The 221,515-nt window shown below is 72.8% G+C and carries 218 protein-coding genes, 4 tRNA genes and 6 pseudogenes (2 of these 228 only partly in view); 158 read left to right on the top strand and 70 right to left on the bottom strand.

What is annotated here, in order from left to right:
- Positions 1-556 carry the 3' portion of an FABP family protein gene (locus tag ACFYPD_RS03860; RefSeq protein WP_091267494.1) on the top strand. Its footprint begins 35 nt before the window's first position, so 556 of the gene's 591 nt are visible here — the last part of the coding sequence; its start codon lies beyond the left edge, outside the window; it ends in the stop codon at positions 554-556.
- 127 nt (positions 557-683) lie between these two features.
- Here ACFYPD_RS03860 and ACFYPD_RS03855 read toward each other — a convergent pair whose 3' ends face one another.
- The gene (locus tag ACFYPD_RS03855) at positions 684-1,532 is read right to left on the bottom strand and encodes an aminotransferase class IV (protein WP_387108462.1); all 849 of its coding nucleotides are present in this window, start codon (positions 1,530-1,532) and stop codon (positions 684-686) included.
- Between the two features lie 67 nt (positions 1,533-1,599).
- On the opposite strand from ACFYPD_RS03855, the gene ACFYPD_RS03850 reads away from it, so the two are divergent.
- From ACFYPD_RS03850 to ACFYPD_RS03835, 4 genes are all read left to right on the top strand, one after another.
- Positions 1,600-2,028, top strand: a complete 429-nt coding sequence (locus ACFYPD_RS03850; protein ID WP_262282865.1) for a Fur family transcriptional regulator — start codon at positions 1,600-1,602, stop codon at positions 2,026-2,028.
- Positions 2,025-3,137 carry a YgfZ/GcvT domain-containing protein gene (locus ACFYPD_RS03845; RefSeq protein WP_387108460.1) on the top strand — a complete coding sequence of 371 codons (1,113 nt, stop codon included), beginning with the start codon at positions 2,025-2,027 and terminating at the stop codon, positions 3,135-3,137. The genes ACFYPD_RS03850 and ACFYPD_RS03845 overlap by 4 nt, the downstream gene beginning before the upstream one ends.
- A gap of 118 nt (positions 3,138-3,255) precedes the next feature.
- Complete coding sequence (locus tag ACFYPD_RS03840) at positions 3,256-4,083, top strand: 3-keto-5-aminohexanoate cleavage protein (protein WP_387108457.1); 828 nt, start codon at positions 3,256-3,258, stop codon at positions 4,081-4,083.
- 94 nt (positions 4,084-4,177) lie between these two features.
- Entirely contained in the window at positions 4,178-5,137 is a 960-nt protein-coding gene (locus tag ACFYPD_RS03835) for an asparaginase (RefSeq protein WP_387108455.1), read from the top strand.
- An 11-nt stretch (positions 5,138-5,148) separates the two neighbouring features.
- Here the strand turns inward: ACFYPD_RS03835 and ACFYPD_RS03830 are convergent, their stop codons facing one another.
- Positions 5,149-5,946: an alpha/beta fold hydrolase gene (locus ACFYPD_RS03830; protein ID WP_387108452.1), complete on the bottom strand. Its 798-nt coding sequence runs from the start codon at positions 5,944-5,946 to the stop codon at positions 5,149-5,151.
- A gap of 111 nt (positions 5,947-6,057) precedes the next feature.
- Between ACFYPD_RS03830 and ACFYPD_RS03825 the strand changes: the two genes are divergently transcribed.
- The 6 genes from ACFYPD_RS03825 to ACFYPD_RS03800 all read left to right on the top strand — a co-directional run bounded on the left by ACFYPD_RS03825 (position 6,058) and on the right by ACFYPD_RS03800 (position 10,378).
- The gene (locus ACFYPD_RS03825) at positions 6,058-6,660 is read left to right on the top strand and encodes a helix-turn-helix domain-containing protein (RefSeq protein ID WP_387108449.1); all 603 of its coding nucleotides are present in this window, start codon (positions 6,058-6,060) and stop codon (positions 6,658-6,660) included.
- Positions 6,657-7,361 (top strand): hypothetical protein, encoded by a 705-nt coding sequence (locus tag ACFYPD_RS03820; protein ID WP_387108447.1) that lies wholly within the window; start codon positions 6,657-6,659, stop codon positions 7,359-7,361. Before ACFYPD_RS03825 ends, ACFYPD_RS03820 begins: the two co-directional genes overlap by 4 nt.
- A 72-nt stretch (positions 7,362-7,433) precedes the next feature.
- Positions 7,434-7,754 (top strand): DUF2516 family protein, encoded by a 321-nt coding sequence (locus ACFYPD_RS03815; RefSeq protein WP_387108444.1) that lies wholly within the window; start codon positions 7,434-7,436, stop codon positions 7,752-7,754.
- A complete protein-coding gene (locus ACFYPD_RS03810; RefSeq protein ID WP_387108442.1) occupies positions 7,751-8,638 on the top strand; it encodes an alpha/beta fold hydrolase in 888 nt (295 codons plus the stop codon). The genes ACFYPD_RS03815 and ACFYPD_RS03810 overlap by 4 nt, the downstream gene beginning before the upstream one ends.
- Before the next feature lie 11 nt (positions 8,639-8,649).
- Positions 8,650-9,387, top strand: a complete 738-nt coding sequence (locus ACFYPD_RS03805) for an alanyl-tRNA editing protein (RefSeq protein WP_387108439.1) — start codon at positions 8,650-8,652, stop codon at positions 9,385-9,387.
- A gap of 76 nt (positions 9,388-9,463) precedes the next feature.
- Positions 9,464-10,378, top strand: a complete 915-nt coding sequence (locus tag ACFYPD_RS03800; RefSeq protein ID WP_387108437.1) for an SDR family oxidoreductase — start codon at positions 9,464-9,466, stop codon at positions 10,376-10,378.
- On the opposite strand, the gene ACFYPD_RS03795 is transcribed toward ACFYPD_RS03800, so the two are convergent.
- Positions 10,369-11,361, bottom strand: a complete 993-nt coding sequence (locus tag ACFYPD_RS03795; protein WP_387108434.1) for a helix-turn-helix transcriptional regulator — start codon at positions 11,359-11,361, stop codon at positions 10,369-10,371. The two genes, ACFYPD_RS03800 and ACFYPD_RS03795, sit on opposite strands and share 10 nt — an antisense overlap.
- A 101-nt stretch (positions 11,362-11,462) precedes the next feature.
- Between ACFYPD_RS03795 and ACFYPD_RS03790 the strand changes: the two genes are divergently transcribed.
- Positions 11,463-12,257, top strand: a complete 795-nt coding sequence (locus ACFYPD_RS03790) for an EI24 domain-containing protein (protein WP_387108432.1) — start codon at positions 11,463-11,465, stop codon at positions 12,255-12,257.
- Position 12,258: 1 nt separating this feature from the next.
- Complete coding sequence (locus ACFYPD_RS03785) at positions 12,259-12,774, top strand: O-acetyl-ADP-ribose deacetylase (protein ID WP_387108429.1); 516 nt, start codon at positions 12,259-12,261, stop codon at positions 12,772-12,774.
- Here ACFYPD_RS03785 and ACFYPD_RS03780 read toward each other — a convergent pair.
- The 7 genes and pseudogenes from ACFYPD_RS03780 to ACFYPD_RS03750 form a co-directional block, all read right to left on the bottom strand.
- Positions 12,771-13,676, bottom strand: a complete 906-nt coding sequence (locus ACFYPD_RS03780; RefSeq protein WP_387108426.1) for a GNAT family N-acetyltransferase — start codon at positions 13,674-13,676, stop codon at positions 12,771-12,773. The genes ACFYPD_RS03785 and ACFYPD_RS03780 overlap by 4 nt on opposite strands.
- Positions 13,677-13,810: 134 nt before the next feature.
- Entirely contained in the window at positions 13,811-14,818 is a 1,008-nt protein-coding gene (locus ACFYPD_RS03775) for a LacI family DNA-binding transcriptional regulator (protein ID WP_387108423.1), read from the bottom strand.
- A 19-nt stretch (positions 14,819-14,837) separates the two neighbouring features.
- Positions 14,838-16,206: pseudogene (locus ACFYPD_RS03770) on the bottom strand (GH1 family beta-glucosidase).
- Positions 16,203-17,036 (bottom strand): carbohydrate ABC transporter permease, encoded by an 834-nt coding sequence (locus ACFYPD_RS03765; RefSeq protein ID WP_387108420.1) that lies wholly within the window; start codon positions 17,034-17,036, stop codon positions 16,203-16,205. The pseudogene ACFYPD_RS03770 and the gene ACFYPD_RS03765 overlap by 4 nt, the downstream one beginning before the upstream one ends.
- Complete coding sequence (locus ACFYPD_RS03760; protein ID WP_387108418.1) at positions 17,033-18,022, bottom strand: carbohydrate ABC transporter permease; 990 nt, start codon at positions 18,020-18,022, stop codon at positions 17,033-17,035. Before ACFYPD_RS03760 ends, ACFYPD_RS03765 begins: the two co-directional genes overlap by 4 nt.
- Positions 18,023-18,092: 70 nt before the next feature.
- On the bottom strand, positions 18,093-19,403 hold the full coding sequence (locus ACFYPD_RS03755; protein ID WP_387108415.1) for an ABC transporter substrate-binding protein: 1,311 nt from the start codon (positions 19,401-19,403) through the stop codon (positions 18,093-18,095).
- Positions 19,404-19,600: 197 nt separating this feature from the next.
- Positions 19,601-20,356, bottom strand: a complete 756-nt coding sequence (locus ACFYPD_RS03750; RefSeq protein ID WP_387108412.1) for a maleylpyruvate isomerase family mycothiol-dependent enzyme — start codon at positions 20,354-20,356, stop codon at positions 19,601-19,603.
- A gap of 70 nt (positions 20,357-20,426) precedes the next feature.
- Between ACFYPD_RS03750 and ACFYPD_RS03745 the strand changes: the two genes are divergently transcribed.
- Positions 20,427-21,518, top strand: coding sequence for a UDP-N-acetylmuramate dehydrogenase (locus ACFYPD_RS03745; protein ID WP_387108410.1), 1,092 nt, complete (start codon positions 20,427-20,429; stop codon positions 21,516-21,518).
- Positions 21,519-21,608: 90 nt separating this feature from the next.
- Here the strand turns inward: ACFYPD_RS03745 and ACFYPD_RS03740 are convergent, their stop codons facing one another.
- Together ACFYPD_RS03740 and ACFYPD_RS03735 are read right to left on the bottom strand one after the other, a co-directional pair.
- Positions 21,609-22,400 (bottom strand): class I SAM-dependent methyltransferase, encoded by a 792-nt coding sequence (locus ACFYPD_RS03740; RefSeq protein WP_387108407.1) that lies wholly within the window; start codon positions 22,398-22,400, stop codon positions 21,609-21,611.
- Entirely contained in the window at positions 22,400-23,164 is a 765-nt protein-coding gene (locus tag ACFYPD_RS03735) for an SDR family oxidoreductase (RefSeq protein ID WP_387108405.1), read from the bottom strand. The genes ACFYPD_RS03740 and ACFYPD_RS03735 overlap by 1 nt, the downstream gene beginning before the upstream one ends.
- Positions 23,165-23,335: 171 nt before the next feature.
- Between ACFYPD_RS03735 and mshA the strand changes: the two genes are divergently transcribed.
- From mshA to ACFYPD_RS03720, 3 genes are all read left to right on the top strand, one after another.
- Entirely contained in the window at positions 23,336-24,697 is a 1,362-nt protein-coding gene (gene mshA, locus ACFYPD_RS03730; RefSeq protein WP_387108403.1) for a D-inositol-3-phosphate glycosyltransferase, read from the top strand.
- 48 nt (positions 24,698-24,745) lie between these two features.
- Positions 24,746-25,279 carry a YbjN domain-containing protein gene (locus ACFYPD_RS03725; protein ID WP_387108400.1) on the top strand — a complete coding sequence of 178 codons (534 nt, stop codon included), beginning with the start codon at positions 24,746-24,748 and terminating at the stop codon, positions 25,277-25,279.
- Between the two features lie 601 nt (positions 25,280-25,880).
- Positions 25,881-26,471 (top strand): hypothetical protein, encoded by a 591-nt coding sequence (locus ACFYPD_RS03720; protein ID WP_387109171.1) that lies wholly within the window; start codon positions 25,881-25,883, stop codon positions 26,469-26,471.
- Positions 26,472-26,850: 379 nt separating this feature from the next.
- On the opposite strand, the gene ACFYPD_RS03715 is transcribed toward ACFYPD_RS03720, so the two are convergent.
- On the bottom strand, positions 26,851-28,107 hold the full coding sequence (locus ACFYPD_RS03715) for an MFS transporter (protein WP_387108398.1): 1,257 nt from the start codon (positions 28,105-28,107) through the stop codon (positions 26,851-26,853).
- Positions 28,108-28,211: 104 nt separating this feature from the next.
- A complete protein-coding gene (locus ACFYPD_RS03710; protein ID WP_387108395.1) occupies positions 28,212-29,537 on the bottom strand; it encodes an MDR family MFS transporter in 1,326 nt (441 codons plus the stop codon).
- Positions 29,538-29,690: 153 nt separating this feature from the next.
- Between ACFYPD_RS03710 and ACFYPD_RS03705 the strand changes: the two genes are divergently transcribed.
- A complete protein-coding gene (locus ACFYPD_RS03705; protein WP_387108393.1) occupies positions 29,691-30,458 on the top strand; it encodes a phosphoglyceromutase in 768 nt (255 codons plus the stop codon).
- Positions 30,459-30,516: 58 nt separating this feature from the next.
- On the opposite strand, the gene phoU is transcribed toward ACFYPD_RS03705, so the two are convergent.
- The gene (phoU, locus tag ACFYPD_RS03700; protein WP_387108390.1) at positions 30,517-31,170 is read right to left on the bottom strand and encodes a phosphate signaling complex protein PhoU; all 654 of its coding nucleotides are present in this window, start codon (positions 31,168-31,170) and stop codon (positions 30,517-30,519) included.
- Between the two features lie 212 nt (positions 31,171-31,382).
- Here phoU and ACFYPD_RS03695 point away from each other — a divergent pair, with 212 nt between their 5' ends.
- From ACFYPD_RS03695 to ACFYPD_RS03685, 3 genes are all read left to right on the top strand, one after another.
- On the top strand, positions 31,383-32,675 hold the full coding sequence (locus ACFYPD_RS03695; RefSeq protein WP_387108388.1) for a sensor histidine kinase: 1,293 nt from the start codon (positions 31,383-31,385) through the stop codon (positions 32,673-32,675).
- Positions 32,676-32,697: 22 nt separating this feature from the next.
- Positions 32,698-33,381, top strand: a complete 684-nt coding sequence (locus ACFYPD_RS03690) for a response regulator (protein WP_387108386.1) — start codon at positions 32,698-32,700, stop codon at positions 33,379-33,381.
- A 641-nt stretch (positions 33,382-34,022) separates the two neighbouring features.
- Positions 34,023-34,562, top strand: a complete 540-nt coding sequence (locus tag ACFYPD_RS03685; RefSeq protein WP_387108384.1) for a hypothetical protein — start codon at positions 34,023-34,025, stop codon at positions 34,560-34,562.
- A gap of 70 nt (positions 34,563-34,632) precedes the next feature.
- Here the strand turns inward: ACFYPD_RS03685 and ACFYPD_RS03680 are convergent, their stop codons facing one another.
- Both ACFYPD_RS03680 and ACFYPD_RS03675 read right to left on the bottom strand, forming a co-directional pair.
- Positions 34,633-35,307, bottom strand: a complete 675-nt coding sequence (locus tag ACFYPD_RS03680) for a response regulator (protein ID WP_387108381.1) — start codon at positions 35,305-35,307, stop codon at positions 34,633-34,635.
- The gene (locus tag ACFYPD_RS03675; RefSeq protein WP_387108379.1) at positions 35,304-36,941 is read right to left on the bottom strand and encodes an ATP-binding protein; all 1,638 of its coding nucleotides are present in this window, start codon (positions 36,939-36,941) and stop codon (positions 35,304-35,306) included. The genes ACFYPD_RS03680 and ACFYPD_RS03675 overlap by 4 nt, the downstream gene beginning before the upstream one ends.
- Before the next feature lie 99 nt (positions 36,942-37,040).
- On the opposite strand from ACFYPD_RS03675, the gene ACFYPD_RS03670 reads away from it, so the two are divergent.
- Genes ACFYPD_RS03670 through rraA form a run of 5 tightly spaced genes read left to right on the top strand, consistent with a single transcriptional unit; the run spans position 37,041 to position 41,886 of the window.
- Positions 37,041-38,048: a Bug family tripartite tricarboxylate transporter substrate binding protein gene (locus ACFYPD_RS03670; protein ID WP_387108376.1), complete on the top strand. Its 1,008-nt coding sequence runs from the start codon at positions 37,041-37,043 to the stop codon at positions 38,046-38,048.
- 5 nt (positions 38,049-38,053) lie between these two features.
- On the top strand, positions 38,054-38,677 hold the full coding sequence (locus tag ACFYPD_RS03665; protein ID WP_387108374.1) for a tripartite tricarboxylate transporter TctB family protein: 624 nt from the start codon (positions 38,054-38,056) through the stop codon (positions 38,675-38,677).
- Positions 38,678-40,183: a tripartite tricarboxylate transporter permease gene (locus tag ACFYPD_RS03660; RefSeq protein ID WP_387108372.1), complete on the top strand. Its 1,506-nt coding sequence runs from the start codon at positions 38,678-38,680 to the stop codon at positions 40,181-40,183. It abuts the gene before it with no gap.
- Positions 40,184-41,383 (top strand): MFS transporter, encoded by a 1,200-nt coding sequence (locus ACFYPD_RS03655; RefSeq protein WP_387108369.1) that lies wholly within the window; start codon positions 40,184-40,186, stop codon positions 41,381-41,383. It begins immediately after the preceding gene.
- A gap of 17 nt (positions 41,384-41,400) precedes the next feature.
- Positions 41,401-41,886, top strand: a complete 486-nt coding sequence (rraA, locus tag ACFYPD_RS03650) for a ribonuclease E activity regulator RraA (protein ID WP_387108367.1) — start codon at positions 41,401-41,403, stop codon at positions 41,884-41,886.
- Here the strand turns inward: rraA and ACFYPD_RS03645 are convergent.
- Complete coding sequence (locus ACFYPD_RS03645) at positions 41,883-42,692, bottom strand: hypothetical protein (RefSeq protein ID WP_387108364.1); 810 nt, start codon at positions 42,690-42,692, stop codon at positions 41,883-41,885. The two genes, rraA and ACFYPD_RS03645, sit on opposite strands and share 4 nt — an antisense overlap.
- Positions 42,693-42,766: 74 nt before the next feature.
- Between ACFYPD_RS03645 and ACFYPD_RS03640 the strand changes: the two genes are divergently transcribed.
- Together ACFYPD_RS03640 and ACFYPD_RS03635 are read left to right on the top strand one after the other, a co-directional pair.
- Positions 42,767-43,711 (top strand): Ppx/GppA phosphatase family protein, encoded by a 945-nt coding sequence (locus tag ACFYPD_RS03640; RefSeq protein ID WP_387108361.1) that lies wholly within the window; start codon positions 42,767-42,769, stop codon positions 43,709-43,711.
- A gap of 76 nt (positions 43,712-43,787) precedes the next feature.
- Positions 43,788-44,594, top strand: a complete 807-nt coding sequence (locus ACFYPD_RS03635) for a sugar phosphate isomerase/epimerase family protein (RefSeq protein WP_387108359.1) — start codon at positions 43,788-43,790, stop codon at positions 44,592-44,594.
- Positions 44,595-44,609: 15 nt separating this feature from the next.
- On the opposite strand, the gene ACFYPD_RS03630 is transcribed toward ACFYPD_RS03635, so the two are convergent.
- From ACFYPD_RS03630 to ACFYPD_RS03620, 3 genes are read right to left on the bottom strand one after another with little or no spacing between them, the layout of a single operon-like run.
- Positions 44,610-45,188 (bottom strand): CGNR zinc finger domain-containing protein, encoded by a 579-nt coding sequence (locus ACFYPD_RS03630; protein ID WP_387108356.1) that lies wholly within the window; start codon positions 45,186-45,188, stop codon positions 44,610-44,612.
- Between the two features lie 19 nt (positions 45,189-45,207).
- Entirely contained in the window at positions 45,208-46,374 is a 1,167-nt protein-coding gene (locus tag ACFYPD_RS03625) for a glutathionylspermidine synthase family protein (RefSeq protein WP_387108354.1), read from the bottom strand.
- 1 nt (position 46,375) lies between these two features.
- On the bottom strand, positions 46,376-46,651 hold the full coding sequence (locus ACFYPD_RS03620; RefSeq protein ID WP_387108352.1) for a hypothetical protein: 276 nt from the start codon (positions 46,649-46,651) through the stop codon (positions 46,376-46,378).
- 118 nt (positions 46,652-46,769) lie between these two features.
- Here ACFYPD_RS03620 and ACFYPD_RS03615 point away from each other — a divergent pair, with 118 nt between their 5' ends.
- On the top strand, positions 46,770-47,690 hold the full coding sequence (locus ACFYPD_RS03615) for a proline dehydrogenase family protein (protein ID WP_387108350.1): 921 nt from the start codon (positions 46,770-46,772) through the stop codon (positions 47,688-47,690).
- Between the two features lies 1 nt (position 47,691).
- On the opposite strand, the gene ACFYPD_RS03610 is transcribed toward ACFYPD_RS03615, so the two are convergent.
- Complete coding sequence (locus ACFYPD_RS03610; protein ID WP_387108348.1) at positions 47,692-48,096, bottom strand: VOC family protein; 405 nt, start codon at positions 48,094-48,096, stop codon at positions 47,692-47,694.
- Between the two features lie 77 nt (positions 48,097-48,173).
- Between ACFYPD_RS03610 and ACFYPD_RS03605 the strand changes: the two genes are divergently transcribed.
- From ACFYPD_RS03605 to ACFYPD_RS03555, 11 genes are all read left to right on the top strand, one after another.
- Positions 48,174-48,968 carry an alpha/beta fold hydrolase gene (locus ACFYPD_RS03605; RefSeq protein WP_387108346.1) on the top strand — a complete coding sequence of 265 codons (795 nt, stop codon included), beginning with the start codon at positions 48,174-48,176 and terminating at the stop codon, positions 48,966-48,968.
- Complete coding sequence (locus ACFYPD_RS03600; protein ID WP_387108344.1) at positions 48,961-49,530, top strand: TetR-like C-terminal domain-containing protein; 570 nt, start codon at positions 48,961-48,963, stop codon at positions 49,528-49,530. Before ACFYPD_RS03605 ends, ACFYPD_RS03600 begins: the two co-directional genes overlap by 8 nt.
- Positions 49,527-49,862 carry a YrdB family protein gene (locus ACFYPD_RS03595; protein ID WP_387108342.1) on the top strand — a complete coding sequence of 112 codons (336 nt, stop codon included), beginning with the start codon at positions 49,527-49,529 and terminating at the stop codon, positions 49,860-49,862. The genes ACFYPD_RS03600 and ACFYPD_RS03595 overlap by 4 nt, the downstream gene beginning before the upstream one ends.
- Positions 49,863-50,564: 702 nt before the next feature.
- Positions 50,565-52,058 (top strand): hypothetical protein, encoded by a 1,494-nt coding sequence (locus tag ACFYPD_RS03590; protein ID WP_387108339.1) that lies wholly within the window; start codon positions 50,565-50,567, stop codon positions 52,056-52,058.
- Between the two features lie 29 nt (positions 52,059-52,087).
- Positions 52,088-53,482 carry an efflux RND transporter periplasmic adaptor subunit gene (locus tag ACFYPD_RS03585; RefSeq protein ID WP_387108336.1) on the top strand — a complete coding sequence of 465 codons (1,395 nt, stop codon included), beginning with the start codon at positions 52,088-52,090 and terminating at the stop codon, positions 53,480-53,482.
- Positions 53,479-54,357 carry an ABC transporter ATP-binding protein gene (locus ACFYPD_RS03580; protein WP_387108333.1) on the top strand — a complete coding sequence of 293 codons (879 nt, stop codon included), beginning with the start codon at positions 53,479-53,481 and terminating at the stop codon, positions 54,355-54,357. Before ACFYPD_RS03585 ends, ACFYPD_RS03580 begins: the two co-directional genes overlap by 4 nt.
- Positions 54,354-55,538: an ABC transporter permease gene (locus ACFYPD_RS03575; RefSeq protein WP_262282927.1), complete on the top strand. Its 1,185-nt coding sequence runs from the start codon at positions 54,354-54,356 to the stop codon at positions 55,536-55,538. Before ACFYPD_RS03580 ends, ACFYPD_RS03575 begins: the two co-directional genes overlap by 4 nt.
- 228 nt (positions 55,539-55,766) lie before the next feature.
- Positions 55,767-55,976: a helix-turn-helix domain-containing protein gene (locus ACFYPD_RS03570; protein WP_046564428.1), complete on the top strand. Its 210-nt coding sequence runs from the start codon at positions 55,767-55,769 to the stop codon at positions 55,974-55,976.
- A 222-nt stretch (positions 55,977-56,198) separates the two neighbouring features.
- Positions 56,199-56,300 (top strand): 30S ribosomal protein bS22, encoded by a 102-nt coding sequence (locus ACFYPD_RS03565; protein WP_007465623.1) that lies wholly within the window; start codon positions 56,199-56,201, stop codon positions 56,298-56,300.
- 120 nt (positions 56,301-56,420) lie between these two features.
- A complete protein-coding gene (locus ACFYPD_RS03560) occupies positions 56,421-57,494 on the top strand; it encodes an NAD-dependent epimerase/dehydratase family protein (protein ID WP_387108330.1) in 1,074 nt (357 codons plus the stop codon).
- 329 nt (positions 57,495-57,823) lie between these two features.
- Positions 57,824-58,681, top strand: coding sequence for a lysophospholipid acyltransferase family protein (locus ACFYPD_RS03555; RefSeq protein ID WP_387109169.1), 858 nt, complete (start codon positions 57,824-57,826; stop codon positions 58,679-58,681).
- A 20-nt stretch (positions 58,682-58,701) separates the two neighbouring features.
- Here ACFYPD_RS03555 and ACFYPD_RS03550 read toward each other — a convergent pair whose 3' ends face one another.
- The 3 genes from ACFYPD_RS03550 to ACFYPD_RS03540 all read right to left on the bottom strand — a co-directional run bounded on the left by ACFYPD_RS03550 (position 58,702) and on the right by ACFYPD_RS03540 (position 61,822).
- A complete protein-coding gene (locus ACFYPD_RS03550) occupies positions 58,702-59,613 on the bottom strand; it encodes an HAD family hydrolase (RefSeq protein ID WP_387108327.1) in 912 nt (303 codons plus the stop codon).
- 77 nt (positions 59,614-59,690) lie between these two features.
- Positions 59,691-60,551: a DUF5667 domain-containing protein gene (locus tag ACFYPD_RS03545; RefSeq protein WP_387108324.1), complete on the bottom strand. Its 861-nt coding sequence runs from the start codon at positions 60,549-60,551 to the stop codon at positions 59,691-59,693.
- A 290-nt stretch (positions 60,552-60,841) separates the two neighbouring features.
- Entirely contained in the window at positions 60,842-61,822 is a 981-nt protein-coding gene (locus tag ACFYPD_RS03540) for an ECF subfamily RNA polymerase sigma factor, BldN family (RefSeq protein ID WP_387108322.1), read from the bottom strand.
- Positions 61,823-62,442: 620 nt separating this feature from the next.
- Between ACFYPD_RS03540 and ACFYPD_RS03535 the strand changes: the two genes are divergently transcribed.
- From ACFYPD_RS03535 to ACFYPD_RS03525, 3 genes are read left to right on the top strand one after another with little or no spacing between them, the layout of a single operon-like run.
- Positions 62,443-64,074: an AMP-binding protein gene (locus ACFYPD_RS03535; RefSeq protein ID WP_387108320.1), complete on the top strand. Its 1,632-nt coding sequence runs from the start codon at positions 62,443-62,445 to the stop codon at positions 64,072-64,074.
- Entirely contained in the window at positions 64,064-64,318 is a 255-nt protein-coding gene (locus ACFYPD_RS03530; protein ID WP_387108318.1) for a glutaredoxin family protein, read from the top strand. Before ACFYPD_RS03535 ends, ACFYPD_RS03530 begins: the two co-directional genes overlap by 11 nt.
- 21 nt (positions 64,319-64,339) lie before the next feature.
- The gene (locus tag ACFYPD_RS03525) at positions 64,340-64,987 is read left to right on the top strand and encodes an HAD family hydrolase (RefSeq protein WP_387108316.1); all 648 of its coding nucleotides are present in this window, start codon (positions 64,340-64,342) and stop codon (positions 64,985-64,987) included.
- Between the two features lie 15 nt (positions 64,988-65,002).
- Here the strand turns inward: ACFYPD_RS03525 and ACFYPD_RS03520 are convergent, their stop codons facing one another.
- Both ACFYPD_RS03520 and ACFYPD_RS03515 read right to left on the bottom strand, forming a co-directional pair.
- Positions 65,003-65,665: a LuxR C-terminal-related transcriptional regulator gene (locus tag ACFYPD_RS03520; protein ID WP_387108313.1), complete on the bottom strand. Its 663-nt coding sequence runs from the start codon at positions 65,663-65,665 to the stop codon at positions 65,003-65,005.
- A 41-nt stretch (positions 65,666-65,706) separates the two neighbouring features.
- Positions 65,707-67,011, bottom strand: coding sequence for a sensor histidine kinase (locus ACFYPD_RS03515; protein ID WP_387108311.1), 1,305 nt, complete (start codon positions 67,009-67,011; stop codon positions 65,707-65,709).
- Positions 67,012-67,402: 391 nt separating this feature from the next.
- On the opposite strand from ACFYPD_RS03515, the gene ACFYPD_RS03510 reads away from it, so the two are divergent.
- Genes ACFYPD_RS03510 through hemB form a run of 5 tightly spaced genes read left to right on the top strand, consistent with a single transcriptional unit; the run spans position 67,403 to position 73,037 of the window.
- Complete coding sequence (locus ACFYPD_RS03510; RefSeq protein ID WP_387108308.1) at positions 67,403-68,140, top strand: redox-sensing transcriptional repressor Rex; 738 nt, start codon at positions 67,403-67,405, stop codon at positions 68,138-68,140.
- Positions 68,137-69,498: a glutamyl-tRNA reductase gene (locus tag ACFYPD_RS03505; protein ID WP_387108305.1), complete on the top strand. Its 1,362-nt coding sequence runs from the start codon at positions 68,137-68,139 to the stop codon at positions 69,496-69,498. The genes ACFYPD_RS03510 and ACFYPD_RS03505 overlap by 4 nt, the downstream gene beginning before the upstream one ends.
- Positions 69,495-70,463 carry a hydroxymethylbilane synthase gene (gene hemC / locus ACFYPD_RS03500; RefSeq protein WP_387108302.1) on the top strand — a complete coding sequence of 323 codons (969 nt, stop codon included), beginning with the start codon at positions 69,495-69,497 and terminating at the stop codon, positions 70,461-70,463. Before ACFYPD_RS03505 ends, hemC begins: the two co-directional genes overlap by 4 nt.
- Positions 70,460-72,040, top strand: a complete 1,581-nt coding sequence (locus ACFYPD_RS03495; protein WP_387108299.1) for a uroporphyrinogen-III synthase — start codon at positions 70,460-70,462, stop codon at positions 72,038-72,040. The genes hemC and ACFYPD_RS03495 overlap by 4 nt, the downstream gene beginning before the upstream one ends.
- 13 nt (positions 72,041-72,053) lie before the next feature.
- Positions 72,054-73,037 carry a porphobilinogen synthase gene (gene hemB, locus ACFYPD_RS03490; RefSeq protein ID WP_387108296.1) on the top strand — a complete coding sequence of 328 codons (984 nt, stop codon included), beginning with the start codon at positions 72,054-72,056 and terminating at the stop codon, positions 73,035-73,037.
- On the opposite strand, the gene ACFYPD_RS03485 is transcribed toward hemB, so the two are convergent.
- Positions 73,031-74,200 (bottom strand): hypothetical protein, encoded by a 1,170-nt coding sequence (locus ACFYPD_RS03485; protein ID WP_387108294.1) that lies wholly within the window; start codon positions 74,198-74,200, stop codon positions 73,031-73,033. The genes hemB and ACFYPD_RS03485 overlap by 7 nt on opposite strands.
- Before the next feature lie 2 nt (positions 74,201-74,202).
- Positions 74,203-74,736, bottom strand: a complete 534-nt coding sequence (locus ACFYPD_RS03480) for an RNA polymerase sigma factor (protein ID WP_387108292.1) — start codon at positions 74,734-74,736, stop codon at positions 74,203-74,205.
- Positions 74,737-75,242: 506 nt separating this feature from the next.
- On the opposite strand from ACFYPD_RS03480, the gene ACFYPD_RS03475 reads away from it, so the two are divergent.
- Complete coding sequence (locus ACFYPD_RS03475; RefSeq protein ID WP_387108289.1) at positions 75,243-75,815, top strand: helix-turn-helix transcriptional regulator; 573 nt, start codon at positions 75,243-75,245, stop codon at positions 75,813-75,815.
- A 32-nt stretch (positions 75,816-75,847) separates the two neighbouring features.
- On the opposite strand, the gene ACFYPD_RS03470 is transcribed toward ACFYPD_RS03475, so the two are convergent.
- The 3 genes from ACFYPD_RS03470 to ACFYPD_RS03460 form a co-directional block, all read right to left on the bottom strand.
- Positions 75,848-79,120: a lamin tail domain-containing protein gene (locus ACFYPD_RS03470; protein WP_387108286.1), complete on the bottom strand. Its 3,273-nt coding sequence runs from the start codon at positions 79,118-79,120 to the stop codon at positions 75,848-75,850.
- Positions 79,121-79,214: 94 nt separating this feature from the next.
- The gene (locus ACFYPD_RS03465) at positions 79,215-80,231 is read right to left on the bottom strand and encodes a GNAT family N-acetyltransferase (RefSeq protein WP_387109167.1); all 1,017 of its coding nucleotides are present in this window, start codon (positions 80,229-80,231) and stop codon (positions 79,215-79,217) included.
- Between the two features lie 72 nt (positions 80,232-80,303).
- Positions 80,304-81,605 carry a lytic murein transglycosylase gene (locus tag ACFYPD_RS03460; RefSeq protein WP_387108284.1) on the bottom strand — a complete coding sequence of 434 codons (1,302 nt, stop codon included), beginning with the start codon at positions 81,603-81,605 and terminating at the stop codon, positions 80,304-80,306.
- 56 nt (positions 81,606-81,661) lie between these two features.
- On the opposite strand from ACFYPD_RS03460, the gene ACFYPD_RS03455 reads away from it, so the two are divergent.
- Positions 81,662-81,883 (top strand): zinc ribbon domain-containing protein, encoded by a 222-nt coding sequence (locus tag ACFYPD_RS03455; RefSeq protein ID WP_387108282.1) that lies wholly within the window; start codon positions 81,662-81,664, stop codon positions 81,881-81,883.
- 155 nt (positions 81,884-82,038) lie between these two features.
- Complete coding sequence (locus ACFYPD_RS03450) at positions 82,039-84,837, top strand: ATP-binding protein (RefSeq protein WP_387108279.1); 2,799 nt, start codon at positions 82,039-82,041, stop codon at positions 84,835-84,837.
- A 68-nt stretch (positions 84,838-84,905) separates the two neighbouring features.
- On the opposite strand, the gene ACFYPD_RS03445 is transcribed toward ACFYPD_RS03450, so the two are convergent.
- Positions 84,906-85,445, bottom strand: a complete 540-nt coding sequence (locus tag ACFYPD_RS03445; RefSeq protein WP_387108276.1) for a phospholipase — start codon at positions 85,443-85,445, stop codon at positions 84,906-84,908.
- Between the two features lie 176 nt (positions 85,446-85,621).
- On the opposite strand from ACFYPD_RS03445, the gene ACFYPD_RS03440 reads away from it, so the two are divergent.
- Both ACFYPD_RS03440 and ACFYPD_RS03435 read left to right on the top strand, forming a co-directional pair.
- Entirely contained in the window at positions 85,622-86,269 is a 648-nt protein-coding gene (locus tag ACFYPD_RS03440) for a PadR family transcriptional regulator (RefSeq protein ID WP_387108273.1), read from the top strand.
- 162 nt (positions 86,270-86,431) lie between these two features.
- Positions 86,432-87,118, top strand: a complete 687-nt coding sequence (locus ACFYPD_RS03435) for a class I SAM-dependent methyltransferase (RefSeq protein ID WP_387108270.1) — start codon at positions 86,432-86,434, stop codon at positions 87,116-87,118.
- Between the two features lie 52 nt (positions 87,119-87,170).
- On the opposite strand, the gene ACFYPD_RS03430 is transcribed toward ACFYPD_RS03435, so the two are convergent.
- Positions 87,171-88,829 (bottom strand): glycoside hydrolase family 10 protein, encoded by a 1,659-nt coding sequence (locus tag ACFYPD_RS03430; protein ID WP_387108267.1) that lies wholly within the window; start codon positions 88,827-88,829, stop codon positions 87,171-87,173.
- Positions 88,830-89,134: 305 nt separating this feature from the next.
- Between ACFYPD_RS03430 and ACFYPD_RS03425 the strand changes: the two genes are divergently transcribed.
- A complete protein-coding gene (locus ACFYPD_RS03425) occupies positions 89,135-90,631 on the top strand; it encodes an amino acid permease (RefSeq protein WP_387108264.1) in 1,497 nt (498 codons plus the stop codon).
- 66 nt (positions 90,632-90,697) lie between these two features.
- Here ACFYPD_RS03425 and ACFYPD_RS03420 read toward each other — a convergent pair whose 3' ends face one another.
- From ACFYPD_RS03420 to ACFYPD_RS03400, 5 genes are all read right to left on the bottom strand, one after another.
- A complete protein-coding gene (locus ACFYPD_RS03420) occupies positions 90,698-91,600 on the bottom strand; it encodes a glycoside hydrolase family 43 protein (RefSeq protein ID WP_387108262.1) in 903 nt (300 codons plus the stop codon).
- 107 nt (positions 91,601-91,707) lie between these two features.
- On the bottom strand, positions 91,708-92,532 hold the full coding sequence (locus tag ACFYPD_RS03415; RefSeq protein WP_387108259.1) for a carbohydrate ABC transporter permease: 825 nt from the start codon (positions 92,530-92,532) through the stop codon (positions 91,708-91,710).
- A gap of 10 nt (positions 92,533-92,542) precedes the next feature.
- Entirely contained in the window at positions 92,543-93,505 is a 963-nt protein-coding gene (locus ACFYPD_RS03410) for a carbohydrate ABC transporter permease (RefSeq protein WP_387108256.1), read from the bottom strand.
- A gap of 6 nt (positions 93,506-93,511) precedes the next feature.
- The gene (locus ACFYPD_RS03405) at positions 93,512-94,843 is read right to left on the bottom strand and encodes an ABC transporter substrate-binding protein (RefSeq protein ID WP_387108253.1); all 1,332 of its coding nucleotides are present in this window, start codon (positions 94,841-94,843) and stop codon (positions 93,512-93,514) included.
- A 37-nt stretch (positions 94,844-94,880) separates the two neighbouring features.
- Entirely contained in the window at positions 94,881-96,392 is a 1,512-nt protein-coding gene (locus ACFYPD_RS03400; protein WP_387109164.1) for an alpha-N-arabinofuranosidase, read from the bottom strand.
- Between the two features lie 149 nt (positions 96,393-96,541).
- Between ACFYPD_RS03400 and ACFYPD_RS03395 the strand changes: the two genes are divergently transcribed.
- On the top strand, positions 96,542-97,543 hold the full coding sequence (locus tag ACFYPD_RS03395; protein ID WP_387108250.1) for a LacI family DNA-binding transcriptional regulator: 1,002 nt from the start codon (positions 96,542-96,544) through the stop codon (positions 97,541-97,543).
- A gap of 20 nt (positions 97,544-97,563) precedes the next feature.
- On the opposite strand, the gene ACFYPD_RS03390 is transcribed toward ACFYPD_RS03395, so the two are convergent.
- The 3 genes from ACFYPD_RS03390 to ACFYPD_RS03380 all read right to left on the bottom strand — a co-directional run bounded on the left by ACFYPD_RS03390 (position 97,564) and on the right by ACFYPD_RS03380 (position 100,370).
- The gene (locus ACFYPD_RS03390) at positions 97,564-98,289 is read right to left on the bottom strand and encodes a class I SAM-dependent methyltransferase (RefSeq protein WP_387108248.1); all 726 of its coding nucleotides are present in this window, start codon (positions 98,287-98,289) and stop codon (positions 97,564-97,566) included.
- 87 nt (positions 98,290-98,376) lie between these two features.
- The gene (locus ACFYPD_RS03385; RefSeq protein WP_151465425.1) at positions 98,377-98,694 is read right to left on the bottom strand and encodes a hypothetical protein; all 318 of its coding nucleotides are present in this window, start codon (positions 98,692-98,694) and stop codon (positions 98,377-98,379) included.
- A 38-nt stretch (positions 98,695-98,732) separates the two neighbouring features.
- Entirely contained in the window at positions 98,733-100,370 is a 1,638-nt protein-coding gene (locus ACFYPD_RS03380; RefSeq protein ID WP_387108246.1) for an ABC-F family ATP-binding cassette domain-containing protein, read from the bottom strand.
- Between the two features lie 79 nt (positions 100,371-100,449).
- On the opposite strand from ACFYPD_RS03380, the gene ACFYPD_RS03375 reads away from it, so the two are divergent.
- The 4 genes from ACFYPD_RS03375 (at position 100,450) to ACFYPD_RS03360 (ending at position 102,767) form a co-directional block, all read left to right on the top strand.
- A complete protein-coding gene (locus ACFYPD_RS03375; RefSeq protein WP_387108244.1) occupies positions 100,450-101,220 on the top strand; it encodes an ROK family protein in 771 nt (256 codons plus the stop codon).
- Between the two features lie 91 nt (positions 101,221-101,311).
- Positions 101,312-101,677: a M48 family metallopeptidase gene (locus ACFYPD_RS03370; protein WP_151465422.1), complete on the top strand. Its 366-nt coding sequence runs from the start codon at positions 101,312-101,314 to the stop codon at positions 101,675-101,677.
- A 59-nt stretch (positions 101,678-101,736) separates the two neighbouring features.
- Positions 101,737-101,991 carry a Smr/MutS family protein gene (locus tag ACFYPD_RS03365; protein ID WP_387108242.1) on the top strand — a complete coding sequence of 85 codons (255 nt, stop codon included), beginning with the start codon at positions 101,737-101,739 and terminating at the stop codon, positions 101,989-101,991.
- Between the two features lie 341 nt (positions 101,992-102,332).
- Positions 102,333-102,767, top strand: coding sequence for a hypothetical protein (locus ACFYPD_RS03360; RefSeq protein WP_387108239.1), 435 nt, complete (start codon positions 102,333-102,335; stop codon positions 102,765-102,767).
- Positions 102,768-103,047: 280 nt separating this feature from the next.
- Here the strand turns inward: ACFYPD_RS03360 and ACFYPD_RS03355 are convergent, their stop codons facing one another.
- Positions 103,048-103,278, bottom strand: a complete 231-nt coding sequence (locus ACFYPD_RS03355; protein WP_387108238.1) for a hypothetical protein — start codon at positions 103,276-103,278, stop codon at positions 103,048-103,050.
- A gap of 287 nt (positions 103,279-103,565) precedes the next feature.
- On the opposite strand from ACFYPD_RS03355, the gene ACFYPD_RS03350 reads away from it, so the two are divergent.
- Positions 103,566-103,913: a hypothetical protein gene (locus ACFYPD_RS03350; RefSeq protein WP_387108236.1), complete on the top strand. Its 348-nt coding sequence runs from the start codon at positions 103,566-103,568 to the stop codon at positions 103,911-103,913.
- A 181-nt stretch (positions 103,914-104,094) separates the two neighbouring features.
- On the opposite strand, the gene ACFYPD_RS03345 is transcribed toward ACFYPD_RS03350, so the two are convergent.
- Entirely contained in the window at positions 104,095-104,439 is a 345-nt protein-coding gene (locus ACFYPD_RS03345; RefSeq protein WP_387108234.1) for a GIY-YIG nuclease family protein, read from the bottom strand.
- A 470-nt stretch (positions 104,440-104,909) separates the two neighbouring features.
- Between ACFYPD_RS03345 and ACFYPD_RS03340 the strand changes: the two genes are divergently transcribed.
- The 8 genes from ACFYPD_RS03340 to ACFYPD_RS03305 all read left to right on the top strand — a co-directional run bounded on the left by ACFYPD_RS03340 (position 104,910) and on the right by ACFYPD_RS03305 (position 111,646).
- On the top strand, positions 104,910-105,314 hold the full coding sequence (locus ACFYPD_RS03340) for a hypothetical protein (RefSeq protein WP_387108232.1): 405 nt from the start codon (positions 104,910-104,912) through the stop codon (positions 105,312-105,314).
- A 319-nt stretch (positions 105,315-105,633) separates the two neighbouring features.
- Positions 105,634-105,852, top strand: a complete 219-nt coding sequence (locus tag ACFYPD_RS03335) for a hypothetical protein (RefSeq protein ID WP_387108230.1) — start codon at positions 105,634-105,636, stop codon at positions 105,850-105,852.
- 349 nt (positions 105,853-106,201) lie between these two features.
- Positions 106,202-106,759: a DinB family protein gene (locus tag ACFYPD_RS03330; protein WP_387108227.1), complete on the top strand. Its 558-nt coding sequence runs from the start codon at positions 106,202-106,204 to the stop codon at positions 106,757-106,759.
- Positions 106,760-107,029: 270 nt separating this feature from the next.
- Entirely contained in the window at positions 107,030-107,803 is a 774-nt protein-coding gene (locus ACFYPD_RS03325; protein WP_387108226.1) for a hypothetical protein, read from the top strand.
- Positions 107,804-107,819: 16 nt separating this feature from the next.
- The gene (locus ACFYPD_RS03320; protein ID WP_387108224.1) at positions 107,820-108,488 is read left to right on the top strand and encodes a site-specific integrase; all 669 of its coding nucleotides are present in this window, start codon (positions 107,820-107,822) and stop codon (positions 108,486-108,488) included.
- A gap of 244 nt (positions 108,489-108,732) precedes the next feature.
- Complete coding sequence (locus ACFYPD_RS03315) at positions 108,733-109,608, top strand: alpha/beta fold hydrolase (RefSeq protein ID WP_387108221.1); 876 nt, start codon at positions 108,733-108,735, stop codon at positions 109,606-109,608.
- A gap of 160 nt (positions 109,609-109,768) precedes the next feature.
- Entirely contained in the window at positions 109,769-110,938 is a 1,170-nt protein-coding gene (locus ACFYPD_RS03310; protein ID WP_387108219.1) for a low temperature requirement protein A, read from the top strand.
- 234 nt (positions 110,939-111,172) lie between these two features.
- On the top strand, positions 111,173-111,646 hold the full coding sequence (locus ACFYPD_RS03305; protein ID WP_387108217.1) for an FxLYD domain-containing protein: 474 nt from the start codon (positions 111,173-111,175) through the stop codon (positions 111,644-111,646).
- A gap of 278 nt (positions 111,647-111,924) precedes the next feature.
- Here the strand turns inward: ACFYPD_RS03305 and ACFYPD_RS03300 are convergent, their stop codons facing one another.
- From ACFYPD_RS03300 to ACFYPD_RS03290, 3 genes are all read right to left on the bottom strand, one after another.
- Complete coding sequence (locus ACFYPD_RS03300) at positions 111,925-112,302, bottom strand: dihydrofolate reductase family protein (protein WP_387108214.1); 378 nt, start codon at positions 112,300-112,302, stop codon at positions 111,925-111,927.
- A complete protein-coding gene (locus ACFYPD_RS03295) occupies positions 112,299-112,526 on the bottom strand; it encodes a hypothetical protein (protein WP_387108211.1) in 228 nt (75 codons plus the stop codon). Before ACFYPD_RS03295 ends, ACFYPD_RS03300 begins: the two co-directional genes overlap by 4 nt.
- A gap of 96 nt (positions 112,527-112,622) precedes the next feature.
- Positions 112,623-115,046 (bottom strand): M28 family peptidase, encoded by a 2,424-nt coding sequence (locus ACFYPD_RS03290; RefSeq protein WP_387108209.1) that lies wholly within the window; start codon positions 115,044-115,046, stop codon positions 112,623-112,625.
- Between the two features lie 269 nt (positions 115,047-115,315).
- Between ACFYPD_RS03290 and ACFYPD_RS03285 the strand changes: the two genes are divergently transcribed.
- The 7 genes from ACFYPD_RS03285 (at position 115,316) to ACFYPD_RS03255 (ending at position 124,200) form a co-directional block, all read left to right on the top strand.
- Complete coding sequence (locus ACFYPD_RS03285; RefSeq protein WP_387108207.1) at positions 115,316-116,554, top strand: PP2C family protein-serine/threonine phosphatase; 1,239 nt, start codon at positions 115,316-115,318, stop codon at positions 116,552-116,554.
- Positions 116,555-116,668: 114 nt separating this feature from the next.
- Positions 116,669-118,408, top strand: a complete 1,740-nt coding sequence (locus ACFYPD_RS03280; RefSeq protein WP_387108205.1) for an ATP-binding protein — start codon at positions 116,669-116,671, stop codon at positions 118,406-118,408.
- The gene (locus ACFYPD_RS03275; RefSeq protein WP_091262935.1) at positions 118,405-118,857 is read left to right on the top strand and encodes a response regulator; all 453 of its coding nucleotides are present in this window, start codon (positions 118,405-118,407) and stop codon (positions 118,855-118,857) included. The genes ACFYPD_RS03280 and ACFYPD_RS03275 overlap by 4 nt, the downstream gene beginning before the upstream one ends.
- Positions 118,850-119,659: an inositol monophosphatase family protein gene (locus ACFYPD_RS03270; RefSeq protein ID WP_387108203.1), complete on the top strand. Its 810-nt coding sequence runs from the start codon at positions 118,850-118,852 to the stop codon at positions 119,657-119,659. Before ACFYPD_RS03275 ends, ACFYPD_RS03270 begins: the two co-directional genes overlap by 8 nt.
- Before the next feature lie 192 nt (positions 119,660-119,851).
- Positions 119,852-120,892 carry a coiled-coil domain-containing protein gene (locus tag ACFYPD_RS03265; protein ID WP_387108200.1) on the top strand — a complete coding sequence of 347 codons (1,041 nt, stop codon included), beginning with the start codon at positions 119,852-119,854 and terminating at the stop codon, positions 120,890-120,892.
- A 36-nt stretch (positions 120,893-120,928) separates the two neighbouring features.
- A complete protein-coding gene (locus ACFYPD_RS03260) occupies positions 120,929-122,482 on the top strand; it encodes a fused MFS/spermidine synthase (RefSeq protein WP_387108198.1) in 1,554 nt (517 codons plus the stop codon).
- 71 nt (positions 122,483-122,553) lie between these two features.
- On the top strand, positions 122,554-124,200 hold the full coding sequence (locus tag ACFYPD_RS03255) for a serine/threonine-protein kinase (protein WP_387108195.1): 1,647 nt from the start codon (positions 122,554-122,556) through the stop codon (positions 124,198-124,200).
- Positions 124,201-124,250: 50 nt separating this feature from the next.
- On the opposite strand, the gene ACFYPD_RS03250 is transcribed toward ACFYPD_RS03255, so the two are convergent.
- Both ACFYPD_RS03250 and ACFYPD_RS03245 read right to left on the bottom strand, forming a co-directional pair.
- Complete coding sequence (locus ACFYPD_RS03250; RefSeq protein WP_387108192.1) at positions 124,251-124,919, bottom strand: potassium channel family protein; 669 nt, start codon at positions 124,917-124,919, stop codon at positions 124,251-124,253.
- On the bottom strand, positions 124,909-126,243 hold the full coding sequence (locus ACFYPD_RS03245; RefSeq protein WP_387108190.1) for a TrkH family potassium uptake protein: 1,335 nt from the start codon (positions 126,241-126,243) through the stop codon (positions 124,909-124,911). The genes ACFYPD_RS03250 and ACFYPD_RS03245 overlap by 11 nt, the downstream gene beginning before the upstream one ends.
- Here ACFYPD_RS03245 and ACFYPD_RS03240 point away from each other — a divergent pair.
- The 9 genes and pseudogenes from ACFYPD_RS03240 to ACFYPD_RS03200 form a co-directional block, all read left to right on the top strand.
- Positions 126,146-126,376: pseudogene (locus tag ACFYPD_RS03240) on the top strand (hypothetical protein); the annotation flags it as partial. The gene ACFYPD_RS03245 and the pseudogene ACFYPD_RS03240 sit on opposite strands and share 98 nt — an antisense overlap.
- 174 nt (positions 126,377-126,550) lie before the next feature.
- Positions 126,551-126,940, top strand: a complete 390-nt coding sequence (locus ACFYPD_RS03235) for a hypothetical protein (protein ID WP_387109222.1) — start codon at positions 126,551-126,553, stop codon at positions 126,938-126,940.
- Positions 126,941-127,544: 604 nt separating this feature from the next.
- On the top strand, positions 127,545-128,720 hold the full coding sequence (locus ACFYPD_RS03230) for an LPXTG cell wall anchor domain-containing protein (RefSeq protein ID WP_387108187.1): 1,176 nt from the start codon (positions 127,545-127,547) through the stop codon (positions 128,718-128,720).
- Between the two features lie 274 nt (positions 128,721-128,994).
- Positions 128,995-130,197 (top strand): substrate-binding domain-containing protein, encoded by a 1,203-nt coding sequence (locus ACFYPD_RS03225; protein WP_107076893.1) that lies wholly within the window; start codon positions 128,995-128,997, stop codon positions 130,195-130,197.
- A 3-nt stretch (positions 130,198-130,200) separates the two neighbouring features.
- Positions 130,201-130,944, top strand: a complete 744-nt coding sequence (locus ACFYPD_RS03220; protein ID WP_387108184.1) for an ABC transporter ATP-binding protein — start codon at positions 130,201-130,203, stop codon at positions 130,942-130,944.
- Positions 130,941-131,726, top strand: a complete 786-nt coding sequence (locus ACFYPD_RS03215; RefSeq protein WP_387108182.1) for an ABC transporter ATP-binding protein — start codon at positions 130,941-130,943, stop codon at positions 131,724-131,726. Before ACFYPD_RS03220 ends, ACFYPD_RS03215 begins: the two co-directional genes overlap by 4 nt.
- Entirely contained in the window at positions 131,723-132,613 is an 891-nt protein-coding gene (locus tag ACFYPD_RS03210) for a branched-chain amino acid ABC transporter permease (RefSeq protein WP_151464107.1), read from the top strand. The genes ACFYPD_RS03215 and ACFYPD_RS03210 overlap by 4 nt, the downstream gene beginning before the upstream one ends.
- On the top strand, positions 132,610-133,725 hold the full coding sequence (locus ACFYPD_RS03205; RefSeq protein ID WP_387108180.1) for a branched-chain amino acid ABC transporter permease: 1,116 nt from the start codon (positions 132,610-132,612) through the stop codon (positions 133,723-133,725). The genes ACFYPD_RS03210 and ACFYPD_RS03205 overlap by 4 nt, the downstream gene beginning before the upstream one ends.
- An 88-nt stretch (positions 133,726-133,813) precedes the next feature.
- Positions 133,814-134,563 (top strand): SDR family NAD(P)-dependent oxidoreductase, encoded by a 750-nt coding sequence (locus ACFYPD_RS03200; RefSeq protein ID WP_387108177.1) that lies wholly within the window; start codon positions 133,814-133,816, stop codon positions 134,561-134,563.
- 56 nt (positions 134,564-134,619) lie between these two features.
- Here ACFYPD_RS03200 and ACFYPD_RS03195 read toward each other — a convergent pair whose 3' ends face one another.
- A complete protein-coding gene (locus ACFYPD_RS03195) occupies positions 134,620-135,453 on the bottom strand; it encodes a hypothetical protein (RefSeq protein ID WP_387108175.1) in 834 nt (277 codons plus the stop codon).
- A 142-nt stretch (positions 135,454-135,595) separates the two neighbouring features.
- On the opposite strand from ACFYPD_RS03195, the gene ACFYPD_RS03190 reads away from it, so the two are divergent.
- From ACFYPD_RS03190 to ACFYPD_RS03175, 4 genes are all read left to right on the top strand, one after another.
- A complete protein-coding gene (locus ACFYPD_RS03190) occupies positions 135,596-137,425 on the top strand; it encodes a BTAD domain-containing putative transcriptional regulator (RefSeq protein WP_387108173.1) in 1,830 nt (609 codons plus the stop codon).
- Entirely contained in the window at positions 137,361-139,481 is a 2,121-nt protein-coding gene (locus tag ACFYPD_RS03185; RefSeq protein WP_387108170.1) for a RecQ family ATP-dependent DNA helicase, read from the top strand. Before ACFYPD_RS03190 ends, ACFYPD_RS03185 begins: the two co-directional genes overlap by 65 nt.
- 109 nt (positions 139,482-139,590) lie before the next feature.
- Positions 139,591-139,821: a heavy-metal-associated domain-containing protein gene (locus ACFYPD_RS03180; protein WP_387108169.1), complete on the top strand. Its 231-nt coding sequence runs from the start codon at positions 139,591-139,593 to the stop codon at positions 139,819-139,821.
- A complete protein-coding gene (locus ACFYPD_RS03175) occupies positions 139,814-140,890 on the top strand; it encodes a hypothetical protein (RefSeq protein WP_387108167.1) in 1,077 nt (358 codons plus the stop codon). The genes ACFYPD_RS03180 and ACFYPD_RS03175 overlap by 8 nt, the downstream gene beginning before the upstream one ends.
- A gap of 8 nt (positions 140,891-140,898) precedes the next feature.
- Here ACFYPD_RS03175 and ACFYPD_RS03170 read toward each other — a convergent pair whose 3' ends face one another.
- The gene (locus ACFYPD_RS03170; RefSeq protein WP_151465319.1) at positions 140,899-141,318 is read right to left on the bottom strand and encodes a helix-turn-helix domain-containing protein; all 420 of its coding nucleotides are present in this window, start codon (positions 141,316-141,318) and stop codon (positions 140,899-140,901) included.
- Positions 141,319-141,511: 193 nt separating this feature from the next.
- On the opposite strand from ACFYPD_RS03170, the gene ACFYPD_RS03165 reads away from it, so the two are divergent.
- Entirely contained in the window at positions 141,512-141,943 is a 432-nt protein-coding gene (locus ACFYPD_RS03165; protein ID WP_387108165.1) for a hypothetical protein, read from the top strand.
- On the opposite strand, the gene ACFYPD_RS03160 is transcribed toward ACFYPD_RS03165, so the two are convergent.
- Together ACFYPD_RS03160 and ACFYPD_RS03155 are read right to left on the bottom strand one after the other, a co-directional pair.
- Positions 141,940-143,088 carry a class I SAM-dependent methyltransferase gene (locus tag ACFYPD_RS03160; RefSeq protein ID WP_387108162.1) on the bottom strand — a complete coding sequence of 383 codons (1,149 nt, stop codon included), beginning with the start codon at positions 143,086-143,088 and terminating at the stop codon, positions 141,940-141,942. The genes ACFYPD_RS03165 and ACFYPD_RS03160 overlap by 4 nt on opposite strands.
- Positions 143,089-143,189: 101 nt before the next feature.
- Entirely contained in the window at positions 143,190-144,848 is a 1,659-nt protein-coding gene (locus ACFYPD_RS03155) for a DEAD/DEAH box helicase (RefSeq protein WP_387108160.1), read from the bottom strand.
- 297 nt (positions 144,849-145,145) lie between these two features.
- Here ACFYPD_RS03155 and ACFYPD_RS03150 point away from each other — a divergent pair, with 297 nt between their 5' ends.
- A complete protein-coding gene (locus ACFYPD_RS03150; RefSeq protein WP_387108158.1) occupies positions 145,146-145,787 on the top strand; it encodes a ferritin-like fold-containing protein in 642 nt (213 codons plus the stop codon).
- 80 nt (positions 145,788-145,867) lie between these two features.
- Here ACFYPD_RS03150 and ACFYPD_RS03145 read toward each other — a convergent pair whose 3' ends face one another.
- Together ACFYPD_RS03145 and ACFYPD_RS03140 are read right to left on the bottom strand one after the other, a co-directional pair.
- Entirely contained in the window at positions 145,868-146,095 is a 228-nt protein-coding gene (locus ACFYPD_RS03145) for a DUF3107 domain-containing protein (RefSeq protein WP_262282993.1), read from the bottom strand.
- A 65-nt stretch (positions 146,096-146,160) separates the two neighbouring features.
- A complete protein-coding gene (locus tag ACFYPD_RS03140; protein WP_074472473.1) occupies positions 146,161-146,799 on the bottom strand; it encodes a TetR/AcrR family transcriptional regulator in 639 nt (212 codons plus the stop codon).
- Positions 146,800-146,948: 149 nt separating this feature from the next.
- Between ACFYPD_RS03140 and ACFYPD_RS03135 the strand changes: the two genes are divergently transcribed.
- From ACFYPD_RS03135 to ACFYPD_RS03110, 6 genes and pseudogenes are all read left to right on the top strand, one after another.
- On the top strand, positions 146,949-149,954 hold the full coding sequence (locus ACFYPD_RS03135) for a hypothetical protein (RefSeq protein WP_387108155.1): 3,006 nt from the start codon (positions 146,949-146,951) through the stop codon (positions 149,952-149,954).
- Between the two features lie 39 nt (positions 149,955-149,993).
- Positions 149,994-151,037, top strand: coding sequence for an alpha/beta fold hydrolase (locus ACFYPD_RS03130; protein ID WP_387108152.1), 1,044 nt, complete (start codon positions 149,994-149,996; stop codon positions 151,035-151,037).
- Between the two features lie 5 nt (positions 151,038-151,042).
- The gene (locus tag ACFYPD_RS03125) at positions 151,043-151,915 is read left to right on the top strand and encodes a DUF3152 domain-containing protein (protein ID WP_387108149.1); all 873 of its coding nucleotides are present in this window, start codon (positions 151,043-151,045) and stop codon (positions 151,913-151,915) included.
- Between the two features lie 87 nt (positions 151,916-152,002).
- Positions 152,003-152,887: a DUF3152 domain-containing protein gene (locus ACFYPD_RS03120; RefSeq protein ID WP_387108146.1), complete on the top strand. Its 885-nt coding sequence runs from the start codon at positions 152,003-152,005 to the stop codon at positions 152,885-152,887.
- Between the two features lie 107 nt (positions 152,888-152,994).
- Positions 152,995-154,176: an adenylyltransferase/sulfurtransferase MoeZ gene (gene moeZ / locus ACFYPD_RS03115; protein WP_387108143.1), complete on the top strand. Its 1,182-nt coding sequence runs from the start codon at positions 152,995-152,997 to the stop codon at positions 154,174-154,176.
- Positions 154,177-154,251: 75 nt separating this feature from the next.
- Positions 154,252-155,121 (top strand): annotated as a pseudogene (locus ACFYPD_RS03110) (hypothetical protein); the annotation flags it as partial.
- 223 nt (positions 155,122-155,344) lie between these two features.
- On the opposite strand, the gene ACFYPD_RS03105 reads toward ACFYPD_RS03110, so the two are convergent.
- Together ACFYPD_RS03105 and proB are read right to left on the bottom strand one after the other, a co-directional pair.
- Positions 155,345-156,586 carry a glutamate-5-semialdehyde dehydrogenase gene (locus tag ACFYPD_RS03105; RefSeq protein ID WP_387108140.1) on the bottom strand — a complete coding sequence of 414 codons (1,242 nt, stop codon included), beginning with the start codon at positions 156,584-156,586 and terminating at the stop codon, positions 155,345-155,347.
- Positions 156,587-156,653: 67 nt separating this feature from the next.
- On the bottom strand, positions 156,654-157,811 hold the full coding sequence (gene proB / locus ACFYPD_RS03100) for a glutamate 5-kinase (RefSeq protein ID WP_387108137.1): 1,158 nt from the start codon (positions 157,809-157,811) through the stop codon (positions 156,654-156,656).
- Between the two features lie 13 nt (positions 157,812-157,824).
- Here proB and ACFYPD_RS03095 point away from each other — a divergent pair, with 13 nt between their 5' ends.
- The 3 genes from ACFYPD_RS03095 (at position 157,825) to ACFYPD_RS03085 (ending at position 161,083) form a co-directional block, all read left to right on the top strand.
- A complete protein-coding gene (locus ACFYPD_RS03095) occupies positions 157,825-158,136 on the top strand; it encodes an MGMT family protein (RefSeq protein ID WP_387108135.1) in 312 nt (103 codons plus the stop codon).
- Positions 158,137-158,168: 32 nt separating this feature from the next.
- Complete coding sequence (locus ACFYPD_RS03090) at positions 158,169-159,539, top strand: MFS transporter (RefSeq protein WP_387108133.1); 1,371 nt, start codon at positions 158,169-158,171, stop codon at positions 159,537-159,539.
- Between the two features lie 68 nt (positions 159,540-159,607).
- Positions 159,608-161,083, top strand: coding sequence for a pyridoxal phosphate-dependent decarboxylase family protein (locus tag ACFYPD_RS03085; RefSeq protein ID WP_387108130.1), 1,476 nt, complete (start codon positions 159,608-159,610; stop codon positions 161,081-161,083).
- 48 nt (positions 161,084-161,131) lie between these two features.
- Here the strand turns inward: ACFYPD_RS03085 and ACFYPD_RS03080 are convergent, their stop codons facing one another.
- From ACFYPD_RS03080 to ACFYPD_RS03065, 4 genes are all read right to left on the bottom strand, one after another.
- Entirely contained in the window at positions 161,132-162,073 is a 942-nt protein-coding gene (locus tag ACFYPD_RS03080; RefSeq protein ID WP_387108128.1) for a hypothetical protein, read from the bottom strand.
- A gap of 138 nt (positions 162,074-162,211) precedes the next feature.
- Entirely contained in the window at positions 162,212-163,150 is a 939-nt protein-coding gene (locus ACFYPD_RS03075; protein WP_387108125.1) for a hypothetical protein, read from the bottom strand.
- Positions 163,151-163,273: 123 nt separating this feature from the next.
- A complete protein-coding gene (locus tag ACFYPD_RS03070) occupies positions 163,274-164,473 on the bottom strand; it encodes a hypothetical protein (RefSeq protein ID WP_387108122.1) in 1,200 nt (399 codons plus the stop codon).
- Positions 164,466-165,035 carry a SigE family RNA polymerase sigma factor gene (locus ACFYPD_RS03065; protein WP_387108120.1) on the bottom strand — a complete coding sequence of 190 codons (570 nt, stop codon included), beginning with the start codon at positions 165,033-165,035 and terminating at the stop codon, positions 164,466-164,468. The genes ACFYPD_RS03070 and ACFYPD_RS03065 overlap by 8 nt, the downstream gene beginning before the upstream one ends.
- Positions 165,036-165,170: 135 nt before the next feature.
- On the opposite strand from ACFYPD_RS03065, the gene ACFYPD_RS03060 reads away from it, so the two are divergent.
- A complete protein-coding gene (locus tag ACFYPD_RS03060) occupies positions 165,171-165,746 on the top strand; it encodes an NADH-quinone oxidoreductase subunit B (protein WP_387108116.1) in 576 nt (191 codons plus the stop codon).
- Between the two features lie 35 nt (positions 165,747-165,781).
- Entirely contained in the window at positions 165,782-167,098 is a 1,317-nt protein-coding gene (locus ACFYPD_RS03055; RefSeq protein WP_387108113.1) for a DUF2252 domain-containing protein, read from the top strand.
- A 39-nt stretch (positions 167,099-167,137) separates the two neighbouring features.
- Here ACFYPD_RS03055 and ACFYPD_RS03050 read toward each other — a convergent pair whose 3' ends face one another.
- Complete coding sequence (locus ACFYPD_RS03050) at positions 167,138-168,184, bottom strand: glucose 1-dehydrogenase (RefSeq protein WP_387108110.1); 1,047 nt, start codon at positions 168,182-168,184, stop codon at positions 167,138-167,140.
- A gap of 114 nt (positions 168,185-168,298) precedes the next feature.
- Here ACFYPD_RS03050 and ACFYPD_RS03045 point away from each other — a divergent pair.
- Both ACFYPD_RS03045 and nuoH read left to right on the top strand, forming a co-directional pair.
- Positions 168,299-168,922, top strand: a pseudogene (locus ACFYPD_RS03045) (NADH-quinone oxidoreductase subunit C); the annotation flags it as partial.
- A gap of 323 nt (positions 168,923-169,245) precedes the next feature.
- Positions 169,246-170,208 (top strand): NADH-quinone oxidoreductase subunit NuoH, encoded by a 963-nt coding sequence (gene nuoH, locus ACFYPD_RS03040; RefSeq protein WP_387108108.1) that lies wholly within the window; start codon positions 169,246-169,248, stop codon positions 170,206-170,208.
- Positions 170,209-170,220: 12 nt separating this feature from the next.
- Here nuoH and ACFYPD_RS03035 read toward each other — a convergent pair whose 3' ends face one another.
- Positions 170,221-171,276 (bottom strand): glutathione S-transferase family protein, encoded by a 1,056-nt coding sequence (locus ACFYPD_RS03035; protein WP_387108106.1) that lies wholly within the window; start codon positions 171,274-171,276, stop codon positions 170,221-170,223.
- Between the two features lie 96 nt (positions 171,277-171,372).
- Between ACFYPD_RS03035 and ACFYPD_RS03030 the strand changes: the two genes are divergently transcribed.
- From ACFYPD_RS03030 to htpX, 8 genes are all read left to right on the top strand, one after another.
- Positions 171,373-171,795 (top strand): ester cyclase, encoded by a 423-nt coding sequence (locus ACFYPD_RS03030; protein ID WP_387108103.1) that lies wholly within the window; start codon positions 171,373-171,375, stop codon positions 171,793-171,795.
- 78 nt (positions 171,796-171,873) lie between these two features.
- A complete protein-coding gene (locus ACFYPD_RS03025) occupies positions 171,874-172,458 on the top strand; it encodes a NuoI/complex I 23 kDa subunit family protein (protein ID WP_387108100.1) in 585 nt (194 codons plus the stop codon).
- Positions 172,455-173,057 (top strand): NADH-quinone oxidoreductase subunit J, encoded by a 603-nt coding sequence (locus tag ACFYPD_RS03020; RefSeq protein WP_387108099.1) that lies wholly within the window; start codon positions 172,455-172,457, stop codon positions 173,055-173,057. Before ACFYPD_RS03025 ends, ACFYPD_RS03020 begins: the two co-directional genes overlap by 4 nt.
- Positions 173,054-173,410: an NADH-quinone oxidoreductase subunit NuoK gene (gene nuoK, locus ACFYPD_RS03015; RefSeq protein WP_387108097.1), complete on the top strand. Its 357-nt coding sequence runs from the start codon at positions 173,054-173,056 to the stop codon at positions 173,408-173,410. Before ACFYPD_RS03020 ends, nuoK begins: the two co-directional genes overlap by 4 nt.
- Complete coding sequence (locus tag ACFYPD_RS03010; protein WP_387108094.1) at positions 173,407-175,332, top strand: NADH-quinone oxidoreductase subunit L; 1,926 nt, start codon at positions 173,407-173,409, stop codon at positions 175,330-175,332. The genes nuoK and ACFYPD_RS03010 overlap by 4 nt, the downstream gene beginning before the upstream one ends.
- Positions 175,329-176,837, top strand: coding sequence for a NuoM family protein (locus ACFYPD_RS03005; protein WP_387108092.1), 1,509 nt, complete (start codon positions 175,329-175,331; stop codon positions 176,835-176,837). Before ACFYPD_RS03010 ends, ACFYPD_RS03005 begins: the two co-directional genes overlap by 4 nt.
- Entirely contained in the window at positions 176,834-178,300 is a 1,467-nt protein-coding gene (locus tag ACFYPD_RS03000) for an NADH-quinone oxidoreductase subunit N (RefSeq protein WP_387108089.1), read from the top strand. Before ACFYPD_RS03005 ends, ACFYPD_RS03000 begins: the two co-directional genes overlap by 4 nt.
- 147 nt (positions 178,301-178,447) lie before the next feature.
- Positions 178,448-179,326: a zinc metalloprotease HtpX gene (htpX, locus tag ACFYPD_RS02995; protein ID WP_387108086.1), complete on the top strand. Its 879-nt coding sequence runs from the start codon at positions 178,448-178,450 to the stop codon at positions 179,324-179,326.
- 51 nt (positions 179,327-179,377) lie between these two features.
- Here the strand turns inward: htpX and ACFYPD_RS02990 are convergent, their stop codons facing one another.
- Both ACFYPD_RS02990 and ACFYPD_RS02985 read right to left on the bottom strand, forming a co-directional pair.
- Positions 179,378-180,574: an MFS transporter gene (locus ACFYPD_RS02990; RefSeq protein ID WP_387108084.1), complete on the bottom strand. Its 1,197-nt coding sequence runs from the start codon at positions 180,572-180,574 to the stop codon at positions 179,378-179,380.
- Complete coding sequence (locus tag ACFYPD_RS02985; RefSeq protein WP_387108082.1) at positions 180,574-181,413, bottom strand: DUF6065 family protein; 840 nt, start codon at positions 181,411-181,413, stop codon at positions 180,574-180,576. The genes ACFYPD_RS02990 and ACFYPD_RS02985 overlap by 1 nt, the downstream gene beginning before the upstream one ends.
- Before the next feature lie 196 nt (positions 181,414-181,609).
- Here ACFYPD_RS02985 and ACFYPD_RS02980 point away from each other — a divergent pair, with 196 nt between their 5' ends.
- Positions 181,610-182,869 (top strand): MFS transporter, encoded by a 1,260-nt coding sequence (locus ACFYPD_RS02980; protein WP_387108080.1) that lies wholly within the window; start codon positions 181,610-181,612, stop codon positions 182,867-182,869.
- 150 nt (positions 182,870-183,019) lie between these two features.
- Here ACFYPD_RS02980 and ACFYPD_RS02975 read toward each other — a convergent pair whose 3' ends face one another.
- Together ACFYPD_RS02975 and ACFYPD_RS02970 are read right to left on the bottom strand one after the other, a co-directional pair.
- Positions 183,020-183,319 (bottom strand): putative quinol monooxygenase, encoded by a 300-nt coding sequence (locus ACFYPD_RS02975; RefSeq protein WP_387108077.1) that lies wholly within the window; start codon positions 183,317-183,319, stop codon positions 183,020-183,022.
- A gap of 71 nt (positions 183,320-183,390) precedes the next feature.
- Complete coding sequence (locus ACFYPD_RS02970; RefSeq protein ID WP_387108075.1) at positions 183,391-183,885, bottom strand: YajQ family cyclic di-GMP-binding protein; 495 nt, start codon at positions 183,883-183,885, stop codon at positions 183,391-183,393.
- A gap of 146 nt (positions 183,886-184,031) precedes the next feature.
- On the opposite strand from ACFYPD_RS02970, the gene ACFYPD_RS02965 reads away from it, so the two are divergent.
- Positions 184,032-184,115 (top strand) — tRNA-Tyr (locus ACFYPD_RS02965).
- A 92-nt stretch (positions 184,116-184,207) separates the two neighbouring features.
- Here the strand turns inward: ACFYPD_RS02965 and ACFYPD_RS02960 are convergent.
- The 3 genes and pseudogenes from ACFYPD_RS02960 to ACFYPD_RS02950 all read right to left on the bottom strand — a co-directional run.
- Positions 184,208-184,588, bottom strand: coding sequence for a VOC family protein (locus ACFYPD_RS02960; RefSeq protein ID WP_387108073.1), 381 nt, complete (start codon positions 184,586-184,588; stop codon positions 184,208-184,210).
- Between the two features lie 155 nt (positions 184,589-184,743).
- Positions 184,744-185,058 (bottom strand): annotated as a pseudogene (locus tag ACFYPD_RS02955) (MerR family transcriptional regulator); the annotation flags it as partial.
- Positions 185,046-185,483, bottom strand: a pseudogene (locus tag ACFYPD_RS02950) (ATP-binding cassette domain-containing protein); the annotation flags it as partial. The pseudogenes ACFYPD_RS02950 and ACFYPD_RS02955, both read right to left, overlap by 13 nt.
- Before the next feature lie 704 nt (positions 185,484-186,187).
- On the opposite strand from ACFYPD_RS02950, the gene ACFYPD_RS02945 reads away from it, so the two are divergent.
- The 45 genes from ACFYPD_RS02945 to secY form a co-directional block, all read left to right on the top strand.
- Positions 186,188-188,716, top strand: coding sequence for a putative bifunctional diguanylate cyclase/phosphodiesterase (locus ACFYPD_RS02945; protein ID WP_387108070.1), 2,529 nt, complete (start codon positions 186,188-186,190; stop codon positions 188,714-188,716).
- Positions 188,717-188,812: 96 nt separating this feature from the next.
- Positions 188,813-188,885 (top strand) — tRNA-Thr (locus ACFYPD_RS02940).
- Positions 188,886-188,910: 25 nt separating this feature from the next.
- Positions 188,911-188,983 (top strand) — tRNA-Met (locus ACFYPD_RS02935).
- Between the two features lie 131 nt (positions 188,984-189,114).
- Positions 189,115-189,282, top strand: a complete 168-nt coding sequence (gene rpmG, locus ACFYPD_RS02930) for a 50S ribosomal protein L33 (protein ID WP_210829543.1) — start codon at positions 189,115-189,117, stop codon at positions 189,280-189,282.
- 119 nt (positions 189,283-189,401) lie between these two features.
- Positions 189,402-189,848: a MaoC family dehydratase N-terminal domain-containing protein gene (locus ACFYPD_RS02925; protein ID WP_387108067.1), complete on the top strand. Its 447-nt coding sequence runs from the start codon at positions 189,402-189,404 to the stop codon at positions 189,846-189,848.
- Between the two features lie 4 nt (positions 189,849-189,852).
- Positions 189,853-190,245 (top strand): MaoC/PaaZ C-terminal domain-containing protein, encoded by a 393-nt coding sequence (locus ACFYPD_RS02920; protein WP_387108065.1) that lies wholly within the window; start codon positions 189,853-189,855, stop codon positions 190,243-190,245.
- 125 nt (positions 190,246-190,370) lie between these two features.
- Positions 190,371-190,443: transfer RNA gene (locus ACFYPD_RS02915), tRNA-Trp, on the top strand.
- Positions 190,444-190,657: 214 nt separating this feature from the next.
- Positions 190,658-191,050, top strand: coding sequence for a preprotein translocase subunit SecE (gene secE, locus ACFYPD_RS02910; protein ID WP_387108062.1), 393 nt, complete (start codon positions 190,658-190,660; stop codon positions 191,048-191,050).
- Positions 191,051-191,085: 35 nt separating this feature from the next.
- Entirely contained in the window at positions 191,086-191,808 is a 723-nt protein-coding gene (nusG, locus tag ACFYPD_RS02905) for a transcription termination/antitermination protein NusG (RefSeq protein WP_387108060.1), read from the top strand.
- Positions 191,809-191,994: 186 nt separating this feature from the next.
- Positions 191,995-192,426 carry a 50S ribosomal protein L11 gene (gene rplK, locus ACFYPD_RS02900; RefSeq protein WP_212831294.1) on the top strand — a complete coding sequence of 144 codons (432 nt, stop codon included), beginning with the start codon at positions 191,995-191,997 and terminating at the stop codon, positions 192,424-192,426.
- Between the two features lie 85 nt (positions 192,427-192,511).
- The gene (rplA, locus tag ACFYPD_RS02895) at positions 192,512-193,228 is read left to right on the top strand and encodes a 50S ribosomal protein L1 (protein WP_387108057.1); all 717 of its coding nucleotides are present in this window, start codon (positions 192,512-192,514) and stop codon (positions 193,226-193,228) included.
- 79 nt (positions 193,229-193,307) lie between these two features.
- A complete protein-coding gene (locus tag ACFYPD_RS02890) occupies positions 193,308-194,225 on the top strand; it encodes an ATP-binding cassette domain-containing protein (RefSeq protein WP_387108055.1) in 918 nt (305 codons plus the stop codon).
- Positions 194,222-194,911, top strand: a complete 690-nt coding sequence (locus tag ACFYPD_RS02885; RefSeq protein ID WP_387108053.1) for a hypothetical protein — start codon at positions 194,222-194,224, stop codon at positions 194,909-194,911. Before ACFYPD_RS02890 ends, ACFYPD_RS02885 begins: the two co-directional genes overlap by 4 nt.
- Before the next feature lie 311 nt (positions 194,912-195,222).
- Positions 195,223-195,768 carry a 50S ribosomal protein L10 gene (gene rplJ / locus ACFYPD_RS02880; RefSeq protein WP_387108051.1) on the top strand — a complete coding sequence of 182 codons (546 nt, stop codon included), beginning with the start codon at positions 195,223-195,225 and terminating at the stop codon, positions 195,766-195,768.
- 54 nt (positions 195,769-195,822) lie between these two features.
- Entirely contained in the window at positions 195,823-196,209 is a 387-nt protein-coding gene (rplL, locus tag ACFYPD_RS02875) for a 50S ribosomal protein L7/L12 (RefSeq protein ID WP_091317960.1), read from the top strand.
- Between the two features lie 573 nt (positions 196,210-196,782).
- Complete coding sequence (locus ACFYPD_RS02870; RefSeq protein ID WP_387108048.1) at positions 196,783-200,214, top strand: DNA-directed RNA polymerase subunit beta; 3,432 nt, start codon at positions 196,783-196,785, stop codon at positions 200,212-200,214.
- An 80-nt stretch (positions 200,215-200,294) separates the two neighbouring features.
- Positions 200,295-204,182 carry a DNA-directed RNA polymerase subunit beta' gene (locus ACFYPD_RS02865; protein WP_387108046.1) on the top strand — a complete coding sequence of 1,296 codons (3,888 nt, stop codon included), beginning with the start codon at positions 200,295-200,297 and terminating at the stop codon, positions 204,180-204,182.
- Between the two features lie 110 nt (positions 204,183-204,292).
- A complete protein-coding gene (locus ACFYPD_RS02860; RefSeq protein ID WP_387108043.1) occupies positions 204,293-204,661 on the top strand; it encodes a hypothetical protein in 369 nt (122 codons plus the stop codon).
- Between the two features lie 566 nt (positions 204,662-205,227).
- Positions 205,228-205,650 (top strand): hypothetical protein, encoded by a 423-nt coding sequence (locus ACFYPD_RS02855; protein WP_387109161.1) that lies wholly within the window; start codon positions 205,228-205,230, stop codon positions 205,648-205,650.
- 535 nt (positions 205,651-206,185) lie between these two features.
- Positions 206,186-206,560 (top strand): 30S ribosomal protein S12, encoded by a 375-nt coding sequence (gene rpsL / locus ACFYPD_RS02850; RefSeq protein WP_007465318.1) that lies wholly within the window; start codon positions 206,186-206,188, stop codon positions 206,558-206,560.
- Between the two features lies 1 nt (position 206,561).
- Positions 206,562-207,032, top strand: coding sequence for a 30S ribosomal protein S7 (gene rpsG / locus ACFYPD_RS02845; protein ID WP_088647009.1), 471 nt, complete (start codon positions 206,562-206,564; stop codon positions 207,030-207,032).
- 75 nt (positions 207,033-207,107) lie between these two features.
- Positions 207,108-209,204, top strand: a complete 2,097-nt coding sequence (fusA, locus tag ACFYPD_RS02840) for an elongation factor G (RefSeq protein WP_107076470.1) — start codon at positions 207,108-207,110, stop codon at positions 209,202-209,204.
- A gap of 224 nt (positions 209,205-209,428) precedes the next feature.
- Positions 209,429-210,622, top strand: a complete 1,194-nt coding sequence (tuf, locus tag ACFYPD_RS02835; RefSeq protein ID WP_355061519.1) for an elongation factor Tu — start codon at positions 209,429-209,431, stop codon at positions 210,620-210,622.
- A gap of 353 nt (positions 210,623-210,975) precedes the next feature.
- Positions 210,976-211,284 (top strand): 30S ribosomal protein S10, encoded by a 309-nt coding sequence (gene rpsJ / locus ACFYPD_RS02830; protein ID WP_007073037.1) that lies wholly within the window; start codon positions 210,976-210,978, stop codon positions 211,282-211,284.
- An 11-nt stretch (positions 211,285-211,295) separates the two neighbouring features.
- The gene (gene rplC / locus ACFYPD_RS02825) at positions 211,296-211,961 is read left to right on the top strand and encodes a 50S ribosomal protein L3 (protein ID WP_387108040.1); all 666 of its coding nucleotides are present in this window, start codon (positions 211,296-211,298) and stop codon (positions 211,959-211,961) included.
- Positions 211,958-212,608, top strand: coding sequence for a 50S ribosomal protein L4 (gene rplD / locus ACFYPD_RS02820; RefSeq protein WP_387108038.1), 651 nt, complete (start codon positions 211,958-211,960; stop codon positions 212,606-212,608). Before rplC ends, rplD begins: the two co-directional genes overlap by 4 nt.
- Positions 212,605-212,907 (top strand): 50S ribosomal protein L23, encoded by a 303-nt coding sequence (rplW, locus tag ACFYPD_RS02815; RefSeq protein ID WP_091317975.1) that lies wholly within the window; start codon positions 212,605-212,607, stop codon positions 212,905-212,907. Before rplD ends, rplW begins: the two co-directional genes overlap by 4 nt.
- Positions 212,908-212,919: 12 nt before the next feature.
- Positions 212,920-213,759, top strand: coding sequence for a 50S ribosomal protein L2 (gene rplB / locus ACFYPD_RS02810; protein WP_088976123.1), 840 nt, complete (start codon positions 212,920-212,922; stop codon positions 213,757-213,759).
- Between the two features lie 12 nt (positions 213,760-213,771).
- The gene (gene rpsS, locus ACFYPD_RS02805; RefSeq protein ID WP_007073032.1) at positions 213,772-214,053 is read left to right on the top strand and encodes a 30S ribosomal protein S19; all 282 of its coding nucleotides are present in this window, start codon (positions 213,772-213,774) and stop codon (positions 214,051-214,053) included.
- Positions 214,054-214,093: 40 nt separating this feature from the next.
- On the top strand, positions 214,094-214,549 hold the full coding sequence (rplV, locus tag ACFYPD_RS02800; RefSeq protein WP_073834929.1) for a 50S ribosomal protein L22: 456 nt from the start codon (positions 214,094-214,096) through the stop codon (positions 214,547-214,549).
- Entirely contained in the window at positions 214,549-215,418 is an 870-nt protein-coding gene (gene rpsC, locus ACFYPD_RS02795; protein ID WP_387108036.1) for a 30S ribosomal protein S3, read from the top strand. The genes rplV and rpsC overlap by 1 nt, the downstream gene beginning before the upstream one ends.
- A gap of 3 nt (positions 215,419-215,421) precedes the next feature.
- The gene (gene rplP / locus ACFYPD_RS02790) at positions 215,422-215,847 is read left to right on the top strand and encodes a 50S ribosomal protein L16 (protein ID WP_387108034.1); all 426 of its coding nucleotides are present in this window, start codon (positions 215,422-215,424) and stop codon (positions 215,845-215,847) included.
- Entirely contained in the window at positions 215,847-216,083 is a 237-nt protein-coding gene (rpmC, locus tag ACFYPD_RS02785) for a 50S ribosomal protein L29 (protein ID WP_387108032.1), read from the top strand. Before rplP ends, rpmC begins: the two co-directional genes overlap by 1 nt.
- Positions 216,080-216,355 (top strand): 30S ribosomal protein S17, encoded by a 276-nt coding sequence (gene rpsQ, locus ACFYPD_RS02780; protein WP_387108029.1) that lies wholly within the window; start codon positions 216,080-216,082, stop codon positions 216,353-216,355. The genes rpmC and rpsQ overlap by 4 nt, the downstream gene beginning before the upstream one ends.
- A gap of 97 nt (positions 216,356-216,452) precedes the next feature.
- The gene (gene rplN, locus ACFYPD_RS02775; protein ID WP_007465279.1) at positions 216,453-216,821 is read left to right on the top strand and encodes a 50S ribosomal protein L14; all 369 of its coding nucleotides are present in this window, start codon (positions 216,453-216,455) and stop codon (positions 216,819-216,821) included.
- Complete coding sequence (gene rplX, locus ACFYPD_RS02770) at positions 216,818-217,138, top strand: 50S ribosomal protein L24 (RefSeq protein WP_192579888.1); 321 nt, start codon at positions 216,818-216,820, stop codon at positions 217,136-217,138. The genes rplN and rplX overlap by 4 nt, the downstream gene beginning before the upstream one ends.
- Positions 217,138-217,707, top strand: coding sequence for a 50S ribosomal protein L5 (gene rplE / locus ACFYPD_RS02765; protein ID WP_091262796.1), 570 nt, complete (start codon positions 217,138-217,140; stop codon positions 217,705-217,707). The genes rplX and rplE overlap by 1 nt, the downstream gene beginning before the upstream one ends.
- 1 nt (position 217,708) lies before the next feature.
- A complete protein-coding gene (locus tag ACFYPD_RS02760) occupies positions 217,709-217,894 on the top strand; it encodes a type Z 30S ribosomal protein S14 (protein ID WP_007073023.1) in 186 nt (61 codons plus the stop codon).
- Between the two features lie 96 nt (positions 217,895-217,990).
- A complete protein-coding gene (gene rpsH, locus ACFYPD_RS02755; protein ID WP_067301438.1) occupies positions 217,991-218,398 on the top strand; it encodes a 30S ribosomal protein S8 in 408 nt (135 codons plus the stop codon).
- Between the two features lie 16 nt (positions 218,399-218,414).
- Positions 218,415-218,957 (top strand): 50S ribosomal protein L6, encoded by a 543-nt coding sequence (gene rplF / locus ACFYPD_RS02750; RefSeq protein WP_387108027.1) that lies wholly within the window; start codon positions 218,415-218,417, stop codon positions 218,955-218,957.
- On the top strand, positions 218,954-219,343 hold the full coding sequence (gene rplR / locus ACFYPD_RS02745) for a 50S ribosomal protein L18 (RefSeq protein ID WP_151463669.1): 390 nt from the start codon (positions 218,954-218,956) through the stop codon (positions 219,341-219,343). The genes rplF and rplR overlap by 4 nt, the downstream gene beginning before the upstream one ends.
- Before the next feature lie 33 nt (positions 219,344-219,376).
- On the top strand, positions 219,377-219,991 hold the full coding sequence (rpsE, locus tag ACFYPD_RS02740; RefSeq protein ID WP_091262790.1) for a 30S ribosomal protein S5: 615 nt from the start codon (positions 219,377-219,379) through the stop codon (positions 219,989-219,991).
- Positions 219,991-220,173: a 50S ribosomal protein L30 gene (gene rpmD / locus ACFYPD_RS02735; RefSeq protein ID WP_387108024.1), complete on the top strand. Its 183-nt coding sequence runs from the start codon at positions 219,991-219,993 to the stop codon at positions 220,171-220,173. Before rpsE ends, rpmD begins: the two co-directional genes overlap by 1 nt.
- Positions 220,173-220,616: a 50S ribosomal protein L15 gene (gene rplO, locus ACFYPD_RS02730; protein WP_387108021.1), complete on the top strand. Its 444-nt coding sequence runs from the start codon at positions 220,173-220,175 to the stop codon at positions 220,614-220,616. Before rpmD ends, rplO begins: the two co-directional genes overlap by 1 nt.
- Before the next feature lie 234 nt (positions 220,617-220,850).
- Positions 220,851-221,515, top strand: partial view of a preprotein translocase subunit SecY gene (gene secY, locus ACFYPD_RS02725; protein WP_387108020.1) — the 5' portion only. The gene runs 661 nt beyond the window's last position; the window shows 665 of its 1,326 coding nt (coding positions 1-665); the start codon lies at positions 220,851-220,853; its stop codon lies beyond the right edge, outside the window.

Genomic DNA, 221,515 nt, shown 5'->3' with positions numbered 1-221,515 from the left:
GAACGCGCCGCCGGTCGACCCGTACCCGTACGAGGAGAGCCACGACCTGCGCGTCGGCCCGAAGCTGCACCGGAGCCTGGACGGCCTGCTGCCGTACATCGGGGTGTGGCGGGGGCGGGGTCGCGGCGGGTTCCCCACCATCGAGGACTTCGACTTCGCCCAGGAGATCCGGATCAGCCACGACGGCCGGCCGTTCCTGTTCTACGAGTCCCGCGCCTGGATCCTCGACGAGCAGAGCCGCCCGGTCCGCCCGGCCGGCCGTGAGGTGGGCTGGTGGCGTCCGGTCCTGGACGGCGACCGGGTCACCGACGAGCTGGAAGCGCTCATGACCACGCCCACCGGCGTGATGGAGCTGCACATCGGCAAGCGCAAGGGCACGCAGATCGAGTTCGCCACCGACGCGGTGGTCCGCACGGCCACCGCCAAGGAGGTCACCGCCGGCGCCCGCCTCTTCGGCATCGTGGAGGGCGCCCTCCTCTACGCCCAGGAAATGGCCGCCGTAGGCCACCCCCTGAGCCCCCACCTGTCCGCCCGCCTGACCCGAGTAGCCGGCTGACCCACCCCTGGCCCCCACCATCCCGGCCCCGTCCGGCCCGGCTCCGGTGATCATGAAGTTATTGCCCGTCACGCCGGCGTGTCGGCGCAATAACTTCATGATCAACGCCGCCCCAGAGGGCGGCTGGTCAGGGGCGGGGGAAGCCCAGGAGGGTGAGCAGGGGTGCGGTGTGGGGGGAGCGGGGGCGGGGGGAGCTGTCCAAGGCGGTCACCTCGGCCAGGCCGCGGAGGGACGACGTGAGCCAGATGGCGTCGGCCTTGTGCAGGTCGGTCGGGGTGGGTAGGCGTTCGTCTGCCGCGAGGCCCAGCTCGCCCGCGTGGTCGAGGAGCCAGTGGGCGGTGACGCCGGGGAGGACGCCGGTGGCCGCGGCCGGGACCGTGCAGAGGGTGCCGGCGCTCAGCCAGACCACGTTCGCGGCGGGCGCCTCCAGGACGTAGCCGTCGGTGGAGACCCAGAGCACGTCGTCCAACCCGGCCCGCTCGGCCCAGCGGCGGGCGGCGGTGCTCAGCGCGTACGAGGTGGACTTCAAGCCGACCGGGAGCCAGCCCAGCTCGGGGCGGGACCGGGCGGCCACCCCGAGCGGCAGGGTGGCGACCGTCACCCCGTCCCGCCGGGCCCGCCGCGTGGCGGCCGGCACCTCGCCCAGCGTGGCGTAGACCGTCGGCGGCCCGCCACTCTCCGGCCCTCGGGTGCAGACCAGCCGCACCGCGCCCTCGACCTCCGGCGGCCAGCCCGCGCGGACCGTGTCCAGCAGCTCGACCAGGACCCCGGTGGGAGGCAGCGCCAGCCCGATGTCCCCCGCGCCGGCCCGAAGCCGGGCCAGGTGGGCGTCCCGCAGCCAGGGCTCCCCACCGCGCAGGTGCATCGTCTCGAAGAGGCCGTCGCCGTGCAGCACGCCCCGGTCGTCGCCGCGCAGCACCGTCTCACCGGCCGGCACGACACCCCGGCCCGGCACGGCCACCCGCGTCGCCACCACGAGCGCAGCGTAGTGGCGTACCCCGGCGGCGGGCGGAGCGGCGCGGCGGCCGAACTATGATCGGACGGTGTCCGAATCCTCGCTCGCGGAACTGCTCCGCTCCCGTGGGCTGCGGCTGACGGCGCAGCGGCAGCTGGTCCTCCAGGCCGTCCTGGACCTGGGGCACGCCACGCCGGAGCAGGTGCACACGGCGGTGCGCGAGGTGGCCGCCGGGGTCAACATCACCACCATCTACCGGACCCTGGAGCTGCTGGAACGCCTCGGTCTGGTGACCCACACCCACCTGTCGCACGGCTCGCCGACCTACCACGCGGCCGGTGAGCACCAGCACGTCCACCTGGTCTGCCGGGAGTGCGGTGCGATCGACGAGATAGACCCCGAGCTGCTCCGGCCGCTGGCCGACCAGTTGGCCGCGCAGCGGGGATTCCAGGTCGACATCGGGCACGTGGCGCTCTTCGGCGTCTGCGGCCAGTGCGAGGACGGGGAACGCAAATGATCGACATCGCGGGCGCGGTGACCGCCGAGGCCATCGACGAGGAGACCCGGGAGCAGCCCGAGCCGGCCCACCGGGCGGCCGGTGTCGGCCCGGTGGCCGCCCACTACGGCGACCCGATGCGCGAGCAGCGCACCCTGGCCACCGGCGTCGGCCTGGTCGACCGCTCGCACCGGGGCGTGATCGCGGTCCCCGGCGAGGAGCGGATGACCTGGCTGCACACGCTGACCAGCCAGCACCTGGCCGCGCTGCGCCCGTGGCAGGGCACCGAGCTGCTGGTGCTCTCCCCGCACGGGCACGTCGAGCAGCACGCCCTGGTCGCCGAGGACGGCGAGACCACCTGGCTGGACACCGAGCCCGGAATGACCGGCGGCCTCCTGTCCTACCTGGAGAAGATGCGGTTCTTCAGCAAGGTCGACCCGCGCGACGTCACGGCCGACCATGCGCTGCTCTCGCTGGTCGGGCCGGAGGCCACCGCCGCGCTCGACACCCTCGGGGTCACCGGGTTGGCCGCGCCCGACGTGGTCGCGGTGCCGGGTCCGAAGTTCCGCTCCGGCGAGCTGCCGCCCCGGCCCTCCGTCGTGTACGACGTGAAGCCGCTGCCGGTCGGTGGCTGGGCCCGGCGGGTGGCGCTCGGCGTCGACCTGCTGGTGCCGCGCGCGGCGATGACCCAGGTGGTCGACGAGCTGCGCGGCGCCGGTGTGCCGGTGGCCGGGCTGTGGGCGTACGAGGCGGTCCGGGTGGCCGCCCGGCAGGCCCGGGCCGGGGTGGACACCGACCACCGGACCATTCCCGCCGAGGTGGGCCTGATCGGCTCGGCCGTGCATTTGGACAAGGGCTGCTATCGCGGCCAGGAGACGGTGGCCCGGGTGCACAACCTGGGCAAGCCGCCGCGCCGGCTCGTCCTGCTGCACCTGGACGGGGTGACCACCGACCAGCCGCCGGCCGTCGGTACGCCGGTGACGCTGGACGGCCGGGCGGTCGGCTTCGTGGGCACCGCGGTGCACCACTTCGAGCTGGGCCAGGTCGCCCTCGCCCTGGTCAAGCGGAACGTGGCCGACGACGCCCGGCTGATGGTGGGGGAGACGGCCGCCGCCATCGATCCGACGTAAGGGATGCCGCTCCAGCGACGGTGAAGCGGAAAATCTTCTGCTTCCGCCGGCCCTCGCGGCTGATTCTGCTGCGTTCGGCCTGTCGACCGGAGGGGAGTCGGCGGTTTAGGATCCCGGCATGACCACAGGGACGTTGATCACGGTTGCCCCCACCGGCGCGGAGTCGGCCAAGGCGGAGGTGCCGGCGCTGCCGGTGACCCTCGACGAGCTGCTGCTGACCGCCAAGGAGTGCGAAGCGCTCGGCGCCGCCGTGATCCACGTCCACATCCGCGACGACGAGGCGAAGCCCACCCTCGACCAGGGCCGGCTGCGGGAGACCGTGGCGGCGCTGCGGCAGAGCACCGACCTGATCGTGCAGCTCTCCTCCGGCGGCGCGGTGACCGACCCGGAGGCCCACCGGCTGGCCGTGCTCGACGCCGGCCCGGACATGGCCTCCTGCACCATGGGCACGGTCAACTTCGGCGACGACGTGTTCCTGAACCGCTGGGAGTTCATCGTCGACCTGCACACCCGGATGCAGGACCGGGGCGTCGTCCCCGAGTACGAGATCTTCGACCTCGGCCACCTCACGGCGCTCCAGCGCCTGCTCGGCAAGCACGGCCTGCCGCACGGCGGGCACGTGCACGTCGACTTCGTGATGGGGGTGCCGGGCGGCATGCCCGGCACCACCGCCACCCTGGTGGCCGCCCAGCAGATGCTGCGCGACCTGCCCGAGGGCACCACCTTCTCGGCCACCGGCATCGGTCGCAGCACCATCCCGGTGATGCTGGCCTCGCTCTCGGCCGGCGGTCACCTCCGGGTCGGCATGGAGGACACGGTCACCTACGCCAAGGGCCGGCCGGTCGAGTCCAACATGCAACTGGTCGCCCGCGCGGTCGGCTTCGCCCAACTCGCCCAGCGCCCCCCGCTGACCACCACCGAGGCCCGGGCGCTGCTCGGCCTGTAAGCGACGGCCGGCCCGTCACCCCTGTACGCCGGGGGCCGACGTCCCTGGTCACCCCGGTGCCGGCCCCGCCGAGCCCGTCGGTACCGTCCACTGCGTGGGAAAGACGTACGAGGGCGGCGTGCCGCTCGCCGAGGTGGTCCGGTCCGGGTTCGTGGAGGGTGTCCACCGTGGGTCCGTGGCGGTGCTCGACGCCACCGGCGCGCCGGTGTCCGGTGCCGGTGACGCCACCTCGCCGATCTTCCCCCGGTCGTCCAACAAGCCGATGCAGGCGATCGGGATGCTCCGCTCCGGCCTGCCGCTGACCGACCCGGCCGACGTGGCCCTGGTCTCGGCGAGCCACGCCGGCGAGGAGTTCCACGTCGAGCGGGTCCGCGCCCTGCTGCGCGGCGCCGGCCTGGCCGAGGAGGCGCTGCACTGCCCGCCGGACCTGCCGGTCGGCGAGGCGGCCCGGGAAGCGGTGCTGCGTGCCGGGGGCGGCCCGTCCCGGGTTCTCATGAACTGCTCCGGCAAGCACACCGGCATGCTGCTCACCTGCCTGGCCGCCGGCTGGCCGCTGGACGGCTACTGGCGTCCCGAGCACCCGCTCCAGCAGCGGCTCACCGCCGCGATCGAGGAGTTCACCGGGGAGACGGCGGCGGCCGTCGGGGTGGACGGCTGCGGCGCCCCGGTGCTCGCCGTCTCGCTGACCGGGCTGGCGCGCGCCTTCCTGCGGTTGGTCTCCGCCGAGCCGGGCACCGTCGAGCGGACCGTGGCAGACGCCATGCGGGCGTACCCGGAACTGGTGGGGGGCACCCAGGCCGACGACACCCGGCTGATGCGTGGCGTACCCGGGCTGTTGACCAAGGTCGGCGCGGAGGGCGTGATCGCAGCGGCCGTGCCGGGGGTCGGCGCGGTGGCTCTGAAGATCGACGACGGTGCCGCGCGGGCCCGGATGCCGGTGCTGGTGTCGGCGCTGCGCGGGCTCGGCGTCGAGGCCCCGGTGCTGACCGAGTACGCCGAGATCCCGCTGCTGGGCGGCGGCCTGCCGGTCGGGGCGGTCCGCCCGGTCTGGTAGCCCGCGGGCGGCTAGTGGAGGAAGTCGAGCAGCGCGGCGTTGACCGGCTCGGGGCGCTCCAGCGGCAGCAGGTGACCGGCGTCCGGCACGTCCGGCAGCCGCACGCCCCGGGGGGCCTCGGCGGCGATCCGGTCGGCCAGCCGGCGGATGTCGGCCAGGTCGTCCGCGCCCGCGCCGACCAGCACCGGCATCCGCAGCTCGGCCAGCCGGTCGATCGCCGGCGGGTCCAGCTCGCCCGCCTCGACCGCGCTGAGCGCCTGCTCGGCGGCGAGCGCCCGGCGGTCCATCTCCTCGGCGAACCGGATCAGCTCCGGGTCGACGTCGGCCGGCTCGCGGGTCGGGCCGACCACCCAGAACCGCACCTCGCCGGCCGCGGTCGCGGCGAAGTCCTCCGGGTCGACGTCGCCGACCAGCTCCTCCCAGAGCTTCTCGGTCTCCTCGGACCACTCGTTGCCGGAGACCGGGGCGCCGAAGAGGGCCAGCGCGGCGACCCGCTCGGGGTACGCCAGCGCGGTGTCCACGGCGACCTTGCCGCCGAAGGAGCAGCCCACCAGCGCGGCCTGCGCCACCCCCAGTGCGTCGAGCAGCCCGATCACGTCGTCGTGGTGCGCGAACGGGGCGGGTGGCAGCTCGGAGTCGCCGTAACCGCGCAGGTCGACGGCGATGACCCGGTGCCCGGCGGCGAGCGCGGGCACCTGCCCTCGCCACATCCGCCGGTCGGCGATGCCGGCGTGCAGCAGCACCACCGGGCTGCCGCTGCCCACCTCGTCGTACGTGAGCAGGGCGCCGTTGACTTCGAGCTTGGCCACGGGGGCACCGTACGGACCGGACTCCGGGCGCGCAACCGGCTATCCGTGACCTCGCTAACTCTGGCAAGCATTCTGCTTGCAGCAGCTAGCAGCACGGGCTAGCGTGGGGTCATGGCCACCAGCAAGGACCTTCCCGACGTCGGCGGGTTCATTCGCGACCTGCGCCGCAACGCGAAGATCTCACTGCGACAGCTCGCCGAGCAGGCCGGCGTCAGCAACCCGTACCTGAGCCAGATCGAGCGCGGCCTGCGCAAGCCGAGCGCCGAGGTGCTCCAGCAGCTCGCCAGCGCCCTGCGCGTCTCCACCCCGGCCATGTACCTGCGGGCCGGGCTGCTGGACGACAAGGAGGGGCAGGGCGTGCTCGCGGCGATCGCCGTCGACCCCGAGCTGACCATGGCCCAGAAGCAGTCGCTCACCCAGATCTACGAGACGTTCCGCCGGGAGAACGCGCGCCTCGCTGAGGCGACCGCGACGGCCCAGGCGGCCACCGAGCCGGCCGAGCCGGCCACCGCGCCGGAGGCCCCGGCCACCGTCGCGCCGGCCGCGACCGGTCCCACGACACCGGACGGCACCCCGACCGAGGCGGTCCTCGAGTCGGTCGCCGTCACCGAGGCGGGCCCCGCGCCCGCCCCGACCACCGCCGTCCCCCAGAAGAAGACCGCCCGCAGGGTGGTCCGAAAGGCCGCCGGTGCGGCCGAAGAGGAGCAGTCATGACCCAGCCGAAGACCAACCGCATCCCGGCCCCCGTCTACGCCGCCGCCGGCGCCGGCGAGCTGGCCCTCCAGCAGCTCCGCAAGCTGCCCACCGTGGTCGGTGACCTCGGCACCCGGGTCGTCGCCGACCTCGGTGGCAAGGCCGTCGTCACCGGCTTCGAGCTGCGCCAGAAGGCGACCGAGACGCTGCGGACCGCCAACCTGACCGCGACCGGGCTGCGGGAGAAGGCCAGCTCGGCCGACCTCGACCTGGACAAGCTGCGCGAGGCCGCCAACCTGGACAAGCTCCGGGAGGCCGCCAACCTGGACAAGCTCCGGGAGGCCACCACCCTGGACAAGCTGCGCGAGGCCGCCGGCCGCAACGCCGCCGCCGTGCTGGCCGGCGCGCAGGCCGCGCAGGAGCGCGCCCTGGCCGCGTACGCCGAGCTGGTCGCCCGCGGTGAGCGGGTCGTCGGCGCGGGCGTGCTGGAGGCCGCCGACACCGTGAACGCCGACATCGAGGCGACCGAGGCCGACACCACTCGGGCCGCGCCGGCCGCCCAGCCGGCCGAGGTGCCCACCCCGGCCGCGGTGGCCGAGGTCGTCGAGGCCAAGCCCGCCGCCGTGAAGCGGACCCGGGCCACCAAGGCGACCGCGACCAAGGCCACCCCGTCGGCGAAGCTGCCGAAGACCACGAAGCGGACCCGCCCGGCCGCCGAGTGAGTCGAAGCTGGACCGAGACCCCGGACAGCGTCCTGTCGGACGTTTCCGGGGTCTCGGCATAAGCTTGCCGACATGGCCATTGCCGCGCCGCTGTTCGCGTTCGAAGTCCGCTACGTGATCGAGCTGATCCTGCTCGTCTTCGCCCTGGTCATCGAGGGAGTGGCGCTGGTGCACGCGATCACCCAGCGCTCCGACGCGTTCCCCGCGATCGGCACGCTGCCCAAGGGCGGGTGGATCGCCATCCTCGCGGTCTGCCTGGTGCTGACGCTGCCGGCCTTCGGCTTCGGCCCGCTGAGCATCTTCGGCCTGGTCGGCATCGCCGCGGCGCTGATCTACCTGCTGGACGTCCGGATCGGGCTGCGCGACCTGCACGACGGCCGGGGCTCCTGGTGAGAGGTTTCCGCTGGCCACCGCCGCCCGACGGCGGCCCCCGCACCTGGGGCCCCGGCCCAGGCGCGCCCCGCACCGGCCGGCCGGCCCTGCCGGAGCCGGAGACCGAGCTGGTCACGACCCCGCACGGCGTACGCCTGGAGCGGCTGGTCACCGGCACCGGTGACCCGGTCACCGTGTTCGCGCACGGGCTGGGCAACGGCATCGCCACCACCCGCCCGTTCGGCAGCGGAGTGACCGGCCGGCGGATCTTCTTCCAGTTCCGCGGGCACGGCCGCTCCGACTCGCCGCCCGGCCCGTGGAGCTACCTCGACCTGGCCCGTGACCTGCGGGCCGTCGCCGACCTCGGCAACGCCACCCGGGCCTTCGGGGCCAGCCTCGGCGCCGGCGCCCTCTGCCGGCTGCTCGTCGAGAGCCCGGAACGCTTCGAGAAGCTCGTCTTCTTCCTGCCGGCCGTGCTGGACACCCCGCGCGGCGAGGTGGCCCGGGCCCGGCTCACCGACCTGCTCGACGCCGTGGCCGACGGGGACGCCTCCGCGCTGGCCGACGTGGTGTCGCTGGAGCTGCCGCCCTCGGTCCGCAACACCCCGGCCGGCTGGGCCTACCTGCGGCAGCGGCTCGACCAACTGCTCCGCGACGGGCTCGCGCCGGGCCTGGCCGGCCTGCCCGAGCAGGCCCCGCTGCGCGACGCCAAGGTGCTCGCCGGAGTCACCGCGCCGGCCCTGGTGATCGGCTGCGCGGGCGACGACCTGCACCCGGTGGCCGTCGCCGAGCAGTTGGCCGCCGCGCTGCCCCGGGCCACCCTGCACATGTACGACCGGCCGGGCGTGCTCTGGACGGAACGCGCCGACCTGCGGGAGCGGATCTCGACGTTCCTCAACGGGTAACGTCGGCGGTCATGGGCGTCACACACCACGGCCGCACGCACCGTCTCGACCTCGCCGACCCCACCCTGCGGGAGTGGCAGTGCACGGTGCTGGCGGCCGATCCCGAGCAGGGCATCGTGCTGGACCGGTCGGCCTTCTATCCGGGCGGCGGTGGACAGCCGCCGGACCACGGGGTGCTGCTCTGGCAGGGGGTGCAGACCCGGATCGTGGGCACCCGCAAGGGCGACGACCTCTGGCTCCTCCCGGCCGAGGGTGACCCGGTGCCGCCGGTCGGCACCGCCGTCACCGGCGCGATCGAGGACACCCGGCGGACCATGCTGATGCGTACCCACTCCGGCCTGCACGTGCTCTGCGGGGTGGTGTTCCGCGACTTCGGCGCGCTCGTCACCGGCGGGAACATGGAACCGGGCGAGGCCCGGATGGACTTCAACCTCCCCGAGGTGCCGCCGGACTTCAAGGCCCGGATCGAGGACCTGGTCAACGCCGAGGTGGCCGCGGACCGGTCGGTCGCCGTCCGGGTGCTGCCCCGGACGGAGGCGCTGGCCCTGCCGGACATCATCCGTACCCAGTCCAACCTGATCCCGCCGGAGGAGCAGGAGGTGCGGATCGTCGACATCGTCGGGCTGGACGTGCAGGCCGACGGCGGCACCCACGTCGCCTCTACCGCACAGATCGGCAAGGTCCAGGTGGTCAAGGTGGAGAGCAAGGGCCGCGCCAACCGCCGGGTGCGGGTGCGCCTGGCCGACTGAGGCCGCTCGGGAGCGGTTCGCGTGACGCCGCCGAATCCGGACCTCGGCTGTCAGGTATCGGTGCCACGGTGGTCCCATGACGACACCGCTGACAGGGAAGATCGCGCTCGTTGCCGGCGCGACCCGGGGCGCCGGGCGGCAGATCGCCGTCCAGCTCGGCGCGGCCGGGGCCACCGTCTACGCCACCGGCCGCTCCACCCGCGAGCGCCCCTCCGAGATGGGCCGGCCGGAGACCATCGAGGAGACCGCCGAGCTGGTGACCGCGGCCGGCGGCACCGGCATCGCCGTGGCCGTCGACCACCTCGACCCCGAGCAGGTCCGTCGCCTCGTCGCGCGCATCGACGCCGAGCAGGGCCGGCTCGACGTGCTGGTCAACGACATCTGGGGCGCCGACCCGCTGATCACGTGGGAGAAGCCGGTCTGGGAACAGCCCCTCGACGCCGGCTTCCGCACCCTCCGGCTGGCCGTGGACACGCACATCATCACCAGCCACTTCGCCCTGCCGCTGCTGATCCGCAACCCGGGCGGCCTGGTCGTGGAGATCGGCGACGGGACCAAGGAGTACAACGACACCGAGTACCGGCTCTCGGTCTTCTACGACCTGGCCAAGGTCTCGGTGAACCGGCTCGCCTTCAGCCAGGCGCACGAACTGGAGCCGCACGGCGCAACGGCGGTCGCGCTCACCCCCGGCTGGCTGCGCTCCGAGGCGATGCTGGAGCACTTCGGCGTCACCGAGGCCACCTGGCGTGACGGCGCGGCCACCGACCCGCACTTCGTCATGTCGGAGACGCCGGCCTTCGTCGGGCGCGCGGTGGCCGCCCTGGCCGCCGACCCGGACCGGGCCCGCTGGAACGGGAAGTCCGTGGACAGCGGCGGGCTGGCCCAGGTGTACGGCTTCACCGACCTCGACGGCACCCGCCCGCACTGGGCGCGCTACTACGAGGAGGTGGTCCGGCCCGGCAAGCCGGCGGACGACACCGGCTACCGCTGACCGGCCTCCGGCTTCTCGGCGTAGAGCGCGGCCGCACGGCGGGCCGCCGCGGCGCAGCGGGCCCGCAGCTCGGGCGGGTCGAGCACCTCCACCTCGGGGCCGAGCGCCAGCAGTTGGGCGTACGCCACCTCGACCGACTCGACGGGCAGCCGGAGCACCACCCGGTCCTGCCCGTCGGGCCGGCCGGCGGCGGCGACCGCCTCGGCGTGGACGAACGGGGCGTCGACCAGGTGTCGCAACGCGCGCAGCCCGGCCGGGCTGAGCCGCACGGTGACCTCGGCCCGGAGGATGTCCCGCAGGAACGCCTCGGCCTGCTCCCGCCAGTACGCCCCGAGGTCGAAGCCCTCGTCCCGCGCGAAGCCCTCCTCGCCGACCTCGACGCCGACCACCCGGTCCACCCGGTACGTCCGCCACCCGTCGCCGACCCGCCCGACCAGGTACCAGACGCCGTTCTTGAGCACCAGCCCGTACGGCGCGACCGCGCGGGTCACCTCCCGGTCGCCGCGCCGGTAGCGCAGCTCGACCAGCCGGTCCCGCCAGACCGCCCGGGCCAGCTCGGCCAGCCACCGCGGCGGGTCGGACTCCCGGAACCAGCCCGGCACGTCCAGGTGGAACCGCTGGCCCGTGCGGGCGGGCGCGTCCCGCAGGCTCGGCGGCAGCGCGGCGAGCACCTTCAGCTCGGCGCCGGCCACCGCGTCGGCCAGCCCCATGTCGCCGGCCGGGCCGGGCAGCCCGGCCAGGAAGAGCGCCTCCGCCTCGCCCCGCGTCAGCCCGGTCAGCCGGGTCCGGTAGCCGCCGAGCAGGCGGTAGCCGCCGGCCCGGCCACGGTCGGCGTACACCGGCACCCCGGCGGCGGAGAGCGCCAACACGTCCCGGTAGACGGTGCGCTCGGAGACCTCCAACTCGCGGGCCAGCTCGGCCGCGGTCATCGTCTCCCGCGCCTGAAGCAGCAGCACCAACGAGATCAGCCGGGACGCGCGCACCCACCCATTGTGATTGCAAGGGCCCCTGTTGACGCCTCCGGTAGTAACGGGCCCCTCCTGACAGCCCGGCGGGATGCGCGCGGCCAGTACGCTGTGCCGTCGTGGACGCACCCCGCCTCGCCGCGCCCGTGACCGGCGCCGTCACCCGCTTCCTCGCCGGCGCCGGCCTGCTGCTGCGCGGTCTCGGCCTCTACGTCCGCAGCCCCGGCCTGATGCTGCTCGGGATCGTGCCCGCCCTGATCTCCGGCGTGCTCTTCGTGGCCCTGTTCGCCACCCTGCTCTACTTCGTGGACGACCTGGCCGCGCTGGTCACCCCGTTCGCGGACGACTGGTCGGACACCTGGCGCAGCCTGATCCGGGTGGCCGCCGGGCTGGCCGTCGTCGGGCTGGCCGGCCTGCTCGGGGTGCTCACCTTCACGGCGGTCACCCTGGCCGTCGGCGACCCGTTCTACGAGAAGATCTCCGAGCGGGTGGAGGACCGCCTCGGCGGGACGCCCGGCGCGGTCGAGGTGCCGTTCTGGGCCTCGCTGCGTCGCAGCATCCTCGACTCGTTGCGCCTGGTGGCCATCTCCGCGCTGATCGGCGTACCCCTCTTCGTGGCCGGCTTCATCCCGGTGGTCGGGCAGACGGTGGTCCCGGTGGTCGGCGCCCTGGTGGGCGGCTGGTTCCTCGCACTGGAGCTGGTCGGCGCGCCGTTCTACCGGCGCGGAATGCGACTGCCGGAGCGGCGGTCGTTGCTCAAGGCGGACCGGCCGACCACCCTGGGCTTCGGGGTGGCGGTCTTCCTCTGCTTCCTGATCCCGCTCGGCGCGGTGCTGGTCATGCCGGCCGCCGTGGCCGGGGCCACCCTGCTGGCCCGCCGGGCACTCGGGCAGTCCGTCGTCGAGGAGGGGTGACATGGAGACGGTCCTGATCCAGGGTGACATCACCGCGCAGCAGGTCGACGCGATCGTCAACGCGGCCAACTCCTCGCTGCTGGGTGGCGGGGGCGTGGACGGCGCGATCCACCGCGCGGGCGGGCCGGCCATCCTGCAGGAGTGCCGGGCACTGCGCGCGACCCGCTACCCGGACGGTCTGCCCACCGGTCAGGCGGTCGCCACCACCGGCGGGCACCTGCCGGCCCGCTGGGTGGTGCACACCGTCGGGCCGGTCTTCTCCCCGCGCGAGGACCGGTCGGTGCTGCTGCGCGACTGCTACGCCAGCAGCCTGCGGATCGCCGACGACCTGGGTGCGTCGCGCGTCGCGTTCCCGCTGATCTCCGCCGGCATCTACGGCTGGCCGGTCGAGGACGCGGTGGCCCAGGCGCTGGCCGTGCTGCACGCGGCCACCCCGACGTACGTCACCGAGGCCCGGCTGGTGCTCTTCGGCGCGGACACCTACGCGACCGCCGTCCGGGTCGCCGGCGGGCGCTAGGCGAGGTCGCGCAGGCAGGACCACTGGCTGGCCACCGGCCGGTAGCCGAGCCGGGCGTTGACCGCCAGCATCGGCGCGTTCGCCGCGTCGTTCGAGGTGTAGGCGACCCGCACCCCGGAGGTCGCGGCCCGGTGCAGCGCCGCGCGCTTGGCCAGCCCGGCCAGGCCGCGACCCCGGTGCCCGGGCACCGTGCCCGTGAACGCCGACCACATCCGGTCACCGTCCCGCTTGACCAGGCTGACGGCGACCAGCGTGCCGTCCACCTCGACCAGCGTGCTGGCGTCCCGGTCCAGCCCCGGGTTGTCCCAGACCTCGTACTGCCAGATGTCGTAGCCCATCGCGTCCGTCGGGACGTCGCCCGGCTCGTCCAGCGACGATTCGGCGTCCACCCGGTGGATCTGGCGCGGGTCCACCTCGGCGGCCGACCGCAGCCGTACGCCGAGCGGCGGCTCGGGCATCGCCGGGGCGGGCCGGAGGTCCAGCGCGGAGTAGCGCAGCTCGCGACTGGGCGTGAAACCGTGCCCACGGGCGAACGGGAGCGATGCGGGCTGAGACCAGGTGAGCAGCCGCTTCGCGCCGAGCAGGCGCAGGTGGCCGAGCGCGGCGTCCAGGAGGGCCGTGCCGACTCCCCGGAGCCGGTGCGCCGGGTGGACGTGCAGGGTCGAGATCTCCCCGACGGCCGCCGCCGAGGTCTGGCTGTTCCGGTACGCCGACACCCAGCCGACCACCTGCCCGTCCGCCTCCGCCACCCAGGCCGCCCAGTCCTCCTCGGGCGGCGGCTGGGCGATCATCTGTCGGGTCGACTCGACCCCGCGCACCAGGTACGGGTGGACGACGGCGCGCAGCGCCACCACACCGGGCGCGTCCTCGGGGCGGGCAGGTCGGATCAGTTCGCTGGTCACCCGGCAGACCCTAGAGTCGGCGCCCGCCGCCGGCGACGGGTTTACCGCGTCCGGAGCGTCCTCCGGGTCCGCGGTACGCGTCGACACCTCAGTCCCCCTCCGCCGCCGCGACGGGTTAGGCGGGGCCCTTCCGCTCAGGCCGACTCGCGGACGACCAGTTCGGTGGGGAGCAGCAGCGCCAGCTCGACCTGCTCGCCCCCGCCGATCCGGAGCAGCTGCCGGGTCATCGCCCGCCCCAGCTCCACTATCGGCTGCTTCACGGTGGTCAGCGGCGGCTCGGTGTACGCCGCCGTCTCGATGTCGTCGAACCCGATCATCGCGACGTCGTCCGGCACCCGCCGGCCGGCCTCCCGCAGGGTGCGCAGCGCGGCGTGCGCCATCAGGTCGGACGCCGCGAACACCGCGTCCAGGTCGGGGTCGGCGGCGAGCAGTTGCCGCATGGCCGCCGTGCCGGACTCCCGGGTGAAGTCGCCGTACGCGATCAGTTCCGGCAGGCCGGCCGCGGCGACCGTCTCCCGGTAGCCGATCAGCCGCTCGATGCCGGCGACCATGTCCTGCGGCCCGGCAATGGTGGCGATCCGCCGCCGACCGTTCGCGATCAGGTGGCGGACCGCCTCGGCGACCCCGCCGACGTGGTCGACGTCGACGTACGGCACCTCGGCGCCGTCCAGCGGGCGCCCGCTGCACACCACCGGGATGCCGAGCTCGGCCAGCCGCCCGGGGAGCGGGTCCTCGCCGTGCAGGGAGGCGAACAGCACCCCGTCGACGTGCCGCCCGGTGGTGTAGCGCTCGACCCGCTCGTGCCCGGCCGGCGAGCCGGCCAGCATCAGCACGAGCTGCTTGTCGGCCGCCTCCAGCTCCTGGGCCGCGCCGCGGATGATCCCCGAGAAGACCTGGTCGTCGGAGAAGACCCGGGTGGCCGCCTCGGGCAGGACCAGCGCGACCGAGTCGGTGCGCTGGGTGACCAGGCTGCGGGCGGCGAGGTTCGGGACGTACCCCAGTTCCTCCACCGCCCGGCGGACCGCCTGCTGGATCGGCTCGGCCACCGTGGTGGAGCCGTTGACCACCCGGGAGACGGTCGCCCGGGACACCCCTGCCCGTTTGGCCACCGCCTCCAGGGTTGGTCGCTGTGCCGTCGTCATCCCCGTCACCACCACCTCGTCACAGCCCGTTCCGGGAGATCACCTCCTGGTACCAACGGGCACTCTCCTTCGGTGTGCGCCGCTGGGTCAGGTAGTCGACGTGGACGATCCCGAACTGCTTCCGGTAGCCCTCGGCCCATTCGAAGTTGTCCAGCAACGACCATACGAGATAACCGCGCAGGTCGACCCCGCGGGCGACGGCCTCGTGCGCCGCGCGCAGGTGCCCGTCGAGGTAGGCGATCCGGTCGGTGTCCGGCACCCGGCCGGTCCCCTCGGTGTCCCGGTCGGGGAAGGCCCCGCCGTTCTCCGTGATGATCAACGGCAGCCCCGGGTGGTCGGTGGCCACCCGCTCCAGCAGCCGGGTGAGGCCGGCCGGCTCGATCATCCACCCCGTGTCGGTGAGCGGTCCGACCGGCGGCAGGAACTCGACGGTGCCCGCGGTGCCCGGGTACGCGCTGCTCCCGGCGCCGCCCGCCCCGGCCGGCCACGTAGGTGGGCGAGTAGTAGTTGATTCCCAGCAGGTCGAGCGGCGCGGCGATCACCTTCTCGTCGCCGTCCCGGAGGAAGTCCGGCTCGACGATCCGGCTCAGGTGGGCCAGCACGTCGTCGGGGTAGCCGGCGCCGGTCAGCGGGTCCAGGAAGATCCGGTTCTGCAGACCGTCGACCAGCCGCACCGCCGCGGCGTCCGCCGCGCTGCCGGCGTCCGCCGGCCGCACGTCAGCCAGGTTGAGGGTGATCCCGACGACCTCCGCGCCGGCCGTGCGCAGCGCCCGGGCCGCCAGGCCGTGCCCGAGCAGCAGATGGTGCACGGCCCGGAAGGCCGCCCCCGCGTCCCGCCCGCCGGGCGCGTGCACCCCGTTGCCGTAGCCGAGGTAGGCCGAGCACCAGGGCTCGTTCAGCGTGGTCCAGGTGCGGACCCGGTCGCCGAGGCGCTGGTGCACGGCGAGGGCGTGGTCGGCGAAGTGCTCGGCGGTCTCCCGGACGGTCCAGCCGCCCCGGTCCTCCAGCGCCTGTGGCAGGTCCCAGTGGTAGAGCGTGACGAACGGGTCGATGCCCCGGTCCAGCAGGGTGTCCACCAGCCGGTCGTAGAAGTCCAGGCCGCGCGGGTTGACCGGGCCGGTGCCGTCGGGCCGGACCCGGGGCCAGGCGACCGAGAAGCGGTACGCGCGCAGCCCCAGCTCGGCCATCAGCGCCACGTCGTCGGCGTACCGGTGGTAGTGGTCGCAGGCCACGTCGCCGGTGTGCCCCTGGAACACCCGGCCCGGCGTACGGCTGAAGGTGTCCCAGATGGACTCGCCGCGCCCGTCCTCCCGGACCGCCCCCTCGATCTGGTACGCGGCGGTGGCCGCCCCCCAGATGAAGCCCTCGGGGAACCGCAGTTCCGTCACGCCTTCACCGCGCCTTCCATGATGCCGCCGATGATCTGGCGGCCGAACGCGACGAACACCAGCAGCAGGGGCAGGGTGGCGATGGCCGTCCCGGTGAACACCTGCGACATGTCCTGGTAGTAGCCGTCGGACAGGGCCCGCAGCGACAGCTGCACGGTCGGGTTCTCCGGATCGTTGAGCACCGCGTACGGCCACAGGAAGTCGTTCCAGGTGGTCATGAAGGTGAGCAGGCCCAGCACGGCGGCGGCCGGGCGCAGCGCGGGCAGCACCACGTTCCAGTAGATCCGCGCGGTGTTGCAGCCGTCCATCCGGGCCGCCTCGATCAGTTCGGTGCTGACCGCCTGGCCGGCGTACTGGCGCATCATGAACACGCCGAACCCGGTGACCAGCGCCGGCACGATGACCGCCGGCAGCCGGTCGTTCCAGTTCAGCTTCGTCATCAGCAGGTACAGCGGGATCACGCCGAGCTGGGTGGGCACCATCATGGTGGCCACGATGACCAGCAGCAGCGCGTTGCGCCCGCGGAAGCGCAGCTTGGCGAAGGCGAACCCGGCCAGGGTGGAGAAGAAGACCACGGAGACGGTGACCGTGCCGGCCACGATCGCCGAGTTGATCAGGCCGGTGAGGAAGTACGCGTCGGTGTTGGCGAACAGCCGGGCGATGTTGGCGCCGAGGTTGCCGCCCGGACTGAGCGGGGGCGGGACCTGGCCCATCGCGTCGCTGGTCCGGCTGGCCACCACGAACATCCAGTAGATCGGGAAGATCGACATCAGGGCCGTGACGGCCAGCGCCAGGTAGGTGAGCCGGCCGGCCGACCAGAGGCGGGTCATCGGGAGTCCTCCTTGTGCGCGCCGCCGCCCAGCCGGCGGAGGAGCAGGACGTTGACGGCGGCGACCACCGCGATGAGCGCGAAGAGCAGCCAGGCGATCGCCGAGCCGTAGCCGAAGTTGTAGTGCGGCGCGAAGGCGTTCTCGAACATGTACATGGTCACCGTCTGTGACTCGCGCAGCGGGCCGCCGCGGATCGCGTTGGTGCCCGAGTTGAACAGCCGGGGCTCGGTGAAGAGTTGGAGGCCGCCGATGGTGGAGATGATGACCGCGAAGATGATCGTCGGCTTGAGCAGCGGCACGGTGATCGACCAGAACTGCCGTGCCCGGCCGGCCCCGTCGCTCGCCGCGGACTCGTAGAGGTCGCGCGGGATGGCCTGCATGGCCGCCAGGAAGATCAGCGCGTTGTAGCCGGTCCACCGCCAGTCGACCATGGCGGAGATGGCCACCCAGGAGGCGAGCCGGTTGGCCTTCCAGTCGATCGCGTCGACGCCGATGTGGTCGAGCAGCCAGTTGATCATGCCGAAATCGCGTCCGAAGAGCACCGCGAAGACGATCGCCACCGCGGCGGTCGAGGTGACGTTCGGGATCAGCACCGCCATCCGCCAGGTGGTCCGGGCCCGGAGCTGCCGGTTGAGCAGGTTGGCCAGCCAGAGCGCGAGCAGCAGCTGGGGGACCGTGGAGATGACGAAAATGCCGAGGGTGTTGACCACCGAGTGCCAGAAGTCCGGGTCGCCCAGCAACTGGCTGTAGTTGTCGAGCCCGACGAACGGATGCTCGGCGCCGAGCAGGTCCCAGTCGTGCAGCGAGACCCAGAAGGTGTAGGCCAGCGGGTAGATCCCGAAGACCCCGAAGAGCAGGAAGAACGGGGCGATGTACAGGTAGGGCGAGTACCTCGTGTCGAACCGGCTGAGCCGGGCGCCCCGGGAGGGGCGGGTGGTGCCGGGTGCCGGTACGACCGGCGGGCGGGCTTTGAGCTGGACTGCCATGGCCCGGGACTCCTTTCCGCCGTGCGGGCGGCACCCGTCAACCGGGGACCGCCCGCACGCCTGGCTCGGGTTACTTGGCAGCGGCCTTCTTGGCGTTCCCGACCGCGTCGGTCCAGCCCTGCTCCGGGCTGCGCTTGCCCAGCTCCACCGTGCGGACGGCGTTCTCCACCTCGGTGCGGACGGCCTGGTTCTTCGGGCCCATGTAGACCGGCTTCAGGTTCTTGGCGCCCTCGGCGAAGATCCTGCCGACCGGGGCCGCCGAGAAGTACGCGTTCGTCGAGTCGACGATGGCCGGGTCGGCCAGCGCCTGCGGGGAGGAGGGCAGCGGGCCCTTGGCCTTGAACGCGCCGATCTGGCCCTTGGCGCTGGTCAGGAACTTCGCCAGCTCGATCGCCTCGGCCTGGTGCCTGCCCTGCTTCGGGACCGCGAGGAAGGAGCCGCCCCAGTTGCCGCCGTTGCCGGGGACCTGGGCGATGTCCCACTTGCCCTTGGCGCCCGGACCGGCGTTGCCCTCGATGACGCCGGTCATCCAGGCCGGGCAGGCAATGGTGGCGAACGTCGACTGCTTGAACGCGGAGACCCACTCCTCCGACCAGGACCCGTACCGGCCGGACAGCCCGGAGTCGATGATGTCCATGGTGGTGTCGTACGCCTGCCGGACCGCCGGGTTGCTGTCGACGACCAGGTTGTCGCCGGTGTCGTAGTAGCTGTAGCCGGTGGTGTTGCCGGCGGTCTGGAGCAGGATGGTGTTGAACGTGTTGGTCGCCGCGTCGAGGAACGAGGCGCCGGTGTTCCTGGCCTTGAACTGCTCGCCGACCTTGATGTAGTCCGGCCAGGTGGGCCAGAGCTTCGAGACGGCCTCGCGGTCGGTGGGCAGCCCGGCCTTGGCGAACAGGTCCTTGCGGTAGCACATGGCCATGCCGCCGACGTCGGTGCCGAGGCCGATGAGTTGCTTGCCGTCGGCGGTGAGCCCCTGGTTCCACTTCCAGTCCAGGAAGTTGCCCTTCAGCTCGGCGGCGCCGTGGTCGAGCAGGTTGACGAAGTTCTGCGGGTTGGCCTTGTACTCGACCAGCAGGCCCTCCTCGATGGCGACGATGTCGCCCGCGCCCTTGCCCGCGGCGAGCCACTGGGTGAGCTTCGGCGAGTACTCGTCCAGGTTGCTGCCGGTGCCCCGCTCGACGATCTTCACGTCGGGGTGGCTGGCCATGTACTCCTTGTAGAGCTGCTCGTAGCCGAACTGGCCGAAGACGTCGACGGTGAGCGTGACCGGGCCGCCGGCGGCGGCCTCGTCGTCACCGCCCCCGCAGGCGGTGGCGCCCAGCAGCGCGGTGGTGGCGACCAGGGCCACCGCGGCCAGGCGGCGGCGCGTGAAGGTGACCATCTCTTATCTGACCCCTCTAGGTGTATCGGGTGGTGGTGGGCGGTTCCGGTACTAAGAGAGCGCTCTCACGAAAGAGTGGTGGCTGCCTCGGAGCCTGTCAAGAGAGCGCTCTCAGAGCGTCCGCAAAAAGGCGGAGAGTGGCGCTCCGGTTAGAAACGCCGCTCTCCGCCCGATGTCCGCACGACCCCCCGGTGGGGTCAGCCGACCCGCAAACCGTCGAGCAGGCGGCGGTCGCCGGCCACCCCGAGGGCGTCGAAGCTGATCCGGCCCATCACCGCCAGCAGCAGGTCGCTGGCGGTGCCGGTGACCTGCGCGCGGGCGCGGTGCTCGTCGTGGTCGAGGATCGTCGCGGTGTCCAGCAGGGCCATCCCCTCGCCGCGCAGCCGCAGGTACCACTCCTGGGCGGCGTCGGTGGCGGTCAGCTGCACCACGCCGTGCCACTGGCCGGGCTGGATCCGCCGGCCCGCCGGCAGCCAGGTGTCCAGCACCTCGCTCACCCCGTCGGCCGCGAGCTTCGCCTCGATCGGCTCACCCGCGCCGATGGCGAGCTGGGCGTCCCAGCGGTGCACCGCGGTCTCGTGCGCCACCCGGCGCGGCCAGAAGGCCGCCTTCTTCGGCTGCGGGGCGAAGTTCCACGCCGGGGTCTCCGGGTCCAGCCCCTCGAAGAGCGCCATGAGCCGCTCGTACTCCTGGGCGTACCACCGGGCCGGGCTGAGGCCGGCCGGCGGCTCCGGGTCGTGCCGCTCCGGGCGGCTGGTCGTCCCGGCGGTCACCACCGTGCGGGCCCAGACGTAGACCCGGGTGAGGTGGTGCGCGAGGTCGGAGACCGTCCAGCCGGGACAGGACAGCACCGGTGTCTCGGGGGGTGCCTCCGCGACGGCGGCAGCGAAGGCAGGACCCTCCGTCCGCAACGCGCCGATCCAGAAGTCCTTCGTGCCGTGCAGTCTGCTCATCGCAATCCTCCCGGGGGTGACCGGGCCACCAGTGGGTGCCGCGGCTACCCCTCAGCCTAGGGTGAGAGGCGTGTCAGACGTCTACGCCGAACCGACGACCGGAGCCGACCCGACCGACCCGGCCACCCTGGCGCGCTACACCACGCTGCGCCTCGGCGGCCCCGCCGGGCGGCTGGAGATCGCCACCAGCGCCGACGAGATCGTCCGGAAGGTCCAGGAGGCGGAGGCGCGGGAGCAGGCCGTCCTGCTGCTGGCCGGCGGCAGCAACGTGGTGATCGGCGACCAGGGCTTCCCCGGCGCCGTCGTGCTGATCCGCTCCCGGGGCTTCCGGCTCGTCGCCGAGGACGCCGACACGGTCACCGTACGGGTCGAGGCCGGCGAGCCCTGGGACGACCTGGTCGCAGCCACCGTCGAGCGCGGCTGGTCGGGGCTGGAATGCCTCTCCGGCATTCCCGGCTCGGCCGGCGCCACCCCGATCCAGAACGTCGGCGCGTACGGCCAGGAGGTGGCCGAGACCATCACCGCCGTGGAGGCGTACGACCGCACCCGGCGCACGGTGGTCCGGATTCCGGCGGCGGACTGCGGGTTCGCCTACCGGGGCAGCATCTTCAAGTACAGCGACCGCTGGGTGGTGCTCTCGGTCGACTTCCGGCTCACCCGCTCCCCGCTCTCCGGCCCGGTGCGCTACACCGAGCTGGCCCGCGCGCTCGGCGTCGAGGTGGGCGACCGGGTGCCGCTGGCGGACGCCCGGGCCACCGTGCGCCGCCTGCGCGCCGGCAAGGGCATGGTGCTCGACGCGCGGGACCCGGACACCTGGTCGGTGGGCTCGTTCTTCACCAACCCGGTGCTGGAGCCCGAGGCGTACGACCGGCTCCGGGAGCGCGCCGCCGACCTGGGCGAGCCGCCGTCCTGGCCGTGCCCGGGGGACACGGTCAAGGTGAGCGCCGCCTGGCTGATCGACAAGGCCGGCTTCGGCAGGGGCCACACCGGCCCCGAGGGCGTCGCCATCTCCACCAAGCACACCCTGGCCCTGACCAACCGGACGGGCACCGCCAGCACAGCGGCCCTGATCGCGCTGGCCCGCGAAATCCGCGACGGCGTGCAGACCCGCCTCGGAGTAACCCTCCACCCCGAACCCGTCCTGATCAACTGCGCCATCTGACCCCCAGGGCCGTCCCACCCACCCACCCATCTCCGTTGATCATGAAGTTATTGCCCCGACACGCCGGTGTCGCGAGCGATAACTTCATGATCAACGAGGCGGGGTGGGGGCGATGGTGGGCCAGGGGACGGTGAGTTCGCCCAGGCGCCAGCGGCGCGGGCGGTCCAGGACGGGCCAGCCCGTTTCCTTCAGGGCGGCCACCGTTCTCGTCCACCGGTCGCGGGGGCCGAAGGGGGCGTAGCCGGCGGTGGAGTGCCAGGCGCCTTCCAGGGCCTGGATCAGGTCGTGGATCGGTTCGCCGGGGACGTTGCGGTGGATGAGCGCCTTGGGCAGCCGCTCGGCGAGCTGGGCCGGGCTCTCCAGGGCGGTGAGCTTCGCGGCCAGGGTCAGCGTGCGTGGGCCGGTGGCGTCGAGCAGCACCCAGCCGCCGAGCCGTCCCAGCTCGTCACAGGTGCCCTCGACAAGCAGCCCGCCCGGGGCGAGGCGCCCGGTGACCGTCCGCCAGGCGTCGGCCACCTCGCTCTCGTCGTACTGGCGCAGCACGTTGAACGCGCGTACCAGGGCGGGGCGCAGCCCGGCCAGCTCGAAGCCGCCCCGGGCGAAGGTGAGCCCGGGTGGGTCGGCGGCCGGCTGGGCGGCGGCCACGCGTACCGGATCGATCTCCAGCCCGACCACCCGGACGTCGGCGCGGACGGCGGCCCCGAGCCGGGCCCGCAGCTCGACGGCGGTCACCGGGGCGGCGCCGTAGCCCAGGTCGACCACGAGGGGGTCGGCGGCGGCGCGCAGCGCGTCGCCGCAGGTCGCGGCGATCCAGTTGTCGACCCGCCGGAGCCGGTTCGGATTCGTCGTGCCCCGGGTGACGACCCCGAGCGGCCGGACCATCAGGAGGTCCGGTGCACCTTGTGCTGGGCGGCCTGGGCCAGCGGGCGGACCACGAGCTGGTCGATGTTGACGTGGTGCGGGCGGGTGGCGCACCAGGCGACGCAGTCGGCCACGTCCTCGGCGACCAGCGGTTCGGCCACCCCGGTGTAGACGGCGGTGGCCCGGTCGGCGTCGCCGCCGAACCGGACCAGGCCGAACTCCTCCGTCTTGACCATGCCCGGGTCGATCTCGACGACCCGGACCGGCCGGCCGCACAGCTCCAGCCGGAGCGTGCCGGCGATCGCGGTCTGCGCGTGCTTGGCCGCCGTGTAGCCGCCGCCGCCCTCGTAGACGACGCGCCCGGCGGTGGAGCTGACGATCACGATCGTGCCGGCGCCGGACTCCTCCAACGCGGGCAGCAGCGCCTTGGTGACCCGGAGCGTGCCGAGCACGTTGACGTCGTACATCCACTGCCAGTCGCCGACGTCGGCGGACTCCACCGGGTCCAGGCCGCGCGCCCCGCCGGCGTTGTTCACGAGCAGGGTGACCGGGCCGGGCGCGGCGGCGGCCGCGGCGGCCAGGTTGGCGACCGACCCGTCCGAGGTCACGTCGCACTCCACCGCGGTGGCCGCGCCGCCGGCCGCCTCGATCTCGGCGACCAGGCCGGCCAGCCGGTCGGTACGCCGCGCCGCGGCGAGCACGTGGAAACCTTCGACGGCCAGCCGGCGGGCGGTGGCCGCGCCGATCCCGCTGGACGCCCCGGTGACGATGGCGACTGAGGTCATCCCGTCATTCTCACCCGGCGCCCCGCCCCGCGCGGTGATGAGGTCCGTCACGCCGGGGACCCGCCGCGGCGCATTTCCGAAGCCCGATGGGGAAGATGACATCCGGCGCGGAGGTTGTCCGAGAAGCGCCGGTCGTGCGCGACGGCATCAACCGTGACAGAGGGAGCGGACGTGGCGGAATTGCACACCGGTGTCGGTCGTCAGCGAGGTGCACTGCCGTGGCCTCGGCCGCGCCGGATCGCCACCCTCTCCGTGCACACCTCGCCGCTGCACCAGCCCGGCACGGGCGACGCCGGCGGCATGAACGTCTACATCCTGGAGGTCGCCCGGCGGCTGGCCGAGGCCAACGTCGAGGTGGAGATCTTCACCCGGGCCACCTCCGGCGACCTGCCGCCGGTGGTCGAGATGGCGCCCGGGGTGAGCGTCCGGCACGTCACCGCCGGTCCCCTGGAGGGGCTGACCAAGGAGGAGCTGCCCGGCCAGCTCTGCGCCTTCACCGCCGGGGTGCTCCGCGCCGAGGCGGCCCGTCCGCCGGGCCACTACGACCTGATCCACTCGCACTACTGGCTCTCCGGCCAGGTGGGCTGGCTGGCCAAGGAGCGCTGGGGCGTGCCGCTGGTGCACACCGCGCACACCCTGGCCAAGGTCAAGAACGCTCAGCTCGCCGCCGGGGACCGGCCCGAGCCCAAGGCGCGCGTCATCGGCGAGGAGCAGGTGGTCGCCGAGTCCGACCGGCTGGTCGCCAACACTCGGGTCGAGGCCCGCGACCTCATCGACCGGTACGACGCCGAGCCCGCCCGGGTGACCGTGGTGGAGCCCGGCGTGGACCTGGACCGGTTCCGCCCGGCCCCCGGCGACCGGGACGCGGCCATGCTGGCGGCCCGCCGCCGCCTCGGCCTGCCGACGCGCGGCTACGTGGTGGCCTTCGTCGGCCGGATCCAGCCGCTCAAGGCCCCGGACGTGCTGATCCGGGCCGTCGCGGCACTGCGCGAGCGGGAGCCCGCGCTCGCCGACGAGGTGACCGTGGTGATCTGCGGCGGCCCGAGCGGCACCGGGCTGGACCGGCCCACCGCCCTCATCGAGCTGGCCGGCTCCCTCGGCGTGGCCGACCGGGTGCGGTTCCTCCCGCCGCAGACCGGCGACAACTTGCCCGCCCTCTACCGCGCGGCCGACCTGGTCGCGGTGCCCTCGCACAACGAGTCGTTCGGGCTGGTGGCGCTGGAGGCGCAGGCGTGCGGCACCCCGGTGCTCGCCGCCGCCGTCGGCGGTCTGGTCACTGCAGTCCGGGACGGCGTCAGCGGCGTGCTCATCGACGGCCACGACCCGGTCGACTGGGCCCGTACGCTGACCCGCCTGCTGCCCGAGCGGGTGCGCCGCGCCACCCTGGGCCGGGGCGCCCAGCGGCACGCCCGCGACTTCTCCTGGCACCGCACCGTTTCCGGCCTGCTCGCCGTCTACGGCGAGGCGATCACCGAGCACCGGGTCCGGCTGGCCGGTCGACTCGGCGACCCGGCGCTCACCTGTTCCTGGTGAGCGCCGCCGGCCCGGCGGCCTCCGGTGTCCGGCCGTAGAGTGGGTGCGATGAGCCGCAGGAGTGAGGTCGCCGCGCTGATCGAGGCCGTGTGCGCCGAGCGCGAGCTGGAGTGGGAGTCCACCGGCGAGACGTCGTACGCGGTCACCCTGCCGGGCACCCACAAGCTCAAGACGATCTGCAACCTGATCGTCGGTGAGCACGCACTGCGGGTCGAGGCGTTCGTGATGCGGCAGCCCGACGAGCGCCGCGAGGAACTGTGGGCCTGGCTGCTCCAGCGCAACGCCCGGATGTACGGGGTGTCCTTCTCCATCGACGCCGTCGGCGACGTCTACCTGACCGGGCGGGTCAACCTGGCCGGAGTGGACGAGGACGAGCTGGACCGCCTGCTCGGGGCCGTGCTGACCTACGCCGACGAGTCCTTCGACAGCATGCTGGAAATCGGCTTCGGCACCGCCATCCGCCGGGAGTGGGAGTGGCGGGTCAAGCGGGGCGAGTCGACGGCCAACCTGGCCGCGTTCGCCCACCTCTTCGAGCCCTCGGCCACGGCCGGCTCGGCCGCCGGAGGTTCGGACCCGTCCTGACGGGTATGCCGCACCGCGCGGTGCGGCATTTGGGACCCACCGCGTGCCGATGACGGACTGTCGAGGAGCGTGTCCCATGGCTCAGCGCAACAGCTCAAGTCGCGGCACGACTGCGACCAAACGCAAGCCGGGCAACCAGACGGCGAACACCCCGGGCATCAACGAATCCGAGATCTCCCGGATGAAGGTCGACGACATCCGGGGCCAGCTGCGGCGGCGCGGGGTCTCGGGGATCTCCGCCATGCGCAAGCCGGATCTGGTGAAGACCCTGGTCCGGAGGCTGCGGTCCGAGCAGGGCGGGGCAGCCCGGAAGAGCACCGGCCCGGCCGGCCGGCCGTCCGCGACGAAGAAGACGACCGCGGCGAAGAAGACGACCGCGGCGCGCCGGACCGCGCCGTCGCGGGCCAAGGCCGCGCCGGCCGCGAAGGCCACCGGCGCCCGCGCGAAGGCGGCCCCGGCGAAGAAGGCGGCGGGCGCCCGCGCGAAGGCGGCCCCGGCGAAGAAGGCGGCGGGCGCCCGCGCGAAGGCGGCCCCGGCGAAGAAGGCGGCCGGCGCCCGCGCGAAGGCGGCCCCGGCGAAGAAGGCCGCGGGTGCCAGGGCGGTGCCCGCGAGGAAGGCGGCGGGCGCCCGCGCGAAGGCGGCGCCGGCGAAGAAGGCGGCGGGCGCCCGCGCGAAGGCGGCCCCGGCGAAGAAGGCCGCGGGTGCCAGGGCGGTGCCCGCGAGGAAGGCGGCCGGCGCTCGGGCGAAGGCGACCCCGGCGAGGAAGGCGGCCGTTGCACCCGGGCCGGCCCTGTCCCGGGGTACGGCCGCAACGACCACCCAGATCCGGAGCGGGCGGTCGGCGTCCCGGTCGGTCAGTTCGTCCCAGCAGATCATGTCTCTGGACGATCGCCCCGAGCGTCCCGGGCGGAGCCTGGTGACGACCAACCACGAGGTCATCCAGCGTTGGGCCCGGGCTCGCAACGCCAAGCCGGCCACGATCGCCGGCACCGAGCGCGGCGACCGCCCCGGCGTGCTGACGTTCAACATTCCCGGATACCGGGAGAGCAGCCGGATCCGCGAGGTGAGCTGGGACGACTGGTTCCGGACGTTCGACCTGCGCGGCCTGAACCTGATCTACCAGGAGCAGATGCGGGACGGCCGGCAGAGCAACTTCTTCCGGACCGAGAACCCGAATCGCGAGGACGGCTGAGGTTTAGGGGAATGGCCGGCGGGGATTCGCTTGTTGGCCAAGGAAGAGACCGGAGCAGGGACAGCCGGATTTCCGACACGGGTGCTGTGACGGGTAAGACAGCAATCCAGGTTGAATCCGGAATCCGGGCGAACTAACTTTATTGCACCGCGCCACGCCTGTAATCGTTCGGGGGAGCGGCGGATCGAGCAGATCCGCGCAGGCGAGGTGCGAGGGATCGGGTGGAGCACACCGTTGGGGGACGGTGCCACCCGTGGAACCGGCGGCGCGAGCGGGCGACGCTTACGGGGGTGAGGGTCGCCCGCCGCCGCCGGGCGTACGGTGCGAGCGCCCATCACGACGGGGGTCGTGGTGGGCGCTCGACGCCGTTCCGGGACGGTCAGCGCCCCGCCGACACCGGTTCCGCCCGCTCCGCCGCGGCCCGCAGCGCGGCGACCCGGCGTTCCCGGGGCGGCCCGGCGAGCAGGTGACCGGCCACCGCGACCAGGCCCAGGGCGCCCACCACCAGCCAGTGCCGCTCACCCAGGTGCTGGAGGCTGAGCCCGCCCAGCGCCGGCGCCACGAAGGACGCCGCCGGGAAGGTCAGGTAGAACACCGACTGGTAGCGGGCGCGCAGCTCGGGTGGGGCGAGGTCCGCGTTGATCTGCGCGTTCGGCGGCGCGGCCAGCATCTGACCGACCGTCCACACCACCGCCGCGCCGAGGTAGAGCGGCAGGCCGTCGGCGACGGTCAGCGCCCCGAAGCCGAGCGCCATCAGCCCGGTGGAGACTGCCAGCACGGTCGACTTCCGGTAGGGCTCGATGAGCCGGGGCACGAAGAGCTGCCCGGCCACGATCAGCGCGCCGCCGAGCGCCACCACCAGCCCGTACGCCGAGGGGCGCAGGCCGTCGCTCCGCATCGCCAGCGGCATGATCGTCGAGGTCTGCATGGTGAGCACGGCCAGCAGGAAGGTCAGCCCGACGAAGGTCAGGAAGGTGCGGTCGGTCAGCGCGGTGTGCAGCCCGGGCCGCCGGCCCGCCACCGCCCGCAGGGTGACCGCCGGGCGGCGGGTCAGGGTCTCCGGGACCTTCCACGCGATGACCACGGCCGCGGCCAGGGTCGCCGCGGCGTCGACCAGGAACAGCGCCAGGAAGCTCGCCTCGGCGAGCACCCCGGCCAGCAGCGACGCCACCGCCATGCCCAGGTTGAACGCCCAGAACTGCAGGTTGAACGCGCGGGAGCGACGTGCCTCGGGCACCACGTCCACGATGGCGGCGACGAAGGCCGGGCTGGGCATCGAGTGCACCACCCCGACCAGCGCGGCCAGCACGGCGATCACCGCCAGGTGCCGGCTGAACGCCAGCGCCGCCATGAGCCCGGCCGCGGCCAGGTGGGCGGCGAGCAGGGTGGCCCGCCGGCCCCACCGGTCGGCCAGCACCCCGCCGAGCAGCGTGCCGGCCGCGCCACCGGCACCGTACGCCCCGACGACCAGGCCGGCGAGCGACGGCGAGGCACCCCGCGCGGCGGTCAGGTAGAGCGACAGGAACAGCATGGCGAACGCGCCGGCCCGGTTGATCAGCAGGCCGGACCAGAGGTACCAGAAGGTGGCGGGGAGACCGCCGGCCGTGTCGTCCCACCAGCGCCGCAGGCCGCGCACCCGTCCTCCTGGGAAAGTTTGTTTACCGATCCGCTCTGCTGACCGTAGTGGCCCGCCCCGGCGTTCGCCTGGTGGCGCTGGTCACGACCGCCGGATGGCGTACCTCAGGAAGTGACGCGGACCGGCTCGGCGGGCGCGGTGGCCGCGGCCTCGGCCGCCTCCGGCACCGGGGTCCGGACCACGGTGACCGGCGTGACGAGGGTGCCCGCGGTGCGGAGCCGGGCCGCGCGCCGCTCCCGGGCCGGGCCGGAGACCAAATGGGCTACCGCCATGACGACGCCGATCGCGGCGCAGCCGAGCCAGAGCGCGGTGTTGCCGGCGTGCTCCCGGACCAGGCCGCCGAGGACCGGCGCGGTGGCACCGGCGAGCTGCCAGGAGAGCGAGAAGGCGCCCTGGTACCGGCCGCGCAGCGCGGCGGGGGACAGCTCGGCGATGAGGGTGGCGTTGGACGGCGAGTTGAGCATCTCGCCGACCGTCCAGATCAGCACGGTCAGGCCGTAGATCCAGGCCGTGTCGGCGAGCGCGGTCAACCCGAAGCCGGCGCCCATGACCAGCGCGGCGAGCGCCAGCACGTGCGAGCGGCTCCGGCCCTTGATCAGCTTGGGCACGAAGAGCTGGCCGACCACGATCAGCACCCCGTTGAGCGCGATCACCGAGCCGTAGGTGGCCGGGCTCAGCCCGGAGTCGCCCATGGCGATCGGCAGCATCGAGATGTGCTGGAGGAAGACCAGCGCGCCGAACAGGTTGAGCGCCACGAAGCCCAGGAACACCCGGTCGCCGAGGATGGTCCGCAGGGCGCCCGCGGGGGCCGCCGCGCCCTTGCTCACCGGGCCGGCCTGCGCCGACCGCGTCTCACCGACCCGGGTGAAGATGATCAGCGCGGTGATCAGCGTGGTCGCCGCGTCGACCAGGAAGAGCAGCAGGTAGCCGGACTGGGCGGCGACGCCGGCCAGCACCGCGGCGCAGGCGAAGCCCAGGTTGATCGCCCAGTAGTTCAGCGAGAAGGCGCGCAGCCGATCCTTCTCCGGCACCACGTCGACCATCATGGCGCCGAACGCGGGCCGGGCCGCCTCGGCGAAGGTGCCGAGCAGCAGCGCCCCCAGCGCCACCGCCCAGAGGGGCCGGGCCAGGCCGAGCGCGACCATCATGGTGGCCGCGCCGAGGTGCGCCGTGAGCAGCGTGGGCCGGCGTCCCCACCGGTCGGTCAGGGTGCCGCCGATCGTGGTGCCGACCGCGCCGCCGACGCCCCAGAGCCCGATGACCAGGCCCGCCTGCGAGGCGGAGAAGTCGCGCTCCTGAGTCAGGTAGATGGCCAGGAAGACCAGGACGAACGAGCCGAGGCGGTTGATCAGCGTGCCGGTCCAGAGGTACCAGAAGGTCCTCGGCAGCCCGCCTGTGGTGTCCCCGAACCAGCCCCGCACCGACCGCATCCCCGCGCCCCCGTTGAGGTGTAATGACCGACCTATCTCCAGCGCCTTACAACCTAGTGCCGCCCCGGAAGGCCGGTCACCCGCTTTTCCACGTGGCGGTCGTCACGACCCGTCCCCGCGTGTCCGCCGGCGACGTACGGCAGGATGATCCGCATGACTGCGAGCGAGGGGCCCACCGTCGGGACGCTGGTCCTGCTGCGGCACGGCGAGAGCGACTGGAACGCCAAGAACCTCTTCACCGGCTGGGTCGACGTCGACCTGACCGCCAAGGGCGAGACCGAGGCGCGGCGCGGCGGTGAGCTGCTCCGCGAGCACAACCTGCTGCCCGACGTGGTGCACACGAGCGTGCTGCGCCGCGCGATCCGCACGGCCGAGCTGGCGCTGAACGCCGCCGACCGGCACTGGATCGCGGTGCGCCGGTCGTGGCGGCTCAACGAGCGGCACTACGGCGCCCTGCAGGGCAAGAACAAGAAGCAGACCCTCGACGAGTACGGCGAGGAGCAGTTCATGCTCTGGCGCCGGTCCTACGACACGCCGCCGCCGCCGATCGACGACGCGGACGAGTGGTCGCAGGTCGGCGACCCCCGCTACGCGCTGCTGCCGACCGAGCTGATGCCGCGTACGGAGTGCCTCAAGGACGTCGTCGACCGGATGCTGCCCTACTGGTACGACTCGATCGTGCCGGACATCCTGGCCGGCCGGACCGTGCTGGTGGCGGCGCACGGCAACTCGCTGCGCGCCCTGGTCAAGCACCTCGACGAGATCTCCGACGAGGCGATCGCCAAGCTGAACATCCCCACCGGCATCCCGCTGCGCTACGACCTGGACGCGAACCTGCGCCCGCAGGTCCTCGGCGGGACCTACCTGGACCCGGACGCGGCGAAGGAGGCCGCCGCCGCGGTCGCCAACCAGGGTCGCTGACTGCACGGAGGGGCCCCTTCCTGACGGACGTCTGTCAGGACGGGGCCCCTCCTCGCGCTCAGGTCGCCGAGGGTGCCGTCTCGCCGGTGATCAGGTAGACCACGTGCTCGCCGGCGTTCACCGCGTGGTCGGCGAAGCGCTCGTAGAAGCGGCCCAGCAGGGTCGCGTCGATCGCGGTCTCCACCCCGTACGGCCAGTCGTCGCCGAGCAGCACGCCGAACAGGCTCTTGTGCAGGTCGTCCATGGTGTCGTCGTCGCGGTCCAGCTCGGCGGCGAGGTCGGCGTCGGGCTTCGCCAGCACCGAGGCGATCTTCTCGGCCATCCGGTCGGCGATGGCGGCCATGTCGGTGAAGACCGGACGCAGCTCGGCCGGCACCGCCGGCGAGGGGTGCCGGCGCAGCGCCGTCTTGGCGACGTGGTCGGCCAGGTCGCCCATCCGCTCCAGGTCGGCGGCCACGTGCAGGGCGGTGATCATGGCGCGCAGGTCGGAGGCGACCGGCGCCTGGCGGGCCAGCAGATCGCAGACCCGCTCCTCCACGTGCCGGTACAGCTCGTCGATCTCGGCGTCCCGCGCGATCACCGTCTCGGACGCGGCGCGGTCCGCGGTGAGCAGGCCCCTGGTGGCCTGTCGCATGGCCGCCCGCACCCCCTCGGCCATGTCCACCAGCAGTTGGCTGACAATCTGCAGGTCGGCCCGGAACTCGTCGCGCATCGTCACTTCCTGGGGTCGGTGTTCGCCCGCCCCGACCGGATGGCCGGGGTAGGGCGTGAGCAGGTGCGCGACCCACGGTAGGCCCGGGGAACCGGCGTCAAGATGAACGCGGGTGAACGACGCGGGGCTCGCGAGTGAACATTCCCGAAAGTGAGAGTGGTTCGTCCCGTTCTGCCCGATCGCCGGGTTAACAATGACCCTACGATCGCCGGGTGGAATGGGCGGTGGCGGTCGCGGTGGCCGTGGCGCTGGTGACCGGTCTGGTCGCCGGCCTGCTGCTGTCCGGACCCGTCCAGGAATGGCGACGCCGGTCGGCGTCGCCGGGAGGCGAGACCTCCCGTCGCAGTTCAGGGAGGCTCTCGATTCCCGACGACCAGCAGGGCGGGCTCTCCGGGCTCGGCCGCAAGACGGTCGACGCGCTGCGCGCCGGCGTGGTGGTGCTCGACCCGGACGACATGCCGGTGCTGGTGAACCCGGCCGCCCGGGCGATGGGCCTGCTCCGCACCGGGGCCACGCCCGGATCCATCGCCGCGCACCCGTTGATCCGTACCCTCGCCGGGCAGGTCCGCCGCACGGGCGTGCGCCGCGAGATCGAGCTGGACCTGCCCCGCGGTCGCGACAGCGCGGGGGACAACCCGCTCGGCGTGCACCTGCGCGCCATGGGGCTGGGTGCCGGCTACATCTCGATCGAGGCGGCCGACGTCACCGAGTCGCACCGGCTGGCCCGCGTCCGCCGCGACTTCGTGGCCAACGTGAGCCACGAGCTGAAGACCCCGATCGGCGCCCTCCAACTGCTCGCCGAGGCGCTGGTGGACGCCACCGAGCCAGCCGGCGACGGACCGGCCGAGCTGTCCGAGGACATGATCGCCGCCCGGCGGTTCGCCGAGCGGATCCAGCACGAGTCGACCCGGCTGGGCCGGCTGGTGCAGGAGTTGCTGGAGTTGACCCGGCTCCAGGGCGCCGAGCCGCAGCCCGCCCCCGAGCCCGTCTCGCTGGACTGGGTGATCGCCGAGGTGATCGACCGGACCCGCACCGCGGCCACCGCCCGGCACGTGGAGATCCTCGTCGACGGGCAGCGCGGGCTCACCGCGTACGGCAGCGACAGCCAGCTCGCCACCGCGGTGGCGAACCTGGTGGAAAACGCCATCAACTACTCGGCGGAGGACACCACGGTCCGGGTGACCGCCCGGGCCACCGACGAGCACGTCGAGATCGCCGTCGCCGACCAGGGCATCGGCATCGCCCCGAACGAGGTCGACCGGATCTTCGAGCGGTTCTACCGGGCCGACCAGGCCCGCTCCCGGTCAACCGGGGGCACGGGCCTGGGCCTGGCCATCGTCAAACACATTGCCAGCAACCATGGCGGCCGGGTGGATGTGTCGAGCACTCTTGGTGGGGGGTCGACGTTCACCCTCCGGCTGCCCGTCCGCCCCCCGGACGACCTGGAGGCGACACTCTCCTCCGCTGGGATCGAGGCCGGCCCGGCCGAGCTCCGGCAGGTCTGACGACAGGAAAGGAAACACCCCGTTGAGCCGCGTACTGGTGGTGGAGGACGAGGAATCGTTCTCCGACGCCCTGTCCTACATGCTCCGCAAGGAGGGATTCGAGGTGTCCGTCGCCGCGACGGGTCCCTCCGCCCTCACCGAGTTCGACCGGACCGGCGCCGACATCGTGCTGCTCGACCTGATGCTGCCGGAGATGTCGGGCACGGAGGTCTGCCGCCAGCTCCGGCAGCGGTCCCACGTGCCGATCATCATGGTCACCGCCCGGGACAGTGAGATCGACAAGGTGGTCGGCCTGGAGATCGGGGCCGACGACTACGTCACCAAGCCGTACTCGCCGCGCGAGTTGGTCGCTCGGATCCGGGCCGTGCTGCGCCGGCAGAGCGCCGACGCGACCGAGTCGGGTGCGCCGACCCTGGCCGCCGGGCCGGTCCGGATGGACATCGAGCGGCACGTGGTGACCGTCGACGGCGGTGCCGTGCAGCTCCCGCTCAAGGAGTTCGAGCTGCTGGAGCTGCTGCTCCGCAACGCCGGCCGGGTGCTCACCCGCGGGCAGCTCATCGACCGGGTCTGGGGCGCCGACTACGTGGGCGACACCAAGACGCTGGACGTGCACGTCAAGCGGCTGCGCTCCAAGGTCGAGCCGGAGCCGTCCGCCCCGCGCTACATCGTCACCGTCCGGGGCCTGGGCTACAAGTTCGAGCCGTGACGGGTCTGCGGTGTCCGGCAGTGCGTGGTTGCCGCCGGCACCGCGTGAGTCGGCCGCCGCCCGTCCGGGCTGCGGCCGTAGCCCGTGGCCACGCCCGGTAACCCCCAAGGGGTACGCGGAGTGCCCACGCCACCGGGCTTCGCCCGGCTACCGGCACCCGTTCAGCCCGGCTGCCCACAGCCCAGTCCCGGTGCCCGCTCGGACTGGGACCGAATGTCCGCCTTCGCGCCGGCCCCGACCGCTGAGTGGAACGCTATGGGTGTCTCCGCGGTCCGGATACACCCATGGTGTCCCACCGACCGTCCCGGTTTGGGCGTGGTGTCCGTTTCGTGGGTGACCGGCGGCACCGTGGCGGCGGAATGGCCGGCGGGCGGGGGTCGTTGTATCCGGGTGAACGACGGAGGACCACGCCGCGCCCGACGGGGTGACCGGCCCGCGCGACGGCCCGCCGAGGCGGGACTGCCCGGCCGGGAATGACGGTGGCCCGCCGGTCGTTGTACGTGGTCCCGGCGCGACGAAGAGGCCTTCGCCCCGCGCGCTGGATGATCCCCCAAGACTTTCCTTTGAGCGCCTGACGTGGTGCTTGCGCGCCGCCGACCCCCATCGGCCGTGTGCGCCAACCCCCGAATGGAGCTACCCCCATGAACAAGATGCTGCGTAAGAGCGTGCTGGGTATTGCTGGTCTGGCCTTCACCGGTGGAATCTTCGCCGGTCCGATGGCCGCCCACGCTGAGCCGGTGGACACCAAGCCGGTCGCCGTGAGTGTGCAGGGCGCCCAGTCGAAGATTGACCTGAACGACGAGCAGACGGCGAACGCCAAGGCGATCATCGCGGCGACGAAGAAGGCCGGCCTGCCGGAGCGGGCGGCGGTCATCTCGATCGCGACGAGCCTGCAGGAGTCGAAGCTGGAGAACCTCGGGCACCTCGGCGACAAGAACGATCACGATTCGCTGGGCTTGTTCCAGCAGCGCCCGACCTCGGGTTGGGGCACGCCGGAGCAGATCACCAACCCCGAGTACTCCACCCTCGCGTTCCTGAAGGGTCTGAAGCAGGTCGACGGCTGGCAGGACATGCCGCTGACCGAGGCCGCGCAGACCGTGCAGGTCTCGGCCTACCCGGACGCCTACGCCCAGTGGGAGCAGCAGGCCACCGACATCGTCCACCAGCACTGGAACAGCTGACCCGAACAACAACCGCTGGCCGGCACCCCCAACAACGGGGGTGCCGGCCAGCGGCGTATCAGCAGACGGGTCAGGCCAGCCAGGCGTAGCGGCGTTCGGGGCGGCCGGCCGCACCGTACTTCAGGGAGACCTCGGCCCGCCCGGAGGCGGAGAAGTGTTCCAGGTAGCGGCGGGCGCTGACCCGGGAGATGCCGACCCGGTCGGCGCACTCGCTGGCCGAGAGTGTCCCCTCGTGCTCGCGCAGCGCGCGTTCCACCAGCTCGGCGGTTTCCGGGCTGAGCCCCCGCGGCAGGGTCGCGGTGGCGGCCGGTGAGCCGCTGCGGGACAGCACCCGATCGACGTCGGCCTGGTCGGCGACGATGGCCGCGCGTAGCGCGGTGCGGCGGGCGGCGTACTGCTCCAGCCGGGTGCGCAGCTCGTCGAAGCCGAACGGCTTGAGCAGGTAGTTGACCGCGCCGTAGCGGACCGCCCGGCGGACCGCCTCGGCCTCCCTGGCGGCGCTGATCACGAGCACGTCGCAGTCGTGTCGGGCGGCCCAGATCCGGGTCACCACGTCGAGGCCGAACATGTCGGGCAGGTAGAGGTCGAGCAGGACCAGGTCGGGGCGGAGCCGGCCGACCGCGGCGACCGCCTCCGCACCGGTGCTGGCGGTGCCGACCACCCGGAAGCCGGCGATCCGTTCGACGAAGCCGCGGTGGATCCGGGCCACCATGAAGTCGTCGTCGACGACGAGTACGTCGATCATCGCGCCCCCTCCGGCACACCGCTCAGCACCGACATCCGGGCCGTGAACATCGCGCCCTCGTCGGTGTTGGTCACCGCGACCTCGCCTCCGCGGCGGTGGCAGACGAGCCGGGTGAGCGCGAGGCCGATGCCCCGCTCGCCGCCCTGGGCCGCCTTGGTGGTGAAGCCGTGGGTGAAGACCTCCTGGGCCAGCTCCGGCGCCACCCCGGGCCCGGAGTCGCGGACCACGATCTCCACCGAGGCGGCGTCCTGGCGCAGCTCCGCCTCCACCCAGGCGGGGCGGTCGGACGGGTCGCCGGCCACCGCCTCGACCGCATTGTCCAGCAGGTTGCCGAGCACGGTGGCCACGTCCGCCGCCAGCTCCGGCGGCAGCCGGTCCAGCCCGGTCCGTTCGGAGACCCGCAACTCCACCCGGCGCTCGGCGGCCACCGCCGATTTGGCCATGAGCAGCGCCGCCACCGCCGTGTCGTGGATCCGGCTCGTCACCGTGAGGTCGAGCGAGGCGCGGTGCCGGCTCAGCGCGTCGACGTACCGGACCACCTCGTCGTGCTCGCCGATCTGGATCAGCCCGGAGATGGTGTGGAGCTGGTTGGCGAACTCGTGGGTCTGCGCCCGCAGCAGCTCGGTGGTGCTGCGGAACGAGCCGATCTCCTGCTCCAGCCGGGCCAGCTCGGTCCGGTCCCGCAGCGTGGTGACGGAACCGAGCCGGTGGCCGTCCTTGCGGACCGTCATTCGGTTCATCACCAGCACCCGGCCGCCCCGGACCACCACCTGGTCCCGGGCCTCCGGGCCGCTACCCGCGCCGGCCAGCACGTCCCGCAGCCGGCCGTTGATCCGTAGCTCGGCGAGGCTGCGGCCGAGGCAGTGTTCGGGCAGGTCGAGCAGCCGTCGGCCGACCGCGTTGACCAGGGTGACCCGGTGCTGCGGGTCCAGCGCGATCACCCCCTCGGCGATGCCGTGCAGCAGCGCCTCCCGGTGCTCGGCCAGCCCGGCGATCTCCCGGGGCTCCAGGCCGAGGGTCTGCCGCTTGATCCGGCGGGCCAGCAGCCACGATCCGACCACGCCGAGGGCGCTGGCGATGCCGAGGTAGGTGAAGAGGTACGACGAGGCCCCGACCAGCCGCTCCGACCAGGTCGGCGACTTCTCGCCGATGACCACGACGCCGAGGTGGCGGCCGAGGTTCTCCTCCCGGGCGCCGAGCACCGGCACCTGCGCGACCAGCTCCCGCGACCCGCCGATCTCCAGCTCGCCGAACCAGCTCCGGCCCTGCGCCACCTGGGGGTCGCCGAGCAGCACCGGGCTGCCCACCAGGGTCGGGTCGGTGGAGCTGACGACGCGGCCCCGGGCGTCCGCCACGGTGACCGAGGTGACCCCGGACTGGGTGAGCGTGTTCTGCACCAGCGGGGCGATCGACTCGGCGGGCGCGGGCCGGTTGAGCCGGTCGCGGAGCAGGGCGTTGCCGGCGAGCTGCTCACCGAGGGCGGCCACCCGTCGTCCCTCGACCCGGTTGAAGGTGGCCGCCGACTGGGCCAGCGAGACGGCGGCCACCGCCACCAGCACCACGACGATGATCGCGAGTTGGAGGATCAGCAGCTGCCCGGCGAGCGTACGGCGCCGGGACGTGACCGCGACCACAAAGACCTCAACTTCCGCTGGTGACACAACGCAGACGGGCGACCCGCCCGAAGGCCATCATCTTGCCGCCGGACTCATTCGAAACGGAAGAGAAACATGATGGCAACTAGGAGAAACCTGCTGGTCATGGGCGTGGCCGCCGCGACGGCGCTCGCCCTGGGAGCCTGTGGTGCCACGGCCGGGAAGGACGAGGCCGGCTCCGGAAGCGACGGCAAGCCGGTCGGCGGACTGCGGATCATGGTGCCGAACACCCCCGGTGGCGGATACGACACCACCGCCCGGACCGCCGCGAAGGTGCTGGAGGACGCCAAGATCGCCACCGGGGTGCAGGTGTTCAACCTGCCCGGCGCGGGCGGCACGGTCGGCCTCCAGCGGACCGTGAACGAGAAGGGCAACGGCAAGCTGGCCATGCAGATGGGCCTGGGCGTGGTGGGTGCCTCGTACACCTCCAAGTCGTCGGCGACGCTGACCCAGACCACCCCGCTGGCCAAGCTGATCGAGGAGGCCGGCGCCATCGTGGTGCCGAAGGACTCCCCGTACAAGACCATCAACGACCTGGTCGCGGCCTGGAAGGCCAACCCGAAGGGCCTCGCGGTCGGCGGCGGCTCCTCGCCCGGCGGGCCGGACCACCTGCTGCCCATGCAGCTCGCCAAGACCGTCGGCATCGACCCCCGCCAGGTCAACTTCGTTTCGTACGACGGCGGCGGCGAACTGCTGCCCGCCGTCCTCGGTGGCAAGGTGGCCTTCGGCGCCAGCGGGTTCGGTGAGTTCCTCGACCAGGTCGAGGCCGGCCAGATCCGTGTTCTCGCGGTGACCAGCGAGGCGCCGATCGAGGCGCTCAAGGACGTGCCGACCCTGAAGTCCGCCGGCATCGACCTGGTCTTCACCAACTGGCGGGGCATCGTCGCGCCGCCCGGCATCAGCGACGCCGACAAGAAGGTCTGGATCGACGTGCTGACGAAGATGCACGAGTCGGAGGAGTGGAAGGCCGAGCTGAAGAAGCGCGGCTGGACCGACGCCTTCGTCACCGGCGACGAGTTCGGCACCTTCCTGACCGAGCAGGACAAGGCAGTGGCCGACGTGCTCAAGCAACTCGGGTTGGCATGAGCGACATGACGACGCGACCGGACCGGGGCGGCGACCCGCCGTCCCGGCCCCCGGCCGTACCCGACATCCCGGCGCAGCCGGGCCCGGAGGCCGCCGCTGCCGGAACCGATCCGGCGGCGGACGCCGTGGCGGAGCCGGCCCCGAAGCCCGACCGGACGCAGTACGGCGTCTGCGCGTTTCTCGCCCTGGTCGGGGGTCTGGTCATCGTCGACGCGACGACCCGGGTCGGGAGCGCGATCAACACGGCCGACCCCATCGGCCCCAAGCCGGTGCCGATCCTGCTCGGCGTGCTGCTGCTCGTCATCGCGGTGATCTACGCGGTGGACGTGGCCCGCGGCGGGGCCGGCCAACCGGAGGCCGGCGAGGACGTCGACCTGACGCTCCCCATCGACTGGCGCACCGTGCTGCTGTTGATCGGCGCGTTCCTGGTCAACGCCGTGCTCATCGACCGGCTCGGCTGGGTGATCAGCGGGACGATCCTCTTCTGGGGTTCGGCGTACGCGCTGGGCAACCGGCACTACGTGCGCAACCTGCTGATCGCCGTCGCGCTGTCGTTGATCACGTTCTACGTCTTCGCCATCGGGCTCGGCGTCGACCTGCCCGCCGGCGTGCTGCAAGGGATCCTGTAGATGGACAACCTCGCCAATCTGCTCGACGGGTTCGCCAACGTGCTGACCCCGATGAACCTGCTGTTCGCGCTGCTCGGCGTGACCATCGGCACCGCCGTCGGCGTGCTGCCCGGTATCGGCCCGGCGATGACCGTGGCGCTGCTGCTGCCGGTCACCTACGGGATGGAGCCGGCCCAGGCCTTCATCATGTTCGCCGGCATTTTCTACGGCGGCATGTACGGCGGTTCGACCACCTCGATCCTGCTGAACACCCCCGGCGAGTCCTCGTCGGTGGTGACCGCGATCGAGGGCAACAAGATGGCGAAGGCGGGCCGGGCCTCCCAGGCGCTGGCCACCGCCGCGATCGGTTCGTTCGTCGCCGGCACCATCGCCACCGTGCTGCTGGTGGTGGTCACCCCGCCGGTGGTGCAGTTCGCGATCAGCCTCGGCGCACCCGACTACTTCGCGCTGATGCTGCTCGCGTTCGTGTCCGTCACCGCGGTGCTCGGCGCGTCCCGGGTACGCGGCTTCGCCTCGCTGCTGCTCGGCCTGGTGATCGGTGTGATCGGCATCGACCAGTCCGGCCAGCAGCGGCTCACCTTCGGGCTGCCGCAGCTCGCCGACGGCATCGACGTGGTCGTGGTGGCGGTCGGCATCTTCGCCGTGGGCGAGGCGCTCTGGATCGCCGCGCACCTGCGCCGCAAGTCCGGCGAGGTGATCCCGGTGGGCCAGCCGTGGATGGGGAAGCAGGACTGGAAGCGGTCCTGGAAGCCGTGGCTGCGCGGAACCGCGTTCGGGTTCCCGTTCGGCGCGGTGCCGGCGGGCGGGGCGGAGATCCCCACCTTCCTGTCGTACGTCACGGAGAAGAAGCTGTCGAAGCACCCGGAGGAGTTCGGTCGGGGGGCGATCGAGGGCGTCGCCGGGCCGGAGGCCGCGAACAACGCCTCGGCCGCCGGCACCCTGGTGCCGATGCTGGCGATCGGCCTGCCGACCAACGCCACCGCCGCGGTGATGCTGGCCGCCTTCGAGGGGTACGGCATCCAGCCCGGCCCGCTGCTCTTCACGCGGGAGTCCAGCCTGGTCTGGACGCTGATCGCCAGCCTCTTCGTCGGCAACCTGCTGCTGCTGGTGCTCAACCTGCCGCTCGCCCCGGCCTGGGCGCGGCTGCTGCGGATTCCGCGCCCCTACCTCTACGCCGGGATCCTTTTCTTCGCCTCGATGGGCGCGTACGCGGTCAACGCGCAGCCGTTCGACCTGTATCTGCTGCTCGCCCTCGGCCTGCTCGGCTTCGGCATGCGTCGCTTCGGGCTGCCGATCCTGCCGCTGATCGTCGGCATCATCCTCGGCCCGCGTGCCGAGCTGCAGGGCCGGCGCGCGTTGCAGCTCTCCGGCGGTGAGCTGCACGGGCTGATCGGCGGCTGGGTGTCCTGGCTGATCTACGCCACCATCGCCGTGGTGCTCCTCTGGCCGCTGATCGGCCGGTTCGTGGTCCGTCCGCTGCGCGTGCTCGCCGTGAAGGCCGACTGAGTGGCGCCCGGGGATGCCGGGGTCCCCGGGCGCGCCCAGACCGGTCTGCTGCTCACGCACACCGTCGCCGTGCAGGCGGTGACCTTCATGCTCCGGCCGGCGTCCGCGTACCGGGCGTTGGAGCTGGACGTGCCGGGGGCCTGGCTGGGCGTGCTCGGGGCCAGCTTCGCCGTCGTACCCCTGGTGCTGGCCGTGCCCTCCGGGCACGCCGTGGACCGGCTCGGCGAGCGCCGCGTCGCGCTCGCCGGGTCGGCCCTGCTGGTCGCCGCCGGCCTCGGCTTCGTGCTGCTCGCCGGCTCGGTGGTCGGCCTGGTCGTGGCCAGCATGGCGCTCGGCACCGCACACCTCTGCGCGGTGGTCGCCCAGCAGGCGCTGGTCGCCAACCGCACGCCGGCCCACCGGTACGACGCCGCGTTCGGCTACTACACCTTCGCCGCCTCGCTGGGGCAGGCGCTCGGCCCCGGCCTGATCGTGCTCTTCGGCGGGGACCGCCCGATTCCCGACACCCGGGCCATCTTCCTCGGCGCCACGGTGGTGGCGCTGCCGCTGCTGGTCGTCGCGCTGTTCCTGCGCCCGTCCGGACATCACCGGCGGGCCGCCGACGGTCCCGGCGCGGGTGGTCTGCGGGACCTGCTGCGTCAGCCCGGCCTGGTCCGCGCCCTCACGGTCAGCTGCGTCGTCCTGGCGGCGGTCGACATCAGCCTGGTCTACCTGCCCGCCCTCGGGACGGAACGCGGCATCGCCGCCGGTGCGATCGGCATCCTGCTCGGGGTGCGGGCGGTCGCCTCGATGGCGTCCCGGCTGCTGCTCGGCCGCCTGGTGGCGGCCCTCGGACGGCGGGTCGTGCTGGTCGGCACCGTGGCGCTCTCCGCCGTCGGACTCGGCCTGCTGCTGCCGCCGCTGCCGTTCCCGGTGCTGGTCCTGGTGGTGACCGTCGCCGGGCTCGGACTCGGTGCGGGCCAGCCGCTCACCATGTCGTTCCTGGCCGAGGTGGCGCCGCCCGGGCTGCGGGGCCGGGCCATGTCGCTGCGGCTCACCGGCAACCGGCTGGGCCAGGTGCTCATCCCCAGCGCCGCCGGGGTGCTCGCCGCGGGAGCCGGCGCGGCCGGCGTCCTTGCCTGCACCGCCGCCGGCCTCGGCGCGGCGGCCGTGGTCGCCGCCGGCCTGCACCGCGCACCGCCCACCGATCCCCATCCCTGAAGGAAAGAAGGATGCCCATGGAGACGCCCAGCACCGCCGACCTCTACGACCGGTACGGCGAGGCCCTCGGCTCGTGCGACACGCAGCTGCGCCAGTTCGGCGCGGTGCGCGCCTTCGGCGGGCCGGCCGTCACGGTGCGCTGCTTCGAGGACAACGCCCTGCTCAAGTCGATCGTCTCGGAGCCGGGGGAGGGCCGGGTGCTGGTGGTGGACGGCGCCGGCTCGCTGCACACCGCCCTGATGGGTGACCTCATCGCCGGCACGGCGGCGGAGAACGGCTGGGCCGGCGTCGTGATCAACGGCGCGGTCCGCGACGTCGTCGCCCTGAATGCCCTGCCGATCGGCATCAAGGCGTTCGGCACGAACCCGCGCAAGAGCGCCAAGACCGGCGCGGGCGAGCGGGACGTGCCGGTGTCGTTCGGCAACTGCGTCTTCCCGCCGGGTGCGGAGGTGCACAGCGACGACGACGGCGTGGTCGTGCTGCCGGTCGCCGGGCGGGACTAGCCCTCGCTGGCCGGGTGCGGGGCGATCTGGCCCTGGCGGAGCCGGGCCGCGCACAGCTCGGCCAGCTTCGCGTACGCGGGGGCGCCGATCAGCGCGGTCAGCTCGGGGCCGTAGGAGATGTACATCGGCTCGGCGCCGACGTGCGCGTCGGTGGAGGAGGTGCACCACCAGTCCAGGTCGTGACCGCCCGCGCCCCAGCCGCGCCGGTCGAACTCGGCGAGCGTGGAGATCAGCACCTTGGTGTTGTCCGGCCGCTTGTGCCAGTCCTGGTCGCGGCGGATCGGCAGCTGCCAGCAGACGTCCGGCTTGTATTCCAGCGGGTGCACCCCGTCGCGCAGCGCCTGGGCGTGCAGGGCGCAGCCGCCCCCGCCGGGGAAGTCGACGTCGTTGAGGAAGACGCAGGGCGCGTCGACGGCGCGGGTGGCCGTCCGCCGGGCCGGGTTCTTCCCGTCGATCGTGTCGTTCTCGGTCCAGTTCTTGAAGCCCCGGCGGAAGTGCTGCCAGGTCTCCGGCGTGAGCCGCTTGACCGCCGCCCGGACCCGCTTCTCGTCGTCGCCGTCGGTGAAGAACGCGCCGTGCGAGCAGCAGCCGTCCGCGGCGCGGCCCGCGACGATGCCGTGGCAGCCCTGGCCGAAGATGCACGTCCACCGGGATAGCAGCCAGGTCAGGTCGGCCCGCACCACGTGCTTGGCGTCGGCCGGGTCGATGAACTCGATCCACTCCCGGGGGAAGTCCAGCCCGACCTCCCGGCTGCGCGGGTCGTCGGGGTCGTCCACCAGCACGTGAAGCTCGATCTGCCCTGTCACCCGGACCAGCGTACGCGGGGTGACCCCGCCCGGCTGGCGAGCCGACGAAACGTGTTGGCCCTAGGGTCGTCACCATGCGACTGGGTGTCCTCGACGTCGGTTCCAACACGGTGCACCTGCTGGTGGTCGACGCCCATCACGGCGCCCATCCGTGGCCGGCGCACTCCGAGAAGGTGGTGCTCCGGCTGGCCGAGCAGATCGGCCCGGACGGCGCGCTGACCGACGTGGGCGCGGACGGGCTGGTCAAGGCCGTCAGCATGGCCCGGGCGGCGGCGGACGGGCTGGAGGCCGACGACCTGCTGGCCTTCGCCACCAGCGCGGTCCGCGACGCCACCAACGCGGGCGAGGTGCTGGCCCGGGTCCGGGACGAGTCGGGCGTACGCCTGGAGGTGCTCTCCGGTGCGGACGAGGCGCGGATGACCTTCCTGGCGGTGCGGCGCTGGTTCGGGTGGTCCGCCGGCCGGCTGCTCGTGATGGACATCGGCGGCGGCTCGCTGGAGCTGGCGGCCGGCATCGACGAGGGCCCGGACGTGGCGGTGTCGCTGCCGCTGGGCGCGGGGCGGCTGAGCCGGGAGCGGCTCGAGGTCGACCCCTCCGGCATCGTTCCCCCGTCCGCCGAGGCCGTCGAGGAGCTGCGGGAGTACGTCGACGCCCAGCTCGATCCGGTGGTCGAGCAGCTCACCGAGGTCGGCTGGGAACGTCCGGTGGCCACGTCGAAGACGTTCCGGACGCTGGCCCGGCTGGCCGGTGCGGCGCCCTCCGCGGCCGGGCTCTGGGCGCGGCGCAGCCTGACCCGCACCGGGCTGCGGCAGGTGCTCGGATTCATCCGGCACATCCCGCCGGCCCAGCTGCCCGAGCTGGAGGGGGTCAGCGCGCAGCGGGCCCACCAGCTCCTCGCCGGGGCGGTGGTGGCCGAGGCGGTGATGCGCCGGCTCGACGTGGACTCCCTGGACATCTGCCCCTGGGCGCTGCGCGAGGGGGTCATCCTGCGCCGGCTGGATCAGCTGGCGCCGATGTGATCCCGGTCTGCCGTTCTACGTGGTTTGCGGATGCTCGTCCCGATGCGCCCTGGCGGGTGCGGCTACCCTGAGGGGCGTGACTTCCCGCGTTCCGGTGCTCCTGTCCACGTCCTCGGTCTTCCCTGAGCGGACCGCGGCGGCGTTCCAGCTGGCCTCGACGCTCGGTTACGACGGCGTCGAGGTGATGGTCTGGACCGACCCGGTCAGCCAGGACCCGGGCGCGCTGCGCGGCCTGTCCGACCACTACGGCGTCCCGGTCCTCTCGGTGCACGCGCCCTGCCTGCTGGTCACCCAGCGGGTGTGGAGCCCCGACCCGTGGGAGCGGCTGCGCAAGGCCGCCGAGCTGGCCGAGACGCTGGAGGCGCCCACCGTCGTGGTGCACCCGCCGTTCACCTGGCAGCGCGACTACGCCCGCACCTTCTCGGACGGCCTCGACCGGATCGCCGGCCGCTTCGGCGGGCTGCGCTTCGCCGTGGAGAACATGTACCCGGTGCGGATGGCCGGCCGGCAGTTCGTCCCGTACGTCCCGGGCTGGGACCCGACCGACACCGGCTACGCCGCGTACACGCTGGACCTGTCGCACTGCGCGGCCTCGCACACCGACGCCCTGGCCATGGCCGACCGGATGGGGTCCGCCATGGCCCACGTGCACCTGGGCGACGGCACCGGCGAGGGGCGTGACGAGCACCTGGTGCCCGGGCGCGGCGGCCAGCCCTGCGCGGAGCTGCTCCGTTCGCTGGCCGGCCGGGGCTTCGCCGGCTCGGTCGCGGTCGAGGTGACCACCCGGGGCGCGAAGAGCCGCGCGGTCCGCGAGGCGGACCTGCGCGAGTCCCTCGAGTTCGCCCGGGCCAACCTGACGGCCCCCTCCCCGGTCGAGGCCTGACCCGGGAAGAACGGCTCAGCTGACCGGGGTGAGTGGTTCGGGCTGGGTCGGGACGACGGTCACCTGCTCGCCCACGGCGGCCCGCTTGCGGGCCCGATGCGCGGCCACGTGCGAGCGGGTGGCGCAGCGCTCCGAGCAGAACCGCCGGCAGCAGTTCGACGAGGTGTCCAGGTAGACGTTGCCGCAGCGCTCGTCGGCGCAGACGCCGAACCGGGCGCTCCCGTACTCGCAGAGCCAGACCGACAGCCCCCAGACCGCGCCGGCCAGGTATTCGGAGCTGACCGAGGCGCCCCGGCTGGTCACGTGCATGTGCCAGTCGGAGGAGTCGTGGCCGGAGATGCGCGGCTGCACCGGGAACGCCTCCAGCAGCGTGTTCAGCTCCGTCACCGCCTCCGCGTCCCGGCCCGAGGTGCCGTATTCGAAGACGTCGCGCAGGCGCTTCTGCGCCCGCCGGAAGATCGCCAGATCCCGATCGGCGACCTCGTCGCGCATCCACGCGTTGTCGTCCGGGAAGATGGCCCGCAGGTCGTCGAGGTCGTCCAGGCGGGCGTTGACGAGATCAACACCGGTCCGGGCGTACGCGTCGAAGTTCACGACACCAACGGTAGACGACTCACGGGGTACGCGGCGCGTCGATGTAGTGGGGCAGGAACCGCGCGTAACCGTCCGTGATGAGGCTCTCGCTCTCCCGGAGGCCCGCGCCAGCCGACTCACCGTCCACGACCCAGCTGCCCAGCACCATCCGGCTGCCCGCGAACTCGGGCAACGCCCGGAACTCCTGATAGCAGAAGCCCTCGTCGCCGTAGATCCCCGGATTGGTGATCTCGGTGCCGCCGGTGACGATGCGTACCGAGCCGCCCTCCCGGCCGAGCAGCGGCTTGGCCACGTACTCGGCCATGCCGCGCGGGGAGTCGAGGTACGCGGGGAGCAGGTACTCGTGGCCCGGGTAGAGCTCCCAGAGCACCGCCAGCAGCGCCTTGTTCGACAGCAGCAGCTTCCAGGCCGGCTCGATCCAGGTGGTCGGGGTGCCCGGCTCCAGCGCCGGCGGCCCGTACGGCTCGGCCAGCATCCACTCCCACGGGTAGAGCTTGAAGCAGGTGGTGACCGGCCGGTCGTCGGCGTCGACGAAGCGCCGCCCGTCCCAGCCGACCCGCTGGATCGGCAGGAGCGTGACGTCCAGCCCCGCCTGGCGGGCGGTCTCGGCCAGGTAGCCGGCGGTGATCTGGTCCTCGCCCGACTCCTCCTCCGCGGACCAGACCACGTGCACCCGCGGGTCGTGCAGGCCGGCGCCGATCTTGGCCCAGGCGCCGACCAGCCGCTCGTGCAGGCTGTTCCACTGGTCCGCGTCCGGCCGGGTGTGCTCCAGCCAGTACCACTGCACGATGCTCGCCTCGACCAGCGCGGTCGGGGTGTCGGCGTTGTACTCCAGCAGCTTCGGCGGCCAGCTGCCGTCGTACCAGAGGTCGAAGCGGCCGTAGAGGGTCGGCGGGGCCTCCCGCAGCGACCGGGCGACCGCCTCGGCGGCCCAGTCCGGGATGCCGAACTCGGCGTACCGGTTGCGGGCCACCACGTGCTCGGCGGCGGCCACCGACATCCGGTGCAGTTCCTCGGTGGCCTCCTCCAGCCGGAGCACCTCATCCAGCTCGAAGACGTACGCGGCGGTCTCGTCCCAGTACGACATGATCCCGCCGTCGGGCAGCTCGGTGTCGACGTACACCAGACCCTGCGCCCGGACGGTGGCGTCCCAGTCCGGGCGCGGCGTGCTGGCCTCGCGCCGCACGTCAGCCCCCGCAGGAGGCGAGGTGGGTGCCGAAGCCGCCGCGCTCGGGCAGCGCCGCGGCGACCGGCGCCGCGCTGTCCCGGGCGGCGGTGGCCGGCGCGGGAACCCGCAGGGCCAGGGCGACCATGTCGCCGCCCCCGCCCGCCGGACCCAGCGCGCAGTCGTCATCGTCGTCGTCGTAACCGTTGTTGCAGCCGGACAGGGCGAGGGCCAGAGCGGTCAGGGCGCCGAGCTGCACGGTGGCCGACCGGAGCCGGCGTCGGGGGCGTCGTTCCACGTGATCGTTGTAGCGGATCCCCGCCAGCGGGGCCGACCCGCGGTACCCGCCGGAACGCTGCGTGACGTTGCCCGCCGCCCCCCGGCGCGGGCCCACCGCCGGGCGTTACGCTCGGCTCATGCTCCGTTCCGTCATCCTCGCCGCCTCCCGGTCATCCCAGGTCGAGCGGCTCGTCGCGACGGCCCCGTTCACCCGGGACGTCGTCCGCCGGTTCGTCGCCGGCGCCGGCACCGACGACGCGCTGCGCGCGACCCGCGCCCTCGTCGCCGACGGCCAAGCGGTCACCCTCGATTTCCTCGGTGAGGACACCGTCACCCCGGAGCAGGCGAACGCCACCCGGGACGAATACCTCAAGCTGCTGCGCCTGCTGGGCGCCGCCGGGCTCACCCCGGCCGCCGAGGTCAGCGTGAAGCTGTCCGCGCTCGGGCAGATGTTCGACGAGCAGCTCGCGTACGACAACGCGCGGGCGATCTGCGCGGCGGCCGACGCGGCGGGCACCACGGTCACCCTGGACATGGAGGACCACACCACCACCGACTCGACCCTGGACATCCTGGCCAAGCTGCGCAAGGACTACCCGTCGACCGGGGCGGTGCTCCAGGCGTACCTGCGGCGGACCGAGTCGGACTGCCGCGAGCTGTCCGGCGCCGGGTCCCGGGTGCGGCTCTGCAAGGGCGCGTACAAGGAGCCCGAGTCGGTGGCGTACCAGTCCGCCCGCGAGGTCGACAAGTCGTACGTGCGCTGCATGAACGTGCTGATGTCCGGCGACGGCTACCCGATGCTGGCCACCCACGACCCGCGCCTGATCGCCATCGGCGAGGACCGGGCCCGCTGGTTCGACCGCGACCCGGAGCGGTTCGAGTTCCAGATGCTCTTCGGCATCCGCCCCGAGGAGCAGAAGCGTCTCGTCGGCGACGGCTACACCGTGCGCACCTACGTCCCCTACGGCGACCAGTGGTACGGCTACCTCATGCGCCGGCTGGCCGAGCGCCCGGCCAACATGGTGTTCTTCGGCCGCGCGCTGATGTCGAAGAAGTGAGTCAGGCGTTCGACCAGGTCCGGGTGCAGAGCACCAGCCGGTAGCCGTCCGGATCGGCGAACGTCGTCCCCCACAGGTCCCAGTACGGGCCGGCGGAGACCCTGGTCCCGCCGGCCCGTTCCAGTCGGCCGGCCAGTTCGTCGTCGACCCGCCCGTCGACGTAGAGCACGAACAGGTCCTCCGCGGTGGGGCGCGGCGCGACGGCCAACCGCGCGCCGCCGACCAGTTCCAGGTGCCAGCTCGCGCCCGGCCAGCCGAGCATCACCAGGTCGTGCTCGCCGGGCCCGTCGGCGGCGCCCCGGTAGAGCACGTCCAGGCCCAGGCCGTCGGCCCAGAACCGCTCGGCGGCGGCCAGGTCGCGGCTCGGGCGGGCCAGGCGTACGTGGGTGTCTGCGGTGAGCGGCATGTGCGGGATCCTCCGACCTCCACCTGACTTGAGGTCAACCCTTGACGGTTGAAGCTAATAGCATTAGCTTTACGGCTATGACTGTTAGCCAGGTGGCGCGGGACGGCGGAACCATCGCCTACGAGGTGCACGGGGAGGGGCCGCTCGTGGTCCTCTCGCACGGCATGGGGGAGAACCGGGGGAGCTTCCGGCACCTGGTGCCCCGGCTGGTGTCGGCCGGCTACCGGGTCGCGTCGGTCGACGTGCGCGGGCACGGCGACTCCAGCCCGCGCTGGCCCAGCTATGCCCCCGCCGAGGTGGGCGGCGACCTGCTCGCCGTGGTCCGGGCGCTCGGCGGTGGCCCGGCCACCCTGGTCGGTAGCTCGTCCAGCGGCGCCGCCGTGGTCTTCGCCGCCGCCGACGCCCCCGCCCTGGTCAACGGCATCGTGCAGGTCAGCCCGTTCGTCACCCCGCCGAAGCCGAACCCGGTGCTGCGCGCCGCCCAGGCGGTCGTGCTGCGCAGCCCACGGCTGTTCGGGATGTTCCACCGCTCCCTGTTCCCGTGCGGGCGGCCGGCCGACGACGCCGCGTACCGGAAGGAGCTGGTCGCCAAGCTGCGCGGCCGGATGGCCGCGGTGCGCGGCGTGGTGGCCCCGGTCGACCCGCACTGGACCGCGCGGGCCCGGCAGGTGCGGCAGCCGGTCCTGGTGCTCATGGGCACGAAGGACCCGGACTTCCCGGACCCGGGCGCCGAGGCGCGGGCCGCCCGCCGGCACTTCGCCACCGCCGAGGCGCGCATGATCGCCGACTCCGGCCACTACCCGCACGCCGACCAGCCCGAGGCCACCGCCGCCGACCTGCGGGAATTCCTGGCGGTGACCACCCGTGCCTAGGGCCGGCCTGACCCCGCAGACCGTGGTCCGCGAGGCGGCCGTGCTCGCCGACGAGGTCGGCCACGACCGGCTCACCCTGGCCGCGCTCGCCGCCCGGCTCGGCGTCGCGCTGCCCAGCCTCTACAAGCACGTCCGGGGCGCGGACGCGCTGCACCAGAAACTGGCGGTGCTCGCCACCGCGGAGGTCGCCACCGAGCTGACCACCGCCGCCGCGGGCCGGGCCGGCGGCGACGCGCTGCGCGCCGCCGCCACCGCCTTCCGGGAGTACGCCCGCCGGCACCCCGGCCGCTACCCGGCCACCCAGCGAGCGCCCGACCCCGACGACCCCGAACACCTCGCCGCCGCCGAGCGGGCCGTCGGCGCCATCTACGCGATCCTGCGCGGGTACGCCCTCAGCGGCGACGCGGCCGTCGACGCCACCCGGATGTTCCGGGCCGCCGTGCACGGGTTCATCACCCTCGAGGCGGCTGGCGGGTTCGGGCTGCCCCGGGACATCGACCGTTCCTTCGACGAGATGGTGGCCGCGCTGGACACCGCGTACCGCAACTGGGGGTCCCGGTGAAGGCAGCCCTGCTCACGCTCATCTTCCTGCTGGAGCTGGCCATGCTCGCGGCCGCCGGCTGGTGGGGCTTCACCCTCGACGCCGGCTGGCCGGTACGGCTGCTTGCCGGGCTCGGCGCGCCGCTCGCGATCGCCGTGGTCTGGGGGCTGTTCTGCTCGCCCCGGGCCAGCGTGGCACTGCCCGCACCGGCCAAGCTGGGCGTGCAGGCCGCCTGCTTCGTCACCGGCGGGGTGCTGCTCGCCCTGGCCGGGCGGCCGGTGCCCGGCGCGATCCTGGTGGGCCTCTGGGCCCTCGACAAGGCCCTCCTCACCCTCTCCGGCGAGAAGATCTAGCCCGGCCAACCGCCGCCCATCCGGCCCGACGGTTACCCGGTCGCCCTGGCCGACCGGCTGTCGACCTGACGTCGCAGACGACTCACGCCGAGTCCGGACCTGTTGCGGGTCGGTCCGGGCCGGCGGGCGACCTCGGTAGTTGTCGCCGGCCGACTGCCGACCTGATGTCGCAGACGATTCACCACCCCGACCCTGCCGCCTGCCGCCCGCCCCCAAGGGCAGTCCTGGATCTTGGACGATTCCGGCCCCTATGAGGGCCGTTTCCTACCAAGATCTCGTCGCGTGTGTCGCGGCTGTAGGCGGGTGGGTCGCTGCGGGGTGCTGGAGGCGGCGGCCGTCTTCGCGCTGAGTCGTTCCCGACGTCAGGTCGACAGGTGGCGCAGACACGGCGCAGGCCCCCGTCCGTTGCCACATCCGTTCGGCTTGGGCGGCGAACAGGGACAACGGGGATCGGCCTGAGTTGTTCGTGACGTCAGCTCGGCAGGTGGCAGGGAACCGGGTCCCGGGCCGGCCTCGGTGACATCGGGGCGGGCGGCGAACAGGGGCGGCCGCATCGGGCCGGCCGGCGGCGGAACGAGATGCCGGGCGCGCCTGAGTCGTTGGTGCCGTCAGGTCGACAGGCGGCGTGACGGGGAGCGTGGGTCGGCTCGGATGGGGCGCGGGACGCTTCCCGGATCGCCCGATTGGTCGTACCCTTCGCCGGTGACCGACGGCGACGAGCAGCCCGCCGAGCAGCCTGCTGGGGCGGCGGCGAGCGGCGGCGAGCAGCTGGCCACCCCGTCGCGCGACGGCGACCGTTCGGCGGAGCGGACGACTGCTGTCGAGGCCAGCGACGCCGCTCCGATGGCCGGGACGCGCCCGGCCGGTCACCTGCCCGCGGCGGCCGGCGTCCCCCCGCTCATCGCCGGTGACGGGCCGACCGCGGAGGGCGCACCGCAGCGTCCGGTGGGGCGGCGGCGGTGGCGGCTCTGGGCCGCCTTCGGGCTCGTTCTCGTGCTGGTGGCGTGCGGTGTTCCCGGCGTACTCCTGCTCGGGCTGGTGCGCGACGCGGCCGGACGGCCGGCGGCGGAGCGGGACGACCGGGACACGGCGGCCGAGCGACGTCTCGGCGAGCGGATGGCGGCCCAGCTCGACCGGCAGGCCGCCGCACTGCTCGACGGTGACCGGGCCGGGTTCCTCGCCGTCGCTGAGCCGGCCGCCCGACCCGTGCTCACCCGGCGGTACGCCGCGCTGCGCGCGCTGCGGGTCACCGCGTGGCGGCCGGCGGCCGACGGGGTGCCGGTGGCGGTGGACCGGCGGCCGGGGGAGTGGCGGCTGGCGGTGACGGTGGGCTACTGCTTCGTGGTGCCGGGCTGCACGCCGAGCAGCGTCGCGCTGGGCACCCGGTGGCGGGTGGCGGGCGCCGGGGAGCCCCGGCTGACCGCGGTCGAGGAGTCCCGGGCGACCCCGGCCGGTGCGCGGCCGTGGGAGGTCAGCGACCTGGCCGTGGCGGTCGGGAAGCGGGCCGTGGTCGCCACCACCCCGGCGCTGCGGGCCAAGTTGCCCGGCCTGCTCGCCCAGGCCGAGGCCGCCGCGAAGGTCGCCGACCTGTACGCGGTGGCCGGCGCGCCGCCGGACCGCTACCTCGTGTACTACGCCGGCCGGGCCGAGTGGCAGCGCTGGTACGGCGGCGGCCGGCCGAAGTGGACCGCCGGATACGCGGTCGGTGTCGGCGGCGGGCACCACGACGTCGTGCTCAACGCGCAGAGCCTGACCCCGACCGGCGTCGACGACCTGCTCCGGCACGAGCTGACCCATGCGGCGTCGCTGCCGGATCGGGGCTACGCGGACCGGTCGAGCTGGTGGCTGGTGGAGGGCCTGGCGGAGTACGCGGGCGCGGACGGCCAGCCGGTGGACCGCTACGAGGGCCTGGCCGAGGTGCGCACGCTCGTCCGCGGCGGGTGGAGCGGCCGGCTGGACGCGCTGGCCCCGGCCGACGACGCGGCTGACGACCGGGTGGGCGGCGCCTACGGCATCGGCTACCTGGCGGTGCGCCACCTGGTCGACCGGTACGGGGAGCAGCGGGTGCTGGACTTCTTCCGGGCCGTGGTGCACGAGCGCCGGTCGATGGCCGAGGCCGCCGACGAGGTGTTCGGCGACCCCTGGTCGGAGCTGCACGACGACTGCGTGGCCTACCTCCGCGCGGTCGTCGGCTGAGACGTCGACGCTGGTCGACGGGTCGTAGCATGGGCCGGGTGGCCCGCACCCCCTCGCCGTGGCTGCCCGCGGCCCGCCGCCCGCGCCTCCTCGTCGCCCTGCTCGCCGTCATCGCGCTGACCGGCACCACCGCCGCCTCGTGCGGCGACGACCCGCCCGCGGTCACCGTGGCCGAGGTGGGCCGCTCCCCGGTGGCCGAGGTGATCGACGCGCCGGCCACGGTGACCGCCCGGGCCGCCGCCACCCTCACCGCTCCCGCCGACGGCACCCTGGCCAGCCTGCGCGTCCAGCCCGGACAGCGGGTCGCCCGGGGGCAGGTGCTCGCCGTGATCAACTCACCGTCGGCGCAGGACCGGCTGAAGCAGGCCCGCGCGGCGCTGCGCGCGGCGAAGCGGGCCGGGCCGGGCGTCGGCGTCGGCGACCTGGGCGGCCGCCGGCGGGACACCGACCGGGCCGCCACCGAGGCGTTCGCCGCCGCCCGCAAGGCGGCCGGAAGGGTCGGCGACCCACAGCTGCGGTCCGCGCTGCTGCTCCAGGTCGAGTCGGCGCAGCAGCAGTACGCGTCGGCCGCCCGCGCCGCCGACCGGGCGGTCAGCGCCGTGCAGCGCGGCGTGGCCGGGCTGAACAGCGCCGTCGGCGCGCTGTCGACCGCGCAGCGCCTCCAGGCCCAGCAGGCGTACGACCTGGCGAAGGCGACGGTGGACGCGTTGACCCTGCGCGCCCCGGTCGCCGGGGTGGTGCAGCCGGGCGGAACCCGGGCGGCCGCCCCGACCGACCTCAGCGGACTGCTCGGTGCGGCCGGGGGCGCCGTGCCCGGTCTCGACCCGTCGGCCCTCGGCGCGGCCGGGCAGGGCGGCCCGCCCGCCGGAGTGGACGACGCGGTGCCGGCCGGTGGGCGGGTCACCGCCGGCACGCCGGTGCTGACCGTGGTGGACATCGGGCAGTTGGGCCTGCTCGCCGAGGTGGACGAGACCGACGTGCTGCTGGTCCGGGCCGGGCTGACCGCCGCGGTCGAGCTGGACGCGGTGACCGGCGCGACGTACGACGCCACGGTCCGCTCGGTGGACGTGCTGCCGACCAGCTCGGCCCGGGGCGGCGTCACCTACCGGGTGCGGCTCGGCCTCGGCGCGGGGCGGCTCGGCGAGGGGGAGGCCGCCCCGGCACCCCGCCCCGGCATGAATGCCGTGGTCCACCTCCGGGTCCGTGAGGCGGCCGACGCGGTGGCCGTACCCGCCTCGGCGGTCTTCTCCACCGACGGGCGGGACGCGGTCTGGCTGCTGCGGGACGGGAAGGCCGACCGGGTGCCGGTGACCGTGGGCGTGCAGGGGCAGGACCTGGTGCAGATCGTCAGCGGGGTACGCGCCGGCGACCGGGTCGTGGTGCGCGGCGCCGACCAGGTCCACGACGGCCAGGAACTCCCGTGACCGTCGCCGCGATCGAGGCGGTCGACGTGTCCCGCACGTACGAGCTGGACGGGGTGTCGGTGCCCGCGCTGCGCGGGGTGTCGCTCACCATCGCGCAGGGCGAGTACGCGGCGGTGATCGGGCCCTCCGGCTCGGGCAAGTCCACGCTCATGCACCTGCTCGGCGGGCTGGACCGGCCCACCGGTGGCCGGCTCGTGATCGGTGGCCGGGACGTGGCCACCCTGACCGCGCCGGAGCTGGCGACGCTGCGCAACGAGACCATCGGCTTCGTGTTCCAGGCGTTCCACCTGCTGCCCCGGACGTCCGCCGTGGACAACGTGGCCCTGCCCCTGGTCTATCGGGGGGTCGGGGCGCGGGAGCGGCGGGAACGGGCCGCGGCGATGCTCGGCCGGGTCGGGCTGGAGCACCGGCTGGGCCACCGCCCCAACCAGCTCTCCGGCGGCGAGCAGCAGCGGGTGGCGATCGCCCGGGCCCTGGTCACCGACCCGGCGGTGCTGCTCGCCGACGAGCCCACCGGCAACCTGGACACCGCCACCGGCGAGGCGGTGCTGGAGCTGCTGGAACGGCTCAACGCGGAGTCCGGTGTGGCCCTGGTGATGGTGACCCACGACCCGGAGGTGGCGGCCCGGGCCCGCCGGCGGATCGCCGTCCGGGACGGGCTGATCCGCTCCGACACCGTTCATGATCGACCGCTGTCGAGCGGCGACGGTCGACCTGAGACACTGGACGCCGCTCCCAGCGCGGAGCCCCGGTTCGCGTCCGGAAGCGGCCCGGGGCACCCGTCCGGTGGCTCCGGTGGCGCCACCGGAGCCACCGGACGCCTTCCGCGGACCGGTGGGACCGGCGTGCGGAGCGAGCCCGAGGGTGCCGCGTGAGGGTGGCCGAGGCCTGGCGGGTGGCGCTGGACGCGCTGCGGGCCAACCGCATGCGCAGCGCGCTGACCATGCTCGGCGTGATCATCGGGGTCGCCTCGGTGGTGCTCCTGGTGGCGATCGGCACCGGCACCAAGCAGAAGGTCGAACAGCAGGTGGAGGGGCTCGGCTCGAACCTGCTCCTCGTGGTGCCCGGCAAGCTCGACGTCGGCACCGCGCCGGTGGTCTCGCCGCTGGACCTGAAGGACGTGGACGCCGTCTCCCGGGTGGTCGGCGACCCCGGCCGGGTGGCCGTCACCATCGCCTCCGGCGCGACCGCCCGGGCCGGCACCCGGTCCGACTTCACCACCGTCCAGGGGGTGCTGGAGACCACGCCCGCGGTCTTCACCCGCTCGCTGGCCCGCGGCCGCTACCTGACCGGCGCGGACGTGGACACCAGCCGCCGGGTGGCGGTGCTGGGCGCGTCCGTGGCCCGGGCGCTCTTCCCCGACCGGGACCCGCTCGGCCAACAGGTCACCCTCGCCGGGGTCCGGTTCCGGGTGATCGGCGTCTTCACCCCGCTGGGGCAGAGCCTCGGCGTGGACCGGGACGACGAGGTGCACATCCCGGTGACCGCCGCGCAGCGGCTCTGGGGCACCCAGCGGATCGACGGCATCGCGGTCAAGGCGCCCGACCGGGAGCGGATCGACCAGCTCGGCGAGCGGATCGTCGCCGAGCTGTCGCGCCGCCACCCGGACACCGAGTTCAGCGCGGTCACCCAGCAGCAGATCCTCGGCGTGCTCGGCGACATCCTCGGCGTGCTCACCGGGGTGCTGGCCGCCATCGCCGGCATCTCGCTGCTGGTCGGCGGCGTCGGGGTCTCCAACATCATGCTGGTCTCGGTACGCGAGCGGACCCGCGAGATCGGCCTGCGCAAGGCGGTCGGCGCACGTCCCCGGGACATCGGTGTGCAGTTCCTGCTGGAGGCCGTGCTGCTCACCTCGATCGGCGGGCTGACCGGGATGGCGCTCGGGGTGGGCACCGCTCTGCTGGTCGACGCGGTCTCGCCGATCCCGGCGGCGATCACCTGGTGGTCGCTGGCGCTCGCCTTCGGGGTCTCGGCGGCCGTCGGCATCGTCTTCGGGGTGGTGCCCGCCCAGCGCGCCGGTCGGCTCGACCCCGTGGTGGCACTGCGCGCCGAGTGACGTCCCGGTCACGGGGCGGACTCCCGGGAACGGGACAGGCCACCCGTCCGGGCGAAAAACAGCAGCTCAACACGGGGTGAACGGGGAGCCTCCCATGATCAAAGGGAGGAAGGGATCGCGCCGGTCACAGCCGCCCCGCTACCGTACTGGTAACACGCGCGTCGCTCGTCGTGGCGGGAGCAACCTGCTCGGCGGCACGCGCCGGGCATGGGAATGGGTCGGTGAGCCATGGCCGGGTCGCAGTCCGACGCTCGACTGTCGGATGTCAGGTTCCTGACCGTTGCCGAGGTGGCGACGGTCATGCGGGTGTCGAAGATGACGGTCTACCGTCTCGTGCACAGCGGTGAGCTGACCGCCGTGCGGGTCGGCCGGTCGTTCCGGGTGCCCGAGCACGCCGTGCACGAATACCTCCGGGGCGCGTTCCAGGAGACCGCCTGACACGTCGCCGGCCAGGCCGGCGAGTGCGACGTAACGGGCATTGACGGGGGCGCGTTGGTCCTGCTGACGCACTCCGGCTACCCTGGACCCCGACCGTGACCGCACTCTGGTGTGCCCTGCCCACCACGCTGGTCCGGTCCGTTGTCCGCAAGCGGTCACTGGCACCACCCCTCGTGGTGTCTACCGTCCGCCCCGCACGTTGCATCGAAAGGCTGTCGTCGTATGGGCTCGGTGGTCAAGAAGCGCCGCAAGCGCATGGCTAAGAAGAAGCACCGCAAGCTGCTGCGCAAGACCCGCGTCCAGCGTCGCCGTCTCGGCAAGTGACCGGAGCCGGGCTTCGGCCCGGCACCCGGCACCACTTGCCTTCTGTCGACCCCCGGAGGCTCAGGTGATCAGGCCGCGGATGTCCCGGCTCGATCCCGCCTGCCGGCCAAGGCGCACGGCATGACCCCCGGTGGCACCCCAGGTGCTCCGGGGGTCGTTGTCGTGACCGGGGTCGGCCGCTATCTCGGCGCGCACGTCGCCGCCCGGCTCGCCGCCGACCCGCGCATCGACCGCGTCATCGGGGTCGACCCGGCCAGTCCCAATCCCGAGCTCGCCGACTTGCTGTCCGGGGTCGAGCGGGTCCGCCTCGACCTCGACTCGCTCGGCAGCCTCCTGGTCGACCTCGACGTCGACGCCGTGGTGCACCTGGCGCTGGTCAGCGCCCCCGACTCCCAGCAGGGCGGCCGGGCGGCGATGAAGGAACAGAACGTCATCGGCACCATGCAGCTCCTCGCCGCCTGCCAGCGGGCGCCCCGGCTGCGCAAGCTCGTGGTCCGCTCGTCGACCGCCGCCTACGGGGTGTCGTTCCGGGACCCGGCCGTCTTCACCGAGGAGACCGAGCCGCGCGAGGTGCCGCGCGGCGGTTTCGGCCGCGACATCCTCGACATCGAGGGGTACGTCCGCGGGTTCCGCCGCCGCCGGCCCGACGTCACCGCGACGGTGCTGCGCTTCGCGCCGTTCATCGGCTCCACCGCCGACACCACGCTCACCCGATACTTCGCCCAGCCGGTGGTGCCCACCGTCTTCGGCCGGGACCCGCGGTTGCAGTTCGTCCACTTCGACGACGCCCTGAAGGTGCTGCACCGGTCGGTCGCCGAGGAGCACGCCGGGACCTACAACGTCGCCGGGCCGGGGGTGCTTTCGCTGTCCCAGGCCATCCGCCGGGCCGGCCGGGTGGCAGTGCCGGTGCTGGAGCCGGGCCTCGCCGGGGTGGCCGCGATCGCCCGCAGCATGGGCTTCGGCCGCTACGGGCTGGACCAGGTCGACCTCTTCGTGCACGGTCGGGTGGTGGACACCACCCGACTGGAGCGCGAGTACGGCTTCACGCCCCGCTCGACCGCGGCGGCCTTCGACGACTTCATCCGCGCCCACCACGGCGGCGTGGTGGTGACCCGGGACCAGCTCGCCACGGCCGAGCAGTTGGTGCTGGAGGGCATCCGGCAGGTCCGGGCGGCCGTGCGGGAGCGCTCGTGAGCGCGGCCGAGGAGCGGGGCGACGCGCGCTACGACGTACCGCTGACCGTGCCCGGGCCGGACGCGGAGCCGGCGCGGCGCAACGGGCACCGGCGGGCCGCGGGGGCCCCCGCCGAGCCGACCATGAGGGCGACGCCGGCGGCCGGCGACGAGCCGGACACCTCCACCGACGAGCAGGCGCCGGCCCCGCGGACGGGCGAGGCACCGAGGAAGCCCGTCGCGAAGAAGGCCATGGCGAAGAAGGCCGTCGCGAAGAAGGCCGTCGCCGAGAGGCCGACGGACGGGCCGGCCGAACTCGGGGCGGGCGACCCGACCCCGCCCGGGCCAGCGGTGGCGGACCGGCCGGGGGACCACTGGGACCGGAAGGTCGCCAAGGGGCTCGCCTTCCTGCGCCGCCGGCTGGCCGGCGACTACGAGGTGGACGAGTTCGGCTTCGACCCGGACCTGACCGACGCCGTCTTCCACCCGCTGGTGCGGCTGCTCTACCGGGACTGGTTCCGCACCGAGGTCGGCGGAGTCGAGCACGTGCCCGCCGAGGGGGCCGGCCTGGTGGTCGGCAACCACTCCGGCACGGTGGCGCTGGACGCGCTGGTGCTCGCCACCGCGCTGCACGACCGGCATCCGGCGCGCCGCTACCTGCGGCTGCTCGGCGCCGACCTGGTCTTCCGGATGCCGGTCGTCTCCGAGCTCGCCCGCAAGACCGGCGGCACGGTGGCCTGCAACCCGGACGCGGAACGGCTGCTCGGCAACGGCGAGCTGGTCGGCGTCTTCCCGGAGGGTTTCAAGGGGGTCGGCAAGCTCTACGCCGACCGCTACAAGCTCCAGCGCTTCGGGCGGGGCGGCTTCGTCTCGGCGGCGCTGCGGACCGGCACGCCGATCGTGCCGGTGGCGATCGTCGGCGGCGAGGAGATCTATCCGATGCTCGCCGACATCAAGCCGCTGGCCCGGCTGCTCAAGCTGCCCTATTTCCCGGTCACGCCGACCTTCCCCTGGCTGGGGCCGCTGGGCATGGTGCCGCTGCCGAGCAAGTGGCTGATCGAGTTCTGCCCGCCGATCCCGACCGCGCACCTGCGCGACTCGGCCGACGATCCGCTGGTCGTGTTCAACCTCGCCGACCAGGTGCGGGAGACCATCCAGCAGACCCTGCACCGGCTGCTCGAACGCCGCCCGGACCCGTTCGGCCCCTGACCCGCGGCCTCGGCCCGGCGTCAGTCGACGCGCTGGCGGCGGCGGTGCAGGGCCAGCCCGGCGGTGACCGCGCCGGCGAGCAGCCCCGCGGCGGCCGTGGACGGCACGGCGATCTTCACGGCCCGCCGCCCGGTGCGGAAGTCACGGACGTCCCAGCCCCGCTCGCGGGCCCGCCGGAGCAGCGCCGGATCGGGGTTGACCGCCACCGGACGCCCCACCGTGGAGAGCATCGGCAGGTCGTTGGCGGAGTCGCTGTAGGCCGCGCAGCGGCTCAGCTCCAGCCCCTCCACCGCGGCGAGCTGGGTGATTGCCTCGGCCTTGGCCGGTCCGTGCATCAGGTCGCCGACCAGCCGGCCGGTGTAGGCCCCGTCGACCACCTCGGCCACCGTGCCGATCGCCCCGGTCAGGCCGAGCCGGGTCGCGATGACCCGGCCGATCTCCACCGGGGCGGCGCTGACCAGCCAGACCCGCTCGCCCGCGTCGAGGTGGCGCTGGGCCAGCTTGCGGGTGCCAGCCCAGATGCGCGGGGCCATCAGCTCGTCGAAGATCTCCTCGGCGAGGCGTTCCACGTCGTCCACCCGCCAGCCCTCGATGAAGGCGAGCGCCGCCTCCTTGGCCTGCGACATGTCCCCGGCGTGCTCGGTGGCGAGCAGCCGGAACTTCGCCTGCTGCCAGGCGAACCGGGCCAGGTCACCGGTGGTGAAGTACTTCCGGGCGGCCAGCCCGCGGGCGAACCAGTAGATCGACGCGCCCTGCATCATCGTGTTGTCCACGTCGAAGAACGCGGCGGCCGTCGCGTCGGAGGTGACGGTGGCCGGGGGTGCCTCGGGAACCTCCGACCAGCCGGCGGTGTGCCCGTGGACGTCGGTGCTGACCGTCACCTTCCGGCTCCGGCTCACGACGACCTCCCCTCGACGACCGCGTACGCCCATCCGAGCCTATCCGGCGGGATGTGACGGACGGGTGTCCGGCGGGAGAAGTGTGGCGTGGACGGCTCGCCGACCCGGGTTCAGCGGTCGCCGGGGCAGGTGGTCGGGGCGGGCCCGAGCGCGTCGCTGGCCGTCGGGACCGGCAGGCCGCAGGCGATCGCCTCGCGGAGCGCGTCGGCGCGCCGGTCGGCCGCGTCGAGCAGGGCGAGCGAGCGGCGGGTGCGGTCCCGGTCGGCGTGGTCCGACCGGTCGAGCAGCCCGCTGACCGCCCGGCGCTGGCCGCCGAGGAACGTGTCGACGGCGTCCAGCGCCGCCGGGTCGGAGCGCTGCGCGGCCACCGTGGTCAGCAGGCGTACGCCCTGGCGGGTGTCGGCGTCCATGTCGTCCAGCACGGCGCTGAAGCCCAGCCGGTCGTCGCGGACCGTGACGGCCTCGTCGAGCCGGGTCCGGGCGAAGTCGAGGAAGAGCTGCCCCCGGCTGATGTCGGAGCTGGCCAGGGCGAGCTGGGCGCGCTCGGTCGAGCGCTTCATGCCGTAGAGGGCGTCGCCGGGCAGCGCGTTCTCGCTGGCGGCGGAGATGCCGGAGAGCGCGACCGCGCCGGCGGCCACGCCGACCAGGATCGCACCCCGGGCCCGGGCCCGTCGTCCGGTCATGGCCGGCAGCAGCGAGCCGCGTACGCCGCCGGCCGTGCCGGTCTTCGCCGGGGCGCCGACGCCCTCGCGCTCGGCGGTGGCGACGAGCATGGCCCGCAACCCGGTGCGGAATTCGCCGTCCACCTCGACGTCGGGCCGGTCGGCGGTGAGTCGCCGGCTCACCGCGACGAGCGCCGTGAGTTCGTCGTCGGCCCGGGAACGGACGTGGTGCCGCCGGCCGCCGTTGGCCTCGTCGAGGAGCTGCGCGAAGCGCTCGGCACGCCGACGGGAGAAGAGGTTGCTGTCCACCGCAGGCACCCCCTCTCGCTGGTCACGGCCGCGCTGGCCGTCGTCGTCACCAGCGACCGGTGGCAGCGTGAGCCGAGGGTCGACCGGGACGGCCGACCTGACCCGCCGGACCGGGTGGCCCGGGGGACGCCGGGACAACCACTGGTCGCACCCGGAGAAACGGTTCGCGCCGGTCGCCGGTTACGGCCCGGTCGGTGGCGAAATCACCAAGAGTGATCGCGGTCACGAGCTCCGGAGGGTACGTTCGCCCGCGCCCGGGCGGTGCCGCCGGGCGGGTAAGGCGGGTCGGGTCAGGGCTGGAAGCCGTCGGGCAGCAGCCGGGCCAGGGCCCGGACCGCCCGGTACTGCAACGCCTTGATGGCGCCCTCGTTCTTGCCCATGGCGCGGGCCGTCTCGGCCACCGAGAACCCCTGGAGGAAGCGGAGCACGATGCACTCCTGCTGCTCCGGGTTGAGCTGCTTCACGGCGGTGAGCAGGGCGACGTTGGTGATGTGCTCGACCACCGCAGCCTCCGGGCTGCCCTCGGGCCCCCGGTCCTCCCGGTCGGCGTCGAGCACGTCGCCGGTGGTCACCTCCAGCCGGTAGCGGCCGGACTTGAAGTGGTCGGCGACCAGGTTGCGGGCGATGGTGACGAGCCAGGCGCCCAGGTCGCGGCCCTGCCACGTGAAGCTGCCGATCCGCTTGAGCGCCCGGAGGAACGTGTCGGAGGTGAGGTCCTCGGCGAGTTGCCGGTTGCCGACCCGGAAGTAGACGAACCGGAAGACGGTGTCGACGTAGCGGTCGTAGATCAGGCCGAACGCCTCGGCCTCGCCGGCCTGCGCCCGCTCGACCAGCGCCCAGACCTCGGTGGCCGGGTCGGACGGGTCGGGGCGGCTCGGGAAGCCGGTGGCCGGGGCGACGGTCGCCGGGACCGCCGGCAGCACGGCCGTGTCGCCGGCGGCCACCGCGGGCAGCACGGCGGTTTCGGCGGCCGAGGGCTCGGTGTTCGCCGCGGCCTCGCCGCGCCGGCCCTGGGCCGGCATGGTCGGCCGGGACGGGGTGCCGAGCCGGCCGCCGGCCGACTTCGCATTGCCGCCGGGCACCGCCGGGCGCGCGGGCGCCTCGTTGTGGTGCGTGCGGTTGCGGACGCGCCGCCCCTCACCGCGTACGGCGAGACCGCGCGTCCCGTCGGCGGCGGCCCGTGGAGCGGGCTCCAGGCGTTCGTTGACCGGTGTTCGCTGGGTCGGGCCGGTCACCCCGGCCGGCCGGTCCGCGTAACCGAAGGTGGTCACCGCGCCTCCCCGATCCAGGCGGGGCAGGGCCGCACCGGCCGCCGCGGCGTCGCGGCGGGACCGGGTACGCCCCGGCCGGGCGCGGCGGTTCCGGGACGCGCCGACGGGCGGCGCGTCCGCTTGAGGTGCTGGTCCAATGCGCTCACAGGCACGGGGGCCTCCTCGGGCTGAGGGGTGTCGACTCACGGCAAATGGGGTGAGCCGACCCGAGTGATGATAGGGCCAACGTCACCCGCGCGTGGCAAGTCCGTTACACAGAGCGGAAGTATTTCCGGTCCTGTCGCACAAATGGCGGACGCCTTGTCCGTCGTGTGTGGTTGACTTTCGCGCCGACACCTGGTTCGGAGTGGAAAGTCCTGGTCGGAGCCAACTTTCTTGCGCCCTCGGCGTGTCGCGGCGGCTGCCCGACCGGGCCGGTTCCGGCTGCCCGGGGGGACCCCGTCCGCCGACCGGTGGAGGCCACCGTCCCACTTTCGGGAATCCCGCATGTCGAGGTGGACAGTCCCGTTCAGGGGACGCCGCTGCGGCGTGTCCGGTGGGACGGCCGGCGCCGTCGCCACCCGCACGGCGCGGCGTCCGGGCGTGGCCGGGCGGACGCGGCTGTGCCAGACTCAGCCACCGTGCAGGACGCAGCCGACAGTTCCGCGCCGAACCTCGCCGACCGGCTCCGCCGGGCGGCCGCCGTCCACGGTGACCGTCCCGCGCTGCACTGGCGCGACCGGACGCTGACCTGGTCGGATCTGGACACCTCGGTCACCGCGACCGCCCGCGCGCTGGCCGCGGCGGCGCCACCGTCCGCTCCGGACGGCCAACCGGCCCGGGTGGCGATCGCCTTCGGCAACACCCCGGACTTCGTGGTCACCTACCTGGCCGTGCTCCGGGCCGGCCTGGTCGCGGTGCCGGTCAACCCGGGCTTCACCGCGCGGGAACTGAGGCACGTGCTCGCCGACTCCGGGGCCGCCGTGCTGGTCGCCGCGGCGGAGGTGGCCGGCCGGGTGGCCGCCGACGAGCTGCCCGCGCTCACCGCGGTGCACACCACCCCGCCGATCACCGACGGTGACGAGGCGGCCGGGTTCCCGGCCCGGGGCGGCGACGACCTCGCCGTCCTGCTCTACACCTCGGGCACCGTGGGCCGGCCCAAGGGCGCCATGCTGTCGCACCGGGCCCTGGCCGCCAACCACGCCCAGGTCGACCGGATCGACCCGCCCGTGGTCGGCCCCGACGACACCGTGCTGCTCGCCCTGCCGCTCTTCCACGCGTACGGGCTGAACTCCGGGCTGGGGGCCGTCGTGCACCACGGCGCGACCGGGGTGCTGGTCGACGAGGCGGACCCGACCGGCGTGCTCGACCAGATCGCCCGGCACCGGGTCAGCGTGCTGGTGGGCGTACCGTCGATGTTCCTGGCCTGGGCCGACGCGGCGGGCGACCCGGCCGCGGCGCTGGCCTCGGTGCGGGTCGCCGTGTGCGGCGCGGCACCGCTGCCACCGGCCGCCGGGGCGCGCTTCACCGAGGTGACCGGGCACCCGGTGCACGTCGGGTACGGGCTCACCGAGACCGCCCCGGTGCTCACCTCCACCCTGGTCGGCGGCGAGCCGAAGCCCGGCTCCATCGGCCGGCCGCTGCCCGGCGTCGAGCTGCGCCTGGTCGGGGCCGACGGCGCGGAGCTGTGGCGCGACGGGGTGCCCGCGATCGAGGAGGACGCCGACGAGCTGGACCTCTCCGACGACCCGGCCGGCACCGACCCGGGGCAGATCGTGGTGCGCGGCGCCAACCTGTTCGACGGCTACTGGCCGGACGGGCGGGGCGGCCCGGACCCGGACGGCTGGTGGCCCACCGGCGACGTCGCGTACGCCGACTCCGACGGCGACCTGTTCCTGGTCGACCGGCTCGGTGAGCTGATCCTGGTCAACGGCTTCAACGTCTACCCGCACGAGGTGGAGCAGGTGCTCCAGGCGCACCCCGGGGTGGCCGAGTCGGCCGTCCTGGGGGTGCCGCACCCGCGGACCGGCGAGACTGTCGGGGCGTACGTGGTGCGGGCGGCCGGCTCGACGGTGACGACGGAGGAGCTGCTCGGCCACTGCGCGCGTAACCTGGCCCGGTTCAAGTGCCCGACCGCCGTCGAGTTCGTCGACGACCTGCCCCATTCGGCGATCGGCAAGGTACGCAAGACCGAGCTCCGCCCGGCGGCGCACCGGGTGCCCGCGCCCGCGCCGCCGACCGAGATCCGCACGGAGGTATCCGATGTCCAGTGACGCCCGGCTCATCCTCATCACCCGGCCCGACTGCCACCTCTGTGAGGACGCGAAGGCGGCGCTCGACCGGGTGGTGGCGGTCACCGGGGACCGCTGGATCGAGAAGGACGTGACGGGCGACCTCGAACTGGAGCGCGACTACGGCGACCGGCTGCCGGTGGTGCTGCTCGACGGCAAGGAGCACGGCTACTGGCGGGTCGAGGAGGAGCGGCTGCTGCGGGACCTGACCACCCCGCAGCTCTGAGCCGCCCCTTACAGTGCAGCGATGACCGCTGCGCGCCGCCACCTGGTGTGGGACTGGAACGGGACCCTCCTCGACGACCTCGACCTGGTGGTGCGGGCCACCAACGTCGCCTTCGCCAGCGCCGGGGGTCCGGCGGTCACCGCCGACGAGCACCGGGTCCGGTTCCGCCGTCCGATCGCCGACTACTACGCGGAGATGCTCGGCCAGGCCATCGACGACGAGGCGTTCGGCCGGCTCGACCGGATCTTCCACGAGGCGTACCGGGCCGGGCTGACCAGCTGCGCGCTGGCCGCCGACGCCACCGCCGCGATCGCCGCCTGGCCGGGCAGCCAGTCGCTGCTGTCCATGTGGTTCCACGACGAGCTGGTCCCCACGGTGCACACGTACGGGCTGACCCCGCACTTCACCCGGGTGGACGGGCTGCGGGCCGCGGTCGGCGGCGGCCCGAAGGCGGAGTGGCTGGAGAAGCACCTCGCCGAGCTGGGCCTCGACGGCCGGCACGTGGTGCTCATCGGCGACTCCCTCGACGACGCCGACGCGGCGCTCTCCGTCGGCGCCCGCTGCGTCCTCTACACCGGCGGCCTCTCCGACCCCGCCCGCCTGCGCACCTCCGGCCACCCGGTGGCCGACACCCTCACCGAGGCGGTCACCCTCGCCCAGGCGTGCTGACCGGGGCCGGTGGCCTCAGGCGCGGAGGTGGGTGAGGACCGCGAGGACCCGGCGGTGGTGGTTGGTGGCGTCCGGGGGCAGGTCCAGCTTGGTGAAGATGTTGCGGACGTGCTTCTCGACAGCGCCGTCGCTGACCACCAGGGCGCGGGCGATGGCGGTGTTCGAGCGGCCCTCGGCCATCAGGGCGAGCACCTCGCGTTCCCGGGGGGTCAGCTCGGCCAGCGGGTCGTTGCGGCGGCGCCGGACCAGGAGCTGGCTGATCACCTCCGGGTCGAGCACCGTGCCGCCGGCCGCCACCCGGGCCAGCGCGTCCAGGAACTCGTCGATCGCGGCCACCCGGTCCTTGAGCAGGTAGCCGATCCCGCCCCCGCCAGCCCCGCCGCCGGTGGTGGCGAGCAGGTCGTCGGCGTACGACACCTCGACGTACTGGGAGAGCACCAGGACCGGCGTACGTGGCACCCGCCGGCGGGCCTCCACGGCCGCGCGCAGCCCCTCGTCGGTGTGTGACGGCGGCATCCGCACGTCCACCACCGAGACGTCCGGCCGGTGCGCCACCACCGCCTCGACCAGGGCGACCCCGTCACCGACGGCGGCCACCACCTCGTGTCCCGACTCCGTCAGCAGCCGGACCAGCCCCTCCCGGAGCAGTACGGCGTCGTCCGCGATCACCACCCGCATGGGTCCGGTGTCTACCACGTCCTGGATCCACAGGGGGGACCTCACCGGGGGAGTTCCGCGTGGATCCGGGTCGGCCCGCCGGTCGGGCTGGCCACCTCCAGGGTCCCGCCGGCGGCCCGGACCCGGTCGGCGATGCCGCTCAGCCCGTGCCCCTTGGCCAGGTGGGCGCCGCCGATCCCGTCGTCGGCCACGGTGATCTCCAGCCGGCCGACCTTCCGGGTCACCTCGACCCGGCAGGCGGCGGCCCGGCTGTGCTTGGCGACGTTGGTCAGCGCCTCGGCCACCATGAAGTAGGCGGTGTTCTCCAGCGCCGGGTCGAGCCGCCCACCGGCGGTGCCCAGCTCGTCGTCGACCACCAGCTCGGTGGGGACCAGGGCGCGGGCGGCGAGCGCGGCCAGCGCGCTGGGCAGGCCCCGGTCGACCAGGATCGGCGGGGCGATGCCCCGGGACAGGGCACGCAGCTCGTCCAGGGTGTCCCGGGTCTGGCTGACCGCCTCGTCCAGGGTCCGCCCGGCCGCCTCGGGGTCGGCGGCGAGCTGCTGGCGGGCCCGGCTGAGGTCCATGGCGAGGCGCACCAGGCGCTGCTGCGGGCCGTCGTGGATGTCCCGCTCCAGCCGGCGCAGGGCGGACGCCTCGGCGGAGGCGGCGGCCCGCTTCTGCTCCTCCAGCGTGGTGATCCGCTGCCGCATCTCGGCCACCCCGGTCAGCAGCGAGTACGCCAGGGCGGCCTGGATCCGGGCGCAGGCCCGGGCCACCAGGGGCAGGGTGAGCAGGGCGAACAGCCCGATCGCGGTGTTCAGGGCGACCCGCGCCCCGGTCCCGTCGCCCATTCCGAGGAGCTGGCTCAGGTCCTGGTCGTCGGGGCCGCGCGGGATGGCCCAGTCGTACGCGCCGTAGAGCGTGCCGGTGATGGCCAGCGCCCACCAGACCAGCACCACCACGAAGGTGGGCAGGGTCACCAGCAGCCGGATGAGGGCGTGCAGCAGGTCGAGCCAGGACTGCGGGTCGCGCATCGGGGTCAGGACCCGCCGCCAGAAGCCCGAGCCCCGCTCGGGCGCCAGGTAGATCGGGCGGACCCGGGGCTGGCGGAGCACGGCGGGCAGGCGCAGCCGCTCCAGGTCGGCCAGCCCCCGGGCCACGTACAGGGTGCCGGCGAGGACCGGCAGGCCGAGCGTGGTGACCAGCAGCCCGGCGGTGAGCGCGATCCCGGTCACGGCGAGCACGAAGCCCACCAGCGCCAGTGGGAGGCCGAAGAGCACGTAGCCGGAGTCGCGCAGGAGTTGGCGGACGAGGCCCCGAACGGGTGTGGTGGGGGTGGGCGCGGTGGCCAGCGGTACGGCGGTCATGTTTCGAGGCTATGGGCCGGGAGCGGCCGGACCCATCCCGTGCGCGTGCCTCTTCGGGGTGGGGTTCTCCCTACCTGCCGGAGTGACTCGCGCCTCTCTCCGGCGGTGACACAGCGCTACCGGGCGCGCGCGATTGGTCAGAGAAGTCTGGATTGAGCAATAATCGCCACGCGGCGCCGAGGGAGCTCCGTCTATCGATCTTGTGGGAATGGAGGGGCAGGTGGAGGCGCGTCGCGAGCTAGCAAGATCGCGATTTGTGCACCTCTTCACAAGCGCCTACTCTGTAGTTCCGACGCGCCCTGCTAGCACAGCCGGCAATATCGGTCGCCAGCGGGAGTCCCGGAACGACCCGCCACCGTCGCTGGTCGAGGATCGCACCGCACGGAGTCTCATGAGTCAGCACCGTCACCCAGGCGCGCCCGGCCGCACCGGTGCCGTACCGGCGCTCCCGGATTTGCCCGAGGCGACCGTCGCGCGGCTCCCGGAATACCTCCGCGCCCTGCACGCGGTCGCCGAGACCGGTCACGAGACGGTCTCCAGCGAGGGTCTGGCCAACGCCGCCGGGGTCAACTCGGCGAAGCTCCGCAAGGACCTCTCCCACCTCGGCTCGTACGGCACCCGGGGCGTCGGCTACGACGTCACGCTGCTGATCGAGCAGATCGAGTCGGTGCTCGGGCTCACCCAGTGCCGCTCGGTCGCGCTGGTCGGCGTGGGTAACCTCGGTCACGCCCTGGCCGGCTACGACGGCTTCGCCAGCCGCGGTTTCCGGATCGCCGCGCTCCTCGACGCCGACCCGTCCCGCGTCGGCGAGGAGATCAACGGGCTGGTCGTCCGGCACGTCGACGAGCTGGCCCGGGTCGCCGTCGAGGAGTCGATCTCGATCGGCGTGATCGCCACCCCGGCGCCGGCCGCCCAGGCGGTCGCCGATCAGCTCGTCGCCGTCGGCGTGACGAGCATCCTCAACTTCGCACCCTGCGTACTCTCGGTTCCGGAAGGGGTCGACGTGCGCAAGGTCGACCTCGCGATCGAGCTGCAGATCCTGTCCTTCCACGAGCACCGCAAGGCGTCGCTGACCGCGCTCCCCGGCGGACTCGCGGCCACCGACACCCAGGAGGCGATCGGCACGTGAAACTGCTCGTCGTCGGCGCGTCCTACCGCACCGCCCCGGTCGCCACGCTGGAGCAGCTGGCGGTCCCGCCCGCGGACCTCACCCGTACCCTGGACCGCCTGGTCTCCCAGCCGTACGTCGGCGAGGCCGTGCTCGTCTCCACCTGCAACCGCGTCGAGGTGTACGCGGCCGTCACCGGCTTCCACGGCGGCCTCGGGGACATCTGCGCGGTCCTGGCCGAGCAGGCCGGCGCCCCGCCGGCGGCGCTCGCCACCCACCTCTACGTGCACTACGACGCCGCCGCCGTGGACCACGTCTTCCGGGTGGCCACCGGGCTGGACTCGATGGTGGTCGGCGAGGCGCAGATTCTCGGCCAGCTCCGCGACGCCTACCACTCGGCCAGCGGCGCCGACTCGGCCGGCCGGCTCCTGCACGAGCTCATGCAGCAGGCGCTGCGCGTGGGCAAGCGCGCGCACGCCGAGACCAACATCGACCGCGCCGGGCAGAGCGTGGTGACCGCCGCCCTCGACCTGGCCGCCGGCCTGCTCGACGGCGACCTGACCGGCCGGCCCGCCATGGTGGTCGGCGCGGGGGCGATGGGCTCGCTGGGCGTGGCCACCCTCTCCCGGCTGGGCGCCGGCCCGCTCACCGTCACCAACCGCGGCGCCGAGCGGGCCGTCCGCCTGGCCGAGTCCTACGGCGCGACCGCCGTGCCGATGACCGGGCTGGTCGACGCGCTCACCACGGTGGACATCGTGGTGGCCGCCACCGCGGCCACCGAACCGGTCCTCACCCGCGACGTGGTGACCCGGGCGCTGGCCCGCCGGGACGCCGCCCGGGGCCCGCTGGTCCTGCTCGACCTGGCCGTCCCGCGCGACGTCGAGGAGGGCGTCGCCGGGCTGCCCGGCGTCGAGGTGATCGACATCGACCGGATGGCGGGGATTCTCGCCGACGGCCCGGCCGCGGCCGACGCCGCCGAGGTGGCCCGGATCGTGGCCGGCGAGGTCGAGGCGTTCCTGAGCTGGCTGCGCGGCGCCGACGTCGCCCCCACGGTGGCGGCCCTGCGCGGGCGCGCCGACGACGTGGTCGCCGCCGAGCTGCGCCGGCTGGCCCAGCGCCGCCCGGACCTCACCGACGACCAGCGCGCCGAGGTCGCCCGCACCGTGCACCGGGTGGTGCAGCGGCTGCTGCACCAGCCGACCGTCCGGGTCCGCCAGCTCGCGGCCGAGCCCGGCGGCGACCAGTACGCCGCCCTCCTGCGCGAGCTGTTCGACCTCGAGGTGCCGCAGACCTCCCCGGTCGACACCGTCCCCGACGTCATGGAAGCCGAGATCGTCATGCCGGCCGACACCACCCCGCCCACCGGAGGTGCGCGATGACCGCCCCCCTGCGCCTCGGCACCCGGGGCAGCGCCCTGGCGATGGCCCAGTCCGGCCACGTCGCCGAGGCGCTCACCGCGGCCACCGGCCGCCCGGTCGAGTTGGTCGAGGTGGTGACCGCCGGCGACCGCTCCGCGGCCCCGGTGCACCGGCTCGGCGTCGGCGTCTTCGTCTCCGCGCTGCGCGACGCGCTGACCGCCCGGGAGATCGACTTCGCCGTCCACTCGTACAAGGACCTGCCCACTGCGGCGGCGCCCGGCCTGCACATCGCCGCCGTGCCGCCCCGGCAGGACCCGCGGGACGCGCTGATCGCCCGGGACGGCCGCACCCTCGCCGAGCTCCCGCCCGGCGCGCGGGTCGGCACCGGCGCGCTGCGCCGCATCGCCCAGCTGCACGCCCTCGGCCTGCAACTGGAGGTCACCCCGATCCGGGGCAACGTCGACACCCGGCTCGGCCGGGTCATCGGCCCGGACGCCGACCTCGACGCCGTCGTGCTGGCCCGGGCCGGGCTCGCCCGCCTCGGCCGGGCCGACGTGATCACCGAGACGCTCGATCCCATGCTGATGCTGCCCGCGCCCGCCCAGGGCGCGCTGGCGGTGGAGTGCCGGATCGACGATCAGGACCTGGTCGAGCTGCTCGGCATGCTCGACCACGCACCGTCCCGTGCCGCGGTCGTCGCGGAGCGGGCACTGCTGGCCACCCTGGAGGCCGGGTGCACCGCACCCGTGGCCGCCTACGGCGAACTGGCCGAGGGTGACGCCGGTGACGAGATCTACCTGCGCGGGGCGGTGATCAGCCCGGACGGCACCCGTGACCTCCGGCTGTCGCGCACCGGAACGCCCGCCGACGCGGCGGAGATCGGCAAGGCACTCGCCGCCGAACTCCTCGAACTCGGCGCCGACTCGATCCTCGGCCAAGAAGGACACGCCGGCCCGGGGACCCAGCAATTTGGGAGCACAGAATGACCCGCACCCGTAAGCCCGTAGGCCGGATCGCGTTCGTCGGGGCCGGCCCCGGTGACCCGGGCCTGCTGACCCGCCGGGCGCTGGACGCCCTGGTCGACGCCGACCAGGTGGTGTACGACCGGGGAGTCCCCGAGTCCCTGCTCGAGCACGTCCGCGCCCAGGCCAGGCCCGACGCCGAGTTCAGCCCCGCCGAGGGCGTGCCGGGGGACGTGGCGAAGGTGCTGATCTCCGCGGCCCGGTCCGGCCAGAACGCCGTGCACCTGGTCGCCGGTGACCCGTTCGGCCACGACTCGGTGGTCAAGGAGGTGCAGGCGGTGGCGCGTACCGCCGCGCACTTCGAGGTGGTGCCGGGCGTCGGCCAGGCCGAGGGTGTCGCCACCTACGCCGGTGTGCCGCTGCCCGGGGTGCGCACCGCCGCCGACGTCGAGGACGTCACCACGCTGGACTTCGACGCGCTGGCCGCCGCCGTGGCCCGGGGTTCCCTGGCCGTCGCCGTGGACGCCGGTGACCTGGCCGCCGTCCGGGACGGCCTGCTGGCCGCCGGGGTGGACGGCACCACCGCCGTCGCGGTGACCGGCGACGGCACCGGCGAGACGCAGTACACCACCACGTCGACCGTCGACTCCTTCGTCGCCGCCGCGCTCGGCTTCACCGGCCGGGTCGTGCTCACCGTCGGCGCGGGCGTCTCCGACCGCGACAAGCTGAGCTGGTGGGAGAACCGGCCGCTGTACGGCTGGAAGGTGCTCGTCCCCCGCACCAAGGAGCAGGCCGGCGCCATGAGCGCGCGGCTCCGCGCGTACGGGGCGATCCCGTGCGAGGTGCCGACCATCGCGGTCGAGCCGCCGCGCACCCCGGCCCAGATGGAGCGGGCGGTCAAGGGCCTGGTCGACGGCCGGTACGCCTGGGTGATCTTCACCTCGGTCAACGCGGTCCGGGCGGTCTGGGAGAAGTTCGCCGAGCACGGCCTGGACGCCCGCCACTTCGGCGGCGTCAAGATCGCCTGCATCGGCGAGGCCACCGCCGAGGCGGTCCGCGCCTTCGGCATCCAGCCGGAGCTGATCCCCGCCGGGGAGCAGTCGTCCGAGGGCCTGCTGGCCGAGTTCTCGCCGCACGACGAGATCCTCGACCCGGTCGGCCGGGTGCTGCTGCCGCGCGCCGACATCGCCACCGAGACCCTGGCCGCCGGGCTCACCGAGCGGGGCTGGGAGGTCGACGACGTGACCGCGTACCGGACCGTCCGGGCCGCGCCGCCGCCGGCCGAGATCCGCGACGCGATCAAGTCGGGCGGGTTCGACGCGGTGCTCTTCACCTCGTCCTCGACCGTCCGGAACCTGGTCGGTATCGCCGGGAAGCCGCACGCGCGTACCGTTGTTGCGGTTATCGGGCCCAAGACGGCGGAGACCGCGACGGAGTTCGGCCTGCGGGTCGACGTGCAGCCGCCGCACGCCTCGGTGCCTGACCTGGTGGAGGCGCTCGCCGCCTACGCCGTCGAGCTGCGCGAAAAGCTCGCCGCCATGCCGGCCAAGCAGCGCCGGGGCTCGAAGGTGCAGGGCCCGACCGCCCTGAGGTTCCGCTGACAGGAGGCCCGTCATGTCGTACCCCGAGATCCGGCCCCGCCGGCTGCGCCGCACCGCAGCCGTGCGGCGGCTGGTCTCCGAGACCCGCGTCGACCCGGCCGAACTGGTCGTGCCGATGTTCGTCAAGGAGGGGCTGACCGAGCCGCGGGCCATCGCGTCGCTCCCGGGGGTGCTCCAGCACTCCCGGGACTCGCTGCGCAAGGCCGCCGTCGAGGCGGTCCAGGCCGGGGTCGGCGGGATCATGCTCTTCGGGGTGCCGGCGACACGCGACGAGACCGGGTCGGGCGGCATCGACCCGGACGGCATCCTCAACGTGGCCATCCGGGACGTGATCGCCGAGGTCGGCGACGCCAGCGTGGTGATGAGCGACCTCTGCCTGGACGAGTTCACCTCGCACGGGCACTGCGGCCTCCTCACCCCGGACGGTGGCGTGGACAACGACGCCACCCTGTCGGCGTACGCCCGGATGGCGGTCGCCCAGGCCGACGCCGGGGTCCACGTGGTCGCGCCGTCCGGGATGATGGACGGCCAGGTCGGCGTGACCCGCCGGGCCCTGGACGCCGCCGGGCACCAGGACGTCTCGGTGCTCGCGTACGCCGTGAAGTACGCCTCCGCCTTCTACGGTCCGTTCCGGGACGCCGTCGAGTCGGCGCTCGACGGCGACCGGCGCACCTACCAGCAGGACCCGGCGAACCTGCGGGAGTCGCTGCGCGAGGTCGAGTTGGACGTCGCCGAGGGCGCCGACATGGTGATGGTCAAGCCGGGCCTGCCCTACCTCGACGTGGTGGCGGCCGTCCGGGCCGCCGTCGACGTCCCGGTCGCCGCCTACCAGGTCTCCGGCGAGTACGCGATGGTGGAGGCGGCCGCCGCGAACGGCTGGATCGACCGCGAGCGGGTGATCCTGGAGACGCTCACCTCGATCCGCCGGGCCGGCGCGCAGATCATCCTCACCTACTGGGCCGTCGAGGCGGCCCAACTGCTCCGCCAGCGCTACTGAACGCCGACCGTCACCACCCGGGCCAGCTCCGCGACGGAGTAGACCTTCCGGGCCGGGTCCGGCAGCTGCGCCCAGACCACCCGGATGGTGCTGTCGTCGACCCAGGCGACCCCCCAGGTCCCGCCGGACGTGAGGCCCGCGACGGTGTCCGCCGTCCCGATGACCTGGTCGGCCCGGCGCTGTCCGGTCGCGGTGTCGAGGATCGCCACCCGGTACTCCAGCGACCGTCTGGCGACCGACCGACGGTAGGGAACCGCCACGAGGGTGCCGTCCGGGGAGAGCCGGATCGACGGCGCGCAATCGCCGTCCACGGTGGGACCGGACAGCCGGGTCCCGCCGGCCAGCCGCCGTACCTCCAGCCGGCAACGGGTCATGTCCCACGGCCCCGCCGCTGACACCACCAGGCCCGCCGCCACGTCGGCACCCCGGAAGGGCAGCTCGCCGTCGGCCTTCGCGGCGACTCGGATGAGGGTCCTCTCCCTCCCGGTGGCCAGCTCGTGGGCCACCAGCCCCAGCCCATCGCGGACCAGGTAGGCGTACCTGGCGTCCGCCCCGACGAGGGTGAGGGCCTGCCCCTTGACCCGGACTTCCCGGCTCACCTGCACCCGGTCGTCCGGCCCGAGCACCATGAGCCGGATCGAGAGGCCCGCCACGTCCGGGCCGTCCGGCCGTCGCACGCCGGGCATGAGGTCGGTGAGCGTGAGGCCCACCAGCCGCCCGTCCGGCAGCGGTACGGTCTGCTCCCAGCCGGCGGGGACCCGGTGCCGGACCACCGAGCCATCGGCGGTCAGCTCGTTCCCGGTGCCGGCGACCAGGCCGATCTCCGGACCGTTCCGGACCGGCCGGACGCTGCCGCCCTCGCCGGCGAGGATCAGCCGCTGCGCGGGCCCGCGAGCGGGCGCCGGCGTGGCGGGCCTGGTCTCGGCCGGTCGGACCGATGGCGCGGACACCGGGCCCGCCGCCCGGTCATCGCGAGCGAGCAGCGGAACGGCACCGCCGGTGAGGGCGACCAGCACCACCAACCCCGCTACGCCCGTCACACTCCGGCGGCGACGACGGGCGCGGGCCCGCCGGCGGACGGCCGCCAGGTCCGCCGGGTGCGGTCCGGTCGCGCGGGCGGCGCGGTGGACCAGCTCGACCAGGTCCTCGGGTACGACGTCCACGGTCACTCCTCTTCGGCCAGCGCGGCCCGCAGCTCGGCCAGTCCCCGGGAGAGGCGGCTGCGGACGGTGCCCTCGGTCAGGTCCAGCACGGCGGCGGTCTCGGCGGTGGAAAGATCCAGCAGCACCCGGCAGACGATCACGGTGCGCCGGTTCATGGGCAGCAGTTCCAGGGCCGACCGGGCGGCCAGCCCGGCCGGATCCGGGGCGGCTGCCGCCGGATGCCGGTCCTCGGCCGGCGGCCGTTCCCGGCGCACCTTCCGCCACCAGGAGGTGGCCCAGTTCAGCCCGACCCGGAAGACCCAGCCGCCGGGGTTGTCCAGCCGGCGCACCCGGTCCCACCGGGCGTACGCCCGGGTCATCGCCTCGTCGGTCGCCTCCCGGGCCACCGCGGTGTCCCCGACGGCCAGCGCGAGCGCGCGGTGGATCCGGTCCACGTGGTCCCGATAGAACTGCTCGAACGGCAGGTGCGAGGACGTGTCGCGGTCGCGCGGCAACACGTCCGGCGGACCGGCCAACGCCGAGGGGTGGCTTCCCATGTCCGGTACACGTTCCGGGGGCGGATTTCGTTCCCGGATCGTCGCGGGGATGAAACGGCCGGTACTCGCATCCGAGCCCGTCGGTTCGGCCCGGGGCGGGACAGGCGGCCGCGCATGATCACTCTGCGTTCCGTGGATCCGCGCCCCCGACCCATACCCGTGCCCGCTTTGCTCTGCAGCCAGCGGCGCAGCGGCAAACTTCCGTGTCCGGTGCCCGTGTGGCTGCAGAGCAAAGCGGGATGGAGAGGGTGGGTTCACCACGACGTACGTGCCTCCTTCGTCCGCATTGCGGTCGTTCGGCAGCCCGAGTTGCCCGGGACCGGGACTGAGGACGACTCGCGTCGAGTGACGCTCCGCTTCCGTTACGCTCAGTCGCGGTCTCCGGCCCCAGGACAGGGATGCGGAGGGCTCGTCGACGGGACGCGGCCTGTCCACAGCCACCTTGGCTGTCCACAGCCGGACCAGGCGGGGTTGCCGCGTTCCGGGCAAGGGAAGAGTGTGGTCGCATGAGCGCCCCGGCCACCCCTGACGAGCCGGCGGTCACGACCGACGAACCTGTCGAGCCGCCCACGATGCTCACCGACCCCTTCGACATCCCGTGGCCCGCCCCGGGCATCGTTCGGGCGATCCGCCGCCGGGCCGACGTCAGCCAGCGGGAGCTCGCCCGAGTTGCCCGGGTCCATCCGACGACCATCGGGCGGATCGAGGCCGGCACGCTGACCCCGAGCATCGCCATGCTGCGTCGGATCATCGGCGTGGCCGGGTTCCGCCTCGCCGTGGTCGACGAGTTCGGCCGGGTGCTTGCGCCTATGCGGGACCGCGACGACCTGCGAGACGGTGCCGACCGTCGATATCCGTCCCACCTGGACGTGATCGCCGACCCGGAGCCAGGGGAGTGGTGGGCCGACCTTTACGGGCTGGCCCGCCCGCCGGAGACCTTCTACCGGGACCGGGCCCACCGCGACGCCCTCCGCCGGCGCAGCCAGTGGGAGGTACGGGTGGCCAAGTACCGGGGCGTACCGCCGCCGCGCGACCCGCAGCGGTGCGGCTACCGCAACGGCCCGCCGCCCGGCGGGTGAGCCGGGCGACGGGCCGCTTCGCGGTACAGCCGTCAGTCGTCGTTGCGGATGGTGCCGACGCCGCTCACGTCGGCGAGCCGGAGCCCCGGCACGCCCGCCACGTACAGCTTGAGCTGCTCGTCCGCCTCGCGCTTCCGATCACCGCGGACGGTCACCGGGAAGGTCAGCGAGGTCTGGCCGGCGGCCAGGGTCTTGCAGCCCACGTACGGGTCGTAGTCCGACCCGGCCTGCGCCGTGGTGCCGTAGGTGGTGGCGCAGATCAGGGCCGGCGCCGACAGCGGGCGGGAGACGGTCACCGTGAACGTCATGGTGCTGTCGCCCTTGTCGCCCTCGGCCACCGCCGCGTCGGAGACGCTCAGCGACGCGCGGGAGCGGAACCGGGCCACCTGCGGGTCGTGGTCGCTGGCCCCCCGGTCACCCAGGCCCTCGGCGTCGGTGGGGTAGTCGGCGTTGATGTGGGCCGTGCGGACCTGGACCAGGTCCCCGTGCAGCGGGCCGTTGACGAACAGGTTGTCCAGCGTCTGGGCCTGCCCGTCAAAGGTGTACGAGTACGCCGACGCCGGCACGTCCGCCACCAGGTCGTCCCAGAGGTTGTGCAGGCCGGCCTGGTACAGCGGGGCGAGCTGGTCCGACGGGGTCGGGTTCGCCGCCGTGGCGATCGGGTCGTCCGGGCGCGGGAAGACGTTCAGGTCACCGCCGTAGATCACCCGCGCGTTCGGGTCGGCCGCCTCGACGGCCTGCACGAGCGCCGCCCCGTACGCGGCCTGCTCCCGCCGCTGCCCGACCCGGCTGTCCGGACCGGACGAGAAGTGGTTGGTGGCCGCCCAAAGCGTGAAGTGCTCCGCCGAGCCGGGCGCCGCCGCCACGCTGAACTTGGCCAGCTGGACCGCCCGGGTGTAGACGTTGCTGCCGTCCACCCCGGTCGAGCGGTCGACGTCGGCGGGCAGCACGGCGTTGAACCCCTTCGGGTTCTGCACGTCGGCGTTCGACGGCAGGGCCGCGGAGCGGTACTGCACGGTCGGCGCCGAGCCCAGCAGCGGGTCGGTGGCGGTCGCCTGGGCGAGCGTCAGCCGGTCGGTGCGGTAGAGGAACGCCGAGGCGATGCCCCGGGCGTCCGCGCCCGTCCGGTCGTACGCCGCCGCGTAGGCGGGGCCGCCGTTGGCCGCGATGGCCAGCGCCAGCTCCTGGATGGTGTCCGGCGCGCCGTCGGCGTTGTTCGTGTCGCCGCAGACCAGCTTGCCGTCGGCCACCGCGCAGATGTCCTGGTCCTCGGCCTCCTGCACGAGCACCAGGTCCGGGCTGTGCAGGGCGCCGGTGATCTGCCGCGCCTGCACGCCCAGCTTCTCGGTGTACGCCGCCTCGCTGGCCGGCACGTAGTCGAACGGCGGGCTGACCCCGGTGCAACCCGAGTTGCCGGTGAAGTCGCAGCCGTCGAACGGGTCGTCCCGGTAGTCGTACAGGTTCTCCACGTTGTAGGTGGCGACCGCGACCTCGCTGCTCCGGTCGGCCGGCCGCGGCGGGTTGTTCTCCGCCGGGTCCGCGCCGCCGGTCAGCGTGAGCTGCTCGGGCTGCACGCTGTACTTGCTGAACGCGTACGAGATGGCGCCGTAGGCGTCCTCGGTCAGCGTGTCGAAGGTGCGGGCCTCCGGCAGCAGCGCCTTCGAATCCCCGGCGGTCGCCTTCACGCCGCCGGCACCCAGCAGGATCCGCTGGTAGTTGCCGTTGTCGAAGAGCGTGCCCGGGATGTCGTCCAGCGGGTGCGCGTCCCGGAATACCCGGCGGGCGTACGGGTCGGACCGCTTCATGATCGGGTCCTCGCGGTCCAGCACGTAGACCTCGGAGTCCAGGGTGGACGCGAAGATGTGCCGCGGGGCGGAGACCCCGCTGCCGGAACGGACCCGCATCCGCTCGCCCTCGTGCCGCTCCCAGAACAGGCCGGCGGCGGCAGCGTCGGCCGGCGGTCGGGCGTCGTCCACCCGTACGGCGCTGTCCACGTCGAGCCCGGAGTCGAGCTTGCGGACCAGCGAGGCGCTGGAGAGCTGGGTCTGGTTGAAGTACTCGGAGACCCGGCCGCGCAGCACGACCTCGTCGCCGACGGTCGGGGCGTAGCCGCCGATCAGCGTGGTGAACGAGCCCATGAAGACGAAGATGCCGTCCGACGTGAGCGGGTCGGCGTCCTCGGTGCCGGTGCGGCTCTGCAGGTAGAAGCCCCACTGGTCGGCCCCGGCGGTGGTGCGGGTCAGCGACTGCTGGGTGATCACGCCGCGCACGTCGTAGAGCATGGAGCTGGTGCCGTTGCCGCTGGCCGGGGCGAGCGGCGACCGGTCGGTGCGGCCGTCCTCGTCGTCGCCGGTGCGGCCCTGCACCTCGCCGATGGACAGCACGGCGGTGGCCTGCACGGTCAGCGTGCAGGTCGCGGTGCCACCCTCGGCGTCGGTCGAGGTCACGGTGACCGAGTAGGCGCCGGCCGGGAGGCCGGCGGCGGTCAGCGTGGCGGTGGCCGTGCCGCCGGCCGCGGCGGCCGGCGTGAACGCGGTACGGCTAATCGAGCCGCTCGCCGGCGCCGGGTTGACCGCGGTGACCGCGAGGTCGGTGACGGTGTCGTCGGCGTCGGTGGCGGTGACCTGGCGGGTCGCGGTCGCGCCTGCCTCCAGGGTCAGCGTGCCCCCGCAGGTCAGCGTCGGCGCCTGGTCGACCGGGCCGCCACCGTCGATGCTGTGGCTGCCCAGCCCGTCGAAGGTGTCGGTGGCGAAGCCGGCCCACTGCACGGCGGGGTCGAACGGGTCCGCCGGGTCGGTGTCGCCGGCGCTCACCGAGGGGAGCCGGCGCAGGGTGTTGTCGGCTGTGCTGGTGAGCCCGGTGCCCCACTCGCTGCCCGGGTCGACGCCGACCTGGCCGATCGAGTCGACCACGGTCGTGCCCTTGCGCAGCACGATCGCGTCGTCGCCGTTGTAGAGCGAGCCGCCGTAGGTCTGGTCGGCCTGGGCGAGGATCGCCGGCGCAGCCGCCGAGGCGGCGAAGACGAAGACGTCACCGGCGGCGACCGTGCCGGTCAGCGGCACGTTGGTCGACGTGGTGGCGCCGTTGAAGAAGAGCTGGAGCTGATAGCCGGCGGCGGCCAGGTCGATCGGCGCGCCGGTGCCGTTGTAGAGCTCGACGGCCTTGTTGTTGGACAGGCCCTCGACGTACTCGGAGATGAACAGGCCGGTGGGCGCGGCGCTGGCCGCGGGGGGTGCGATCCCGATGGCCGTGACGGAGACGGCGGCGGTGGTCGCGAGCGCGGCTAAAGTACGGCGCGGGCGCATGGAGCCTCCACGATGGGTGGACAGGAACTAACGCACGTTAAGTGCCGTCCCGGTCCGCCGTCCATCCCCCGCGCAGCCGTTTGATGAATATCTGTCAGCGCTGGCTGTCGAGCCGGTGCACCAGCTCGGCCACGTCTACGCTGTATTCGCACCAGTCCCGGTCGGGGCGGTAGCCCAGCTCCGCGTTGACCTTCAGCATCGCCTCGTTGGCCTGCGCGTTCCAGGTCTGCACCTCGGCCAGCTCCGACTCGGCGGAACGCAGCTCCAGCAGCATTCGGGCCTTGATGGCGCGGTCGATGCCGTAGCCCCGGTGGTCGCGGACCACGATCGTGTCGTACTGGTCGGCCCGGGTGGGGTGCTGCGCCGGCACCACCACCTCGGTCAGTCCGGCCACCTCGCCGGTCTGCTCGTGCAGGGCCAGCACGATGTACGGCTTCATGCCCCGCCGGTGCAGCGTGTCGAGGCTGTCCCGCAGCCGCTGCGGGTCGTAGGAGCTGGGCCGCAGCTCGCCGTCGTCCACGTCGCGCACCTCGGCCTTCGCCCGCGCGTACGCCTCGATGAGGTCGTCTGGCGGCCCGCCCGGGCAGAACCGGACGTGGTAGCCGGCGCCCACCTCGGTGGCCATCTCGGCCAGCACCGGCCACTCCACCGCGCCCAGGTCGAGCACGCTGCGGGTCTCGACGTATTCCCTGGTGAAGCCGAGCGCCTCGTAGAACGCCACGGCCGGGGTGTCGCCGACCACCTCGACGCCGATCGACTGGAAGCCCTCGTCCCAGACCCGGCGGGCGGCCACCCGCACCAGCTCGCGGCCGAGCCCGGAGCGCCGCAGGGCCGGGTGGACCAGCACCTCCAGCACGCCGATGCCGCCGAGCAGCAGCACGTGCACGTGGCCCAGGATCGCGCCCGGCGTGCCGTCGGGGGCCGGATCGGCCTGGTAGACCCAGGAGATCCGTCGCTCACCCGGCATCACCTCGGAGAGGTATTCCCGCATGGAACTCTCCCGCCAGGGCGGATCCTGCGGCAGGTCCGTCGCCAACACCGCGTTCAGCGTGTCCAGGAGCGACGCGATTTCGGCGGACGACGCGGTCCGAGGGTCCCACTCGCGCACCATCACCCGTCTAGCTTGCCGTCAACGGCAGCCCGGGGGAAGGGTTCAGTCCGCGAATGTATGCAACCGGTCACGTCACGTACCGCTCAGCCGTCCGTACTCGTCGGCCTTGTCGAAGACGTCCTGGGCGTAGCGGCGCACATCGTTGTAGGAGAGGATGGCGCCCCACCAGTCGCCCGGGATGGTCATGTTCCGGCCGCCCTTGCACAGGTAACGGCCGGCGGCCAGGGCCGCGTCGTCGATGTCGTGCGGGTTCTTGACCCCGTCGTTGTCGGCGTCCGCGCCGATCTCCTGCCAGGTGCTCGGGATGAACTGCATCGGGCCGAGCGCCTTGTCGTAGACCGGGTCGTGGTCGAGCTGCCCCTGGTCCGTGTCGAGGATCCGGGAGCGACCGCCCTGCCCGTCCAGCGGGGCGCCGACGATCTCCGGCGCGGCGACGCCGTCGGGCCGGAGGGTGGCCTTGTTGGCCGCCCCGTGCCGGGACTCGACGTAGCCGATCGCGGCCAGCGTGGTCCAGCTCAGCTGGCAGCTGCGCTGCGTCTGGGCCAGCACCAGCTCGGCGTAGCCGTACGCCTGCATGGCGACCGGCGGGATCCCGGTGGTCGCGCTGACCTGCTGCGCCCAGCCGGCCAGCGCGTCGGCCGGTCGGCCGGGGACCGCCGGGCCGGCGACCGGGCCGGTCGGCGTGCCGCCGGGGACGCCCGTGCCGGTCGGGCCGACGGTGCCCGGCACCCCGGTCGCGCCGGGGCCCACCGGCACGCCGGTCGCCCCGGGCACCACGCCGGCCTGGGGCACGCCCTGGACCGGGGCGTTCGTGGTGGTGTCGACGGCCACCGGCTGCGGCTTGCGGATCGCCGCGGGCACCAGCACGGCGCCGGCCGTGGCCGTGGCCGCTACCAGGGCGAGCAGGAAGAGGCCGGGCAGAGCCGTGCGCCCGCTGGGGCGGCGTGACCAGGCGCGGGTGGCCCGGGCCGCGCCGACGGCGAGCTGCCGGGGCGGTGGCATCCGGACCGCGTGCGCGAACGGCACCCGCCGCCGCCGACCGGCGGCCGGCTCAACCGGCGGGTCGGCCTCCGCCCCGGCCGGCTTCGTCTCCGGGTCGCCCGGCTTCGTCTCCGGGTCGCCCGGCTCCGTCTCCGGGTCGCCCGGCTTCGCCTCCGAGTCGCCCGGCCCCGGGTCGGTTGGCTCGGCCTTCGAGTAGACCGCCTTCCGGTCGGTTGGCTCGGCCTTCGGGTCGACCGTCGGGCTGACGTCCGGGCCGACGGCCGGGTCGGGTGCGGCGTCGCGGCGGGGGCGAGGGACGGGTCCGGCGCCGCCGTCGGGCGGCGCGGCCGGTCGCAGGGGTCGAACCGTCGATCGCTGCTCGCCGTCCGCCACCCGTCGAGTATCACCCATGAGTGCCGAGGCGTCAGGTCCGGCCGTACCCTGATGCCATGCCCCGCTACGAGTTCCGCTGCCGCGCCTGCGGCGACACCTTCGAGGTCAACCGCCCGATGGCCGAGGCCGGTCAACCGGCCTCCTGCCCGCAGGGACACGCCGACACGGTGAAGCTGCTTTCCGCCGTCGCGGTCACCGGCCGGGGCGGATCGGGTTCGGTCGGCGGGGCGTCCGCCCCGGCCGGCGGTGGCTGCTGCGGCGGTTCCTGCGGCTGCTGAGCGCCCGCCCGCCCTCGGCCCGCCGGTTGATCCGACTTGCCGCCCGTGTGGTCCTTGGCACCTTGGGTCGGAATCTGCCCGGCCGTTCTCACGATGCGTGACCGCGTGACCATAGGGCAGCATGAAGCCGACGTCACGGGGCGGAGGTTCCACGCATGTCGCCACGGATCCATCTCCCGAGCGGCTGGGTGACCTTCGTCTTCACCGATATCGAGGGCTCCACGCGACTGGCCCAGCTGCTCGGTCCGGGCTACCGCCCGGTGCTGCGGGAACACCGTCGGTTGCTGCGCCACACGCTGGCCGGCACGGACGGGGCTGAGCTGCTGACCGAGGGGGACTCGTTCTTCCTCGCCTTCCCGCACGCGGGCGCGGCGGTGCACGCCTGCCTCAGCGCGCAACGCGCGCTGGCCGGCCACGACTGGCCCACCCCGGAGGCCGCGCCGCGGGTCCGGATGGGGCTGCACACCGGCTACGCCGAACCCCGCGACGGCGAGTACGCCAGCCCGGAGGTGCATCGGGCGGCCCGGGTGGCGGCCGCCGCCCACGGTGGACAGGTGCTCTGCTCGGCCGCGACCGTCCGGCACGCCGACCCGCTGCCCGACGGAGCGTCCCTGTTGGACCTCGGGCTGCACCGGCTGCGCGGCTTCGACGACCGGGAACGGTTGTTCCAGCTCGTCGCCCCGGGCCTGGAGCGGAGCTTCCCGCGGCCGCGTACCGCCGACGCGGTGGCGCACAACCTGCCCACCCAGGTCACCTCGTTCGTCGGCCGGCAGGCCGAGCGGGCCGAGCTGCGGCGGCTGGTCGACAAGTACCGGCTGGTGACCGTGCTGGGCGCGGGTGGGGCCGGCAAGACGCGGCTGGCCGTGGAGCTGGCCTCCGGAGTGGTTGAGGCGTACCCGGACGGGGTGTGGTTCGTCGACGTGGCGGCGGTGACCGACCCGGGGCTGGTCGCGTTCGAGATCGCCGCCGTGCTCGGGCTCCGCCCGGAACCCGGCCGCCCCATGGTGGACACCCTGGTCGAGTACGCGGCGGCCCGGCGGATGCTGGTCGTGCTGGACACCTGCGACGCCCAGCCGGCCGCCTCGGCCGAGGTGATCTCCCGGCTGCTGGCCGGTGGCCGGGGCGTGCGGGTGCTGGCCACCAGCCGTGAGTCGTTCGGCGTGCCCGGTGAGGTGGTGTGGCGGATCCCGCCGCTGTCCGTGGATCCCGGCCCGGACGGCGGGGCGAGCGACGCCGTGGCCCTGCTGCTGGACCGCACTACGGCGGCCCGGGGCGGCCGGGCGCCGGAGCCCGCCGAGCAGGCCGACCTGCGCCGGGTGGTCCGCCGGCTGGACGGGCTGCCGCTCGCCATCGAGCTGGCCGCCGCGCGGCTGCGGGTGCTCTCGGCCGGGCAGCTCGCGGAGCGCCTCGACGACATGCTGGGCACGCTGGACGCCGGGCGGGAGGAGCTGGACCTGCCCGTGGTGGAGGCCTGCTGGACCGGCAACCAGCAGGACACCGTCGACCTGGTGGCCGCCGCGACCGGGGCCGCTCCGGTCACCCCGGCCAGCCGGGCGGTGCAGCGCTCGGCGAACGAGCGGCACCTGACCATGCAGGCCACGGTCACCTGGTCGTACCGGACGTTGGGGGCGCGCTCGGCCCGGCTGCTGCGCTGGCTGGCCGTCTTCGCCGGTCCGGTGGACCTGCCGACGGTGCAGTGGCTGCTCGACGACGACCCGCTCGACCCGCTGTCGGTGCTGGTGGACAAGTCGATGGTGCTGGCCGAGCCGCGCGCCTCGGGCAGCACCTACCGGATGCTGGACCCGATCCGGGCGTACGCGGCCCGGCGACTGATCGAGGCCGGCGAGGAGCAGACCGCCCGGGACCGGCACGTCGCCTGGTCCCGGCACGCCCTGGAGCGCGCCCACCTGGGCCCGGACGGCCGCCCGGTCACCCTCTCCCTGTACGCGCTCGACCCGCTCGCCGGGGAGCTGCGGGCCGCGCTGCGCTGGTGCGCCACCGGTGGCAGCGCCCGGTCCGGGCTGCGGCTGGCCGGGGGGCTGGACCAGTGGTGGCGGGAGCGGGGGCTGGCCCGGGAGGGGCGGCTCTGGCTGTTCCGGCTGTACGGCCGGATCGCCGAGACCGGGGAGTCGATCCCGGAGGCCGAGCTGGCGCCGGCGTACCACATGCACTCGTTGCACGCCGGTGCGGACGGCGAGTTCGCCGAGGAGCTGCGCTACTCGCAGCGGGCCGAGGCGGCCGCCCGGCAGGCCGGCGACCTGGGGTTGCTCGCCCGGGTGCTGGCGGGCCGGGCCGCGCCGCTGGTCGACATGGGGCAGTTCGTCGAGGCGGAACGGGTGTGCCGGGAGGTCATCGACTGGGCGTACGCCCAGGACGTGGTCTCCGACGCGCTGCTCGCCGTCTACAACCTCGCCGAGCTGCTCTGGCGCCGGGGCGCGCTGGACGAGGCGGCCGAGGTGCTCGGCGCGGCCCGCCCGGTGGAGGCGTCCCGGCCGGTCGAGCGGGGCCGCCGCTCGGTGGACATGCTGCTCGGCCTGGTCGCGCTGGCCCGGGGTGACCTGGTCGCCGCGCACGAGCACCTGCTGGTGGCGCTCCGCTCCCGGATGAGCCACGGCTACCTGGGCCGGGCCTGCGACACGCTGAACGCGATCGCGGTGCGCTGCGCGCTGGGCGGCGAGCCGGTGACGGCGGCCCGGCTCTTCGGTGCGGCCCAGGCCACCCGGGCGAGCCTGCGTGCCATCCCGGGCATCCACGGCCCCTACTGGCTGGCCCGCCAGGTGGACCTGCGGCGCACCCTCGGTGACGCCGCGTTCGACGCCGCCTACGCCAGCGGGTCCGCCCTCCGCCTGGAGGAGGCCGCGGCCCTGGCCCTCGACCTGGAACACCCCGACCTGACGACCCCCGACTCCCCCCGCTTCACGGCCCCCGCGCCGCGCCGCTCCACCGCGAGCTGACCAGGAGGTTCGCGTCGTGATCCGGGCTTCCGGCGACGCGAACCTCGTGATCAACGAGCAGCAGGGGGTCAGTGCAGGGCGGCGTCCCGTTCGGCCTTCGCCTTCATGCGGGCGGCGCGGTCCAGGTCGGACTGTTGGACGGCGGCTACCGAGCCGAAGACGCTGACCGCCTGGTAGTAGGTCCAGGCCAGGCTGTAGCAGGCGGGCCGCACCACGGTGTTGTAGGTGGCGCAGACCCGCTTCAGGTCCGCGTAGAAGGCGCTGTCCAGCCGGGACTTGTTGGCGGGGAACACGCCCATCGCCTTGTGGTTGCGGTAGCCGAAGTCGTGCCGGTAGCAGGAGAGGCTGAAGGTGAAGCCGAGCGGGTTGTCCGGGCTGGACGAGCAGTAGTCGGTCGACCAGTCGAAGGCGTACTCGGTCCAGGGCGCCCTGTTCAGGCGGGCGGAGTTCCAGGCGTTGTAGCTGCTGGCGCTCGTCTGGGTCCAGGTGGAGAGCACGGCGAGCTTCTGCTCGCGGCTCACCGCGGCGGCGGCGGGGGTGGCCACGCCGATGGCGGTGAGCAGGGCGATCGTGCCGGCGGCGAGCAGGGTGGTGAGACGTCGGGACACGGATACCTCCCCGGGGATGTGGGGCCAGATGTCGACAATTTTCGATTAATGGCGGAGCCGGGGGCGATGCCCCGGGCGACGTGTTGGTGACATGCGTCGAAACAGACGAATGCCCTTGCGCCCGGGTGCCGCCGCCGTATACTCGTCTACGAGTAATCGGGCACGAGGAGGCGGCGGTGGCGAAGCGACGCCGGGTCGGGAACCTGCTGGCCCTCGCCGTGCTCGCGGCGCTGGTCGAGCGGCCCCGCCACCCCTACGAGATCGCGGCCGTGCTGCGCGCCCGCGGCAAGGACCAGGACATGCCGATCAAGTGGGGCTCGCTCTACACGGTGGTGGGGAACCTGGAGCGGCACGGCCTGCTGACGGCGGTGGAGAGCGGCCGGCAGGGGCGGCGCCCGGAGCGCACCGTCTACCGGATCACCGAGGCCGGCCGCGCGGAACTCGTCGACTGGACCCGGGAGTTGGTCGCCGTCCCGGAGCGGGAGCAGCCCCGGTTCGAGGCCGGCCTCTCGGTGCTCGGCGTCCTCGGGCCCGACGAGGCCCTTGAGCTGCTGCGGCAGCGCCTCGACCGGCTGGAGGGCCAGCTCGCCACGCAGCGGGCGACGCTGGCCGGGCACGCCCGCGAGGTGCCCCGGATCTTCCTCATCGAGGCCGAGTACGACCTCGCCGTCCGGGAGGCCGAGGCGACCTGGGTGCGCGGCCTGCTCGACGAGCTGACCACCGGCGCGCTGCCGGGGCTGGCCGAGTGGCGGGCCTGGCACGAGACCGGCGCGGTGCCGCCGGAGTGGGCGGACCTGGCGGAGAGGGGGACCGAGCCGTACTGACAGCGGGCCCCGGCGGGGTGCGGGAACACCACCACCGGGGCCCTGACCTACGAACCGAGACCGCGGGAACGGCAACCCGGCCGCAAGGTGGCAACCACAACGATAACCGGGCTCCCGTCCCCGGTCGGTTCGTGCCCGCACGAAACGAGACCGGAGGAAGAGATGAGTACGAAGGACCTGCGCGCGCCCAAGCGCAAGCTGCTGCCCGAGATGGAGGGGCGGACCGCCCGCTGGTATGCCCGGAACCGCGGCTCCGCCGCGCAGTTGGCCGAGTACCGGCGGCAGGCCGCCCGGCTGGCCGAGGGGCTGCCCGCCGGGGCGGCGGTGCTGGAGGTGGCGCCCGGCCCCGGCTACCTGGCGATCGAGCTGGCCCGGCTGGGGGCGTACCGGATCACCGGGCTGGACTTCAGCCGCACGTTCGTGGAGCTGGCCGGGGAGGCGGCCCGGCGGGCCGGCGTCGAGGTGACCTTCCGCCAGGGCGATGTGCACGAGCTGCCGTTCCCGGCGGACTGGTTCGACCTGGTGGTCTGCCAGGCCGCGTTCAAGAACTTCGTCCGCCCGGTGCGGGCGCTGGACGAACTGCACCGGGTGCTCCGGCCGGGTGGCCGGGCGGTGATCCACGACCTGCGCGCTGACGCCTCACCGGCGGACATCGAGCGGGAGGTGGCCCGGATGGGGCTGGGCGGGCTGGACGCCTTCTGGACCCGCTCGGCGCTGCGGATGCTGCGGCGGCGGGCGGTCACCGCCGACACCTTCGCCCGGCTCGCCGCGGAGAGCGCCTTCGGCGGCGCCGAGGTGGACCGGGACGGGCTGATCGGGCTGGAGGTGCGGCTGCGCAAGACCGCCTGAAGACGCCGGGACGCCCGGGGCGTGAGCCCCGGGCGTCCCTTGTCGCGACGGGTCAGCGCACGAAGCGCGGCGGGCTCGCCGGGCTCTCGTTCCAGACCCGGTCCAGGGCGGTCACGTAGTAGGTGTAGCGCGCACCGGACGCCGCCGTGGTGTCCACCCAGGACTGCACGTCGCCGTCCGCGCGGACGGTGGCGACCAGGTGGGACGCGTCGGCGAAGTCGCAGCGGCCGGCCAGGCCGGCGCCGTCGAACCGGTAGATCGCGTACGCGGTGGCCTTGCCGAAGGGGCCCTTGCCGTCGGCCGGCTGCCGCCAGCTCAGGCGCACCCCGTCGGCCCGCCGCTCGGCGCCGGTGACCACCGGGAAGAGCAGGGGCTTGGCCGGGAGCTGCGACATGGTCGGCACCAGCGCCGGCCGGGAGTAGTGCTCGGCGGCGTAGATGTCGGTGGCGCCGAGCCGGTTCGCCCGCACCTGGACGGCGGAGAAGTGCACGTTGCCGAGCACCTCCGGGTACGACCGGTTGAGCGTCAGGTGGTTCGACAGCTCCTGCGGGTTCATCCAGAACGAGCCGTACACCGGGTCACCGCTCTTGTAGTCGGCCTGTCCGATGTAGAGCTGGACGTTGGTGCCCCGCACGGTCTCCGCCCACCACGGCACGAGCCGGGCGTAGTCGGCGGCCGGGTACTGGCCGATGTACCAGTAGAGCTGCGGCACGATGTAGTCGATCCACTCCTCCTTGACCCACTTGCGGGTGTCGGCGGAGATGATGTCGTACGACTGCGAGCCGGTGGTGTCCGAGCCGTTCGGGTCAGCCGACTTGTTGCGCCAGATGCCGAACGGGCTGACGCCGAACTTCACCCAGGGCTTGACCGACTTGATCTTGGCGTTCATCTCCTGGATCAGCAGGTTGATGTTGTCCCGCCGCCAGTCGGCCTTGTCCGTGAAACCCCGGTTGTACTGCGCGAAGGTGGCGTCGTCCGGGTACTGGTACGTGCCGCTCGGGTACGGGTAGAAGTAGTCGTCGAAGTGCACGCCGTCGACGTCGTACCGCTTGACGGCGTCCAGCATCGCGGTCTGCACGAACTCGCGAACCTCGGGGATGCCGGGGTTGTAGTAGAGCCGGCTGCCGGCGACTCCGGCCGGCGGGTAGGCGAACACCCAGTCCGGGTGCTGCCGGGCCGGGCTGTTCGGCGCCAGCTTCGACAGGTCCGCGCCGGCGCCGCCCGGGGCCGGCATGGAGACCCGGTACGGGTTCATCCAGGCGTGGAACTCCAGGTTCCGCTTGTGCGACTCCTCGACGAGGAAGGCCAGCGGGTCCCAGCCCGGGTCCTTGCCGCGGACCCCGGTCAGGTACTCCGACCAGGGCTCGTAGGGCGAGGGCCAGAACGCGTCGGCGGTCGGGCGGACCTGGACCACGACGGCGTTGTGGTTGAGCTTCTGGGCCAGGTCGAGCCAGGCCAGGTATTCGGCCTTCTGCTTGGCGACCTGGTCCGGGGCGGTCCAGGAGCCCTTGCTGGGCCAGTCGATGTTCGTCACCGAGGCGATCCACATGGCCCGGAACTGCCGCTTCGGGACGGCCGGGTCGGTGACGCAGGTGGTCGCGGTGGAGTCGGTCGCCGTGTCGCTCTCCGCGGCGCTCGCGGGGGTGCCGGCGACGAGCGCGCCGAGCAGCGCCACGGCCAGCCCGGCGGCTCTGAGCCGAGTTGCCTTCATGTGGTGCGGTCCCTTCGTTGGGGCTCACGGGGGGAGGTGTCGGGTGGCGGCGGAGTCCGGCGCATCCGGCAAGATTCGCCGCACTGTATCTGTCCCCGGTAGAAAACTTTCATCTATCCGGATGCGGCGCAAGACCTGCGGACGGATCGATGCGCAGGTGGGGCCGAACGTCCGAGGGTGAACCGGGCCACAGCCCGAGTCGTGACCTTTCCGACACCTCCTGTATTGGATTAGCGGATGAAGGGCCTGGGTAGCTTGGCCGGTCACGGACCGCCACCGTGGTGGTCGCACGGTGGGAGGTGATCATGTCCGTCCTGCGGACGAAGCCGATCCGGGACGTGCTCGCCCAGGGTGAGGCCGACGGCGAGGACGGCCGGCCCGGGCTGCGTCGCCGCCTCGGCGCGATCGACCTGATGGGCTTCGGCATCGGCATCGTGATCGGCACCGGCATCTTCACGCTGACCGGTATCGAGGCGAAGAATCACGCCGGCCCCGGTGTGGTGATCTCGTTCGCGATCGCCGGCGTGGTCGCGCTGCTCGCCGCCCTCTGCTACGCGGAACTGGCGTCCAGCGTGCCGACCGCCGGCAGCGCCTACACCTACGCGTACGCGACGATGGGGGAGATCGTCGCCTGGATCATCGGCTGGGACCTGCTGCTGGAGTTCGCGCTCGGCTCGGCGGTGGTGGCCCGCGGCTGGTCCGGCTACCTCGCCGAACTCCTCAACCTGCCCAGCGCCTGGTTCGCCGAGGAGGGCAGCGTCGTCAACCTCGGCGCGATCGCCATCGTGCTGATCCTCGGCGTCGTCGGCATCGTCGGCATCCGGGAGTCCGCCCGGGTGACCAACCTGCTGGTCCTGGTCAAGGTCGCCATCTGCGTGTTCATCGTGGTCGCCGGGCTGTTCTTCGTGAAGGCCGCCAACCTCAGCCCGTTCATCCCGTCGACCGAGCCGGCCGGCACGGGCGAGGACGGCATCCGGCAGCCGGTCACCCAGGCCGTCTTCGGGCTGGAGCCGTCGATCTTCGGCTTCGCCGGGGTGCTCACCGCCGCCGCGGTGGTGTTCTTCGCGTACACCGGTTTCGAGGCCGTGGCGAACCTCGGCGAGGAGACCCGCAAGCCCCGCCGCGACCTGCCGCTGGGTCTGCTCGGCACGCTGGGCATCTCCACCGTGCTGTACATCGGCGTCTCGCTGGTGCTGGTCGGCATGGTGCGGTACACCGACATCGACGAGGGCGCCCCGATCGCCTCCGCCTTCGAGGCGGTCGGCGCCGGCTGGGCCGCCATCCTGGTCTCCATCGCCGCCGTCGCCGGCCTGACCAGCGTGATCCTGGTCGACCTGGTGGCCATGGGCCGGATCGGCTTCGCCATCGGCCGGGACGGGCTGATCCCGCCGGCCATCGCCAAGGTCCACCCGCGCTGGGGCACCCCGTACCGGATCTCGGCGATCATGACGGTCGGCGTGGCCCTGCTCGCCGGCTTCCTGCCCCTCTCCGCGCTGGCCGACTTGGTCAGCATCGGCGCGCTCTGCGCGTTCGTGCTGGTCTCCATCGCGGTGCCGATCCTGCGTCGGCGGCGCCCCGATCTGGAGCGGCCGTTCAAGGTGCCGTTCTCGCCGGTGCTGCCGATCGTGTCCGCGCTGGCCTGCCTCTACCTGATGTTGAACCTGTCGGTGGAGACCTGGCTCCGGTTCCTCGCCTGGATGCTGCTCGGCGGGCTCATCTACTTCGGCTACGGCCACCGGAAGAACCGCCTGGCCCGCCGCGAGCAGCAGCGGGCGAACCCGGAGCCGGCCGTGACGAGCTGACCGACCGCCGAACGCGGACATCGCGGTATCCCGGCACCGGGGATACCGCGATGTCGCGTCTCGGGCTCAGGGGCGGGGCTGAGGCTCCGCCGTCGGACCCTTGACCACGGGTCGGCCGTCGGTCCAGACGACCTCGTCGAGCCAGACCTGGCGGCCCGGGTCGGTGCTGCCCTCCTGGCCGGGCGGCCAGGCGTGGTACAGCAGCCAGGTGCGGCCGTCCTTGGAGACCATCGACGCGTGCCCCGGGCCGGAGGCGACCGCGTTCGACGTCAGGATCGGGTTCTCGGCGGCCTTCACGCACGGCCCGGTGGGGCTCTCGCAGACCGCGTAGCCCTCGGCGTAGGTGTCCCGGTCGTAGGCGTTGGCGGCGAAGAAGAGCAGCAGCTTCCCGTCGTGCCGGTGGAAGAACGGCCCCTCGATCAGGGTGCCCTCCCACGGCTCGGTCTGCTTGAGCAGCTTCGTCGGCGTGCCGACCAGCCGCAGCCCGTCCGGCGAGAGGCGCTGCGACCAGAGCCAGGTGTCCACCCCGATGGCGTTGCCGTCGTTCTTCCAGAGCAGCCAGAGGCTCCCGTCCGTGTCCCGGTACGGGCTGGCGTCGATCGAGCCGCCCAGCTCCGCCTGGCAGACCAGCGGCCCCTCCGCGTCGTCCCGGTACGGCCCGAGCGGGGTGGCTGCCACCGCCCGGCCGAGGCACTGCCGGCCGGACGCCCGGTCGGCCACCGTGTAGTAGAGGGCGAACCGGTCCGGGGCGAGCTGGATGACCTCCGGCGCCCAGGTCTTCCCGGCGTCGGCCCAGGCCGGCAGGTCCGGCAGGGCGTCACCGGCCTCGGTCCACTCGACCAGGTCCGGCGAGGTGAGCACCGGGACCTTCCGCCCGCCCGAGTTGGTGTGGAACAGGTACCAGGTGTCGCCGACCCGGATCGCCTGCGGATCGGGGGCGTCGGTCCTGATGACCGGGTTGGTGTACACGCGTGCGCCCTCCGGCGTACTCGACGGGGTTTCTCCGCTGCCGCAACCGGCGACGAGCAGCGCGGCGGTCAACACCGCCGCGCCGCGTCGCCGTGTCCGCCGGTCGGTCATCCCTTCAGACCGCTGCGCGACACGCCCTGGATGATGTGCCGCTGGGCGAGCACGAAGAGGATCATCACCGGCACGCTGGCCAGCACCGCCCCCGCCATGATCACCGGGTAGTCGGTCACGTAGGCGCCCTGGAGCAGCCCCAGGCCGGCCGGCAGGGTCAGCCGCTCCGGGCTGAACAGCACGTAGACCGGCCACAGGAAGTCGTTCCAGTTGGTCAGGAACGACAACACCGCCAGGGTGGCCAACGCCGGCTTCGACAGCGGCAGCAGCACCTGGGAGAAGACCTGCCAGTGGTTCGCCCCGTCCAGCACCGCCGCCTCCTCCAGCTCCGCCGGGATGGAGAGGAAGAACTGGCGCAGGAAGAAGACCCCGAACGCGCTCGCCGCGCCCGGCACGACGATCACCGTCAGGGTGTCGATCCAGCCCAGCCGATCGGCGATCACGAAGTTCGGGATGATCAACGAGGTGGGCGGCAGGAACAGCGTCCCGACGATCAGCGCGAAGCTCACCTTCCGGCCCCGGAACCGCAGCCGGGCCAGGGCGTACGCGGCCATCGACGCGGTGACCAGCACCAGCAGCGTGTGCAGGCTGGCCGCGAGCATGCTGTTGAGGAACCAGCGCAGCACCGGGTTGGCGGTGTTGTGGAGGATCTGGTCGAAGCCGTACGTGGAGAACGGGTGCGGCAGCCAGCTCGGCGGATCCTGCTGCGCGTCCTCGTACGTCTTCAGGGAGGTGAGGGCCATCCAGACCAGCGGGGTCACGAACACCGCGGTGATCAGGAGCAGCGCGCCGTAGCGCGCCACCCGACGCACGTTCGTCATGGTCGTCCCCTCAGTCTTCCCGGTACCGGAACAGCCGGAAGTTGACGATGCTGACCACCGCCAGCAGCAGCGCGAAGAGCACGCTCATCGCGGACGCCTGGCCGACGTCGTAGTTGCGCAGCCCTTCGTCGACGATCCGCCAGACCACGGTCCGGGTCTGCTCGCCCGGCGCCCCCTGGGTGATCAGGAAGGACTGCCCGAAGACGTTCGCCGAGGCGAGGATCGTCGTGGTGAGCACGAAGAGCAGCACCGGGCGCAGCCCGGGGAGGGTGACGTGGCGGAACCGGTCCCAGGCGGTCGCGCCGTCGACCCGCGCCGCCTCGTACAGCTCGGCCGGGATGTCCTGGAGCCCGGCCAGGTAGATCACCGCGTTGAAGCCGCAGGTCCACCAGACCGTCACACCGACCAGGGAGACCCAGGCCCACGGCACGTCGGTCACCCAGGGCGTGTCCGCGGGCAGCCCGACCGCGCCGAGCAGCCGGTTGACCAGGCCGAGGTTCGCGTCCAGCAGGAAGCGCCAGAGCAGGCCGATCACCGCGACGCCGAGCACGTACGGGGCGAAGAAGGCGGCCCGGAAGAACGTCCGCCCGGGGAACTTCTCGTTCAGCAGCAGGGCCAGGCCCAGCGGGACGACCACCAGCAGCGGCACCGACAGCACGGTGAAGATCGCGGTCGCCCGCACGCTGGACCACCAGTCCGCGTAGTCGGCCGAGTCGCTGGAGAACAGGTCCCGGTAGTTCTCCAGCCCGATGAACGGCCGGTTCGGCAGCTGGAGGTCCCACTGGTGGAGGCTGATCCAGATCCCGAACAGGATCGGCGCCAGCCCGAAGACCAGGAAGAGAACCAGGTACGGCGCGAGGAAGAGGTAGGGCGTCGCCCGGTGCCCCCGTTCCGTCGCGCCCCGACGGCGGTTGCGGCCCGCCGGGGGCGGCGCGTCATCACGCGCCGCCCCGACCTCGATCACGTCCGCCACGGCGGATCAGCTCCCGTACTTCTTGCGGTTGTCCTCGAGCTGCTTGTTCGCCTTGGCCACCCCGTCGTCCAGGGCCTGCTTCGGCGACTTCTTGCTGAGCGCCGCCTCGTTGAAGGAGTTGTAGAAGGTGGTCATGACCTCACCGAGGCCCGGCGAGGCCGGCGGGAAGGCCGCGTACTCCAGCTCCGGGGCGAGCGCGCTGATCTCCGGCAGGGCCTTGAACTCGGCGCCCTCCCGGACCTCCTTGCGGGCCGGGATCTGGCCACCCTTGGCCCAGTCGAGCGAGTGCTGGCTGAGCCAGTTGATGAAGACCTTCGCGCCGGAGACCTTGTTGTTGTCGGCGCTGCGCTGCTTGACGATCGTGAAGTTGTGCGAGTTCGCCCAGGTGGCCTTCTGGCTGCCGATCTGCGGCAGCGGAGCGACACCCCACTGCACCTGGGGGCTCTTCTTCAGGTCGTTGATCTGCCAGATGCCGTTGAAGTTGAAGGCGTTCTTGCCGCTCTTGAGCGCCAGGTAGTCGGCGTCCTGGCCGACGTTGGCGGGGGAGAAGCCCTGCTTGATCATGTCGACCAGCCAGGTGCACGCCTCGACGGCCGGGTCCGAGTTGAAGGTCGCCTTCGTCACCTCGGCGTCGAAGAGCGTCCCACCCCACTGGTGCAGCAGGCTGTAGAAGGTCATGCCGCCGGTGAACTGGAACGGGCTGACCCAGAAGCCCTGCACGCCGGACTTCTTCAGCTCGGTCAGCGCCGCCGTGTACTCGTCCTTGGTCGCCGGCGGCTTGTTCGGGTCGAGGCCGGCCTTCTGCATGACGGCCTTGTTGTAGTAGAAGCCCATCGGGTGCATGTCCAGCGGGATGCCGTACCGCTTGTCGTGGTAGATGCCGCCCTTCCACACCGTCGGGGCGAAGTCGCCCTCGCTCAGCTCCAGGGTCTTGGCCACGTCGTCCAGCTCGGTGATCACGCCGCGGGCCGCGAAGGTGGCGAGCTGGTCCATGTGCATGACCGCGATGTCCGGGCCGTTGCCGCTGGTCACCGCGCCGGGCAGCTTGCTGTAGTAGTCCTGCCACTCGTAGGTGATGACGCTCACGGCGATGTTCTGGTGTTCGCTGTTGAACTGCTCGACCAGCTTCTTGAAGATGTCGCCGTCACCGCCGGTGAAGCCGTTCCAGAGCTTCAGGTCGACCTTCGGGCCGGTGTAGTCCTTGCCGCCGTTGCCGGCCGCGGTGGAGCCCTTGGTGCTGCTGCCGCCGCCGCAGCCGGCCAGCGTCAGCGTCGCCGCCGCGCCGAGCCCGACACCGAGGCCGAGCAGCCGGCGCCGGCTCATCTCGTTCTGGATCATGCTTACTCCTTGGGGGACGGGTTGAAGTATTGACTGGTCACGGCTGAGGCGCGAAGCGCAGCAGGTTCCAGGAGCAGGCGGGCAGCGCCACGGAGCACCGGCCGCCGTCGAGGGTGGGGGTGGTGACCTCCCGAGGCGTCACCCGGTCGGGATCCGCCTCGGTGTTCGTGGCGGCCGGGTCGGCGCCGGCCGCGAGGGTGATGTGTTCCACGGCGCGCAGGCCGGGCAGCCCGCGCAGGTCCAGGTCGAGCGGGAGGTCGTTCGGACCCCGGTTGACGGCGAAGACGGCCAGCTCGCCGGTCTCCTCGTCGTGCACGGCGACGGTGTCCAGCACCGGCACCTCGCCGTACCGCTGCGTCTCGTACGTGGGGCCGACCGGCTCGGTCCGCAGCACCGTGCCCCGGGCGTGCCGGGCGGTCAGGGCGAACGGGTGGAAGATGCTCTGCCGCCAGGCCGGCCCGCCGTTGCGGGTGCGGATCGGGGCGATCACGTTGGCGAGCTGCGCCTGGCAGGCCACCCCGACCCGGTCGGCGTGCCGGAGCAGGGTGATCAGGAGGTCGCCGACCACCACGGCGTCGACGGCGTTGTAGTCGTCCTCGATCAGGGCCGGCGCCTCGACCCAGCCGCGCCGGTCGAGGTCGGCCTGGAGGCGGGACTGGTACCAGACGTTCCACTCGTCGAAGGAGATCTTCAGCTTGCGCTTGTGCCGCTGCTTGGCGGCCACGTGGTCGGCGGTGGCGACCACCTCGCGGATGAAGTTGTCCATGTCGACCGCCGACGCCAGGATGCTGGCCCGGTCGCCGTCGGACGGGTCGTAGTAGGTGTGGGCCGAGATGTAGTCGACGTGCTCGTAGGTGTGCTCCAGCACGGTCGCCTCCCAGGAGGCGAAGGTCGGCATCCCCCGGTTGGAGCTGCCGCAGGCGACCAGGCTGATCGAGGGGTCGATCATCTTCATGGCGCGGGCCGTCTCGGCGGCCAGCCGGCCGTACTCGTCGGCCGTCTTGTGGCCGACCTGCCACGGCCCGTCCAGCTCGTTGCCGAGGCACCAGAGCCGGACCCCGTACGGGTCCTCGGCCCCGTGCTTGCGGCGCAGGTCGGACAGCTGGGTGCCGCCCGGGTGGTTGGCGTACTCCAGCAGGTCGCAGGCCTCCTGGACGCCGCGGGTGCCGAGGTTGACCGCCATCATCGGCTCGACGCCGGCCTCGGCCGCCCAGGTCATGAACTCGTCCAGGCCGAACGCGTTGGTCTCGATGGTCTTCCAGGCCAGGTCGAGCCGGCGCGGACGGTCGCCGACCGGGCCCACGCCGTCCTCCCAGCGGTAGCCGGAGACGAAGTTGCCGCCCGGGTAGCGGACCACCGAGACGCCCAGCTCGCGGGTCAGCTCCAGCACGTCGCGCCGGAAGCCGCGCGGGTCGGCGCTCGGGTGGCCGGGTTCGTAGACACCGCCGTAGACGCAGCGCCCCATGTGCTCGACGAACGAACCGAAGAGGCGACGGTCGGCCGCGCCGATGGTGAAGGTCGGGTCGATCGTGAGCTGCGCGTTCGGCACGGGTGCCACCCTTTCCTCGGTGCTGTGCCCGGTGACCTCGGTCACCGGTGTCCCTGGTTTGTACAACGTTGTAAGCAACGCTGTAAAGCGATCGTTACGTCGTCGTGACGCGGTAGAGTGCGCCCCAGCAGTCACCCGGGAGGAAGTCAGTGCGGCACAGGCTCAAGGACGTGGCGGAACGGGCCGGCGTGTCGGTGAAGACCGTCTCCAACGTGGTCAACGGCTACCAGCACGTCCGCGCCGACACCCGGGCCCGGGTCGAGGCGGCCATCGTCGAACTCAACTACCGCCCCAACCTCTCGGCCCGCAACCTGCGCAAGGGCCGCACCGGCGTGATCGCCCTGGCGGTGCCCGAGCTGGACATCCCCTACTTCGCCGAGTTGGCCCGGCACGTGGTCGTCGCCGCCGCCGAGCACGGCTGGACGGTGCTGATCGACCAGACCGGCGGCGGCCCGGAGCAGGAACGCAAGGTGGCCAGCGGCATCGGCGACCACATGATCGACGGTCTGATCTTCAGCCCGCTCGCGCTCACCGCCGACGACCTCGCCGGCCTCGACGGCATGCCCATGGTGCTGCTCGGTGAGCGGGTCGACCACGGCCCCGCCGACCACGTCGTGATCGACAACGTGGCCGCCGCCCGGGAGATCACCGCCCACCTGGTCGGGCTCGGCCGCCGCCGCATCGCCGCGATCGGCTCGCAGCGCACCCCCGAGGGCGCCAGCGCGCGGCTCCGCCTCACCGGCTACACCGCCGCGCTGGCCGAGGCCGGCATCGCCTACGACGACCGCCTGGTGGCGTCCGCGCCGGCCTGGCACCGCGCGGACGGTGCGGCCGCCATGCGGCACCTGCTCTCCACCGGGGTACGCCCCGACGCCGTCTTCTGTTTCAACGACACCCTGGCCCTCGGCGCGCTGCGCGCCCTGCACGAGGCCGGCCTGCGGGTGCCCGACGACGTCGCGGTGGCCGGCTTCGACGACATCGAGGACGGCCGCTTCTCCATCCCGACCCTGAGCACCGTCGCCCCCGACAAGGAACGCATCGCCCGCCTCGCGGTCGAACTCCTGGCCGGCCGCCTGACCGGTGACCCGGAGGCCCCACCGCGGGAACTCGTCGCCCCCCACCGCCTGGCCCTGCGCGAATCCGCCCCCTGACCCCACCCCGCCGGGGCGGGTCAGTCGAAGAAGCGGGCCAGGTGGGAACTGGACGGGGGTGGAGCGTCCGGCTGGAGTGGGGTGAGGTCAGCGAAGATGGAGGCGCCGTCGCAGCCCACGTGCAGCGGGTACCAGCGCGGGGTGCCGGGCGGGCGCTGACCGCAGATGCCCTTGAAGGTCTGCACGTCCAGCAGGCGGACGTGGGTCGGGTCGGCCACCGCGTTCACATGCCGCCACCAGGGGCTCATCACGTGCAGCACGCCGCCCGGGCGCAGCACCCGGTGGCACTCGTCCAGCAGCGGCAGGAAGTCGATCAGGTGCTCCAGGATGTGCACCGCGAAGAGCACGTCCACTGAGTCGCCGGCCAGCGGCAGCGAGCCGGACAGGTCGGCCACCGCGTTCACCCCGGGCGCCGGGTAGATGTCCAGGCCCAGGTTGCCCGGCCACTGCTTGGTCGCCCCGCAGCCCAGGTCCACCACGACCGGCGCCCGGCCGGCGACGCTCACCCGGCACCAGACGCCCAGCACGCCGTCGAGCCGGCCCACCAGGTCCCGGACCAGCCGCAGCTCGGCCGGGTCGGCGACCGCGCCGTCGAGGTGGGCCACCCCCCGGTCGAAACGCACCGCCACGGTCAGCCCGCGCAGCCGCTCGTCGTGCCGGGCCTGATCGGCCCACGCCTCGGCGAGGAAGCCGTCGACCGCCCGCAGCCGCTCGCCCGAGAGTGCGGATTGCGCCACCGCCACCATGCGCCCACCTCCGGGCGGCGCGATACCCGCATCCCCGCCCGATATGCCTCCCCTGCCCGGGTTCAGGCAGCGCCGACCGGCGCCGGGTCAGCCGGCGATGGTGCGGCGGGCGGCGCGGGAGCCGCGCATCCGCTGGCGCGGCTGCGGCGCGGGAGCCTTCGGCCGTTTCAGGTGGTAGCGGTGCAACTCGTTGTTGCCGGGCAGGGACGGATCCTCGCTCATCGCGACCAGTTCCCAGCCCTGGTCACCGGCCCGGTTCAGGTGGGCCAGCGCGGTGTCGCCGTACGGCGTGACGTCGATCATGGAGCCGTCCGGGCCGTACCAGATGAACACGACCTCCCACCCGATGTCGGTGGTGGCGGCCTGGCGGCGGCGGACCAGCAGCGCGTACTCCCACTTGAGCATGGAGTCATTCTCACCCCACGCGACCGGGTCGGCCCGGATCAATCTTCGGCGATCCGCCCGTCCGCCACCCGCAGCCGCCGGTTCACGCTCACCGCGTCCAGCATCCGCCGGTCGTGGGTCACCAGCAGCAGCGTTCCCGGATAGCCGGCCAGGGCCGATTCGAGCTGCTCGATCGCCGGCAGGTCCAGGTGGTTGGTCGGCTCGTCGAGCACCAGCAGGTTCACCCCGCGCCCCTGGAGCAGGGCCAGCGCGGCCCGGGTGCGCTCGCCCGGGGAGAGGGTGGCCGCCGGCCGCAGCACGTGCTCGGCGCGGAGGCCGAACTTGGCCAGCAGCGTCCGCACGTCCGCCGGGCTCAGCTCGGGTACGGCGGCGCCGAACGCGTCCAGCAGGGGCTGGTCGCCGAGGAAGAGCCCCCGGGCCTGGTCCACCTCGCCCACCACCACGCCCGGGCCGAGCGCGGCGTGCCCCTCGTCCAGCGGCAGCCGCCCCAGCAGCGCGGCCAGCAGGGTGCTCTTGCCGGAGCCGTTCGCCCCGGTGATCGCCACCCGGTCGGCCCAGTCGATCTGGAGGTCCACCGGGCCGAGGGTGAAGTCGCCCCGGCGTACCCGGGCGCCCCGCAGCGCGGCCACGACGGCGCCGGCGCGGGGCGCGGCGGCGATCTCCATCCGCAGCTCCCACTCCTTGCGCGGCTCGTCGACCACCTCCAAGCGCTCGATCAGCCGCTCGGTCTGCCGGGCCTTGGCGGCCTGCTTCTCGCTGGACTCGGAGCGGAACTTGCGGCCGATCTTGTCGTTGTCGGTGGCCTTGCGGCGGGCGTTCTTCACGCCCTTCTCCATCCAGGACCGCTGCGTCCGGGCCCGCGCCTCCAACTGCGCCCGGGTGCCGGCGTACTCCTCGAACTCCTCGCGGGCGTGCCGGCGGGCCACCTCGCGCTCCTCCAGGTAGGCCGCGTAGCCGCCGCCGAAGTGGTTGACCTGGCCCTGGTGCAGGTCCAGCTCCATCACCCGGGTGACCGTCCGGGTGAGGAACTCCCGGTCGTGGCTGACCAGCACGGTGCCGGCGCGCAGCCCGGTGACGAAGCGTTCCAGCCGGTCCAGGCCGGCCAGGTCCAGGTCGTTGGTGGGCTCGTCGAGCAGGAAGACGTCGTAGCGGCTGAGCAGCAGCGAGGCCAGCCCGGCCCGGGCCGCCTGGCCGCCGGAAAGGCCCGTCATCGGGTGGTCCAGGTCGACGTGGAGCCCCAGCTCGGCGGCGACCTGCTCGGCCCGTTCGTCCAGGTCCGCCCCGCCCAGGTCGAGCCAGCGTTCCAGCGCCGTGGCGTACGCGTCGTCCGCGCCCGGCGCCCCGGCGGTCAGCGCCTCGGTGGCGGCGTCCAGCGCCGCCTGCGCCGCGGTCACCCCGGTACGGCGGGCCAGGAAGCCGCGGACCGTCTCGCCCGGCCGGCGCTCCGGCTCCTGCGGCAGGTAGCCCACCGTGGCGGTGGGCGGGTTCAACGCCACCGAGCCCTGCTCCAGCGGCTGGAGCCCGGCGAGGGTACGCAGCAGCGTGGACTTGCCGGCGCCGTTCACCCCGACCAGCCCGACCACGTCGCCCGGGGCGACGACCAGGTCCAGGTCGGTGAAGAGGAGGCGGTCGCCGTGCCCGGCGGTGAGGTCTTTGGCGATCAACGTGGCGCTCATGAGGAGATCGAGCCTACCGGCGCGGCGAATCGGATGACCCGGGCTCGGGGCCCGACCTTGGTGAGGGAGACTCACAGCCGTGGTGACCACTCTGGCGATCGACTGCGGGGGCGGCGGGATCAAGGCCTCCGTGCTGGACGCGGCGGGGACCATGCGCGCCCGGCCGCTGCGCGTCCCCACGCCGTACCCGCTGCCGCCCGCACTGTTCGTCAAGACGCTGCTGGACCTCGGCGGCCGGCTGCCCCCGGCGGACCGGCTCACCGTCGGGATGCCCGGCATGATCCGGCACGGCGTGGTGGTGGCCACCCCGCACTACGTGACCCGCTCCGGTCCCCGCAGCCGGGTCGACCCCGACCTGGTCGCCGAGTGGTCCGGGTACGACGCGCGCAGCGCCCTGGCCGAGGCGTTCGGCGTGCCGGCCCTGGTGCTCAACGACGCCGAGGTACACGGTGCGGGTGTGGTCGCCGGGACCGGCTGCGAGCTGGTGCTGACCCTCGGCACCGGGCTGGGTAGCGCGCTCTTCGACGGCGGGGTGATCGCCCCGCACCTGGAGCTGTCGCACGCGCCGGTGCGCTGGAACACCACCTACGACACGTACGTCGGGGAACCGGAACGGCGGCGCCTCGGCGACGCGTTCTGGTCCCGGCGGATCCGCCAGGTGGTGGACGGCCTGCGGCCGGTCTTCCGCTGGGACCGGCTCTACCTGGGCGGCGGCAACTCCCGGCTGATCCGGCCGGACCAGCTGGCCCGGATGGGCGACGACGTCGTGGTCGTCCCGAACACGGCCGGAATCGTCGGTGGTGTCCGGGCCTGGGAGCTGGTCGGGGACCGGTACGACCCGACCTCCTGAGCACGATCTTCCCCGAAGGAACACTCGCGGTACGTCTGGTGTTGTGCCAGCGTCGGAGAAAGGGCTGGCGCGACACGAGGAGGTGGGTCGAGTGGATCTTCTGGCGGAGTACCGGCGGGCGACCATGTTCTTCGAAGCGGGTGACCCGACCGGAGCGGCCCGGCTGCTCGAACCGATCGTCGAGGCCGAGCCCGGCAACTCCTCGGTGCGGCAGCTGCTGGCCCGGGCGTACTTCCAGTCGGCCCAGCTCAACCGGGCCGAGGAACAACTGCGCGAGCTGGTCGACCGGGACCCGAGCGACCACTACGCGCACCACGTGCTGGGCCGGACGCTGGAGCGGATGAACCGCCCCGTCGACGCGCTGCGGCACCTGCGCATCGCGGCGGCCATGTACTCGACCAACGCCGACTACACCACGGCGCTGCGCCGGGTGGAGGGCAAGGTCGGCGGCCGCTGACGGTTGACCACGAAGGGCAGCCCTGCCGGGCTGCCCTTCGGCGTACCTACGATGGGCTGGTGAAGCTCAAGCTCGACCTCCACGACATCTACAACAGGGGCCACGACATCGACCGGGCCCTGCGCGGGATCATGGACGAGGCGGTGGCGAAAAAGGCCAGCATGGTGGAGATCATCCCGGGCAAGGGCTCCGGCCAGCTGAAGAAGAAGGTGCTGCGCTTCCTCGACCAGAAGGACGTCAAGCAGCTCTACCACCGCGTCGAGAAGGACTCGAAGAACTTCGGCCGCCTCTTCGTCCACTTCCGCTGGAAGTAAGACCGGTAGCTTCCAGACCTCCCACACTGCGCCGGGCGCGGCTACTGACCTGCTGAAACGCCTTTTGTTGGTTTTCGACGTCTTCCGCCGTTACTCGCGCTCGCTTGTGCCGGATCTGTGCCCGGCCCTTAACCCGTGGATTGCCGGCGACGCGGTTGCTGACGGCCCGGTACCCAGGCCCGGCGAGCGTTTGCCGTCGGCGAGGGCTGTGACGGTGCCGTGTGTCTGGGTGCCGTTGGGGGCGAGCGCGAGAGCGAATTCCGACCCGTGGATGGCGAGCGTCAGCCGGGTGGCCCAGACCTGGTCTGGATCAGCCGGTCAAGTGGTCTTATCCTGCCGCCATGCAGCAGACGTGGCGGGTGTCGCTAGTAGGGCGGGTTTTCGGCATCGTCGTTCTGGTCCTGGCCGGCATCGTTGCCCCAGCCATCGTCGTCAGCGGGCTCGATCTCGCCTCGAAGCTTGTCGCTGTGGTGCTGCTCGGCGGCCTGGCTGCTCTTGCCTACGTGAACGCGCTGCGCCCGTCGATCACGCTGACCAGCTCTGAGTTGGTGATCCGGAACAAGCTCAGGACGTACCGAATCGATCTCAACACAATCGTGCGCGTGGACACCGGTTATTACGGCATAGGCGTGCAGACAAGGCACGGTCAGGTGGTCCACGGTTGGGCTGTCCAGAAGTCAAACCTCGCACGGTGGCTTGGTCGCACACCCGCGCGGATCTCGTGGTCGAGGCCATCGAGAAGCAGGCGAAGGCAGGGGCTGAGTGCGGCGACGTGAGCCAGGCCCCGGCTCCAATTGCGGGGCACCGCGAGTCCTGAACGCAAGACCCTTCCGACCGCAAGCGAGGGTTGAGCCGCGCGACGCCACGCGGTTTGGCGGGGATGCTGTGTGTGTCCGTGGCTGGACGTCTCGCTTACAAGTTCTGGGCGCTCCGTCCGGCCGGGTCCGTTCGTGTCTCCGGCCTCGGGCAACCGTCCGGCACCGGTCCGGAGAGGGCGGCGCCGTCCGCGCCGGTTGCGTCATCGTTGCTGTCGGCAGCCGCACCCTGGCCCGTCAGTCAGGTGGCCGCGTCGACACTGCTGCCGTCGTCGAACCATGACGGAGCGGTGTAGAGGTCGGCGACTTCGGCTGCCGGCACCTTGGCCACCACGATGCCGACGCGTCGTGGGTTGTTCGGTGTCCGCCAGTCGATCACCATCTGATCCTGCTCATCAGCGTCTGCCTCGACCAACACATTGAAGAGCAATTGGCCGTCCTCTTCGCTGTACGCGTCAGCCGCCAGCTCCATTACCCCACCAGACCGCAGGGTCACGATCCACCGACTAGGGACTCCGGCAGCGAACTCCATGGCAGCAGACACTAGCTGTATCCGGCGTACCGGTCGGCTCGTCCGTCGCCCACCAGGTCAGCCGCCCATGCATGGCGGCTGACCTGCCGCTTCTTCGGGCGCTGCTGGCCAACGCCGGTCGGCTTTGGTCGTCGTTCGATGCCCCGGGGACGGCCCAGCAGAGGATGGCTGCGCTACCTTCCCGTAGTGGTCGATCGCGGACCGGAACCGAAACACTAGGGCTGACCATGAGTGATTATGCGGATCGGCTTGATCCTCAGACCTACGCTGATGACCTCGTGGTGGCTGTCTATCGCGATGTCCCCAGCGACGGGATCTGGGTCCCCGAGCAAGTGTTCTGGCGCTTGGTGTACGTGGCAAAGGGCTACTCCCTGCATCTACTGCCGTTGCTTGGTGGCTCAGATCCGGTCCAGCTAAGCCGGCCCATGATTCAAACGTTCATTGATGAAGTGTCCTTCGTGGCTGACCGGCTCCAAGACCCCGTTGTAGAACTATGGGCAGGTCAGCTACTCAAGGCGGCACAAGCCGCCCTTTGGCAACGGGGAGACGTACACCTGACAGTGGAAGGCGAGTGAAGGGCCATACGGCGTAGAGACCGGTTGACTGCTTCCGTGTGAACGCCGTCGCAGCGCATCGTGTGCTGCTATCGGTCGGCATCCTGTGTCTCTGAGCTCGGCCACCGTCGTGTCTATTCTCGTTCCGTGTCGCCCTCAGGCAATGCGTTCGATGCCTCCTTGCTGCGCGGAAGCGGGCCGATCAACTCGCGCCAGCGATGCTCTGCCGGTACTCCAGGGCCTCGGGCACTTCCTCGTACTGCAGCAGGTTGCCCGTCAGAGCGAGCAGGTGCGTCTTGGCCTCGGCAGGGGTGACGCGGAAGAACTCGTGGCGCTGGTTGCTGAGGTTCACGCGACGGTCCGCCAGGCGGGCGTGCATCTGGGTCTCGATACCGACGGCGTCATCGGAGAAGAACAGGGCGTGCACGTCGAAATTGAACGGGACCGAGGCGTCGCTGAGTTCACGCACCCGGTCGAGGGGGTCCAGTCGCCGAGTCATGCCGATCTTCACCATGTCCTCGCCGAACGCCCCGATGTTCGAGATCACGTAGACGTAGCCGGCGCTCCATCCGGGACAGACGTTGCACCTCAAGCTCACGCCGTCTCTGGGGGACAAGCGCCCCGGACGCCTACTTGTCCGCTGGCGGGACGGTCGGCGGGACGTTCAAGAACGAGAGTTTTGGCTGTCGTACCACCGGGTCACCTGACGGCCACCAGCTGCAGCTCGCACGGTCAGCTTGGAAGGTGCCTTGAACGCGGGGTGGAATCCCGTCGCGGCCCGCGCTGGCAGGCAGGCTCGGCGCTTGGCGTCGGAGCGGGGGAGCGAGCCAGTGACCCCTTATTGTCCCCTGGTGACTCCTCCAGCGGGCACGCAACGGGCATGGCAGAGGACAGCACGCGCTTCGGGCTGCTGGCATGATTCGCGCCGTGGGACTTCCTTGTGATTACTTCTCGGCTGCGCCGCAGTGATCGATGTTCTCGGTGATCTGCGCGCCGCCTCAGGTTCGAGGTACTGAGGTGACCGAGGTCCAACGGCGTCGTGCCGGTTGGTGGCTCGGGCGCACCTGCCTGGTAGCCGCGCTGCTCGTGCCGGTCAAGTTCGTACTTATGCTCATCATCCTCGGGCCGGAGGCGTACCTCAGCTCTACCCAACCCGAGGGCACGTTCCTCGTCCTCGGCCTGGAGGTCTTCCTCTCCCTGCTGCCCACCGTGCTGCTCCTGGCGTTGTTGGCGGCGGTGGGTCGACAGCTCGGAATCGGACTCGCGTTCCGCGGCCTCACCGTGGTGCTCATCGCCGCCGTCGCGGCCCTGCCGGTCGTGTTCTTCGCCTGGGGGGTCTATGCGATGATCGAGCTCCTCGGGCAGCTCGTGGTGGCTGCCATCGCGGTCTGGTACACAACGCGCTGCGACCTTTCGGTGTGAAGGAACCACCGACCGTCGGTGAGCTGCGTCAACAGCAGGACTGAGCTTTCCGAACGGGTCCACCGGAGCCCATGGACGTCGGGCGCTGCCCGCGCCCATCGTCACCCAGTTGGCACCCAGCCCGAGGCTCAGGCGTTGAAGCGGAACTTAGAGCCGCAGTCCCGCCACCAGCGGGAACAGCGCCGGACGCCTGCTCACACGCCGTCTCGGGCTGCCAACGTTGGTGGCTGGTTGACGACGTTTGACGGTGTCTTGTGCCCCCTGTGTGCTCCACACCGCCGGAGACGGCCACCGTCCGAACCCCTGGCAGACTGCCGCCATGCCGTCTGAACCGGAGTCGTGGACCATCAAGCACTTCTCGCAAGCCAACCCAGTCGGCCCCGGCCAAGACAGCGTCCCGGCGCTGCTACGCCGCATCGCAGACAGCATCGAACAACGGCCCGGCATCGAGGTCCAAGACCTCATCCTGGACAGCGAGATCACTGCCGACGGTGACTGGTGGTCGGCCACCGTCTACTTCCACGAACCGTCGCTCTAACGGAATCCGGCGTACAGGTCGACTCGTCCGTCGCCCACCAGGTCAGCCGCCGTTATGCGGTGGCTGACCTGCCGTTTCTCCGGGTGCTGCTGGTCGTTGTTGGTCATCGGCGGCGCGTGCGGCCCGTTGCGGGCCGCCTTGAAAACGTACAGAAACTTTGAACAAGTCGCCGGCAGCCGGCATGTCGTACTCCGGTTGACGCGTTACACGGTGACACCAGTTGATGGGTTACATGGCGCCTGAGGCCGCCGGACACCGACCGTGATGCCGATGGCCCACGGCGCTGGTGGGCTAGTTGTCCACCCCTGCCGGTCAGCGATAGACGAGCAGTCTGGCTATGCTCCCGGTCATGAGCGAGACGGCTCCACAGCCTTCCCCGTCGGTAGCTCCCAGCGAGCCCGAGTCCCTGCTGTCTGTCCTCGATCGCAACCGCCGGACCTTCGCCTGGAAGACGTCGGGACTCGACGAAAAGGGCATGCGCGCGACCACGGCCGCCAGTGCAATGACGCTCGGTGGTCTCGTTAAGCATATGGCCCTAGTCGAGGCAGACTGGCTTGCTGTCAAGCTCGCCGGACATGACTACGGAGCCCCGTGGGACACCGTAGATTTCGACGCCAATCCTGACTGGGAATGGCGCACCGGGGCGCTGGACTCTCCGGAAGACGTCTTCGCACTGTGGCGAGACGCTGTCGAGCGGTCACGCGAGCTCGTTGCTGAGGTCATCAAGGAGCGCGGGCTAGACGGGCCAGCCTCCTTCACCTGGCCGGACGGTCGCACGCCCACCGTCCGCGTCATGCTGTTGGACATGGTTGAGGAGTACGCGCGCCACACGGGCCATGCCGACATCCTCCGTGAAGCCGTGGACGGTCGCGTCGGTGAGGGCGCGCCTGCGGACTTCACCGTCTAGACCCGGGCAACAGCCGTTGATCGAGCGCCTTGACGGGCCGGCTTGATCATGCTTCGCCGATAGACCGTACGGCAGCTACCCACCGCAACACCGCAGCCCTGGCGGGCCTGCCGACTGTCACCCATCAAATGACAGCGATCCGTAATGCATCAAGTGAAGCCCGACACGCCGGCAGCCGGCAGCCGGCCGTGTCCCGTCACGGGACATTCTTGGCCACCCGCGTCCCCCCAGACGCTTGACCCAAGCTCTGGAATTTGAGGGACCGAGGGTGTGGGCGAGATCGACTACGCTCCGGGCATGTTGGCCGCGATCCTCGCCGTCACGGTCCGCTACCGGCGGCCGATCCTCGCCATTGCGCTTGTCCTAGCCGTGATCCTGGCCGTGGGCCGCCGGCTGTCACCCTCGCTGCATCTGATCCTCGGCCACACGACCTTCCTCGTCGGTGTGCTGGCGTGTTTGCTGGCCGCGCTCGCCTGGCGCCGATCACAGCCAGCGGCCTTACTGGTCAAGCCCGAGGTTCGTGCCTTCGCCACTGAACCGAGCGCCTCCCAGATCTCCATGGCCGTCGGGCTCACGTTCGTGGCCTCGCTGTCGCTGGGCACTGTCCACCTGGCTGGCGAGGGCCTGTTCATGGTGTTGCCGTTCCTGCTCCTCGTCGCCGTCGGTGTCCACCTTGCCGCCGGCTGGCGCGGCGTTACCGTCGAGCTGCGACCGGACGGTGTTCATCAACGCGACTTCACCGGCTCCTTGACTGTGCCGTGGGAGGCCCTGGCACCCGGCCGCCCTTCCCGACCCGCAGTCAAAGCCGCGACCCTGGCCCTGACCTACGCACAACCGGCCCTGGTACGCCGCCGCGGCATCCTCCCCCTGGGCCGGCGGCTGCGCATCGACAACGTCCACCCCTGGTTCATCGCCGACACGATCCGGTACTACGTCGACCACCCGCAGCACCGGGCGGCGATCGGAGAACCAGCCGAATACCAACGGCTCTTGCATGCATTGACGTCTCCGCCCACCCGCCCCGTCCCTGGACACGCTTCCTAGGCCCACGCCCGACCAGGTGCACCGACTTGCTGACGCCTACAGCGTCAAGCCGGAACCGGGCAAGCCGAGTCGCGAGCGGTATAGGGCGCTGGTGTATCTGGCTGCCGGGGCCAGCCTGCGTCAGGGCGAAGCTTGGGGCCTGGAGTTGGACCACGTCGACTTCCTGCGCCGAGAGATCCGCATTGTTCAGCAGGTTGTCACCCCGCCGGGCGGCTCGCCACGGCTCGCGCCACCGAAGACTGCGACAAGCCGGCGAACCGTGGAGATGGGCCAGGTGGTCGCCGACGCGCTCGCCCGGCACATCGAACTCTTTCCGCCGGTCGACGTGGAGATTTTCGACGAGACGAACCCGCGCAGGCCGGTAACTCGCAAGGCGAAGCTGTTGTTCACCAGCGGCCGGGGCAACCCGATCCAGCGAACCGGGTGGGCGTACCCATGGAAGAAGGCCGTCGAAGCGGTCGACGGGGTACCGGAGGGGGCCGGCTATCACGGGCTGCGTCACTACTTCGCCACGCTGCTGATCCATGGCGGGGCGAGCGTGAAGACGGTCCAGATGGCGCTTGGGCACGCCACGCCGATCATCACTCTCAACACGTACGCGGGGGAGTGGCCAGAGGCGATCGACCGGACGCGGAACCTGGTCGACGCGGCTCTATCTGGTGCTCGGCTGGCGGTCGCCCGGTGAGGGGCCAGGTTGTGCCCGATCTGTTCCCACCGTTTCGGGCCGGCGTAGCGTCGCAGGTCAACGTCGTGGTCTTCCTCGGTTCGTCCAGTTCCGCTGGAAGTAGTGGCGGCACGGGCTCAGCAATTCGGTCCGATCCCGTCCTTCCCCGCTGCTAGCGTCGAACCGCGGCCGGGGAAGCTGCGCGGAGGAGTTCGTCCAGCTGTGACGGTGGGCGGTCCTGAACGAGTTGCGGAGGGTTCCGCCTGTGTTCGACGGGTTCGAAGAATTCGACATTCCCACGACCGGTGCGACGATCCACGGACGCCGCGGCGGAAACGGGCCTCCTGTTCTGCTCCTGCACGGCATTCCCGAGACGCACCTCATGTGGCATCGCGTAGCGCCGCAGCTTGCCGAGAACTACACGGTGGTCGTCACCGACATGCGGGGCTGGGGCGACAGCGGCAAGCCGCCGAGCGGCGCCGATCACGAGCCGTACAGCATGCGAGCCGTCGCCCGCGACCAGATCGAGGTCATGCGGAGTCTGGGCCATGAGCAGTTCCGCCTCGTGGGCCACGATCGCGGGGCCCGTTGCGCCTACCGTCTTGCGCTCGATGAACCGGACGTTGTCACTCGGCTGGCCGTCATGGACGTCGTTCCCATCGGCGACGTCTACCACCGTGCCGACAGGACCTTCAGCCTGTCCTACTGGGTCTGGTCCTTCCTGGCGGCGCCGGCGCCGGTGCCTGAGCGGTTCATCGACGCGGCACCCGCCGTGCTCGTCGATTTCATGCTCGACACCTGGCCTGAAGTGAAGGATGCGTTCCCCGCCGAGGTGCGGGCAGCGTACGTCAAGCAGTTCACCGACCCCGCCACGGTCCACGCGATCTGCGAGGAGTTCCGCGCGGCGGCGACGCTGGACTACCAGCAGGACGAGGCGGACCGGGGAAACCGGAAGATCAAGTGCCCGGTGCTGTTCCTCTGGAGTCAGCGGGGTCAGGTCGCGAAGCTCTACGACGACCCGCTCGGGATATGGAGGGAATGGGCGGACGACGTGCGGGGCGGACCCGTCCCGGTCGGGCACTTCATTCCGGAAGAGGCCCCCGAGCAGACCACACAGCAGCTCCTGGAGTTCCTGAGGTAGAGGCAGGTCGGCGAGCACGGACGGAAGACGCGCTCGGCGTGTTGCTCGTGAGCGGGCCGGGAATGCCGATCCGGGGACGCGCCGCCGAGGCGGGGCCGATAATCCTCGGGGACGCAGCGTCGCCCGCGACCTGGCGTCGACGGGCGGCGGGAGGCCGGGCATGACGACCGGAGGCAGCAGCGAGCTGGTGCGCCGGCCGAACGGGTCGACCCGGGCGACCCTGCTGGAGCTGCTCTTCGACGTCGTCTTCGTGGCGGCCCTGGCGTTGGTCTCGATGCTGATCGCGCAGCGGGGCTCGTGGAACGGCGTAGCGCCGGTCGTGATCATGCTGATGGCGATCTGGTGGACCTGGTCGGTCACCTCGACCACCACCGACTTCTACGACCCGGACCAGCGGCCGATCCAGGCCATCCTGATGGTGACCGCGCTGGGTGCCGTGGTGATGGCGGCGGCGGTGGCCGCCGACTCGCACGCCCTGATCTTCGCCGTGGGCTACGTGGTCCCGCACCTCGTACGAGGTGCGGTGCTGGTGAGCGTGCTGCACCGGCACCGCCATCAGGCCGAGGGGCGGGCCGCGCGCTTCCTCTTCTGGTTCCTGGTCTCCGGCGTCTTCTGGATCGGTGGGGCGCTGGCGGGGCCGCAGTGGACGCTCTGGGCCGTGGCGGTGGTCATCGACTACGTCTCGGCCGCGGCGCGCTACCCGATGCCCGGACTCGGCCGGGTGCCCGTCGGACAGTACGAGAAGACCACCGAGCACCTGGGTGAGCGCTATCAGCAGTTCGTCATCCTGGCGCTCGGCGACGTCATCCTGGTGCCGACGCTGGAGATCAGCGCCGCCGACTTCACCCGCGCCCGGTGGGCCGCCTTCCTCAGCGCCTTCGCCGCCATGCTGCTGCTCTGGCAGATCTATGTCCTGGGGGCCGGCTCCATCGTGCGGACCACCGCGCCGCGACTGCTCCGGCGGGCGACCCGGCTGGCGCCGTACACCCACCTGGTCATGCTGGCCGGCGTCGTCTGTACCGCCGCCGGGTTCGACCTGGTCGTGGGACGGCCCACCGGCGAAACGCCGGGGCGGTGGATCGCTCTGCTCCTCGGCGGGCCCGCACTCTTCCTGCTCGGGCGCCTCCTGTTCACCTACCGGATCATCGGCGCCCTCCCGTGGCACCGGGTGTTCGGGCTGCTGATCCTCGTGGCCGCGATGCCGTGGGTGGGCGGCTGGCCGCCGGTGCTGGTCACCTCCCTCGTCGTGCTGATGCTGGCGGGGGTGGTGACCGGCGACGTCATGCGTGGGCGGTCCACCCGCCCCGTGCTGCGGCGACGTCCCGGTTGATCATGCTCAGCCGAGTGGCTGGCTCCGTCGCCCAACCAGTTGCCCGAGGTAACTGATTGTCCGGCTGCAAGCACCGAGGTGGTTGATCTTGTAGAGGCGTCCGCTGTGACACTCTCTGCCCGGGTCGCTTCCCCCGGGGGGCGTCGCCATGACCTGCGGAAACAAGCACAGGTGAGCCTCCGGCCGGGCAAAGCCCGCCGGAGGCTCACGATCGTCCATGGAAAGGCACAACGAATGTCGCAGCCGACCCCGCCCCCGCCGCCCGGGCACGCCCCCGTGCCCCCGCCGAAGAAGGGGATGTCGACCGGGCTGAAGGTCTTCCTCATCATCGCCGGCCTGGCCGTCCTGCTCTGCGGCGGCGGCTTCGTGGCGTGCACCGCCCTGGTCGGCAAGGCGGCCAGCGACGTCAGCAAGGGCCAGGAGGCGAAGGCCGGGCACGTCGAGCTCAAGTCCTGCGAGGCCGAGTCGGCCGGCGACGAGTTCCTGGCGAACGTGAAGTTCGACGTCGAGGTGAACAACACCAGCAAGGACCAGAACACGTACCTCGTCGACGTGTTCGTGCTCGACGCCAAGGGCACCCGGGTGGGCAACACCACCGCCATCGTCTCCGACGTGCGGCCCGGCCAGAAGGCCGTCGAGCAGGGCATGGTCGTCCTGAGCCAGAAGGTGACCGGCGACGTCACCTGCAAGATCGACAAGGTCTCCTGACCCGCTGACTGTGGCCCCCGGGCGATCCCCCGGGGGTCACACGGGTCGCCACCGGCGGCGGCGCTCCTCTGCCGGGTCAAGTGGTTGTGGTGGGGGTTCAGGCGTCGGTAGAGCTCTCGGGCGATGAAGCGCTTACGGCAGCGTCCGATCTCGCGGTCGGTCTTGCCCTGGGCGCGGGGGCGGTCGGCAGGTGGGGGTGCGCAGTCAGACCTGGAGTCACACCCGCTGCTGCCAGCTATCAGCTCACCATTGCTGAACCGACCCCGCCATGCTCACAGTCAGCCCTGCTTGCGGACCCGGTAGGCGAGGTGGGTGACCCCGTTGCCCTGGACCACCCTGGTGGGCCCCTCCAACTGGACGGGGGCGATCTCCAGGCCGGCGAAGAACGGGATGCCGTCGCCCAGCAGGACCGGGACGAGGTCGACGTGCACCTCGTCGAGCAGGCCGACCGCCAGGGCCTGGGTCGCGATGGTGCCGCCGTTGACGCCGACCTCCTTGTCGCCGGCGAGAGCCTTCGCCCGGTCGATCGCGGCCTCGATCCCGTCGGTCACGAACACGAACGAGTCGCCCTCCCGGTCCCAGCCCTCCGGCACGTGGTGCGTGACCACGACCACCGGTACGTCCATCGGGTGCCGGCCGCCCCAGCCGTTCGTCATGTCGAACAGCCGCCGGCCGACACCAGCGCCCCGGTCCGCTCGGTCAGCGCGCGAATGTGTTCCGCACTCGCCGCCGACGTACGGAAGGTCATGTCGGGGTTGGCCGTCGGTGTCTCCACGTCGCCGTTGCCGTACCACAGGAAGAGGTGTTCGAACCCACCGTGGGACGCGTCGGCGATGTAGCCGTCCAGCGACATGGTGGCTCCGGTAGTCACCTTCGTCATCGTGCTGCTCCTCGGGGTCGTCTGCGTGTCCTTCACCCGGGAGTAGAAGCTGGGGCACCTCCCCTCGACATCCGTCCCAAGGAATTTCCGCGGCCGCTAGAGGGGATAGGTGCGGGCCACCGCCAGCATCTCGGAGCTGTGCGAGCCGACCACCCCGACGTCCGTCGGCCGGGCCCGGAACCCGGGCAGCCTGCTCAGCCCGTCGCTGGCGTCCATCGCCCGCAGGTTCACCTGTCCCGCCTTCGGCACCAGGGTCAGGGTGACCTCGACGCCCTCCGGCGGCGGGGCGTGGAAGACGACGCCGAAGCCCCACCGGCCGTCGCGCGCCTTGACCGGCACGTCCCGCCCGGCCACGGTCGCCGACCGCACCTCGGCGGTGGACGTGTCCACGTGCAGGGAGAGCAGGCGGACCGGCCGCTGGGGCAGCACCCGCACCCGCAGCACCCGCTGGTCGCCCGAGCGGGTGTCGGAGAGCGTCTCCAGCTTCGGGGCGGGCAGGTTCGCCACCGGCGCCGCCCCGGCCCGCAGCTCGCCGTCGCCGAGGCCCGGGAACTCGTCGGAGACGTCGACCTTGCCGTCGACGTAGCCGCCGGTCCAGGGCTGCGGGTCCTCCTCGTGGCTGAGCCACCGCGCCGTGCCGGTGCCGGCGTCGAGGGCGTACATCAGGTGGGTCGGCACGGGGTGCGCGGCGTCGAAGCGGTCCACGGCCAGGCCGACCCCGGCGAGCACCACGGCGGCGAGCGCGGCGGCGCCGGCGGGCAGCGCGCCGAGCCGGCGGGCCCGGAGCGCGAGCAGGCCGCGCTGGCCGCCGGCCTGCGGGTGCAGCAGGTCGACCACGGGGAGCGCGGCCAGGCCGAGCAGCACCGCGAAGAGCGCCGCCACGCCACCCATCCCCATGCCGAGCGCCGGGAAGAGCAGCACCACGGTGGGCAGCAGGATCACCACGGCCACGGCGCCGGCCAGGGTCACGGCGACCACCGGCCAGGGGCCGTCCCGGCGGGTGGCCAGCGCCGCCAGGCCGGCCAGCGCGCCGGCCAGGGCGGGCAGGGTCGTCAGGTACGCGCCACCGGGCACCAGCACGGCGAGGAGCACCCCGAACAGGGCCAGCCAGACCAGGCCGCCGAAGGCCAGGGCGGCCGGGCCGGCCGCGCGGCGGATCAGCGCGTACCAGGCGAACAGGATCGCGGCGGCGAGCGCCACCACGGCGAGCCGGTACCAGACCGGGCGGTACGGGTCGAGCAGTTCGGCGTAGCCGGGACGGACGGTGGTGACCGCGGTCCAGAGCAGCCAGGCGCCCAGCGGGGCGGCGACGACCGGCACGAGGGCCAGCCCGACGCCGGCCGCGAGCCGCCCGGTGGTGGCCCGGCCGCGCCGGCGCAGCAGCCAGCCGAGCGCGCCGACCGCGAGCAGGGCGGCCAGCGCCAGCGGCAGGGTCAGCCAGCCGGGGTAGCGGACCAGCCCGCCCGGCACCGGGAAGTAGGTGTCGTCGTGGCCGGAGCGCAGGTCCCGCAGGTCGGTCCGGCCGAACTCGCGGGCCAGGCCGAGCGCGTTGTCGCCGTGCATCTGGAGGCTGCCCCGGTTCATCGCCGCCGGCACGTCGAGCGGGGTGTGGTAGACGGCGCCACCGTCGATGTACGCCGAGTTCAGCCCGACGAACCGGTGGTCGAGGAAGGCGGTGAAGTCGGTGTCGTTGGGCAGCGCCCGGTAGATCTCCACGGCGAACGAGGTGCCCACCGGGTGCGGGGCGGCCCGGCCGAAGGCCTCCACCAGCTTCGCGTTGTTCCGGGACGTCTCGAACATGATCACCGGGCCGGTGGAGCCGCGCGCCTCCAGGTTGAGCACCACGCCGCCGTCGGCGGCCAGCGGGTGGTCGGCGGCGAAGCCGGCGGCCCCGCACAGGCACGCCTCCTCGGCGTCGGTGAGCACCAGGACCACGTCGTTGCGGGGGCGCGGGCCGGCGGCCAGCGCCCGGGCCACCTCCAGGATGGTGGACGTGCCGGCGGCGTCGTCGTTGCCACCCGGCCCGGACTGCACCGAGTCGTAGTGGGCCACCAGGAAGACCCGCCCGGTGGAGTCGGTGCCGGGCAGCCGGGCCACCACGTTGCGGACCCGGGCCAGGGTCGCGCCGCCGGCCGCCCCGCTGAGCTGCCCGGCCTCCGGGGCCACGGTGTCCTGCACCTCGGTCTCCAGGCCCAGCCCGCGCAGCACGCCCACGACGTGCTCCCGGACCTGGTCGTTGGCGGCGCTTCCGGCCACGTGCGGCCGCGCCGCGATGACCTTGACCTGCTGGTACGCCCGCTCGGCGCTGAACGCGTCCGCGGGGGCGTCTTCGGGGCGGGGCGCCGGGGTGCCCAGGTCGACCAGGACACCGGCGCCGACGGCGAGCAGCGCGGCGAGCGCGGCCAGCGCGGCGGGCAGCCGCCGCCGCGGCCGGGCCAGCGCCCGGTCGGCCGGCCGGGTGGGAGGCGGGCCCGGCCGGGCCGGCGCGCGGTCGGCGGGGCGGGTGGGGGGTACGCCCACAGGTGGCTCCTCGGGGTGCTTCAGGGGTGGGCATCATCCTGCACCCCCGCGGCCTGCGGCGGCACTCCCACCGGTCGGTGCGCTCCCGGCCGGAGCCCGGTCGCGGCGTAACATCGGGCGTCAGCCGTGCCGCTGTTCGTCGGGTGGATCCGCTCGCCCCGCCCGCGCCGACTCCGGTCGTGTTGTGTGCGACCGTTGTCTGAGACAGGATCAGCAGCGCATTCGGAAGGAGCCCCGACATCACCAGCGAACTCCCGCGTCTCGCGGCGGTGACCCGGCCGCACCGGGGGACCGGTCTGCCGGGCGTCCCCGTCGTGCCGCAGGCCGGGCTCGGGCACTACGGCCGGGTGCCGCCCGGCGAGCGGCTGCGGGTTCTGCTGGTCGAGGACGACGAGGGTGACGCCTTCCTGGTCGGCGAGCTGCTCGCCGAGACCAACTCCATGATCGACCTGCTGGTCGCCACCAGTCTCAGCGAGGCCCGGCAGCGGGTGATGGGGGTCGACTGCGTCCTGCTCGACCTGGGCCTGCCCGACGCGCAGGGCCTGGACGGGCTGCGCCAGGTGCTGGAGATGGCCAGCGGGGCGGCGGTCTGCGTGCTCACCGGCCGCTCCGACGAGCACCTGGGCATCGTCGCGGTCGCCGAGGGCGCGCAGGACTACCTGGTCAAGGGACAGGTCGACGGGGTCCTGCTGACCCGGGCGCTGCGCTACGCGGTGGAGCGCAAGCGGGCCGACGAGAACGCCCGCCGGCTGCGCGAGGTGGAGCTGCGCCAGGCCGAGTCGGCCCGGCTGGAGCGCGGCCTGCTGCCCCAGCCGCTGATGACCACCGACCAGGTGGCGGTGCACACCTTCTACCGCCCGGGCCGGCATGCCGCCCTGATCGGGGGTGACTTCTATGACGTGGTGCAGACCCGGCCGGACCGGATCGACCTGATCGTCGGCGACGTCTGCGGCCACGGTGTGGACGAGGCCGCCCTCGGCGTCGAGCTGCGGGTGGCCTGGCGGGCCCTGGTCCTGGCCGGGGTGCCGGACGACGAGGTGCTGCCCGCGCTGGAGCAGGTGCTGATGAGCGAGCGCCGGCTCCAGGAGATCTTCGCCACGGTGGCCACCGCCCGGCTCGACCTGGCGGCCAACCGGGCCACCGTGCGACTCGCCGGCCATCCACCGCCGCTGCTGCTCAGCGGGGGTAAGGTCGCCCCGGTGCCGGCCCGGGGCGGTCTGCTGCTGGGCGTACGGCCGCGCCGACCCGTTGCCTTCGATCTGGAGTTCGACACCGATGACTGGTCCCTGCTGATGTACACCGACGGCCTCATCGAGGGCCGGGTGGACACCGGTGACGACCGGCTGGACGTGCCGGGGCTGACCGACCTGCTCGCCGACCCCGCCAACCGCGCGGTGTCCCTGGCCGAGCTGCCCGCCTGGCTGGTCGGCCGGGCCGAGCAGCTCAACGGCGGCCCGCTCGCCGACGACGTCGCCATGCTGCTGGTCACCCGCGGCGGTGGCCGGTGAGCGCGAGGAGTGAGCCGCTTCTGCGAGCCCCGCAGTCGCGAACGGAGACTGTTCGGTGAGCGCGAGGAGTGAGCCGCTTCTGCGAGCCCCGCAGTCGCGAACGGAGACTGTGCTGTGAAGGCGTACCAGCAGGGGTGGACCCTGCGGCGGCGGGTCGTCGCGCTGCTCGGCGTGGTGCTGGTGCTGCTGCTCGGGCTGGCCGCGGCCGAGGCGACCCTCGCCGCCAAGAACCGGCAGAACATCGACGCGGTGCTGCTCAAGACCAGCCCGTTGCGGGTCAAGGCGCAGGAGCTGATGAGTGCCCTGCTCGACCAGGAGACCGCTGTCCGCGGCTACGCGGTGAACGCCGACCGCAACGACCTGACGCCCTACCAGGAGGGTCTGCGGCGGGAGCAGGACACCGTCGCGCAGATGCGGAAGCTGGCCGTCGACTACCCGGACGTGCTGCGCGAGGTGGGTGTCGTCGAGCAGCGGGCGGCGCAGTGGCGGGCCGCCGTCGCCGAGCCGGTGATCAGCACCACCGAGCGCAGCGGCCCGTCCGCCGGCCAGGCGCTGATCACCGACCAGACCCGGCGGCAGTTCGACAGCATCCGGTCGGCGGTGGACGCCCTCCAGGGCGAGATCCTGGAGGTCCGGCAGGAGACCGCCGACAAGGTCAACGCGACCAGCAACGTGCTGGTGGTGCTCCTGATCATCGCGGCGCTGGTGGTGGCGGTGGCCGGCGCGGTGCTGCTGCTCTCGCTGGACCGGATCCTGATCCGGCCGCTGGCCGGCCTCGTCGGTCAGGTACGCGAGGTCGCCTCGGGCGACTACCGGCACCACATCGAGGGGTCCGGCCCGCCGGAGTTCCGCCTGCTCGCCGACGACATCGACCTCATGCGGCAGAAGATCGCCCGGGAACTGGACGAGGTACGCGAGGCGCGCGAGCGCATCGAGTGGGTCAACAGCCAGCTCCAGAAGCAGGCCGAGGAGCTCACCCGGTCCAACCGTGACCTGGAGCAGTTCGCGTACGTCGCCTCGCACGACCTGCAGGAGCCGCTGCGCAAGGTCGCCAGCTTCTGCCAGCTCCTCCAGCGGCGCTACGCGGGTCAGCTCGACGAGCGGGCCGACCAGTACATCGCGTTCGCGGTCGACGGCGCGCAGCGGATGCAGCGGCTGATCAACGACCTGCTCGCGTTCTCCCGGATCGGCCGGCTCACCACCGGTTTCACCGAGGTCGACCTCAACAAGGTGATGGGCGACGTGGCCGGGCAGACCGAGGCGGCCCGGCAGTACGCCGACGCCGAGCTGACCTGGGACCGGCTGCCGGTGATCCGCGGCGAGGAGCCGCTGCTGACCAACCTGCTGGCCAACCTCGTCAGCAACTCGATCAAGTTCCGCCGCCCCGATGTGCCCCCGAAGGTGCACGTCTCGGCCCGGCTGGTCGACGACGAGTGGGAGATCAGCTGCCGGGACAACGGCATCGGGATCGAGCCGGAGTTCGCCGACAAGATCTTCGTCATCTTCCAGCGGCTGCACTCCAAGGACGCCTACCCGGGCACCGGCATCGGGCTGGCCATCGTCAAGAAGATCGCGGAATACCACGGTGGCCGGGTCTGGGTGGACACCGACAGCCCGGAGGGCACCACGATCCGGTTCACGCTCCCCGCCCTGCCCGAGGACGTCGCGGCGGCGCGGGCGGCGGAGCCGGCCGGGGTCGAGGAGTCGACCGGGGACGGGGCGGCGACCGGGGACGGCGCCGAGGACGCCGCGGTGAGCGTGGCCCGGCAGCCGGACGGCACGACCCGGGAAGAGACGCCCGAGGGGGCGGCCCGAGACACTGAGACGGGTGGCATGAAGGAGACGGTGGGATGACCGCGCCGGCGGACGGCAAGAGCCCGATCGAGGTCCTGCTCGTCGAGGACGACCCGGGCGACGTGCTGATGACCCAGGAGGCGTTCGAGGAGCACAAGCTCCGCAACCGCCTGACGGTCGTCTCGGACGGCGCCGAGGCGCTGGCCTACCTGCGCCGCGAGGGCCAGTACGGGGACGCCGTGACCCCCGACCTGATCCTGCTCGACCTGAACCTGCCCCGCCGGGACGGCCGGGAGGTGCTGGAGGAGATCAAGAAGGACGAGCAGCTCTGCCGGATCCCGGTCGTGGTGCTCACCACCTCCCAGGCCGACGAGGACATCCTGCGCAGCTACCAGCTGCACGCCAACGCCTACGTGACCAAGCCGGTGGACTTCGAGCGCTTCATCTCGGTGGTCCGCCAGATCGACGAGTTCTTCGTCAGCGTGGTCAAGCTGCCGCCGCGTGGCTGACCCGCTGCTGGAGGAGGTCGGCGCGCTGCTGCGGGAGGCCGCGGCCGACATCGTAGTGCCGCTGTTCCGCCGCCTCGACGACTCCGACATCTCCGAGAAGGCTCCCGGCGAGGTGGTCACCGTCGCCGACCGGAAGGCCGAGGCGCTGATCTCCGCCGGGCTGCGGCGGCTGCGCCCCGGCTCGGTGGTGGTCGGTGAGGAGGCGGTCGCGGACGACCCGTCCCTGCTGCGGCACCTGCGCGGCGCCGGTGACGTCTGGCTGGTCGACCCGGTGGACGGCACCTCCAACTTCGCCGCCGGCCGACGCCCCTTCGCCCTGATGGTGGCGCTGCTGACCGACGGGGTGCCGGTCGCCTCCTGGGTCTACGACCCGCTGGACGGCACGCTGGCCACCTGCCGGGTGGGCGACGGCACCTGGCTGGACGGCACGCCGGTGCGCACCGCGGGGCGGGAGCCCGAGGTCGGTGCGCTGCGCGGCACGGCGATGACCCGCTTCCTGCCCCCGGACCTCCGGCGGAGCGTGGAGGCGGGCGGCGAGCGGCTCGGCGAGCTGCTGCCCGGCCAGCACTGCGCCGGCCGGGAATACCTGGACATGCTCACCGGCGCGCAGCAGTTCGTGCTCTTCTGGCGCACCCTGCCCTGGGACCATGTCCCCGGCACGCTGCTGGTCCGGGAGGCCGGCGGGGTGGCCCGCCGCTTCGACGGCACCGACTACCACCCGGCCGACGAGGGCAAGGGCCTGCTGGTCACGGCCAGCGAGGAGAGTTGGGAAGAGGTCCGGGCCGCCCTGCTGGGCGGCTGAGCGAGCGGTCCGCGACGGCCCCGGCACGCTCCGTCGACGATCGGCGTCGTCCGAAGTCGGGGGCGTGGCGGGCAGCCTGCGGTCCGGTATCGTGACCGGCGGTTTCCGCCAGCAGGCCGCCGCCCGGCGCCGGTGGAGCCGCCGCCGCGCAAGGTCGACTCGGGGGCCGGCGGTCGACGGAAGGACCCTCACGTGCCCAGGACCAGGCTCACCCGCCGGCCAGTCCGCCGGTCGCTGCTCGCCCTGCTCGCCGCGACGGCCCTGCTGCTCGGCGCCGGTCTGGCCCCCGCCGGGGCGGCCGCCGCCGCACCCACCCCGAACGCCCCCGACGAGGGCGGCAGCAAGCAGCTCCGCGAGGCCCTGGAGGCGGCGGCGAAGGGCCACATCGAGGCCAAGAACCGGCTCGACAACTCCAAGCGCCGGCAGGTCGCGCTGACCAGCCAGCTCAAGCAGGTCGAGGCACGCCTGGTCGAGCTGACCGCGCAGGTCGGCGAGGTGGCCGCGCAGTCCTACCGGCTGGGCAGGTTGACCCCGGTGTCGATGCTGCTGGCCAGCTCCGACCCGGACGCCTTCCTCAAGCGGGCGGCCGAGCTGGACGTGATGGCCCAGCGGGACAGCAAGCGCCTGCACGACCTCAACGAGGCGAAGGCCCAGGCCGCCGAGGCCAAGGTGGCCATCGACACCGAGGTGCGGGAGCAGCAGAAGCAGCTCGCCGTGCTGGCCAAGAAGAAGCGGGACGCCGAGGTGGCGCTCGCCAAGGTCAGCTCCGGCTCCGGCTCCGGCTTCGGCGGCACCTCGTCGTCGGCCAAGCCGGCGCCCCGCAACTCGGACGGCTCGTGGCCGTCGGAGTCCTGCTCGGTGAACGACCCGACGCCGGCCGACGGCTGCATCACCCCGCGCACCCTGCACATGCTCCAGCAGGCCAAGGCGGCCGGCTACAAGCGTTACGTCTCCTGCCACCGCAGCGGTGGGGGTGGCGAGCACCCGAAGGGCCGGGCCTGCGACTTCGCCGCCGCCACAGGCGGCTTCGAGGACGTCTCCGCCACCGGCGGTGACAAGTCGTACGGGGACAGCCTCGCCAACTGGGCCAAGAACAACGCCAGCCGGCTCGGCATCATGTACGTCATCTGGTACCGGCAGATCTGGATGCCGAACACCGGGTGGCGGGCGTACAGCGGGGGCGGCAGTCCCGCCGCGGACCACACAAACCATGTTCACATCTCGATGTATTGACCTCTTCCGCCGGGGACGCTGCGTAGCATCGCCACGGTGAGCAGCACATCGTCCGACGTCGTCGCGGAGCCGGCGCCGAGCGCGCCGATCCCGCCCCGGGCCCTGCCGAACGGGCTCGCCGCGTTCCTGGTCTTCCTCTCCAGCGGTGCGGTGCTGGTGCTGGAGACGGTCTCGCTCCGCCTGGTCGGCCCGTATGTCGGGGTGACCCTCCAGGTGACCAGCTCGGTGATCGGCATGGCCCTGGCCGCCATCGCCTACGGGGCGTGGATGGGTGGTTGGCTGGCCGACCGGCGGGACCCGCGCACCCTGCTCGCCCCGGCCTTGGTGCTGGCCGGCATCGCCACCGCGGTCACCCTGCCGGTCGTCCGGTACGCCGGTGAGGCGCTGCGCGGCGGCGCGGCGAGCGCGGTGCTGCTGCTGACCGCGCTGGCGGTGCTGCTGCCGGCGGCGTTGCTGGCCGGGGTCACCCCGCTGGTGGTGAAGCTGCAGCTCGCCGACCTGCGCCGCACCGGACAGGTGGTGGGCCGGCTCTCCGGCATCGGCACCCTGGGCGGCATCACCGCCACCCTGGCCACCGGCTTCGTGCTGGTGGCGGCGCTGCCCAGCACGGTGATCGTGCTGGCGCTGGCCGGTGTGCTGGGGGTGACCGGGCTGGTGCTCGGGGCGTACCTGCGCCGGGGGGCGGGGGCGGCGATGCCCGGTCCGGCCCGGGCCAAGGCCGCCCTGGCGGTGCTCGGCCTGGCCGCGTCCGGCCTGTCCGCGGTCGCCCCGAACCCGTGCGACGTGGAGACCGCCTACCACTGCGCCCGGGTCGAGGTGGACGGGCAGCGGGCCCAGGGTCGGACGCTCTACCTCAACTCCGCCGAGCACTCCTACGTGGACCTGGCCGACCCGACGCACCTGAAGTACGCGTACACCCAGTGGATCGGCCTGGTCGCGGACCTGGCGCGGCCGGCGCAGCAGCGGATGGACGCGCTGCACCTGGGCGGCGGCGGCTTCACCATGCCGCGCTACCTGGCCGCGACCCGGCCGGGCAGCGACAATCTGGTCTTCGAGATCGACGGCGGCCTGGTCGACCTGGACCGGCGGGAGCTGGGCGTGCGGACCGGCCCGCAGCTGCGCGCCCGGGTGGGGGACGCGCGGGTGCTGCTCGGCGCCGAGCCCACCGACAGCCGGGACTTCATCGTCGGCGACGCCTTCGGTCACCTGGTGGTGCCCTGGCACCTCGCCACCCGGGAGATGGCCGCCGACATCCGCCGGGTGCTCCGGCCGGACGGGATCTACGTGCAGAACGTCATCGACTACCCGCCGGACCGGTTCATCCGGGCCGAGCTGGCCACCGTCGCGGCCGAGTTCCGCAACGTCGCGCTGATCGCCCCGCCCGGCGCGATCGCCGGGCAGCACGGCGCGAACTTCCTCATCGTGGCCTCGGACGCGCCGCTGCCGCTGGCCGGCGTCCCGGCGCGGCTGCGGCTGCTCCCGGAGCCGGCGAAGCTGCTGGACGGGGCGAAGGTGACCGCGTTCGTCGGGGACGCGCTGGTGCTCACCGACGACTACGCGCCGGTGGACCAGCTCCTCGCGACCGCCTGATCGGGTGACTTCGCTGACCGATTTCGACCCGTCAGGTGTACGAGGGCGAACCTCGGGCAACTTGACCGACCATGGGTGCAGCGGTCAAGAACGGCGCGCAGCTGCTCGGCGAGCGGTACCGGCTGGTCGAGCAGCTCGGCGCGGGGGGCATGTCGGTCGTCTGGCGCGGCTACGATGAGGTGCTGGGCCGGCAGGTGGCGATCAAGGTGCTGGCCTCGCGGCTGGCCAGTGACAAGGCGTTCCGGCACCGGATCCGGATCGAGGCGCAGGCCGCCGCCCGGCTCTGCCACCCCAACATCACCAACGTGTACGACTACGGGGAGTCCGTGCAGGTCGGGCTGACCGTCCCGTACGTGGTGATGGAGCTGGTCGACGGCGGGCCGTTGAGCAGCCGGCTCGGGCGGGGCGGGCAGCTGCCCTGGCGGGAGGCGGTGACGATCGGCGCGGAGGTGGCGTCCGCGCTGGCCGCCGCGCACGCCCGGGGCGTGGTGCACCGGGACGTCACCCCCGGCAACGTCATGCTCACCCCGACCGGGGTGAAGGTCGTCGACTTCGGCATCTCCGCGCTGGTGGGGGAGAGCGAGAAGGGCCCGGACGGCGCGCTGCTCGGCACGCCCGCGTACCTGGCTCCGGAGCGGCTGGACAACGGCCAGGTCTCCCCGGCCACCGACGTCTACGCGGTCGGCCTGCTGCTCTACCGGATGCTCACCGGCCGACTGCCCTGGCAGGCCAGCACCACCACCCAGATGCTTCGCGCCCACATGTACAACGAGCCGGACCCGATGCCGCCGGTGGTGGGCCTCCCCGACGATGTCTCCGAGCTGGTCCGGCGCTGCCTGGCGAAGCGCCCCGAGGACCGCCCCGCCACCGCCGAGGTGGCCCGTACGCTCGCCGAGGCCGCCGGGATCGCGGCGATCGTGCCGGTCTCCCCGGCGCTCGGCCAGTTCGACCCGGCGCTCATGGAGAACGCGGGCACCACCATCCTGCCCTGGTCCACGGCCACCGACGCGCTGCCCTTCTCGGCGATCCGCACGAAGACCCGCAGGGCCGCCGCCCGTCGGCGCAAGGTGGAGGCCGGGGTGGCCGCCGCCGGCCTGATCGCGGTCACCGCGACCCTGTGGGGGGTGACCTCGAAGAGCTCGGCCAGCGGTGGGGTGGAGCCGACCGAGGCCCGCATGGGGCTGCCCGAGCCGACCCCGTGTGCCGTCGACTACGTGTTGCGCCGCGACTCCGGCAAGGACTTCACCGCGGACCTGACCCTCACCAACACCGGCACCCGCGAGCTGCGCGACTGGACCATGAGCTTCACCTTCCCGGGCAAGCAGACGGTCGGCACGGCGCAGCCGGCGGTACGCCAGCAGGGGAACACGGTGCTGCTTCAGCCGCCGGCCACCGACGCCGCGCTGGCCCCGGGCGCCTCGAAGAAGGTGTCGTTGACGGGCAGCTACACCGGGGGCAACCCGCTGCCGGTGGAGTTCAAGGTCGGCGGGAGCACCTGCGTCGTCCAGGTGTCCGGCGTCGCCGGGTCGGCGCCCACCACGGCACCGCCGCCCACCACGGCGCCCGCCAAACCGCCGGCCAAACCGCCCGCGAAGGCACCCGCGAAGGCGCCCGCAAAGGCGCCCGCGAAGGCCGCCGCGAAGAGCGGCGGCGGGCAGACCTCCGGCAAGGCCAAGCCCGACAAGGGCAAGGAGAGTGGCAAGGGAAAAGGAAAGTAGAGCAGCCGAAGGGGGGTGGGCACGGCGGTAAGGGCAAGAAGAAGTGACGGTCAGCCCAGTGCGGCGAACTGCTGCACCCGACCGATCGCGCCCTCCACGATGAGCACGCTGTCCGGCTGGAGGACGGTGTCCGGGTCGGCGTAGCGGAACGGCTCCCCGGAGAGCTTCGCGCCGACCACCATCACCCCGTACCGGTCGATCGGGGTCAGCTCGCGCAGCGACCGGCCGACCAGCGACGCGGGCACCCGGACCTTGGCGATCGCGAAGTCGTCGCCGAACTCCATGAAGTCGAGCATCCGGCTGACGATCAGGTGCGCCACCCGGTCGCCGGTCTCCGCCTCGGGGAAGATGACGTGGTGCACGCCCACCGAGCGCAGGATCTTCGCGTGCTTCTCCGAGGTGGCCCGGGCCCAGATCTGCGGGATGCCCAGCTCGGTCAGGGCCAGCACGGTGAGCACGCTCGCCTCGACCGACGCGCCGATGGCCACCACCACCCGGCGGAAGTCCGCGACCCCCAGTTGGCGCAGCACGTTCTCCTCGGTGGTGTCCGCCTGCACCACCCGGTCCAGCCGGGACGCCCAGCGCTGCACCCGCTCCTGCTGGTGGTCGATGGCGAGCACGTCGTGGTCGAGTTGCAGCAGCGAACCGGCCAGCCGGGAGCCGAACCGGCCCAGGCCGATCACCACGACGCTGTTGTCGTCCGTCCTCCTAGCCGACAATGGGTTGCTCCTCCGGGTATCGGTACAGGTGTCGCCGGGTGTTCAACGCGATCGCGGACCCGAGGGTGAGCGGTCCGACCCGGCCGATGAACATCAGCACGATGAGCACATACTGGCCGGGTTGCGACAGCTCCGGTGCCAGGCCGGTGGAGAGCCCCGTGGTGCTGAACGCGGAGGTCACCTCGAAGACCGCGGTGAAGTTCAGCAGGTTGTCGGTGAACACGATCAGCAGGATCGTGCCGACCACGACGAGCGCCACGCTGAGCAGCGCCACGGTGAGCGCCTGGCGCTGGCTGGCCGTAGCCACCCGCCGTCCGCCCACGTTCACGTCCGGCTCGCCGCGCAGCTCCGCCCAGATCACGAAGCCGAGCAGGAAGAACGTGGAGACCTTGATGCCGCCCGCGGTGCTGGCGCTGCCCCCGCCGATGAACATCAGCACGATGAGGAGCGGATAGCTCTCCTCGCTGAGCTTGTCGATGTTGATCACATCGAAGCCGCCGGTGCGGCTCAGCGCGATCTGGGTGAACGACGCCAGCACCTTGCCGCCCGCGTCGTAGGTGCCGATGGTGCCCGGGTTGGTCCACTCGGCGAGCAGCAGGAATCCGAAGCCCAGCCCGATCAGCGCGACGCTGCCCCAGATGGTCAGCTTGGTGGCGACCGCCCAGCGGCTCGGCCTGCGCCACTCCCGGACGGCCTCGAACAGCGCCGGAAAGCCGAGCCCGCCGATGATCGCGCCGAGGCCCAGCGGCAGCCCGACCCAGGGGTCGCGGGAAAAGGCGACCAGGCCGTCCGAGTAGAGGGTGAAGCCGCCGTTGTTGAAGGCCTGGATCGCGTGGAAGACGGCGATCCAGAGCGCCCGCCCCGGTGGGTAGTCGTAGACCAGCCAGAGCCGGCCGGTGATCACCGCGGTCATCACCGCCTCGGTGACGAAGACCGTGGCGACGATCCGCATCAGCAGCCAGCGGATGTCGCCGAGGCCGAACTCGGCGGTCTCGGCCTGCACCAGCAGCCGGTTGCGCAGCCCCAGCTGCCGGGAGACCACCAGGATCACCAGTGCCGCGACGGTCAGGATGCCCAGGCCGCCGAGCTGGGTGAGCACGGTGATCATGACCAGGCCGAAGTCGTTCCAGTAGTTCGGCGTGTCATTGACGGCGAGGCCGGTGACCGAGACCGCCGAGGTCGAGGTGAACAGCGCCGTCACGAACGGGGTGTAGCGGCTCTCGCTGGTGGCCCAGGGCAGCATCAGCAGGCCGGTGCCGAGCAGGATCACCGCCAGGAACCCGAACGGCACCAGCCGTACCGGGTTCCGGAGCAGGCGGCGCACCAGGTCATCTTCCGTCCGGAGATTCACCGGCAGGTCAGGAACGGACCAACTGGCGGCCAACCCGAACCGGTCCTACCGGCTGGACATCCGGCGGGGCGCCGACTTCATCGAGCCGGACCTGGTCTCGACGAAGGACGGCGTGCTGGTCGCGCGGCACGAGAACGAGACCTCTGGTACGACGGACGTGGCCGCCCACCCGAGTTCGCCGCCCGCAAGGCGACGAAGACCATCGACGGGGTCAAGGTCACCGGCTGGTTCACCGAGGACTTCACCCTGGCCGAGCTGCGGACGCTGCGCGCCACAGCTCATGGACGCCGCCGGCGCCCCCTACGACTTCACCGCCGCCGGCGACCCGCGCGGCTACGCCGACCTGGCCACCGCCGCCGGCCTGGCCTGGGTGGCGAGGTACGCCGACGGCGTCGGCCTCAACAAGAACCTGATCGTGCCCCGGGGTGCCGCCGGCAAGCTGCTCGCGCCCACCTCGGTGATCCGGGACGCGCACCGGGTGAAGCTGCTGGTGCACGCCTGGACCTTCCGCGCCGAGAACCAGTTCCTGCCGGCCGACTTCTGGATCGGCGCCGACCCGAACGCCCGCGGCGACCTCACCGCCGAGTACGAGCTCTTCTACGGCCTGGGCCTCGACGGCGCCTTCGCCGACCAGCCCGACACGGCCGTGGCGGCGCGCGCGGGACTCTGACCGGCGTCCGCGCCGGGGCGGCTCGGGGCCCCGGCGCGGCGCCTTCCCTGACGTGGGGTGACGGGCCGCGGCCGGTCACCCCACGAGCTTTCCCGGGGTACGGGGGCGCCGGCTCGTCGCTGCGACGGTCCGGGGTGTGGGTGTCGGCCGCTAGGAGCTTGATGACGTGGATGGATCGGACGGGCCGGTGACACGTGAGCGTGACCGTGTCCTCGCGGGTGCCTGTCGAGCTGATGTCGAAAACGACTCAGGCCCGGCCGGCTGAGTCGGGCGCGGACGAGGGTGAGTCGTTCACGACATCAGGTCCGTAGCGGCTCGGGAGTTACTGCCCGGGGCGCTCGGCGAAGTAGGTGCCGCGTCCCGGCTGACCGGTGATCAGCTCGCGGTCGTGCAGCAACGACAGCGCACCGTCTGCCGGTCGCTCGGCTCTCTCGCCGACGTCGACCGGTTGGGCACAACGGTGTCGGCGGAGGACGCCCAGCCCGTCCTCGGTGAGAATCGAAGAGCTTTCCACCGTCCGAGGGATTCATGTCCGCTATGCGTAACATGTCCTATTACTGGTCGTTTCGTCCCGTGTCAAGGATCCACGACACGGGGGATGTACATGAGAAAGACCTCTGCGCCGAGCAGGCGAGCGAACATCGGAGTGCGGTTGGCCGCCTTCGGGTTGCTGACCGGCGCCCTGGTGCTGGGCGGCACGCCGGCCCTGGCCGCCCAGACCATCCGCATCGATCCGGCCGACGTGCCGACCAGGGCGGAGGACGCGCCCCAGTTCTGCTATCCGGGCGGCGGGCCCTTCCCGGACGAGGAAACCTGGGTGTTCGACCTGTCCGGCGACCCGCAGACCAGCGGCGTCTTCCAGTCGCTGTCGACGACCTTCAGGACGTCCGGCGGCACCGTCACGCGTCCGATCCCCGGCACGCCGAACAGTGAGATCGTCGACTTCGAGGGCGTTAGCCGGGCCTTCATCCGGCTGCCGGCCGGCTGGACGCTCACCGGCGCCACCGCGGTGATCTCCGGGACGGCCGAGAACTTCGGGCTCGCCCACACCTGCGCCGCCTCCGAGGACCCGGGGGATCCGGGGGATCCGGGCGACCCGGGGGATCCGGGAGACCCGGGGGATCCCGGGAATCCTGGGGACCCAGGCGATCCGGGACACCCAGGCGATCCGGGATACCCGGGAGACCAGCAGGTCAGCCTGTCGATCGACAAGAAGGCCCGGGTCGAGTCGGACTGCCGCGAGCGGTGTGAGAACGACGGCTTCGCCGCCGAGGGCGACAAGATCTTCTACACCTATCGGGTCGCCAACACCGGAACCGTGAGGATCACCGACGTCTCGGTCGACGACCCGAGCGCCGGGTACGTGGTCTGCAACAACACCACGCTCGCCCCGCGCACCAGTACGGACTGTCACGCCGTCCATCCCCACGAGGTCGACTGGCGCGATGTCAAGGAGGGCAAGGTGGTGAACGCCGCCCGGGCCACCGGGCGGTATCGCTACCGGACCGTGGTCTCCGACCCGGCCACCGTCACCATCTGCATCCGGGACGGCAAGTACGACCACCGCAAGGACGACAAGGACGGCAAGGACGGCAAGGACGGCAAGGACTGGCAGGGCGGCAAGGACGGCGAGGACTGGCAGAAGGGCAAGGACGACAAGCTGCCGGTGACCGGCACAAGTTCCGTCCAGACCGCCTCGCTGGGTGGCGGCCTGCTGGCCGCCGGCGGTCTCCTGGTCGGCCTGAGCCGGCTGCGGCGGAGGATGCGCGTCAACGTTTGACCCGTAGCTCCGAAGCGCTCCGGGCACCGCACGCGGTGCCCGGAGCGTTCCGTGTTTCGGGCGGCTTCGATGGCGGGGCGCGACACAGCGGCGTCCCGCCCGGTGGTGCCGGCGGCCATCGCGCACGGGGCGGCGTTCCACTGGCCGGAGGAGGTTGTAACGTCGGGCCACCCCACCCTGGTTACTTGTGTGTTTCGGCCACATAGCCCGTGCGTGACGTCACTTCTAGCGTGAGCCGACAACTGACACTTCCCCTGTCCCACCTGGAGTCGCAATGACGATCCGGCACACGCGACGGGTGTTCCTTTCCGCCGCCACGGTGATGGCGGCCGCGCTCGCGGCCACGGCCTGTGGCAGCCCGCAGGACACCGCCTCCGGCGGCGGCGACGCCGCACCGGTCAAGGTCGGCCTCGTGTATTCCCAGTCCGGCCCGCTGGCCAGCTACGGCAAGCAGTACATCGAGGGCTTCAAGGCCGGCCTCGACTTCGCCACGAAGGGCACCGGCAAGGTCGGCGACCGGAAGGTCGAGCTGACCGAGGTCGACGACGCGGGCGACCCGGCGAAGGCGGTCTCCGCGGCCAAGGACCTGATCGGCAAGGGCACGAAGATCATCGCCGGGTCCACCTCGTCCGGCGTGGCCCTCCAGGTCGCCCCGATCGCCGCGCAGAACAAGGTGCTGTTCATCTCCGGCCCGGCCGCCACCGACGCGGTGACCGGCGCGAACAAGTACACCTTCCGCTCGGGCCGGCAGTCGTACCAGGACGTGGTGACCGCCAAGTCCTTCATCGGCGACGCCGCCGGCAAGAAGGTGGTCGTCTTCGCCCAGGACGGCGCCTTCGGTGACGCGAACGAGGCCGCCGTCAAGGCCGTCATTGGCGGTGCCGGCGCGACCGTGAGCAGCGTCCGGGCCCCGGCCAGCGCGACCGAGTTCACCCCGTTCGCCAGCCAGATCAAGGCCGCCAAGCCGGACCTGCTCTTCGTCGCCTGGGCCGGCACCACTGCCCCGGCCATGTGGCAGACCCTCGACCAGCAGGGCGTGCTCTCCTCCACCACGGTCGTCACCGGCCTGGACATCCGCGCCTCCTGGCCCACCTTCGGCGCGGCCGGCAGCAAGATCTCCTTCCTGTCGCACTACTTCGACGGTGCCAGCGACACCGAGGCCGCCAAGGCCGCCAAGGCGAAGATCCCGGGCGGCACGCTTGACCTGTTCCACCCGGACGGCTTCGCCGCCGCCCAGATGGTCGTCCGCGCCGTGCAGGAGGGTGGCGACGACGTGGACAAGATGATCAAGGCGCTGGAGGGCTGGCAGTTCGACGGCGTCAAGGGCAAGATGACCATCCGCGCCGAGGACCACGCGCTGCTCCAGCCGATGTACCAGGCGAAGCTCTCCGGCAGCGGCACCGCCTTCACGGCCGCCGCGCAGAAGACCCTGACCGGTGACGAAAGCGCGCCGCCGGTCGCGCAGATGAAGGGCTGACCAGTGCTCGCCACCCGCGGTCTGACCTGGCGGATCGGTGAGGTCGCCATCGTCGACTCCGTCTACCTCGACCTCGCGCCCGGGGAGTTCCTCGGCGTGATCGGGCCGAACGGCGCCGGCAAGACCTCCCTGTTCAACCTGATCACCGGCCTGCGCCGGCCCACCGAGGGGCGGATCCTGCTGGACGGGGCGGACGTCACCGAACTCCCCCCGCACCGGCGGGCCCGTCTCGGGCTGGGGCGTACCTTCCAGGCGTCCTCGGTCTTCGGGTCGCTGACGGTGCGGGAGAACGTCCGGCTCGCCGTACAGGCGCACCGGGGTGGCTCGATGAAGCTGTGGCGGCGAGCGGCGGCCGACCGGAAGGTGGCCGCCGCCGCCGACGCGGCGCTCGACCGGGTGGGCCTCGCCCACCGGGGTACGGCGCTGGCCGGCACCCTGGCCCACGGCGAGAAGCGCAAGCTGGAGATCGCCCTGCTGCTCGCCGGCGAGCCCCGGGTGATGCTGCTGGACGAGCCGATGGCCGGCGTGAGCGCCGAGGACGTGCCCGAGCTGGTCAGCGTGATCAAGTCGCTGACCGGGGACAGCGGCCGGTCGGTGCTCATGGTGGAGCACCACATGGACGTGATCCTGGAGCTGGCCGACCGGATCGCCGTGATGCACCACGGCGCGCTGCTGGCCTGCGACACCCCGGACACGGTGATGGCCAACGCCACTGTGCAGGAGGCGTACCTGGGGGAGGCGCTGTGACCGAACCTGTCCTGAGTGTGGAGGACCTGTCGGTGCGGATCGCCGGGCTGCACATCCTCCAGGAGGTGTCGTTCGAGGTCGCGCCGACCGGGGTGACCGTGCTGCTCGGCCGCAACGGCGTCGGCAAGACCACCACGCTGCGTGCGATCGTCGGGCTCACCCCGCGCAACGGCGAGGTGCGCGGCACCGTCCGGATGGGCGCGCAGAGCCTGCTGGCCCGCCCCACCCACCGGCTGGTCCGCGGCGGGCTCGGCTACGTGCCGGAGGACCGCTGCGTCTTCGCCGGGCTCACCGTCACGGAGAACCTGCGGCTGGCCGAGCGGCGGGGCACCACCCCGGCGTACGAGAAGGTCTACGCCCTCTTCCCGGAGCTGGACCGGCGCGGACGGCAACGGGCCGGCTCGCTCTCCGGCGGGCAGCAGCAGATGCTCGCGATCGGCCGGGTGCTGCTCAACGACAACCGGCTGCTGCTGGTCGACGAGCCGACCAAGGGGTTGGCGCCGAAGGTGGTGACCGAGGTGGCCGAGGTGCTGGAACGGGTCGCGGAATCCGTGCCGGTGCTGCTGGTCGAGCAGAACCTGGCCGTGGTGCGGCGACTGGCGCGCGACGCCGTGGTGCTCTCCGCCGGCCAGGTCGCCTGGACCGGCGATGCGCAGGAACTGCTGCTGGAGACCGCGCTGACCAGGTCGCTGCTGGGTGTCGGTTCGGAGGCGCCGGTGAGCGCGAGGAGCGAGCCGGGTTTGCGAGCCCCGCAGTCGCGAACGAAGGGTGGCTCGGCGTGAGCACGGTGATCCTGTTGACCCTGACCGGGCTGGGCCTGGCCGCGCTCTACTTCCTGGTCGCCTCCGGCCTCTCCCTGGTCTTCGGCCTGGCCGACGTGCTCAACTTCGCGCACGGCCTCTTCCTCGGCGTCGGGGCGTACGCGACGTGGTGGGCGGCGGGCAACCTGCCCGGGGCGGGCTCCGACGGCCTCGGGTTCGTGGTGGCCGTCGCGTTCGGCGTGCTCGCCGGGGCCGCGGTGGCGGTGCTGGTCGAGCTGGTGCTGATCCGGCCGCTCTACTCCCGCACCATCGAGCAGGTGCTGGTCACCGTCGGCCTGTCGCTGGCCGGGGTGGCGCTGCTCCAGGCCACCTGGGGCGCCGACGCGCGGCCGTTCCCGCGCCCCGGCTGGACCCGGGACGTGACCTCGGTGCTCGGCGCCCAGGTGCCGAACGCCGGGCTCCTGCTGATCGTTGCCGCCGCGGTCGTGCTCGGCGCGCTGCTCGCGTTCCTGCGGTTCACCCGGTACGGCCTGATCATCCGGGCCGGTGTGGAGAACCGGGAGATGGTGACCGCGCTCGGCATCGACGTGCGCAAGGCGTTCACCCTGGTCTTCGCGATCGGGGGCGCGGCCGCCGCGCTGGCCGGCGCGCTCGGCTCGGTCTACTTCGGCACCGTCTCGCCCGGGCAGGGCGGCTCGCTGCTGATCTTCGCGTTCATCGTGGTGGTGATCGGCGGCATGGGCTCGGTGGTCGGGTCCGCGTACGCGGCGGTCGCGGTGGGGCTGCTGCAACAGTTCGTCAACTACTACGGCACGTCCGGCCTGGGCGACCTCTGCGTGGTCGGCCTGCTCGCCGTGGTGCTGCTGCTGCGTCCGCAGGGCCTGGCCGGAAAGGTGGCTCACGCATGACCGAGGTCAAGAGCGCCGAGGTGGCGGCGCCGCCCGCGGCGGTGCCCGACGAGTTGACCCCCGGCCACGCCCGCTGGCACGGCCTGCGCCCGTACGCGCCGCTGGTCGCCCTGGTGGTGGCGGCGATCCTGCCGTACTCCACGGTCAACCTGCCGGGCATCTTCGAGGGGCCGCTGAACTCGCCGGGCACCCTGCAACTGCTCGCCATCTGCCTGGTCTTCGGCGGCCTGGCGGCCGGCTACGACCTGCTCTTCGGGCGGACCGGGATGCTCTCCTTCGGGCACGCCCTCTACTTCGCCGCCGGCGTCTACGGCACCGACGTGCTGGTCACCCGGGCCGGGCTGCCGCTCTGGCAGGCCGCGCTGCTGACCGTCACCGGCGGGACGATCCTCGCCGCGCTGCTCGGCGCGGTCGCGCTGCGCACCGTCGGCATCGCGTTCGCCATGGTGACGCTGGCCTTTGCCCAGGTCGGGGCGATCCTGGTGGCCCGGGACTTCGGCGGGCTCACCGGCGGCGAGGAGGGGCTGCCGCTGGACGTCTCCGGGCTGCCGGCCGCCCTGGTCGGGGTCACCAACACGGTGAACCTCTACTGGCTGGCCCTGGCGTACCTGGCCCTGGTGGTCCTCGTGGTGCACCGGGTGAGCGGCTCGCCGACCGGGCGGGTGCTGGCCGGGCTGCGCGACGACGAGCGGCGGATCGGCGTGCTCGGGCTCGACCCGTACCGGTTCAAGCTGGTCGCGTTCACCCTGGCCGGCGGCCTGGCCACGGCCGGCGGCGTGGTCTACTGCCTGATCGTCGGCGGTGCCAGCCCGCACGTCACCTCGTCGGAGCTGACCCTGTCGCTGCTGGTCATGGTGGTGCTCGGCGGTCCCGGCACCCGCTGGGGCCCGGTGCTCGGCGGCATCCTCTACATGTACCTCGACCACCGCCTCACCGCCTTCGGCACCAGCGACGCCGTCAACAGCCTCCCGGCGTTCCTCAGCCACCCCCTGTCCCAGCCGTTGTTCGTCCTCGGCACGGTGTTCATCCTGGCGGTGTACTTCTTCCCCGGCGGCCTGGCCAGCCTCCGCACCCGCCTGACCCCCCTGACGACGGCCCTCCGCCGCCGCTGACCCCTCCACCCCCGGTGTTGATCAAGAAGTTTGCGTCGGAAATCCGCCGTAGGATGACGCAAAGTTCTTGATCAACGGGGGAGGGGTCATGGGAGAGAGCAGGCTCGCCGTGGTCAGTGGGGGTGGGACCGGGATCGGGGCCGCCGTCGCCCAAGGGCTCGTTCTGGACGGGTACGACGTCGTGATCGTCGGGCGGCGGGGGGAGGTTCTCGCCGAGGCCGCCTCGCGGATGGGGGAGTCGTCGGGGCGGGCTGGTGCCGTTACCGCGGTGGCCGCTGATCTGACCGATCCGGCGCAGGTTTCGGCGGTGGTCGAGGCGGTCGGGGAGCGGACGGTCGACGCGCTGGTCAACAACGCCGGGGGCTATCTCGGCGGGCCGACCGGGACGCTCGCCGACGTGGCGGACTGGTGGCGGGCCAACCTGGACGCCAACGTGCTCACCGCGGTCCTGCTCACCGAGGCGCTGCTGCCCGCCCTGCGCCGACCCGGCGGCCGGGTGGTGCTGCTCAGTTCGATCGCCGCCCAGCGGGGCGGGGCCGGGCCGTACTCGGCCGCGAAGGCCGCGCTGCACGGCTGGGCGTACGACCTGGCCACCCAGCTCGGTCCGGAACAGATCACGGTCAACGTGGTGAGCCCCGGATACGTGGCCGAGACCGAGTTCTTCGGCGACCGGATGACCCCGGAGGGGCACGCCAAGCGGGTGGCCGCCACCCTGATCGGTCGGGCCGGTGTGCCGGACGACATCGCGGCGGCCGTCCGCTACCTGGTCGGCCCGTCCGCCGGCTACGTCACCGGCCAGGTGCTCGGCGTCAACGGCGGTTCCGTGCTCGGCCGCTGAGACGCGGAAGGGGCGGCGGCCCCCCGTGTGGCCGCCGCCCCTCCTCGCGTCGCGGGTCAGCCGTTCAGCAGCTCGTACGCCGACGTCGGCGCCTTCTGCACCTGGTCCCCGGCGGGCGCGGTGAGCTTCGGCGCCTTGCCGAAGTCGTAGTACCGGGTGACCAGCTTCGTGGCCTTCTGCTTGCCGGCGGCCGGGATCTCCAGCGTGAGCGAGGTGAGGTTGCCGTCCGGGCCGACCACCGCGGTGAACGGCACCTTCTTCGCCGCCTCACCCAGCGCGGCCACGTCCACCCCGTCCACCGCGTCCTGCACGTCGGCGTTGTCGGCCAGGTTGGCGAAGCCGGTGTAGGTCCCGTTGCTCTTGTCCTCGACCGTGTCCGCGGTCCGGATGATCGCGGCGGTGTTGGCCGGGTCGGCGCCGTCGTAGACCGGGGCCTCCGAGGCGTCGTCCAGCTTGGTCCGGTCCAGCGCCATCCAGCGCTTCGGCAGCTTCAGCATGTCGTGCAGACCGGCGATGCCAGTCAGCTTCACCCGCATCCAGAGGTCCTCGTCGATCACCCGGAACGTCATGCCCATGGTGAACTCCGGGTCCTCGTTCTTCTGCGACATGCTCAGTTCGGTCGCGTGCGCGGCCGGGTCCACCACCCCGGTGAACTTGTCGGCGCCGGAGACGGTGGAGAACCGGAAGGCCGCGTCCTTCTCGTCCGGCACGGCGGCCAGCAGCGTGGCCTTCGGGTCGGCCGACGCGGAGGCGCCAGGGGTGGATCCGGCGCCCTCGGCGGCGCCGTCGCCGGTGCCGCACCCCGCGGACAGGGCGGTGGCGGCCAGCACGGCGGTCGCGAGGCCCGCGACCCGCCGGAACGTCGCGGCGGTACCGGTACGCTGCGTCATCTCGATTAACTCACTTTCCCAGTTGGCTGTTGCACCGGGATTCTGGCAGGCAGCCACGGCCGTCCCGCTGCCGCTATGCTGCCGTCCGACTGCCGTGGGCCGCCGCGGTGGGCGGCCGGGGGGTACAGGAGCGGAAACTCGCATGTCAGAGGCGTTGCGCTTCGAGATCCTCGGCCCGCAACGGGCCTGGTACGCGGACCGCCCGCTCGACCTCGGCCCCGGCAAGCAGCGGGCCGTGCTGGCCGTGCTGCTGCTCGCCGCGGGCCGTCCCGTCCCGACCGGACAGATCGTCGACGCGGTCTGGCCCGAGGAGCCCCCGGCGAACGGCCCGAACGTGGTGCAGAAGTACGTGGCGGGGCTGCGCCGGGTGCTCGAACCCGACCGGTCGCCGCGCACGCCGGGACAGGTGCTGACCCTCACCGACGCCGGGTACCTGCTGCGGATCCTACCCGAGGCGGTGGACGCGGTCCGCTTCGAGCGGGAGGTGCAGCGGGCCCGGCAGTGGCACGCGGCCGGGCGTACCGAGGATGCGCTTGCCGAGGTGACCACCGCCTTGGAGCGGTGGCAGGGGGAGCCGTTCACCGGTTTCGCCGGCCCGTACTTCGACGCGGCCCGGCACCGGCTGGTGGAGCTGCGGGCCGTCGCCCTGGAGACGCGCATCGAGCTGGAGCTGGCCGGCGGCCGCCACGGCGAGCTGGTCGGCCGGCTGGTCGAGCTGGTGGCCGAGTTCCCGGTCCGGGAGCGGCTGCGCCACCAGCTCATGCTGGCGCTGCACCGCAGCGGGCGGCAGGCCGAGGCGCTGGCCGCCTACCGGGACTTCGCCGACCTGCTCCGCGAGGAGTACGGCATCGAGCCCGGCGAGGCCCTCCAGAACCTGCACCACCGCATCCTGCGTTCCGATCCGACACTGCTGCCGACCCCCCGTCCCGCGACGGACCCACCCGCCGAGTCGCCGGCCGGGCCTCCGACGGCCGCGGCCGCCATCGGCGGCGCGAGCCGTCCGCCGTCCGCCTCACCGGTCGTCGCGGAGCAGCCGCCGTCCGCCTCACCGGTCGTCGCGGAGCAGCCGCCGTCCGTCCCACCGGTCGTCGCCGAGCAACGGACGCCTGCCGCGCCGGCCGCCTGGCCGCCCCTGGTCCCCGCCGCGCTGGCGGCGCCGGCACCCGGTACGCCGCCCTGGGCGCCGCCGGCGAACCCGTCCGTTCCGTCCCGGCCGACGCCGACCTGGCTGGGCGTCGTCGCCACGATCGTGAGCGCCCTCGCCGTGCTGGCTTCCTTCGGCATGCTCACCTGGCTGGTGGTGCTCTGCTACGCGATCTGGCGACGCAGCTGGCCCAACGCGTTGGCCGCGTTCTACTACCTGGGCCTGGGGGTGACGTTCGTCCTCGTCCTCGGCGAGGGCGACCCGGACGAGGTGACGGACGCCGAGGGGTTCCTGATCCTCGCCTGGTTGGTCAGCTGGCTGGTCGGTCTCCTGCACGCGATCCTGCTCAACGGGTGGCTTCTGCGCTGGCTCACCCGCCGCTGGGCGGGCCGGCGGCCGGTGGACGAGCGCCGGCTCCGCCGGGAGCAGGCTCGCTACCTGCTGCACCACTACCCGGCGGCCCGGCACGAGCTGCGCATCGGGCGCCCGGACCTGGCGCGCACGTTCGACGACGGCGGGCTGGTGGACGTCAACGCGGTGGCGGAGCAGGTGATCGCCGGGCTCCCCGGGGTGACTGCCGCACAGGGCCGGCAGGTCGTGACGGAACGGTGGGTGCGCGGTCCGTTCGGCTCGATGGAGGACCTCGGCGCCCGATGCCAGCTCCCCGCGGCGCTCACCGACTCCCTCCGCGACGTCCTCGTCTTCCTCCCTCCGCCCGACCCGGAAGACGTCGGCAGGGCCGGGCGCCTGGTAGAAATGCCGGATGGGTCAGGATCGGATGGCCGTCCGGGAACGCGCCGAGGCGGTGCTGCGGCGGCTGGCGGGTGAGCACGCCCGGCTCCGCGAGGACCAGTGGCGGGCCATCGAGGCGCTGGTGGTCGACCGGCGGCGGGTGCTCTGCGTGCAGCGCACCGGCTGGGGCAAGTCGGCCGTCTACTTCGTGGCCACCGCGCTGCTGCGGGAGGGTGGCGAGCACGGCCCCACGGTGATCGTCTCGCCGCTGCTGGCGCTCATGCGCAACCAGGTCGAGTCGGCCGCGCGGGCCGGCATCCGGGCCCGCACCATCAACTCCGCCAACCTCGACGAGTGGGACGAGATCACCGCCGAGATCCACGCCGGGGCCGTGGACGTGCTGCTGATCAGCCCGGAACGCCTCAACAACCCCGACTTCCGGGACGGCGTGCTGCCGAAGCTCGCGGCCACCACCGGGCTGCTCGTGGTGGACGAGGCGCACTGCGTCTCGGACTGGGGGCACGACTTCCGCCCCGACTACCGCCGGCTGCGCACCTTCCTCGCCAACCTGCCCGAGCGGACCCCGGTGCTCGCCACCACGGCCACCGCCAACGCCCGGGTCACCCAGGACGTGGCCGAGCAGCTCGGCGACGCTCTGGTGCTGCGCGGCACCCTCGACCGGGAGTCGCTGCGGCTCGGCGTACTGGATCTGCCGAGCCCGGCGCACCGGCTGGCCTGGCTCGCCGACCACCTGGACCACCTCCCCGGCTCCGGCATCATCTACACGCTGACCGTGGCGGCGGCCGGCGAGACCGCCGAGTTCCTGCGCGCCCGGGGCTGGTCGGTGGCCGCCTACACCGGCCAGGCTGAGGACGCCGACCGGCGGGCCGCCGAGCAGGACCTGCTGGACAACAAGATCAAGGCGCTGGTGGCCACCAGCGCGCTCGGCATGGGCTTCGACAAGCCCGACCTCGGTTTCGTGGTCCACCTGGGCGCGCCGCCCTCGCCGATCGCCTACTACCAGCAGGTCGGCCGGGCCGGCCGGGCCGTCGAGCATGCCGAGGTGCTGCTGCTGCCCGGCGTCGAGGACGCGGCGATCTGGCGGTACTTCGCCTCGCTCGCCTTCCCGCCCGAGGAGCAGGTCCGGGCCGTGCTCGCCGCCCTGGACACCGCGCGGCCGATCTCCACCCAGGCCCTCGAACCGGTGGTCGACCTGCGCCGGGCCCGGCTGGAGCTGATGCTCAAGGTGCTCGACGTGGACGGCGCGGTCCGCCGGGTGCGCGGCGGCTGGCTCGCCACCGGCGAACCCTGGGTCTACGACGAGGCCCGGTTGCGCCGCGTCGCCCAGGCACGCACCGCCGAGCAGGAGGCCATGCGGGAGTACGCGGCCACGCCCGGCTGCCGGATGCGCTACCTGCGGGAGTGCCTGGACGACGCCGGGGCGGGGGACTGCGGCCGGTGCGACAACTGCGCCGCCCCGCTGTTCGGCCCGGAGGTCTCCGACGCCGCGCTCACCGCCGCGCAGACCTTCCTCGGCCGCCCCGGCGTGGAGATCGCGCCGAAGAAGCTCTGGCCGACCGGGCTGGAGGCGGTCGGCGTACCCCTGAAGGGGCGCATCCCCCCGGCGGAGCAGGCGCTGCCCGGGCGGGCCGTGGGACGCCTGTCCGACCTGGGCTGGGGCGGGCGGCTGCGCGGCCTGGTCGGGCCGGACGCGGCGGACGGCCCGGTCCCCGACGACGTGGTGGCGGCGGTGGTCGAGGTGCTGAAGGCGTGGGCGCACGGCGACGACCCGTGGCCGCGCCGCCCCGTCGGGGTGGTCGCGGTCGGCTCCCGCACCCGGCCGCTGCTGGTCGGCTCGCTCGCCGAGCGGATCGCCGCCGTGGGCCGGCTGCCGCTGCTCGGCCGGGTCGACCCGACCGGCCCGTCGGGGCCCGGCGGGCCGCGCGGCAACAGCGCCCAACGGGTACGCGCGCTGCACGACGCCTTCGCGGTGCCCGCCGACCTGGCCGACGCGCTGCCCGGGCTGGACGGGCCGGTGCTGCTCGTCGACGACCTGGTCGACTCGGGCTGGACCATGAGCATGGTGGCCCGGCTGCTGCGCCGGGCCGGCGCGCCCGACGTGCTGCCGCTGGCTCTCGCGGTGGCCGGCTGAACCGTCGCACCCGGGGCGCGGAAAGTTCCCGACCAGTCGGGAATGCGAGCGCCGCCACCGTCGGCGGACCGTCGGCGGGCCGGGCGCCCGACGGCGGTACCGTGGGCGCATGACCGAGCAGCGACCCGTCGTCCAGACGTACGCCGTCACCGGGATGACCTGCGAACACTGCGTCCGGGCGGTCACCGAGGAGCTGTCCGCCCTGCCCGGCGTCGAGGAGGTCCGGATCGATCTCGCCGCCGGCACGGCCACGGTCACCAGCGCCGCCCCGCTGCGCGTCGATTCCGTCCGTGCCGCCGTTGACGAGGCGGGCTACGAGCTGGCCTCCGGCGTTGCCTGAGTCACCGCCCCTCGCCGGCGCCGAAGCGCCACCGCCCGGCACCGACCTGCCGGCCGGGCCTGACGTGGCGGGGGCCGGGCCGGGCGGGTCGTCGCCCGGGGCCGACCTGGCGGGCTCCGCGGCCCGTGCCGGCGCGCCCGCCCCGAACGGGCCCGTCGGGGTGGACCTGGCGACGCTGCGGCTCGCCCTCGTGGTGGGCGGGCTGGTGCTCGCCGTGCTGCTCGGCTTCGGTCTCGGCCGGCTGAACCCGCCACCGGTTCCAGCCCGCACCGGGGCCGGGGCGGTGGCCGGGGAGCACACCCACGCCCCCGGCACCGGGGCGCACTCGCACGGCGGAGCCACCGTCACCCAGGGCGGCGACGGCGACGCGGCCGGCCTGTCGATCAGCTCGGGCGGCTACACGCTCGCCCCGTCGAGCGTGGAGTTCGCCCCCGGCAAGGCCGGTGAGCTGCGGTTCCAGATCAGGGACGAGCGGCGGCGGGCGGTCACCCGGTTCGCCGTCGTGCACGACAAGCCGATGCACCTCATCGTGGTGCGCCGCGACCTCACCGGCTACCAGCACCTGCACCCGACGATGGCCGCCGACGGCACCTGGTCGGTGCCGCTGACCCTGGCCCAACCGGGCGCCTGGCGGGCGTACGCGGACTTCACCGCGGTCGCCGACGACGGCCGGCAGACCGCCGTGGTCCTCGGCGCCGACCTGGCCGCGCCCGGCGGGTACGCGCCCCGGCCGCTGCCCGCCCCGGCCACCTCGACCACGGTCGACGGGTTCACCGTCGGCTACGCGGGCACCCCGGCGGTGGGGCAGTCGGTGCCGCTGCGGTTCCGGGTCACCGGATCCGACGGCGCGGCCGCGCCGCTGGAGCCCTACCTCGGCGCGTACGGCCACCTGGTCGCGCTCCGCGAGGGCGACCTCGGCTACCTGCACGTGCACCCCGAGCCGGTGCGGGACGGGGACGCGGTGACCTTCTGGCTGACCGCGCCCGGGCCGGGCCGCTACCGGATGTTCCTGGACTTCCAGGTCGGCGGCGTGGTGCGCACGGCCGCGTTCACCGTGACGGTGGCCTGAGCGACCCCTCAGCCCGCCCGGCGGACCGGGCGGCGGGCCAGGTAGCGGAGCAGGTCGCGGATGTGGTGCTTCTCCTCGGCGGGGACGTTCGGGTCGGCCAGCCGCTCCAGGATCACCCGGACGTCGGCCTCCACCGGGCCGTCCTCGGCGCCCCGGCGGCGCGGCACGGCGCCGGCGTCGGGCAGGCCCAGCGCGCGGAACGCGGCCGCCACCGGCAGGTCGAGGGCGGCGCAGAAGCCGCGCACCTTGGCCAGTTCGGGGTAGTCCTGCCAGTCGCCGGCCAGCCAGCGGAACACGGTCGACCGCCCCACCCCGGTGTGCGTGGCGAGATCGGTCACCGTCCAGCCGCGCTCCTCGCGGGCGTCATCGATGGCGCGTCGCACGAAGCGCGCGAAGGCCATCTGCGGCGAAACCTCTGCGGAGCCCATCTCCGGGGTCTGTCCCTTTCCGCCGGAGCACCCGACTCTGGGCCCCGAGCCTAGTACGCCCGCATGGATTAGTAACTGACTGATCGGTCGGAAGGTCCCGTAGGCGGGACCGCCAAGGGCATCGACACTTGTGAGCCGTCAACTAAACTCGACGCACCCGCTGAGCAGCGAATAGCCGACGACGAGGAGCAGCATGGCCGAGCCGGACCGTCCCGTGCCCCACCGTCCGGGCGCGATCAGCCTCTTCTTCGTGGCCAAGGCCGGCGTCTTCGCCCTCGGCTTCTGGATCTGGCTGCTGGTGCTGGCGGTGCTCGGCGATCCGGCGACCGGCGTGCACCTGATCGCCGCGACCGGGGCGATCACCACGACGCTGGCCGGCGTGGTGCTGGGCGTCCGGATGGCGCTCCAGCGCAACGCCGCCGTCCGGCACGCCGAGCTGAAACGCCTGCTGGTCGACATCTCGTGGAACGCCTTCGCCGCCGCCGGCAACAGCGACGAGTCGGGGACGGTGGTGCCGTTCCCGACCTTGTCGCAGGAGGCCGACCGGTCCACCAACCGGGGGCCCGGCGATCGGGTGCCCGCGTTCGAGCGGGGTGAGCGGAACCGGGGCGACCGCCGCCGCTAGGGGCGGTCGGCGACCAGCGTCTCCAGCCGGGGCGTCACGCCCCACTGGTCGACGAGCTGGCGATATTCGGCGCGCTGGTCGTCGGTCGGCGCGCTCCCGGTGCGCCGAGCCCGGATCAGCAGGTTGCGCGGGGTGTGCCGGGAGTCGACGAACTCCACCACCTCGGCGCGGTAGCCGTGCAGCCGGAGCAGGCCGGCGCGCAGCGCGTCGGTCAGCACGTCGGCGAACCGCTCGCGCAGGATGCCCTGCCGGGTGAGCAACTCGTACGGCGCCGGCGCGGGTCGGGCCCGGAGCTGGGCGGCCACGTCGTGGTGGCAGCACGGCGCGGCCAGCACCCAGCGGGCGCCCCAGCGCAGCGCGCGGGCCAGCGCCTCGTCGGTCGCCGTGTCGCAGGCGTGCAGCGCCAGCACCAGGTCCGGGGCCGGCTCGACCTGCGCGTCGGCGATGGTGCCGGCCACGAAGCTCACCCGGTCGGCCCAGCCCAGCCGCTCGGCCAGCTCGGTGTTGCGCCGGCGCTGGTCCTCGCGGACGTCCACCCCGACCAGCGTCACGTCCAGGCCCCGCTGCGTCAGGTAGCGGTGCGCCGCGAAGGTCAGGTAGGCGTTGCCGCAGCCCAGGTCCACCACGCGCAGCGGCCCGGTGAGGTCGTCCGGCAGGGTGGCCGCCAGCGCCCGGAGGAACGCGTCCACCTGGCGGCGCTTGGCCGCCGAGCCGCCGATCTCGGCGAAGATGGGGTCGCCCGGGTCGAGCAGCCAGTCCTTGGCCCGGTCGTGGCCCCCCGGCTCCGGCGCCGGCCGGCTCGCCGCCGCCCGGTGCACCTGCGCCTCGCCCGACTTGGTCACCCGGAGCTGGAGCGTGCTGTCGGCCGTCTCCACGTGCCAGTTGCCGAAGGGCTCGGCCAGCAGCGCGTCGACCGCCACGTCGGCCTCCGCGCCAGGGGCCACGTTCCGGGTGTACGGCCGGGCCCCGTCGGAGGTCGAGATCTGGAGCCGGGGGCCGCCCTTGAGGGTGACCGGACGCAGCTCGGCGCGGACCACCGAGGGACGCTGGCCGCGGCGACGCCCCGCGGCGACGGCCCGGGTCAGGGCGGGGTCGAGCAGCAGCGCCCGCACCTCGCTCAGCGCGGCGTCCAACGGTTCCGGCATGGCTTCCTCTTCCTCGACGGGCTCGGCCCAACGGCCGGGGTGGAACGGGGACGTCCCCCGCACCGGATGACCGGTACGGGGGACGTCGGATGTCTCGCGGGTCAGTCGGCGGTCGCCTCGGCCGGCGTACCGGTGCCACCGCCACCGCCACCACGGCGGCGCCGGCGGCGGCGCGGCTTGGCGGCCGACTCGCCCTCGACGGCCGAAGCGGCCGGTTCGGCGCCACCCTCGGTGGAGATCACCGCGGTGGGCTCGCCGGCGAGTGTCTCGCCGGCCCGGCGGCGCCGGCGGCGCGGGCTGCGGGTGCCCTCCTCGGCGGACGCCTCAGTGGCCGTGCGCTCACCGGCGGCGTCGCTGTCGCCACCCCGGCGGCGCTCCCGGCCCCGGCCGTCACCCCGGCTCTCGCCCCGGCTGTCGCCGCGCCGCGGGCCGCGCTCGCCGCGCCGCGACCGGCCACCGCCCAGGTCCTCCTCGGCCTCGGCCGACAGGCCGGCGCGGGTGCGCTCGGCGGTCGGCAGGGTGCCGCTGACGTCCCGGGAGATGTCCAGGTCGGTGTAGAGGTGCGCGGAGGTGTGGTAGGTCTCCGGCGGCTCGGGCATGTCGAGCCCGAGGGTCTTGTCGATGATCCGCCAGCGGGGCATGTCGTCCCAGTCGACGAAGGTCACCGCGACACCGGACGCCCCGGCCCGGCCGGTGCGGCCGATCCGGTGGGTGTAGGTGTCCTGGTCCTCGGGGCAGTCGTAGTTGATGACGTGGGTGACGCCGGTGACGTCGAGCCCGCGGGCCGCCACGTCGGTGGCGACCAGAATGTCGATCTTGCCGGCCCGGAACGCCCGCAGCGCCCGCTCCCGCGCGCCCTGACCCAGGTCGCCGTGGACGGCGGCGACCGCGAAACCGCGGAAGTCGAGGTCCTCGGCCACCCGGTCGGCGGCCCGCTTGGTCCGGGTGAAGATCATGGTCAGCCCGCGACCCTCCGCCTGGAGGATGCGCGCCACGATCTCGACCTTGTTCATCGAGTGGGTGCGGTAGACCAGCTGCTGGGTCTGCGGCGACGGGCCGGTCTCGGCGGTGTGCCCGGCGTGGATCGTCACCGGCCGGCGCAGGAAGCGCCGGGACAGCGCGACGATCGGGTCCGGCATGGTGGCCGAGAAGAGCATGGTCTGCCGGTCCTCCGGCAGCATCGCCAGGATCTTCTCGACGTCGTCCAGGAAGCCCAGGTCGAGCATCCGGTCGGCCTCGTCGAGCACCAGCGCGTGCACCCGGTCGAGCCGGAGGTGCTTCTGCTTGGCCAGGTCCAGCAGGCGGCCGGGGGTGCCGACCAGGATCTCGACGCCCTTGCGCAGCGCGTCGATCTGCGGCTCGTACGCGACGCCGCCGTAGATCGGCAGCACCCGGACGCCCCGGGTGCGGCCCGCGGCGTCGAGGTCCTTGGCGACCTGGAGGCCCAGCTCGCGGGTGGGGACGACGACCAGTGCCTGCGGCACGCCGTCGCTGCCCTCGGAGGGCGCGAACACGCGCTCCAGCAGCGGGATGCCGAAGCCGAGGGTCTTGCCGGTGCCGGTCGGCGCCTGGCCGATCAGGTCGACGCCGCGCAGCCCGATCGGCAGCGCGTACTCCTGGATGGCGAAGGCGCGGGTGATGCCGGCGGCGGCCAGTGCCTCGACGGTCTCCTGACGGGCGCCGAGCTCGGCGAATGTGGGAGCTTCCGGACGGACCGGAGCGGTGGGGGCCAGTTCGTGGCCCTGAATCTGCTCGCTCATATGGATTTGGGGGTGCCCTCTCGTGGTGCGCCCCGTCATGTCCTCAGGGCGCGATCGGTATTGCGCGGGCCACACGGTCGGGGGCGGTTACGCCGAGCCGGACCGGGCCGCACGCGCGCCGGGGACCGGTGCTGATCAGCTGAGCTGAACGAATCGGTGCCCACGGCAACTGTGTCATCCTACCTGAACCGCATCGGGGCCGTCCTGATTCCAGGTGGCCGCATCGCCCCCGGGAGCGATCGGTGTGACCTGGGTCACTGGAAGGCCGCTCTTGCGCCCGGGCGGTAGCCTGCGCTCGTGTCCGCCCCCGACCCCGCCCTGGTCGACCTGCTGGGCCTCGTCGCCTACGGCGAACTGCTCGCCTTCGACCGGCTGGCCGCCGACGCCCGCCTCGCCCCCGACCTGCGCCGCCGGGCCGCACTGAGCGAGATGGCCGCCGCCGAGATCGCGCACTACCGGTGGATCGCCGACCGGATCACCGCGCTCGGCGTGACCCCCGACGAGGCCATGGCCCCCTACGTCGAGGCGTTGCAGGCGTACCACGACTCGACCGAGCCGAAGGACTGGCCGGAGGCGGTGACCAAGGCGTACGTGGGCGACGCCATCACCGACGACTTCCTCCGGGGGATCGCCGGCGGCCTCGACGGGCCGGACCGGCGGCTGATCCTCGACGTGCTCCACGACTCGCGGTACGCCGAGTTCGCCGCCATCGAGATCCGCGCCGCCATCGAGGCCGAACCCCGGGTGGCCAACCGGCTCTCCATGTGGGCCCGGCGGCTGGTCGGTGAAGCGCTCTCCCAGGCGGGCCGGGTCGCCGCCGCCGACCGGGGCGCGCTCACCGCGCTGATCTCCCGGGAGGGCGTGGACGTGCCGGCGCTGTTCCGCCGGCTGACCGACGCGCACACCGCCCGGATGACCGCCGCGGGGCTGAACAACTGACGCCGGGCGCCGCCGTGACGGGCTTCCCGCCACGGCGGGCCGGCCGGGGATGACAGCCCGCGAAGGCGGGCGGCCGGGGATCAGCGGACGGTGAACCCGACCGCGCGGGGCGAGGCCTCCGCGATCTCGACGTAGGCGACCTTCGTGATCGGCACGATGACCCGCCGGCCCTTCTCGTCGGTCAGGGAGAGGGCACCCTCACCCTTGGCGACGGCGTCGGTCACGATCTGCTCGATCTCGGCCGGCGACTGCGCGCTCTCCAGGACCAGCTCCCGCGGCGCGTACTGCACGCCGATCTTGACCTCCACTGTGCCTCCTCAACTGGGGCGAAAAAGCCACCGTGGGAAGGCTATCCGATCTGGCGGCCCGATGTTCAGGCTGACTCACCTTGCAGCGGGAAGCTGGCGATGCCCCGCCAGGACAGGGCCGCGACCAGCGCTTCGGCCTCCGCCTTGGGCACCTGGCGGCCGCCGGCCAGCCAGAACTGGGCGGCGGTCTCGGCCGCGCCGACCAGGCCGGAGGCGAGCAGCTCGGCGTGCGCCCGGCTCACGCCGGTGTCCGAGATGATGGTGTCGGTGATCGCCGCGATGCAGCCCTGCTCGACCCGCTCCACCCGCTGCCGCACGGCCGGGTCGTTGCGCAGGTCCGACTCGAAGACCAGCCGGAACGCCTCGCTCTCGTGGTCGACGAAGTCGAAGTACGCGCGCACCGAGGCGCCGACCCGCTCCTTGTTGTCGTTGGTGCCGCGCATCGCGTCGTGCACCTTCGCCACGATGGCGTCGCAGTGCGTGTCCAGAAGCGCCAGGTAGAGCTCCATCTTGCCCGGGAAGTGCTGGTAGAGCACGGGCTTGGAGACTCCCGCCCGCTCGGCGATGTCGTCCATCGCGGCGGCGTGGTAGCCCTGCGCGACGAACACCTCCTGAGCGGCCGCGAGCAGCTGCTTGCGGCGCGCCGAGCGGGGCAGTCGGGTGGGCCGGCCGGCGGTCTGCGCACCGTTCCCCACAGCGGTCATGGGAACCTCCGAGTTTCTCTGTACGAGCCGGCACTTATCACCCGAACCGGTCCGGGTTCGTGAACCCGTCGCGGAATTGGCCCGCCGCTGTAACTTATCGCCACTGTCACCACACGGTAGCCTCAGCGGGGGCGACCAAGGAGCGCGCGGTGAGTGAATCAGGGCAACCCGGAGCCGCCACCCCGGGAGAGCACGGCGACGGCACGGGTCAGCAGGACGACCTTGCCCGCGCCGGCAGCGGGTGGGCGCCCCCGGCGACCGGCTGGGCCCGGGGCGCGCAGGCACCCGGTGGCTGGCCCCGCGCCGACCTCACCACCGGTTGGGGCGCCTCGTCCCCCCGGCACGGCGACCTCCCGGCCCCGCTGCCCGGGCTGACCGCCGAGGAGCCGCCGGCGCGCGTCAACGGCCGCCACGTCAACGGCGTGCAGCACGCCGGGGAGGAGTCGCCCGTGACCCGCCAGGCGCCGGTGAGTGCCCCGCCCGCGGACGAGCCGCGCCGGGATACCGACGGCGACCGGCTCATCGTGCCGACCCAGCGGCCGGCACCCGCGGTCGAGCAGCCGACCGCCGAGGCGGACTCCGGCGGCTCCCGGCACGCCTCCGACGACCCGCCGGCCGGGCGCGCCGCGCGCTGGGCGTCGGAGAGTGGCCCGACCTCGGCGCCGCCGGCCCTCCAGGTGCCGCCGGTCGGCGCCGCCGCCTCCGGCTTCGAGGTGCCCCCCGGCTTCCACGCCCCGAGCGCCGAGCGGTCCGAACCCGCCCCGTCGCTCTCCCGCGGCTGGGCCGACCGCCTCCCGCCGGAGCAGCCCCCGACCGAGCCGCCGCCGGCCGCCGGCCGGGCCGACCACTTCCCGCCCGAACAGCCCGCGGCCGAGGCGCCGTCGCTCTCCCGGGGCTGGGCCGACCGGCCCACCTCGGCCCCGCCCGCCGGTGCCGCGGAGGAGCGCCGGCCGATGGCCGAGCCGCCGCGCGCCGCGGCTGACGACCGGGGCGCCGGGCCGGCCGGGGAACCGCCGTGGTCCGGCCCGGCCTGGAACCGCCCGAGCTGGGGCGGGGGCTGGGCGCCGCCGTGGGGGCGCGAGGACGAGCCGGTCGGCCGCCGCGCCGCCCGCGAGGAGTGGGCGCCCGAGCCGTCCCGGCCGTACGAGCCGGCCCGGGTCGAGCCGCCCGCCGGCTACGACCCGCCGCGGCCGGAGCCGGTCCGCCCCTACGAGCCGGTCCGGGCCGAGTCGCCCGCGGGCTACGAGGCGCCGCGCCCCGAGCCGTCCCGGCCGTACGAGGTGCCGGAGTCCCGCCCGGGGCGCGAGCCGACCGCCCGGGAGATCTCCGATCGGCCCACCTGGGCCGGGCCGCCCGTGCCGGTGACCCCGTTCAGCGCACCCCCGCACACCACACCGACCAGCGCACCGCCCGTGCCCCGCGAGGCACCCACCGGCCCGCCGCCCGCCGGCTACCCGCCCGCGCCGGCCGTCCGCGCCGCCGAGGAGCGGGAGGGCAGGCCGTACCGGCTGCCGGGCGGGACGGAGCGGTCGCCCGCCGAGCCGTCCGGCCCACCGCCCGCCACCGGCGGCGTGGCCCCCGTCGCCCCCGCCCCCACCCCGACGAGCGCACCTCCCTACGCGGCCCGCCGGTCCGCCCCGGAGTCGCCGCCGGCCGCCGAGGCGGCCGAGCTCACCCCGGTGCTGCCGCAGCGCGTCCCCGCCGAGCCGGATGTGCCCGTCGTGCCGGAGCCGCCCGCCGTGGAACCGCCCGCCGAGACCCCGGAACTTGCCCGCATCGCCACCCACCTGCGCCGGGACGACGAACCCGCGCCGCTGCGCGAGCGGCCGGAGGGCTTCGACGTCAACGCGATCCTCGACGCCGTCCGCGAGGTGGCCGGCGTCCGGGACGCGGCGCTGCGCCGCACCCCGGCCGGGGCGCACAGCCTCCGGCTGGACCTCGCCGACGGCGCGGACCCGGCCGAGGTGAGCCGGATGGTCGCCCGGCTGCTCCAGGAGCGGATGGGGCTGGCCGCCGCCCCGCAGAACCTGCCCGGCGCTCCGCCGACCCCGCCGCCCCCGGTCCGTCGTCGGTCGGCCCAGCCGCGCGCCGACCGTCCCGCCGAGCCCCGCCCGACCGAGGACCGGCCGGACCCGGCGCGGTCCGGCCCGCAGTCCCGTCCGGCGGAGGACGTGCCGGGCCAGGCGTGGTCGGCTTCGCAGTCCCGTCCGGCGGAGGACGTGCCGGGCCAGGCGTGGTCGGCTTCGCAGTCCCGTCCGGCGGAGGACGTGCCGGGACCGGCGTGGTCGGCTTCGCAGTCCCGCCCGGCCGAGGACGTGCCCGGCCTGGCCTGGTCGGCCCCACCGTCCCGCCCGGCGGAGGACCCGGCCGGCCCGAGGTCCGGCCCGGCGGAGGATCTGACCGGCCCGCAGTCCCGACCGGCCGGGGAGCCGGCCGGTCCGAGGTCCGGCCCGAACCGGCCGGCCGAGAACCGGTCCGGGGAGGGTCGGTTCGCGGCGCCCGAGGCGCGCGCCGGCCGGCTCGCCGAGGCGCCGGCCGAGGGCGCCGACGCCGGGGTCGAGCCGCCGCGCCGCCGCCGGCAGGCCAGCGGCCACCGGGGCCGGGCCACGGTGGAGGAGTCCTCGCTCGCCACCGCCCCGGCCGGCACGTCCACCGGCAGCCCGGCCACCCTCGGCACCTCGTACTCCGGCGGGCAGATGAGCACGACGGAGACCGCGCCGTCGCGACCGCTGGACACCGGCGGCCTGCCGGGGCCCCGGGTGGTGATCGACCACGTCCAGGTGAGCACCTTCGGCCTCGACGCCACCGTGGAGGTCCGCCTGATCGCCGGGGACCGGACGGCGGAGGGCCACTCGACCGGGCCGGCCGTCGACGGCTACGTGCTGCGCCTCTGCGCGGTGGCCGCGGCCGCCGCGGTGGACGAACTGCTCGACCAGGCCGCGCCGGCCGGTGAGCGGGGGCGGTGCTTCGTCGAGCACACCGCCGTGGTGCCGTTCGGCAACTGCGAGGTGGCGACCGTCGTGGTGCTGCTGGTCTGCGACGGCTGGGTGGAGCAGTTGGCCGGGTCGGCGCTGGTCGCCGGGGATCCCCGGCAGGCCGTGGTCCGGGCCACCCTGGCCGCGGTGAACCGCCGGCTGGAGGCGCTGCTCGCCTGACCCGGTGTCGGGCCGGGCCGGTCCGGGAAGACTGGAGCCATGAAGCCCGCCGCCCTCTGGCCGGAGCACCTCCTGCCCGCGCACCACGTTCCGCCGCCCTGGCCCGGCCGGAACGTCCGTCTGAACGGCACGGTGACGTACGTGCGGGACACCCCGGCCACGGCACCCGGCGCCGAGCCGGCGCTCTACGTGCACGGCCTCGGCGGCTCGTCGCAGAACTGGACGGACCTGGCCGGCCTGCTCGCCGACCGCCTCGACGGCCAGGCGATCGACCTGCCGGGTTTCGGGCGCAGCGAACCGGGCCAGCGCTACACGGTGCCGTCCTTCGCCGACCGGGTGGTCCGCTGGATCGAGCACAGCGGCCGGGGGCCGGTGCACCTGTTCGGCAACTCGCTCGGCGGCGCCGTCTCGGTCCGCGTGGCGGCGCTGCGGCCGGACCTGGTCCGGACGCTGACCCTGATCTCCCCGGCCCTGCCGTTCCTGGACTTTCGGCGCTCGTTGCAGGGGCGGATGCTGCCGCTGCTGGCGATCCCCCGGGGCGAGCGGCTGGCCGCCCGGCGGCTGGCCCAGCTCGCCCCCGAGGTGATGGCCCAGCAGGTGATGGAGGCGTGTATCGCCGACCTGACCCGGATCAGCGACCAGCGCCGGCGGGAGGCAGTCGAGGAGATCCGGATCCGCTACGAGGCGACCCACTACGCCGCCGCCTACGTCCGCACCTTCCGTGGCCTGGTCTCCAGCTTCCTGCGGTCGTACCTGCCCGGTTCCGGGTCGCTGTGGCGGCTGGCGGCGGCGGTGCGGGTGCCGACTCTGGTGGTGGGCGGGCGGCAGGACCGCCTGGTCGACGTGCGGGTGGCGCCGCAGGCCGCCCGGGTGATCCCGGACAGCCGCCTGCTGTTGCTCGACGGCGTCGGGCACGTGGCCCAGTTGGAGGTGCCCCGGACCGTGGCGCGGGCGGTGCTGGCGCTGCTCGCCGAGGCGTCCCCCGGCGGGTCGCCGCCAGGTGGGGAGCGGACGGAGGTGCAGGCCAGGGCGCTGATCACCGAAACGGAGGAGAGCGGGCGGCGCCGCGACATGGCAGGCTGAGCCGGATGCCCACCTCCGTCCGTCCGCGTGCCGCGCGGCCCACCGCCCCGCCCGCCGGCCGCTGGCGTTCCGCCGTCGTGGTCTGCGCCTTCCTCGTCGCCGCCGCGGTCGGCATCGGGGTCGCGCTCCAACTCCCGTCGGTCGGGGCCGAGGCGTTGATCAGTGCCGGCTCGGCGGCCCAGCCGCCCCTGCCGACCGGCGCGCCGCCGGCTCCGTCTCCGTCTGTGTCGCCGGATCCGGATCCCGTGCCGAACACGCCGGTGGCGCCGGTGCTGCAGATGCCCGGCCCGGTGCCCGCGCACGGCCGGGGGACCTTCGGCTACGACGACCGGGCCGGCGGGGTGCTGGGCCGGGCCGGGGTGCTGCGTCGGTTCCGGGTGGCGGTGGAGAACGGCTCCGGGGAGGACGCGCACGCCTTCGGTGACGCCGTGCAGCGGGCGCTGGCGGGGCCGGGGAGCTGGGTGGACGGTGGTCAGCTGCGGTTGCAGCGGGTCGGGCCGGGCAGTCGGTCGGATTTCACGATCTACCTGGCCACCCGGGACACCGCCGGCCGGCTCTGCCGCGCCGGAGGCATCGACATCCGGGTGGGCGGGGTGCCGTACACGTCCTGCCGGGTGACCGGCAAGGTGGTGATCAACCTGGACCGGTGGCGGACCTCGGCGCCGCACCTGGTCGCGGCGAAGCTCCCGCTGGACACCTACCGGCTCTACGTCATCAACCACGAGGTCGGTCACCAGCTGGGACATCACCACGAGGCCTGCCCGGCGAAGGGCCGGGCGGCGCCGGTGATGCAGCAGCAGACGCTCTTCCTGAACGGCTGCCGGCCGAACCCGTGGCCGTACGTGGGCGGGCAGCGGTACACCGGTCCGCCGGTGTGAAAGACCTGATCGTGGCGATGAGAAGTATTCCGCAGGAGAAGCGGTGAAAGTTACTAATTGCCCGAATTGCCATGGCACGCTGGGGGCATGACGTCGTCGTCCCCTTACGACCCGCCTGACGATCCCCACCCGTTCCGGCTCGACTTCGACCGCCCGCCGGCCCACCCGGGAACCGCCCTACCGGCGCGCCCCGGCCTGCGCCGGATGCGCCGCCGCCGGCGGCGGGCCGTGCTGCTCCTGGTGGCGCTGCTCGTCGCGGGCGCCGGCGCGGTCGGGGTGATCCGGCTGGCCGGGCCGGACGGTCCGGCGCGCCTGTCCGGCCTGCACCCGCTGTCCGCCGCCGACCCGTCGCTGGCCAACGGCGCCGGCGCCGGGCCCCGAACCGAGGCGAGCGGGTACCCCACCGCCGGCCCCGGCAGCTTCGCCGCCGCCGACGGCCGCTCGCCGGTACACGGCCACGACGGCCCGCTGCGCCGCTACCGGGTGGAGGTCGAGCAGGGCGCCGGTCAGGACGCGGACGAGTTCGCCGCCACGGTGGACGCGGTGCTCGGCGACCCGCGCAGCTGGATCGCCTCCGGCGAGCTGCGGGTGCAGCGGGTGCCCGAGGTGGGCGCCGCCGACTTCACCATCTACCTGGCCACCCCGGCCACCTCGGAGCGGATGTGCGCCGAGGGCGGGCTGAGCACCGAGCGGTACACCTCCTGCCGGCTCCCCGGCCGGGTCGTCATCAACCTGGCCCGCTGGATGGAGGCGGTGCCCGACTACGGCGCCCCGCTGGACGTCTACCGGACCTACGTCGTGAACCACGAGGTCGGGCACGAATTCGGCGAGCTGCACCAGGCCTGCCCCGGGCCCGGCGCGCCGGCCCCGGTGATGCAGCAGCAGACGTACGGGCTGGACGGCTGCGTGGCGAACGCCTGGCCGTACGTCGACGGGGTCCGCTACGAGGGTGAGCCGACCGACGGCGTCTGAGTTATTCCCGCTCCCGCATGTCGGGCGACGTGGCCCTCATCATGGCCGATCCCTACCGGGGCGAGTGACAATGGCGCGGTCCCACCGCCGATCCCGGGGAGTCCACCGTGTCGTTGCCCCCGCTCGTCGAGCCCGCCGCCGAGCTGACCGTAGACGAGATCCGTCGCTACTCCCGCCACCTGATCATCCCGGACGTCGGGGTCGAGGGGCAGAAGCGGCTGAAGAACGCCCGGGTGCTCTGCGTCGGCGCCGGTGGCCTCGGCTCGCCGGCCCTGATGTACCTCGCCGCCGCCGGTGTCGGCACCCTCGGCATCATCGACTTCGACACCGTCGACGAGTCCAACCTCCAGCGCCAGATCATCCACGGCGTCTCCGACGTCGGCCGTTCCAAGGCCGAGTCCGCCGCCGCCTCGATCCGCGAGATCAACCCGCTGGTCAACGTGGAGATCCACAACACCGCGCTGGACCGGGACAACGTCCGGGAGATCTTCTCCGGCTACGACCTGATCGTCGACGGCACCGACAACTTCGCCACCCGCTACATGGTCAACGACGCGGCGGTGCTGCTCGGCAAGCCGTACGTCTGGGGTTCGATCTACCGGTTCGACGGCCAGGCGTCGGTGTTCTGGGCCGAGCACGGTCCCTGCTACCGCTGCCTCTACCCGGAGCCGCCGCCGCCCGGCATGGTCCCGTCCTGCGCCGAGGGTGGCGTGCTGGGCGTGCTCTGCGCGTCCATCGGGTCGATCCAGGTGAACGAGGCGATCAAGCTGCTCGCCGGCATCGGTGAGCCGCTGGTCGGCCGGCTGATGGTCTACGACGCCCTGGAGATGAGCTACCGCAAGATCAAGGTCCGCAAGGACCCGAACTGCGTGCTCTGCGGCGAGAACCCGACGGTCACCGACCTGTTGGAGGACTACGAGGACTTCTGCGGCGCGGTCTCCGACGAGGCGCAGGAGGCGGTGGTCGACTCGACCATCACCGCGCTGGAGCTGAAGGAGTGGCAGGACGCCGGCAAGGACATCTTCCTGATCGACGTCCGCGAGCCGGCCGAGTACGAGATCGTCCGGATCCCCGGCGCCACCCTGATCCCCAAGGGCGAGATCATCTCGGGCGAGGCGCTCGCGAAGCTCCCGCAGGACAAGCAGATCGTGCTGCACTGCAAGTCCGGCGTCCGCTCCGCCGAGGCGCTCGCCGCGCTCAAGGCGGCCGGCTTCTCCGACGCCGTGCACGTCCAGGGCGGCGTGCTGTCCTGGATCAAGCAGATCGACCCGGCGCTGCCGGCCTACTGAGGCCACTCGCGTCGAAGGGCCCTCCCGGGTGTGCCGGGAGGGCCCTTCGCGTACCGCCGGTGGGCCGGGCCACCCCTGGCCGAGCTACCGAGGCGTAACCACGTTTGCGCCGGTAGCGTGACCGGCGTGGTGGATCTGGACGCGGCGATCGGCTTCGTCGTGGCGCACGGCGACGCGGTGGACCGCGCCCGCCTCTCCCGGCTGCGCACCGGCACCCCGGTGCCGCCCGACCTGCTCGACGCGGCCGAGTCCGGGCAGGCGGCCGGCGGCGGCTGGCCCGCGGTGCTCGACGGCGAGGTCGCCTCGGTCGACGCCACCTGCTACCGCCTGGCCGAGCTGGACGACCTCGGGGCGCTGGGCCGCCCCGCCGCCCGCCACGCCCTGGACTGGCTGGCCGCCCGCCAGCTCGCCGACGGCGGCTGGGACGAGGACCCGTCGCTGGCCGGGTTCGCTCCCGAGTGGGCCACACCGGGCGACCCGGAGGCCCGGCTCTTCCTCACCGCCAACGCCGGGTTCTGGCTCACCGTGGCCGGGCTGGACGCCCGCGCCGCCGGCCCGCTCGACCACCGGGTCGGCGGGGCGTACGCCGGCGTGGTGCAGGCGGCGGCCCAGGCGCTCGCCGCGCAGCTCGCGCCGGACGGCAGCTGGCCGTCGTTCCTGCCGGCCGGCTGGCTCGCCGCGGCCGTGCTGCACCGCCAGCAGCTCTACTACGAGTCCGCCCGCATCCAGGCGGTGCTGGCCGAGCGCATCCCGCGGATGTCCCCGGCCGACGTGGCCTGGCTCGCCGCCACGCTGCGTCGGGTCGACGTGGGCGAGGAGCAGTGGCTGCTGGTCTCGGCCCGGCGGCGGCTGGCCGAGACGCAGCGCAGCGACGGCGGCTGGGACAGCGACGACGGCCACCAGTTCGACGTGCACACCACGCTGCGGGCGATCCGGGCCTGCCGCCCGACCACCCCGGAGGCGCCGGTCTCCGGCGCGCCGTTCGTCGCGCCGCAGCCGGCCGCGCCGCCGCTCGTACCGGCGCCGCGCCCGGCGCCGGTGTCCGACCTGATCCTGCCGCCCGTCGTCCCGTTGCCGAGGCCGGCCCCGCCGTCCGCTCCGCCACCGGAGTCGGCGCCGCCCGAGCCGGCCTCGCCCACCGCCTGAGCCGGCCCGGCGGCCGGCCCGCTCAGCGCAGGTGGCCGTCGCCGGTGACGACGTACTTGGTGCTGGTCAGCTCGGGCAGCCCCATCGGGCCGCGGGCGTGCAGCTTCTGCGTGGAGATGCCGATCTCGGCGCCGAAGCCGAACTCGCCCCCGTCGGTGAACCGGGTGGAGGCGTTCACCATCACCGCCGCCGCGTCCACCCGGGCCACGAACTCGCGGGCCGCCGGCTGGGAGTCGGTGACGATCGCCTCGGTGTGCCCGGTGCCGTGCCGCCGGATGTGCGCGACCGCCGCGTCCAGCGAGTCGACCACGGCGACCGAGATGTCGGCGGAGAGGTATTCGGTGTCGAAGTCCTCCTCGGTGGCCGGCACCACCGCGTCCGAGTACGCGGCCACCCGCGCGTCGCCGTGCACGGTCACCCCGGCGTCGGCGAAGGCGGCCAGCACGGCCGGCAGGAAGGCGTCCGCGACACCCGCGTGCACCAGCAGGGACTCGGCCGTGTTGCAGGTGGACAGGCGCTGCGTCTTGGAGTTCAGGGTGACCGCCACGGCCTTGGCCAGGTCGGCGGCGGCGTCCACGTAGACGTGGCAGTTGCCCACCCCGGTTTCGATCACCGGCACGGTCGACTCCTCGACCACGGCTCGGATGAGCGACGCCCCGCCGCGCGGGATCAGCACGTCGACCAGGCCCCGGGCGCGCATCAGCTCCTTCACCGAGTCGCGGGTGCTGGCGTCGAGGAGTTGCACCGCGTCGGCCGGCAGGCCGGCCTCGGCGACCGCGTCGCGGAGCACCGCGACCAGGGCGGCGTTGGAGTGCGCCGCCGAGGAGGAGCCGCGCAGGAGCGCGGCGTTGCCGGACTTCAGGCAGATCCCGGCCGCGTCGACGGTCACGTTGGGGCGGCCCTCGTAGATGATGCCGACCACCCCGAACGGCACCCGGACCTGGCGCAGCTCCAGCCCGTTGGGCAGGGTCGCGCCGCGGACCACCTCGCCGACCGGGTCGGGCAGCGCGGCCATCTGCCGCAGCGCGTCGGCGATCCCGGCCACCCGGCCCTCGTCGAGGGCCAGCCGGTCCAGCACGGCCCCGCTCAGCCCGGCCTCCCGCCCGGCCGCCAGGTCCGCCGCGTTCGCGGTCAGGATCTCGCCGGTACGCGCCACCAGCGCGTCGGCCATCGCGTGCAGCGCGGCGTCCTTGACCGTACGGGTGGCGACCGCCAGGGCCTCCGCCGCGCCCCGGGCCCGGCGGGCCTGCTCGACCACGCTCATTGCGCACTCCTTGAAGTGTTAGGAGGGGCCTCCTGTACAACGCCAGGCGTTAACAGGGGGCCCGTGCTTACAGCAGGACGAGGTCGTCGCGGTGGACGACCTCCCGTTCGTACGCCGGGCCGAGCGCCGCGGCGAGTTCCGAGGTGGAGCGGCCGAGCAGCCCGGGCAGCTCGACCGCGTCGTAGTTCACCAGCCCGCGGGCGACCGGCGCGCCCTGGGTGTCGACCAGGTCCACCGGGTCCCCGGCGGTGAACGCGCCGTCGACCGCGGTGATCCCGGCCGGGAGCAGGGACTTGCGCCGGCCGACCACGGCCTGCACCGCGCCCGGGTCGAGGTGCAGCCGGCCGCGCGGCGCGGTGGCGTGCGCCAGCCAGAAGAGTCGGGCGGCCGGGCGCCGGCTGCTCGGGTGGAAGAAGGTGCCGACCGGCTCGCCGGCCAGCGCCGGCCCGGCGAGCGGCGCGGCGGTGAGCACCACCGGGATGCCGAAGCCGGTGGCGATCCGGGCCGCCTCGACCTTGGTGACCATGCCGCCGGTGCCCACCCCGGTCCGGCCGGCGCCACCGATGTCGACGCCGGCCAGGTCGCCCTCGCCGTGCACCTCGGTGATCCGGGTGCTGCCGGCGCGGGTCGGGTCGCCGGTCCAGAGCGCGTCCACGTCCGACAGCAGCACCAGCAGGTCGGCGTCGACCAGGGCGGCGACCAGCGCGGCGAGCCGGTCGTTGTCGCCGAACCGGATCTCCTCGGTGGCGACGGTGTCGTTCTCGTTGACGATCGGCACGGCCCGCAGGTCGAGCAGCTTGCGCAGGGTCCGGTACGCGTTGCGGTAGTGCGCCCGCCGGGTCACGTCGTCGACGGTGAGCAGCACCTGCCCGACGGTCAGCCGGTGCCGGGCGAAGGCCGCCGCGTACCGGCCGATCAGGAGGCCCTGCCCGACGCTGGCGGCGGCCTGCTGGGTGGCCAGGTCGCGGGGGCGCCGGGGCAGCCCGAGCGGGGCCAGGCCGGCGGCGATCGCGCCGGAGGAGACCAGCACGACTTCGCGCCCCGCGGCGGCCAGCGCGCCGAGCGTGTCGACCAGCGCGTCGACCCGGGTGTCGTCCAGGCCGCCCGCCGGGGTGGTCAGCGAGGACGAGCCGATCTTGACGACGATCCGGCGGGCCGAGGTGACTGCTTCGCGCACCGGACCATTCTGCGCGCTGCGGTCCGCCGCACCTCGGCGCGTTCCCATATCGTGGCAGCCCGTGACACCTGACGAGTACGTCGAGGCGGTGCTGGACCTGGTCGAGCGGATCCCGCCGGGCCGGGTGATGTCGTACGGGGCGGTGGCCGACGCCCTCGCCGAGCGGTCGGGGCGGGCCTCGGCCCGGCTGGTCGGCTCGATCATGGCCCGGCACGGTGGCGGAGTCCCGTGGCACCGGGTGGTGAACTCGGCCGGCCGGCTGCCACCGGGGCACGAGGTGGAGGCGCGGGCCCGGCTGCGTGCCGAGGGCTGCCCGCTGCGCCCCGCCGGGGTGGACATGGCGGCGGCCTGGTCGCCCGACAAGGGGATGTGACCGCCGACATAACGTGAGTAGCATTCGGCTCCATGACAGGAACGGGCGGGAGCCTGCCTCGCCGGGTGCGCGCCGGATACGCGCTGGGCTCGCTGGTCACCGGGGCGTTCGGCACGGTGCCGGGGCTGCTCCTGCTGCCGTACCTCACCGACACGCTGGGCGTCGCGGCCGGGGTGGCCGCCCTGCTGGTGCTCCTGCCGAAGGCGTGGGACGTGCTGGTGAACCCGGTCGCCGGGCGGATCTCCGACCGGACCCGGTCCCGCTGGGGCGCGCGCCGGCCCTGGCTGCTCGGCGGCGGGCTGGCGCTGGCCCCGCTCTTCGCCTCGATCTTCGCGGCGCCGTTCGGTTCCGGGCCGGCCGCCGGGACGTACGTGGCGCTGGCGTTCCTGGCCACCGCGACCGCGTTCGCCTTCTTCCAGGTGCCCTACGTGGCCATGCCGGCCGAGCTGACCGACGACCCGGCGGAGCGTACCCGGCTGATGAGCTGGCGGATCGCCGTGCTGGCGCTGGCCATCCTGGTCTCCGGCGCGGTGGCCCCGGCCGTGGTGACCGCCGGCGGCGACGGCGTGCCCGGGCACCGCTGGATGGGTCTGTTCGTGGCCGCGCTAATCGTGGCCGGCACGGTCGGCGCGTTCCTCGGCACCCGGTCCGCGCCGACCGGCGCGGTGGGGGAGAGCGAGCCCAGCCTGCGCGCCCAGCTCGCGGTCGCCGGCCGGAACCGGCCGTTCCGGGTGCTGCTGGTCTGCTTCGTGATCCAGTCCGCCGGCGTGGCGACCGTGCTGGCCGGGGTGAAGTACTTCGCCGACCAGGTGCTCCGCGCCCCGGACAGCGGGCCGACCCTCCTCTTCGCCTGCTTCGTCGGCCCGGCGCTGCTGGTCATGCCGCTGTGGACCCGGGCCGGCGCCCGGCTGGGCAAGCGCGCCGCGCTGGTCGCCGCCTCGCTGATCTTCGCGGCCGGCGCGCTGGCCCTGGTCGCCGCCCCCGCGCTCCCGGCCGCCGGGGTCTACGCCGTGGTCGCCCTGATCGGCGTCGGCTACGCCGGCCAGCAGGTCTTCGCGCTGGCCATGCTGCCGGACTGCATCGCCTACGACACCGCCCGCACCGGGCGGCGGCAGGCCGGCGTGTTCACCGGGCTGTGGACCGCCGGGGAGACCTTCGGCCTGGCCCTCGGCCCCGGCATCTACGGCCTGGTCCTCCAGTTCTCCGGCTACGTCTCCTCGTCGACCGGAGTGGCGGCCACCCAGTCGGCGACCGCCCGGCTCGGCGTGCTGCTCGGCTTCACCGTCCTGCCGGCCCTGCTGGTCGCCGCCCCGGTGGTGCTGCTGCGCGGCTACACCCTGACCGCCGCCCAGTTGGCCGCCGCCCCCACCCCCGGCGGGGTCGCGCCGGCGGCGCGGGCGTGAGGCAGGCGTACCCGTCCGCCCGGCCGGCGCCTGCCGCGGACCGTCACGAGAGGAACAACCCGAGACCGATGAGCGACACGGCAGGGACGGGCGCGCTGCCCGTCGAGGGGGTGCCCGCGGCGCGGGTGCTCGACGAGATCCGGGCCCTGCGGGCGGCCGACCGCCCGACGCACGGCGGGCGGCTGTTCGCCTACGTCTACGACCCCGGGGTGGCCGGGCTGGACGAGCTGGCGCAGGCCGCGCACGCCGAGAGCGCCCACGTCAACGGCCTGGACCCGACCGCCTTTCCGTCCCTGCTGGCCATGGAGAACGCGCTGGTCGGGGCGGTCGCCCGACTGCTCGGCGGCGGCCCCGGCACGTCCGCGCCGGACGTGGTCGGCAGCGTCACCAGCGGCGGCACCGAGTCGCTGATCCTGGCCGTCAAGGCGGCCCGGGACGCCCGGCCCGACCTCGCCGACCCGCGCATCGTGGTGCCGGTCAGCGGCCACGCCGCCTTCGCCAAGGCGGCCCACTACCTGCGCGTGGCCCTCGACCCGGTGCCGGTCGACCCGGTGACCCTGCGCCCGGCCGTCGCCGACGTGGCCGCCGCGATCCGGCCGGAAACCGTGCTGGTCGTGGCCTCCGCCCCGTCGTACGCGCACGGCGTGGTCGACCCGGTGGCGGAGATCGCGGCCGAGGCGGCGGCGGCCGGGGTGCGCTGCCACGTGGACGCCTGCTTCGGCGGCTGGACACTGCCCTGGCTGCGCCGGCTCGGCGCGCCGGTGCCCCCGTTCGACTTCGCCGTGCCCGGGGTCACCTCGATCTCGGTCGACCTGCACAAGTACGCGTACGCCCCGAAGGGCGTGTCGGTGCTGCTGCACCGCGATGCGGGGCTGCGCGCACCGCAGTTCTTCGCGTACGCCGACTGGCCCGGCTACACGATGGTCAACCCGGTGATCGCCTCCACCCGGTCGGGCGGGCCGATCGCCGCCGCGTACGCGACCCTGCGGCACCTCGGCGAGGACGGCTACCTGCGGCTGGCCGCGGTGACCCGGGACGCGGTCGCCGGGCTGGCCGACGCGGTCCGCGCGGTCGACGGGCTGCGGCTGCTGGCCGAGCCGGAGTCGACGGTGGTCTGCTTCACGTCCGACGACCCGGGGCTGGACCTGTTCGTGCTGGTGGACGAGCTGACCGCCCGGGGCTGGCACACCCAGCCGCAGCTCGCGTACGCCGGCCTGCCGGCCAGCGTGCACCTCACGGTGACCGCGGCGGTGGCCCCGCGGGTGGCCGAGTTCGGCCCGGCGCTGGCCGAGGCGGCGGCGGCGGCCCGGGCGGCCGGGCCGGTCGTGCTGCCGCCGGAGCTGCTGGCGCTCGCCGGCAGCCTCACCCCGGAGGCGCTCACCCCGGACCTGATCGCCGGGCTCGCCGCCGGCCTCGGACTCGGCACGGGAGCCGCGCCGGACCGGATGGCGGCGGTGAACACCCTGCTCCAGGTGGCCCCGGTCCGGCTGCGGGAGCGGCTGCTCGTGGAGTTCGTCGGGCTGCTCCAGCGCCCGACCTGGTGAGCACGACGAGGGCCCGGAACCCTGCGGTCCCGGGCCCTCGCGGACGGGTCAGCTCGCGTCGGCCGTCACGGTGAACGAGGCGGTGTTGTCCGCCGGGTCGACGTCCTGCACGTCCTCGCAGTAGCAGAAGCTCGACATCGCCGTGTAGGACCCGGTGCCCAGCACGCCGCCCGGGGTGCCGGCCGGAGCGCTCAGGATGACGTCGAAGGTGCGCTCCTCGCCGGGCAGGAACCGCTCGCCCGGCACACTGAAGCCGAGGTCCCAGCTCGGCATGTCCTGAGGTTCGATGTGGTTGACGACCACCCCGGCCGGCAGGGTCGCCGAGACGTTGATGCCGTACGACGGGGCGTCGTTGCCGTAGCGCACGGTCAGCGGCATCCGCCCCTCCAGGCTTCCGTCGGCGAGCCGGTGCAGGGTGACCGCGCCGGAGGTGGCCCGGATGTCGCTCCTCGCCGCCTGCACGTAGGGCTGGGGCTTCTTCAGGCTGCCCGTGGTGGAGCGGAAGATGGTGCTGACCGTCGCGCTGGCGGCGGGCTCGCCGGTGTCGCCGAGCACGCTGATCTCGCTGTCGGCGGCGGTCATCGCGTACTTCCGCGGGGTCGTCCAGGCGTGGAAGCCGAAGGTGTAGGTCTGGCTCGCGCCCGGCTCGATCGTCTCCCCGATGCACTCGATCCGCATCCGGTTCGCGGAGAGCCCCTGGTAGAGGCAGGGGCCGCCGGGGGTGACGCTGTCGAACGAGGCGCCGACCGGCTCGACGAAATCGAGCGACGGGTAGTCGGCCGTGGTGCCGTTGTTGGTGACGGTCACGGCGAAGGTGCCGGCGTACCCCTTGGTGGTGGGGTTGAGCACCAGCCGCTCGGCGGTGATCGACCAGGGGCCGTCGGCCTCGGCGGGCGCGGCGGCGGCCGGCGCTCCGGCGGCGAGCAGCGCCAGCGCGGAGCCCAGCAGGCCGGCGGCGACGCGCCGGCCGGTGGACGTGGTGATGGACACGGTTGTTCCTCCCCGTTCGGTGACGAGCCCGCCGGCTCCGACGGGCGTCGATGGGCACGATATCGACGGGCCGGCATGGCGATGGCCCCGTGGGACGAAACGGACCCGGCGCGACCGCGCCGGGCCCGTCGTCGACGGTCAGCTCGCGTCGACCGCGGTCACCGCGAAGGAGGTGCTGTTGTCGGCCGGGTCCACGTCCCGCGGGTCGGCCCCCCAGAAGTAGCTCCCGGACACGGTGAACGTGCCGGTGCCCAGCTCACCGGCCGGCGTGCCGGCGGGCGCGCTGAGGAAGACGTCGAAGGTCCGCTCCTCGCCCGGCATGAACCGGCCGCCCGGCACGGTGAACCAGTTCGGGAAGCTCGGCATGTCCTGCGGCTCGATGTGGTGGACGTCGACCCCGGAGGGCAGGGCCGCCTCCACGTTGAGCGAGAAGGTCGGAGCGTCGTTGCCGTAGCGCACGGTGACCGGCATCCGCCCGAGCAGGCTGCCGTCCGGCTGCCGGTTGAGCGTCACCGCGCCGCCCCGGATGCTCAGGTCGGTCTCGGTGGCCTGCACGTACGGCCGTGGCTTCCGCAGGCCGCCCGTGGTGGAGCGGAAGAGGGTGGTGAAGCCGGTGGCGTCCGCGGCCTGGGCAGCGCCGTCCGGGACCACCTCGATCCGTCCGCCGCCGGCGACCATGGGGTAGTCGCGGGCGGTGGTCCAGACGTGGAAGCCGAGCCGGAAGGTGACGCTCCGCCCGGCCTCGATCCGCTCGCCCATGCAGCTGATCACCAGCCGGTTCCCCACGAGCCGGTCGTAAAGGCAGGCCCCGCCGGGCTCGATGGTGGCGAACGAGGCGCCGGCCGGCTCGGTGATCACCAGGTTCACCGACGTCGCGGTCGGCTTGCGGTTGGTGACGGTGGCGGCGAGCGTCCCGACGTACCCCTGGTCGGTCGGCTCCAGGACGAGCCGCTGCGTGGTGACGTCGATGCCGCCGGTGGTCGCGCTCGGCGCGGCGGCGGCCGGTGCGGCCAGGGTGAGCAGGGCGGCGGCCCCACCGAGCAGCGCGGTGGCGACCCGTGTCGTACGTGTGGTCATGCTTTTTCCTCCCGTGGATCCCCGTTGCTGGACGGCGGCGCTTCCGCCCGTCCGATGCCGGTGACACGTCCAGATAGGACGGCCGGTTGCGGCGTGCTCTGTCGCCAACACGACGCGGCGCGTCTAGCCGAGCGTGTGCAGGTGGGCGACGTTGTCCTTCCACTTCAGGTCGTTCCAGTACCGCTCCTGGGAGTCGTAGTGGATGACCCTGAGGGCCGGTTGGATGTCAGCCTCCGGCGGGTCGTAGCGGAACGTGAAGGTGTACGTCTTCCGCTTCCCGGCCGGCAGGCCGTCCAGGACGCAGGCGTCCGGCCCGTCCGACCGCACCGTCCGGCACCGGCTCAGGTCCCCGCCCGCCGGCTCGCCGAAGGTGTAGAAATCGGAGAAGCCGAGCAGTGGCACGTCCACCGGTCCCTTGTTCACCACCGTGACGGTCACCGTGGCGGTGCGGTTGCCCTTCGTGTCCGCCGGCCCGACGACGAGGTCGCCGGCCGTCAGGGTGAGGTCGGTCAGGCGCGGGTCGACCCCGAACTTCGTCGGCCCCGCCGTCTGGGTGAACCGCTCGCCGGTCCAGGCGTACGTCCGCCACTGCCGCTGCGGCGACCACTGGGGAGTGCTGCAACACGGCTGGATGTCGGCCACGTAGGCACGGATCTTCCCGTCGTCCCGCACCGAGAAGTCGGTGATGTCGTCCATCCCGTCGTGGGTGCCGACCACCCGCCCCATGGTGACGATTCGGCCGGCCTCGTCCCGGTCGAAGGCCAGCACCTGCTTCGCCGAGGCCTCGCCGTAGCGGCAGGCGACCAGGGCCACCGTCTCGGTCGCGCCGTCGCCGTCGAGGTCGCCGTAGCGGGGATCGGCCAGCAGCGTCGGCACGGAGTCCGACTGCGGCCCGGACCGGAGCCGGACGTTGTCGCTGACGCAGGTCTTCGGGCCGGGCTCCGGCCAGGTCGCCAGGTCCAGCCGGGCGGCGAGCAGTTGGGACCGGGTGATCCGCCCGTCCGGGGCGGCCGGGGTGGGGCTGGCCGTGCTCGGCGTCGGCGTCGGCGGGGTGGGTGAGGCGGTCGCCTCCGACGGGCTGGGGGTGGCGGTCTGCGCCGGCCCGGGTGTCGGATCGGGGCGCCGGTTCAGGGCGGCGTTCGCGCCCACCGGGATCGCCACGGCGAGCACCACGGCCGCCGCGGTGACCACCGCGGTACGCCGGCGCCGGCGGCGGACGGTCTGCCGTACCGCGGCCGTCCCGGCCGGGTGCACCGCCGGGGCGTACGCCTCGCGGAACGCTTCGAACTCGCCGCTGACCAGGATGTCGTCGAGCTCAGTCATGGTGGTTCACCTCGTTCGTGGTGGTGAGCTGGGCCGCCAGCGCGGCACGCCCCCGGTGCAGCCAGGACTTGACCGTGCCCTCCGGCACGGCCTCCTGCTCCGCGATCTGCCCGATGCTGAGGTCGGCCAGGTAGTGCAGCACCACGGCGCGGCGCTGGGCGGTGGGCAGCTGGGCCAGCGCGGCGGTCAGCGCCACCCGGTCCGGCCCCGGACCCGGCACGTGCTCCTCGCGCTGCCGGTGCAGCCAGGACTGGGCCGTCCGCAGCCGCCGCCAGCGGCTGGTGGCCAGGTTCCAGGCGACCCGGCGTACCCAGGCCACCGGGTCGTCGTAGCGGGACAGCCGCGACCAGCGGGCGAACGCCCGGCAGAACGCCTCCTGCACCAGGTCCTGCGCCTGCGACAGGTCGCCGCAGTAGGCGGCGAGCTGAAGCGTCAGCGACCGGAAGTGCGCATGGTAGAGCCCGTCGAAGTCGACCGCCTCGCGCCCGTCCGGGCGCCCCGGCCGCTCGGCTGTCCCCTCGGGCGGCGGCTCGCCGAGCCGCGGCTCCCTCGTCACCGTCATCTGATCCTCCCCGTGTGGGTGCCGCCGACGCGGTCACGCCCGTCACACGCCCCGACGCTGCCGCAGGTTGCGCCGGTTGCCCACTGCGGCGCTGTGGTTGACTGTCAACTCGGAGACAGGGGAGGGAGGCCCGAGGTGCAGTTGCCGGCCGTGCTCGGGGAGCCGATCCGATTCGTGCTGAACTGGGGCCGCCGCTACTCGCTCTGGGTGTTCAACTTCGGGCTGGCCTGCTGTGCCATCGAGTTCATCGCCACCAGCATGGGCCGGCACGACTTCATGCGGCTCGGCGTGATCCCGTTCGCCCACGGCCCCCGCCAGGCCGACCTCATGGTGGTCTCCGGCACGGTCACCGACAAGATGGCCCCGGCGGTCAAGCGGCTCTACGACCAGATGCCCGAGCCGAAGTACGTGATCTCGTTCGGCGCCTGCTCGAACTGCGGCGGACCCTACTGGGACTCCTACTCGGTGACCAAGGGTGTCGACCAGCTCATCCCGGTCGACGTCTACGTGCCCGGCTGCCCGCCCCGCCCGGAGGCGCTGCTGCACGGCATCCTCCGCCTCCAGGAGAAGATCGCCGCCGAGCAGTCCGGGGTCGGCGGCGTGCCGCGCCCGGACCGGCTCGCCCCGCCGGTCGACCCCCGGCCCGCGGAGAGCACCCCCCGGCCGGTGGAATCCCTCACCGCGCCACCGGTACGTCCCCCGGCCGGCTGAGCCGCGAGGTGGCAGCGCGGGGCTAGCCTGCGATCATGACCCAGTCCGCGGACAAGCGTTCCGCCTTCATCGTCGACGTGCTCACGGAGGAGTTCGGCGCGTCGATGGCGATCGACCCGTCGGCGTTCCGCCGCAAGTTCCGCAAGATGGCCGCCTCCCCGTTCGCCTTCTACCGGGGCAGCGCCTCGCTCTTCTACGCCGACCAGCGCGGCGACTTCGCCAGCGACCGGTTCCTCGACGACCGGACCAGCCGGGTGTGGATCCACGGCGACCTGCACGCCGAGAACTTCGGCACATACATGAACGCCTCCGGGCAGCTCGTGTTCAACGTCAACGACTTCGACGAGGCGTACGTCGGGCCGTTCTCCTGGGACCTGAAGCGCTTGGCCGCCAGCGTGGCCCTGCTCGGCTACGCCAAGGCGCTCTCCGACCGGGTGATCGGGAAGCTGGTGGCCGGCTTCGCCCGGTCGTACCTGGCCGAGCTGCGGGCCATCGCGGCGGGCGGGGACGACGCGATCGGCTCGATCACCCTGGAGAACGCCGACGGCGTGCTGCGCCGGGTGCTCCAGCAGGCCCGCCTGAACACCCGGGTCGACCTGCTCGCCACGCAGACCACCATCGACAACTACGAGCGCCGGTTCTCCCTCGGCGACGGGGTCTTCGAGGTCGACGCCGCGACCCGGGAGCAGGTCTGCGCCGCGTTCCAGGACTACCTGGGCACCCTGCCGACGGCCACCGCCCGGCTCCGCCCGGTCGCCACGAACATCAAGGACGTGGTGCTGCGCAAGGGGGTGGGCATCGGCTCGGCCGGGCTGCCGTCGTACAACCTGCTGCTGGAGGGGCACACCCAGGCGCTGGAGAACGACGTCGTCATCTACATGAAGCAGGCGCAGGTGCCGGCGGTGGCGCGGCACATCGACGACGAGCGGGTCCGCTCGTACTTCCGGCACCAGGGGCACCGGACCGCCGAGTCGCAGCGGGCGTTGCAGGCGCACGCCGACCCGTGGCTGGGCTTCACCGAGCTGGACGGGGCCGGGCAGCTCGTCGCCGAGGTCTCCCCGTACGCGGCCGACCTCGACTGGGCCGACGTCAACGAGCCCGAGGAGCTCGCCGGGGTGCTCACCGACCTGGGCCGGGCGGTGGCCCGGATGCACTCGGTGGCCGATGACGAGTCCAGCCACGACCTGGTGGACTACTCCACCGAGGAGGCGATCGTCGCCGTGGTGGACGCCGACCCGGAGCGCTACGTCGACTATCTGATCGACTTCGCGCACACCTACGGCATCCGCGCCCGCGAGGACCATCAGCTCTTCGTGGACCTGTTCCGCAACGGCCGGCTCCCCGGCATCTGAGGGTCCGGGGCGCCGGGGCCTGCGCTCCGCCGCCCCGCCTCACTGCTCGAAGTCGAGCACCACCTTGATGTCCTCGCCCGTGGAGGTGTAGGCGTCGGCGTACGAGGAGACCGGCACCCGGCGGGTGACCAGCGAGTTCAGCCAGGACTGATCGGCGCGGGCGAGCGCCTCCGCCGCCAGCTCCCAGTGCCGCCGGTTGGCGTTCACCGAGCCGAACACCACGTTGTTCTCCAGCACCAGCTCCCGGTTGAGCGCCCCCGCGTCGAGTTCGATGGTCCGGCCGCCGCTGGACACGCCGGTCAGGCAGACGATGCCGTTCGTCCCGGCCTTGGTCATCGCGTCCAGCACCACCACCGGGGCGCCGGTGCACTCCACGACCACGTCCGGCGCGAAGTCCAGCTCCGCCACCGTCGAGGTGTGGTAGGTCGCGCCGAGCGCACGGACCAGCTCCGGCTTGGGTCCGGTCTTGTTCCGGTCCAGCACGTGCACCGACAGCCCGCGCTGGATGCCCAGCAGGGCGGCCAGCAGCCCGATCGGGCCGGCCCCGGTGACCAGCACGCTCTGCGGCTGCCAGACGGCCCGGCTGCCGATCCGCTCGATGTGGTCCCACGCCTTCGCCAGCACGCTGGTCGGCTCCAGCAGCATCCCGACCGGGGCGAGCGCCGGGTCCAGGCGCACGGCGAACCTCGGCTGCACCCGCCAGCGGTCCCGGGCGAAGCCGGGCAACCCCTTGATCCCGTGCTCGGTGTAGCGGCCGTTGCGGCACATGTCCCACTCGCCGACGGCACAGTTCGGGCAGGGCACCGGGTCGGGGTGCCGGACGATCCCCGCCACGAGGTCGCCGGGCTGGAGGGTGCCCGACGGGTCCTCCAGCACCCGGCCGAGCGACTCGTGCCCGAGCACCAGCCGTTCCTGGCCGGGCGGGGCCTCACCGTACTCGCCCGCGATGATCTCCTGGTCGGTCCCGCAGATGCCGACCGCGACGGCCTGGACCAGGATCGCGCCCTCCTCCGCGGCCGGCTCGGGCCAGTCGTCGTCGAGGCGGAGCGAGTCGCGAACTCCGGGGGTCACAGTGACAGCGCGCACGGTGTTCATCCTTCCCCGCCGGAGGCCCGGCCGCCCGGCAAAGCGGCGGATCCGGCCCGGGGGAGCGTGGACGGCCCGACACGCCTCCCGGCCGGCGGCCCTAGGATCAGCGGCATGACTCCGGAAGAGGTCGGCCGGCGGGCGGTCGCGCTGCTCGCGCCCGTGGAGGCCACCGCGTCGGTCTCCGGCGGTCAGGGGTACGCGCGCGCCACCGTCGACGTACCCCCGGCGAGCTGGCGCGACGCGGTGCGCGCGGCGCGCGACGACGCCGAGCTGGACTGCGACTTCTTCGACTGGCTGTCGGCGGTCGACGAGCTGGCCGACGGCTTCGACGTGGTGACCCACCTCTGGTCGATCCGGCACCGGCACGGGCTGCTGCTGCGCACCAGGGTGCCCCGGGAGACGCCGGTCGTGGCCTCCGTGGTCGACGTCTTCCCCGGCGCGGCGTGGCACGAGCGGGAGACCCACGAGATGTTCGGCATCGGCTTCGACGGGCACGGCGAGCTGCGGCCGCTGCTGCTGCCGCCGGAGTTCGAGGGCCACCCGCTGCGCAAGGAGTTCGTGCTCGCCTCCCGGGTCGCCAAGCCGTGGCCGGGCGCCAAGGAACCCGGCGAGTCGGAGGCCGGGGGCGGCCGCCGGCCGATCCGGCCTCCGGGCGTGCCGGCACCGGGGGAGTGGGGGACGACGCCCACGCCGGCCGGCGCGGCCGGGGTGGGCGAGGGCCCCCGCGGGGGTACGCCGGCCCGCCCCGCCCGGGAACGCCCGGCACGCCCCGCCCCGGGCGAGCGTCCGACCCGTCCCGCCCCGGGCGAGCGTCCCGCGCCTGCGGAACCGGGTGAGCGTCCCGCGCGGACGGCTGCGGACGAACGCCCCGCCGCGAGCCGGCCGACCGGTCCGGCGCGCCGGGAGCCCGCCCCGCCGCCGGAGGAGCCCGGTCCGCTCGGGCGTCCGGTCCCCGGCGAGCCGCCCACCGGCCCCGTGCGGCAGGAGCCGGCGGGTGAGCGGCCGACCGGCCCCGCCCGGCCGGCGTCGGGCGCCGACGCCGAGGAGGGGGAGGGCTGATGCCGGACTGGTTGGAGCTGGTCCTCCGGGTGGCGGGCGTGCTGGTCGCGTTCCTCACCCTGCCGCTGATCGTCGGCCAGGCCGAGCACAAGGTGATGGCCCACATGCAGGGCCGGCTCGGCCCGATGTACGCGGGCGGCTTCCACGGCTGGGCGCAGCTCGTCGCCGACGGCATCAAGTTCGTGCAGAAGGAGGACGTCACCCCGCGCGAGGCGGACCGGGCGGTGTTCCGGCTGGCCCCGGCCGTGTCCCTGGTGCCCTACCTGCTCGCCCTGCTGGTCATCCCGCTCGGCCCGGGCGACCTGGTCGGGCAGCCGCTGGACATCGGCCTGTTCTTCGTGCTGGCCGTGGTGGGCATCGGGGTGCTCGCCGTGCTCATGTCGGCCTGGGCCTCGGCCAACAAGTACAGCCTCCTCGGCGGGCTGCGCGGGGCGGCCCAGCTGCTCGGCTACGAGCTGCCGCTGGTGCTGGCCGCCGCCTCGGTGGCGATGGCGGCCGGCACGCTCAGCCTGCCCGGCATCGTGGAGGCGTGGCGCCCCTGGTGGCTGCTCTGGCAGGCGCCGGCCATGGTGATCTTCTTCGTGGCCGGGCTGGCCGAGATCCGCCGACCCCCGTTCGACATGCCGGTGGCCGACTCCGAGCTGGTCTTCGGCTACATGACCGAATACACCGGCCTGCGCTTCGCGTTCTTCCTGCTCGCCGAGTACGTGGGCATCGTGGTGATCGCCGCGCTGACCACGGTGCTCTTCCTCGGCGGCTGGCAGGGCCCGTTCGCCGACGCCCAGCTCGGCTGGCTCTGGACCCTGCTCAAGGTGTTCGCCGTCGCGTTCGTGATCATCTGGCTCCGGGTGAGCTACCCGCGGCTGCGCGAGGACCAGCTCCAGCGCCTGTGCTGGCTGGTGCTCGTCCCGCTGGCCCTGGCCCAGCTCGTGCTGACCGCCGCCGTCCGCCTGGCGATCTGAGGACGGGCGGGTTCAGGCCGCGTCGCGGAGCGGGGTGTGGTCCGGGTCGACCCGCTCGTCGGGCGGCGCGGGCAGCGGCGGCGTGCCGTCGCCGAACGGGCGGCCGCCGAGCTGCTCCCGCCCGTGCGGGGTGAGCCAGTTCGCCAGGTCCGGGCCGAGCGGCACCACCCCGGTCGGGTTGATGTCCCGGTGCACCTCGTAGTAGTGCCGCTTGATGTGGTCGAAGTCGACGGTGTCGCCGAAGCCCGGGGTCTGGAACAGGTCCCGCGCGTACGCCCAGAGCACCGGCATCTCGGTCAGCTTCTGCCGGTTGCACTTGAAGTGGCCGTGGTAGACCGGGTCGAAGCGGACCAGCGTGGTGAACAGCCGGACGTCCGCCTCGGTGATCGTGTCGCCGACCAGGTAGCGCTGCCCGGTCAGCCGCTCGGTGAGCCAGTCCAGCCGGTCGAAGAGCCGGTGGTACGCCCGCTCGTACGCCTCCTGGCTGCCGGCGAAGCCGCACCGGTAGACGCCGTTGTTCACGTCCGCGAAGACCACCGCGTTGACCTCGTCGATCTCGCCGCGCAGCCGCTCCGGGTAGAGCTCCGGCGCCCCCGGCCGGTGGTACGCGGTCCACTCCGTCGACAGGTCCAGGCTCATCTGCGCGTAGTCGTTGGTGACCACCTGCCCGGTCGGCACGTCCACCATCGCCGGCACCGTGATGCCCCGCTCGTAGCCCGGGAAGCGCGCGAAGTAGGCGTCGGCCAGCCGCTCGATGCCGAGCACCGGGTCCCGGCCGCCGGGGTCGAGGTCGAAGGTCCAGCTCCGCTTGTCGTGGGTGGGCCCGGCCACCGCCATCGAGATGGCGTCCTCCAGGCCGAGCAGCCGCCGGACGATGATCAGCCGGTTCGCCCACGGGCAGGCGCGGCTCACCGCCAGCCGGTAACGGCCCGGCTCCACCGGCCAGCCGCTCGACCCGTCCGCGGTGATCCGGGTGGCGATGTACCGCTGGTCCCGGGTGAACTCGCCGCCCGGCTCGACGTACTTGCCGCTGGTCCGGTCGAGGATCTTGTCGCCCTTGCCGCCCACGCCGCCTCCCGAGGATGTCGCGTTCCGCGTCCCATCATGGTCGCTCCGCCGGCTTCCGGCAGGCCGACCCCGGACGACCGGGGCTAGGCTGCCGCGGTGACGGATGTGGAGGCGGCGGCCCGACGCTTCATCGCCGACGTGTGGAACGCCGGCCGCGAGGAGAGCGCGTACGACCTGATCGCCGAGGACTGCCCGGGGCTGGGCGGGACCGGCCCGGAGGCCACCCTGGCCTGGCACCGCGACCGGCGGGCATCCTTTCCCGACCTGCGCTACAAGGTCGTCGAGGTGGTGGCCGCCGGCAACCGGGTGGCCGTGCACTGGCGGGCCGCCGGCACCCAGGCCGGGCAGTTCGGGCCGGTGCCGCCGACCGGCCGGGTGGTCAGCTACTCGGGGGCGAGCTTCCTCCGCTTCGACGAGACCGGCCGGATCGTCGACGTGTGGAGCGTGAACGAGCTGTTCCAGGTCCTCCAGCAGCTCGGCGTCGAGATGCTCCCGCCGCTGCCGGCCACCGACGCCTGACGGGCCCGGCGGTACGCCGGCGGTCGATCCGCCGGGTGGTGGTCGCGCGCGCCGGGGGCACAGGGCAGGATGGGCGGCATGAGTGAGCGCAGCGGCGTGCCCGGCGAGGGGCTGGTGAAGGGGCTGGCGGTCACGCTGAAGACGATGACCCGCCGCTCGACCACGCAGCAGTACCCGGACGTGGTCCCCGAGCTGCCGCCCCGCTCCCGCGGCGTGATCGCGCTGCTGGAGGAGAACTGCACGGTCTGCATGCTCTGCGCGCGCGAGTGCCCGGACTGGTGCATCTACATCGACTCCCACAAGGAGGAGGTGGCGGTCCCCGGCGCCGCCCGCCCCCGCCAGCGCAACGTGCTCGACAAGTTCGACATCGACTTCTCGCTCTGCATGTACTGCGGCATCTGCATCGAGGTCTGCCCGTTCGACGCGCTCTACTGGTCGCCCGAGTTCGAATACGCCGAGTACGACATCAAGGACCTGCTGCACGACAAGGACCACCTCGGCGAGTGGATGGTCACCGTCCCGCCGCCGCCGGCCCACGACCCGCACGGCGACGCCTCGAAGGAGGAGACCACCGCCGCCCGCAAGGCCGCGGCCCCCGCCGCGCGTCCGGCCCCGGCCCGCCCGGAGCCCGGCGCCGAGCAGGGCGGAGGCGCGCCGTCATGACGGGTGCGGACGTGCTGCTGCTCGCCCTCGGCGCGGTGGCGGTGGGCGCGGGCGCGCTGGTGGTGGGCACCCGGCACCTGGTCCGGGCCGGGCTCTGGCTGGTGGTCTGCCTGGGCGCGCTGGCCGGCGACTACGTGGTGCTGAGCGCCGAGCTGGTGGCCTGGGTGCAGGTCCTCATCTACGTCGGCGCGGTCGTGGTGCTGCTGCTGTTCGCGGTGATGCTGACCCGGGCGCCGATCGGTCCCTCCGACGACCTCGACCGGCCCGGCTGGCCGGCTGCGCTGATCGGCGCCGGCAGCGGCCTGGGCCTGGCGGTGCTGCTGGTCGACGCGTTCCGCTGGGTCCGGGTGGAACTGCCCGCCCCGGGCACCGCCGAGCGCCTCGGCGAGCAGGTGTTCCGCTCCTGGGTGCTGCCCTTCGAGGTGCTGTCGGTGCTGCTGCTCGCCGCCCTGGTCGGCGCGATCGTGCTCTCCCGCCCCGACATCGGCCGACCGAGCGCGACCCCGGGCGGCACGCCGGCCCGCCCCGGCCGCCCGGCCGGCCCGGTCGAACCGGCCCGCCCGGTCGTCGCGGCTGCCGACGAGGGCGGGCGCGCGTGAGGCCGGTCATCCCGTACGTCACCGCCGCGCTGCTGTTCGGCCTCGGCGTCTACGGCGTGCTGCGCCGCCGCAACGCCGTCCTCGTGCTGATGGCCGTCGAGCTGATGCTCAACGCGGTCAACCTGATCCTGGTCACCGCCGACACCACGGTCCGGGCGGCGCTGCCGCACTCCGGCCAGGTCTTCGCGCTCTTCGTCATCGTGCTGGCCGCCGCCGAGATCGGCGTGGGGCTGGCCATCGTGCTCCAGCTCTACCGGCTGCGGGCCAGCGTCACGGTGGACGACGTGCCGCTCACCGAGGCGCCGGCGCCGGCCGCCGGGGTCGCCGCCGACCGGGGTGAGGGGGCGAGGTGACCGGACTGCTCGCGGTGGCGCTGCCCGGCGTACCCCTGGTCGCCGGCCTGCTCGGGCTGCTGCTGCCGCCGTCGCCGCGCGGTGCGGCCACCGGGGAGAGCCCGGCCCGGCGGGCGGCCATCGCGCTCGGCGTGGCCGGCGCGGCGGTCGCGCTGCTCGTGGCGGTGGCCCTGCTGCTGCGGGTGGACGGGCCGGTCGAGGGCGGCGCCGACTGGGTCGACCTGGGCGGGCTGCGGGTCACCCTGGGCTGGCGGCTGGACGGGGTGGCCGCGCTGGTCGCCGTGGCGGTGGCCGCGGTGGCCCTGGCCGTGCAGGTCTACTCGATCGGCTACCTGAGGCGCGGCCCGCACGACGACGTCGAGGTGGACCACCGCTACCCGCCCTACGCCGCCCAGATCAGCCTGTTCACCGCCGCCATGCTGACCGTGGTGGTCTCCGGTGACCTGATCCTGCTGCTGGTCGGCTGGGAGGTGATGGGCATCTGCTCCTACCTGCTCATCGCCCACGACCGGCGGCTGCCCGAGGCGCCGGCCGCCGCCGTGAAGGCGTTCCTGGTCACCCGGGTGGGCGACGTCGGCTTCCTGCTCGGCATCGCCCTGCTCGGCGTCGGCGCGGGCAGCTTCCGGATCGCCGACGTGCTGGCCCACGACTACTCCGCCGGCACCCTCACCGCGGCCTGCCTGCTGCTGCTCGCCGGGGTGGCCGGCAAGAGCGCGCAGTTCCCGCTGCACACCTGGCTGCCGGACGCCATGGCCGGCCCCACCCCGATCTCCGCGCTGATCCACGCGGCCACCATGGTCGCCGCCGGGGTCTACGCGGTGGCCCGGCTCTTCCCGCTCTTCGCGCAGGCCCCGGCGGCGCTCGCCGTGCTCGGGGTGATGGCGGCGGTCACCCTGCTGCTCGGCGCGTTCGCGGCCACCGCCCAGGACGACATCAAGCGGGTGCTGGCCTGGTCGACCGTTTCCCAGATCGGCTACATGACCGGCGCGCTCGCCGTCGGCGCCCCCGCGGCGGCCCTGTTCCACCTGCTCACCCACGCCGCGTTCAAGGCGCTGCTGTTCCTCGCGGCCGGCGTGGTCATCCACGCCGTCGGCACCACCCTGATGTCGCGGATGGGCGGCCTGCGCGCCGCCATGCCGGTGACCTTCTGGTGCATGCTGATCGGCCTCGGCGCGCTGGCCGGGGTGCCGCCCCTGGCCGGCTTCTGGAGCAAGGACGGCGTGCTCGCCGCCGCGCAGGCCGCCGCGCTGGACGGCGCCGGCCCGGCCCCGGCCTGGGTGGGCTGGCTGGTCTGGCTGGCCGGGCTGCTCGGCGTCGCGGTCACCGCCTGGTACGCCACCCGCCTGCTGCTGCGGACCTTCCTCGGCGCGACCCGGACCCCGCTGGCGCACCCGCACGACCCGCCGGCCGTGCTGCGCTGGCCGGTGCTGCTGCTCGCGGTGCCCGCCGCGCTGCTCGGCCTGGCCGCCTTCGCGCCCTGGTTCGCCGACCGGCTGCGGGTGCCGGCCGACGCCTCCGGCGAGGCCGTCGAGCTGGTCCACCTCGCGCCGAACCTGGTCCTGCCGTTCCTGCTGCTGCTGGTCGGCGCGGGCGTGGCCTGGGCCGGCTGGCGTCGCGACCCGGCCGCCGACCCGGCGCGTTTCCTGGGTCCGCTGCGGCCGGTCTTCGCCCGGGCGTTCCGGCTCGACGACGTCCAGCACGCCCTCGTGGTACGCCCGACCACCGCCCTGGCCCGGGTCGTGCGCACCGGGGACGAGCTCGGGGTGGACGGTCTCGTGGAGGGCAGCGGCCGGGCCGCGGTCGAGTTGGGCGGCGGGCTGGCCGCGCTGCACCGGGCCGCGCTGCCCCGCGCGGCGGCCGGGGTGCTGGCCGGCGCGCTGCTGATCGGCCTCGCGGTCGCCCTGATCGGAGTGACCTCATGACGTTCGGGCAGTTCCTGCTGGTCGCGGTCCTCGCGGTCCCCGCGGTGGGCGCGGTCGCGGCCGCCGCCGTCCCCGGCGACCGGGCCGGCCGGCTGGTCGGCACGGCCGCCGCCGCGCTGACCCTGCTCGCCGCCCTGCCGCTGGCCGGCGGCGACCACGGCTGGTTCGGCTACGGCCCCCGGCCGGCCGTGCAGCCCTGGCATCAGGTGGACGCGTCCTGGGTGCCCGGCCTCGACCTGCGCTTCCACCTCGGAGTGGACGGCATCTCCTGGCCGCTGGTGGTTCTCACCGCGCTGCTCACCCTGCTCTGCTGCGGCTACACGCTCTGGCGGGTGCCCGCCGGGGGCGGCAGCGGGCGGTCCCTGGTGGCGCTGCTGCTGGTGGTCGAGGTGGGCATCCTGGGCACCTTCCTCGCCCTCGACCTGGTGCTGTTCTTCCTGTTCTTCGAGGTCGTCCTGCTCCCCATGTACGCGATCATCGCCGGCTGGGGCGGCGACGACCGGCGCCGGGCGGCCCGCAAGTTCGCCCTCTACACCCTCTTCGGCTCGGTGCTGCTGCTGGTCGGCGTCTACGTGGTGGTCGCCGCCGCGGGCACCGCCGACCTGGTGACGCTGACCGGCGGCACCGGGCTGTCCCGGGGCACGCAGCTCGCGGCGTTCACGCTGCTGGCGCTGGCCTTCGCGGTGAAGAGCCCGCTCTGGCCGCTGCACTCCTGGCTGCCCGACGCGCACACCCAGGCCCCCACCGTGGGCAGCGTGATCCTGGCCGGGGTGCTGCTCAAGATGGGCACGTACGGGCTGATCCGGGTGGCGGTCGGGGTGGCCCCGGAGGGTGCCCGCTGGGCCGCGCCGGTGCTCGGGGTGCTCGCCGTCGCCGCGATACTGGTCGGCGGGCTGGTCTGCCTCGCGCAGGACGAGCTGAAGCGCCTGATCGCATACTCCAGCGTCGGGCACATGGGCTTCGTGCTGCTCGGGGTCGCCACGCTCACCGCCACCGGCCTCCAGGCCGCGCTGATCGGCAACATCGCGCACGGTGTCATCACCGGGCTGCTGTTCTTCCTGGCCGGGGCGATCAAGGACCGCACCCGCACCGGGTCGCTCGCCGAGCTGTCCGGGCTGCGCGAGACCGCGCCCCGGCTGGCCGGGCTGCTCGGCTTCGCGGCGGTCGCCTCGCTCGGGCTGCCCGGGCTGGCCGGCTTCTGGGGCGAGGCGTTCGCCGTGGTGGCCGCCGTCCGGCGGGGCGGCGGGCTGTGGACCACCCTCGCCGTGCTGGCCGCGCTGGGCGGGGCGCTGACCGCCGCGTACCTCCTCCGGTTGCTGCGCCGGGTCACCCACGGGCGGCCCAGCCCGGCGGTGGCCCCGCTCACGCCGGGCCTGGCCGGGGCGGAGTTGACCGCCTGGGCGCCGCTGGTACTGCTCGCCCTCGCCGTCGGCCTGGCCCCGGCACTGGTCCTGTCCTACGCCTCCGGCCCGGTCGGCGCCCTGGTGGGAGTGGTCACCAAATGAGTCTGGTGCAGAGCGTGGACAACGTGGCGCTGCTGCCGGCCTACCTGGCCGCCGGCACGGCCGTGCTGGTGCTCCTGGTCGACCTGCTGGCGGCCCGGCCCGCCGCCACGGTGGCCGTGGCCGCCCTCGGCGCGGCGGGCACCGCCGTCGGCGCGGCGCTGGTCGGCGCGGCCGGCGAACGCCGCACCTTCTGCGTCGGCGCGGACTGCTCCTGGCTCTGGACCGGGCGGGCGGCGCTGGTCGCGGTGGTCATCGCGCTGCTCACCCTCGGCGTGCTGGCGCTCTCCGGCCCGCTGCTGCGCGCCGGCCGGATCCCGGTCGGGGAATACTGCTTCCTGCTCGCCTGCGCGATGACCGGCGGCGTGGTGCTCGGCGCGGCCGGCGACCTGATCACCCTGGTCGTGGCGCTGGAGACGCTCACCCTGCCGCTCTACGTGCTGGTCGGGCTGCGCCGGGGCAGTCTGGCCGGTGCCGAGGCTGCGGTCACCTTCTTCGTGGTCAGCGTGGTGGCCACCACGGTCACCCTGCTCGGGGCGGCACTGCTCTACGCGGTGACCGGCAGCGTCCACCTCGACCGGCTCGGCGCCACCTTCGCCGCCGGCGGGGAGGGCCAGCTCGACCTGCCGCTGACCACGGTCGCCGTAGCGCTGGTGGTGGCCGGGCTGGCCTTCAAGGTCGCCGCGGTGCCGTTCCACGCCTGGGCGCCGGCCACCTACGACGGCGCGCCGCTGCCGGTGGCCGCGTACCTGTCGACGGCCTCGAAGCTGGGTGGGGTGGTGGCGCTGCTCGCCGTGGTGCAGCGGGCGCTGCCGGCCGACGTGACCGGCCCGGTGCTGGCCCTGCTGGCGGTGCTCACCATGACCGTGGGCAACCTGGTGGCGCTGCGCCAGCGGCGCACGGTCCGGCTGCTCGCCTGGTCCTCGGTGGCGCAGGCCGGCTACATCCTCGCCCCGCTGGGCGCGTTGGCGCTGGCCGCCGGGCGCACCGCCGACGCCCGCACCGGGGCGTACGCCGCGGCCGTCGCGTACACCGTCTTCTTCGTGCTGCTGGAGCTGGCCGCGTTCGCCGCGGTGGTGGCGCTGCGGCCCGCGGACGGTGACGGCGGCACCCTGGCCGACCTGCGCGGCGCGGCGCGCCGGCACCCGTGGGTGGGCGGCGCGTTCGCACTCGCCCTGATCGGGCTGGCCGGGCTGCCGCCCGGGCTGGCCGGCCTGTTCGCCAAGGTGACCGTGGTCCGCGCGCTGCTGGCCGGGCACGCCGGCTGGCTGGCCCTGGTGGTGGCGTTGAACGCGGTGCTCGGCCTGGCCTACTACCTGCGCCTGGCCGCCACCCTCTACGCCGCGCCCGACGGGGTCGTCGTCCGCCCGGCCCGGATGGTGGTGGTCGCGCTCGGGGTCGCCACCGCGCTGGCCGTGGTGCTCGGGTTCGCCCCGCAGCTGGTGCTCGACGTGGCGGCCCGCTGACGGTTTCGTCCCCCGGTGGGGCCTGGCACAGCGCGCGCACAGGAATCCCCAGCCAACTTTCAGCCATGAGCAGGATGGTTGGCGGGTACCGGTGTTGTTGAACCGGTCAGCGGACCCCGCGCGGGCCCGCGCACCGAAGGAGCGATCGTGCATCACAACCGTCTCAAGACCGCAGCGCTGCTCGGCCTGTTGACCTCGCTGATCCTCGCGGTCGGCTACTGGTTCGGCGGTAGCGGCGGTCTCGTCCTCGCCGTGGTCCTCTCGTTGCTGATGAACGGTGTGACCTACTTCTACTCCGACAAGCTCGCCCTGCGCTCGATGCGGGCGCAACCGGTCACCGAGGCACAGTTCCCCGAGCTGTACCGGATGGTCCGGGAGCTCTCCACCCAGGCGGGCAAGCCCATGCCCCGGCTCTACGTGAGCCCGACGGCGCAGCCCAACGCGTTCGCCACCGGGCGTAACCCGGAGCACGCGGCGGTCTGCGTCACCCAGGGCATCGTCGAGATCCTCGACTACCGGGAGCTGCGCGGCGTGATCGGCCACGAGCTGTCGCACGTCTACAACCGGGACATCCTGATCTCCAGCGTGGCGGCCGGTCTGGCCGGCATCATCACCGCGCTGGCGAATCTCGCCTGGTTCATCCCGCTGGGCTCCTCCGACGACGAGGACGGCCCGAACCCGGCGGTGCTGCTGCTCACCCTGATCCTCGGCCCGATCGCGGCCACCGTGATCCAGTTGGCGATCAGCCGGAGCCGGGAGTTCCAGGCCGACCAGTCCGGCGCCGAGCTGAGCCGGGACCCGCTGGCCCTGGCCAGCGCCCTCCGCAAGATCCACCAGGGTACGCAGGCCCGCCCGCTGCCGCCGCAGGGCCAGCTCACCAGCACCGCGCACCTGATGATCGACAACCCGTTCAAGCGGGGCGGCGGCCTCGCCGCCATGTTCGCCACCCACCCGCCGATGGAGCAGCGGGTGGCCCGGCTGGAGCAGTTGGCCCGCAGCTCGGGGCCGGTGCAGTTCCAGCGCTGACCCGCACCGACCGCCTCCGCCCGCGTCCATTCGGACGCGGGCGGACGTGTCTCAGGAGGTGGTCTGGGGCAGCCGGTCGGGCCGGGCGACGAGCACGACCCCGAGCAGCAGCACCCCGGCGACCAGGTAGGCGGTGGCCGGACCGAACAGCTCGGCGGTGCTGCCGAGCAGGAAGATCCCGCAGCCGGAGACGACGATGTTCCCGGCCACGATGGTCGCCTCCACCTGGCCCATCCGCTCCCTGGGCGCCAGGCGGGCGAAGGTCGCCTGCGCCCCGATCAGCCAGCCGCCACCCGCGCCGATCAGCGCGTTCGCCGCAGCCAGTGCCCAGGCCGGGGCGTGGACCGCGGCGAGCAGGCCGGCCAGCAGCAACGCACCGCCCAACGCGGCGGCCGCCGCCACCTGACCGGCTACCCGGGCCAGCCAGGCCCGCCGCGCCGCCACCAGCACGAAGACCGCGCCGCCGAGCGCCGAGGCGGCCAGCACGACCGGGCGCCACGCGCCGCCGGCCAGGTCGGGGGCCAGGGTCTCCGGCAGCGCCCCGGAGAGCACCGTGCCCAGGGTGAGCAGAGCCACGCCGCGCAGCACCGGGTGGCCGGCGATGATCCGTATGCCGGCGGTGGCCGGCGGGCGGGCCTTCCGGCGCTTCCCGCGACCGCCCGGAAGCCCGGCCAGCACGACCGCGGCCAGCAGGAACGACACCAGGTCGATCAGGAGCGCCGCCCGGGGGCCGAGCGCCACGGTCACGCTGGCGCCGGCGAGCAGGCCGGTCACCTGGCCGAGCTGGTTCGCGAAGGCGGAGAGGCCGAACAGCGGCAGTCGCAGCGGGCCGTCCACCGCCTCGGCGGCGATCGCCACGTTGACACTGGAGTACGCGGCCCGGACCGCGCCGAGGAGGCCGGCCGCGACGATTGCCGGCACCGGCCGGGGCAGGGCGGTCGGCACCGCGATCAGCGCCGCGCCGGCCAGCGACAGCCCGACCAGCATGGTGCGCCGCGCCGGCACGTCCAACCAGCCGCTGAACACGGTCGCGACCAGCAGGGCGGGCAGCGTCCGAGCGGCGTACACGGCGGCCGGGCCGAGCACCGACTGGGTCTGGTCGTACGCGAGCAGCAGCAGGGCGGCCAGCCCGACGAAGTCGCCCAGTTCGGAGATGCCGCGGGCGATGACGAGCCGGGAGGCGACCGGATGGCGGAACAGGGCTCGGTAGCCGGGCGGGGGCGTGAGCCGTTCGTCGGCGTCGGTCATCAGCTCGGCGGGTTTCCTTCCTCAACCCCGAGCGGCTGGTAGTTGGCGTGTTCGCGCAGCCGGCGCGCCTGCTCCCGGCGGTAGCTGCTGCGGATCTCCGGATCCTGGCGGCGGCGGCGCAACGCCACGAAGTCCCCCCACACGTCGTCCGGCCAGTCGGCGAGGCCCTGCCCGGTCACCAGCTCGGCCTTGCCGGCCGCCTCCAGCACGGAGCGGTGCACCGGCTGCAGGCACATCAACGGAAGGTTGCGGTAGAAGCGCACCACCCGGCCGGGCTCGGTCAGCCGCAGGATGGTGGGCAGGAGCGAGGTGTACCAGTCGGTCTCCACCACGCCCTCGTAGATCTGCAGCCCGGCGGGAGCGGGCCAGTTCGGCGCGCCGCGGGCCAGCAGGCACCAGCCCGGCGAGGTCCGGGCCACCACGCCGGTCACCAGCTCGACCATGTTCGCCGCCCGCGGGTCGACGTCGATGAACGGGATCTCCCCGCCGTAGCGGTCGAAGATGTCCAGGTCGTCGCGGAACTTCTCGGGCGCCTTCGCGAGGTGGGCGGCGGCGTCCGGCAGCTTGCCGTCGTATCCGCCGGCCAGCGAGCGCCAGCGGACCGGCTCGTTCTCCTCGAGCAGGCTCCACTCGGTCTCGTGTCCGTCCCAGCGCAGCGCAAAGTCGGCGGGCGGGTGGACGTACCAGCCGAGACCTGACCCGACGGCGACCGGTGGGCACTGCCGCACGGCCCGAACCGGGAGCGAGCCCCCCAGGCTGGGAGAGGCGGGCTCGGCGGGGCGGGCGTCGGCGTACAGCGAGTAGATCTCGACCCGCAGCGGTTCGACCGTGCCGGTCATCGGCCCTCCGTACGGCGATGGGTGGAGTCTGCGAAGGCATGGACCTCGTTCGATCAGCAACCTACCCGCTCTTCGCCGGCGAGGCAGCCCCGCCCGGGCCGTCCCTGTGAGCGAGCCGACCATCCCCACGGCGGCCTGCGGCGTTAGGGTCGGAAGGGTATCCACTCGTTACCTTCTCCGCACCGGAGGTGCACCCTTGGCCGCACTGCGCCAGTACCTGGGCGTCTGGCGGATCCCCGGCGCCCCGATGCTGCTGATCCTCGGCGTCATCGGCCGGCTCGGGATCGGCATGACGCCGCTGGCGCTGCTGCTGGTGGTCGCGGAGGTCACCGACCGCTACTCGCTCGCCGCCGTCGCCGGCGGCATCTACGCGCTCTCCGGCGCCGCGCTCAGCCCGATCGCCGGGCGCATCGCCGACCGGGTCGGCCCCACCCCGGTGCTGCTGGCCACCGCCCTGGCCCACCCGCTCGCCCTCTTCGGGCTGCTCGGCGCCAGCCGGTCCGGCTCCGGCAGCCTCGCCCTGATCTACCTGGCCGCCGGCGTCGCCGGTGCCACGTACCCGCCGCTCACCGCCGCCATCCGCGGCGCCTGGAACGACCTCACCGCCCCCGCCACCGGCCGGGCCCACCTCCGCAACACCGCGCTCGCCGCGGAGACCTCCCTCTTCGAGGTCGTCTTCGTGCTCGGCCCGCTGCTGGTGGCCGGTTTCGTCCTGGTCGCCGACGCCGCCGCCGCGCTGATCGGCGCCGCCGTGGTCACCCTCGTCGGCACCACCGCCGTCGCGCTCGGCCGGGTGATGCGCGGCTGGCGGCCGCACCCGCGCGAGCACCACGCCCGGGGTCTCGGCCCGCTGCGGGTCGGCGGCTTCCCGGCCCTGCTGCTCTGCGTTGCCAGCCTCGGCATAGCCTTCGGCGCCGCCGGCGTGATCGTCCCGGCCTTCGCCGGGAACGCCACCGCCGACGACCCGGAGAGCCTCGCCGGCGTGCTGCTCGCCGTCTGGGGCATCGGCAGCGCCCTCGGCGGCTTCTGGTTCGGGGTACGCCGGCCCGCCGCCAACATGACCCGCCAGTTCGCCTGGCTGCTCGGCGCGGTCGCGGCCAGCTTCGCCGTCTTCGCCGTGATGCCCACCCCGGCCGCGCTCGGCGTCGCGCTGGTGCTCGGCGGCGCCACCATCGCCCCCGCGCTGACCCTGGAGAACACCCTGGTCGGCCGGATCGCCCCGGCCGGCATGCTGAACGAGGCGTACACCTGGGTGGTCACCATGTCGGTGGCGGCGAGCGCCGCCGGGGGAGCGGTGGCCGGGCTCATCGTCGACCACGCCGGCGGCGTGCCCTGGGCCTTCCTCTTCGCCGGGGCGGCGGTCGCCGTCGGTGCCGCGGTCGCCGCGCCGCCCACCGGCCCGATCGCCCGCGCCGAAGCCACCGCGGTACGCGCCGAGCAGTCGCTCGTCGCCTGAGCCGCGGGGATCAAACCGGTGCGGGCGGGTACCACCCCGGCATGTTCCTCTTCTTCTCGAACCGGGTCGGTTGCCTCGGGTCGCTCCTGGTCAGCGCCGTCGTGACGGTGATCCTGCTGCTGATCTTCTCGCGCTGACCGTGGCCGGCCCTCAGACGCCGAGACCGCCGACCACCGTCAGCTCCTGGCTGGTGAACTCGCCGGTGAGCATCGGCATGGCCCGGCCGATGGCGGCCCGGGTCTCGGGAAGCCGCAGGGAGGCGTCGTGGTGTTCCTTGCTCTGCCACACCTCGGTGACCCAGATCGTGACGTCGTCCTGGTCGGAGACGCCCACCACGTACAGCTCGCAGCCGACCTCGCGAAGCCCGTCGACGCCGCTCAACAGGATGGCCACGACGTCGTCCCGGCAGCCGGGCCGGGTTTTCATCGACCCGAGGTAGCCGTAGGGCATCGTCCGCTCCCCGCTCTCGGTGGGTCAGGCCGCCGCCAAGCGCTGATCCGGGCGACGGCCTGACGCGTGTCCTACCGGTAGTTGGTGAACTGGAGGGCGACGCCGAAGTCCTCGCCCTTCAGCAGCGCGATGACGGCCTGCAGGTCGTCCTTCTTCTTGCCGGTCACCCGGAGCTGGTCGCCCTGGATCTGTGCCTGGACGCCCTTCGGGCCCTCGTCGCGGATCTTCTTGCTGATCGCCTTGGCCTTGTCCGAGTCGATACCCTGGATCACCTTCGCGTCGATCTTGAAGATCTTGCCCGACGAACGGGGATCGCCAGCGTCCAGCGACTTCAGCGAGATGTTCCGCTTGACCAGCTTCTCCTTGAAGACGTCCAGCGCGGCCCGGACCCGCTCCTCGGTCTCCGCCTGGAGGCTGATCGCCTCCTCGCCCGACCAGGAGATCTCGGCGCCGGTGCCGCGGAAGTCGAACCGCGTCGCGAGCTCCTTCTCCGCCTGGCGGAGGGCGTTGTCGACCTCCTGACGGTCGACCTTGCTCACGATGTCGAACGACGGGTTCGCTGCCATGCTCATGCTCCTGCTGTCCGGCGGTCTGTCCTGATCCGTCCCCACTGACCAGCGTGGGACCCCCTGACGGTACCCGCTTGCGGCGGTCCGGGGGGCAACCGCTATCCTTGCTTCCGCTGCCGCGTTGCGACGTGGTGCGGTGCCCTGGCGGGTTGCCCGAGCGGCCAATGGGAGCGGACTGTAAATCCGTCGCGAAAGCTACAGAGGTTCGAATCCTCTACCCGCCACCAGGGAACGCAAGGCCCTTGACCTGCGGAGACGCAAGTCGGGGGCCTTTGTCGTCTCTTACCGAGCGGCAGGGCGGCTCCGGGTGTGGCATGGCCTATGCGGTTGCCTGGCGCTCGGCGTCGCTGCGTAACACGCAGAACTCGTTGCCCTCCGGGTCGGCCAAGACGACCCAGCCGCTGCCGTCCGGATCGCGCCGATCGGCGACGACGGTGGCGCCCAGGGCGCGGATCCGCTCGACCTCTTGATCGCGTCGTACCTCGGGCTGCAGGCAGATGTGCACACGGTTCTTGACGCTCTTCGGCTCCGGCACCCGCTGGAAGTAGAGCCTGGCGCCGGAGGGCGGCTCGATGGCCACTTCCTCGTCGTCGGGCTTGACCTGCGGGTCGACCGGGCAGTCGAAGACCTTGCCCCAGAAGTGCGCCAGTTCGTACGGGTCGGCGCAGTCGAACGCGACATTGCGGATGACGGTCCCCATCCGGTCAGCCTCGTATCCGCGCGGCGAAGAGGTCAACTCATATCGACAGGCGAAGGCCTTCCGCGGCGCGGCCCGGCCGGCGCCACGTGCACGCCAGGTTCGCCCCCTGGGCGGGGGGTGGCAAACAGCCGCCGACGCGAGCAGGTCGTGACGCCTCAGGGCTGGCGCTTCTCGACCCGGGTCCACCCGGTCCAACCACGCTCGACGATCAGTTCCCGCAGCCGCGCGACGACGGGGTGGGCGCCATCGGCGAACGCGTCCATCAGGCGGATGAACTCCGCGTCGGGAACGTGTTCGTCCCGCCAGTCCAGCTGCCCGTTGGCCGCCGCCTGCTGGTAGAGCCGGACCATCTTCGGGTCGGCCAGCTCGGCCACCTTCTGGGCCATGAACGCCGGGATCGCCTCCGGCCAGCGCGCCGCTATCAGGATCCAGGCGTCCCGCTCGGCCACGATCATCGCCACGTCGACACCTTCCGCGTGGCCGCGTCCGTCAGTGAGAAGCGGGCCAGCAGGTCATCCGCAATCCGGCCCGGATCGCTCAGATGCCGCAACCGGGCGACCAGCACCAGGTTTTCCCGCCCGCTGAGGATCTCATCGACGGCCGCGAACTGTCCCGTCAGACTGATGGACTCCCGCACCTTCGCCGCTTGCGTGGCGACCTCGAAGCCGTTGACGCTGGTCGTCCCCGCGTCCGGCTTGAGCAGCGTGGACAGGATCCGCACGACCGTGGTCTTGCCCGCCCCGTTGGAGCCGAGCAGGGCGAAGATGCTGCCTCGCGCCACGTCGAAGTCCACGCCGCGCAGCACGTGCAGCTCTTTGTATGACTTCTCCAGGCCCTGGACCTGGATCACCGGCCCGCGGACCTGCTCGGTTGTCATCTGAAGATCTCTGGACATGGCGCCAGCATGCAGCGTTGACGCTGCGTCAAGGTCAAGCCCCGAGAGCAGGGCAGTCGGTCTACCCCAGCCTCACGTAGTTCCGTGGCGAGGTGCGCGGATCGGACAGCCCGAGCCCCTTGCCCGGACATCGATGATGGTGGAGTCTGTTCGACGGGGTCCCCGCGGCTGCCCGGTTCGCCGTCCATTGTGGCCAAGGTCGCCCGATCATCATGGCTGGTAGGCGAATCTGCTCTTACGCGCCGTTTAACCGGGAAGTCGTTGTGCACGCCTTCCGTAGCAGCCTCGGGACCGATCGTGACGCCATGCTGGGCCGGAGGGACGGGCGCACCGGTCGAACGGATGATTTCCCTGTCCGGCGCCGCGAGGAGGGCCCTCCACCGCTTTTCCGCGTGCCCCCCGTGTGGCACGATCGTGGAACCTCCACCATCGCTGAAACTCTCTCGACAGGAGCAATCATGTCTGGTCGAAGGTTGGGCCGGCTGCTTGGCTCACTTCTCGTTCTTGCCGCTCTCCTGGGCGGTGCCGGCGGTTTCGACGTCGATGGCAGCGCGGGGGGCGCGCAGACCCTGGACATCGTGTGGCAGTGACCGGTCTCTCCGGTCCGTGTTCGTCGAGCCCGGCTGTCACGAGCACCGGGTGCCGGCCGGGCGACGACTCGCGTCGGTGACGGGGGCGGCGCGCCGCCAACCCGAAGGAGCGGCATGATCCGTCGCGATCAGCCACGACGTAGGTCGTCTGAGGACGCCTGGATCATCACGGCACCGATGGCGCTGGTCGCCGTGGCCTGCGCCACGGTGACCGGGTTGATCGCCGAACACCCTGTCGGCAAGTGGCCGCAGGCAGTGCTCTTCCTGGCCCTCATGATCGTGGCGGGGCTGCCGCTGCTGAGCCTGGTCGTTCGCCGGCAGACGCTCGGCGTCACCCTCACCGAGCTGCCCCTCGTCCTGGCGCTCTACTTCCTGCCGCCGCTGACCGTCGTGGTCATCTACACGCTGACGGCGCTGATCACGCACATCCGGCACCGGTTCTCGGCGCCGAAGGTCTGGTTCAACGTCGCCCGCGCCGCGGCCGGCACCTCGCTGGCCGTGCTGGTGCTCCAGGCGTTCCCGCGGATGAACGGGGTCGGGCCCCGCACCTGGGTCAGCATCTTCGCCGCCGTCAGCATGGTCCTGCTGGTCAGCGTCGTCAGCGTGGTCGCCGTGCACACCCTGCTGCACGGCTGGCAGACCGGACGCGGCGCGCTGCGCAGCGCGAAGACGCCCCTGCTGACCGCCGGGATCAACGTCTCGGTCGGGCTGATCGTGCTGATCCTGGTGCGCAGCACCTGGTGGTCCCTGCTGCTGCTCGCCGCGATCGGCGCCGGCCTGGTGCTGGTCTACCGGTCGTATGCGCAGTTCTTCCGGCAGCACCGCACCCTGACCGACCTCTACGACCTGACCCGCGCGGTGGTCGAGAGCGGGCAGAGCGGCACCCTGGCCGACGCCCTGCTCGGTCGGGTCCGCGCCCTCATGCAGGCCGAGTACGCGACGCTCTGGCTCCCGGCCCAGGGGCGGCACCCGGAGACGCTGCTGACCGCCCGGGTCGACGACCCGGGGCTGCTGGACGTGGCGCACACCCCGCAGGCGCTCCGCGAGAAGGTGCGGGACAGCCGCCGTACGGTCGCGGTCGGCCGGGGCGTGACCACCGACGACGAGTTCCGGGCGGATCTGGGGGAGCGGCGGGTCAAGGACGCCGTGGTGGTGCCGCTGCGCTCAGGCCCGGTCGTGATCGGCACCCTGGAGGTGGCCAACCGGCTCGGCGACGGCAACCACTTCGCCCCGGGGGACATCGCGGTCTTCGAGACCGTCGCCGCGCACGCCGCGGTCGCCCTGGAGAACTCGCGGCTGGTCGACCGGCTCCGGCACGACGCCGAGCACGACACGTTGACCAAGCTGCCGAATCGCCGGCGGATCACCGCGGCGGTGACCGAGGCGGTCCGGATCGCGGCGCCCGGCGAGGTGGTGGCCCTGCTGCTGTTCGACGTCGACCGGCTGCGCCAGGTCAACGAGTCGCTGGGCCACGCGGCGGGCGACAAGGTCCTTGTGGATGTGGCCGAGCGGCTGCGCGCCCACGCGCCCTCCTCGGCCCTGGTCGGTCGGGCCGGCGGCGACGAGTTCCTGGTGACGCTGCGGCTGGAGAGCACCGAGGCGGCACTGGAGCTGGCCGGCCAGCTGCGCGAGCAGATCCGCGGCGAGATGGTCTTCGACGCGCTCACCCTGGACGTGGACACCGCGGTCGGGGTGGCCGTCCACCCGGAGCACGGCAGCGACGCGGTGACGCTGCTCCAGCGGGTCGACCTGGCCGCCACGGCAGCCAAGTCGGTCCCGGGCAGCGTCCAGCTCTACAGCCCGGCGCTGGAGTCCCGTTCGCTGCGCCGGCTGGGCCTCGCCGGCGACCTGCGTCGGGCGCTGGACGACGGCGAGCTGGAGGTCTACTTCCAGCCCAAGGTCACGCTGCGGGACCGGCGCCTGGTCGGGGTGGAGTGCCTGGCCCGCTGGGAACACCCGGCGCACGGCACCGTGGTCCCGGACGACTTCGTGGCGGTGGCCGAGCACACCGGCCAGCTCGGCCGGCTCACCGAGTTCGTGCTGCGGGAGAGCCTGCGGCGCAGCCGGGACTGGAGCCACGGCGAGCAGGCGCTCGCCATCTCGGTCAACCTGGGTGCTCGGACGCTCACCGACCAGCACTTCCCGACCCTGGTGCGGGACCTGCTCGACGAGTACGGCGTGCCGCCGCAGCGACTCACCCTGGAGATCACCGAGGCCGGGGTACTGGACGGCACCGAACGTCCCATCCCCACCCTGCAGCGTCTCCGCGACCTTGGTGTCCGGCTCTCGGTGGACGACTTCGGCACCGGCAACTCTTCCCTGGCCCAGCTGCGCCGGCTGCCCGTGCACGAGGTCAAGGTCGACCGCTCGTTCGTGCAGGGGATGGCGACGGACCCGGGCGACCTGGCCATCGTCAATGCCGTGGTGACGCTCTCGCAGCAGTTCGGCCTGGCCGTGGTGGCCGAGGGCGTGGAGAGCGAGCTGACCCTGGAGCTGCTCCAGGACATCGGCTGCGAGATCGGCCAGGGCTTCCTGTTCAGCCGGCCCCTGCCGTACGAGCGGCTGGAGGCCTGGTTCGGTGCCCAGGTCGACCCGGAGACGATCGTGGCGGGCGAGCTGCCGCGCCTGCGGGTCGTGCCCTGAGCTGTGGGAACGCGGTGACGGGGGATCCGATTTCACCTCGGCGACGGGGTCGTGTACTGTTTCCTCTGCGCGACACCCCCCGGGGTGATCGGGTAGGCCCCCTTAGCTCAGTCGGCAGAGCGTCTCCATGGTAAGGAGAAGGTCTACGGTTCGATTCCGTAAGGGGGCTCAGAGGGTCCGGCTGGACCCGCCACGGCGGTGTAGCTCAGATGGCAGAGCAAGCGGCTCATAATCGCTGTGTCGCCGGTTCAAGTCCGGCCACCGCTACTCTCGTCCTCCGGGCCCGCCCGGTGGTCGGTGGGATGGGCGCCATAGGCGCCCACTTTGCATGTCCGCGTAGTCAGCGCGTAGTCTGATGCGCCGTAGTTGTTACCCGTGAGCGAGGAAGGCACTCCGCCGTGGCGAAGGCGACCGATGTCCGGCCGAAGATCACTTTGGCGTGTGTGGAGTGCAAGGAGCGCAACTACATCACGCGCAAGAACCGCCGCAACGACCCGGACCGCATCGAAATGAAGAAGTTCTGCCCCCGGGACGGCAGGCACACCCTCCACCGCGAGACCCGCTGATCCACGGCCGGCCCAGCCGGCCCACAGACAGCTTCCGAACGCCGATCCGCACGGACGGCGGCCTCCGAGCCGCCCGACCGTACGGATCGGCGTTCGTGCTTTCCGTGTAGGTTCGCGGCATGTCCCTGGACCCGTCCTTCGTCGGCCGGACCTATCCGCCGACCGCCCCCTATCAGGTGGGCCGAGAAAAGATCCGCGAGTTCGCCGCCGCCGTCGGCGCGACCGACCCGGCGCACCACGACCCGGCGGCCGCCCGGGCGCTCGGCCATCCCGACGTGGTGGCCCCGCCGACCTTCCCGGTGATCGTGACCATGGCCGCCAGCCGGCAGATCGTCGAGGACCCGGTGCTCGGTGTCGACTACAGCCGGGTGGTGCACGGCGACCAGCGCTTCGCGTACACCCGGCCGGTGGTGGCCGGGGACGAGCTGGTCTGCGTGAACACCATCGAGGAGGTCACGAGCCGGGGCGGGCATGGCTTCCTGACCACCCGCACCGACGTGAGCACCGTGGCCGGCGAGCCGGTGGTCGCCGTGTGGTCCAAGATCGTCGTACGCGGGGAGGCCTGAGGAAATGGAACTGCCCACCCAGACGTTCCGGGTGACCCGCGCGGACCTGGTCCGCTACGCGGGCGCCTCGGGCGACTTCAACCCGATCCACTGGAGCGACCGGACCGCCACCAAGGTCGGCCTGCCCGGGGTGATCGCCCACGGCATGTTCACCATGGCCCTGGTCGGCCGGGCGGTGACCACCTGGGCCGGCGCGCCGGACGCGGTGGTCGACTTCAATGTCCGCTTCACCCGGCCGGTGGTCGTGCCGGACACCGACGAGGGGACCGAGGTCGAGGTCGCCGCGGTGGTCAAGGAGGTCACCGCGGATGGCCTGACCAGGCTCGACATCACCGCGACCTGCCTGGGGGAGAAGGTGTTGTCGCAGGCTCGGGCACTCGTCCGGACGCCTCGCTGAGGATCCGTCCGACGCGCTAGGGGTGGACCGGTTGGGAAAGTCGCATGACTACCCGTACACTGGTCCGCCGTGGGGCAAGTGACCCTGCTCGGCACCTCGTGTCCGGGCGGGGTGAGTTGCCGCACAGGGGTGTAGCTCAATTGGCAGAGCAGCGGTCTCCAAAACCGCAGGCTGCAGGTTCAAGTCCTGTCACCCCTGCGCCTCAGGCCTGACCGTTCCCGTGGGTCGCGCCGCCGCAGGGCGGCGCCCGGCCCGTGGTGGTGGCATCGGCGGGGTTGGTTCCGAGGCATTCGGGGCCCTCCCGGTCGATCCGCCGGCCGCGGCCCGTCGCGGGACGGTTGGTCCGGCCGGCGTGACCACACGCCGCGCACGCCGCCCGGCGTGCGACCCGATATCCCGCACGGAGGGCGAAGTGGCCGAGAGCAAGCGGCGCGGCGAGGACGCCGGCGACGAGCGTCTGAACGACGACGCGACCGTCGACGGCGTGGCCGACGACGACGCCACCGACGCGGACGAGCCGGTCACCCGGGGCGGCACCGCCACCCGTAAGCGGGCCCGCGCCGATTCGACCGAGGGCCGGAAGACCCGGAAGGACACCGAGCGGATCGGGCTGTTCGCCCGCATCGCGCGGTTCTTCCGCGAGGTCGTGGCCGAGCTGCGTAAGGTCATCTGGCCGACCCGCAAGGAGCTGCTGACCTACACGGCCGTCGTGGTCACCTTCGTCGCGGTGATGTTGGCGATCGTGGCCGGCCTGGACTACGGCTTCGCGAAGGCGGTGCTGTGGGTCTTCGGCAACCCCAGCTGACCTGCGGACAGCGATAGTGACGGAAGTGAGCGAGCGTGCCTGAGTACGACGAGACCGCCGAGACCACGGACGAGCAGTCCACGGTGGCGACGGCGGCCAACGATGAGTCGGTCGAGGCCGCCAGCGAGCCGGAGTTCCCGACCACCGAGCCCGCCCCGGACGAGGACTTCGACCCGGTCGCCGAGCTGCGCCAGAAGCTGCGCTACGCCCCCGGCGACTGGTACGTGGTGCACTCCTACGCCGGCTACGAGAACAAGGTCAAGACCAACCTCGAGACCCGGATCACCTCCCTCGACATGGAGGACTTCATCTACCAGGTCGAGGTGCCGACCCGGGAAGAGGTCGAGGTCAAGAACGGCAAGCGGTCGCAGGTCCAGGCGAAGGTCTTCCCGGGCTACATCCTGGTCCGGATGGAGCTCACCGCCGAGTCCTACTCCTGCGTCCGGAACACCCCGGGGGTCACCGGCTTCGTCGGCGCGACCGACCGGGCCGACCGCCCGGCGCCGCTGAGCCTCGACGAGGTGCTCAAGTGGCTGGCCCCGGCGGTCGAGACCGAGCAGAAGAAGGCCAAGCCCGAGATCAAGGTCCTCGACTTCGAGGTCGGCGACTCGGTCACCGTCACCGACGGCGCCTTCGCTTCGCTGCCGGCGACGATCAGCGAGATCAACGCCGACCAGCAGAAGCTCAAGGTCCTGGTGTCGATCTTCGGCCGGGAGACCCCGGTCGAGCTCAACTTCAACCAGGTCGCCAAGATCTGACGCACGTCCGCACCGGCGGTGGGCCTCCCGGCCGGCCGTCGGTGCGTCGTTTTCGCCGTCCGCCGGACCTCGGCGGGGAGGGTGGCGGAAGGCTGCGCTACCCTAGAACGTCGGCTGTCCGCACCGCGCTGACCGTGCGCGCCCGCGGGCCGGCGAAAATCCCAGTTCCAAGCCCCAGGAAGAGACATGCCTCCGAAGAAGAAGCTCGTCAAGACGTTCACGCTTCAGCTGCCGGCGGGCCAGGCCACTCCGGCGCCGCCGGTCGGCCCCGCGCTCGGCCAGCACGGCGTGAACATCATGGAGTTCTGCAAGTCCTACAACGCGCAGACCGAGTCCCAGCGGGGCGACATCGTCCCCGCCGAGATCAGCGTCTACGAGGACCGCACCTTCACCTTCGTGCTGAAGACCCCGCCCGCCGCCCGGCTGCTGATCAAGGCCGCCGGCGTGCAGAAGGGCTCGGGCGTCCCGCACACGCAGAAGGTCGGCTCGGTGACCCGCGCCCAGCTGCGCGAGATCGCCGAGAAGAAGATGGCGGACCTCAACGCCAACGACATCGAGCAGGCCGAGAAGATCATCGCCGGCACCGCCCGGTCGATGGGCCTGACCGTCGCCGACTGACCTCGGTCAACCGCTCCACCCGAATCATTTCGTGGGAGGGCCGCGCAGTGCGTGGGCCCGCCATAGACCACAGGAGTTACGAGAAATGCAGCGCAGCAAGAGCTACCGCAAGGCCGCCGAGGGCATCGACCGGTCGAAGCTCTACTCTCCCGCCGAGGCCGTCAAGCTGGCCAAGGAGACCACCAACGTCAAGTTCGACGCCACGGTCGAGGTCGCGATGCGCCTCGGCGTCGACCCCCGCAAGGCGGACCAGATGGTCCGCGGCACGGTCAACCTGCCGCACGGCACCGGTAAGACCGCCCGCGTGATCGTCTTCGCCGCTGGCGCGAAGGCCGAGGAGGCCGCCGCCGCCGGTGCGGACGAGGTGGGCACCGACGAGCTGGTCGCCCGCATCCAGGGTGGTTGGCTGGACTTCGACGCGGCGATCGCCACCCCGGACCAGATGGCCAAGATCGGCCGGATCGCGCGGATCCTGGGCCCGCGCGGCCTGATGCCGAACCCGAAGACCGGAACGGTGACCATGGACGTCACCAAGGCGGTCGCGGACATCAAGGGCGGCAAGATCACCTTCCGGGTGGACAAGCACTCCAACCTCCACCTGATCATCGGCAAGGCCTCGTTCTCCGAGTCCCAGCTGATCGACAACTACGCGGCGGTGCTGGACGAGGTCCTGCGCTCGAAGCCGTCCGCGGCCAAGGGCAAGTACCTGAAGAAGGTCACCCTCACCACCACCATGGGCCCGGGCGTCCCGGTCGACCCGAACGCGGTGAAGAACCTGACCGAGGCTTCGGCCGAGGCCTGAGCGCGACTGCCCGGACGGGGCCCCGCCACCACCCGGTGGCGGGGCCCCGTCCGTCTGTCCGGTGTGGCAGGCTCGGCGCATGCGGCTGGAAGGCGTCTGGCTGCGGTACCACCGGCGCGGTCCGTGGGTGCTGCGGCAGACCGACGTGGCGATCGGCCCGGGCGAGGTGGCGGTGGTGCTCGGGCGCAACGGGGTGGGCAAGTCGACCCTGCTCCAGCTGGCCGCCGGCGTGCTCCGGCCCACCCGGGGCCGGGTGGTCGACCGGCCGGCGGCCGTCGGTTGGGTGCCGGAGCGCTTCCCCGCCGACCAGCCGTTCACCGTGGGGGCTTACCTCAGCGCGATGGCCCGCATGGCCGGCCTTCCCGGCGGGGAGGCCGACCGGGCAGTGGGGCGCTGGGTCGACCGGCTCGGCCTGGCGCGCTTCCACGGGGTGCGGCTGCCCCAGCTGTCCAAGGGCACCGCGCAGAAGGTCGGCCTGGCCCAGGCGCTGCTCCGCCCGCCCGGCCTGCTCGTCCTCGACGAGCCCTGGGAAGGGCTGGACGCGGCCGCCCGCGACCTGGTGCCCGAGGTGATCGGCGAGGTGCTGGCCGACGGCGGCGCGGTGCTGGTCAGCGACCACCGCGGCGAGACGGTCCGGCTCCCCGGCGCCCGGCACTGGTCGGTCGCCGACGGCACCGTCACCGAGGCGGCGCCGTCCGGGGCCGCGGCCACCGTCGTGGTCGAGCTGTCGGTCCCGGCCGCCGGGGCCGCCGCCGCCGTCGCCCGGTTGCGCGCCGACGGCCACCACGTCCTCCGGATACGCGACCACGCCGTCCCGCCCCCCGCCACGCGACCCGGGTGCGACTCCCCGTCCGCCGCGGACCCGGTGTCCGATGCCGGCCGGTCTCGTCCCGCTCCGCACGAGGCCCCGGTGCCGGATGCCGGCCGGTCCCGTCCCGCTCCGGACGAAGCCGCCGTGCCAGGCTCGCCCGGTCCGGCGCCTGAGGTGGCCCGGTGACCGCCCTGGTCCGGCTGCGGCTGGCCGGCTTCCTGCGTACCGGGCGGGCGCTGGCCCCGGTGCTGGCCGGCCTGCTGGCCCTCGGCGTCCTCTACGGCGGCGGCCGGGCCCAGCCGGCGGAGGCCTACGGCGTCTCGGCGGTGGTGCTCTTCCCGGTGCTGGCCTGGCAGACCAAGATCCTGCTCGACGTCGAGCCCGACGTGCAGCGCCGGCTGGCCCGGGTGGTGGTCGGCCCGGCCCGGGAGCGGGTCGCCGGCCTGCTCGCGGCGGCCGTGGCCGGCCTCGGCGCGATCGCCGTCGCGCTGGTCTTCCCCTGGCTGGTCGGCGGGGTGACCGGCCCGAGCGCACCGGGGGATCGTCCGTTTGCCGAGGGCCTGGCGCTCGGCCTCTGGGCCCACCTGCTGGCCCTGCCTGCGGCGGTGGCGCTGGGGGCCCTGGCCAGCCGGGCGATCACCCGCAGCGCCGGCTACGGCGTCGCCGTGCTCACCGTCGGCGCGGTGGCCGTGCTGGTCCTCGGCCTCTCCCGCTCGGTGGCTCCCTGGCTGGTTCCGCCGGTGCTGCCCACCGCCCGGGCGCTGGCCGGCCCGCTGGCGGCCCCCACCGGCGTGCTGCTGACCGCCTGGGCGCTGGGCTGGGCGGCCGTGGGGCTGACCGGCTACGCCTGGGGCCGCCGGGGCCGCGCCTGAGTGACCGGGGGCACTCCGGGGGGATTTGGCGGTTGGGGACGCGTCGCGTAACCTGGTGCCGTAGTTCCACCCAAAGACCGCTGGTCACCGTGCCCTGGCACGGTCGAAGGTTCCGCGATGACGGGCGACCCGCGCAGGGCGGCAAGCGAAAATCGGTGCAGTGCGTGGTCCGCCGACCGCGCCCGTCGCACCGGCCCTCGCCCCGTGCGCCCTGCGCCGGGGCTTTTCTCGTTGTCGTGATGCCTCCGCCGCCGTCGCGAGCTTCCGCTCGTCGCCGGCGTACCAGCTCCGAGCAACGAGAGAGGAGGGACATGGCGGACAAGCCGATCCGGGCCGACAAGGCCACGGCCGTCGCCGAGCTGACCGAGAGCTTCCGCAACGCGGGAGCGACCGTGCTGACCGAGTACCGCGGGCTCACGGTTTCGCAGCTCACTCAGCTGCGGCGCTCGCTCGGCAAGGAGACCAGCTACACGGTCGCGAAGAACACGCTGGCCAAGCGTGCGGCGACCGAGGCGGGCATCTCCGGGCTCGATGAGCTGTTCTCCGGTCCTACCGCGCTGACTTTCGTTTCGGGCGACGTCGTCGAGGCGGCGAAGGGGCTTCGCGAGTTCGCGAAGGCCAACCCGAAGCTCGTCATCAAGGGCGGTGTCTTCGAGGGCAGGGCCATTTCCGCGGCCGAGGTCACGAAGCTCGCCGACCTGGAGTCCCGCGAGGTGCTGCTGGCGAAGCTGGCCGGCGCCATGAAGGGCAACCTGAGCAAGGCCGCGGCCCTGTTCCAGGCTCCGCTCGCCAAGACCGCGCGTCTGGCGGCCGCTCTGCAGGACAAGCGCGAGAAGGAGGGCGCCGAGGCGGCCTGAGGCCACCCGGCGCACCCACGTTCTTAGTTTTCACTTTCAGAAAGGACGCCAGACATGGCGAAGCTCAGCACCGACGAGCTGCTCGACGCGTTCAAGGAGATGACGCTGATCGAGCTCTCCGAGTTCGTGAAGCAGTTCGAGGAGACCTTCGAGGTCACCGCGGCGGCTCCGGTCGCCGTCGCCGCCGCCGGCGGCCCCGCCGGCCCGGCCGCCGAGGCCGAGCCGGAGAAGGACGAGTTCGACGTCATCCTCGACGCCGACGGTGGCAAGAAGATCCAGGTCATCAAGGTCGTGCGCGAGCTGACCGGCCTGGGCCTCAAGGAGGCCAAGGACCTGGTCGAGGCTGCTCCGAAGGCCGTCCTGGAGAAGGCCAACAAGGAGACCGCCGAGAAGGCCAAGGCCAAGCTCGAGGGCGAGGGCGCCAAGGTCACCCTCAAGTGACCTTGAGTTCCACCTGACGCGCGTCCGGCTCACGTGAGCCGGGGCACATCGCGTCGCGGCGGGCGGTGATCCGGGGAACCGGATCGCCGCCCGCCGTGTTGGTGGTGCCGGGTGGCAGCGGTGTGAGCAGGGCGTCCGCGTCCGGGATGCCGGCGTCCCGGCGGTGCCTGCCGGTAGCTCGTCGGTGGGAAAGACACCCCGAGGGGTAACCGGCCCTTGACGCGGCACGGGCCCGACAGGCACGCTGACACCAGCAAGACCTTCCGCGCTTGCAACGGCCGCCTCTCGGGTAAGGCAACGGCAGCACCACTGCCGCTCACCCGAGCGGACCGGCAGGAACGTCGCGTTCCGAGCAGCCCGGTTGACCCGGTTTTCCGAGGTCCCGAGGCAAGTTCCGCGATGACCTGCGGGGTGGGCTGGACAGCGGTTAGCCTCTCGGCTACACTGCTAGTTTGCGCTGCCTTCCGACTTGACCCCTGCTCGGAAATGTCCGATTGCGGATATTTCTGGTGGGGTCATTGGAGTGCACGCGTACCAGCCGTTCTGCAGCACCGGTCCTCGGAAGGACGCATCTTGGCAGCTTCCCGCCCTGCGAAGACCAGTCGTACGTCGAGCGCTTTCGCGCCCCGCCGAGTTTCTTTCGGTCGGATTACCGAACACCTCGAGGTCCCCAACCTCCTCGCCATCCAGAACGAGTCCTTCGACTGGCTCGTCGGCAACGAGGCTTGGCAGGGCCGGTCGTCGGACGACCCGCACGCACGCTCGGGTCTCGCGGAGATCCTCGACGAGATCAGTCCCATTGAGGACTTCTCCGGCACCATGTCGCTTTCCTTCTCGGCTCCGCGCTTCGACGAGGTCAAGGCCTCGATCGAGGAGTGCAAGGAGAAGGACCTGACCTACTGCGCCCCGCTGTTCGTGACCGCGGAGTTCACCAACAACACCACCGGCGAGATCAAGAGCCAGACGGTGTTCATGGGTGACTTCCCGATGATGACGCCGAAGGGCACCTTCATCATCAACGGCACCGAGCGCGTCGTGGTCAGCCAGCTCGTCCGCTCGCCGGGCGTCTACTTCGACAAGCAGCCGGACAAGACCTCCGACCGCGACCTCTCCAGCGTCAAGGTGATCCCGAGCCGGGGTGCCTGGCTGGAGTTCGACATCGACAAGCGCGACACGGTCGGCGTCCGCATCGACCGCAAGCGCCGGCAGGCCGTCACCGTCCTGCTCAAGGCCATCGGGTGGTCCGCGGAGCAGATCCGCGAGAAGTTCGGCTGGTCCGAGCTAATGATGACCACGCTCGAGAAGGACCACATCGCCGGGCAGGACGAGGCGCTGCTCGACATCTACCGGAAGCTCCGCCCTGGCGAGCCGCCGACCCGTGAGAACGCCCAGACCCTGCTCGACAACCTCTTCTTCAATCCGAAGCGGTACGACGTCGCCAAGGTCGGTCGTTACAAGTTCAACAAGAAGCTCGAGCTGGACGTGCCGATCACCACCGGCACGCTGACCGAGGACGACATCGTCGCCACCGTGGAATACCTCTGCCGGCTGCACGCCGGTGAGGACGGCTACGAGGCCGACGACATCGACCACTTCGGCAACCGGCGCCTGCGCACCGTGGGCGAGCTGATCCAGAACCAGGTCCGGGTGGGTCTCTCCCGGATGGAGCGGGTCGTCCGCGAGCGGATGACCACGCAGGACGTCGAGGCGATCACGCCGCAGACCCTGATCAACATCCGCCCGGTGGTGGCGGCGATCAAGGAGTTCTTCGGCACGTCGCAGCTGTCCCAGTTCATGGACCAGACCAACCCGCTGGCGGGCCTGACCCACCGGCGCCGGCTGAGCGCGCTCGGCCCGGGTGGTCTGTCCCGGGAGCGGGCCGGCTTCGAGGTCCGCGACGTGCACCCGTCCCACTACGGCCGGATGTGCCCGATCGAGACGCCGGAAGGCCCGAACATCGGCCTGATCGGCGCGCTGTCCACCTTCGCCCGGGTCAACCCGTTCGGCTTCATCGAGACGCCGTACCGGAAGGTCGTCAACGGTCGGGTCACCGACCAGATCGACTACCTGACCGCGGACGAGGAGGACCGGTTCGTCAAGGCGCAGGCCAACGCCCCGCTGAAGTCGGACGGCACGTTCGCCGAGGACCGCGTCCTGGTCCGCCGTAAGGGCGGCGAGACCGAGGACGTGGCGCCGCAGGCCGTCGACTACATGGACGTGTCGCCGCGGCAGATGACCTCGGTCGCGACCGCGATGATCCCGTTCCTCGAGCACGACGACGCCAACCGCGCGCTCATGGGCGCGAACATGCAGCGCCAGGCGGTGCCGCTGGTCAAGGCCGAGGCGCCGCTGGTCGGCACCGGCATGGAGTACCGCGCGGCCGTGGACGCCGGCGACGTCGTCGTCGCCGAGGTCGGCGGTGTGATCGAGGATCTCTGCGCGGACTACATCACGGTCCACCAGGACGACGGCCACCGCCGGACGTACCTGCTGCACAAGTTCCGCCGCTCCAACGCCGGCTCCTGCGTCAACCAGAAGCCGGTCGTCTTCGAGGGCGACCGCGTCGAGGCCGGCCAGGTCATCGCCGACGGTCCGTGCACCGACGAGGGCGAGATGGCGCTCGGGCGCAACCTGCTCGTGGCGTTCATGTGCTGGGAGGGCCACAACTACGAGGACGCGATCATCCTGTCGCAGCGCCTCGTGCAGCAGGACGTCCTCACCTCGATCCACATCGAGGAGCACGAGGTCGACGCCCGGGACACCAAGCTCGGCCCGGAGGAGATCACCCGCGACATCCCGAACGTCAGCGAGGAAATGCTCGCCGACCTCGACGAGCGCGGCATCATCCGGATCGGCGCCGAGGTCGTCCCCGGCGACATCCTGGTCGGCAAGGTCACCCCGAAGGGCGAGACCGAGCTGACCCCCGAGGAGCGGCTGCTCCGCGCGATCTTCGGCGAGAAGGCGCGCGAGGTTCGGGACACCTCGCTGAAGGTGCCGCACGGCGAGACCGGCACGGTCATCGGTGTGCGTACCTTCTCCCGCGAGGACGGCGACGAGCTGCCCCCGGGCGTGAACGAGCTGGTCCGGGTCTACGTGGCCCAGAAGCGCAAGATCCAGGACGGTGACAAGCTCGCGGGCCGCCACGGCAACAAGGGCGTCATCTCCAAGATCCTGCCGATCGAGGACATGCCGTTCCTGGAGGACGGCACCCCGGTCGACATCGTGCTGAACCCGCTCGGTGTGCCGTCCCGGATGAACATCGGCCAGGTCCTGGAGACCCACCTCGGGTGGGTGGCCAAGACCGGCTGGAGCGTGGACGGCGACGACACCGACTGGAAGCGCCAGCTCCGCTCGATCGAGGCGCACGAGTCCGAGCCCGACACCAACGTGGCCACTCCGGTCTTCGACGGTGCCCGGGAGGAGGAGATCTCCGGTCTGCTCTCGTCGACCCTGCCCAACCGGGACGGCAAGCAGCTGATCGGCTCCTCCGGCAAGGCGCAGCTGTTCGACGGTCGCTCCGGCGAGCCGCTGCCGGACCCGATCGCGGTCGGCTACATCTACATCCTCAAGCTCAACCACCTGGTCGACGACAAGATCCACGCCCGGTCGACCGGCCCGTACTCGATGATCACGCAGCAGCCGCTGGGTGGTAAGGCGCAGTTCGGTGGCCAGCGCTTCGGTGAGATGGAGTGCTGGGCCATGCAGGCGTACGGCGCCGCCTACGCCCTGCAGGAGCTGCTGACCATCAAGTCCGACGACGTCCTCGGCCGGGTGAAGGTCTACGAGGCGATCGTCAAGGGCGAGAACATCCCCGAGCCGGGCATCCCGGAGTCGTTCAAGGTGCTGCTCAAGGAGCTGCAGTCGCTGTGCCTCAACGTCGAGGTGCTGTCCAGCGACGGCGTGGCCCTGGAGATGCGCGAGACCGACGACGAGGTGTTCCGGGCCGCGGAGGAGCTGGGCATCGACCTGTCCCGGCGCGAGCCGAGCTCGGTCGAAGAGGTCTGAGGCGAGCGGTCGGGAGCCGGTCCGCCGGCTCCCGACCTCGCCCGTTAGCTAGCAGTACAGACGACGACATAGGGGACATAGTGCTCGACGTCAACTTCTTCGACGAGCTGCGCATTGGTCTCGCCACCGCCGACGACATCCGTCAGTGGTCCCACGGCGAGGTCAAGAAGCCCGAGACCATCAACTACCGCACCCTGAAGCCGGAAAAGGACGGGCTCTTCTGCGAGAAGATCTTCGGTCCGCAGCGGGACTGGGAGTGCTACTGCGGTAAGTACAAGCGGGTCCGCTTCAAGGGCATCATCTGCGAGCGCTGCGGCGTCGAGGTGACCCGCTCCAAGGTTCGCCGGGAGCGGATGGGTCACATCGAGCTGGCCGCTCCGGTGACCCACATCTGGTACTTCAAGGGCGTGCCGAGCCGGCTGGGCTACCTGCTGGACCTCGCCCCGAAGGACCTCGAAAAGATCATCTACTTCGCCTCGTACGTCGTGACGAGCGTGGACGCCGAAGCGCGTCACCGCGACCTATCGACCATCGAGAACGAGATCCTGGCCGAGAAGCGGCAGGCGGAGAACAGCCGCGACTCGGAGATCGAGAAGCGGGCCGCCAAGCTCGAGGCCGACCTGGCCGAGCTGGAGGCCGAGGGCGCGAAGGCGGACGTCCGGCGCAAGGTCAAGGAGGGCGGAGAGCGCGAGATGCGCCAGATCCGCGACCGGGCCCAGCGCGAGATCGACCGCCTCGACGAGGTCCTCGACACCTTCCGCAAGCTCGAGCCGAAGCAGCTGGTCACCGACGAGCTGCTCTACCGCGAGCTGCGCGACCGCTTCGGCGAGTACTTCACCGGCAGCATGGGCGCGGAGGCCATCAAGGCGCTGGTCCAGAACATGGACCTGGAGGCCGAGGCCGAGAGCCTGCGCGAGACCATCCGCTCCGGCAAGGGCCAGCGGAAGATCCGGGCGCTCAAGCGGCTCAAGGTCGTGGCGGCGTTCCAGAACACCCGCAACTCGCCGCTCGGCATGGTGCTGGACTGCGTCCCGGTCATCCCGCCGGACCTGCGTCCGATGGTGCAGCTGGACGGTGGCCGCTTCGCGACCTCCGACCTGAACGACCTGTACCGCCGGGTGATCAACCGGAACAACCGCCTCAAGCGGCTGATCGACCTCGGCGCGCCCGAGATCATCGTCAACAACGAGAAGCGGATGCTCCAGGAGGCCGTCGACGCGCTGTTCGACAACGGCCGTCGCGGCCGGCCGGTCACCGGTCCGGGTAACCGCCCGCTGAAGTCGCTCTCCGACATGCTCAAGGGCAAGCAGGGCCGGTTCCGCCAGAACCTGCTCGGCAAGCGCGTCGACTACTCCGGCCGTTCGGTCATCGTGGTCGGCCCGAAGCTGAAGCTGCACCAGTGCGGCCTGCCCAAGCAGATGGCGCTGGAGCTGTTCAAGCCGTTCGTGATGAAGCGGCTGGTGGACCTCAACCACGCGCAGAACATCAAGTCCGCCAAGCGGATGGTCGAGCGGCAGCGGCCGGTCGTGTGGGACGTGCTGGAAGAGGTCATCGGCGAGCACCCGGTCCTGCTGAACCGGGCGCCGACCCTGCACCGGCTGGGCATCCAGGCCTTCGAGCCGCAGCTGGTCGAGGGCAAGGCGATCCAGATCCACCCGCTGGTCTGCACCGCCTTCAACGCCGACTTCGACGGTGACCAGATGGCGGTCCACGTGCCGCTGTCCGCCGAGGCCCAGGCCGAGGCGCGGATCCTGATGCTGTCGTCGAACAACATCCTCAAGCCGGCCGACGGCAAGCCGGTCACCATGCCCACCCAGGACATGGTCATCGGCCTCTACCACCTCACCCACCTCACCCCCGGTGGGCAGGGCGAGGGCCGGGCGTTCAGCTCGGACGCCGAGGCGCGGATGGCCTTCGACAACCGCGAGCTGCACCTGCAGACCCCGGTCAAGATCCGCCTGCGCGGCATCGTCGGGGTCGACAACGGCGCCGGCGCCGAGCCGTGGGTCGCGCCCGAGGGTTGGGTCGAGGGCGAGCCGGTGACGGTGGAGACCACCCTGGGCCGGGTCCTGTTCAACGAGACGCTGCCGCAGGGCTACCGCTTCGTGAACTACGAGATCCGCAAGGGCCAGCTCTCCGCGATCGTCAACGACCTCGCCGAGCGCTTCCCGAAGGTGGCCCTGGCGGCCACCCTGGACGGGCTCAAGGAGGCCGGGTTCCACTGGGCCACCTGGTCCGGCGTCACCATCGGCATGGAGGACGTCATCGCTCCGCCGCGCAAGCGGGAGATCCTGGACAAGTACGAGAAGGAAGCCGACCGGATCGACAAGCAGTACCAGCGTGGTCTGATGACCGCCGAGGAGCGTCGCGGCGAGCTCATCGAGATCTGGACCAAGGCGACCAACGAGGTCGCCAAGGAGATGGACACCGCGCTGCCGCAGGAGAACCCGCTGTGGAAGATGATCAACTCGGGTGCCCGCGGTAACCTGCTCCAGCTCCGGCAGATCGCGGCGATCCGTGGTCTGGTGGCCAACCCGAAGGGTGAGATCATCCCGCGGCCGATCAAGGCCTCGTACCGGGAGGGTCTGTCCGTGCTGGAGTACTTCATCTCCACGCACGGTGCCCGGAAGGGTCTCGCGGACACCGCCCTGCGTACCGCTGACTCGGGTTACCTGACCCGGCGTCTGGTGGACGTCTCGCAGGACGTCATCATCCGCGAGGAGGACTGCGGCACCGACCGGGCCATCCCGATGCAGATCGGCGAGCAGCTCGACGGCAAGCTGGGCGTGCACGAGCACGCCGAGACCAGCGTGCACGCCCGGACCCTGGCCGACGACATCAAGGGGCCGGACGGCACCGTGGTGGCGCACCGTGGCCAGGACCTCAACTCGATCCTGGTCGACGCGATCGTCGCGGCCGGGGTGGAGACGGTGCGGGTGCGCAGCGTGCTCACCTGCGAGTCGAAGCTGGGCGTCTGCGGTGCGTGCTACGGCCGCTCGCTGCCGACCGGCAAGACCGTGGACGTCGGCGAGGCGGTCGGCATCATCGCCGCCCAGTCGATCGGTGAGCCGGGTACGCAGCTGACGATGCGTACCTTCCACACCGGTGGTGTCGCGGGTGAGGACATCACCCAGGGTCTGCCCCGTGTCCAGGAGATCTTCGAGGCCCGGGTCCCGAAGGGTAAGGCGCCCATCGCCGACACCCCGGGTCGGATCCGGATCGAGGACGGCGAGCGGTCCCGCAAGATCATCGTCATCCCGGACGACGGCAGCGACGAGATCGTCTACGACAAGATCTCGAAGCGGGTCCGGCTCCGGGCGCACGACGGCGATCACGTCGAGGTCGGCGAGAAGCTCACCGAGGGCACCATCGACCCGCACGAGCTGCTGCGCATCCTCGGCCCGCGCGCGGTCCAGGTCCACCTGACCCAGGAGGTCCAGGAGGTCTACCGCTCGCAGGGTGTGCTCATCCATGACAAGCACATCGAGATCATCATCCGCCAGATGCTCAAGCGGGTGACGGTCATCGACTCCGGCTCGACCGAGTTCCTGCCGGGCGTCTTGGTCGACCGGGCGCTGTTCGAGTCGGAGAACCGCCGGCTCGTCGGCGAGGGCGGCGAGCCCGCCGCCGGTCGTCCGGTGCTGATGGGTATCACCAAGGCCTCGCTGGCCACGGACTCCTGGCTGTCGGCGGCCTCCTTCCAGGAGACCACCCGGGTGCTGACCGACGCGGCGATCAACTCGCGCAGCGACTCTCTGGTCGGCCTCAAGGAGAACGTGATCATCGGCAAGCTCATCCCGGCCGGTACCGGCATCAGCAAGTACCGCAACGTCCGGGTCGAGCCGACCGAGGAGGCGAAGGCCAAGGTCTACTCGATGACCGGCTACCCGGAGACCGACTACGGCTTCGGGCCGGCCAGCGGCCAGGCGGTGCCGCTGGACGACTTCGACTTCGGGTCGTACCGCTAAGCAGTAGGAACGACGAGGCCCCCGGCATCCGCCGGGGGCCTCGTCGCGTCCCGGGGTGCGTCGAGCGGCCGTGGGCCACTGGGGCGGCGCGTCGGGGCATGATGGTGGGCATGACGACCGTGCCCGGGCAGGTGCCCGTCGTTCAGCAGGGGCACCGCCATCCGCTCGACCCCGAGCCGGTCCGCTCGACCAAGGCCCGCGCGGTCTTCGCCCTCGGGCTGATCGGGGCGATCACCGGCTTCTTCGTCGGCGGGTTGGTGCCCGCGACCATCGCGCTCATCCTGGCCCGGCAGGCCCGCCGGGAGGCGTACGTCTCGGGTGGCTTCCTCACCGGCGCCGGCTGGCTGCGCCGGGGTGAGCAGTTGGCCTGGACGGGCCTGCTGCTCGCGGCCGTCGCGATCGTGGCGGCCGTGGTGATCGGCGTGGTCCGGCTGGCGGGAGCCCCGTTCGGGCACGACTTCGCCCCGAACGTCGACTGACCGGGCGGGGGAGCGGCCCCGCGCCCGACCCCGCCGGCGGGACCCGCGACGGTAGCCTGGCCGGTGTCCGCCGCGCGGCGGGCGAGCCACATCGACAGGAGGACCCCGTGACGGAACCGGCCCCGCCGCCGGGAGGCGACCCGACCCGCCCCGGCACCGGGCCGGACGCCGGCGGGCCGCCGCCGGTCAGCCCCTGGGCCGGACCGGACGCCGGGTCCGCCGTTCCGTGGGGTGGCGCGGACGCCACCGCCCCGCCGTCCGGCTCGCCGCAGTCGGCCCCGCCCGGGTCCTGGCCGCCCGCCGGGCCTTATCCGCCCGCCCCGCCCGGTTCCCCGTCACACCACCCCGGGTACGCGGCGCCTGCCGCCGGCGGATCGTCGGCCCCGCCGGGTTCCCCGTCGCACCACGCGGGATACTCCGCCCCTGCCGCCCCCGGACCGTCGATCCCGGCCGGTTGGCCGGCGTCCGGGGCGTACCCGGGGAACCAGCCGGCGCCCGGCGGTGGGTGGGCGGCACCGGGGAGCGCGCCGGCCGGCGGTGGCTGGGGTCCGCCGCCCCCGGCGTCGGTGCCGCCGCCCCCGCGCGAGGCGCCGCGCCCGCCGAAGCGCGTCGACGCGGTCCCGGGCACGCCGTTCGGGGTGGTCCACCTCGACGTGCCGCCGGTGACCTCCGGGCTCGCCATCGGATCCCTGGTGATCGGGATCGCCTCGATCCTGGTCTCGCTGCTGGTCCTCTGCTTCGGCGTCGCCGGGCAGAACTACGGCGGTGCCTGGGCCGCCGGGGCGTTCACCGTGCTGGGGGTGATCGCCGGCACCGCGGCCGTCGTGGCGGGGGTGCTGGCCCGGCGGCAGATCCGGCGGCCGGCGCCGCCGCCGGCGGTCCGGTTCACCGGGCGCGGCCTGGCCCTCGCGGGGGTCAGCTGCGGGGGAGTGGGTCTGTTGATCAGCCTGGCCGGGCTCGTGTTGGCCCTGGTGGTGCAGATCACGTGACCAGGCCGCCCGGTCGGGCGGCGCGCTGACCAGCTACGACCCGTATGCCCGGATCTCCGGTCGGTGGGCGGAACCGGGGCCGCCCGGTCGAGTGCTGGGGAAGCCGGTACACTTGTCACCGTAGGTGCCCATGACGGGCGCGCGGGCACGATTCGATCGGCCGGCGGACCGCGAAGCGGTTCTCCCGGACCGCTCCGTTTTGACCTGCGCGGCTGTGGTAGGTACTCTTTCCCCTTGTGCCCGGGCCAGCCCGGGCAATGCGTGCGTGCGCCGGAACCGGGTCAGCCGGTGATCGCGTGGCCGCACGACAGAGCCCCAAGACCTGGCGTTCGGGAGTTCCCTGCGCCGGTGACAAAACCCCCGGTACGACGCGCGAGCGACGCATCGGGACCGTGACTCGGGCGACACGCCCGACTGCGGGTGCTGGGACCCCCGTCAGGTGGCCCTGGTTGCAATGTAGGAGAGCCGTCCATCAGGCCGGCTAGAGCAGACGGCGCGGTCGCCTCGCAGCGGCCGAAGGGAGCGGAGAAACCCGGTGCCCACCATTCAGCAGCTGGTCCGAAAGGGCCGTCAGGCCAAGACGACCAAGACCAAGACCCCGGCGCTCAAGGGGTCTCCCCAGCGGCGCGGCGTGTGCACCCGCGTGTACACCACCACCCCCAAGAAGCCGAACTCGGCGCTGCGCAAGGTCGCTCGTGTCAAGCTCAGCAGCCAGATCGAGGTGACCGCCTACATCCCGGGCGTCGGCCACAACCTGCAGGAGCACTCGATCGTGCTCGTCCGCGGCGGTCGTGTGAAGGACCTCCCCGGCGTGCGGTACAAGATCGTTCGCGGCTCGCTGGACACCCAGGGTGTCCGCAACCGCAAGCAGGCTCGCAGCCGTTACGGCGCGAAGAAGGAGAAGAGCTGACATGCCGCGTAAGGGACCCGCTCCGCGGAAGCCGCTGGTCGCTGACCCGGTGTACAACTCGCCGCTGGTCACCCAGCTGGTGAACAAGATCCTGATGCGCGGCAAGCGCCAGCTCGCCGAGCGCATCGTCTACGCCGCCCTGGAGGGGTGCCGCGAGAAGAGCGGCACCGACCCGGTCGTCACGCTCAAGCGCGCGATGGACAACGTCAAGCCCACCCTCGAGGTGCGCAGCCGCCGGGTCGGTGGCGCCACCTACCAGGTGCCGGTCGAGGTCCGTCCGGCCCGCGCGACCACCCTCGGTCTGCGCTGGCTGGTGACGTACTCCAAGGCCCGTCGCGAGAAGACCATGGTCGAGCGGCTGATGAACGAGCTGCTGGACGCGAGCAACGGCCTCGGTGCCGCCGTCAAGCGGCGCGAGGACACGCACAAGATGGCCGAGTCCAACAAGGCCTTCGCGCACTACCGCTGGTAACACCCTGGTTCCGGCGCCCACGAGGCGCCGGAACCGCCACCAGTTGTGTCTAGACGACGATAAGTAGGGATTGAAGTGGCCGCCGCAGACGCGCTCGCCAACGTACGCAACATCGGCATCATGGCGCACATCGATGCCGGCAAGACCACGACCACCGAGCGGATCCTGTTCTACACCGGTATCACCTACAAGATCGGTGAGGTCCACGAGGGCGCTGCCGTCATGGACTGGATGGAGCAGGAGCAGGAGCGTGGCATCACCATCACCTCCGCTGCTACCAAGTGTGAGTGGAAGGGCCACACGATCCAGATCATCGACACGCCCGGTCACGTCGACTTCACGGTCGAGGTCGAGCGGTCGCTGCGGGTGCTGGACGGTGCGGTCGCGGTCTACGACGGTGTCGCCGGCGTGGAGCCGCAGACGGAGAACGTCTGGCGGCAGGCCGACAAGTACCACGTCCCGCGGATGTGCTTCGTCAACAAGCTCGACCGGACCGGCGCCGACTTCTTCCGCTGCGTGCAGATGATGATCGACCGGCTCAACGCCACCCCGCTGGTGCTCCAGATCCCGATCGGGCTCGAGGGCGACCACATCGGCGTCGTCGACCTGATCAACATGCGGGCGCTCACCTGGCGCGGGGAGACCCAGAAGGGTGAGGACTACGCGATCGAGGAGATCCCGGCCGACCTGGCCGACTCCGCGGCCGAGTGGCGCGAGAAGCTGATGGAGACCCTCGCCGACGTCGACGACTCGGTGATGGAGAAGTACCTGGAGGGCGAGGAGATCTCCGTCGAGGAGATCAAGGCCGCCATCCGGCGCGCCACCATCGCCAGCAAGGCCAACCCGGTGCTCTGCGGCTCGGCGTTCAAGAACAAGGGCGTGCAGCCCATGCTCGACGCCGTGGTCGACTTCCTGCCGTCGCCGCTGGACGTCCCGGCCATCGAGGGCACCGCCACCGACGGCGAGACGCCGATGCAGCGGAAGCCGTCGAAGTCCGAGCCGTTCTCGGGCCTGGCCTTCAAGATCCAGACCGACAAGCACCTCGGCAAGCTCACCTACGTCCGGGTCTACTCGGGTGTGGTCGAGACCGGCACCCAGGTGGTCAACTCCACCAAGGACCGCAAGGAGCGGATCGGCAAGATCTACCAGATGCACGCCAACAAGCGGGAAGAGCGCGGCTCGGCCCAGGCTGGCGACATCATCGCGGTGCAGGGTCTCAAGCAGACCACCACCGGCGACACGCTCTGCGACCCGGCGAACCCGGTCATCCTGGAGTCGATGACCTTCCCGGAGCCGGTCATCGAGGTCGCGATCGAGCCGAAGACCAAGGCCGACCAGGAGAAGCTCAGCACCGCCATCCAGCGGCTGGCCGAGGAGGACCCGACCTTCCGCGTCAAGCTGGACGAGGAGACCGGTCAGACGGTCATCTCCGGCATGGGCGAGCTGCACCTGGACATCCTGGTCGACCGGATGCGCCGCGAGTTCAACGTCGAGGCGAACATCGGTAAGCCGCAGGTGGCGTACCGCGAGACGATCCGCCGCAAGGTGGAGAAGATCGAGTACACCCACAAGAAGCAGACCGGTGGTTCCGGCCAGTACGCCCGCGTGATCGTGAGCATCGAGCCGCTGCCGCTGGACAACGACTCGCCGACCTACGAGTTCGCGAACGCCGTCACCGGTGGCCGCATCCCCCGGGAGTTCATCCCGTCGGTGGACGCGGGCGCCCAGGACGCCATGCAGTACGGCATTCTCGCCGGCTTCCCGCTGGTGGGTGTCAAGCTGACGCTGCTGGACGGCCAGTACCACGAGGTCGACTCGTCGGAAATGGCGTTCAAGATCGCCGGCTCGATGGTGATGAAGGAGGCGGCCCGCAAGGCCGACCCCGCACTGCTCGAGCCGATGATGGCCGTTGAGGTCACCACCCCTGAGGAGAACATGGGTGACGTCATCGGCGACCTCAACTCCCGACGGGGCATCATCCAGGCGATGGAGGAGCGCAGCGGCGCCCGCATCGTCCGGGCTCTGGTGCCGTTGTCGGAGATGTTCGGCTACGTCGGCGACCTGCGGTCGAAGACCCAGGGCCGGGCTAGCTACAGCATGCAGTTCGACTCCTACGCCGAGGTTCCGCAGAGCGTGGCGAAGGAGATCATCGCCAAGGCGACGGGTGAGTGAAACTCACCTGAGCTGACCCGATGATCCGGGGACGGTCGCGGGAGGGATCTCCCGCCCGCGACCACCTCGGTCGGGTTGTGTGAATTCCGGGCCTGTAGGCTTCATCGCCGCAGAACCCACCAAAGGCTCTCCGGCCGTCAGGTCGGAAAGGCTGTCGACAGAGTCCTAAGCGCCGACCGGCGCACCGGGGCGAACGAACCAAGAAAGTCCACAGGAGGACACCAGTGGCGAAGGCGAAGTTCGAGCGGACTAAGCCGCACGTCAACATCGGCACCATTGGTCACATCGACCACGGTAAGACGACGCTGACGGCGGCCATCACGAAGGTCCTGCACGACCAGTTCCCGGACCTCAACCCGTACACGCCGTTCGACCAGATCGACAAGGCGCCGGAGGAGAAGGCCCGCGGCATCACGATCTCGATCGCGCACGTCGAGTACCAGACCGAGGCGCGTCACTACGCGCACGTCGACTGCCCCGGTCACGCCGACTACATCAAGAACATGATCACCGGTGCCGCCCAGATGGACGGCGCGATCCTGGTGGTGGCGGCGACCGACGGCCCGATGCCGCAGACCCGCGAGCACGTGCTGCTGGCCCGTCAGGTCGGTGTGCCGTACATCGTCGTGGCGCTCAACAAGAGCGACATGGTCGACGACGAGGAGCTCCTGGAGCTCGTCGAGCTCGAGGTCCGCGAGCTGCTCTCGTCGCAGGAGTACCCGGGTGACGACCTGCCGGTCGTCCGGGTCTCGGCGCTGAAGGCCCTCGAGGGTGACCCCGAGTGGACCGGCAAGCTCATGGACCTCATGAACGCTGTCGACACCGCGATCCCGCAGCCGGAGCGCGAGACCGAGAAGCCGTTCCTGATGCCGATCGAGGACGTGTTCACGATCACCGGTCGTGGCACCGTCGTCACCGGTCGCGCCGAGCGCGGCATCCTCAAGCCGAACGAGGAGGTGGAGATCGTCGGCATCCGCGAGAAGTCGATGAAGACCACCTGCACCGGCATCGAGATGTTCCGCAAGCTGCTCGACGAGGCCCGGGCCGGCGAGAACGTCGGTCTGCTCCTCCGCGGCATCAAGCGCGAGGACGTCGAGCGCGGCATGGTCGTCATCAAGCCGGGCACCACGACCCCGCACACGGAGTTCGAGGCGACGGTCTACATCCTCTCCAAGGAGGAGGGCGGCCGGCACACCCCGTTCTTCCAGAACTACCGTCCGCAGTTCTACTTCCGGACCACGGACGTGACCGGCGTCGTCACGCTGCCCGAGGGCACCGAGATGGTCATGCCGGGCGACAACACCACGATGTCCGTGAAGCTGATCCAGCCCATCGCGATGGAGGAAAACCTCAAGTTCGCGATCCGGGAGGGTGGCCGCACGGTCGGCGCTGGTCGCGTCACCAAGATCGTCAAGTGAGCTGGGTAACCCCGATTAGCGTCGCCGCCGGTCGTGCGGCATACTAGTCAGGTTGCGTAACGACGGTCAGTCGCCCGCGTCCGGTTAACGCTGGACCTCCGGGTGTCCGACAGTCTCGCGTAGGGTGGTTGATCGCCCCTGGCGGTCAACCACCCTCGCGCGGCGTCCAGGTCGCGGTCACCGCGATCGGCGCCATGACCCACCGCATGGTCGGAAATCGCTCCGGAGTCCCGGGGCGGAGCCCGGCCCACGGGCGCGACACGCCCGACCGCGGGGGTCGGCGAAGTGGGCCTGTACCAGCCGGTACAGGCGCCCGCAACACAGCGGCATCGAGAGAAGGAACAGAAGCCACCATGGCGGGACAGAAGATCCGCATCCGGCTCAAGGCCTATGACCACGAGGTCGTCGACTCCTCGGCTCGGAAGATCGTCGAGACGGTGACGCGTACCGGGGCGCAGGTCGCTGGCCCGGTGCCGCTGCCCACGGAGATCAACCGTTTCTGCGTCATCCGCTCGCCGCACAAGTACAAGGACTCGCGCGAGCACTTCGAGATGCGCACGCACAAGCGTCTGATCGACATCATCGACCCGACCCCGAAGACGGTCGACTCGCTCATGCGCCTCGACCTGCCGGCTGGCGTCGACATCGAGATCAAGCTGTAGGGACCGGACAAATGGACAGGCAAGTCAAGGGGATCCTGGGCGCAAAGCTCGGCATGACCCAGGTCTGGGACAACAACCGCGTTGTTCCCGTGACCGTGGTTCAGGCCGGCCCGTGCGTCGTGAGCCAGGTTCGTAGCGCCGACAAGGACGGTTACTCCGCGGTCCAGCTGGCGTACGGGGCCATCGACCCGCGCAAGGTCAAGAAGCCGATCGCCGGGCACTACGCCAAGGCGGACGTCGCGCCGCGCCGGCACATCGTCGAGCTGCGCACCGCGGACGCCGCGGACTACTCGGCGGGCCAGGAGGTCACGGTCGAGGAGTTCCCGGCCGGCGTGACCATCGACGTCACCGGCAAGACCAAGGGCAAGGGCTACGCCGGCCCGATGAAGCGGCACGGCTTCCACGGTCTGCGCGCGAGCCACGGTGTCGAGCGCAAGCACCGCTCGCCGGGCTCGATCGGCGCCTGCGCGACCCCGGGTCGCGTCTTCAAGGGCACCCGGATGGCGGGTCGGATGGGTGGCGTTCGCTACACCGTCCAGAACCTGACCGTCCAGGCGGTGGACACCGAGAACAACCTCCTGCTCGTCCGCGGCGCCATTCCGGGCCCGAAGGGCGCGCTGGTCCTGGTCCGCACCGCGGCCAAGACCAAGGTGAAGAAGGGCGGTGTGGCCAAGTGACCACCGTTGACGTCCTCAACGTCGAAGGCAACAAGGCCGGCTCCGTCGAGCTGCCCGCCGACATCTTCGACGCCCAGGCCAACATCCCGCTGATGCACCAGGTCGTGGTGGCTCAGCTGGCGGCCGCCCGGCAGGGCACGCACAAGACCAAGACCCGCGGCGAAGTCTCCGGTGGAGGCAAGAAGCCGTACAAGCAGAAGGGCACCGGTCGTGCCCGCCAGGGCTCGATCCGCGCGCCGCAGTTCGCCGGCGGTGGCGTGGTCCACGGCCCGGTGCCGCGCGACTACAGCCAGCGCACCCCGAAGAAGATGAAGGCCGCCGCCCTGCGTGGCGCCCTCTCCGACCGGGCCCGCGCCGGCCAGGTGCACGTCGTCGAGGCGTTCGTCTCGGGCGAGAAGCCGTCGACCAAGGCCGCGCTGGCCACGCTGACGAAGCTGACCGAGGCCCGTCGGGTCCTGGTCGTGCTGAGCAGCACCGACGAGCTGAACTGGGTGTCGCTGCGCAACGAGCCGCGGGTGCACCTGATCGAGGCCGGCCAGCTCAACACGTACGACGTGCTGGTGGCCGACGACGTGGTCTTCACGAAGGAGGCCCTGGACGAGTTCCTGGGCGTTCCCGCCGAGACCACCGAGGAGGGTGGCAAGTGAGCACGATCGCCGATCCGCGCGACATCATCGTCGCTCCGGTCGTCTCGGAGAAGAGCTACAGCGAGCTGAACCGGAACTGGTACACCTTCCTGGTGCACCCGGACGCCAACAAGACCGAGATCAAGATCGCTATCCAGCAGATCTTCAACGTCCGCGTCCTGACGGTCAACACGCTCAACCGCGAGGGCAAGCGCAAGCGCACCAAGACCGGCTTCGGTCAGCGCAAGTCCACCAAGCGGGCGATCGTGAAGCTGGCTGACGGTGACCGTATCGAGGCCTTCGGCGGCCCGGTCAGCTGAGGGGTGTAGACAATGGCTATCCGTAAGTACAAGCCGACGACGCCGGGCCGGCGTGGCTCGAGCGTTGCCGACTTCGCCGAGATCACCCGGTCGACGCCCGAGAAGTCGCTGCTGGCTCCGCTGCCGAAGAAGGGCGGACGCAACGCCCACGGCCGGATCACCACGCGGCACCATGGTGGCGGCCACAAGCGGCAGTACCGTCTGATCGACTTCAAGCGGGTCGACAAGGACGGCGTGCCGGCGAAGGTCGCGCACATCGAGTACGACCCGAACCGCACCGCGCGCATCGCGCTGCTGCACTACGCCGACGGCGAGAAGCGCTACATCATCGCGCCGAAGGACCTGAAGCAGGGCGACCGGGTGGAGTCGGGGCCGAGCGCCGACATCAAGCCGGGCAACAACCTGCCGCTGCGCAACATCCCGGTCGGTACCACCATCCACAACGTGGAGCTGCGTCCGGGCGGCGGCGCCAAGCTGGCCCGCTCGGCCGGCGTCGGCATCCAGCTGCTCGGCCGTGAGGGCGCCTACGCGACCCTCCGCATGCCGTCCGGTGAGATCCGGCGGGTCGACGTGCGGTGCCGCGCCAGCATCGGCGAGATCGGCAACGCCGACCAGTCGAACATCAACTGGGGTAAGGCCGGCCGCATGCGGTGGAAGGGCAAGCGCCCGACCGTCCGTGGTGTCGCCATGAACCCGGTGGACCACCCGCACGGTGGTGGTGAGGGTAAGACCTCCGGTGGTCGCCACCCGGTCAACCCGCAGGGTAAGCCCGAGGGCCGCACCCGTCGTAAGGGCCAGCCGAGCGACCGGCTGATCGTCCGCCGCCGCTACGCCACGCGTAAGCGCGGCTGAGGGAGATAAGACATGCCTCGCAGCCTGAAGAAGGGCCCGTTCGTCGACGACCACCTGCTCAAGAAGGTGGAGACGCAGAATGACAAGGGCTCGAAGAACGTCATCAAGACCTGGTCGCGACGCTCGACGATCATCCCGGAGATGCTGGGTCACACGATCGCCGTGCACGACGGACGCAAGCACGTCCCGGTCTTCGTGACCGAGGCCATGGTCGGGCACAAGCTCGGCGAGTTCGCGCTGACCCGCACGTTCAAGGGTCACGAGAAGGACGACCGGAAGAGCCGCCGGCGCTGACGCCGCGGGCATACGGATAGAGGAACAAGGGGTTACAGCGATGCCAGGAAAGGGCGACGCTCCGGTGCTTCCGGGCGCGCGGGCGGTTGCGCGGCACGTGCGCATCTCGCCGATGAAGGCGCGCCGGGTGGTCAACCTCGTCCGCGGCCTGCCCGCGAAGGAGGCGCTCACGGTGCTGCAGTTCGCGCCGCAGGCTGCGAGCGAGCAGGTGTACAAGGTGCTCGCGAGCGCGATCGCCAACGCGGAGAACAACGAGCGGCTGGACCCCGACGCGCTGCTCGTCAGCGAGGCGTTCGTCGACGAGGGCCCGACGATGAAGCGGTTCCGGCCGCGGGCGCAGGGCCGGGCGTACCGGATCCGCAAGCGGACCTGCCACATCACCGTGGCGGTCGAGGCGGTCGCGCCGGCCGCGCCGAAGAAGTCGGCGAAGAAGGCCGCCCCGGCCAAGCAGGCCGAGGCCGCTGAGGGGCAGAGCACGACGGAAGGTGCCGAGTAATGGGTCAGAAGGTTCACCCCACTGGGTTCCGGCTCGGCATCTCGACCGACTGGAAGTCCCGCTGGTTCGCGGACAAGCTCTACAAGGACTACATCGGCGAGGATGTCAAGATCCGCCGGATGATGTCCAAGGGCCTCGAGCGCGCCGGCATCTCCAAGGTCGACATCGAGCGCACCCGCGACCGGGTCCGCGTCGACATCCACACCGCCCGGCCGGGCATCGTCATCGGCCGTAAGGGTGCGGAGGCCGACCGGATCCGCGGCGAGCTGGAGAAGCTCACCGGCAAGCAGGTCCAGCTGAACATCATCGAGGTGAAGAGCCCCGAGTCGGACGCGCAGCTGGTCGCCCAGGGTGTCGCCGAGCAGCTGTCCAGCCGGGTCAGCTTCCGTCGGGCCATGCGCAAGGCGATGCAGTCCGCGATGAAGAACCCGGTCTGCAAGGGCATTCGGGTCCAGGTCTCGGGCCGTCTCGGCGGCGCCGAGATGAGCCGGACCGAGTTCTACCGCGAGGGCCGGGTCCCGCTGCACACGCTGCGGGCCAACATCGAGTACGGCTTCTTCGAGGCCCGTACCACCTTCGGCCGGATCGGCGTGAAGGTGTGGATCTACAAGGGCGACGCCGTCCCGGGCCGGGAGGCTCCGGCCGAGACGGGTCCGTCCCGCCCGCGCCGTGACCGCGGTGACCGCCCCGAGCGGCCGCGCCGTGGCCGGTCGGGTTCGTCGGGCACGACCGCCGGTGGCACCGAGGCCGGCCGGGCTGCCGCGACCACCATCGCGCAGCAGGCCGAGACGCCGAGCGGCGAGCCGGTTGACGCCGGCGCCGTCGCCGCGGCCGCCACTCAGCCGGCAGAGACGCAGCAGGAGGGCTGACAGATGCTGATGCCGCGCAAGCCCCCGAAGGGCTTCCGCAAGCCGCACCACCCGGACCGTCACGGCGCGTCCAAGGGTGGTAACCGAGTGGTGTTCGGCGAGTTCGGGATCCAGGCTCTCGAGTCGGCGTACGTGACCAACCGCCAGATCGAGTCGGCGCGTATCGCGATGACCCGTCACATCAAGCGTGGCGGCAAGGTCTGGATCACGATCTTCCCGGACCAGGCCCTCACCAAGAAGCCGGCGGAAACCCGCATGGGTTCCGGTAAGGGTTCGCCCGAGTGGTGGGTCGCCAACGTCAAGCCGGGGCGGGTTCTCTTCGAGATGTCCTTCCCCAACGAGCAGATCGCGCGAGAGGCGATGCGTCGCGCGATCCACAAGCTCCCGATGAAGTGCCGCATTGTTACGCGCGAAGTGGGTGAATCCTGATGGCAGCGGGCGTCAAGTCCTCCGAGCTGCGTGAGCTCTCCGAGGAGGAGCTGGTCACGAAGCTGCGCGAGGCGAAGGCGGAGCTGTTCAACCTCCGCGTGCAGGCCGCAACCGGGCAGCTGGACAACAACCGGCGGCTGCAGATCATCCGTCGGGAGATCGCCCGGATCTACACGATCATGCGTGAGCGCGAGCTGGGTCTCTCGGCCGCGCCGACTGAGGTGACTGCATCATGAGTGAGAACACGACCGCCGCCGCGCGGGCCCGTCGCAAGGTTCGCGAGGGTCTCGTGGTCAGCGACAAGATGGAAAAGACCGTCGTGGTCGAGGTCGAGGACCGGGTCAAGCACGCGCTGTACGGCAAGATCATGCGCCGCACCAGCAAGCTGAAGGTCCACGACGAGCAGAACTCGGCCGGCATCGGCGACCGGGTCCTGATCATGGAGACCCGGCCGCTGTCCGCCACCAAGCGGTGGCGGGTCGTGGAGATCCTTGAGAAGGCCAAGTAGCGAAGGCTCGAGCTCGGCCGGGTTCGGTCGGGCGCAGGTTCCGCCAGGCTCCGGCCGCCCCCGGCGGCCGGAGAACCGGCAGACATAGGAGATAGACGTGATTCAGCAGGAGTCGCGACTGCGCGTCGCCGACAACACGGGTGCCCGGGAGATCCTGTGCATCCGGGTTCTCGGTGGCTCCGGTCGGCGCTACGCGAGCATCGGCGACGTCATCGTGGCCACGGTCAAGGACGCGATCCCCGGTGCCGGTGTGAAGAAGGGCGACGTCGTCAAGGCCGTCGTCGTTCGCACCGCCAAGGAGAGGCGGCGGCCGGACGGCTCGTACATCCGCTTCGACGAGAACGCCGCCGTCATCATCAAGGACGGCGGGGACCCGCGCGGTACCCGCATCTTCGGCCCGGTGGGCCGCGAGCTGCGGGACAAGCGGTTCATGAAGATCATCTCTCTCGCGCCGGAGGTGTTGTGACCGTGAAGGTCAAGAAGGGCGACACGGTCGTCGTCATCGCCGGCAAGGACAAGGGTGCCAAGGGCAAGGTCATCGCGGCCTACCCGCGGCAGGACAAGGTCCTGGTCGAGGGCGTGAACCGGGTCAAGAAGCACACTCGCATCAGCACCACCCAGCGTGGCGCCAAGACCGGTGGCATCGTCACCCAGGAGGCCCCGATCCACGTCTCGAACGTGCAGGTCCTGGACTCCGACGGCAAGCCGACCCGCGTCGGTTACCGGGTCGACGACAACGGCCAGAAGGTCCGCATCGCGCGTAGCACCGGTAAGGACCTCTGATGACCACGGCTACCGAAACCAAGACCCTGCCGCGCCTCAAGGAGCGGTACCGCAACGAGGTCGTGGCGAAGCTGCAGGAGCAGTACAACTACGGCAACCCCATGCAGGTTCCCGGGCTCGTCAAGATCGTCGTCAACATGGGCGTCGGCGAGGCCGCTCGGGACGCCAAGCTGATCGACGGCGCCGTCCGCGACCTGGCCACCATCACCGGCCAGAAGCCGCTGGTGCGGCGGGCGACCAAGTCCATCGCGCAGTTCAAGCTGCGTGAGGGCATGCCGATCGGCGCGAAGGTCACCCTGCGGGGCGACCGGATGTGGGAGTTCCTGGACCGGCTGCTCTCCATCGCGCTGCCGCGTATCCGCGACTTCCGCGGCCTGGACGGGCGCAAGCTCGACGGCCACGGCAACTACACGTTCGGTCTGACCGAGCAGTCGGTGTTCCACGAGATCGACCAGGACAAGATCGATCGCCAGCGGGGCATGGACATCACGGTGGTCACGACCGCCACGACCGACGACGAGGGCCGGGCGCTGCTCAAGCTCCTGGGCTTCCCGTTCAAGGAGAACTGAGATGGCCAAGAAGGCGCTGATCCTCAAGGCGGCCGCGAAGCCGAAGTTCTCGGTTCGCGCGTACACCCGCTGCCAGCGGTGCGGGCGTCCGAAGGCGGTCTACCGCAAGTTCGGTCTCTGCCGGGTGTGCATCCGGGAGATGGCCCACCGCGGTGAGCTGCCCGGCGTGTCCAAGGCTTCCTGGTAATAGCCCGGCGCGCTTCGCGCGTCAGCTGAACTGTCTCTTCGCCGTAGGCCCCAGGCCTGGCCCGGGGAACCCCGGCGAGAAAGGTTGACGAATTTCATGACGATGACCGACCCGATCGCAGACATGCTCACGCGTCTGCGTAACGCCAACCAGGCGTACCACGACCGGGTGACGATGCCCTACTCGAAGATCAAGGCGAACATCGCCGAGGTCCTCAAGGCCGAGGGTTACATCGCCACCTGGTTGGTCGAGGAGCCCGAGGAGGGCGCCGTCGGCAAGCGACTGGTCGTCGAGCTGAAGTACGGCCAGAACCGGGAGCGGAGCCTGGCCGGCATCAAGCGCGTGTCCAAGCCCGGTCTCCGGGTGTACGCCAAGTCGGACGGGCTCCCGCGGGTGCTCGGCGGGCTGGGCGTGGCGATCATTTCGACGTCCCAGGGGCTGCTCACCGACCGGCAGGCCCGCAAGCGGAGCGTTGGCGGGGAAGTCCTCGCCTTCGTCTGGTAACGGGAGACAGGTAGAAATGTCGCGTATTGGACGTAAGTCGATCCCGGTGCCAGCCGGCGTCGACATCACGATCGACGGCCAGACCGTCAAGGTCAAGGGCCCCAAGGGCGAGCTGAGCCACGTACTGGCCGAGCCGATCAAGGCGGAGCGGGGCGAGGACGGCGCGCTGCACGTCAATCGGCCCAACGACGAGCGCAAGGCCAAGGAGCTGCACGGCCTGAGCCGTACGCTGGTGGCCAACATGATCGTCGGTGTGACCGAGGGCTACCGCAAGAGCCTCGAGATCGCCGGTACCGGTTACCGCGTGACCGCCAAGGGCAAGGACCTCGAGTTCGCGCTCGGGTTCTCGCACCCGGTGCTGGTTCCGGCCCCGGAGGGCATCACCTTCACGGTGGAGCGGCCGACGCTGTTCCACGTGGCCGGCATCGACAAGCAGCAGGTCGGCGAGGTCGCCGCCAACATCCGGAAGATCCGCCCGCCGGAGCCCTACAAGGGCAAGGGCGTGAAGTACCAGGGCGAGGTCATCCGCCGCAAGGCTGGAAAGGCAGGTAAGAAGTGAGCGCCACGCTGCTCAAGCGCCGCCGCGGCGTCGCCGCCAAGCGGGCCGTCGGGCGTGCGCGCCGGCACTTCCGGGTCCGCAAGAACGTCAGCGGCACCACCGAGCGTCCCCGCCTGGTCGTCACCCGCTCCCTGCGGCACATCGTCGCCCAGATCGTGGACGACACCAAGGGTCACACCCTGGCGTCGGCCTCGACCATGGACGCCTCGCTGCGCGGCGCCGAGGGTGACAAGAGCGCCCTGGCCGGCAAGGTTGGCGCCCTGCTCGCCGAGCGCGCCAAGGCCGCCGGCGTCTCGAAGGTCGTCTTCGACCGCGGTGGCAACCGGTACGCGGGGCGGGTCGCCGCGCTTGCCGCAGCCGCCCGCGAAGCCGGGCTCGAGTTCTAGAAACCCCGTCACGAGAGAGAAGGAAGGCTGCTGATGCCAGGTCAACAGCGCCGTGGCGGCGGGTCCGGTGGCAACGAGGGTGGTCGCCGCGACAACCGCCGTGAGGGCGGCCGCGGAAACGCGCCCGTCGAGAAGACCCCGCACCTCGAGCGGGTCGTCGCGATCAACCGCGTCGCCAAGGTCGTGAAGGGTGGTCGTCGCTTCAGCTTCACCGCCCTGGTGATCGTGGGCGACGGCGACGGCACCGTCGGTGTGGGCTACGGAAAGGCCAAGGAGGTGCCCGCGGCGATCGCCAAGGGTGTCGAGGAGGCCAAGAAGCACTTCTTCAAGGTGCCGCGGATCGGTCAGTCGATCCCGCACCCGGTGCAGGGCGAGGACGCGGCCGGTGTGGTGCTGCTCAAGCCGGCCTCGGCCGGTACGGGTGTCATCGCCGGCGGTCCGGTCCGCGCCGTGCTGGAGTGCGCGGGCATCCACGACGTGCTCTCCAAGAGCCTCGGCTCGTCCAACCCGATCAACATCGTGCACGCCACGGTGGCGGCCCTGAAGGCGCTCGAGTCGCCGGAGCAGGTCGCGGCCCGTCGTGGTCTGCCGGTCGAGGACGTCGCGCCGGCCGCCATGCTGGCGTCGCGGGCGGGGGTGGCGTCCTGATGGCGCGCCTGAAGGTCACCCAGGTCCGGTCCGAGATCGGGTCCAAGAAGAACCAGCGTGACTCGCTGCGTTCGCTCGGTCTCAAGCGGATCAACGACGTGGTGGTCAAGGAGGATCGGCCGGAGATCCGGGGCATGATCTTCACGGTCAACCACCTCGTGAAGGTCGAGGAGGTCGAGTAATGACGATCAAGGTGCACCACCTGCGCCCGGCGCCCGGAGCCAAGACCGACAAGACCCGCGTGGGTCGCGGTGAGGGCTCGAAGGGCAAGACCGCCGGTCGCGGTACCAAGGGTTCCAAGGCCCGGAAGAACATCTCGGCGGCGTTCGAGGGTGGGCAGATGCCCATCCACATGCGCCTGCCGAAGCTGAAGGGCTTCAAGAACAAGTTCAAGGTCGTCTTCCAGGTGGTCAACCTGGACCGGCTCGCCGAGCTCTTCCCGAACGGCGGCCAGATCGGCCCGGTCGAGCTGGCCGAGGCCGGCGCGGTCCGCAAGGGCCAGCCGGTCAAGGTGCTCGGCACCGGCGACCTCGGCGGTGTGGCGCTCCAGGTGTCGGCGCACGCGTTCAGCGCGTCGGCCAAGGAGAAGATCACCGCGGCCGGCGGCTCGGTCACCGAGCTGTAAGGCACGTTCATGGCGCCCGCTCAGTTGTCCGCAACTGGGCGGGCGCCGTGCTCTACCAGGCGAATGTGCGCCGAGTAACATCGGATTCGTTTTATGTAGCCGGGCGCATCTGCCCGGACCCGGGTCGGGCTGTTAGAGTCCCTTCCCAGCTATGGATATCGGGCGGTCGCCCGGCACCCACCCCGCTCCGCCAGGGATCATCACCGGCGGCCCGCGTCGCGCAGGAGGAAGAAGTTGCTGTCCGCCTTTCTCAGTGCGTTCCGTACGCCTGACCTGCGCAAGAAGCTGCTGTTCACAGTAGGCATCATCGCGGTCTACCGGCTGGGCGCCACGCTGCCCAGCCCGGGCGTCTCGTACGGCAACGTGCAGAAGTGCCTCGACACCGTCCAGGGCGGCACCGGCGTGCTGGGTCTGCTCGACCTCTTCTCCGGTGGCGCGCTGCTCCAGCTCTCCGTCTTCGCGCTGGGCATCATGCCCTACATCACCGCGTCGATCATCCTGCAGCTGCTGACCGTGGTCATTCCGCGTCTGGAGCAGCTCCGCAAGGAGGGGCAGGCCGGCCAGGCGAAGATCACTCAGTACACCCGCTACCTGACCCTGGGCCTGGGCATCCTCCAGTCCTCGGCGTTCGTGGCGCTGGCGCGCTCGGGTCAGCTCTTCAACAACCAGTGCGACCAGTTCCCGATCGTCCCGCGGGGCACCGGCATCCCGGACTGGCTGACGCTGACCATCCTGGTCATGACGATGACCGCCGGCACCGGCATGGTGATGTGGCTCGGTGAGCTGATCACCGACCGGGGCGTCGGCAACGGCATGTCCGTGCTGATCTTCACCTCGATCGCTGCCCGGCTCCCCAGCGAGGGCTGGAAGATCAAGACCACCAAGGGCTGGGGGATGTT

This window comes from Micromonospora sp. NPDC005299 (assembly GCF_042872345.1).
Taxonomy (GTDB): domain Bacteria; phylum Actinomycetota; class Actinomycetes; order Mycobacteriales; family Micromonosporaceae; genus Micromonospora.
This window is presented reverse-complemented; position numbering and strand designations above follow the sequence as displayed.

What these genes read in the sequence shown, in the direction of transcription:
- ACFYPD_RS03310 (WP_387108219.1), top strand. Translation starts at nt 109,769, where the DNA reads ATGACGACCGGAGGCAGCAGCGAGCTGGTGCGCCGGCCGAACGGGTCG.
- hemC (WP_387108302.1), top strand. Translation starts at nt 69,495, where the DNA reads ATGACCGCCCCCCTGCGCCTCGGCACCCGGGGCAGCGCCCTGGCGATG.
- rplK (WP_212831294.1), top strand. Translation starts at nt 191,995, where the DNA reads ATGCCTCCGAAGAAGAAGCTCGTCAAGACGTTCACGCTTCAGCTGCCG.
- rplO (WP_387108021.1), top strand. Translation starts at nt 220,173, where the DNA reads ATGACGATCAAGGTGCACCACCTGCGCCCGGCGCCCGGAGCCAAGACC.
- ACFYPD_RS03640 (WP_387108361.1), top strand. Translation starts at nt 42,767, where the DNA reads ATGCGACTGGGTGTCCTCGACGTCGGTTCCAACACGGTGCACCTGCTG.
- rplL (WP_091317960.1), top strand. Translation starts at nt 195,823, where the DNA reads ATGGCGAAGCTCAGCACCGACGAGCTGCTCGACGCGTTCAAGGAGATG.
- ACFYPD_RS03225 (WP_107076893.1), top strand. Translation starts at nt 128,995, where the DNA reads ATGACGATCCGGCACACGCGACGGGTGTTCCTTTCCGCCGCCACGGTG.
- ACFYPD_RS03685 (WP_387108384.1), top strand. Translation starts at nt 34,023, where the DNA reads ATGAACAAGATGCTGCGTAAGAGCGTGCTGGGTATTGCTGGTCTGGCC.
- ACFYPD_RS03470 (WP_387108286.1), bottom strand. Translation starts at nt 79,120, where the DNA reads ATGCGCCCGCGCCGTACTTTAGCCGCGCTCGCGACCACCGCCGCCGTC.
- ACFYPD_RS03495 (WP_387108299.1), top strand. Translation starts at nt 70,460, where the DNA reads ATGACCCGCACCCGTAAGCCCGTAGGCCGGATCGCGTTCGTCGGGGCC.
- ACFYPD_RS03335 (WP_387108230.1), top strand. Translation starts at nt 105,634, where the DNA reads ATGCCGTCTGAACCGGAGTCGTGGACCATCAAGCACTTCTCGCAAGCC.
- rpsG (WP_088647009.1), top strand. Translation starts at nt 206,562, where the DNA reads ATGCCGCGTAAGGGACCCGCTCCGCGGAAGCCGCTGGTCGCTGACCCG.
- rpsE (WP_091262790.1), top strand. Translation starts at nt 219,377, where the DNA reads ATGCCAGGTCAACAGCGCCGTGGCGGCGGGTCCGGTGGCAACGAGGGT.
- ACFYPD_RS03380 (WP_387108246.1), bottom strand. Translation starts at nt 100,370, where the DNA reads ATGAGCGCCACGTTGATCGCCAAAGACCTCACCGCCGGGCACGGCGAC.
- ACFYPD_RS03300 (WP_387108214.1), bottom strand. Translation starts at nt 112,302, where the DNA reads ATGACGAACGGCTGGGGCGGCCGGCACCCGATGGACGTACCGGTGGTC.
- ACFYPD_RS03140 (WP_074472473.1), bottom strand. Translation starts at nt 146,799, where the DNA reads ATGACCGCTGTGGGGAACGGTGCGCAGACCGCCGGCCGGCCCACCCGA.
- hemB (WP_387108296.1), top strand. Translation starts at nt 72,054, where the DNA reads ATGTCGTACCCCGAGATCCGGCCCCGCCGGCTGCGCCGCACCGCAGCC.
- ACFYPD_RS03105 (WP_387108140.1), bottom strand. Translation starts at nt 156,586, where the DNA reads ATGAGCGTGGTCGAGCAGGCCCGCCGGGCCCGGGGCGCGGCGGAGGCC.
- ACFYPD_RS03755 (WP_387108415.1), bottom strand. Translation starts at nt 19,403, where the DNA reads ATGGTCACCTTCACGCGCCGCCGCCTGGCCGCGGTGGCCCTGGTCGCC.
- ACFYPD_RS03705 (WP_387108393.1), top strand. Translation starts at nt 29,691, where the DNA reads ATGACTGCGAGCGAGGGGCCCACCGTCGGGACGCTGGTCCTGCTGCGG.
- ACFYPD_RS03660 (WP_387108372.1), top strand. Translation starts at nt 38,678, where the DNA reads ATGGACAACCTCGCCAATCTGCTCGACGGGTTCGCCAACGTGCTGACC.
- ACFYPD_RS03360 (WP_387108239.1), top strand. Translation starts at nt 102,333, where the DNA reads ATGCAGCAGACGTGGCGGGTGTCGCTAGTAGGGCGGGTTTTCGGCATC.
- ACFYPD_RS03480 (WP_387108292.1), bottom strand. Translation starts at nt 74,736, where the DNA reads ATGGGAAGCCACCCCTCGGCGTTGGCCGGTCCGCCGGACGTGTTGCCG.
- ACFYPD_RS02970 (WP_387108075.1), bottom strand. Translation starts at nt 183,885, where the DNA reads ATGGCAGCGAACCCGTCGTTCGACATCGTGAGCAAGGTCGACCGTCAG.
- ACFYPD_RS03610 (WP_387108348.1), bottom strand. Translation starts at nt 48,096, where the DNA reads ATGCCGCTCACCGCAGACACCCACGTACGCCTGGCCCGCCCGAGCCGC.
- ACFYPD_RS03405 (WP_387108253.1), bottom strand. Translation starts at nt 94,843, where the DNA reads ATGATCCAGAACGAGATGAGCCGGCGCCGGCTGCTCGGCCTCGGTGTC.
- ACFYPD_RS03570 (WP_046564428.1), top strand. Translation starts at nt 55,767, where the DNA reads ATGGCCGGGTCGCAGTCCGACGCTCGACTGTCGGATGTCAGGTTCCTG.
- ACFYPD_RS03165 (WP_387108165.1), top strand. Translation starts at nt 141,512, where the DNA reads ATGGCCGAGCCGGACCGTCCCGTGCCCCACCGTCCGGGCGCGATCAGC.
- ACFYPD_RS03170 (WP_151465319.1), bottom strand. Translation starts at nt 141,318, where the DNA reads ATGGGCTCCGCAGAGGTTTCGCCGCAGATGGCCTTCGCGCGCTTCGTG.
- rplJ (WP_387108051.1), top strand. Translation starts at nt 195,223, where the DNA reads ATGGCGGACAAGCCGATCCGGGCCGACAAGGCCACGGCCGTCGCCGAG.
- ACFYPD_RS03255 (WP_387108195.1), top strand. Translation starts at nt 122,554, where the DNA reads ATGGGTGCAGCGGTCAAGAACGGCGCGCAGCTGCTCGGCGAGCGGTAC.
- rplF (WP_387108027.1), top strand. Translation starts at nt 218,415, where the DNA reads ATGTCGCGTATTGGACGTAAGTCGATCCCGGTGCCAGCCGGCGTCGAC.
- ACFYPD_RS03125 (WP_387108149.1), top strand. Translation starts at nt 151,043, where the DNA reads ATGCCCACCTCCGTCCGTCCGCGTGCCGCGCGGCCCACCGCCCCGCCC.
- ACFYPD_RS03355 (WP_387108238.1), bottom strand. Translation starts at nt 103,278, where the DNA reads ATGGAGCTGGCGGCTGACGCGTACAGCGAAGAGGACGGCCAATTGCTC.
- ACFYPD_RS03190 (WP_387108173.1), top strand. Translation starts at nt 135,596, where the DNA reads ATGTCAGAGGCGTTGCGCTTCGAGATCCTCGGCCCGCAACGGGCCTGG.
- ACFYPD_RS03415 (WP_387108259.1), bottom strand. Translation starts at nt 92,532, where the DNA reads ATGACGAACGTGCGTCGGGTGGCGCGCTACGGCGCGCTGCTCCTGATC.
- ACFYPD_RS03750 (WP_387108412.1), bottom strand. Translation starts at nt 20,356, where the DNA reads ATGAGCAGACTGCACGGCACGAAGGACTTCTGGATCGGCGCGTTGCGG.
- ACFYPD_RS03805 (WP_387108439.1), top strand. Translation starts at nt 8,650, where the DNA reads ATGGGCGTCACACACCACGGCCGCACGCACCGTCTCGACCTCGCCGAC.
- rplV (WP_073834929.1), top strand. Translation starts at nt 214,094, where the DNA reads ATGCCAGGAAAGGGCGACGCTCCGGTGCTTCCGGGCGCGCGGGCGGTT.
- ACFYPD_RS03550 (WP_387108327.1), bottom strand. Translation starts at nt 59,613, where the DNA reads ATGGGCGTACGCGGTCGTCGAGGGGAGGTCGTCGTGAGCCGGAGCCGG.
- ACFYPD_RS02760 (WP_007073023.1), top strand. Translation starts at nt 217,709, where the DNA reads ATGGCCAAGAAGGCGCTGATCCTCAAGGCGGCCGCGAAGCCGAAGTTC.
- ACFYPD_RS03775 (WP_387108423.1), bottom strand. Translation starts at nt 14,818, where the DNA reads ATGACGACGGCACAGCGACCAACCCTGGAGGCGGTGGCCAAACGGGCA.
- ACFYPD_RS03735 (WP_387108405.1), bottom strand. Translation starts at nt 23,164, where the DNA reads ATGACCTCAGTCGCCATCGTCACCGGGGCGTCCAGCGGGATCGGCGCG.
- ACFYPD_RS02945 (WP_387108070.1), top strand. Translation starts at nt 186,188, where the DNA reads ATGATCCGTCGCGATCAGCCACGACGTAGGTCGTCTGAGGACGCCTGG.
- ACFYPD_RS02920 (WP_387108065.1), top strand. Translation starts at nt 189,853, where the DNA reads ATGGAACTGCCCACCCAGACGTTCCGGGTGACCCGCGCGGACCTGGTC.
- ACFYPD_RS03425 (WP_387108264.1), top strand. Translation starts at nt 89,135, where the DNA reads ATGTCCGTCCTGCGGACGAAGCCGATCCGGGACGTGCTCGCCCAGGGT.
- ACFYPD_RS03205 (WP_387108180.1), top strand. Translation starts at nt 132,610, where the DNA reads ATGACCGAGGTCAAGAGCGCCGAGGTGGCGGCGCCGCCCGCGGCGGTG.
- ACFYPD_RS03305 (WP_387108217.1), top strand. Translation starts at nt 111,173, where the DNA reads ATGTCGCAGCCGACCCCGCCCCCGCCGCCCGGGCACGCCCCCGTGCCC.
- ACFYPD_RS03465 (WP_387109167.1), bottom strand. Translation starts at nt 80,231, where the DNA reads ATGGTGCGCGAGTGGGACCCTCGGACCGCGTCGTCCGCCGAAATCGCG.
- ACFYPD_RS03665 (WP_387108374.1), top strand. Translation starts at nt 38,054, where the DNA reads ATGACGACGCGACCGGACCGGGGCGGCGACCCGCCGTCCCGGCCCCCG.
- ACFYPD_RS03070 (WP_387108122.1), bottom strand. Translation starts at nt 164,473, where the DNA reads ATGACTGAGCTCGACGACATCCTGGTCAGCGGCGAGTTCGAAGCGTTC.
- ACFYPD_RS03785 (WP_387108429.1), top strand. Translation starts at nt 12,259, where the DNA reads ATGGAGACGGTCCTGATCCAGGGTGACATCACCGCGCAGCAGGTCGAC.
- rplE (WP_091262796.1), top strand. Translation starts at nt 217,138, where the DNA reads ATGACCACGGCTACCGAAACCAAGACCCTGCCGCGCCTCAAGGAGCGG.
- ACFYPD_RS03435 (WP_387108270.1), top strand. Translation starts at nt 86,432, where the DNA reads ATGAGTACGAAGGACCTGCGCGCGCCCAAGCGCAAGCTGCTGCCCGAG.
- ACFYPD_RS03525 (WP_387108316.1), top strand. Translation starts at nt 64,340, where the DNA reads ATGACCGCTGCGCGCCGCCACCTGGTGTGGGACTGGAACGGGACCCTC.
- ACFYPD_RS03005 (WP_387108092.1), top strand. Translation starts at nt 175,329, where the DNA reads ATGACGTTCGGGCAGTTCCTGCTGGTCGCGGTCCTCGCGGTCCCCGCG.
- ACFYPD_RS03025 (WP_387108100.1), top strand. Translation starts at nt 171,874, where the DNA reads ATGAGTGAGCGCAGCGGCGTGCCCGGCGAGGGGCTGGTGAAGGGGCTG.
- ACFYPD_RS03230 (WP_387108187.1), top strand. Translation starts at nt 127,545, where the DNA reads ATGAGAAAGACCTCTGCGCCGAGCAGGCGAGCGAACATCGGAGTGCGG.
- ACFYPD_RS02960 (WP_387108073.1), bottom strand. Translation starts at nt 184,588, where the DNA reads ATGGGGACCGTCATCCGCAATGTCGCGTTCGACTGCGCCGACCCGTAC.
- ACFYPD_RS03200 (WP_387108177.1), top strand. Translation starts at nt 133,814, where the DNA reads ATGGGAGAGAGCAGGCTCGCCGTGGTCAGTGGGGGTGGGACCGGGATC.
- ACFYPD_RS03055 (WP_387108113.1), top strand. Translation starts at nt 165,782, where the DNA reads ATGACCCAGTCCGCGGACAAGCGTTCCGCCTTCATCGTCGACGTGCTC.
- rpmC (WP_387108032.1), top strand. Translation starts at nt 215,847, where the DNA reads ATGGCAGCGGGCGTCAAGTCCTCCGAGCTGCGTGAGCTCTCCGAGGAG.
- rplB (WP_088976123.1), top strand. Translation starts at nt 212,920, where the DNA reads ATGGCTATCCGTAAGTACAAGCCGACGACGCCGGGCCGGCGTGGCTCG.
- ACFYPD_RS03765 (WP_387108420.1), bottom strand. Translation starts at nt 17,036, where the DNA reads ATGACCCGCCTCTGGTCGGCCGGCCGGCTCACCTACCTGGCGCTGGCC.
- ACFYPD_RS03075 (WP_387108125.1), bottom strand. Translation starts at nt 163,150, where the DNA reads ATGACCACACGTACGACACGGGTCGCCACCGCGCTGCTCGGTGGGGCC.
- ACFYPD_RS02860 (WP_387108043.1), top strand. Translation starts at nt 204,293, where the DNA reads ATGACGACCGTGCCCGGGCAGGTGCCCGTCGTTCAGCAGGGGCACCGC.
- ACFYPD_RS03020 (WP_387108099.1), top strand. Translation starts at nt 172,455, where the DNA reads ATGACGGGTGCGGACGTGCTGCTGCTCGCCCTCGGCGCGGTGGCGGTG.
- rpsJ (WP_007073037.1), top strand. Translation starts at nt 210,976, where the DNA reads ATGGCGGGACAGAAGATCCGCATCCGGCTCAAGGCCTATGACCACGAG.
- ACFYPD_RS02985 (WP_387108082.1), bottom strand. Translation starts at nt 181,413, where the DNA reads ATGACCGGCACGGTCGAACCGCTGCGGGTCGAGATCTACTCGCTGTAC.
- ACFYPD_RS03120 (WP_387108146.1), top strand. Translation starts at nt 152,003, where the DNA reads ATGACGTCGTCGTCCCCTTACGACCCGCCTGACGATCCCCACCCGTTC.
- rplC (WP_387108040.1), top strand. Translation starts at nt 211,296, where the DNA reads ATGGACAGGCAAGTCAAGGGGATCCTGGGCGCAAAGCTCGGCATGACC.
- ACFYPD_RS03510 (WP_387108308.1), top strand. Translation starts at nt 67,403, where the DNA reads ATGAGTCAGCACCGTCACCCAGGCGCGCCCGGCCGCACCGGTGCCGTA.
- proB (WP_387108137.1), bottom strand. Translation starts at nt 157,811, where the DNA reads ATGGGAACGCGCCGAGGTGCGGCGGACCGCAGCGCGCAGAATGGTCCG.
- ACFYPD_RS03615 (WP_387108350.1), top strand. Translation starts at nt 46,770, where the DNA reads ATGCTCCGTTCCGTCATCCTCGCCGCCTCCCGGTCATCCCAGGTCGAG.
- rplA (WP_387108057.1), top strand. Translation starts at nt 192,512, where the DNA reads ATGCAGCGCAGCAAGAGCTACCGCAAGGCCGCCGAGGGCATCGACCGG.
- ACFYPD_RS02990 (WP_387108084.1), bottom strand. Translation starts at nt 180,574, where the DNA reads ATGACCGACGCCGACGAACGGCTCACGCCCCCGCCCGGCTACCGAGCC.
- phoU (WP_387108390.1), bottom strand. Translation starts at nt 31,170, where the DNA reads ATGCGCGACGAGTTCCGGGCCGACCTGCAGATTGTCAGCCAACTGCTG.
- ACFYPD_RS03390 (WP_387108248.1), bottom strand. Translation starts at nt 98,289, where the DNA reads ATGGTGGCGGTGGCGCAATCCGCACTCTCGGGCGAGCGGCTGCGGGCG.
- ACFYPD_RS03450 (WP_387108279.1), top strand. Translation starts at nt 82,039, where the DNA reads ATGTCGCCACGGATCCATCTCCCGAGCGGCTGGGTGACCTTCGTCTTC.
- rpsC (WP_387108036.1), top strand. Translation starts at nt 214,549, where the DNA reads ATGGGTCAGAAGGTTCACCCCACTGGGTTCCGGCTCGGCATCTCGACC.
- ACFYPD_RS03385 (WP_151465425.1), bottom strand. Translation starts at nt 98,694, where the DNA reads ATGCTCAAGTGGGAGTACGCGCTGCTGGTCCGCCGCCGCCAGGCCGCC.
- rplP (WP_387108034.1), top strand. Translation starts at nt 215,422, where the DNA reads ATGCTGATGCCGCGCAAGCCCCCGAAGGGCTTCCGCAAGCCGCACCAC.
- ACFYPD_RS03725 (WP_387108400.1), top strand. Translation starts at nt 24,746, where the DNA reads ATGAGCCGCAGGAGTGAGGTCGCCGCGCTGATCGAGGCCGTGTGCGCC.
- rraA (WP_387108367.1), top strand. Translation starts at nt 41,401, where the DNA reads ATGGAGACGCCCAGCACCGCCGACCTCTACGACCGGTACGGCGAGGCC.
- rpsS (WP_007073032.1), top strand. Translation starts at nt 213,772, where the DNA reads ATGCCTCGCAGCCTGAAGAAGGGCCCGTTCGTCGACGACCACCTGCTC.
- ACFYPD_RS03065 (WP_387108120.1), bottom strand. Translation starts at nt 165,035, where the DNA reads ATGACGGTGACGAGGGAGCCGCGGCTCGGCGAGCCGCCGCCCGAGGGG.
- ACFYPD_RS03800 (WP_387108437.1), top strand. Translation starts at nt 9,464, where the DNA reads ATGACGACACCGCTGACAGGGAAGATCGCGCTCGTTGCCGGCGCGACC.
- ACFYPD_RS03000 (WP_387108089.1), top strand. Translation starts at nt 176,834, where the DNA reads ATGAGTCTGGTGCAGAGCGTGGACAACGTGGCGCTGCTGCCGGCCTAC.
- ACFYPD_RS03155 (WP_387108160.1), bottom strand. Translation starts at nt 144,848, where the DNA reads ATGAGCGAGCAGATTCAGGGCCACGAACTGGCCCCCACCGCTCCGGTC.
- ACFYPD_RS03840 (WP_387108457.1), top strand. Translation starts at nt 3,256, where the DNA reads ATGACCACAGGGACGTTGATCACGGTTGCCCCCACCGGCGCGGAGTCG.
- ACFYPD_RS03330 (WP_387108227.1), top strand. Translation starts at nt 106,202, where the DNA reads ATGAGCGAGACGGCTCCACAGCCTTCCCCGTCGGTAGCTCCCAGCGAG.
- ACFYPD_RS03670 (WP_387108376.1), top strand. Translation starts at nt 37,041, where the DNA reads ATGGCAACTAGGAGAAACCTGCTGGTCATGGGCGTGGCCGCCGCGACG.
- ACFYPD_RS03130 (WP_387108152.1), top strand. Translation starts at nt 149,994, where the DNA reads ATGAAGCCCGCCGCCCTCTGGCCGGAGCACCTCCTGCCCGCGCACCAC.
- ACFYPD_RS03605 (WP_387108346.1), top strand. Translation starts at nt 48,174, where the DNA reads ATGACTGTTAGCCAGGTGGCGCGGGACGGCGGAACCATCGCCTACGAG.
- ACFYPD_RS03845 (WP_387108460.1), top strand. Translation starts at nt 2,025, where the DNA reads ATGATCGACATCGCGGGCGCGGTGACCGCCGAGGCCATCGACGAGGAG.
- ACFYPD_RS03090 (WP_387108133.1), top strand. Translation starts at nt 158,169, where the DNA reads ATGACAGGAACGGGCGGGAGCCTGCCTCGCCGGGTGCGCGCCGGATAC.
- ACFYPD_RS03565 (WP_007465623.1), top strand. Translation starts at nt 56,199, where the DNA reads ATGGGCTCGGTGGTCAAGAAGCGCCGCAAGCGCATGGCTAAGAAGAAG.
- ACFYPD_RS03235 (WP_387109222.1), top strand. Translation starts at nt 126,551, where the DNA reads ATGGACGCCGCCGGCGCCCCCTACGACTTCACCGCCGCCGGCGACCCG.
- ACFYPD_RS03515 (WP_387108311.1), bottom strand. Translation starts at nt 67,011, where the DNA reads ATGACCGCCGTACCGCTGGCCACCGCGCCCACCCCCACCACACCCGTT.
- ACFYPD_RS03275 (WP_091262935.1), top strand. Translation starts at nt 118,405, where the DNA reads ATGACCGCGCCGGCGGACGGCAAGAGCCCGATCGAGGTCCTGCTCGTC.
- ACFYPD_RS03475 (WP_387108289.1), top strand. Translation starts at nt 75,243, where the DNA reads ATGAGCGCCCCGGCCACCCCTGACGAGCCGGCGGTCACGACCGACGAA.
- ACFYPD_RS02925 (WP_387108067.1), top strand. Translation starts at nt 189,402, where the DNA reads ATGTCCCTGGACCCGTCCTTCGTCGGCCGGACCTATCCGCCGACCGCC.
- ACFYPD_RS03815 (WP_387108444.1), top strand. Translation starts at nt 7,434, where the DNA reads ATGGCCATTGCCGCGCCGCTGTTCGCGTTCGAAGTCCGCTACGTGATC.
- rpsH (WP_067301438.1), top strand. Translation starts at nt 217,991, where the DNA reads ATGACGATGACCGACCCGATCGCAGACATGCTCACGCGTCTGCGTAAC.
- ACFYPD_RS03160 (WP_387108162.1), bottom strand. Translation starts at nt 143,088, where the DNA reads ATGCCGGAACCGTTGGACGCCGCGCTGAGCGAGGTGCGGGCGCTGCTG.
- nuoH (WP_387108108.1), top strand. Translation starts at nt 169,246, where the DNA reads ATGCCGGACTGGTTGGAGCTGGTCCTCCGGGTGGCGGGCGTGCTGGTC.
- ACFYPD_RS02890 (WP_387108055.1), top strand. Translation starts at nt 193,308, where the DNA reads ATGCGGCTGGAAGGCGTCTGGCTGCGGTACCACCGGCGCGGTCCGTGG.
- ACFYPD_RS03430 (WP_387108267.1), bottom strand. Translation starts at nt 88,829, where the DNA reads ATGAAGGCAACTCGGCTCAGAGCCGCCGGGCTGGCCGTGGCGCTGCTC.
- ACFYPD_RS03520 (WP_387108313.1), bottom strand. Translation starts at nt 65,665, where the DNA reads ATGCGGGTGGTGATCGCGGACGACGCCGTACTGCTCCGGGAGGGGCTG.
- ACFYPD_RS02975 (WP_387108077.1), bottom strand. Translation starts at nt 183,319, where the DNA reads ATGCCCTACGGCTACCTCGGGTCGATGAAAACCCGGCCCGGCTGCCGG.
- ACFYPD_RS03455 (WP_387108282.1), top strand. Translation starts at nt 81,662, where the DNA reads ATGCCCCGCTACGAGTTCCGCTGCCGCGCCTGCGGCGACACCTTCGAG.
- ACFYPD_RS03180 (WP_387108169.1), top strand. Translation starts at nt 139,591, where the DNA reads ATGACCGAGCAGCGACCCGTCGTCCAGACGTACGCCGTCACCGGGATG.
- ACFYPD_RS03760 (WP_387108418.1), bottom strand. Translation starts at nt 18,022, where the DNA reads ATGGCAGTCCAGCTCAAAGCCCGCCCGCCGGTCGTACCGGCACCCGGC.
- ACFYPD_RS03680 (WP_387108381.1), bottom strand. Translation starts at nt 35,307, where the DNA reads ATGATCGACGTACTCGTCGTCGACGACGACTTCATGGTGGCCCGGATC.
- ACFYPD_RS03585 (WP_387108336.1), top strand. Translation starts at nt 52,088, where the DNA reads ATGGGCCGGGTGGCCCGCACCCCCTCGCCGTGGCTGCCCGCGGCCCGC.
- ACFYPD_RS03295 (WP_387108211.1), bottom strand. Translation starts at nt 112,526, where the DNA reads ATGACGAAGGTGACTACCGGAGCCACCATGTCGCTGGACGGCTACATC.
- ACFYPD_RS03825 (WP_387108449.1), top strand. Translation starts at nt 6,058, where the DNA reads ATGGCCACCAGCAAGGACCTTCCCGACGTCGGCGGGTTCATTCGCGAC.
- ACFYPD_RS03195 (WP_387108175.1), bottom strand. Translation starts at nt 135,453, where the DNA reads ATGACGCAGCGTACCGGTACCGCCGCGACGTTCCGGCGGGTCGCGGGC.
- ACFYPD_RS03710 (WP_387108395.1), bottom strand. Translation starts at nt 29,537, where the DNA reads ATGCGGTCGGTGCGGGGCTGGTTCGGGGACACCACAGGCGGGCTGCCG.
- ACFYPD_RS03740 (WP_387108407.1), bottom strand. Translation starts at nt 22,400, where the DNA reads ATGGTCCGGCCGCTCGGGGTCGTCACCCGGGGCACGACGAATCCGAAC.
- ACFYPD_RS03185 (WP_387108170.1), top strand. Translation starts at nt 137,361, where the DNA reads ATGGGTCAGGATCGGATGGCCGTCCGGGAACGCGCCGAGGCGGTGCTG.
- ACFYPD_RS03820 (WP_387108447.1), top strand. Translation starts at nt 6,657, where the DNA reads ATGACCCAGCCGAAGACCAACCGCATCCCGGCCCCCGTCTACGCCGCC.
- rpmD (WP_387108024.1), top strand. Translation starts at nt 219,991, where the DNA reads ATGGCGCGCCTGAAGGTCACCCAGGTCCGGTCCGAGATCGGGTCCAAG.
- ACFYPD_RS03530 (WP_387108318.1), top strand. Translation starts at nt 64,064, where the DNA reads ATGTCCAGTGACGCCCGGCTCATCCTCATCACCCGGCCCGACTGCCAC.
- ACFYPD_RS03085 (WP_387108130.1), top strand. Translation starts at nt 159,608, where the DNA reads ATGAGCGACACGGCAGGGACGGGCGCGCTGCCCGTCGAGGGGGTGCCC.
- ACFYPD_RS03350 (WP_387108236.1), top strand. Translation starts at nt 103,566, where the DNA reads ATGAGTGATTATGCGGATCGGCTTGATCCTCAGACCTACGCTGATGAC.
- ACFYPD_RS03560 (WP_387108330.1), top strand. Translation starts at nt 56,421, where the DNA reads ATGACCCCCGGTGGCACCCCAGGTGCTCCGGGGGTCGTTGTCGTGACC.
- rpsQ (WP_387108029.1), top strand. Translation starts at nt 216,080, where the DNA reads ATGAGTGAGAACACGACCGCCGCCGCGCGGGCCCGTCGCAAGGTTCGC.